Origin of the sequence: Aestuariivivens insulae, assembly GCF_022662195.1 — a bacterium.
Taxonomy (GTDB): domain Bacteria; phylum Bacteroidota; class Bacteroidia; order Flavobacteriales; family Flavobacteriaceae; genus Aestuariivivens; species Aestuariivivens insulae.
Genome location: NZ_JAKMCS010000002.1, coordinates 1 through 230,686, shown reverse-complemented (window position 1 = coordinate 230,686; position 230,686 = coordinate 1). Strand labels below are relative to the sequence as shown.

At 36.4% G+C, this 230,686-nt stretch carries 214 protein-coding genes, 1 tRNA gene, 1 pseudogene and 2 riboswitches (1 of these 218 cut by a window edge); of the genes and pseudogenes, 129 read left to right on the top strand and 87 right to left on the bottom strand.

Annotation, left to right across the window (positions count from 1 at the left end; all coding sequences use genetic code 11):
- Positions 1-1,400 carry the 3' portion of a SusD/RagB family nutrient-binding outer membrane lipoprotein gene (locus tag MR062_RS03700; protein WP_242202735.1) on the top strand. The gene continues 193 nt to the left of window position 1, outside the view, so 1,400 of the gene's 1,593 nt are visible here — the last part of the coding sequence; the start codon falls outside the window, past its left edge; its stop codon occupies positions 1,398-1,400.
- Positions 1,401-1,531: 131 nt separating this feature from the next.
- On the opposite strand, the gene MR062_RS03695 is transcribed toward MR062_RS03700, so the two are convergent.
- The 3 genes from MR062_RS03695 to MR062_RS03685 form a co-directional block, all read right to left on the bottom strand.
- Complete coding sequence (locus tag MR062_RS03695; RefSeq protein WP_242202734.1) at positions 1,532-2,686, bottom strand: transporter; 1,155 nt, start codon at positions 2,684-2,686, stop codon at positions 1,532-1,534.
- A gap of 75 nt (positions 2,687-2,761) precedes the next feature.
- Positions 2,762-3,193: a doxx family protein gene (locus MR062_RS03690; RefSeq protein ID WP_242202733.1), complete on the bottom strand. Its 432-nt coding sequence runs from the start codon at positions 3,191-3,193 to the stop codon at positions 2,762-2,764.
- A gap of 77 nt (positions 3,194-3,270) precedes the next feature.
- Entirely contained in the window at positions 3,271-4,776 is a 1,506-nt protein-coding gene (locus tag MR062_RS03685) for a vanadium-dependent haloperoxidase (protein ID WP_242202732.1), read from the bottom strand.
- Between the two features lie 57 nt (positions 4,777-4,833).
- Here MR062_RS03685 and MR062_RS03680 point away from each other — a divergent pair, with 57 nt between their 5' ends.
- Positions 4,834-5,568 carry a LytR/AlgR family response regulator transcription factor gene (locus MR062_RS03680; RefSeq protein WP_242202731.1) on the top strand — a complete coding sequence of 245 codons (735 nt, stop codon included), beginning with the start codon at positions 4,834-4,836 and terminating at the stop codon, positions 5,566-5,568.
- Here MR062_RS03680 and MR062_RS03675 read toward each other — a convergent pair.
- Entirely contained in the window at positions 5,552-8,188 is a 2,637-nt protein-coding gene (locus MR062_RS03675) for a hybrid sensor histidine kinase/response regulator (RefSeq protein ID WP_242202730.1), read from the bottom strand. The genes MR062_RS03680 and MR062_RS03675 overlap by 17 nt on opposite strands.
- A gap of 610 nt (positions 8,189-8,798) precedes the next feature.
- On the opposite strand from MR062_RS03675, the gene MR062_RS03670 reads away from it, so the two are divergent.
- The 13 genes from MR062_RS03670 (at position 8,799) to MR062_RS03610 (ending at position 21,621) form a co-directional block, all read left to right on the top strand.
- Positions 8,799-9,419, top strand: coding sequence for a GNAT family N-acetyltransferase (locus MR062_RS03670; RefSeq protein ID WP_242202729.1), 621 nt, complete (start codon positions 8,799-8,801; stop codon positions 9,417-9,419).
- A 7-nt stretch (positions 9,420-9,426) separates the two neighbouring features.
- A complete protein-coding gene (locus tag MR062_RS03665; RefSeq protein ID WP_242202728.1) occupies positions 9,427-10,602 on the top strand; it encodes an argininosuccinate synthase in 1,176 nt (391 codons plus the stop codon).
- A gap of 59 nt (positions 10,603-10,661) precedes the next feature.
- Complete coding sequence (gene argC, locus MR062_RS03660) at positions 10,662-11,663, top strand: N-acetyl-gamma-glutamyl-phosphate reductase (RefSeq protein ID WP_242202727.1); 1,002 nt, start codon at positions 10,662-10,664, stop codon at positions 11,661-11,663.
- A gap of 47 nt (positions 11,664-11,710) precedes the next feature.
- Entirely contained in the window at positions 11,711-12,505 is a 795-nt protein-coding gene (gene proC / locus MR062_RS03655; protein ID WP_242202726.1) for a pyrroline-5-carboxylate reductase, read from the top strand.
- A gap of 1 nt (position 12,506) precedes the next feature.
- Positions 12,507-13,637, top strand: a complete 1,131-nt coding sequence (locus MR062_RS03650; protein ID WP_242202725.1) for an aspartate aminotransferase family protein — start codon at positions 12,507-12,509, stop codon at positions 13,635-13,637.
- Positions 13,638-13,691: 54 nt separating this feature from the next.
- On the top strand, positions 13,692-14,888 hold the full coding sequence (locus MR062_RS03645) for a glutamate-5-semialdehyde dehydrogenase (RefSeq protein ID WP_242202724.1): 1,197 nt from the start codon (positions 13,692-13,694) through the stop codon (positions 14,886-14,888).
- 113 nt (positions 14,889-15,001) lie between these two features.
- Positions 15,002-15,763, top strand: coding sequence for a glutamate 5-kinase (gene proB, locus MR062_RS03640; protein WP_242202723.1), 762 nt, complete (start codon positions 15,002-15,004; stop codon positions 15,761-15,763).
- A 93-nt stretch (positions 15,764-15,856) separates the two neighbouring features.
- The gene (locus MR062_RS03635) at positions 15,857-16,798 is read left to right on the top strand and encodes an N-acetylornithine carbamoyltransferase (RefSeq protein ID WP_242202722.1); all 942 of its coding nucleotides are present in this window, start codon (positions 15,857-15,859) and stop codon (positions 16,796-16,798) included.
- Between the two features lie 96 nt (positions 16,799-16,894).
- Positions 16,895-17,671: an acetylglutamate kinase gene (argB, locus tag MR062_RS03630; RefSeq protein ID WP_242202721.1), complete on the top strand. Its 777-nt coding sequence runs from the start codon at positions 16,895-16,897 to the stop codon at positions 17,669-17,671.
- A gap of 1 nt (position 17,672) precedes the next feature.
- Positions 17,673-18,740, top strand: a complete 1,068-nt coding sequence (locus tag MR062_RS03625; RefSeq protein ID WP_242202720.1) for a M20 family metallo-hydrolase — start codon at positions 17,673-17,675, stop codon at positions 18,738-18,740.
- 256 nt (positions 18,741-18,996) lie between these two features.
- Entirely contained in the window at positions 18,997-20,271 is a 1,275-nt protein-coding gene (gene argH, locus MR062_RS03620; RefSeq protein ID WP_242202719.1) for an argininosuccinate lyase, read from the top strand.
- 263 nt (positions 20,272-20,534) lie between these two features.
- On the top strand, positions 20,535-21,044 hold the full coding sequence (locus MR062_RS03615; RefSeq protein WP_242202718.1) for a GNAT family N-acetyltransferase: 510 nt from the start codon (positions 20,535-20,537) through the stop codon (positions 21,042-21,044).
- A 106-nt stretch (positions 21,045-21,150) separates the two neighbouring features.
- The gene (locus MR062_RS03610) at positions 21,151-21,621 is read left to right on the top strand and encodes an OsmC family protein (protein WP_242202717.1); all 471 of its coding nucleotides are present in this window, start codon (positions 21,151-21,153) and stop codon (positions 21,619-21,621) included.
- Positions 21,622-21,778: 157 nt separating this feature from the next.
- On the opposite strand, the gene leuB is transcribed toward MR062_RS03610, so the two are convergent.
- Positions 21,779-22,891: a 3-isopropylmalate dehydrogenase gene (gene leuB, locus MR062_RS03605; protein ID WP_242202716.1), complete on the bottom strand. Its 1,113-nt coding sequence runs from the start codon at positions 22,889-22,891 to the stop codon at positions 21,779-21,781.
- A gap of 10 nt (positions 22,892-22,901) precedes the next feature.
- Entirely contained in the window at positions 22,902-24,077 is a 1,176-nt protein-coding gene (locus MR062_RS03600) for a 2-isopropylmalate synthase (protein WP_242202715.1), read from the bottom strand.
- A gap of 148 nt (positions 24,078-24,225) precedes the next feature.
- Between MR062_RS03600 and MR062_RS03595 the strand changes: the two genes are divergently transcribed.
- The 7 genes and pseudogenes from MR062_RS03595 to MR062_RS03565 all read left to right on the top strand — a co-directional run.
- Positions 24,226-25,776 carry a hypothetical protein gene (locus MR062_RS03595; RefSeq protein WP_242202864.1) on the top strand — a complete coding sequence of 517 codons (1,551 nt, stop codon included), beginning with the start codon at positions 24,226-24,228 and terminating at the stop codon, positions 25,774-25,776.
- A gap of 90 nt (positions 25,777-25,866) precedes the next feature.
- Positions 25,867-25,990: riboswitch (SAM riboswitch) on the top strand.
- A 112-nt stretch (positions 25,991-26,102) separates the two neighbouring features.
- On the top strand, positions 26,103-27,377 hold the full coding sequence (locus tag MR062_RS03590; protein WP_242202714.1) for an O-acetylhomoserine aminocarboxypropyltransferase/cysteine synthase family protein: 1,275 nt from the start codon (positions 26,103-26,105) through the stop codon (positions 27,375-27,377).
- Between the two features lie 2 nt (positions 27,378-27,379).
- Positions 27,380-30,781, top strand: a complete 3,402-nt coding sequence (gene thrA, locus MR062_RS03585) for a bifunctional aspartate kinase/homoserine dehydrogenase I (RefSeq protein WP_242202713.1) — start codon at positions 27,380-27,382, stop codon at positions 30,779-30,781.
- A 138-nt stretch (positions 30,782-30,919) separates the two neighbouring features.
- On the top strand, positions 30,920-32,086 hold the full coding sequence (locus MR062_RS03580) for a trans-sulfuration enzyme family protein (RefSeq protein ID WP_242202712.1): 1,167 nt from the start codon (positions 30,920-30,922) through the stop codon (positions 32,084-32,086).
- Positions 32,087-32,193: 107 nt separating this feature from the next.
- Positions 32,194-32,577 (top strand): hypothetical protein, encoded by a 384-nt coding sequence (locus MR062_RS03575; RefSeq protein ID WP_242202711.1) that lies wholly within the window; start codon positions 32,194-32,196, stop codon positions 32,575-32,577.
- 195 nt (positions 32,578-32,772) lie between these two features.
- Complete coding sequence (locus tag MR062_RS03570; protein WP_242202710.1) at positions 32,773-33,717, top strand: S1C family serine protease; 945 nt, start codon at positions 32,773-32,775, stop codon at positions 33,715-33,717.
- Between the two features lie 176 nt (positions 33,718-33,893).
- Positions 33,894-34,214, top strand: a pseudogene (locus MR062_RS03565) (PLP-dependent transferase); the annotation flags it as partial.
- A gap of 10 nt (positions 34,215-34,224) precedes the next feature.
- Here the strand turns inward: MR062_RS03565 and MR062_RS03560 are convergent.
- Complete coding sequence (locus MR062_RS03560; protein ID WP_242202709.1) at positions 34,225-35,421, bottom strand: glycoside hydrolase family 88 protein; 1,197 nt, start codon at positions 35,419-35,421, stop codon at positions 34,225-34,227.
- Between the two features lie 173 nt (positions 35,422-35,594).
- On the opposite strand from MR062_RS03560, the gene MR062_RS03555 reads away from it, so the two are divergent.
- The 19 genes from MR062_RS03555 (at position 35,595) to MR062_RS03465 (ending at position 54,723) form a co-directional block, all read left to right on the top strand.
- Positions 35,595-36,014 carry an RrF2 family transcriptional regulator gene (locus MR062_RS03555; RefSeq protein ID WP_242202708.1) on the top strand — a complete coding sequence of 140 codons (420 nt, stop codon included), beginning with the start codon at positions 35,595-35,597 and terminating at the stop codon, positions 36,012-36,014.
- 163 nt (positions 36,015-36,177) lie between these two features.
- Positions 36,178-36,477, top strand: a complete 300-nt coding sequence (locus MR062_RS03550) for a DUF2061 domain-containing protein (RefSeq protein ID WP_242202707.1) — start codon at positions 36,178-36,180, stop codon at positions 36,475-36,477.
- Positions 36,465-37,097, top strand: coding sequence for a phosphoadenosine phosphosulfate reductase domain-containing protein (locus MR062_RS03545; protein WP_242202706.1), 633 nt, complete (start codon positions 36,465-36,467; stop codon positions 37,095-37,097). Before MR062_RS03550 ends, MR062_RS03545 begins: the two co-directional genes overlap by 13 nt.
- A gap of 69 nt (positions 37,098-37,166) precedes the next feature.
- Positions 37,167-38,072: a sulfate adenylyltransferase subunit CysD gene (cysD, locus tag MR062_RS03540; RefSeq protein WP_242202705.1), complete on the top strand. Its 906-nt coding sequence runs from the start codon at positions 37,167-37,169 to the stop codon at positions 38,070-38,072.
- Between the two features lie 113 nt (positions 38,073-38,185).
- Complete coding sequence (locus tag MR062_RS03535) at positions 38,186-39,433, top strand: sulfate adenylyltransferase subunit 1 (RefSeq protein WP_242202704.1); 1,248 nt, start codon at positions 38,186-38,188, stop codon at positions 39,431-39,433.
- A gap of 46 nt (positions 39,434-39,479) precedes the next feature.
- A complete protein-coding gene (locus tag MR062_RS03530; RefSeq protein WP_242202703.1) occupies positions 39,480-41,582 on the top strand; it encodes a HEPN domain-containing protein in 2,103 nt (700 codons plus the stop codon).
- 5 nt (positions 41,583-41,587) lie between these two features.
- The gene (gene cobA, locus MR062_RS03525; protein WP_242202702.1) at positions 41,588-42,349 is read left to right on the top strand and encodes a uroporphyrinogen-III C-methyltransferase; all 762 of its coding nucleotides are present in this window, start codon (positions 41,588-41,590) and stop codon (positions 42,347-42,349) included.
- A gap of 2 nt (positions 42,350-42,351) precedes the next feature.
- Positions 42,352-42,930 carry a precorrin-2 dehydrogenase/sirohydrochlorin ferrochelatase family protein gene (locus MR062_RS03520; protein WP_242202701.1) on the top strand — a complete coding sequence of 193 codons (579 nt, stop codon included), beginning with the start codon at positions 42,352-42,354 and terminating at the stop codon, positions 42,928-42,930.
- 90 nt (positions 42,931-43,020) lie between these two features.
- Positions 43,021-44,070: an NAD(P)/FAD-dependent oxidoreductase gene (locus MR062_RS03515; protein WP_242202700.1), complete on the top strand. Its 1,050-nt coding sequence runs from the start codon at positions 43,021-43,023 to the stop codon at positions 44,068-44,070.
- Between the two features lie 166 nt (positions 44,071-44,236).
- Positions 44,237-44,980: a serine O-acetyltransferase EpsC gene (gene epsC / locus MR062_RS03510; RefSeq protein WP_242202699.1), complete on the top strand. Its 744-nt coding sequence runs from the start codon at positions 44,237-44,239 to the stop codon at positions 44,978-44,980.
- Positions 44,964-45,854, top strand: a complete 891-nt coding sequence (gene cysM, locus MR062_RS03505; RefSeq protein ID WP_242202698.1) for a cysteine synthase CysM — start codon at positions 44,964-44,966, stop codon at positions 45,852-45,854. Before epsC ends, cysM begins: the two co-directional genes overlap by 17 nt.
- Before the next feature lie 29 nt (positions 45,855-45,883).
- Complete coding sequence (locus tag MR062_RS03500) at positions 45,884-46,774, top strand: metallophosphoesterase (protein ID WP_242202697.1); 891 nt, start codon at positions 45,884-45,886, stop codon at positions 46,772-46,774.
- Positions 46,775-46,865: 91 nt separating this feature from the next.
- Positions 46,866-46,981: riboswitch (SAM riboswitch) on the top strand.
- Between the two features lie 240 nt (positions 46,982-47,221).
- Complete coding sequence (locus MR062_RS03495) at positions 47,222-48,229, top strand: homocysteine S-methyltransferase family protein (RefSeq protein ID WP_242202696.1); 1,008 nt, start codon at positions 47,222-47,224, stop codon at positions 48,227-48,229.
- A 4-nt stretch (positions 48,230-48,233) separates the two neighbouring features.
- Complete coding sequence (locus tag MR062_RS03490) at positions 48,234-48,710, top strand: GNAT family N-acetyltransferase (RefSeq protein ID WP_242202695.1); 477 nt, start codon at positions 48,234-48,236, stop codon at positions 48,708-48,710.
- Positions 48,711-48,716: 6 nt separating this feature from the next.
- Positions 48,717-48,998, top strand: a complete 282-nt coding sequence (locus MR062_RS03485) for an antibiotic biosynthesis monooxygenase family protein (protein WP_242202694.1) — start codon at positions 48,717-48,719, stop codon at positions 48,996-48,998.
- Positions 48,998-51,670: a methionine synthase gene (metH, locus tag MR062_RS03480; protein WP_242202693.1), complete on the top strand. Its 2,673-nt coding sequence runs from the start codon at positions 48,998-49,000 to the stop codon at positions 51,668-51,670. Before MR062_RS03485 ends, metH begins: the two co-directional genes overlap by 1 nt.
- A 109-nt stretch (positions 51,671-51,779) precedes the next feature.
- A complete protein-coding gene (gene metF, locus MR062_RS03475) occupies positions 51,780-52,736 on the top strand; it encodes a methylenetetrahydrofolate reductase [NAD(P)H] (RefSeq protein WP_242202692.1) in 957 nt (318 codons plus the stop codon).
- A gap of 35 nt (positions 52,737-52,771) precedes the next feature.
- Positions 52,772-53,869, top strand: a complete 1,098-nt coding sequence (locus tag MR062_RS03470) for an acyloxyacyl hydrolase (protein ID WP_242202691.1) — start codon at positions 52,772-52,774, stop codon at positions 53,867-53,869.
- 107 nt (positions 53,870-53,976) lie between these two features.
- Complete coding sequence (locus tag MR062_RS03465) at positions 53,977-54,723, top strand: head GIN domain-containing protein (RefSeq protein WP_242202690.1); 747 nt, start codon at positions 53,977-53,979, stop codon at positions 54,721-54,723.
- Between the two features lie 187 nt (positions 54,724-54,910).
- Here the strand turns inward: MR062_RS03465 and MR062_RS03460 are convergent, their stop codons facing one another.
- The 3 genes from MR062_RS03460 to gldA all read right to left on the bottom strand — a co-directional run bounded on the left by MR062_RS03460 (position 54,911) and on the right by gldA (position 59,249).
- Positions 54,911-56,098, bottom strand: coding sequence for an acetate/propionate family kinase (locus MR062_RS03460; protein WP_242202689.1), 1,188 nt, complete (start codon positions 56,096-56,098; stop codon positions 54,911-54,913).
- Between the two features lie 3 nt (positions 56,099-56,101).
- Complete coding sequence (pta, locus tag MR062_RS03455) at positions 56,102-58,192, bottom strand: phosphate acetyltransferase (RefSeq protein ID WP_242202688.1); 2,091 nt, start codon at positions 58,190-58,192, stop codon at positions 56,102-56,104.
- Positions 58,193-58,352: 160 nt separating this feature from the next.
- On the bottom strand, positions 58,353-59,249 hold the full coding sequence (gldA, locus tag MR062_RS03450) for a gliding motility-associated ABC transporter ATP-binding subunit GldA (protein ID WP_242202687.1): 897 nt from the start codon (positions 59,247-59,249) through the stop codon (positions 58,353-58,355).
- A 473-nt stretch (positions 59,250-59,722) separates the two neighbouring features.
- Between gldA and MR062_RS03445 the strand changes: the two genes are divergently transcribed.
- The 4 genes from MR062_RS03445 to MR062_RS03430 all read left to right on the top strand — a co-directional run bounded on the left by MR062_RS03445 (position 59,723) and on the right by MR062_RS03430 (position 63,830).
- Positions 59,723-60,550, top strand: coding sequence for a prephenate dehydratase (locus tag MR062_RS03445; RefSeq protein ID WP_242202686.1), 828 nt, complete (start codon positions 59,723-59,725; stop codon positions 60,548-60,550).
- Positions 60,547-61,692: a pyridoxal phosphate-dependent aminotransferase gene (locus tag MR062_RS03440; RefSeq protein WP_242202685.1), complete on the top strand. Its 1,146-nt coding sequence runs from the start codon at positions 60,547-60,549 to the stop codon at positions 61,690-61,692. The genes MR062_RS03445 and MR062_RS03440 overlap by 4 nt, the downstream gene beginning before the upstream one ends.
- Before the next feature lie 109 nt (positions 61,693-61,801).
- Positions 61,802-62,653, top strand: coding sequence for a prephenate dehydrogenase (locus tag MR062_RS03435; RefSeq protein ID WP_242202863.1), 852 nt, complete (start codon positions 61,802-61,804; stop codon positions 62,651-62,653).
- A 94-nt stretch (positions 62,654-62,747) separates the two neighbouring features.
- Positions 62,748-63,830 carry a bifunctional 3-deoxy-7-phosphoheptulonate synthase/chorismate mutase type II gene (locus MR062_RS03430; RefSeq protein ID WP_242202684.1) on the top strand — a complete coding sequence of 361 codons (1,083 nt, stop codon included), beginning with the start codon at positions 62,748-62,750 and terminating at the stop codon, positions 63,828-63,830.
- A gap of 40 nt (positions 63,831-63,870) precedes the next feature.
- On the opposite strand, the gene MR062_RS03425 is transcribed toward MR062_RS03430, so the two are convergent.
- On the bottom strand, positions 63,871-64,320 hold the full coding sequence (locus tag MR062_RS03425; protein ID WP_242202683.1) for a hypothetical protein: 450 nt from the start codon (positions 64,318-64,320) through the stop codon (positions 63,871-63,873).
- A 244-nt stretch (positions 64,321-64,564) separates the two neighbouring features.
- On the opposite strand from MR062_RS03425, the gene MR062_RS03420 reads away from it, so the two are divergent.
- The 9 genes from MR062_RS03420 to queA all read left to right on the top strand — a co-directional run bounded on the left by MR062_RS03420 (position 64,565) and on the right by queA (position 76,101).
- Positions 64,565-65,926, top strand: a complete 1,362-nt coding sequence (locus MR062_RS03420) for a M48 family metalloprotease (RefSeq protein ID WP_242202682.1) — start codon at positions 64,565-64,567, stop codon at positions 65,924-65,926.
- Positions 65,927-65,934: 8 nt separating this feature from the next.
- A complete protein-coding gene (locus tag MR062_RS03415) occupies positions 65,935-67,470 on the top strand; it encodes a DUF6770 family protein (protein ID WP_242202681.1) in 1,536 nt (511 codons plus the stop codon).
- An 83-nt stretch (positions 67,471-67,553) separates the two neighbouring features.
- On the top strand, positions 67,554-68,504 hold the full coding sequence (gene rsgA, locus MR062_RS03410) for a ribosome small subunit-dependent GTPase A (RefSeq protein WP_242202680.1): 951 nt from the start codon (positions 67,554-67,556) through the stop codon (positions 68,502-68,504).
- A 111-nt stretch (positions 68,505-68,615) separates the two neighbouring features.
- Positions 68,616-69,068 (top strand): D-aminoacyl-tRNA deacylase, encoded by a 453-nt coding sequence (dtd, locus tag MR062_RS03405; RefSeq protein WP_242202679.1) that lies wholly within the window; start codon positions 68,616-68,618, stop codon positions 69,066-69,068.
- 179 nt (positions 69,069-69,247) lie between these two features.
- The gene (locus tag MR062_RS03400) at positions 69,248-71,167 is read left to right on the top strand and encodes a DUF3857 domain-containing protein (RefSeq protein WP_242202678.1); all 1,920 of its coding nucleotides are present in this window, start codon (positions 69,248-69,250) and stop codon (positions 71,165-71,167) included.
- Positions 71,168-71,172: 5 nt separating this feature from the next.
- Positions 71,173-73,194, top strand: a complete 2,022-nt coding sequence (locus MR062_RS03395) for a DUF3857 domain-containing protein (RefSeq protein WP_242202677.1) — start codon at positions 71,173-71,175, stop codon at positions 73,192-73,194.
- Positions 73,195-73,521, top strand: a complete 327-nt coding sequence (locus MR062_RS03390) for a nucleotide pyrophosphohydrolase (protein WP_242202676.1) — start codon at positions 73,195-73,197, stop codon at positions 73,519-73,521. It abuts the gene before it with no gap.
- Between the two features lie 109 nt (positions 73,522-73,630).
- A complete protein-coding gene (locus tag MR062_RS03385) occupies positions 73,631-74,863 on the top strand; it encodes a 3-phosphoshikimate 1-carboxyvinyltransferase (protein WP_242202675.1) in 1,233 nt (410 codons plus the stop codon).
- Positions 74,864-75,051: 188 nt separating this feature from the next.
- Positions 75,052-76,101 carry a tRNA preQ1(34) S-adenosylmethionine ribosyltransferase-isomerase QueA gene (queA, locus tag MR062_RS03380; protein ID WP_242202674.1) on the top strand — a complete coding sequence of 350 codons (1,050 nt, stop codon included), beginning with the start codon at positions 75,052-75,054 and terminating at the stop codon, positions 76,099-76,101.
- Between the two features lie 12 nt (positions 76,102-76,113).
- Here the strand turns inward: queA and MR062_RS03375 are convergent, their stop codons facing one another.
- Positions 76,114-76,338, bottom strand: coding sequence for a hypothetical protein (locus tag MR062_RS03375; RefSeq protein WP_242202673.1), 225 nt, complete (start codon positions 76,336-76,338; stop codon positions 76,114-76,116).
- A gap of 315 nt (positions 76,339-76,653) precedes the next feature.
- Between MR062_RS03375 and rlmN the strand changes: the two genes are divergently transcribed.
- Together rlmN and MR062_RS03365 are read left to right on the top strand one after the other, a co-directional pair.
- On the top strand, positions 76,654-77,694 hold the full coding sequence (rlmN, locus tag MR062_RS03370) for a 23S rRNA (adenine(2503)-C(2))-methyltransferase RlmN (RefSeq protein ID WP_242202672.1): 1,041 nt from the start codon (positions 76,654-76,656) through the stop codon (positions 77,692-77,694).
- A gap of 155 nt (positions 77,695-77,849) precedes the next feature.
- Positions 77,850-78,827, top strand: coding sequence for a polyprenyl synthetase family protein (locus MR062_RS03365; RefSeq protein ID WP_242202671.1), 978 nt, complete (start codon positions 77,850-77,852; stop codon positions 78,825-78,827).
- A gap of 64 nt (positions 78,828-78,891) precedes the next feature.
- On the opposite strand, the gene MR062_RS03360 is transcribed toward MR062_RS03365, so the two are convergent.
- On the bottom strand, positions 78,892-79,272 hold the full coding sequence (locus tag MR062_RS03360; protein ID WP_242202670.1) for a DoxX protein: 381 nt from the start codon (positions 79,270-79,272) through the stop codon (positions 78,892-78,894).
- A 279-nt stretch (positions 79,273-79,551) separates the two neighbouring features.
- Here MR062_RS03360 and dnaG point away from each other — a divergent pair, with 279 nt between their 5' ends.
- Complete coding sequence (gene dnaG, locus MR062_RS03355) at positions 79,552-81,510, top strand: DNA primase (protein ID WP_242202669.1); 1,959 nt, start codon at positions 79,552-79,554, stop codon at positions 81,508-81,510.
- 3 nt (positions 81,511-81,513) lie between these two features.
- Here dnaG and MR062_RS03350 read toward each other — a convergent pair whose 3' ends face one another.
- Positions 81,514-82,143, bottom strand: a complete 630-nt coding sequence (locus MR062_RS03350; RefSeq protein ID WP_242202668.1) for a response regulator — start codon at positions 82,141-82,143, stop codon at positions 81,514-81,516.
- Positions 82,144-82,246: 103 nt separating this feature from the next.
- Positions 82,247-83,035 (bottom strand): NAD(+) synthase, encoded by a 789-nt coding sequence (gene nadE / locus MR062_RS03345; RefSeq protein ID WP_242202667.1) that lies wholly within the window; start codon positions 83,033-83,035, stop codon positions 82,247-82,249.
- 190 nt (positions 83,036-83,225) lie between these two features.
- On the opposite strand from nadE, the gene gldB reads away from it, so the two are divergent.
- Together gldB and gldC are read left to right on the top strand one after the other, a co-directional pair.
- Positions 83,226-84,194 carry a gliding motility lipoprotein GldB gene (gldB, locus tag MR062_RS03340; RefSeq protein ID WP_242202666.1) on the top strand — a complete coding sequence of 323 codons (969 nt, stop codon included), beginning with the start codon at positions 83,226-83,228 and terminating at the stop codon, positions 84,192-84,194.
- A complete protein-coding gene (gldC, locus tag MR062_RS03335) occupies positions 84,194-84,529 on the top strand; it encodes a gliding motility protein GldC (protein ID WP_242202665.1) in 336 nt (111 codons plus the stop codon). Before gldB ends, gldC begins: the two co-directional genes overlap by 1 nt.
- 144 nt (positions 84,530-84,673) lie before the next feature.
- Here the strand turns inward: gldC and rodA are convergent, their stop codons facing one another.
- From rodA to MR062_RS03300, 7 genes are all read right to left on the bottom strand, one after another.
- Positions 84,674-85,951 carry a rod shape-determining protein RodA gene (gene rodA, locus MR062_RS03330; RefSeq protein WP_242202664.1) on the bottom strand — a complete coding sequence of 426 codons (1,278 nt, stop codon included), beginning with the start codon at positions 85,949-85,951 and terminating at the stop codon, positions 84,674-84,676.
- Between the two features lie 5 nt (positions 85,952-85,956).
- Complete coding sequence (gene mrdA, locus MR062_RS03325; RefSeq protein ID WP_242202663.1) at positions 85,957-87,888, bottom strand: penicillin-binding protein 2; 1,932 nt, start codon at positions 87,886-87,888, stop codon at positions 85,957-85,959.
- Positions 87,885-88,391 carry a rod shape-determining protein MreD gene (locus tag MR062_RS03320; protein ID WP_242202662.1) on the bottom strand — a complete coding sequence of 169 codons (507 nt, stop codon included), beginning with the start codon at positions 88,389-88,391 and terminating at the stop codon, positions 87,885-87,887. The genes mrdA and MR062_RS03320 overlap by 4 nt, the downstream gene beginning before the upstream one ends.
- A complete protein-coding gene (gene mreC / locus MR062_RS03315; protein ID WP_242202661.1) occupies positions 88,384-89,196 on the bottom strand; it encodes a rod shape-determining protein MreC in 813 nt (270 codons plus the stop codon). The genes MR062_RS03320 and mreC overlap by 8 nt, the downstream gene beginning before the upstream one ends.
- A gap of 11 nt (positions 89,197-89,207) precedes the next feature.
- On the bottom strand, positions 89,208-90,236 hold the full coding sequence (locus tag MR062_RS03310; protein WP_242202660.1) for a rod shape-determining protein: 1,029 nt from the start codon (positions 90,234-90,236) through the stop codon (positions 89,208-89,210).
- Positions 90,237-90,534: 298 nt separating this feature from the next.
- Positions 90,535-92,067, bottom strand: coding sequence for a bifunctional phosphoribosylaminoimidazolecarboxamide formyltransferase/IMP cyclohydrolase (purH, locus tag MR062_RS03305; RefSeq protein ID WP_242202659.1), 1,533 nt, complete (start codon positions 92,065-92,067; stop codon positions 90,535-90,537).
- 264 nt (positions 92,068-92,331) lie between these two features.
- Entirely contained in the window at positions 92,332-92,787 is a 456-nt protein-coding gene (locus MR062_RS03300) for a GAF domain-containing protein (RefSeq protein ID WP_242202658.1), read from the bottom strand.
- 88 nt (positions 92,788-92,875) lie between these two features.
- Between MR062_RS03300 and xrtF the strand changes: the two genes are divergently transcribed.
- From xrtF to MR062_RS03285, 3 genes are all read left to right on the top strand, one after another.
- Complete coding sequence (gene xrtF / locus MR062_RS03295; protein WP_262916808.1) at positions 92,876-93,427, top strand: exosortase family protein XrtF; 552 nt, start codon at positions 92,876-92,878, stop codon at positions 93,425-93,427.
- A complete protein-coding gene (locus MR062_RS03290; RefSeq protein ID WP_242202656.1) occupies positions 93,420-93,857 on the top strand; it encodes an exosortase F system-associated membrane protein in 438 nt (145 codons plus the stop codon). The genes xrtF and MR062_RS03290 overlap by 8 nt, the downstream gene beginning before the upstream one ends.
- 82 nt (positions 93,858-93,939) lie before the next feature.
- Positions 93,940-94,584, top strand: a complete 645-nt coding sequence (locus MR062_RS03285; protein WP_242202655.1) for an SGNH/GDSL hydrolase family protein — start codon at positions 93,940-93,942, stop codon at positions 94,582-94,584.
- A gap of 123 nt (positions 94,585-94,707) precedes the next feature.
- Here the strand turns inward: MR062_RS03285 and groL are convergent, their stop codons facing one another.
- From groL to miaB, 7 genes are all read right to left on the bottom strand, one after another.
- On the bottom strand, positions 94,708-96,339 hold the full coding sequence (gene groL / locus MR062_RS03280; protein WP_242202654.1) for a chaperonin GroEL: 1,632 nt from the start codon (positions 96,337-96,339) through the stop codon (positions 94,708-94,710).
- Between the two features lie 130 nt (positions 96,340-96,469).
- The gene (locus MR062_RS03275) at positions 96,470-96,745 is read right to left on the bottom strand and encodes a co-chaperone GroES (RefSeq protein WP_242202653.1); all 276 of its coding nucleotides are present in this window, start codon (positions 96,743-96,745) and stop codon (positions 96,470-96,472) included.
- Positions 96,746-96,936: 191 nt separating this feature from the next.
- Positions 96,937-97,305 carry a preprotein translocase subunit SecG gene (secG, locus tag MR062_RS03270; RefSeq protein WP_242202652.1) on the bottom strand — a complete coding sequence of 123 codons (369 nt, stop codon included), beginning with the start codon at positions 97,303-97,305 and terminating at the stop codon, positions 96,937-96,939.
- Entirely contained in the window at positions 97,305-98,255 is a 951-nt protein-coding gene (locus tag MR062_RS03265; RefSeq protein ID WP_242202651.1) for a hypothetical protein, read from the bottom strand. Before MR062_RS03265 ends, secG begins: the two co-directional genes overlap by 1 nt.
- 146 nt (positions 98,256-98,401) lie before the next feature.
- Positions 98,402-98,911, bottom strand: a complete 510-nt coding sequence (gene lptE / locus MR062_RS03260) for an LPS assembly lipoprotein LptE (protein WP_242202650.1) — start codon at positions 98,909-98,911, stop codon at positions 98,402-98,404.
- A 172-nt stretch (positions 98,912-99,083) separates the two neighbouring features.
- On the bottom strand, positions 99,084-100,355 hold the full coding sequence (locus tag MR062_RS03255) for a sigma-54 interaction domain-containing protein (protein ID WP_242202649.1): 1,272 nt from the start codon (positions 100,353-100,355) through the stop codon (positions 99,084-99,086).
- 70 nt (positions 100,356-100,425) lie between these two features.
- A complete protein-coding gene (miaB, locus tag MR062_RS03250) occupies positions 100,426-101,874 on the bottom strand; it encodes a tRNA (N6-isopentenyl adenosine(37)-C2)-methylthiotransferase MiaB (RefSeq protein WP_242202648.1) in 1,449 nt (482 codons plus the stop codon).
- A 188-nt stretch (positions 101,875-102,062) separates the two neighbouring features.
- On the opposite strand from miaB, the gene MR062_RS03245 reads away from it, so the two are divergent.
- The 11 genes from MR062_RS03245 to MR062_RS03195 all read left to right on the top strand — a co-directional run bounded on the left by MR062_RS03245 (position 102,063) and on the right by MR062_RS03195 (position 115,426).
- Positions 102,063-103,073, top strand: coding sequence for an LVIVD repeat-containing protein (locus MR062_RS03245; protein WP_242202647.1), 1,011 nt, complete (start codon positions 102,063-102,065; stop codon positions 103,071-103,073).
- Between the two features lie 9 nt (positions 103,074-103,082).
- A complete protein-coding gene (locus MR062_RS03240; protein WP_242202646.1) occupies positions 103,083-103,304 on the top strand; it encodes a hypothetical protein in 222 nt (73 codons plus the stop codon).
- A 102-nt stretch (positions 103,305-103,406) separates the two neighbouring features.
- Positions 103,407-104,177, top strand: coding sequence for a hypothetical protein (locus tag MR062_RS03235; protein ID WP_242202645.1), 771 nt, complete (start codon positions 103,407-103,409; stop codon positions 104,175-104,177).
- Between the two features lie 16 nt (positions 104,178-104,193).
- Entirely contained in the window at positions 104,194-104,961 is a 768-nt protein-coding gene (locus MR062_RS03230) for a hypothetical protein (RefSeq protein WP_242202644.1), read from the top strand.
- A gap of 138 nt (positions 104,962-105,099) precedes the next feature.
- The gene (topA, locus tag MR062_RS03225) at positions 105,100-107,583 is read left to right on the top strand and encodes a type I DNA topoisomerase (protein WP_242202643.1); all 2,484 of its coding nucleotides are present in this window, start codon (positions 105,100-105,102) and stop codon (positions 107,581-107,583) included.
- A 599-nt stretch (positions 107,584-108,182) separates the two neighbouring features.
- Complete coding sequence (locus MR062_RS03220; RefSeq protein WP_242202642.1) at positions 108,183-109,349, top strand: formimidoylglutamase; 1,167 nt, start codon at positions 108,183-108,185, stop codon at positions 109,347-109,349.
- Between the two features lie 160 nt (positions 109,350-109,509).
- Entirely contained in the window at positions 109,510-110,871 is a 1,362-nt protein-coding gene (gene porK, locus MR062_RS03215) for a T9SS ring complex lipoprotein PorK/GldK (RefSeq protein WP_242202641.1), read from the top strand.
- A 72-nt stretch (positions 110,872-110,943) separates the two neighbouring features.
- Positions 110,944-111,579 carry a type IX secretion system motor protein PorL/GldL gene (gene porL / locus MR062_RS03210; RefSeq protein ID WP_242202640.1) on the top strand — a complete coding sequence of 212 codons (636 nt, stop codon included), beginning with the start codon at positions 110,944-110,946 and terminating at the stop codon, positions 111,577-111,579.
- Between the two features lie 50 nt (positions 111,580-111,629).
- Entirely contained in the window at positions 111,630-113,189 is a 1,560-nt protein-coding gene (gene porM, locus MR062_RS03205; protein ID WP_242202639.1) for a type IX secretion system motor protein PorM/GldM, read from the top strand.
- Positions 113,190-113,286: 97 nt separating this feature from the next.
- Complete coding sequence (gene porN, locus MR062_RS03200) at positions 113,287-114,177, top strand: type IX secretion system ring subunit PorN/GldN (protein ID WP_242202638.1); 891 nt, start codon at positions 113,287-113,289, stop codon at positions 114,175-114,177.
- A gap of 202 nt (positions 114,178-114,379) precedes the next feature.
- Positions 114,380-115,426, top strand: a complete 1,047-nt coding sequence (locus tag MR062_RS03195; RefSeq protein WP_242202637.1) for an NAD(P)/FAD-dependent oxidoreductase — start codon at positions 114,380-114,382, stop codon at positions 115,424-115,426.
- Positions 115,427-115,631: 205 nt separating this feature from the next.
- Here MR062_RS03195 and MR062_RS03190 read toward each other — a convergent pair whose 3' ends face one another.
- Positions 115,632-116,015, bottom strand: a complete 384-nt coding sequence (locus MR062_RS03190; protein WP_242202636.1) for a DUF983 domain-containing protein — start codon at positions 116,013-116,015, stop codon at positions 115,632-115,634.
- Positions 116,016-116,306: 291 nt separating this feature from the next.
- On the opposite strand from MR062_RS03190, the gene MR062_RS03185 reads away from it, so the two are divergent.
- The 4 genes from MR062_RS03185 to MR062_RS03170 all read left to right on the top strand — a co-directional run bounded on the left by MR062_RS03185 (position 116,307) and on the right by MR062_RS03170 (position 119,547).
- The gene (locus MR062_RS03185; RefSeq protein WP_242202635.1) at positions 116,307-118,220 is read left to right on the top strand and encodes an ABC-F family ATP-binding cassette domain-containing protein; all 1,914 of its coding nucleotides are present in this window, start codon (positions 116,307-116,309) and stop codon (positions 118,218-118,220) included.
- Positions 118,221-118,314: 94 nt separating this feature from the next.
- Complete coding sequence (locus MR062_RS03180; protein WP_242202634.1) at positions 118,315-119,154, top strand: leucine-rich repeat domain-containing protein; 840 nt, start codon at positions 118,315-118,317, stop codon at positions 119,152-119,154.
- Positions 119,155-119,232: 78 nt separating this feature from the next.
- Positions 119,233-119,415: a CPXCG motif-containing cysteine-rich protein gene (locus tag MR062_RS03175; RefSeq protein ID WP_242202633.1), complete on the top strand. Its 183-nt coding sequence runs from the start codon at positions 119,233-119,235 to the stop codon at positions 119,413-119,415.
- A 59-nt stretch (positions 119,416-119,474) separates the two neighbouring features.
- Positions 119,475-119,547: transfer RNA gene (locus MR062_RS03170), tRNA-Met, on the top strand.
- 62 nt (positions 119,548-119,609) lie between these two features.
- On the opposite strand, the gene MR062_RS03165 is transcribed toward MR062_RS03170, so the two are convergent.
- From MR062_RS03165 to MR062_RS03145, 5 genes are all read right to left on the bottom strand, one after another.
- A complete protein-coding gene (locus MR062_RS03165; RefSeq protein ID WP_242202632.1) occupies positions 119,610-120,479 on the bottom strand; it encodes a PhzF family phenazine biosynthesis protein in 870 nt (289 codons plus the stop codon).
- A gap of 88 nt (positions 120,480-120,567) precedes the next feature.
- On the bottom strand, positions 120,568-121,470 hold the full coding sequence (locus MR062_RS03160) for a PhzF family isomerase (RefSeq protein WP_242202631.1): 903 nt from the start codon (positions 121,468-121,470) through the stop codon (positions 120,568-120,570).
- 47 nt (positions 121,471-121,517) lie between these two features.
- Entirely contained in the window at positions 121,518-122,045 is a 528-nt protein-coding gene (locus tag MR062_RS03155; RefSeq protein ID WP_242202630.1) for a sigma-70 family RNA polymerase sigma factor, read from the bottom strand.
- A gap of 337 nt (positions 122,046-122,382) precedes the next feature.
- Positions 122,383-123,351 (bottom strand): dihydrodipicolinate synthase family protein, encoded by a 969-nt coding sequence (locus tag MR062_RS03150; protein ID WP_242202629.1) that lies wholly within the window; start codon positions 123,349-123,351, stop codon positions 122,383-122,385.
- A 373-nt stretch (positions 123,352-123,724) separates the two neighbouring features.
- Positions 123,725-124,570 carry an AraC family transcriptional regulator gene (locus MR062_RS03145; protein WP_242202628.1) on the bottom strand — a complete coding sequence of 282 codons (846 nt, stop codon included), beginning with the start codon at positions 124,568-124,570 and terminating at the stop codon, positions 123,725-123,727.
- A 376-nt stretch (positions 124,571-124,946) separates the two neighbouring features.
- Here MR062_RS03145 and MR062_RS03140 point away from each other — a divergent pair, with 376 nt between their 5' ends.
- The 7 genes from MR062_RS03140 (at position 124,947) to MR062_RS03110 (ending at position 135,711) form a co-directional block, all read left to right on the top strand.
- Positions 124,947-126,473, top strand: coding sequence for an aldehyde dehydrogenase (NADP(+)) (locus tag MR062_RS03140; RefSeq protein ID WP_242202627.1), 1,527 nt, complete (start codon positions 124,947-124,949; stop codon positions 126,471-126,473).
- 62 nt (positions 126,474-126,535) lie between these two features.
- On the top strand, positions 126,536-128,218 hold the full coding sequence (locus tag MR062_RS03135; RefSeq protein WP_242202862.1) for a DUF885 domain-containing protein: 1,683 nt from the start codon (positions 126,536-126,538) through the stop codon (positions 128,216-128,218).
- On the top strand, positions 128,211-129,221 hold the full coding sequence (locus MR062_RS03130; RefSeq protein ID WP_242202626.1) for a 4-hydroxyproline epimerase: 1,011 nt from the start codon (positions 128,211-128,213) through the stop codon (positions 129,219-129,221). Before MR062_RS03135 ends, MR062_RS03130 begins: the two co-directional genes overlap by 8 nt.
- A 30-nt stretch (positions 129,222-129,251) precedes the next feature.
- The gene (locus MR062_RS03125; RefSeq protein WP_242202625.1) at positions 129,252-131,513 is read left to right on the top strand and encodes a S9 family peptidase; all 2,262 of its coding nucleotides are present in this window, start codon (positions 129,252-129,254) and stop codon (positions 131,511-131,513) included.
- A gap of 4 nt (positions 131,514-131,517) precedes the next feature.
- The gene (locus MR062_RS03120) at positions 131,518-132,765 is read left to right on the top strand and encodes an NAD(P)/FAD-dependent oxidoreductase (RefSeq protein WP_242202624.1); all 1,248 of its coding nucleotides are present in this window, start codon (positions 131,518-131,520) and stop codon (positions 132,763-132,765) included.
- A gap of 23 nt (positions 132,766-132,788) precedes the next feature.
- Complete coding sequence (locus MR062_RS03115) at positions 132,789-134,003, top strand: M24 family metallopeptidase (protein ID WP_242202623.1); 1,215 nt, start codon at positions 132,789-132,791, stop codon at positions 134,001-134,003.
- A gap of 142 nt (positions 134,004-134,145) precedes the next feature.
- Positions 134,146-135,711, top strand: coding sequence for an arylsulfatase (locus MR062_RS03110; RefSeq protein ID WP_242202622.1), 1,566 nt, complete (start codon positions 134,146-134,148; stop codon positions 135,709-135,711).
- 98 nt (positions 135,712-135,809) lie between these two features.
- Here the strand turns inward: MR062_RS03110 and MR062_RS03105 are convergent, their stop codons facing one another.
- Positions 135,810-136,271, bottom strand: a complete 462-nt coding sequence (locus MR062_RS03105; RefSeq protein ID WP_242202621.1) for an Lrp/AsnC family transcriptional regulator — start codon at positions 136,269-136,271, stop codon at positions 135,810-135,812.
- 169 nt (positions 136,272-136,440) lie between these two features.
- Between MR062_RS03105 and MR062_RS03100 the strand changes: the two genes are divergently transcribed.
- The 4 genes from MR062_RS03100 to MR062_RS03085 all read left to right on the top strand — a co-directional run bounded on the left by MR062_RS03100 (position 136,441) and on the right by MR062_RS03085 (position 141,113).
- Positions 136,441-137,397, top strand: a complete 957-nt coding sequence (locus MR062_RS03100) for an NAD-dependent epimerase/dehydratase family protein (protein WP_242202620.1) — start codon at positions 136,441-136,443, stop codon at positions 137,395-137,397.
- Between the two features lie 12 nt (positions 137,398-137,409).
- The gene (gene kbl / locus MR062_RS03095) at positions 137,410-138,603 is read left to right on the top strand and encodes a glycine C-acetyltransferase (RefSeq protein ID WP_242202619.1); all 1,194 of its coding nucleotides are present in this window, start codon (positions 137,410-137,412) and stop codon (positions 138,601-138,603) included.
- A gap of 92 nt (positions 138,604-138,695) precedes the next feature.
- The gene (locus MR062_RS03090; protein ID WP_242202618.1) at positions 138,696-140,234 is read left to right on the top strand and encodes an IS1182 family transposase; all 1,539 of its coding nucleotides are present in this window, start codon (positions 138,696-138,698) and stop codon (positions 140,232-140,234) included.
- Positions 140,235-140,477: 243 nt separating this feature from the next.
- Positions 140,478-141,113 (top strand): sugar-binding protein, encoded by a 636-nt coding sequence (locus MR062_RS03085; protein WP_242202617.1) that lies wholly within the window; start codon positions 140,478-140,480, stop codon positions 141,111-141,113.
- A gap of 186 nt (positions 141,114-141,299) precedes the next feature.
- On the opposite strand, the gene MR062_RS03080 is transcribed toward MR062_RS03085, so the two are convergent.
- The 4 genes from MR062_RS03080 to MR062_RS03065 all read right to left on the bottom strand — a co-directional run bounded on the left by MR062_RS03080 (position 141,300) and on the right by MR062_RS03065 (position 145,058).
- Positions 141,300-142,346 (bottom strand): LacI family DNA-binding transcriptional regulator, encoded by a 1,047-nt coding sequence (locus MR062_RS03080; protein ID WP_242202616.1) that lies wholly within the window; start codon positions 142,344-142,346, stop codon positions 141,300-141,302.
- Positions 142,347-142,407: 61 nt separating this feature from the next.
- Positions 142,408-143,505, bottom strand: coding sequence for a hypothetical protein (locus MR062_RS03075; RefSeq protein WP_242202615.1), 1,098 nt, complete (start codon positions 143,503-143,505; stop codon positions 142,408-142,410).
- Complete coding sequence (locus tag MR062_RS03070; RefSeq protein WP_242202614.1) at positions 143,486-144,730, bottom strand: DNA cytosine methyltransferase; 1,245 nt, start codon at positions 144,728-144,730, stop codon at positions 143,486-143,488. Before MR062_RS03070 ends, MR062_RS03075 begins: the two co-directional genes overlap by 20 nt.
- A 1-nt stretch (position 144,731) precedes the next feature.
- Complete coding sequence (locus MR062_RS03065; RefSeq protein WP_242202613.1) at positions 144,732-145,058, bottom strand: helix-turn-helix domain-containing protein; 327 nt, start codon at positions 145,056-145,058, stop codon at positions 144,732-144,734.
- Positions 145,059-145,338: 280 nt separating this feature from the next.
- Between MR062_RS03065 and MR062_RS03060 the strand changes: the two genes are divergently transcribed.
- From MR062_RS03060 to MR062_RS03040, 5 genes are all read left to right on the top strand, one after another.
- Complete coding sequence (locus tag MR062_RS03060; protein WP_242202612.1) at positions 145,339-146,241, top strand: nucleotidyltransferase family protein; 903 nt, start codon at positions 145,339-145,341, stop codon at positions 146,239-146,241.
- A gap of 1 nt (position 146,242) precedes the next feature.
- Entirely contained in the window at positions 146,243-147,307 is a 1,065-nt protein-coding gene (locus MR062_RS03055) for a phosphotransferase enzyme family protein (RefSeq protein ID WP_242202611.1), read from the top strand.
- 106 nt (positions 147,308-147,413) lie between these two features.
- Complete coding sequence (locus MR062_RS03050) at positions 147,414-148,730, top strand: sugar MFS transporter (RefSeq protein WP_242202610.1); 1,317 nt, start codon at positions 147,414-147,416, stop codon at positions 148,728-148,730.
- Between the two features lie 38 nt (positions 148,731-148,768).
- A complete protein-coding gene (gene nagB / locus MR062_RS03045) occupies positions 148,769-150,697 on the top strand; it encodes a glucosamine-6-phosphate deaminase (protein WP_242202609.1) in 1,929 nt (642 codons plus the stop codon).
- 310 nt (positions 150,698-151,007) lie between these two features.
- Positions 151,008-151,418: a hypothetical protein gene (locus MR062_RS03040; RefSeq protein WP_242202608.1), complete on the top strand. Its 411-nt coding sequence runs from the start codon at positions 151,008-151,010 to the stop codon at positions 151,416-151,418.
- An 88-nt stretch (positions 151,419-151,506) separates the two neighbouring features.
- On the opposite strand, the gene MR062_RS03035 is transcribed toward MR062_RS03040, so the two are convergent.
- A complete protein-coding gene (locus tag MR062_RS03035; RefSeq protein WP_242202607.1) occupies positions 151,507-153,504 on the bottom strand; it encodes a urocanate hydratase in 1,998 nt (665 codons plus the stop codon).
- A gap of 3 nt (positions 153,505-153,507) precedes the next feature.
- Positions 153,508-155,007 (bottom strand): histidine ammonia-lyase, encoded by a 1,500-nt coding sequence (gene hutH, locus MR062_RS03030; protein WP_242202606.1) that lies wholly within the window; start codon positions 155,005-155,007, stop codon positions 153,508-153,510.
- 86 nt (positions 155,008-155,093) lie between these two features.
- On the opposite strand from hutH, the gene MR062_RS03025 reads away from it, so the two are divergent.
- From MR062_RS03025 to era, 3 genes are all read left to right on the top strand, one after another.
- Entirely contained in the window at positions 155,094-155,984 is an 891-nt protein-coding gene (locus MR062_RS03025; RefSeq protein WP_242202605.1) for a LysR family transcriptional regulator, read from the top strand.
- A 60-nt stretch (positions 155,985-156,044) separates the two neighbouring features.
- Entirely contained in the window at positions 156,045-156,770 is a 726-nt protein-coding gene (locus MR062_RS03020) for an FKBP-type peptidyl-prolyl cis-trans isomerase (RefSeq protein ID WP_242202604.1), read from the top strand.
- A gap of 285 nt (positions 156,771-157,055) precedes the next feature.
- Positions 157,056-157,937, top strand: a complete 882-nt coding sequence (gene era / locus MR062_RS03015) for a GTPase Era (RefSeq protein WP_242202603.1) — start codon at positions 157,056-157,058, stop codon at positions 157,935-157,937.
- Between the two features lie 391 nt (positions 157,938-158,328).
- On the opposite strand, the gene MR062_RS03010 is transcribed toward era, so the two are convergent.
- Positions 158,329-158,820 carry a GTP-binding protein gene (locus tag MR062_RS03010; protein ID WP_242202602.1) on the bottom strand — a complete coding sequence of 164 codons (492 nt, stop codon included), beginning with the start codon at positions 158,818-158,820 and terminating at the stop codon, positions 158,329-158,331.
- A 76-nt stretch (positions 158,821-158,896) separates the two neighbouring features.
- Here MR062_RS03010 and der point away from each other — a divergent pair, with 76 nt between their 5' ends.
- Positions 158,897-160,201, top strand: a complete 1,305-nt coding sequence (der, locus tag MR062_RS03005) for a ribosome biogenesis GTPase Der (protein ID WP_242202601.1) — start codon at positions 158,897-158,899, stop codon at positions 160,199-160,201.
- 187 nt (positions 160,202-160,388) lie between these two features.
- Here der and MR062_RS03000 read toward each other — a convergent pair whose 3' ends face one another.
- Genes MR062_RS03000 through MR062_RS02980 form a run of 5 tightly spaced genes read right to left on the bottom strand, consistent with a single transcriptional unit; the run spans position 160,389 to position 163,628 of the window.
- Positions 160,389-161,222, bottom strand: a complete 834-nt coding sequence (locus tag MR062_RS03000) for a TPM domain-containing protein (protein ID WP_242202600.1) — start codon at positions 161,220-161,222, stop codon at positions 160,389-160,391.
- A gap of 7 nt (positions 161,223-161,229) precedes the next feature.
- Positions 161,230-161,667, bottom strand: coding sequence for a TPM domain-containing protein (locus MR062_RS02995; protein WP_242202599.1), 438 nt, complete (start codon positions 161,665-161,667; stop codon positions 161,230-161,232).
- A gap of 6 nt (positions 161,668-161,673) precedes the next feature.
- Positions 161,674-162,270, bottom strand: coding sequence for a LemA family protein (locus MR062_RS02990; protein ID WP_242202598.1), 597 nt, complete (start codon positions 162,268-162,270; stop codon positions 161,674-161,676).
- A 57-nt stretch (positions 162,271-162,327) separates the two neighbouring features.
- On the bottom strand, positions 162,328-162,657 hold the full coding sequence (locus tag MR062_RS02985; RefSeq protein ID WP_242202597.1) for a MerR family transcriptional regulator: 330 nt from the start codon (positions 162,655-162,657) through the stop codon (positions 162,328-162,330).
- Positions 162,657-163,628 carry a M23 family metallopeptidase gene (locus tag MR062_RS02980; RefSeq protein ID WP_242202596.1) on the bottom strand — a complete coding sequence of 324 codons (972 nt, stop codon included), beginning with the start codon at positions 163,626-163,628 and terminating at the stop codon, positions 162,657-162,659. The genes MR062_RS02985 and MR062_RS02980 overlap by 1 nt, the downstream gene beginning before the upstream one ends.
- Positions 163,629-163,868: 240 nt before the next feature.
- On the opposite strand from MR062_RS02980, the gene alaS reads away from it, so the two are divergent.
- The 3 genes from alaS to MR062_RS02965 all read left to right on the top strand — a co-directional run bounded on the left by alaS (position 163,869) and on the right by MR062_RS02965 (position 168,119).
- A complete protein-coding gene (gene alaS, locus MR062_RS02975) occupies positions 163,869-166,481 on the top strand; it encodes an alanine--tRNA ligase (RefSeq protein ID WP_242202595.1) in 2,613 nt (870 codons plus the stop codon).
- A gap of 229 nt (positions 166,482-166,710) precedes the next feature.
- Entirely contained in the window at positions 166,711-167,109 is a 399-nt protein-coding gene (locus MR062_RS02970; RefSeq protein WP_242202594.1) for a GxxExxY protein, read from the top strand.
- A 44-nt stretch (positions 167,110-167,153) separates the two neighbouring features.
- Positions 167,154-168,119: a GSCFA domain-containing protein gene (locus MR062_RS02965; protein ID WP_242202593.1), complete on the top strand. Its 966-nt coding sequence runs from the start codon at positions 167,154-167,156 to the stop codon at positions 168,117-168,119.
- A 544-nt stretch (positions 168,120-168,663) separates the two neighbouring features.
- On the opposite strand, the gene MR062_RS02960 is transcribed toward MR062_RS02965, so the two are convergent.
- A complete protein-coding gene (locus tag MR062_RS02960; protein ID WP_242202592.1) occupies positions 168,664-168,969 on the bottom strand; it encodes a rhodanese-like domain-containing protein in 306 nt (101 codons plus the stop codon).
- 105 nt (positions 168,970-169,074) lie between these two features.
- Here MR062_RS02960 and MR062_RS02955 point away from each other — a divergent pair, with 105 nt between their 5' ends.
- The gene (locus MR062_RS02955) at positions 169,075-169,824 is read left to right on the top strand and encodes an enoyl-CoA hydratase/isomerase family protein (protein WP_242202591.1); all 750 of its coding nucleotides are present in this window, start codon (positions 169,075-169,077) and stop codon (positions 169,822-169,824) included.
- Between the two features lie 10 nt (positions 169,825-169,834).
- Positions 169,835-170,440, top strand: coding sequence for a hypothetical protein (locus tag MR062_RS02950; protein WP_242202590.1), 606 nt, complete (start codon positions 169,835-169,837; stop codon positions 170,438-170,440).
- Between the two features lie 13 nt (positions 170,441-170,453).
- On the opposite strand, the gene MR062_RS02945 is transcribed toward MR062_RS02950, so the two are convergent.
- The 3 genes from MR062_RS02945 to MR062_RS02935 form a co-directional block, all read right to left on the bottom strand.
- On the bottom strand, positions 170,454-172,214 hold the full coding sequence (locus tag MR062_RS02945) for an aromatic amino acid hydroxylase (protein ID WP_242202589.1): 1,761 nt from the start codon (positions 172,212-172,214) through the stop codon (positions 170,454-170,456).
- A 223-nt stretch (positions 172,215-172,437) separates the two neighbouring features.
- Positions 172,438-173,001, bottom strand: a complete 564-nt coding sequence (locus MR062_RS02940) for a DUF4136 domain-containing protein (protein ID WP_242202588.1) — start codon at positions 172,999-173,001, stop codon at positions 172,438-172,440.
- A gap of 150 nt (positions 173,002-173,151) precedes the next feature.
- A complete protein-coding gene (locus MR062_RS02935; protein WP_242202587.1) occupies positions 173,152-173,343 on the bottom strand; it encodes a DUF5522 domain-containing protein in 192 nt (63 codons plus the stop codon).
- A 237-nt stretch (positions 173,344-173,580) separates the two neighbouring features.
- Between MR062_RS02935 and MR062_RS02930 the strand changes: the two genes are divergently transcribed.
- From MR062_RS02930 to MR062_RS02915, 4 genes are all read left to right on the top strand, one after another.
- Positions 173,581-174,492 carry a 1-aminocyclopropane-1-carboxylate deaminase/D-cysteine desulfhydrase gene (locus MR062_RS02930; protein WP_242202586.1) on the top strand — a complete coding sequence of 304 codons (912 nt, stop codon included), beginning with the start codon at positions 173,581-173,583 and terminating at the stop codon, positions 174,490-174,492.
- Complete coding sequence (locus tag MR062_RS02925; protein WP_242202585.1) at positions 174,493-175,293, top strand: glucosaminidase domain-containing protein; 801 nt, start codon at positions 174,493-174,495, stop codon at positions 175,291-175,293.
- 10 nt (positions 175,294-175,303) lie between these two features.
- The gene (hemL, locus tag MR062_RS02920; protein ID WP_242202584.1) at positions 175,304-176,590 is read left to right on the top strand and encodes a glutamate-1-semialdehyde 2,1-aminomutase; all 1,287 of its coding nucleotides are present in this window, start codon (positions 175,304-175,306) and stop codon (positions 176,588-176,590) included.
- 398 nt (positions 176,591-176,988) lie between these two features.
- Positions 176,989-180,162 (top strand): FG-GAP-like repeat-containing protein, encoded by a 3,174-nt coding sequence (locus MR062_RS02915; protein ID WP_242202583.1) that lies wholly within the window; start codon positions 176,989-176,991, stop codon positions 180,160-180,162.
- A gap of 109 nt (positions 180,163-180,271) precedes the next feature.
- Here MR062_RS02915 and MR062_RS02910 read toward each other — a convergent pair whose 3' ends face one another.
- The 3 genes from MR062_RS02910 to MR062_RS02900 all read right to left on the bottom strand — a co-directional run bounded on the left by MR062_RS02910 (position 180,272) and on the right by MR062_RS02900 (position 183,746).
- Entirely contained in the window at positions 180,272-180,739 is a 468-nt protein-coding gene (locus tag MR062_RS02910) for a hypothetical protein (protein ID WP_242202582.1), read from the bottom strand.
- A 254-nt stretch (positions 180,740-180,993) separates the two neighbouring features.
- On the bottom strand, positions 180,994-182,211 hold the full coding sequence (locus MR062_RS02905; protein ID WP_242202581.1) for a hypothetical protein: 1,218 nt from the start codon (positions 182,209-182,211) through the stop codon (positions 180,994-180,996).
- 20 nt (positions 182,212-182,231) lie between these two features.
- Positions 182,232-183,746: a hypothetical protein gene (locus MR062_RS02900; RefSeq protein ID WP_242202580.1), complete on the bottom strand. Its 1,515-nt coding sequence runs from the start codon at positions 183,744-183,746 to the stop codon at positions 182,232-182,234.
- A 160-nt stretch (positions 183,747-183,906) separates the two neighbouring features.
- Here MR062_RS02900 and MR062_RS02895 point away from each other — a divergent pair, with 160 nt between their 5' ends.
- The 6 genes from MR062_RS02895 to MR062_RS02870 all read left to right on the top strand — a co-directional run bounded on the left by MR062_RS02895 (position 183,907) and on the right by MR062_RS02870 (position 187,904).
- Entirely contained in the window at positions 183,907-184,374 is a 468-nt protein-coding gene (locus tag MR062_RS02895; RefSeq protein ID WP_242202579.1) for a hypothetical protein, read from the top strand.
- Positions 184,375-184,407: 33 nt separating this feature from the next.
- Positions 184,408-184,890, top strand: a complete 483-nt coding sequence (locus MR062_RS02890) for a hypothetical protein (protein WP_242202578.1) — start codon at positions 184,408-184,410, stop codon at positions 184,888-184,890.
- Between the two features lie 67 nt (positions 184,891-184,957).
- Complete coding sequence (locus tag MR062_RS02885) at positions 184,958-185,713, top strand: ceramidase domain-containing protein (RefSeq protein ID WP_242202577.1); 756 nt, start codon at positions 184,958-184,960, stop codon at positions 185,711-185,713.
- Between the two features lie 16 nt (positions 185,714-185,729).
- Positions 185,730-186,188 carry a hypothetical protein gene (locus MR062_RS02880; protein WP_242202576.1) on the top strand — a complete coding sequence of 153 codons (459 nt, stop codon included), beginning with the start codon at positions 185,730-185,732 and terminating at the stop codon, positions 186,186-186,188.
- Positions 186,189-186,241: 53 nt separating this feature from the next.
- The gene (locus MR062_RS02875) at positions 186,242-187,120 is read left to right on the top strand and encodes an alpha/beta hydrolase (protein ID WP_242202575.1); all 879 of its coding nucleotides are present in this window, start codon (positions 186,242-186,244) and stop codon (positions 187,118-187,120) included.
- Positions 187,121-187,154: 34 nt separating this feature from the next.
- On the top strand, positions 187,155-187,904 hold the full coding sequence (locus MR062_RS02870; RefSeq protein WP_242202574.1) for an alpha/beta hydrolase: 750 nt from the start codon (positions 187,155-187,157) through the stop codon (positions 187,902-187,904).
- Here MR062_RS02870 and MR062_RS17620 read toward each other — a convergent pair.
- The 3 genes from MR062_RS17620 to MR062_RS02860 all read right to left on the bottom strand — a co-directional run bounded on the left by MR062_RS17620 (position 187,889) and on the right by MR062_RS02860 (position 189,947).
- Complete coding sequence (locus MR062_RS17620; protein ID WP_262916807.1) at positions 187,889-188,020, bottom strand: hypothetical protein; 132 nt, start codon at positions 188,018-188,020, stop codon at positions 187,889-187,891. The two genes, MR062_RS02870 and MR062_RS17620, sit on opposite strands and share 16 nt — an antisense overlap.
- A gap of 367 nt (positions 188,021-188,387) precedes the next feature.
- On the bottom strand, positions 188,388-189,044 hold the full coding sequence (locus MR062_RS02865) for a dioxygenase family protein (RefSeq protein ID WP_242202573.1): 657 nt from the start codon (positions 189,042-189,044) through the stop codon (positions 188,388-188,390).
- A gap of 84 nt (positions 189,045-189,128) precedes the next feature.
- A complete protein-coding gene (locus MR062_RS02860; protein WP_242202572.1) occupies positions 189,129-189,947 on the bottom strand; it encodes a hypothetical protein in 819 nt (272 codons plus the stop codon).
- A gap of 409 nt (positions 189,948-190,356) precedes the next feature.
- Here MR062_RS02860 and MR062_RS02855 point away from each other — a divergent pair, with 409 nt between their 5' ends.
- Positions 190,357-190,578 (top strand): helix-turn-helix domain-containing protein, encoded by a 222-nt coding sequence (locus MR062_RS02855; protein WP_242202571.1) that lies wholly within the window; start codon positions 190,357-190,359, stop codon positions 190,576-190,578.
- A 258-nt stretch (positions 190,579-190,836) separates the two neighbouring features.
- On the opposite strand, the gene MR062_RS02850 is transcribed toward MR062_RS02855, so the two are convergent.
- The 5 genes from MR062_RS02850 to MR062_RS02830 form a co-directional block, all read right to left on the bottom strand.
- On the bottom strand, positions 190,837-191,202 hold the full coding sequence (locus MR062_RS02850) for a hypothetical protein (protein ID WP_242202570.1): 366 nt from the start codon (positions 191,200-191,202) through the stop codon (positions 190,837-190,839).
- A gap of 12 nt (positions 191,203-191,214) precedes the next feature.
- Positions 191,215-192,111, bottom strand: coding sequence for a M57 family metalloprotease (locus MR062_RS02845; protein ID WP_242202569.1), 897 nt, complete (start codon positions 192,109-192,111; stop codon positions 191,215-191,217).
- A gap of 331 nt (positions 192,112-192,442) precedes the next feature.
- On the bottom strand, positions 192,443-194,134 hold the full coding sequence (gene lysS / locus MR062_RS02840) for a lysine--tRNA ligase (protein ID WP_242202568.1): 1,692 nt from the start codon (positions 194,132-194,134) through the stop codon (positions 192,443-192,445).
- A gap of 287 nt (positions 194,135-194,421) precedes the next feature.
- Positions 194,422-194,859, bottom strand: coding sequence for a DUF1573 domain-containing protein (locus MR062_RS02835; RefSeq protein ID WP_242202567.1), 438 nt, complete (start codon positions 194,857-194,859; stop codon positions 194,422-194,424).
- 111 nt (positions 194,860-194,970) lie between these two features.
- A complete protein-coding gene (locus MR062_RS02830; RefSeq protein ID WP_242202566.1) occupies positions 194,971-196,029 on the bottom strand; it encodes a helix-turn-helix domain-containing protein in 1,059 nt (352 codons plus the stop codon).
- Between the two features lie 140 nt (positions 196,030-196,169).
- Here MR062_RS02830 and MR062_RS02825 point away from each other — a divergent pair, with 140 nt between their 5' ends.
- A complete protein-coding gene (locus tag MR062_RS02825; RefSeq protein WP_119029747.1) occupies positions 196,170-196,328 on the top strand; it encodes a YqaE/Pmp3 family membrane protein in 159 nt (52 codons plus the stop codon).
- Between the two features lie 356 nt (positions 196,329-196,684).
- On the opposite strand, the gene MR062_RS02820 is transcribed toward MR062_RS02825, so the two are convergent.
- Together MR062_RS02820 and MR062_RS02815 are read right to left on the bottom strand one after the other, a co-directional pair.
- Complete coding sequence (locus tag MR062_RS02820; protein ID WP_242202565.1) at positions 196,685-196,981, bottom strand: GIY-YIG nuclease family protein; 297 nt, start codon at positions 196,979-196,981, stop codon at positions 196,685-196,687.
- Positions 196,982-197,436: 455 nt separating this feature from the next.
- Positions 197,437-197,733: a GIY-YIG nuclease family protein gene (locus tag MR062_RS02815; RefSeq protein WP_242202565.1), complete on the bottom strand. Its 297-nt coding sequence runs from the start codon at positions 197,731-197,733 to the stop codon at positions 197,437-197,439.
- A gap of 544 nt (positions 197,734-198,277) precedes the next feature.
- Between MR062_RS02815 and lipB the strand changes: the two genes are divergently transcribed.
- Complete coding sequence (gene lipB / locus MR062_RS02810) at positions 198,278-198,985, top strand: lipoyl(octanoyl) transferase LipB (protein WP_242202564.1); 708 nt, start codon at positions 198,278-198,280, stop codon at positions 198,983-198,985.
- 240 nt (positions 198,986-199,225) lie between these two features.
- Here lipB and MR062_RS02805 read toward each other — a convergent pair whose 3' ends face one another.
- The 6 genes from MR062_RS02805 to rsfS all read right to left on the bottom strand — a co-directional run bounded on the left by MR062_RS02805 (position 199,226) and on the right by rsfS (position 204,042).
- Positions 199,226-199,492, bottom strand: coding sequence for an acyl-CoA-binding protein (locus MR062_RS02805; RefSeq protein ID WP_242202563.1), 267 nt, complete (start codon positions 199,490-199,492; stop codon positions 199,226-199,228).
- Positions 199,485-200,141 (bottom strand): phosphatidylserine decarboxylase family protein, encoded by a 657-nt coding sequence (locus MR062_RS02800; protein WP_242202562.1) that lies wholly within the window; start codon positions 200,139-200,141, stop codon positions 199,485-199,487. Before MR062_RS02800 ends, MR062_RS02805 begins: the two co-directional genes overlap by 8 nt.
- The gene (locus MR062_RS02795) at positions 200,131-200,952 is read right to left on the bottom strand and encodes a phosphatidate cytidylyltransferase (RefSeq protein WP_242202561.1); all 822 of its coding nucleotides are present in this window, start codon (positions 200,950-200,952) and stop codon (positions 200,131-200,133) included. Before MR062_RS02795 ends, MR062_RS02800 begins: the two co-directional genes overlap by 11 nt.
- Before the next feature lies 1 nt (position 200,953).
- Positions 200,954-201,562 (bottom strand): LUD domain-containing protein, encoded by a 609-nt coding sequence (locus MR062_RS02790; RefSeq protein WP_242202560.1) that lies wholly within the window; start codon positions 201,560-201,562, stop codon positions 200,954-200,956.
- 119 nt (positions 201,563-201,681) lie between these two features.
- Positions 201,682-203,664 carry an ATP-dependent zinc metalloprotease FtsH gene (gene ftsH / locus MR062_RS02785; protein WP_242202559.1) on the bottom strand — a complete coding sequence of 661 codons (1,983 nt, stop codon included), beginning with the start codon at positions 203,662-203,664 and terminating at the stop codon, positions 201,682-201,684.
- Between the two features lie 6 nt (positions 203,665-203,670).
- Positions 203,671-204,042 (bottom strand): ribosome silencing factor, encoded by a 372-nt coding sequence (gene rsfS / locus MR062_RS02780; protein ID WP_242202558.1) that lies wholly within the window; start codon positions 204,040-204,042, stop codon positions 203,671-203,673.
- Positions 204,043-204,137: 95 nt separating this feature from the next.
- On the opposite strand from rsfS, the gene MR062_RS02775 reads away from it, so the two are divergent.
- Positions 204,138-204,866, top strand: coding sequence for a biotin--[acetyl-CoA-carboxylase] ligase (locus MR062_RS02775; RefSeq protein WP_242202557.1), 729 nt, complete (start codon positions 204,138-204,140; stop codon positions 204,864-204,866).
- 261 nt (positions 204,867-205,127) lie between these two features.
- Here the strand turns inward: MR062_RS02775 and MR062_RS02770 are convergent, their stop codons facing one another.
- Both MR062_RS02770 and pyrE read right to left on the bottom strand, forming a co-directional pair.
- Positions 205,128-205,523, bottom strand: coding sequence for an SRPBCC family protein (locus MR062_RS02770; RefSeq protein WP_242202556.1), 396 nt, complete (start codon positions 205,521-205,523; stop codon positions 205,128-205,130).
- 54 nt (positions 205,524-205,577) lie between these two features.
- The gene (pyrE, locus tag MR062_RS02765) at positions 205,578-206,222 is read right to left on the bottom strand and encodes an orotate phosphoribosyltransferase (protein ID WP_242202555.1); all 645 of its coding nucleotides are present in this window, start codon (positions 206,220-206,222) and stop codon (positions 205,578-205,580) included.
- Positions 206,223-206,352: 130 nt separating this feature from the next.
- On the opposite strand from pyrE, the gene MR062_RS02760 reads away from it, so the two are divergent.
- Positions 206,353-206,934 (top strand): NUDIX hydrolase, encoded by a 582-nt coding sequence (locus MR062_RS02760; RefSeq protein WP_242202554.1) that lies wholly within the window; start codon positions 206,353-206,355, stop codon positions 206,932-206,934.
- Here MR062_RS02760 and MR062_RS02755 read toward each other — a convergent pair.
- Positions 206,931-208,682, bottom strand: a complete 1,752-nt coding sequence (locus MR062_RS02755) for a M14 family metallopeptidase (protein ID WP_242202553.1) — start codon at positions 208,680-208,682, stop codon at positions 206,931-206,933. The genes MR062_RS02760 and MR062_RS02755 overlap by 4 nt on opposite strands.
- Positions 208,683-208,860: 178 nt before the next feature.
- On the opposite strand from MR062_RS02755, the gene MR062_RS02750 reads away from it, so the two are divergent.
- Complete coding sequence (locus tag MR062_RS02750) at positions 208,861-209,226, top strand: hypothetical protein (protein ID WP_242202552.1); 366 nt, start codon at positions 208,861-208,863, stop codon at positions 209,224-209,226.
- A gap of 99 nt (positions 209,227-209,325) precedes the next feature.
- Positions 209,326-210,939, top strand: a complete 1,614-nt coding sequence (locus tag MR062_RS02745; protein WP_242202551.1) for a SulP family inorganic anion transporter — start codon at positions 209,326-209,328, stop codon at positions 210,937-210,939.
- A gap of 116 nt (positions 210,940-211,055) precedes the next feature.
- On the opposite strand, the gene MR062_RS02740 is transcribed toward MR062_RS02745, so the two are convergent.
- The 3 genes from MR062_RS02740 to MR062_RS02730 form a co-directional block, all read right to left on the bottom strand.
- A complete protein-coding gene (locus MR062_RS02740; RefSeq protein ID WP_242202550.1) occupies positions 211,056-211,502 on the bottom strand; it encodes a HEAT repeat domain-containing protein in 447 nt (148 codons plus the stop codon).
- Between the two features lie 64 nt (positions 211,503-211,566).
- Entirely contained in the window at positions 211,567-212,022 is a 456-nt protein-coding gene (gene coaD, locus MR062_RS02735; RefSeq protein WP_242202549.1) for a pantetheine-phosphate adenylyltransferase, read from the bottom strand.
- Positions 212,023-212,197: 175 nt separating this feature from the next.
- A complete protein-coding gene (locus MR062_RS02730) occupies positions 212,198-213,175 on the bottom strand; it encodes a D-alanine--D-alanine ligase (RefSeq protein ID WP_242202548.1) in 978 nt (325 codons plus the stop codon).
- Positions 213,176-213,307: 132 nt separating this feature from the next.
- On the opposite strand from MR062_RS02730, the gene MR062_RS02725 reads away from it, so the two are divergent.
- From MR062_RS02725 to MR062_RS02690, 8 genes are all read left to right on the top strand, one after another.
- Complete coding sequence (locus MR062_RS02725) at positions 213,308-213,862, top strand: PASTA domain-containing protein (RefSeq protein ID WP_242202547.1); 555 nt, start codon at positions 213,308-213,310, stop codon at positions 213,860-213,862.
- 1 nt (position 213,863) lies between these two features.
- Complete coding sequence (locus MR062_RS02720; RefSeq protein ID WP_242202546.1) at positions 213,864-214,904, top strand: RluA family pseudouridine synthase; 1,041 nt, start codon at positions 213,864-213,866, stop codon at positions 214,902-214,904.
- Positions 214,905-215,067: 163 nt separating this feature from the next.
- Positions 215,068-215,730, top strand: a complete 663-nt coding sequence (locus MR062_RS02715) for a VOC family protein (protein WP_242202545.1) — start codon at positions 215,068-215,070, stop codon at positions 215,728-215,730.
- 35 nt (positions 215,731-215,765) lie between these two features.
- Positions 215,766-216,524: a peroxide stress protein YaaA gene (yaaA, locus tag MR062_RS02710; protein WP_242202544.1), complete on the top strand. Its 759-nt coding sequence runs from the start codon at positions 215,766-215,768 to the stop codon at positions 216,522-216,524.
- Positions 216,525-216,624: 100 nt separating this feature from the next.
- Positions 216,625-216,876, top strand: a complete 252-nt coding sequence (locus tag MR062_RS02705) for a DUF6364 family protein (protein WP_242202543.1) — start codon at positions 216,625-216,627, stop codon at positions 216,874-216,876.
- Complete coding sequence (locus tag MR062_RS02700) at positions 216,877-217,302, top strand: type II toxin-antitoxin system VapC family toxin (RefSeq protein WP_242202542.1); 426 nt, start codon at positions 216,877-216,879, stop codon at positions 217,300-217,302.
- Between the two features lie 162 nt (positions 217,303-217,464).
- Positions 217,465-217,749: a hypothetical protein gene (locus MR062_RS02695; protein ID WP_242202541.1), complete on the top strand. Its 285-nt coding sequence runs from the start codon at positions 217,465-217,467 to the stop codon at positions 217,747-217,749.
- A 68-nt stretch (positions 217,750-217,817) separates the two neighbouring features.
- Positions 217,818-218,186 (top strand): hypothetical protein, encoded by a 369-nt coding sequence (locus tag MR062_RS02690; RefSeq protein ID WP_242202540.1) that lies wholly within the window; start codon positions 217,818-217,820, stop codon positions 218,184-218,186.
- A gap of 2 nt (positions 218,187-218,188) precedes the next feature.
- Here the strand turns inward: MR062_RS02690 and MR062_RS02685 are convergent, their stop codons facing one another.
- Positions 218,189-218,323, bottom strand: coding sequence for a 30S ribosomal protein THX (locus MR062_RS02685; protein WP_242202539.1), 135 nt, complete (start codon positions 218,321-218,323; stop codon positions 218,189-218,191).
- 130 nt (positions 218,324-218,453) lie between these two features.
- Here MR062_RS02685 and MR062_RS02680 point away from each other — a divergent pair, with 130 nt between their 5' ends.
- Complete coding sequence (locus MR062_RS02680) at positions 218,454-219,170, top strand: uracil-DNA glycosylase family protein (protein ID WP_242202538.1); 717 nt, start codon at positions 218,454-218,456, stop codon at positions 219,168-219,170.
- Positions 219,171-219,173: 3 nt separating this feature from the next.
- Here MR062_RS02680 and ppk2 read toward each other — a convergent pair whose 3' ends face one another.
- The 9 genes from ppk2 to MR062_RS02635 form a co-directional block, all read right to left on the bottom strand.
- Positions 219,174-219,974: a polyphosphate kinase 2 gene (gene ppk2, locus MR062_RS02675; protein WP_242202537.1), complete on the bottom strand. Its 801-nt coding sequence runs from the start codon at positions 219,972-219,974 to the stop codon at positions 219,174-219,176.
- 364 nt (positions 219,975-220,338) lie between these two features.
- The gene (locus MR062_RS02670; RefSeq protein ID WP_242202536.1) at positions 220,339-220,605 is read right to left on the bottom strand and encodes a DUF2004 domain-containing protein; all 267 of its coding nucleotides are present in this window, start codon (positions 220,603-220,605) and stop codon (positions 220,339-220,341) included.
- 17 nt (positions 220,606-220,622) lie between these two features.
- Positions 220,623-221,246, bottom strand: a complete 624-nt coding sequence (locus MR062_RS02665) for a hypothetical protein (RefSeq protein WP_242202535.1) — start codon at positions 221,244-221,246, stop codon at positions 220,623-220,625.
- A gap of 100 nt (positions 221,247-221,346) precedes the next feature.
- Positions 221,347-221,661, bottom strand: a complete 315-nt coding sequence (locus MR062_RS02660; RefSeq protein WP_242202534.1) for a hypothetical protein — start codon at positions 221,659-221,661, stop codon at positions 221,347-221,349.
- A gap of 22 nt (positions 221,662-221,683) precedes the next feature.
- The gene (gene lgt, locus MR062_RS02655; protein ID WP_242202533.1) at positions 221,684-222,517 is read right to left on the bottom strand and encodes a prolipoprotein diacylglyceryl transferase; all 834 of its coding nucleotides are present in this window, start codon (positions 222,515-222,517) and stop codon (positions 221,684-221,686) included.
- Positions 222,518-222,689: 172 nt separating this feature from the next.
- Positions 222,690-223,274 (bottom strand): hypothetical protein, encoded by a 585-nt coding sequence (locus tag MR062_RS02650; protein WP_242202532.1) that lies wholly within the window; start codon positions 223,272-223,274, stop codon positions 222,690-222,692.
- Positions 223,275-223,404: 130 nt separating this feature from the next.
- Positions 223,405-224,454, bottom strand: coding sequence for a nucleoid-associated protein (locus MR062_RS02645; protein WP_242202531.1), 1,050 nt, complete (start codon positions 224,452-224,454; stop codon positions 223,405-223,407).
- Positions 224,455-224,710: 256 nt separating this feature from the next.
- Complete coding sequence (locus MR062_RS02640) at positions 224,711-227,143, bottom strand: ribonuclease HII (protein ID WP_242202530.1); 2,433 nt, start codon at positions 227,141-227,143, stop codon at positions 224,711-224,713.
- A gap of 44 nt (positions 227,144-227,187) precedes the next feature.
- Positions 227,188-227,787, bottom strand: coding sequence for a ribonuclease HII (locus tag MR062_RS02635; protein ID WP_242202529.1), 600 nt, complete (start codon positions 227,785-227,787; stop codon positions 227,188-227,190).
- A 729-nt stretch (positions 227,788-228,516) separates the two neighbouring features.
- Between MR062_RS02635 and MR062_RS02630 the strand changes: the two genes are divergently transcribed.
- Entirely contained in the window at positions 228,517-230,502 is a 1,986-nt protein-coding gene (locus MR062_RS02630; protein WP_242202528.1) for a putative porin, read from the top strand.
- The last annotated feature ends 184 nt before the right edge of the window (positions 230,503-230,686 follow it).

The window sequence follows — 230,686 nt, the reverse complement described above, 5'->3', positions numbered from 1 at the left end:
ATTATAGAGTGCCAGTGGCTTGGTTGTACCAATGGAATCAGCAGGCGGCAATGTATTCTGCTTCGGGATATCGCTTAGATGATAATACCACTGCGGCATGGAAGAACTATTATAAAAACCTAGCGAATTCATATGATATTGAAAATTTGATAGAAGAAGAGGAAGACCCTGCCAGTATGACTAATGTTTTAGCGATGACAAAAGTGATTATAGCTTATAAAACCTTAACAACTACATTGTTATATGGTGATATGCCTTATACGGAAGCCGGTAGAGGGTTTTTTGATACTTCTGCATTCAGGCCGGTTTATGACAACCAACAGTCAATTATGGAAGATGCTATTAACAATCTAACCTGGGCTATGGATAATTTATCCACAAGTTCATCTCAAGTATCTTTAGGAGCCTCTGATGTTCTTTTTGGAGGAGACGTTAGTAAATGGATAAAGTTTGCAAACTCGTTGCGTTTGCGTTACGCTATGGTTATTGTAGACAAAGATGCAGTATTTGCAGAACCTATTATAGGAGATGCTTTAAACAAGCCATTATTAGCCCCTAATGAGAATGTATGGTTAGACCCTGCGGTAACGACTATATTAAACAATAGGGAAGGTTACTTTAGGGGGAACTCTTATATGCGTATGGGGTCTACAATGTTTAATGCTATGTCCAGTACGAATGCTGTTGACGGTTCAGGTATTTATGATTTAAGATGTCCTATTCTTTTTGAGCCCAATGAAGATGATGAATGGGTGCCTTATCCGCAAGTACCTGATACGAACACCCCAACTGTTACAGGTAATCCCCATATTGGAGGAAGGTTGACCGATTGGAATTCAAATAGGTCTAATTTTGCAACGTTTAACGTGTATTACGTCCAAGATCATACCATACCCCAGTTTATCATAACAGGTGCACAAATAAGCTTTTTGAAAGCAGAAATATATAACAGGGGGTTAGCAGGAGTGTCAGCCAGCCCTACTATGGCCAAAACGTTTTATGAAGAAGGCATAACGGCGTCTGTTAATTTCTGGTATAACCATGCTTACAATTCTATTTGGACAGTAAATAAACCTGCAGCTGCAGCCCCAACACCAACAGAATTGAACGATATGTTAACTAATCCAGAAGTAGCTTACAGTGCAGATGCGGCGACAGCTTTAAGTCAAATCTATAAGCAAAGCTGGATAGCAATGATACATCAGCCATTTGAAGCTTGGAATTTGCAGAGAAGAACAAATAATGCAACACCTAATGTACCATTGCCATCTACTAGTTTAGTGACCGATTTTAACAGGTTAACTTACCCGCCATCAGAGCGAGAAACAAATCGTACTAATTGGACAGCAGTTACAGGGGGTACAGATTCTGAAAAAGTAAAAATATGGATACAACCATAATTTATTAATATTGTTTTTAGTAGTTTGTTTTGATCAAAAGAAAGCTCCGGAGCAAAGTGTCGGGGCTTTCTGTTTTTGAATGGTTATGCAAACCCTTTGGAAAAGGAATCTAAATAATAGAATTTTAGTGTTTAACTCTTAACATTAAAATCAGGTAAATTAGCTGAGGCCTTAGCAACCTTTGTTTCACGTTTCTTAGAGAATTTATAAGTTAGGTTAAAGTTTATCAGGTAATCGGCAAAAGCGGCATCGCCATGTCTGTAGACTCCAGTTTCGACGGTTCTTTGTTTGTCAAGGTAGCTTTGTGTCCTGTTTCGTTCCAGGGCAATAGGAACATTTAAGCTCATCACTAAATTGTCGACACTGTAATTAAGGCCAGGATCTACTGAGACAACATAGCCTGGACGCCTGTAACCTGCGCTGCCTCCTATTAAATCAGTCGAAGGGACACCTTCCAATCTACCGCCTAAATACACGTTTAATCCTTTTAGTTTAGAAAAATACAGAACCCCCAATTGCGCAGCATATTGATCGGGAACCGAAAATTCACTAGAACCATTGCGTGTTAACACTCCATTGGTTTCCCTTGGATTAAATAAGTAGTATAATGTTGTTGTTAGCATAAAATGATGGGACATAGTATGATAGCCTTGGAAATCTAAATTAAACCCTAGGCCACCGTCTCCGGGTTGAATAGATTGGTCTACTACTTTGTCAGCCGTCATGTCTTTGTTATCTCCCTGGTTGTAAAAGGTGTCTGTATAACTGTAATCGCCGGTGGGTAATTTGATGCCAGCTCCCAAGGCAAAATTAAAAGGCTTGCTATTTGGCTTAACCAACCAATACCCCGCGCCCAATCGTATATCTGCAAGACCGCTGGAACGTGTGTTGTGTCTGTCGTCCAAACGATTGCCCCCGTGTTCGTACAGTGATGACCTTATGTGGGCGACAAACGGAATTAACAAATTAGCATAAAACCGTTCAGAAATACCATAGTTAAATGTAACATCAGAGAAATAGGAGTCATTTATAACCTGTGTGCCATCTTCAATTCTGTGGGTCTCCTCTTCTTTGCCTCTAAAATGCCGAAACGATTCAAAATATCTAAAATTGGAACCTACGGTAAATTCTCCTTGTTTTAGGTTTATGCCATTGTCCATCATTTGTCCTGCACTGCACGATGAATAACCACGAATGGCAACACAACCTTGAGCGATTAACTCAGTTGTACAAAAATGAGAACATAACACTGTAAAAACGATAACTTTTAATTTTCTACTTAACATAAATAAAGTGTTAAGGGGAACAAAGTCCCCTATTAAATGTTTTAAAATTTGTTTGATTAATATGATGCTGGTTTTTTAATGCATCTTTAACTTATAGTTGTCTAGCGGATAAATGAATAATAGCGCACTAATAATAACGATGTTCTTAATAATATACTGTCCTACAAGTGTGAGAACAAAAGGTGCTTTGGCAAATGAAACATCCGGGAAGAACAGTACTGGGATAAAGGTGAACACTAAGTGTAGAATGGCGGCAATAACGACTTTTTTAAGTTGAAAATTGCAGACTAAACACAAGCCAATAGCTACTTCTATAATGGCTAACATTAAAATACTAATGGTTTCTGGGATCAGTCCAATGGTTAAAAAAGTAATGGTTTGTTTCGCTAATGCATCGGCAGGGCTTAGTTCTGGAAAAAATTTAAGAGCCCCAAACCATAAGTATATTACCCCAATGCTAAAACTTAATAGTCTATCCTTATTTATACTTGAAATAAAACGCGTCATAATATTAACTCTTTAATTAGTCGTCCCTCACAACTTGTATGGTACGAGGGACGAATTTCAATTTAAAAATCTATTAGCTACATATTGTCATTATCCTTGGACTCGCCTATAAGCTCCAAATATTTTTTGTAGTTGTAACGTGCTATATTGCGCCCCAAATTTAACCCTTCAATATTATCGGCCTGAATGTGATAACCACCCATAACTCTAGATATTCCTGCCATTTCTCCTGTTTTGGTAAAGGTTGGAAACTTAAGGGTAACGGGATCCCCTAAATTATTAGGTTCGGTAAGCGCACCTGGCACCAGTTCTACTTCAACGCCAAAGGTGTCATCTCCTGTGAACAATTTCAGTGCTTCGGCGCATCCACCACTAATGGTGCTATGACCGGAGACGTAACTTGGGAATGGGGGGCATAAAAAGGTGTCTGGGGAATAGGGGCGCCATTGTTGGCCTTTCATTTTCATCATGCCTTTATCGGGACCTCCCCAGGCCTCGATAACTTGATCTTGATAATATTCATGGACTAAAGCATAGGGTCTAGCAAAATCGTAATGCATCTTAGAGTCCCAACAAGCTATAAAACCATCCATGGCAACCGATTCAATTAGAAAATACATTTTTACGTCTTCGTCTAATGTATGGTTGTCTCTTAGCGAAACGTCTTGTGCAAATTTTAACCAGTGACCTGCTTGCTGTACCGACTTAGGGCCATCGCGCATAAACTCAACCAAAGCTTTATGTTCTGGGGTTAAATTAGCTTGTAATTCTATAACTTCCTTTACTTCTTCTTTTAATTGTTCTGAACCTATCATAGGTGGTGGTCCAGGGCGGAATTGATCGGCTTTGTCCAACAAAAGAGGTTTTACTTTTTGCCAGTAAGGCGTTAAACATCCGGGAGCAAATTTACCGCCTTTGCCATCTGAAAAATATTTTGGTTGCCATCTGTTGATATCTACATTATTATCGGCATCATTAACAGGCTTATATCCTGTGTAATCAAAATAGGGTTTGCCCATAGAGCCTTCTATGTCACCATATTGGTTGGAACCGTCATGTCTGCGGGCCTCAATAACCATTTTTGCCGCTAGATTCCCTATCCCTTCAGGAGTTGTTGGATCCAATGATTTATTATTAGGATCCAAGCCCAACTTTATCATTTTATTCTTAAACATGGTACTATCAGAATAATAGTATTCACTTAGGGCTCTATAAGCTGCATAGCTTACAGCAATTTCTTTATTCTTTAAAGTTCTTTTGGCTTCGGGTTGGCGCTCGACATCCTTTAAATAAACCGGGCTGGCTTTGTCGTCGTATCGAGTCCAGGCATCGAACATAGAGGTGAAAATTAATCCTAAAAATCGTGAAGTAATTGTTGGTCTTGGTTTGAATTTATCAGTGTCATTCGCTGTACCTTCAAGTGCTATATATGCCCATTGGTAGACAACATTATCTTTTCCTCTTGGTACGTCTTCCATTTGAGCCATATTATCGGCCATGGCTTCTTTCTTTTCATCTTTGCAATTGGTGAATACAACAAATAAGGATAGTACAAGCAAAGCTTGCTGTAATTTTAATTTCATATATTTTGGTTTTGGTTAAGCCAATATTAATGTTTTACTTAATAGATCTCTCTTTTATTGTACGGATTGATTATATTGCTTGACGAAACACTCTTTTTATTTGATGAACCTATGAAGTGCCTTATTGTTGATGATGATCCTTTGATGTGTGATTTGTTGGAACATTTTTGTGGTAAAATAGATGACATGACCAGTGTGGTAACCACAACGTCTGGATTTGAATCCATAAATCTCATTAATAGTTCGCACTTTAATGTTATTCTATTGGACTATAACCTGCCAGATATTACTGGGGAGGATATTTTAAAAATAACCCCTTCTAATACGGCAGTCATTATGATAACATCGAATAAGAATTTTGCCTCAGACTCCTATAATTACGATCAGATAGTAGACTTTTTAGTGAAGCCAATTAACTTCCCTAGATTTTTTAAGGCCTTTCAAAAGGCACAAGCTTTTCATTCAAATGATCAAAGTAAAGAAGCTCGACTCTTTATTAAAGATGGCAATAAATTGGTGAAAATAAATTTAGAAGAGGTTTGCTATTTTAAATCTGAAGCCAACTATATTTCTGTGGTTATGACCAAAAAGAAAATATTAACGCTCATGACCCTAAAGGACCTTGAAACTAAATTGCCCGATTTCTTCCAGCGGGTGCATCGTTCTTATATTGTTAATCTAAACAAAATAAGCACTATAGGTAATAACGTTATTGAAATTGGTAAAGATCATGTGCCACTTAGCCAGAGTTATGAAAAAACGTTGTATCAAAAAATCAGTCTTTTAAATTAATACGCCTTTCCACTCTAAAGCAACATAAGTAATAATTGAAGGTATTTAGTACGTCCTGTAATTGGCTTAAAGTAAGAGCTTCTACTTTTTCTGGTAAGGATTCTAAAAGGGAATTTAGTCCTAAATTATTAATGTGCGTAATAAGCTTGTGCAATATGGCATCCCACTCCTTTTGATCTTTATGGGTTACAGCCCTTTCAATTCTATCTTTGTAGGTTTCAAATTCATCAATAAGCAAATCGATGACTCTTGCTATTTTTTCCTTGTCATGGTCATAATTGTGATAAAGATTTGAAAAATTGGGTTGTGAAAATTCATGGGCTCCCAAAATCTTAAATGTGTAATCTTTTAATTCATCTATCTGAAACGGTTTCTGGACGTAGATTGGTGTTATGGTCTGCATCACCTCGGGCTCTGAAGCAGATACCAACACCAGTGGGCAGGTTATTTGTTTGGATTGTACCCATTGGTTCAATTGTGCTTCCAAATGCACATCATTTAATAATAAATCGCTAAAAACAAGATCTGGTTTATTGGCACTTAAATAATTTGAGGCCTCACTCACGCTGCTCACCTGATATAATTCAATAGACTTGTGTGTGAAAATATGCTTTATAAGTTCCATGGTAGACATATCGTCTTCCATATGAAGTATTTTGTAACGTTTTTTTAATTCAGGAACGTCTTGGGTTTTAATCGATTGTTCTTCCTTTACTTTGGTGTCGTTAGTTGGCACAATAGGAATCGTTACACAAAATGTTGATCCAATCCCTTTTTGGGATTCCACACTAAGATAACCACCAAATAAAGAAGAGAGTTGTTTTACAATCGACAGGCCAAGACCATAACCCCCATAACGCCCCGAAAGTTCTTTGCTTTCCTGAAAGTAGCGGTTATTTATTTTGTTAATATTCTCTGGAAGAATACCAATGCCTGTGTCAATTACTTTTATTTCTAACTGCTCTGGATTGTTGGGCGATATTCGTGCCTGCAATTTAACCTTACCTTCCGTAGTAAACTTTAGGGCATTTACAACCAGGTTTGTAACCATTTGAGAGAGCCTTAAAGGATCTATTTGAAATCTCCTTTTTTCAAGTGTTTTGTCTATTTCAATATTAAAATCCAGTCCTTTCCTAATGGCTTCATATTGGTAACTTGAGTAAATATCCTGAAGCAAATGAGCAATATTGGTTGGTTTGTATTCGATGTGTAACGTTCCTTCTACTATTTTTTTGTGATCCAAAACATCGTAAACCAATCCAGCTAAATTATTGGCACTTCTATCCAATGCTTCAATAATGGGCAACTGGGCATTAGATTGGGTGTTCTTTTTAAGCAGTTGCGTAAGTCCTAAAATAGCGTTAAGTGGGGTGCGCAATTCGTGACTCATGTTTTGTAAAAACTCATCACGCTGCTGCTTTGCCTGTTTTTCTTTTTCTAGGGCGATATTAAGTTTATTAACGTTTTGATCGATTTTAGCCTTCATCTTTTTGAACGTTCTGGCCAAAACACCAATTTCATCATTTCTGTTAACCGGTAAGGGGATGTCGCTTGTCATACCTTCATCATAATTACTAATGGCCTTTGTAATTTGATTGATCTTTTTTGAAATAATACTTACAAAAAACCATGATAGTAAAATACAGATCAAACATACCAAAAGTAAAGCCTGCAGGCTATTCGCTCTAACTGCATGTGCGCTTTGCAATAAAATATTTTGTTTTACAGCGGCAATCAAATAAAGGTTTCGCTTGCCCTTAAAATAACTTAATAGCTTAGCATAGCTAAGTAGGTTGTTGTTTAAGTTTACGGAAGTGCCTGTTTCGACTTGCTTTGGAGTGAAAGAAGTGTTGGGATTTATCTTAAAATCTGAATAAAAATTATAGTCGTTGCCTGTTTGGGATGCAAATAATTTGTCTTTATCCAAAGCATATAGATATTCGCCGGCTTTGTCTAATAAATAAAGCTGGGACTCTCCTTTGGATATTTTATCCAAGGTGTTATATAATCGGGTTAGATCTACGTTAATGATAACAATTCCAATGGCTTTGTTGTTAGTATTGAAAATGGGACTTGCAGCTCTTAAGGTTGGGGTGTATGGTTTGCTAATAATACCATATTCCTCGTTGAGGTTGATTTTAGAGAAATAAAGCTCACCCTTTTTAATGTGTATGGCTTCCTTGAAATAGTCCCTATTTCCTTTTTCCTGAAGGTCGTCCGATTGAAATACAACCCCATCTTTCTTATCAAACCGAATAATCTCCTTTCCGTTATTTTCTGCGCCAATAAACCGTATTTGAAAATAAGAAGCTTTATTGCTTAATATGCTTTGAAATAGTGAGTTAATGTCTTTGGTAGACTTTCTTGATGGGTCAAGTGCATAATTGTTCAATGTAGGGCTTGATGCTATAACGGCAATGTCGTTAGAGACTTCATTCAATAGGGCGTAAAATGCCTGCTCGGCAAGTTCCGACTCATGTATAATTCTATTTTTGGCGTATTCAGTAATAACTTTTGAAGACTTTTCAAAAACCAAATAGCCCGATAACAAAATGGAAAATATAATGAGCCCTGTAAAAAACAGTGCCAAACGAATTACTATGGAATGTTGAAACTTCATAAGAATAAGCTAATATATAATATTAACCAATAAGAATATTTTTTTAGGATTTACATAATTGGGGAATTTTAAAAAACTAATGGGTTTGGCTTAAATCTGGTATTTGATAATTTTTAGTGTTTTAGGTTGGTGGGATTGAGTGTGTTAAGTGAAATGAGGTTTATTTTGTCAATAGTTTTTTATGAAATACAAAAAGTAGCCTATAAACATTAAATATTTTTTAACAAATAGTTTTTTTTTGTTCAATATTGTTAATTCTCACTAAAAAATAAGGAGTCCGGTTAATGATGTTAAATAAAATTAATAGTTTTACATCATGAAAAATTTAAAAAATAAAATACGTAGGGCCATACCCAGTTTGCCAGCGCGCCGTCGCCGCTGTTTCTAATGACTTCTAATGAACAAACCTAACGTAATTTTAATTTTTTTCAAATTGTCCAAAAATTTCATCATAGCATTTCAAAATAGAGTTAATCTAACCATTAACAGTAATACTATGCGCCATTATTTTCCCCGTCGCCCGTAAGGGTGTGTAATAGTTTATAGAGCTAGGTGAGTCCAGTTCAGCAGTTTAAAAAGAACGATTAAAGAACTTAATACAGATAGGGAAATGAAGGTTGTAATAGCCGATACATCACATATTAAATACGCAGAAATTATTTGCGAAACCATTGCAGAATCTGCTACAGTAAGAGGTACAGGTATAGCTAGGCGAACACCAGAATACATTGCAACAAAAATGGAAAACGGTAATGCCGTTATAGCATTGGATGGCGATAAGTTTGCAGGCTTTTGTTATATAGAAAAATGGGGGCATGGCAAATATGTTGCTAATTCAGGGTTAATTGTCCATCCAGATTATAGGGGAAAAGGGTTGGCCAAAAAGATAAAGCATAAAATATTTGAACATTCCAGAAATAAGTTTCCAGATGCTAAAGTGTTTAGTATCACTACGGGATTGGCGGTAATGAAAATGAACAGTGATTTGGGATATAAACCGGTGCCGTTTTCAGAACTTACAGACGACCAGTCTTTTTGGGATGGATGCCAAACCTGTAAAAATTATGATGTGTTAACACGTACCAACAGAAAAATGTGTTTGTGTACGGGGATGTTATATGATCCTAAGGTAAAAGAAAAAAAGAAACATAAATTAATTAAAGAAAAGGTTTTTAATCGATTGAAACATATCAAGGAAACCATGTTTTTAAAGAAAAACGACAAAAAGTAACATTGAGATGAAAAAATTAGTAATAGCTTATAGTGGAGGTTTAGATACATCGTACTGTGCAGTAAGTTTATCAAAAGAATACGATGTACATGCAGTAAGCGTTAACACAGGAGGCTTTACCAAGGCAGAAATTGATAAGATAGAAGCCAATGCGTATAAAATGGGAGTTACTACCTATAAAAATATAGATGCAGTAGCTACCTTTTATCAAAAAGTGGTGAAGTACTTAATTTTTGGCAATGTTTTAAAGAATAATACCTATCCATTATCGGTGAGTGCAGAGCGTATTATTCAGGCCATCGAGATTATCGAATATGCCAAGAGTATAGGGGCAGAATATATTGCACACGGAAGTACTGGGGCTGGAAACGATCAAGTACGTTTCGATATGATCTTTCAAACCTTGGCTCCAGAAATAGAAATTATTACGCCCATTAGGGACGAAAAATTAACTCGTCAGGAAGAAATCGATTATTTAAAAGCCAATGGGATTGATATGTCCTGGGAAAAAGCAAAATATTCGATTAATAAGGGGCTTTGGGGAACCAGCGTTGGAGGTTCGGAGACATTAACTTCCGAAAAACCATTACCAAGTGAGGCTTACCCGTCGCAATTAAAACATACCGAAGAAGAAAAGGTAAAGTTAACATTTGAAAAAGGAGAGTTGGTTGCTGTAAACGGTATTGAAAACGACCCAGAAATAAATATCGAAACCTTAAACAATCTGGCTTCGGCTTATGCTATTGGCAGGGATATTCATGTGGGAGATACCATTGTAGGTATTAAAGGGCGCGTTGGTTTTGAAGCTGGAGCAGCTTTAATTACCATTAAAGCACACCATTTGTTAGAAAAACATACACTTACTAAATGGCAGTTACAACATAAAGAGTACATTGCAAGTTTCTATGGCATGCACTTACATGAGGGACAGTATTTAGATCCAGTGATGCGCGACATGGAAGCCTTTTTGCAAAGCAGTCAAGATAAGGTAAGTGGCGATGTTACGGTAAGTTTAAAACCATACCACTTTACATTGGATGGTATTTCGTCAGAGCACGATTTAATGAGTGCTAAATTTGGTAGCTATGGTGAAGAGAATAAAGGCTGGACAGCAGATGAGGCAAAAGGATTTATTAAAATATTCGGCAACCAAAATAAAATATATCAACAAGTAAACTCTTAAATAAAAAAGACCTGCAAGGTTTTAAAAACCTTGCAGGTCTAAAAGCAAAAATTATAAACATGAAACATATTCAAGTTGGAATTATTGGAGGTGCAGGATATACGGCGGGGGAGCTGATTCGATTATTGATCAATCACCCAAATGCAGTAATTAATTTTGTGTACAGTACATCCAACGCAGGAAACAAAATAAGTAAGGTACATGGGGACTTGGTAGGTTCTCTAGATTTAGAGTTTACCGATACGGTGAATCCAGATATTGATGTTCTATTCTTATGTCTTGGACATGGAAATTCTGTAAAGTTTTTGTCGGCGAATACGTTTTCCGATAAAACGAAGATTATCGATTTAGGAAATGATTTTAGGTTAGAAGCTGATAAAGTCTTCACTTCAACAGGTTCAGTACAAGCAAAGACCTTTGTTTACGGATTGCCGGAATTACAAAGGGAAGCCGTTAAAGATGCTAATTTCATTGCAAACCCTGGGTGTTTTGCTACCGCTATTCAGTTAGGTTTGTTGCCATTGGCAAATGCGGGATTGTTAAATAACGACGTACACATCAATGCGGTTACAGGAGCTACTGGGGCTGGAACCTCGTTGTCGGCAACCACGCATTATACGTGGCGCGATAATAACTTTTCGTATTACAAGCCATTTACGCATCAGCATTTAGGGGAGATCAACCAGTCGGTTAAGCAATTGCAAAACGGCTTTTCATCCGATATTTTGTTTATGCCCAATAGGGGGAATTTCTCAAGAGGTATTTTCGCAACACTCTATACCGATTTTGAAGGTTCCGTTGAAGAGGCTAAAACACTTTATAATGATTTTTATAAAGATGCGGCATTCACTTTTGTATCAGATGAAGCTTTGCATTTAAAGCAAGTGGTGAATACCAATAAGTGTTTAATACATTTGCATAAGCACAATGGTAAATTGTTAATAACAAGTGTTATAGATAATTTATTGAAGGGTGCCTCTGGACAAGCCGTCCAGAATATGAATTTAATGTTTGGTCTGGAGGAAACCACAGGGCTAAACTTAAAAGCAACTTATTTTTAAACTATTTGTCATTCCTGCGTAGGCAGGAATCCATTAAAATATATATCATGAAAATAGCCATTATAGGAACAGGTAACTTAGGAAGTTCGATAGCCAAGGGACTTATAAAAAATAATACGTTTACCTCTTTATATCTAAGTGACAAGAATACGGTACATGTAGATGCTTACCAGGCCTTGGATAACGTTACTGTGACGAATGATAATGTTTTGGCCGTGGAACAGTCCGATATGGTCATATTCGCATTGCAACCCAAACATATCGATAAGGTGTTGGAAATTGTGTCGTCTAAAATCACCAATAAGCACATTATCATTTCGGTAGCAGCAGGCGTAGAAATTCCTAGAATAGAAGGTATTATAGGAAGCGATAAAAACATTATTCGCGTAATGCCCAATACGGCCATTTCTATTGGTAAATCCATGACCTGTATTGCGGCTAACGGGATTGCCCAAGATAAGGTGGCTTTAGCACAGGATATATTTAACCAGTTGGGAACAACATTGGTTATTCCAGAAGAACTCATCCAAGCGTCTACGGTTATTTGTGCCAGTGGTATTGCATTCTGGATGCGTTTGGTACGTGCTACAACGCAAGGCGCTATCCAATTAGGGTTTGAAGCGCACGAAGCACACCAATTAGCAGTTCAGACTTGTTATGGGGCGGCCAGTTTATTAATAGAAACCGGTAAACACCCAGAACAGGAAATAGATAGGGTAACCACACCAAGCGGTTGTACCATTGAAGGATTGAATGCTATGGAACACCAAGGCTTAAGCTCGGCTTTAATACAAGGTATTGTGGCTTCATTTGAAAAAATTAATCAAATTAAAAAGAATTAAAATGCCATTATTTGACGTTTATCCATTATATGATGTTACTCCCGTAAAAGCCAACGATGTTTGGGTTTATGATGACAAAGGAACAAAATACCTTGATCTTTATGGGGGGCATGCTGTGATTTCCGTAGGACATTCACATCCAACCTATGTCTCTAAAGTAAGTGAACAGGTGCAGCATTTGGGGTTTTACAGTAATTCCATTCAAAACCCGTTACAAGTAGCCTTGGCCGATAAGTTAGGTAAGCTTTCAGGTTGTGAGGATTACCACTTGTTTTTATGCAATTCTGGAGCCGAAGCCAATGAAAATGCTTTAAAACTGGCATCGTTTCATACGGGAAATAAAAAAGTGATAGCCTTTAAAAATGGGTTTCACGGACGTACATCGGCAGCTGTAGCGGCTACCGATAACCCCAAAATTATAGCGCCAATCAATGCGCAACAAGAAGTGATTTTTGCTGATTTAGGGGATGTTGAAGCCGTGGAATCAGCTTTAAAAACAGGGGATGTTTGTGCAGTTATTGTAGAAGGCATCCAAGGTATAGGGGGATTGGATGAAGCTTCAACCGATTTTTACCAAAAACTAAGTGCCTTATGTAAGCAATATGGTGCTTTGTATATAGCCGATGAGATTCAGTGTGGCTATGGTCGTACTGGCGATTTCTTCGCTTTTCAAAAGCACGGGATAGCACCCGATATTATTTCCATGGCTAAGGGTATGGGGAATGGGTTTCCTGTAGGTGGGATATTAATCCACCCTAATATCCAGGCATCCTTTGGTTTGTTAGGCACCACTTTTGGAGGGAATCACCTAGCCTGTGCTGCTGCACTAGCTGTTTTGGAGGTGATGGAGGACGAAAATCTCATGCAGAATGCTAAGGAAATATCGGCTTATTTTATAGAAAAAACCCAAGCCATTCCAGAAGTAAAACAAGTAAAAGGCCGTGGTTTGATGCTGGGATTGGAATTTGATTTCCCAATTGCAGATTTGAGAAAAGCACTAATTTTCAAACACAACATATTTACAGGAAGCGCTAAAAATCCAAATATATTGCGTATCCTTCCACCACTAACCCTTCAAGAATCACATATAGATGTCTTTTTTGAAGCTCTCAACGACGTATTGAAGGCTTAGGGAAAATTTATGAAGTCTCGATATTGGGGCTTCAAAACAAAAAATAAAAATAACATGAATACCTTATTATCAATTGAAACAAGAAACGCTGTATTACTTAAGATGGCGGCACTTTTAGAACAAGAAAGGGCTGCGATTATTAAGATCAATAAAGCAGATGTAGAGGCTTACGATGGTTCGGATATTTCAATGTACGATCGTTTAAAGGTAGACGATGCTAAAGTAGATGAAATGATAAAATCTGTGACCCACTTGGCGTCGCAAGAAGATCCCGTGGGTATTGAACGCTTTAGCTTTAAGCATGAAAACGGTATGCAGATCTATAATAAAACAGCATCGTTTGGTACGGTGTTGATTATATATGAATCACGCCCTGATGTTACCGTAGAAGCGGCTGGTATTGCCTTTAAATCGGGGAATAAAATCTTACTCAAAGGGGGAAAAGAATCTACCAATTCTAATTTAAAGATCGTTGAATTGTGGCACGAGGCCTTAAAAGCTTATGGTGCATCAACAGATTGGGTAGAGTATTTGCAGTTTAACAGAACCGAAACCCAGGCCTTTTTGGAAAAACCAACACAGCAAGTCGACTTAATAGTGCCACGAGGTGGCGAACGTTTGATTGCTTTTGTAAAGCAACATGCTGCCTGTCCGGTTATTGTTAGTGGCCGTGGCAATAACTTTGTGTATGTTCACGAAGAAGCCGATTTGGATATTGCTTCAAGCGTTATTATTAATGCCAAAACAGCTAAAATATCGGCGTGTAATGCTTTGGATAAAGTGCTTATCGATAAGAATTTGCCAAATAAAGAAGATTTCATTAAAAGCTTAATCTCCAAACTGAAAACCTTTGATGTCCAGATTTTAGGTGATGAGGCTTTATCAAAATTTAACCACGTCGAAGCTATCAAATCCAATGACATTTGGTATGAAGAGTTTTTGGATTATAAGATTGCAATAGCAGAAATCGACTCGACCCAAGACGCCATTGCCATGATTAACAAATATTCTGGAGGACATTCGTCGTCTATCATTACGACTAATGAAGCATCGGCCAAAGTGTTTATGGAAAATGTAGATACGGCAGCGGTTTACCATAACGCCTCAACCCGTTTCACCGATGGCGGGCAATTAGGACTTGGAGGCGAATTGGCGATTAGTACCGATAAATTACACCAACGCGGGCCTATAGGGCTGCAGCATTTGGTGACCAATAAATGGTATGTTCACGGTAACGGACAAATACGGTAGCATGAAGCCACCTGCCTGTCGGAAGGCGGGTAATAGGCATCTAAGAAATAAGCTGGTGCTAATCAATAAAGATTAAAGACTAATTTTATTAAGTTGGTTAAGTTTTTAAATAGATGAAGAAAAAACGTATATTACTTAAGGTCGGTTCCAATACCCTTACCAAAGAGACCAATAATATCTCAAGAGGTAAAATTGAAGATATAGCAAGTCAGATTGCAGCGCTTCAAGATACGCATGAGTTTGTTATTGTAAGTTCGGGAGCTATAGCCGTAGCTAAACAGTTTGTAAAGTTGGAGAGTAAGCAAAAAGAAGTTTTTGTAAAGCAGGCCTTGGCATCTATAGGACAGCCACACTTGATAAGGATCTATCAGGAAATTTTTAGGGAATATGGCTTATTGTCTTCGCAGTGTTTGTTATCTTATTCCGATTTTGAAAAAAAGGAAAGTAAGACCAATATTGTCAATACCATTAATGTATTGGTCAATAACAATTACATTCCTATTATCAATGAAAATGATACCGTGGCAACCGATGAAATTAAGTTTGGCGATAACGACAAATTGGGTGCGTTAACCGCTTCTTTGTTGAAAGCCGATTTGTTCATTATCGCAACCAATACCAATGGGATCTATACCAAGGAGTCTATGGAAAATGGCACACCAAAAACGATAGAACTTGTTGAAGATTTTGAAGCATTACAAAGAGAGGTTGTTAATTCAAAATCATCACACGGCAGCGGTGGAATGCAGTCTAAAATAGAGGCAGCTGCGGTAGCCAAAAAAGCAAATATTGAAACTTGGATAGTAAATGGTTTAGAGGATAATTTTATTTTGAATGCGATCGACAATAAAATACCATTTACAAAAATAAAATAAAGATTAAAAAATGAATCAAGACTGTCTTATAAGTGATTTGTTTTGTCATTCAGAATGACAATTTCAAGACAGCCTTAAAATAAAGACCAAACAATGAAACATTACACCTCCATACATGATATAGATGACATCAATTCTTGGATTGAGGACGCAAAAGCATTAAAGTCGGATCCCTTAAAACATGTAGAGTTAGGGCGTAACAAAACCCTTGGTTTGTTATTCTTTAATTCTAGCTTGCGTACGCGCTTAAGTACGCAAAAAGCGGCTTTAAATTTGGGGATGAACCCCATTGTGATGAATGTTTCGGGAGATGCCTGGGGGATAGAGTTTGGCGATGGCACCGTAATGAACGGGAATACGGCCGAACATATCAAAGAAGCAGCAGCCGTAGTGTCGCAATACTGCGATATTATTGCGGTAAGGGCATTTCCAACCTTAACCGATAAGGCAAAAGACGAAAGTGAAGAGGTGTTAAACGCCTTTAAGGCATATGCATCTGTACCTCTTGTGAATATGGAAAGTGCTACAGGACACCCCTTACAAGGCTTAACCGATGCGATTACCATTTCAGAACACGCCAAAAAAGCACGGCCCAAAGTGGTATTAAGCTGGGCGCCACATATAAAGGCATTGCCACATGCCGTAGCCAATAGCTTTACTCAAGCCATGCAAAAAATGGATGTGGATTTTGTAATCACAAATCCTAAAGGCTATAATCTGTCTCCAGAAATTGTAGGCGATACACCGGTTATTCACAATCAGGAAGAAGCGTTTAAGGATGCCGATTTTGTGTATGTGAAAAACTGGAGCAGTTATGAAGACTATGGGGAAGTATTAAATACAGACCCCAATTGGATGATTACTAAAGAGAAATTGGGAGATGCTAAATTCATGCACTGTTTGCCGGTAAGACGCAATGTTATTGTTGAAGATGCCGTTTTAGATAGCGATAGCTCTATTGTGATTCAACAAGCCAATAATAGGACCTACGCGGCACAATTAGTGTTGAAAAACATATTGGAAAGTAATAATTAAGAAATGAACGTCATTGCGAATGAGGCACGATTGAAGCAATCTCTTCACAGGAAACAGATTACTTCGTTGATGTTCCAATGACAAATTAAATGATATATGGAAAAACTATCCATAGTAAAAATAGGAGGAAACATTATTGAAGATGCATCAGCTTTGCAAGCGTTTTTAAAATTGTTTTCAAACCTAGAAGGAAAGAAAATTTTAGTACATGGTGGCGGTAAGCGCGCTACCCATATCGCTTCAAAATTAGGGATAGAATCCCAAATGGTTAACGGACGACGTATTACAGATGCCGAAACCTTAGAAGTCATTACCATGGTTTATGGTGGGTTGGTAAATAAAAATATTGTAGCCCAACTGCAAGCCTTAAATGTAGATGCTATAGGTTTAACAGGGGCCGATGCGAATAGCATCACTTCAGACAAACGCCCAGTAAAAGATGTCGATTTTGGATTTGTGGGCGATGTGAAATCGGTAGCCCATCATGCCGTAAATAAATTAATAGCGGCCAATTTCACACCAGTTTTCTGTGCTATCACCCATGATGGTAAAGGGCAACTTTTAAATACAAATGCCGATACCATCACCTCGCAAATTGCCATAGGCATGAGCCATTTGTACGAAACATCCATTTACTATTGTTTTGAATTGAATGGTGTTTTAAAAGATATAAACGATAAGAATTCAGTCATTAAGCATATCGATGCCAAATTATATGGTGAATTGTTGGAGCAAGGTATTATTGCCGATGGCATGCTTCCTAAACTAGAAAATTGTTTCGATGCCTTGCATCATGGCGTGTCCAGTATAAATATGGGGAATACATCCATGCTAACCCAAGAAAATGATAATTTTACAACGATAACCTTATAATATGACGCCACAAGAATTAACTAATGATGCGATCGATCTATTAAAACAATTAATAGAAACCCAGTCCTTTTCTTCAGAAGAAGACCAAACCGCGTTGCATATAGAAGCTTGGTTTAAGCGTTATGATATTGATTATAAACGCACACAAAATAATGTTTGGGCATTAAATAAATATTTCGATGCCAGTAAACCAACCCTGTTGTTAAACTCGCATCACGATACCGTTAAGCCAAACAGTGCCTACACCAAAGACCCGTTTAAAGCCATTGTAGAAGAGGGTAAATTATACGGTTTGGGAAGTAACGATGCCGGAGGATGTCTGGTATCCCTTATCGCAACCTTTACTTATTTCTATAATACCAAAGATTTAAAATACAATCTGGTTATTGTCGCTTCTGCCGAAGAAGAAAGCAGTGGCCCTAACGGACTGAACAGTATGTTGCCCATCATCCCTAAGGTAGATGTGGCCATAGTAGGCGAGCCAACCCTAATGAATTTAGCGGTAGCCGAAAAGGGATTGGTGGTTTTCGATGCAGTGGTAGCAGGAACACCAAGCCATGCGGCACACCCTAACGATAATAATGCCATTTATAATACCATAAATGTGTTACAATGGTTTAAAGATTTTAAATTTGAAAAAGGCTCTGAAGCTTTAGGCGATGTAAAGCTAACCGTAACGCAGGTCAATGCAGGCTCACAGCATAATGTGGTGCCAGGTCATGTAGATTTGGTAATAGACGTACGTGTAAACGATGCCTATACCAATGCGGAAATCGCCGAGATTTTACAGGCCCAATCACCATGTACGAGCATTAAACCAAGAAGCTTGCGCTTAAATTCGTCATCCATTCCTATGGATCACGATTTGGTGAAAGCAGGCGTTGCTATGGGAAGAACAACCTATGGCTCACCAACCCTATCCGATCAGGCGGTATTAAGTTGTCCGTCGTTAAAGTTAGGGCCAGGAGACAGTACGCGTTCACATTCGGCAGATGAATTTATTTATCTAAACGAAATAGAAGAAGGCATAGAACTATATATAGAACTGTTGAAACGGGTAATATTATAGTAGAACCAAGAATCAAGATATTAGAACCGAGATATAAATCCAGTCTTTATTCTAAAAGCCACTTGTGCTGAGCTTGTCGAAGTAAGTGGGCTATAATCTTGATTCTAAATTTTTAAGAATTAAAAATTTATATTGAATTGTTGAATCAGGTTATCGTTTAACGATCCTGTCATTCCTGCGTAGGCAGGAATCCATTAAAAGATAGCAAAATAATAAGATTCCCGTTTTCACGGGAATGACAAATAAAAATAAATAGATGAAACTCTGGGACAAAGGCATATCAATCGATAAAAAAATAGAACAATTTACAGTAGGCAACGATAGGGAAATAGATATCCATATTGCCAAATACGATGTTATAGCATCTAAGGCACATGCTAAAATGTTACATAAGATAGGTATTCTAACCACCATTGAATTAGAGCAATTGTTAGGCGGTTTACAGGTGTTGGAAAATGAAATTGAAGCTGGTGAGTTTGTTATCGATGCACAGTTTGAAGATGTACATTCCAAAATAGAATACGAGCTAACCACAACGTTAGGCAATGTTGGTAAAAAGATACATACGGCACGTTCTAGAAACGATCAGGTTTTAGTCGCTTGTCATTTATATTACAAAGAAAACTTAAGCCTGGTAAGGGAAAAAGTAAAGACCCTTTTTGAAACCTTATTAGATCAGGCCGAAGTTTATAAAGATAAGGTATTGCCAGGGTATACCCATTTACAAGTCGCTATGCCATCGTCTTTTGGTCTATGGTTTTCTGCTTATGCCGAGTTAATGATCGACGATGTGTTTTTATTGGATGCCGCTATAAAAACCGTCGACCAGAATCCGTTGGGATCGGCAGCAGGTTACGGGAGTTCATTTCCAATAGATCGCGAGTTTACAACTAAAGAAATGGACTTTGCAACCCTAAAATATAATGTGGTGGCCGCGCAAATGGGACGCGGTAAAAATGAGCGTACCATTTCGGCAGCCTTGGGAAGTTTGGCCAACACCATGGCGCGCTTTGCGATGGACGTTTGTTTGTATATGAGCCAGAATTTCGGATTCATTTCTTTTCCCGATGAATTAACGACCGGCAGTAGCATCATGCCCCACAAAAAGAATCCCGATGTGTTTGAGTTAATTCGTGGCAAGTGCAATAAGATACAGGCCTTACAAAGTGAAATGGTATTAATTACCAATAATTTGCCAAGTGGTTACCATAGGGATTACCAGTTATTGAAAGAAAACATGATTGCTGCTTTCGAAGAAATTAAGGATATCCTTGATATTTTCAATTACTCCATCCAGCGGGCCATTGTTAAGGATATAGACATCAACAGCGATTTGTATAAGTATTTATTTACGGTAGATAACATCAATACCTTAGTGGTAGAAGGGCAAACTTTTAGGGAAGCTTACCAAAAAATAGGAGGGCAGGTACAGGACGGAACTTACGTGCCGGATACCTCTAAAAAGCACACCCATGCAGGTAGTATCCATAACTTGTGTTTAGATAAGATTAGGGAGAAGTTTCCGAGTTAGTTGGCTCGTTTTCATAGGAAACTGCTCGTTTCAGCCAAAGGCAGACAGGTGTAATAAGTGCTAAATTGAAATGCGTCCTCTAGAGTTATAACACGAATTTAATTGCCAAAAGATTATATTGGCTTAGATAAATAGAAAATAAGTATTTGTTTATGCTGAACATTTAGCGGTAATAGGCAAGCACTAATTTTTGTGTAACACGTTGTATACAGGTTGAGGAACAAATTAAATATCTACTAGAAAATCAGGAAACCGAACGAATAATGTTTAGAAAAATAAAACTATCGGATTTTAATGATTGGTTGGAATTTCATAAAGCACCAATAACTTCCCAACATTGGATTTCTGAATTAAAAAGTCCGGAAACAGCATGTGAAAATTGGTATAAAAAACAATTTCATCGCTATCAAAACGATTTGGGAGGGATGAATGCCTTAATTGAAAGAGCTACAGGAAAGTTAATTGGACATTGTGGGCTTTTAATTCAAAACGTTGATGAAAAACAGGAATTAGAAATTGGGTATTCACTTTTACCTAAATTTTGGAATAAAGGATTTGCAACAGAGTCAGCAAAAAAATGTAGGGATTTTGCTTTTGAAAATAACTTTTCAGACACTTTAATCTCTATAATTAGCTTGACAAATAAACCATCTAAACGTGTGGCGATAAAGAATGGAATGAAAACCGATAAAGTAACTATCTATAATAAAAACAAAGTGAACATTTTCCGGATCTATAAATCGGAATGGAATAAATTAAAGACCCGAAAATAGTAATGTGTGTTGCGTATTGCTTTTAACTTTTAGGTAGTAAGTTCTAGCCTTTTCATTAATTTCATTGCGTTAATAAAGCTTACCAAAAAATCGATTAGAAATTGAGATGAAAAAACATAATTACGAAATAAAAGTTGAGTGGACCGGGAACGAAGGGGTTGGAACACTAAATTATAAGTCTTATAATAGAAACCATAAAATTGTAGTTAACGGAAAGTATGATGCAATAAATGGTTCGTCAGACCCATCATTTTCGGGAGATAAAACAAGATATAATCCAGAAGACCTTTTTTTATCTTCCTTGTCGGCTTGTCATATGCTTTGGTATTTACATTTATGTTCTGTGCACAAAATAGTAGTGACGGAATATTTCGATAATGCAACAGGGGTTATGGATGAAATAGCAAATGGAAGTGGAAAATTTACGGAGGTTACCTTAAATCCTAATGTTAAAATTACGGACCCTAATATGATTGCTAAAGCAAACCAATTGCACGAAGAAGCCAACAAAATGTGTTTTATAGCCAATTCCTGTAATTTTAAAATTGGGCATAACCCGAAAACAACAGTAGGATAAAAACGGGTTGCAGCACAAGTAACCATTACACAACATTCATTTTTATAAATACAGACACTAAAGGGTTTGAGGCTTCCTAAGACATGAAAAAAGCGCATCTCTCGATGCGCTTTTAAAAATCCCAATATTTTAATATTTGGTGACTAACTCAAAATAATTAAATAATAGTGGATTGTCCTAAATGTATGTTAGTAAAGTTTAAATTGGTTTCGTTAGGGTTGTTTATAAAATCTTCAATAAAATCGCCTACTTTATTCGTTGTTATATGGTCGTATTTGGTATTTAAGTCGGGTGTGGTAATATGTAATTGCAACGATTTATCTACCCCAGCCCTTAACAATGCCGCTTCTTCAACCAACCCAAAATGATCTAATAACATGGCTGCCGATAGAATAGAGGCAATAGGGTTGGCGATCCCCTTGTTGGCCGCTTTGGTGTAAGCCCCATGGATAGGCTCGAACATCACATGCTTATCTCCAATAGATGCCGATGCCAATAAACCTATAGACCCTACAATAACGCTGGCTTCTTCCGATAGGATATCGCCAAACATGTTTTCGGTTAAAATAACGTCAAACTGTTTGGGGTTAATAATAAGTTCCATAGCCGCATTATCAATATAGATACAATTTAAGGCTACATCTGGGTATTGGGTGGCCAATTCCAAGACAACTTTGCGCCACAGTCTGGAACTTGCAAGCACATTGGCTTTGTCTACTAAAGTAAGCTTGCCCTTTCTGGATTGGGCCGCTTTAAAAGCCTTGTGGGCAACACGTTCAATTTCGGCACGTGTATAAGTGCATATATCTGTGGCTTTATCATCACTAAAGGTCTTGTCGCCAAAATAAATACCGCTCGTTAGTTCCCTATAAATTAAAATATCTGTGCCTTTAATTTGTTTTACTTTTAATGACGATTTGTGCAATAAATCGTCGTAAGCAATAACAGGTCTAATATTTGTATGTAAATCAAAGGTTTTTCTTAGCCCTAATAGGCCTTGCTCGGGGCGTACGGTAGCCAAGGTGTCATTGTTGTATTTGGTATGTCCAATGGCCCCAAATAAAATAGCATCTGCGTTTTCACAAATGCTAATAGTGTCTTCAGGTAACGGGGTTCCCGTTTTGTCTATGGCGCAAGCGCCAACCAAAGCTGTTTTAAAGTTAAAGACATGGTTAAATTCCATAGCTATGGCCTTCAAGACCTTTACGGCTTGTGCAGTAACTTCTGGGCCTATACCATCGCCCGCTAAAACAGCTATGTCTAATTTCATTTATTTCGTATTAAGCAGAAGTAATTTCTTTGTATACTTTGCTGTTTTCAATAATTTGATGAATATCGTTATCGTCAATCTCTTTTTTCTTATCGGCAAAATTGAGGAAGTCCACGTAAACTTCGTCCAATTGAAGTTTGGTTAACTCATACCCGATATTTTTAGCTCTGTATGCTAATGCAGCCCTTCCGCTTCTTGCTGTTAATACAATGGCAGATTCGGTCACACCAACATCTTTAGGGTCTATAATTTCGTAGGTTTCCCTATTTTTAATGACACCATCTTGGTGGATTCCAGAGCTGTGTGCAAACGCATTGGCACCAACAATAGCTTTGTTAGGCTGTGTGTAAATACCCATACTGTCTGAAACTAACTGACTAATGCCATAAAGCATTTCGGTTTGTATTCCTGTATCTAAGTTTAAATAAGGGTGTTGTTTTAAAATCATGACCACTTCTTCCAGTGCAGTGTTGCCAGCACGCTCACCAATACCATTAATGGTACATTCTATTTGTCGTGCACCGTTAATAACCCCTTCAATGGAATTAGCAGTGGCCAATCCTAAATCGTTATGGCAATGGCAAGATAAAATGGCTTTATCGATGCCTGCTACATTTTCTTTTAGGTATTTAATTTTTGCACCATATTCATGTGGTAAACAATACCCTGTAGTATCTGGAATGTTTAAAACGGTAGCTCCGGCCTTAATCACGGCTTCACATACACGGGCTAAATACTCATTATCTGTTCTACCGGCATCTTCAGCATAAAATTCCACATCTTCTACAAACGATTTGGCATAGCTAACCGCTTTAACCGCACGTTCTATAATAGCTTCGCGGTTAGATTTAAATTTATGTTGAATGTGTGAATCGGATGTTCCAATACCTGTGTGGATTCTTGCTTTTTTAGCAAGCTTTAAGGCTTCTGCAGCAACTTTTATATCATTTTCAACCGAGCGTGTTAGACCACAAACAGTTGCGTTTTTTACTATTTTAGAAATGGCTTCAACCGATTTAAAATCACCAGGACTAGATACCGGAAAACCAGCTTCAATAATATCTACGCCCAAGTTATCCAGTTGTTCAGCTATAACTAATTTCTGTTCTGTATTAAGTTTGCAACCTGGAACTTGCTCACCATCTCTTAGCGTTGTATCAAAAATTTGGACTCTATTATCAGACATTTATTAAAATATATTTTCTTATTGTAGTACGAATGTATATTTTGGTTTCTTAAAAATAGAATTCATTGTGTAGTTATTACGATGTTTAAATCAGTAATAGCTTGTTTAATTAATTGTTAATCAATGTGTTGGTATGAGTTTTGTAACTATGACAAGAGAGCAAAAAGATAATTTGTTTGTGTTAATAAAGTCATTGTCTAAGTCGGAAAAAAGACAGTTTAAACTTTATGTAGGGAGATTGGGAGTTAATGAAGATTCAAAATTCTTAACGCTTTTTAATATTCTTGATAAACTTTCGGTTTACGATGAAGCTGCTATTCTTAAAAAAGGCATTGTTAAGAAACAGCAATTGTCTAACCTAAAGGCTCATCTATATAAGCAAATACTAATAAGTTTGCGTTTAAACCCATCGCACCAAAATATTAGGATCCAAATTCGAGAACAGTTAGATTTTGCTACCATCCTATACCATAAAGGATTATATAAGCAAAGTTTAAAAATCCTGGATAAGGCCAAGAATTTAGCCATTGCACACGAAGAAAAAAATGTAGCTTACGAGATTGTAGAACTTGAAAAAGTTATAGAGTCGCAATACATTACCCGAAGCATAAGCAACCGCGCCGATGAACTTACCATTCAGGCCAAAGAGTTGAGTTTGCAAAATGTTTTGGCGAGCAAATTATCTAACCTGTCTTTGCAGTTATATGGCATATTCCTTAAAACAGGCTATGTGAAAAACGATAAGGAGTATCAAATAATAACCAAATATTTTAATGACAGGCTCCCAAAATATGATATCAATACATTAGGCTTTCGTGAAAAACTGTGGTTGTACAAATCCTATTTGTGGTATAGTTTTTTAACAGTGGATTTTTTATCCTGTTATAAGTATGCTTCAAAATGGGTGGATTTGTTTTATGAAAATAAGGATATGATTGTGCTAAACCCTGTGTTCTTCTTAAGGGGTAACCATTATTTGTTAGAGGCCTTGTTTTATTTAAGACAGTACGACAAGTTTAAAAGCACGTTAACAAAATTGGAAGAAGTGACCAAGGAGAAATGGTTTCCTTTAGATGACAATAATGAAGGATTGGCCTTTTTATATGTGTATAACAATAAGTTTAACTTGCACTTCATTGAGGGTAGCTTTAAAGATGGCTTGCCTTTAATAGATGAACTTTTATCACAGCTTAAGAAGTATAAGGATAGAATAGATGAGCATCACATCATGGTATTTTATTATAAAATAGCCAGTATGTATTTTGGAGCGGGAGACACTAAAAAATGTATCTTGTTTTTAGATAAGATTATTAGCAATAAGTCCTTGCAAATGCGAGAAGACCTGTTGTGTTTTTCCCGAATTTTGAATTTGGTGGCCCATTACGAAGCAGGGTTGGATTATAATTTAGACGTATTGATTAGAAGCACTTATAAGTTTTTAATAAAAATGGAAGACCTCTATGAAGTACAAAAAGAAATTATTAAATTTTTAAGGGGCTTGGGCGATATTTATCCCCATGAAGTTAGAGGCGAGTTTATTAAGCTTCTTGAGAAATTAAAAACCTTTGAAAATGATCCTTACCAAAGACGTCCGTTCTTATATTTAGATATTATTTCGTGGTTGGAGTCTAAAATAAACAACGAGCCTATAGCCAATGTAATACGCAATAAATTCTTGGCGAACTTGGAGAAAAAGTGATTTTTTCTGAATTTTCCTTTAAAAAATTTGGATATTAAATTTTTCTAACTGAATATTTGCATCCACAAAGTTCAAAAAAAACTTGCTGAAATGTTATCAAGAAAGGTGGAGGGATTAGACCCTGTGAAACCTTAGCAACCCTCTACTTATAGAGAAGGTGCTAAATTCTACTTTATGCTGAACGGTCAATTCAGCACCTGAAGATAGATAACCAACAAAATTACTTCCGGTAATTTTTGTAATTTCTTTTTAACATTTTTCTATCAAGTACACCATAAGGTGCATTTGGATTTTTAATTAATTTATTAATAAAAAAAATTAGAAAAATGAGTACACACAATCTAGCAACAAATGCATTGCATTCAGGACATGATGTAACACAACATTCAGGAACTAGGGCAGTGCCTATTTACCAAACGACATCTTATGTTTTTAGAGATTCAGAGCATGCCGCAAATTTATTTTCATTAAAAGAATTAGGGTTTATTTATACGCGTTTAAATAACCCAACAAATCAAATTTTACAAGAACGGCTAGCAGCTGTTGAAGGCGGTATAGGAGCCGTTGTTTTTGCTTCAGGAACATCGGCAATTTCTACAGGATTGCTAACCCTGTTACGTGCTGGCGATCATATAGTGGCCTCTAGTAGCTTATATGGAGGAACCTATAATTTGCTTAATGTGACTTTGCCAAGATTGGGAATAACCACAACGTTTGTAGATGCCTCCAATCCAGAAAATTTTGGAGCAGCAGTTCAAGATAATACCCGAGCATTTTTTGTGGAATCCCTAGGAAACCCTAAATTAGATGTGTTGGATATTGAAGCAATTGCCGAGCAGTCTAAAGCAGCAGGAGTGCCGTTTATTGTAGATAATACAGTGGCCACTCCAGTGCTGTTAAACCCCATAAAACATGGGGCCAATATTGTTATCCATTCTTTAACAAAATATATTGGCGGGCAAGGGACGTCTATTGGAGGAGCGATAATAGATGCCGGAACGTTCGATTGGTCTAATGGAAAATTCCCCGAATTCACCGAGCCCTCGGCAGGTTATCATGGCTTAAAATATTATGAAACATTGGGAGCGGCCTCATATACCTTTAAGCTTATTTTAGAGGGGTTGCGCGACTTTGGTGGTGCTTTAAGTCCAACCAATGCATTTAATATTTTACAAGGCTTGGAAACCTTGCCAGTAAGGATTAAACAACATAGTGAAAATGCTTTGGCATTGGCCAAATGGTTAGAAGAACAAGATGAAGTTGCTTGGGTGAATTACCCAGGATTAGAGAGTAGTAAATACAAGGCTTTGGCCGATAAGTATTTACCAAAAGGACAAAGTGGAATAGTAACCTTTGGAGCTAAAGGAGGCTTTGAAGCTGCTAAAACCATTGCAGATGAAACTAAATTATTCTCTTTATTGGCGAATATAGGTGATACCAAATCGTTGATTATCCATCCGGCTAGTACAACGCACCAGCAATTAACAGAAGCTGAACAAGAATCGGCAGGAGTATCGGCAGATTTAATTAGGTTATCGGTTGGGATAGAAGATATAGAAGATTTAAAAGCTGATTTAAAGGCCGTATTTAATAAAATTTAAGGGTGAAACAGGAGCTGGAACATATCATTATTAAGGACTTTATCACAGGAAGTAAAGCGTTAATTCCTGAAATAAAGCTTAGCTATCAGCTGTTCGGTCTGGAGTTGGGTACGGCACCAATAGTGCTGGTAAACCATGCGCTAACGGGAAACAGTAATGTTTCGGGAGAAGATGGCTGGTGGAAAGATTTAATTGGTGACAATAAGGTTATCGATACCAAACTCTATACGGTTTTGGCGTTTAATATTCCAGGAAATGGTTACGATGGTTTTGTGATCGATAACTATAAGGATTTTGTCGCACGCGATGTCGCCAGTCTGTTCTTAATAGGATTGGAAAGGCTCAATACCGGAAAATTATTTGCAACAATAGGAGGCTCTTTAGGTGGAGGGATTGCTTGGGAAATGGCCGTTTTAAAACCCGATTTCACCGAGAACTTAATTACCGTGGCAACCGACTGGAAGTCTACCGATTGGTTGATTGCCAATTGCCAAATACAAGAACAGTTTTTACTGAATTCCAAAAATCCAGTGCACGATGCCCGTATGCATGCCATGCTATGTTACCGTACGCCAGAATCGTTTAAGGAGCGTTTTCAGCGTTCCAAAAATGAAGATTTGGAGATTTTCAATGTGGAGAGCTGGTTGCTTCATCATGGTAAAAAGTTACAAGAGCGTTTTCAATTGTCGGCTTATAAATTAATGAACCAGCTGTTAAAGACCATTGATGTTACCAAAGACCGTAAAGCCGATTTTAATGTGTTGGAACTCATCGAGGCCAACATACATATTATAGGAGTGGATTCCGATTTGTTTTTTACAGCTGAAGAAAATAGGCAAACCCATAAGCAATTGGCGGTAACCCATGCCAATGTAACCTATAACGAAATACATTCGGTGCATGGGCATGATGCCTTTTTAATGGAATACGAACAATTGGAAAAAATTATAGAAGGCATTTTTGTGCCAAATTCTAAAAAGAAAAAAATGAAAGTATTGAAGTTTGGCGGTAAGTCGTTAGCCAACGGAAAAGGATTGGAGACCGTCCTATCTATTATAGAAAATAAAGTTAATGCTGGCGAGCGTATCACAGTAGTGGTTTCCGCCAGAGGTAATGCTACCGATGACCTTGAGACTATTTTAGATGAAGCCTTAAAAGGCGAAGATTATAAAACCTCGCTTGAAGCCTTCAAAACATATCAAGTAGAACCTTTGCCTACTATAGATTTTTCTGAAGAATTTTCAATTTTAGATAAATTATTTGAAGGGGTTAGCTTGCTTAGGGATTTCAGTAAGAAAACCAAAGACGAGATTTTGGCACAAGGCGAATTATTGTCCGTGAAAATGGTTTCGGCATTGTTAAACCAACGTCAAATAAAAGCCAAGGCAACAGACTCTAGGGAACTTATTAAAACCAATGATGTTTTTGGCAATGCACAGCCCCTTTCCCAACTTTCAAAAGACAACATTAAAGCATATTTCAAGCAAAACAATGGCGATGCTGTTAATATTGTTACAGGGTTTATAGCTTCAAACGCTAAAAATGAAACCACCACTTTAGGAAGAAATGGCAGTAACTATACCGCAGCCTTATTGGCAAATTATTTAGATGCCGAAGAGCTGCAAAACTACACCCACGTAAATGGTATTTACACAGCCAATCCAGATTTGGTTGAAGATGCCAAAAAAATTAAGGAATTGTCGTTTAGTGAGGCTAATGAGTTGGCTAATTTTGGAGCCAATGTATTGCATGCCAAGACCATTATTCCGTTGGTTGAAAAAAATATCAATCTACGTATTTTAAATACTTTTAATGCAGACGACGAAGGTACCCTAATTACGGCAAAGCCAAGCTCGAAGGAAGTGACGTCACTATCGGTATTGGATAATGTAGCCTTATTGAACTTAGAAGGTCGTGGCCTGTTAGGGAAAAGTGGGGTAGATGCCCGAATATTTGGAGCTTTGGCGAATAAGGATATTAGTGTTAGCATTATTTCGCAAGGGTCTTCAGAAAGAGGAATCGGGCTCATAATTGATGCCGATAAAGCGACACAGGCCGTTATTGCTTTAGAACGTGAATTTGAAAAAGATTTCTATTCGCAGGACGTTAACAAAATAGATGTGGTCGATGATGTGTCTGTTATTTCTATTGTAGGGATAGAGCTGAGTTCGTTCCACAAGCCATTCAATGCCTTGATAAAAAACCAAATCACACCCTTGCTGTTTAATAACACGGTTACAGGAAAAAATGTGAGTTTGGTGGTTAGGAAAACCCAGTTACATAAAGCCTTAAACGTTATCCATGGTGAGATTTTCGGAATTTCAAAAAAGATAAATATTGCTATTTTTGGACATGGTGGTGTAGGTGGCGCCCTAATCAACCAGATTTTAAAATCTAAGGACGATATTGAAAAGCGAAAGGGAGTTAACTTAAATGTGTTTGCTATTGCCAATTCCAGAAAACTCTTACTTAATAAAAATGGCGTGGATGCCAATTGGAGACAAAATATTGAAACCACGTTGCAAGAAAGTAATGTTGAGGATGTTATAGCTTTTGCTAGAGCACACCATTTAGAAAACTTGATTGCGGTAGATAATACGGCAAGTGCGGCATTTCATGATAACTATGCCCCTTTGGTAGATGCTGGTTTCGATTTGGTGTCGTCCAATAAAATAGCCAATACTATTTCTTATGATTTCTATAAAGATTTACGTGTTCATCTAAAGGGACATAACAAACAATATTTGTACGAAACCACAGTTGGTGCAGGGTTACCATTAATAGATACCATTAAATTGTTGCACGAATCTGGAGAGAACATTACAAGAATACGCGGTGTGTTTTCAGGGACTTTAAGTTATTTGTTCAATAATTTTTCGGTACAGGACAAGCCGTTTAGTGCTATAGTTCAGGAGACTATCGATAAAGGATTTACGGAGCCAGACCCTCGTGAGGATTTTTCAGGAAATGATGTGGCAAGAAAGTTATTGATTTTGGCTAGGGAATTGGATTTACAAAATGAATTTGAAGATGTTTCGGTTCAAAATTTAATCCCAGAAGCCTATCAAAACATTTCGGTAGCCGAATTTTTGGGGCAACTGGATGTTTTAGATGAAGAATTCCAAAAGATAAAAGACAGTCAAAAGCCAAACCACGTGTTGCGTTATGTAGGTGATTTGTCGGGCGATTTGTCACAGGACAAAGGGAATTTAGAAGTGAAATTGGTATCTATTCCAGAAGATAGTACTTTAGGACATGTAAAAGGAAGTGATGCCATTTTTGAAATATTTACCGAAAGTTATGGCGAACAGCCTATTGTAATACAAGGGGCAGGAGCAGGAGCCGAAGTAACGGCCAGAGGTGTTTTTGGAGATATTTTAAGATTATCTAAACATATAAATTAGAGAAGAACTTCTCAAATTATTTTGAGATTTCAATTGAGATTGTCATTCCCACGAATGTGGGAATAAAAGAAAAGGAGTCACTTATATACGAATGAATAAAGCAAATTTGTGAATTCGTGGCAAAAAAAGTAAAACAAAATGAGCAAAAAATTTGAAACTTCAGCAATACGAACTCAAACGGAAACGACACAGTTTTCAGAACATTCAGTGCCCTTGTATTTAACATCGGGTTTTGTGTTTGATGATGCCGAGGAAATGCGCGCCTCATTTGCTGAAGAAAAACAACGTGATTTATACAGTCGTTACAGTAATCCCAATGTAAACGAATTTGTAGAGAAGGTATGTGTGATGGAAGGAGCGGAGAGCGGTTTTGCTTTTGCTAGTGGCATGGCAGCAGTATTTTCAACATTTGCTACATTATTGGATGCGGGTGACCATGTGGTGTCTTGTAGTTCGGTATTTGGAGCTACTCATGGATTGTTTACAAAATATTTCCCCAAATGGAATATCGAGTGCTCGTATTTTAATATCAACGAGGTAGAAACCATAGAAAGCTTAATTAAGCCGAACACAAAATTTTTATATGCAGAAACCCCTACCAATCCTGGGGTTGATGTTATTGATTTAGACTTATTAAGTGCTATTTGCAAAAGGCATAATATACTCTTGGTTATAGATAATTGTTTTGCAACACCGTACTTACAAAACCCTATTAAGCATGGTGCCGATATAGTTATACATTCTGCCACTAAACTAATGGACGGACAAGGACGTGTATTAGGTGGCGTTGCTGTGGGCAAAAAGGAATTAATACGGGAAATTTATTTGTTTTCACGTCTTACAGGACCATCTATGAGTCCGTTTAATGCATGGGTATTGTCAAAATCTTTAGAAACATTAGCGGTAAGGACAGAAAAGCACTGTGAGAATGCCCTTAAAATAGCTGAGTTTTTAGAAAGCCATCCTAAAGTGAAATGGGTGAAATATCCGTTTTTGAAGTCGCACCCTAAATACGATATTGCCAAAAAACAAATGCGATTGGGAGGGAATATCGTTGCTTTTGAAGTTGAAGGAGGTATAGAAGGTGGGCGTGCATTTTTTGATAATATAAAAATGTGCTCGTTGTCGGCTAATTTGGGAGATACAAGAACCATTGTAACCCACCCGGCAAGTACAACACATGCTAAAGTAGAGCCAGAAGTAAAAGCGGCTGTTGGAATTACCGATGGTTCGGTGCGTATATCTGCAGGCTTAGAGCATGTAGACGATATTATTGCCGATTTGGAGCAGGCACTAGGTAAGTAATACTTTTTATGTTTGATGATATTTTTCTTGTTAATTGATGTATTTTGTAGATAAAGTAATATATTAGCTGTTGTCTAATATGGATTACATTTATTAAAAACCAACCAATGAAAAAAGTATTTAGTCTATTATTATGCGCATTATTATTGAGTAATTGCGCTTCAGTTCTTAATGGGAAACAGCAAAAGGTAAGTGTTCAAACTAAGAGCAGTAAATCTATAGTATATGTAAATGGAGTCAAACAGGGGGAAGGTAAATCTGTTGTTTCCAAGCTAAGAAGGGATAGAGGTGTAAAACAAATTAAGATTGTTACCGAAGGGTATAAAGATGAATATCTAGTTCATTACCAAAATCAAAAATCGCCATTATACATAATGTCATGGGTTCCTTTTGGACTTCTTTTTTATCCTCCATTTTTGGATTATGGCCCTAAAAGTTTTAATTATAAAAGAGAAGTAATAAATAAAAACAAATTAATTCCAATTGCATAAAAGAGCGAGGGTCAAAAGTTTTTATTTGTTAAGAATACCGAGTTTGATATAGATGAAAAAGATCTTAAAATTAGAAGAATAAGACACCGTGCACTAAAGAAGAACAAAAAATACAAATTCAAGGAAATTGATTCGAATAATGAAGATATAAGCTTTGATAATTCTATTTTTACAGAATCATTAAATAATATTTTGTTGAAGTATAAGTATACAGATTCTACAAATACTATTTTTAAAAGCAAATCTAATTCATCGTATTTAAGTGCTAAAATAAGTAAATTAGATATACAATTAGTCCATCAAAGGGCTGCAAGAACGACGATGGCCTTTGTTAAAGCAGATGTAGGGATAGAATGGAGTTTTTTAGATTTTTATGGGCAAAATTTATACAAAAGGAAATTTGATGCTGTTTCAGGAGAGTTTTCTATAGATTATAATAAAAAAGAAACGGCGACTATGGCTGTTAATGATGCAATATCGAAATCATTTTTAAATTTCATAAATGATCAAAAAGTTCAAGATTTTTTATCTAAGGAAAGTAATGTTATTGCCCCTAAGATGGAAGTTATAGAGTTAAGTAAAGGGAATGCGGTAAGTAATTTAGAAGATGCTATAAAGGCAGCATTGACAGTAAAAGTAAAAGAGGGGCATGGTAGCGGATTTGTTGTAAGTAATGATGGTTATTTGATTACTAACTTCCATGTTGTCGCTAATTCTAAAGATGAAATTACCGTATTGACCAAAGAAGGAAAAAGTCTTAATGCTAAATTAATTAGACAGAATGAAGATTTAGATTTAGCGTTACTTAAGGTTGATAATACTTTTGAAAAACATTTCAATTTGCCCGACAAAAAGAATTATAGTATGGGTGATGATATTTTTGTCATTGGGACTCCAAAATCGATAGAACTTGGTAATACGATGAGTAAAGGTATTATTTCAGGAGACAGAGAACGTGAAGGGATTAAGTTAATTCAGACTGATGCCAGTATTAATGGTGGAAATAGTGGCGGGCCTATGATTAGTAAGAAAGGAGAGGTGCTGGGTGTCGTTAATGCCAAATTATCTGGTTTTGGAATTGAAGGACTTGGATTTGCAATTCCTGCTGATTTAATTAGTGAAGCACTTTCTTTAAAATAGATTATAAGTCAATTTATTTAAGTTTAAAAGCTGGTTTACTCAAAACCTTTTTTGAGTTGTATGTGATTTCTTATTGCTTAGTATAATTCATTAAATCAATTATAACCTAAGTGAGATGGAATATTTCCAAATGGGTGTTTTTAGAAAGTCACCCTAAATAAAGATGAGGTAAATAACCGTTTTTGAAATCGCACCCTAAATACGATATTGCCAAAAAGCAAATGCGATTAGGAGGAAATATTGTTGCTTTTGAAGTTGAAGGTTGTAAAGCAGGTGGGCGTGCATTTTTTGATCATATAAAAATGTGCTCGTTGTCGGCTAATTTAGGAGATACGAGAACTATTGTAACCCACCCGGCAAGCACAACACATGCTAAAGTAGAGCCAGGAGTAAAGGCGGCAGTAGGTATTACCGATGGTTCGGTACGTATATCTGTAGGCTTAGAGCATATAGACGATATTATTGCCGATTTGGAACAAGCCTTAAATTACGTTTAATTTTTACAGTTTAATGGGTGTTTTTAAATCTGTACAAAGCTTCCAAAAAGTAATAATCTGCATAATTTAAGGGGACATCAATTTCAACACCATGAGGGAGACTTCCAACAGAATGCTTTAATAAAAATCCAGCATTGGTTCCCTTGTCTGCAAAATAGGGCGCTTTGCATAAGTTGGTCATGATCTCGTCCGCAAATTGCTTGTATTGCTGTCCTTTGTCGTCAAGATAAGTAATTAACTCATATAAAGCAGAGGCCGCAATTGCAGCAGCAGAGGCGTCTCTCGGTGTTTTTTCTAGGGCTGGAGCATTATAATCCCAATAAGGGATTTTATCCTTAGGTAAGTTAGGATGATTTTTAATGTATTCAGCTATTTTTAGAGCTTGATCTAAGTACCTTTTGTCTTTTGTTTCTCTATAACAAACGGTGTAACCATACAGCCCCCAAGCTTGACCTCTGGCCCAGGCAGAATCGTCAGATAGACCTTGATGCGTGTTTTTGCTCAAGACTCCACCATTTACTGTATCATAATTTAATACATGGTAAGAACTGTTGTCCGGCCTAAAATGATTTTCTAATGTTTTGTTAGCATGTGAAACCGCTATATTGTAATAGGTAGAATCACCAGAAATTCTAGTGGCGTGAAAAAGCAATTCGAGGTTCATCATGTTATCAATAATTACTGGACAGTTCCATTTTTTTGAAGCATCCCAAGATTGAATAATACCTGCATTAGGACGGAATCGCGTCGCTAAAGATTTAGCCGTTCTAACAATAACACTATCAAATACCTTAGAAGGTGTTCTTTTTAAGGCGTTTCCATATGAACACTCAATAATGAATCCTACATCATGATTACCTTCCCAATGTTTAATAGAATCTAACTTTTTGGTGTATTCTAAAGCTAAATTCTCCCATTTGGGGTTATTGGTTAATAGGTTTAAATACCATAACGAACCAGCATAAAAACCACTGGTCCAATCGTAAATGCCTACTAATTTTACTTCGTCTTTATTATTAGTGGTTCTAGGAATAAATTTTTTGCTTTCAAACGTTGAAATTATAGAATCCGAAAGCACTGTATATTGTGCTTCTGCATTTTCTATAATAGTATTATCCAAATTAAAGGATATGGGAGTCTTATCGTTACAGCTAATAACAGCCAAAGTGATAATTAAAAAGGCAAAGTAAAAAGAGGTTTTGTTCATGGAGCTTAATTTATGTAAACAACACTAGTAGATAAACGCTTTGTTAACAGAACAAATATAGGAAAATTTTATACAATCGATTGTATACTTTATATAGACTCAACTTAATTGAGTCATATTTTATAGCCAATAATTTATTTAATCGTTTTAAGTTAATTATTTATATTAGCAGCATGCTATCCAAAAAAACAAAATACGGCTTAAAGGCATTGACCTATATTGCTAGAAGGGAAGAAGAAACTCCGGCACAGGTTGGGGAGATCGCTAAAAGTGAATCGATTCCGCAAAAATTTTTGGAAAGCATTTTGCTTACCCTTAGAAAGGCAGGTATACTAGGGTCTAAAAAAGGAAAGCATGGGGGGTATTACCTTAGAAAAGCACCATCCGATATATTAATGACCGAAGTGATGCGTGTCTTAGAAGGACCTATAGCTATGGTGCCCTGTGTGAGTTTAAACTTTTACGAAAAGTGCGATGATTGTCCCGATGAGAATCTTTGTAGTGTTCATAAACTCATGATCCAAGTGCGCGACAGTACACTACAAGTATTTAGAAATACCACTTTAGCAGATCTATCTGAAAAAAATAGCTGATAATTTCTTAAAATAAGCCTGTTTTATTTTCAATCTTATCACTTAATCCATAAAAACGCACCTTTTTCCTAAAAAAATGTAAAACCAGTTTGTTATCTAATAAAAAGTTTTACTTTTGTAATCCCTATTAAATCGATAGGATTAATATTAAAATTGAATTCAAATGATTATTGATGCCATTTTAAATAAGAACAACAAGGAAACAAAAGTGATTGATATCAACAGTGCTGAAGCTGAAAATTTATCAATAAGTGAAGCGCAGTCTTCAGAAAAAGTAAAGCGTAGCTTAGCTAAAACAATTAGCTGGAGGGTTATAGGTACTCTGGATACCTTGGCTTTATCTTGGATTATAATAGGAGAGGTTGAAACTGCTGCGGCCATTGCTTCAGTAGAGTTTGTATCGAAAATGATACTGTATTTCTTTCACGAGCGCGCATGGAGTAATATAAAATGGGGAAAATAATGTTTACCGAAAGTCAAATAACAGAACTAAACGAGGCCTTAAAAAATGCTTCGCCAGAAGAGATTATAAAAAAGGCATTTGAGCTTAGTGAGGATACTGTGGTTACCACAAATTTTAGACCTTATGAAGCGGCTATTTTACATGCGGTAAGCCGTGTTGAAGCTAATATTCCAGTAGTTTGGTGCGATACAGGTTACAATACGCCACAAACTTACCGTCATGCAGAACAGGTTATTAAAGATTTGAATTTAAATGTTCATTTGTATGTGCCTAAGCAAACTGTAGCCCATCGCGATGTAGTATTGGGTATTCCAAGTGTTGATACGCCAGAGCATGATTTGTTTACCGAGCAAGTGAAACTGGAACCTTTTAGAAGGGCAATGGAAGAACATAAACCAAAAGTATGGTTTACCAACCTGCGTCAGGGGCAAACAGCATTTAGAAATAGTATAGGTATTTTTAGTTTAAGTAAAGACGGTGTTTTAAAAGTAAGTCCGTTTTATTATTGGACTGATGAAAAACTGGATGCTTATTTAGAAGAGTATGGCCTTCCGAATGAATTTAAATATTTCGATCCAACAAAAGCATTAGCAAATCGAGAATGTGGTTTACATGCGTAATGAATTAGGGAGTATTAGTAAGAACGAAAAAACATTTGTATGTTAGTGGCAAGTGAAAAAAATATAAAAATGAATAGAGACACATCACATATCAATTCGCTAGAAAACGAAGCGATTTACATTATGAGAGAAGTAGCAGCACAGTTCGAGAGACCTGTTTTGTTGTTTTCGGGAGGGAAGGATTCTATAACCTTGGTGAGGTTAGCAGTAAAAGCGTTTTATCCAGCCAAAGTGCCATTTCCTTTAATGCATATCGATACGGGGCACAATTTCCCTGAAACAATTGAGTTTAGAGATAGATTGGTTGAAGAGCTAGGGTTGGAATTGATTGTTAGAAACGTTCAGGATTCAATCGATCAAGGTAAGGTAAAAGAAGAGTCTGGGCGTTACGCGAGTAGAAACATGTTGCAAACTACAACGCTTTTAGATGCTATAGAAGAATTTAAGTTCGATGCCTGTATTGGTGGTGCCCGTCGCGATGAGGAGAAAGCAAGAGCAAAGGAACGTATCTTTTCTGTGCGCGATGATTTTGGACAATGGGACGAAAAAAACCAACGTCCGGAGTTATTCGATATGTTAAATGGTCAGATTGATTTAGGACAAAACGTACGTGTGTTCCCTATTTCAAACTGGACAGAATTAGATGTATGGTCTTATATAGAAAAGGAGAATATCGAAATCCCTTCCATCTATTTTGCCCACAAGCGTAAAGTATTCTTAAGGGATGGTTTAATATGGTCTGCAGATGATGAAGTAGTATATAGGGATGATCATGAAGAAGTGATTGAGGAAATGGTACGATTTAGAACCGTAGGCGATATGAGCTGTACGGCTGCAGTATTGTCTGAAGCTACAACCATTACAAAAGTGGTTGAGGAAATTAGGGATTCTTCAATTTCTGAACGCGGTGCTCGTATAGATGATAAACGTTCTGAAGCCGCTATGGAAAAACGTAAACAACAAGGATACTTCTAAAATTAGAAGTGCAAGGTTAAAAGTAAAACAAGATGTTACCCTGAGCATGGTCGAAGGGTCTTATAAAATAAAATTTAAGCCAATAAAGCTTAGGGCTAATAGCTAAAAATAAAATGGAAGTATTAAAAATAGCAACCGCAGGAAGTGTAGACGATGGAAAAAGTACCTTGATAGGGCGTATTCTTTATGATACCAAATCGTTGACTACAGATAAACTGGAAGCCATTGAGAAGACAAGTAAACAACGTGGTTACGATTATTTGGATTTTTCATTGGCAACCGATGGACTAGTGGCAGAAAGAGAACAAGGAATCACCATAGATGTGGCACATATCTACTTTTCAACAGCTAAGAAAAGTTATATTATAGCCGATACCCCAGGACATGTAGAATATACACGTAACATGGTAACGGGAGCTTCAACATCTCAAGCATCTATTATTTTAATTGATGCCAGAAAGGGTGTGATTGAGCAGACTAACCGTCATTTTTTCATCAATAACCTATTACGTATTAAGGATGTAGTAGTGGCGATCAATAAAATGGATTTGGTAGATTATTCCGAAGAGGTTTATAACAAAATCAAAGCCGATTTTTCGGAATTAATGAGTAAGAGAGATTATCAAGATCAAAAAATAACATTCATTCCTGTAAGTGCATTGAAGGGCGATAATGTGGTTCACTTATCTCAAAAGATGCCTTGGTATAAAGGAGAAGCCTTATTGGAGCACCTTGAAAAATTAGATAAAGCAGATATTTTTAACGTAGGTACACCGCGTTTTCCAGTGCAATATGTAATACGTCCTAAAACCGATGAATTCCATGATTTTAGAGGTTATGCAGGAAAAGTATATGGCGGGAACTTAAGTGTTGGTGATGAGATTATTGTATTGCCATCTAAAACCAGATCTAAGATTAAAGACATCTATTTTTACGATCAAAAATACGAAACCGCTTCAAGGCGATCATCGGTAACCATTACGTTAGAAGATGATATTAATGTAAGCCGTGGCGACATGATTGTTAAGGAAGGGGATTTACCAAGTATAGACAAACAATTTACGGCCAATGTATGTTGGATGGATACCGACCAGTTAACACCAGGAGGAAAATATGTAGTGCAACATGGCGTCAATAAAGTATTAGCAAAAGTAGATCGGATCAATTATAAGATCCATCCAGATTATTCTGGTATTGAAAGTGACGTAAGCGGATTGAAAATGAACGATATCGCTTCGGTAACCTTTAAATTAAATAAACCTATTTTTTACGATCAGTTTAAAAACCATAGAACTAATGGTTCGTTTATCCTAATCGATACACAATCCAATAGTACTGTAGGAGCTGGGTTTATTCAGTAAGATTAAAAATTAATAATATTTCCTTTAGGAAAAGTCAGGTAGAGCAATGCAAAGTTTTAGAACAGAAATAGAAAATCCGGTTGTAGAAAAGGATATTATTGAATTGGCCAATAAAATTGAGCTGTTCAATAACGGGAAAATAGACGAGGAGAAATTCAGAAGTTTACGTTTAGCACGTGGAGTTTACGGTCAGCGTCAAGAAGGCGTGCAGATGATTCGTATAAAATTGCCTTACGGAAAAGTAAAGAGCAACCAATTGCGACGAATTTCAGAAGTATCCGATGAATATTCACGTGGGCGTTTGCACATTACAACGCGTCAGGATATTCAAATCCATTATGTCGATTTAAACAGAACCCCAGAATTATGGGCCGAGTTAGAGCGAGATGATGTTACCCTTAGGGAAGCTTGTGGGAATACCGTACGTAATGTAACAGCAAGTGAAACAGCAGGTATTGATGTTAATGAGCCGTTCGATGTGTCACCCTATGCCGATGCTTTGTTCCGTTTCTTTTTAAGAAATCCTATTTGTCAGGAAATGGGACGTAAGTTTAAGGTGTCGTTCTCGTCATCAGACGAAGATACTGGATTGTCCTATATGCACGATTTAGGCTTTATCGCTAAAACCAAAAATGGTGAACGCGGATTTAAAGTGATGATTGGTGGCGGATTGGGATCTCAACCACGTGAAGCCGATGTGCTTTACGATTTTGTGACTACCGATAAGATCATTCCTATTATGGAAGGCGTATTAAGAGTTTTTGATCGCCATGGTGAACGTAGAAGTCGTGCCAAGGCCCGTATGAAATTCTTAATCAAAGATATCGGATTAGAGGCTTTTAAAGTCTTGGTAGATGAAGAACAGAATGCGATTGAGTTTAAGTCGGTGCCAATAGATGCTGATGCTTATGAAGTATCAAAACCAGTAGAGATAACAGATATTCCATCAGTAGACATAAAAGACCAACAAGCGTTTGAAACCTGGAAATCAACTAACCTTATTCCACAAAAACAAGAGGGATATGTGGCTATAGGTATTAAAGTGCTTTTAGGAGATTTTTATACCGATAAAGCAAGGCTGTTAGCCGATTTAGTTGAAAATTATGCAGCGGGAGAAATACGTTTAACATTACGCCAAAATATCGTAATACCATTTGTGAAGCGTGAATTGGTGCCGTTTTTCTATAACGAATTGGAAAAATTAGGATTTGTTGAAGCTGGTTATAATAAAGCAGTAGATATTACAGCTTGTCCTGGGACCGATACCTGTAACTTAGGAATAGCAAGTAGCACAGGAATCGCTAATGAGTTAGAACGTGTTATAAAAACAGAGTATCCTCATTATTTAAAAAATGAAGATTTGGTAATCAAGGCCAGTGGATGTATGAATGCTTGTGGACAGCACAATATGGCCAATATTGGTTTTCAAGGAATGTCTGTTCGTACGCCAGATAAATTGGTGGCACCTGCATTGCAAGTATTGCTAGGTGGTGGAAATAAAGGCGATGGGAATGGCGTATTCGCCGATAAAGTGGTGAAAGTGCCTAGTAAACGAGGACCAGAAGCGTTGAGACGTATTTTAAATGACTATGAAGCGAATGCTAACGGACAAAAGTTTGTTGATTATTATAAGGATAAAGGAGAGCGCTATTTTTATGATATCCTACAAGATTTGCAGGATGTTACCAACTTAACCCAAAGCGATTTTATTGATTGGGGCAATACAGAAAAGTATGAAAAGGAAATTGGTGTTGGTGAATGTGCAGGTGTTGTTATCGATTTAGTGGCTACTTTATTTTTAGAAAGTGAAGAGAAAATTGAAAACGCCAAAGAAGCATTTAGCAATAACGTATACTCTAGTGCCATTTACCATGCGTACAGTTCTATGGTAAATTCAGCGAAGGCATTATTGTTAGCCGAAAAAAAGCGAACAAATACCCATGCAGGCATTATTAGCCAGTTTGATGAGTTATTCGTTACAACAGAAAAAATTGATTTAGGCGGTTCTTTTTCGGAACTTGCATACCAAATCAACAAATTTTCGCCTTCAAAGGAATTTGCTTCTAGCTATATAGAAAACGCCAGTGAGTTTTTGGAGAAAGTAAGAGCTTTTAGAGCATCGGAAACAACATTGGAAAAGGCGGTTTAATACAAATGAGTTCAAAGATCCCAACATTAACGGTAGTAGGAGCAGGTCCTGGCGATATAGACTTAATAACGCTTAAGGCTGTTAAGGCTATAGAATCGGCCAATGTTATTTTGTACGATGCACTTGTAAACAAGGCTTTGCTTGACTATGCTTCTAAAGACGCCGAACTTATTTTTGTGGGTAAGCGAAGAGGGTGTTATGCCTTTCAGCAAGAACAGATTAATGAGCTTATTGTTGCCAAAGCTAAAGAAAAAGGCCATGTGGTGCGCCTTAAAGGAGGAGACCCACTTATTTTTGGTCGCGGAGCCGAAGAGTTGGATTATGTTAAACCATTTGGATTGAAAACTTTTGTAGTTCCAGGTATTACCTCGGCAATAGCGGTTCCGGCATATCAAGGCATTCCTTTAACCAAGCGTGGTGCTTCAGAAAGCTTTTGGGTGATTACGGGTACAACCAAAAATCATCAATTGTCAACCGATGTTACTTTAGCTGCAAAGTCAACAGCAACGGTAGTCATCTTAATGGGTATGCATAAATTGAATGAAATCGTTAATGTGTTTTTAAAAGAAAATAAACACGATGTGCCAGTAGCTATCATTCAAAGTGGTACCACCAAAGATGAAAAAGTAGGTATAGGGACCATTAGTACCATTCTGCAAATAGTTGAAGACAAACAATTGGGTTCGCCAGCAATAATTGTAATAGGGGAAGTAGTGAAACAGCGAACTGTATTAAGTTCAATTTGTGAAGATATTGCCTTGGCTTAACTATGGAGCGAAATAATTTATATCCCATTTTTTTAAAGGCTAATCACTTAAACATACTTATAGTAGGAGGTGGTTATGTGGCAGAGGAAAAGTTGGCTTTTTTATTAAAGTCAAGTCCAGATGCAACAGTAACCATGGTGTCTCCTATGTATCGAGAAGGCACGTTGGCCTTGGCTAAACAAGGTGAGGTTAGGTTAATTGATGATGCATATAAAAAGAAATATTTAAAGGGAAAGCATATCGTAGTAGTTACGACAAATGATCCTGAGGTAAATATTAAAGTACATAAGCACTGTAGAAAGCGAAGTATTTTGGTGAATGTGGCCGATAACCCACCGCTTTGCGATTTTTATATGGGTGGCATTGTTACCAAAGGGAATGTAAAAGTAGCCATAAGTACCAATGGCAAATCACCAACAACAGCGAAGCGCTTGCGTCAGTTTTTTGAGGATGTTATTCCAGAGAATATAGACGAATTGGTGAAAAATTTAAATGAATATAGAAAAACAATACAAGGTGATTTCGAAGAAAAAGTAGAAACCTTAAACGAATTCACCAAAGGATTAATAAAGAAACGTTAAGACCAGATCTTATTTAAAATTGCCCAATTAAAACAAAGCAATTTTAAATAGAAAAGGTATAATAAACCTGATAGACCTAAATCTAAAAACATGATTAAGACAGATATACTTATCATAGGAGCAGGCCCAACGGGGCTATTTACAGTATTTGAAGCTGGATTATTAAAACTGAAGTGTCATTTAATTGATGCCTTGCCACAACCAGGAGGGCAATGTTCGGAGATTTATCCTAAAAAGCCTATTTACGATATTCCTGGGTTTCCGGAAATTTTAGCGGGCGATTTAACCAAAAACCTATTGGAACAAGGCAAACAGTTCGAGCCTGGATTTACTTTAGGAGAACGAGCAGAAACCATTGAAAAATTAGAGGATGGATCGTTTATCGTAACCACCAATAAAGGCACCAAGCACCATGCGCCAGTTGTGGCTATTGCTGGAGGATTAGGATCGTTTGAGCCAAGAAAACCAGTTATAAGCAATATTGCAGAATATGAAGATAATGGGGTTGAATACATCATTAAAAACCCGGAATTCTATAGAGATAAGAAAGTAGTAATTTCTGGAGGAGGAGATTCCGCTTTAGACTGGAGTATCTTTTTAGCCGATGTAGCTTCAGAAGTAACATTGGTACATAGAAGAAATGAGTTTAGAGGGGCATTGGATTCCGTAGAAAAAGTAAGGGAGCTAACTTTGTTGAACAAAATCAACCTAATAACACCTGCCGAAGTTACTGCCTTGCACGGCGATGGTAAAATAGAAGCAGTATCGGTAACCAAGGAAGGCGAGACAACAACGATAGAGACAGATCATTTCATTCCACTATTTGGATTATCTCCAAAATTAGGTCCTATAGGAAACTGGGGCTTGGAGATAGAGAAAAATGCAATAAAGGTAGACAATACATCAAATTACCAAACCAATATACCCGGTATATTTGCCATAGGTGATGTGAATACCTATCCAGAAAAATTAAAGTTAATACTTTGTGGTTTCCATGAGGCGACTTTAATGTGCCAGGCGGCATACCGAATTATCAATCCGGGTAAAAGACATGTGTTAAAATATACAACGGTTAGTGGGATAGACGGTTTTGATGGGTCACGTAAAGAAGCACCCAAAGCAGTGGTTCAGGCTATTTAATAATAATTATAATTGTGTAACTTCGTGATTTAATTTACGATCAAGAGTAGTGATGAAACATTCATGCCTAAATTTTAAACACATAGCGGAAATGGTAATTTGAATGTTACATTCCTGTGCTGAGCGAAGTCGAAGCATGGCCTTTGAAAAAAATGAATATTAACACATGAAAAGTTATAATGTTTGTCTAAAAGACACTGTTAAAACGTTTACCAGACGGTTGTTTTATTCACTTTTTGATGAAGAACAACAAGAGGCACATGCCGAATATTTAGAAACAACGTTTCTTAAAATTCTGTCCAAGCTCAATATGGGCAATGGTGAAGGAGCTTGGGAAATATTTAAGGCAAAGCTACCAGAGGTAAGGCGTAAATTAGATTTAGATGCCATTGCATTCGAATGTAATGACCCAGCATCGCATTGTTTAGAAGAAATTTATTTGGCCTACCCCGGTTTTCATGCCATTTCAATTTACAGATTGAGTCATGAGTTGTATAAACAAAAGGTTCATATTCTACCCAGAATGATGAGTGAATATATCCATGGTATCACGGGAATAGATATCCACCCAGGAGCAACCATAGGCGAATCGTTTTATATCGATCACGGAACAGGAATTGTAATAGGCGAAACCTCAATAATAGGCGATCATGTTAAGATATATCAAGGGGTGACGCTTGGGGGGATATCGGTAGCTAAAAATTTAGCCTCTACCAAAAGGCATCCTACCATTGAAGATAATGTATGTATCTATGCCAATGCTACCATTTTAGGAGGAGACATTGTTATTGGAGCCAATAGCATTATAGGAGCCAATGTTTGGATTACCCAGTCGGTACCGGAAAATTCGTTGGTAACCTATCAAACCGAAATAAAAATAAGACCAAAAAAGAATGGCATTCGAAAATAGTATCATTGGTCAAATAGGCAATACGCCCCTAGTTGAAGCTACCCATCTTATTTCAAAAAAAGGAGTAAGGTTATTTTTAAAACTGGAAGGCAATAACCCAGGGGGAAGCGTTAAGGACCGCCCAGCATTTAATATGATTAATGAAGCCTTAAAACGAGGCGATATTAAAAAAGGAGGTACTTTAGTTGAGGCCACTAGTGGTAATACAGGTATAGCCCTGGCTTTTATATCGAAGTTGTTAGGGTTGAATATGGTGTTGATCATGCCCGAAAACTCTACCGAAGAACGAGTAAAGACCATGCGGGCCTATGGTGCTGAAGTTATTTTAACCCCTGAAGAAATCGGTATAGAAGGGTCGCGCGATTTGGCTTTTAAATTAAGGGATGAGAAAGGTTATACCCTGTTAAACCAGTTTGAAAATGACGATAATTGGAAAGCCCATTACAAAACCACAGGTCCAGAAATATGGGAAGCCACCCAAGGCAAGATAACACATTTTGTGTCGGCCATGGGAACTACAGGAACCATAATGGGGGTGTCCACTTACCTTAAAGAACAAAATAAAAATGTAACCATTGTAGGTGCACAACCAGATGATAATTCCAGAATACCGGGAATTAGAAAATGGCCAGAGGAGTATGTGCCTAAATTTTTTGATAGGTCTAAGGTCGATGTGGTTGTTGAAGTAACCGAAGCCGATGCTAAGGAAACCACTCAAAAATTGGCAAGGGAAGAAGGTATTTTTGCAGGAATGAGCAGCGGAGGATCGGTGTATTGTGCTTTGAAAATAGCAGAGCAAATAGATGAAGGAGTTATAGTCGCTGTTATTTGTGATAGAGGCGATAGGTACCTGTCGTCTACCTTATTCGAATAAAATTCTCAAGTATTCATAATTTTTAGCTTATGAAGTGTCTTTTAGGTCTATTGCTTATCCTTACGGCGTGCAAGTCGCACGATAGTGAGTCCTTAGATTATTTTGATGTTGGTATTATTGCAGATTGCCAATATTGCAATTGTGATAATAGTACTGCTAGGTATTATAAAAAGTCGACTAAAAGACTTCAGGATGCCGTAGATGAATTGAATACTAAAGATTTAAATTACGTGATCCATCTAGGCGATTTTATCGATAGGGATTTTGCTAGTTTCGATTCTGTCTTACCAATTTGGAATAAACTGAAGTCAGATAAAAAACATGTGTTAGGAAATCACGATTTTAGTGTTGCCGACTCCTTAAAAAAAGAAGTCATGGCCAAAATGGGATTATCCAAACGCTATTACAGTTTTAAGGCCCATAATTGGCGTTTTATTGTTTTGGATGGGAACGATCTAAGTTATCACGGCGCAATTTCAGAAGTTAAGAAAAAAGAAACCGACTCACTTTTTAATCGGTTGAAAAAAGATAGCTTGCCCAATTTACAGTCTTGGAATGGAGGCTTGAGCAAAACCCAGTTACATTGGGTAAAAAAAGAGTTGGATGATGCGGTGCTTAAAAAAGAACAAGTGGGATTTTATTGCCATTTTCCTGTGGTGAGGGATGCAGAAGTGCATAACATTTGGAATTACAGACAATTTTTAGAACTCATAAAGGACTATGGAAATGTTAAGTTCTATTTTAATGGGCATAATCACCATGGCGATTATATAGAAAAAAACGGTGTGCATTTCCTAACCTTTAAGGGAATGGTGGATACACCCAATAGTACGGCTTTTTCTGTAGTAAGAATTACAAAAGATTCTATACTAATAAAAGGCTATGGTAGAGAGCAGTCGAGAAGGTTAAAAATGAATTAGTACCTGGGAGCATTTAAGAAGTTGCGCTTCTTTATGATGGTTAATAAAAAATAAAGTGTTAATTTTGCTCCTTAGTTCATAAATGTACTACGTGTTATCAAGAAAGGTAGAGGGAATAGACCCGTTGAAGCCTTGGCAACCCTTTTCCTAATAATCACTGAGGTAAAGAAGGTGCTAAATTCTACTGATTGTCCCGAAATTAAATACTGAATTCATTTCAGTATTTTCAGGAACGCATCGGAAAGATAACGAAAAGTGTTTTCCAAACTTTTCTTGATGACATATAGATGGCAAAAATTAAATTTTTGTCAAATAGGAGGTATCACCCTAAGGGTCGTCACTGAGCAGAGTCGAAGTGCAGTCGAAGGGTAGTTTCAGTTTCCCATTAAGGCATGTGGCTTTTTTAGGATGCTAAAAGTAAAATCAAAAAGATAATAAATCTAAAAGATGTCAAATATAAAACAGGCTTTACAGGAGCGTATTTTGGTGTTAGATGGTGCTATGGGTACTATGCTTCAGCAGTATAAATTTACCGAGGAAGATTTTAGGGGAGAACGCTTTAAAGACTATCCTATACCATTACAAGGTAACAACGATTTGTTGTCCATTACCCAACCTAAAGCCATTAAGACCATACATGCCAAGTATTTTGATGCAGGTGCAGATATTGTAGAAACCAATACGTTTTCGGGAACTACAATAGCTATGGCCGATTACCAAATGGAAGATTTGGTCTACGAGCTAAACTACCAATCGGCTAAAATTGCCAAGGAAGTAGCAGATGAGTTCACCGCTAAAGAACCACATAAACCACGTTTTGTTGCAGGGTCTATTGGGCCAACAAACCGTACAGCAAGCATGTCGCCCGATGTTAACGATCCAGGGTATAGAGCTGTTACTTTCGATGAGTTACGTATAGCTTACAAACAACAGGTTGAAGCACTTATCGATGGTGGAGCAGATCTATTATTAGTAGAAACCGTGTTCGATACGCTTAATGCCAAAGCCGCTTTGTTTGCTATTGAGGAAGTTAAGGAGGAGCGTGGTATGGATATCCCTATTATGCTTAGCGGAACCATTACCGATGCCAGTGGACGTACGCTATCTGGCCAAACGGCAGAAGCATTTTTAATTTCGGTGTCGCATATTCCGCTATTGTCCATAGGGTTTAACTGTGCCTTAGGCGCTAATTTATTGCAGCCCCATTTAGAGGCCATTGCCAATAAAACCGATTTCGCCATATCGGCACATCCCAATGCGGGTTTGCCAAATGCATTTGGAGAATACGATGAAACGCCAGAGGAAATGGGAGAACAAATTGAAGAATACCTTAAAAAGAATTTAATAAACATTATTGGGGGATGTTGCGGAACAACACCAGAGCATATTAAGGTTATAGCTAATATAGCTGCAAAATATAAACCACGGGAAAAGTTATTGGTTAGTAGTTATTAGATTAGTGGTTGAAACAGATAAAATAATACTAAGAAAGACCAAGCTAGAGAATATTGAAAAGATATTGGCTTTTGAAGAGAATAATAATCAGTTTGTTCAACAATATAGTTTTGCTGAGCATAAAGAGGTATTAGAAAAAGAGAGTCATTTATCAGTTTTTGAAAGTAAAAGTAATTTACTCATTGGATTTGTGATTTTAGCTGGGGTTTTTAGTTCGGATAAGATTATTGAATTCAGAAGAATTGTAATATCAAAAAAAGGATTTGGATATGGGAAGGAAACCGTCCAATTAGTTAAGAAGATTTGTTTTGAAGATTATAAAGCAAATAAGATTTGGTTGGATGTATACACTAATAATGAAAGGGCAATAAAATTATACAAATCAATGGGGTTCATAGAAGAAGGCTTAGAAAGCACAGAAAAAAGTAGAACACTATTGATAATGTCAATTACTAATAACTCAATAACTATTAACCAATAACTAAGGATGATCCTGGAAGTAGCCATACTAAATATAAAACAAGGACTTTCTGAAGCGTTTGAAAATAACTTTCATAAAGCGCAGCATATTATTTCATCCATGAAAGGGTATGTTTCGCATGAGCTGAAAAAGTGTGTGGAGCAGGACGATAAATATATATTACTAGTGAATTGGGAAACTATTGAAGATCATGAAACAGGGTTTAGAAGATCGGAACAATATCAAGAATGGAAAGCTTTATTGCACCATTTTTATGACCCATTTCCAACGGTAGAGCATTATAAATAATGAAGATAAAGCAAACAAAATATATGAAATTGTCTGGTTTAGAACCTTTGGTTTTAAACGAAAATAGCAATTTTATAAATGTAGGAGAACGTACTAACGTAGCGGGTTCCCGTAAGTTTTTACGATTGATAAAGGAAGAGCAATTCGACGAAGCCTTAGATATAGCACGTCATCAAGTTGATGGTGGAGCGCAGATTATCGATATAAATATGGACGATGGGCTTATCGATGGTAAAGAAGCTATGGTTAAGTTCCTTAACCTTATCGCTGCAGAACCAGATATTTGTCGTGTACCTATTATGATCGATAGTTCCAAATGGGAAATTATTGAAGCAGGATTACAAGTAGTGCAAGGGAAATGTGTGGTTAATTCCATTTCACTTAAAGAGGGTGAAGATAAATTTATTTGGGAGGCCAAGCAGATTAAACGATATGGAGCTGCCGTTATCGTAATGGCTTTTGATGAGGTAGGACAAGCCGATAATTACGAACGGCGTATCGAAATAGCAAAGCGTTCATACGATATCCTCGTTAATAAAGTAGGTTTTCCTTCCGAAGATATTATTTTCGATTTAAATGTGTTCCCTGTAGCTACGGGAATGGAAGAGCACCGTAAAAATGCCATCGATTTTATTGAAGCCACACGCTGGGTTAGGGAAAATCTAGAGAATGTTAGTGTTAGTGGAGGGGTGAGTAATGTGTCGTTCTCGTTCCGTGGGAATAATTTGGTTCGTGAAGCCATGCACTCGGTGTTTCTATACTATGCTATTCAAGCAGGCATGAATATGGGTATTGTAAATCCGGCCATGTTGGAGGTTTACGACGATATTCCTAAAGATTTATTGGAACATATTGAAGACGTTATTTTAGATAGACGTGACGATGCTACCGAACGCCTATTAGAATTTGCAGAAACCGTTAAAGGTGTTTCTAAGGAAAAAACAGTAGACCTGTCCTGGCGTGAAGGGTCGCTACAAGACCGAATTACCCATGCTTTGGTGAAAGGTATCGATGCCTTTATTATAGAAGATGTAGAAACAGCAAGGCAAGAAGCCGAAAAACCAATTGATGTTATAGAAGGGCATTTAATGATTGGGATGAACGTTGTTGGCGATCTCTTTGGTGCAGGAAAAATGTTTTTACCCCAGGTGGTAAAGTCGGCACGAGTCATGAAAAAGGCCGTGGCATACTTGAATCCGTTTATTGAAGCTGAAAAATCAGATAAGCAAGAGCCTGTAGGCAAGATATTAATGGCCACCGTTAAAGGCGACGTGCACGATATTGGTAAGAATATAGTAAGTGTAGTATTGGCCTGTAACAATTATGAAATTGTTGACCTTGGCGTTATGGTGCCACCCGAAAAAATTATTGAAACCGCCATTAAAGAACGTGTGGATGCCATTGGGCTATCGGGGTTAATTACACCATCGCTGGATGAAATGGTGTATTTAGCAAAAGAGATGCAACGCCAAAACTTTGAATTGCCCTTACTTATTGGAGGAGCAACAACATCGAAGGCACATACAGCAGTAAAAATAGATACCCAATACCAAAATGCCGTGGTTCACGTTAATGATGCATCAAGAGCCGTAACGGTAGTTGGTGATCTGTTGAATAAGAAAACGGCAAATGAGTATGTAGCAAAGCTGAAAGCAGATTATGAAGATTTTCGTACCAAGTTTTTAAAACGAGGGAAAGAGAAATCGTATATTTCAATAGTCGAGGCACGCCAGAAAAAATATGCAATAGATTGGGATACATCAATGATTGTAAAACCAAAAGAATTGGGAGTTCAGGTGCTAAAGCAATTAAGTCTGAAGGATTTATTGCCGTTTATTGATTGGAGTCCGTTTTTTAGAAGCTGGGATTTGCATGGTAAGTTTCCAGATATATTAAACGATGAGGTTGTTGGGGAACAGGCCACGCATTTGTATGAAGATGCCCAAGCGATGATTCAGCAGGTTATAGCCAAACAAGCCTTAAAGCCTAAAGGAGTATTTGGACTATTTGAAGCTAATGCAATAAACGATGATGATATTTCGGTACAGAAAAAAGGAAAAGAGGTTGCGGTGTTTAGAACACTTCGCCAGCAGTTGAAGAAGCGCGATGGTATTCCTAATATTGCTCTAGCCGATTTTATAGCACCAAAGGAAACTGGTAAAACCGATTATATGGGAGCCTTTTGTGTGGGGATTTTTGGAGCACAGGAATTGGCCCAATCCTATAAAGACAAGGACGATGATTATAACGCCATTATGGCCCAGGCCATAGCCGATAGGTTTGCAGAGGCTTTTGCCGAGTATTTGCACAAACAAGTACGAACCAAACATTGGGGGTATGCCGAAGATGAAGATTTAACCAATGACGATTTAATCAAGGAAAATTATAAAGGCATTCGCCCGGCACCGGGTTATCCTGCTTGCCCCGATCATTTAGAAAAGGAAACTATTTGGGAGCTGTTGGATGTTGAAGAGCTTATAGGGGTGCAATTAACAGAAAGCTTGGCCATGTGGCCGGCAGCAGCCGTTTCGGGGTATTATTTTGCAAACCCTGAAGCCAAATATTTTGGTTTGGGCAAAATTACAGACGACCAAGTAACAGATTACGCCACACGAAAAGGGATTGATAAGGATAAAGCGAGAAAATGGTTGCATCCTAATATTGCAGAGTAAAAGCCCCTCCTAACCTCCCCAAGAGGGAGGGATTAAATGAAATGAATATTTTTAATATAATATAAATACCCCGTAAAATGCCCCTCTAAAGGAGGGGTTGGGGAGGCTTATGAAAGTAACAGAACACATAAAAAACGCTAAAGGAAAGACTTTGTTTTCTTTTGAAGTGGTGCCACCACAAAAAGGGAAGAATATTCAGGATTTATATAATAACATCGACCCCTTAATGGAATTTAATCCGCCTTTTATAGACGTAACGACCTCACGTGAGGAGTATGTTTACATAGACAAGGGCAATGGGTTGTTGGAAAAGCGCATTACCCGTATGCGTCCCGGTACCGTTGGAATATGTGCTTCTATTATGCAAAAGTATAAGATAGACGCCATTCCGCATTTGTTATGCGGCGGCTTTACCAAGGAAGAAACCGAATATGTACTGGTAGATTGCCATTATTTGGGAATTGATAATGTGGTAGCATTACGTGGAGATGCCAGAAAGGATGAACCCTATTTTGTGCCAACCAAAGGAGGTAATGCCTTTGCAAGTGAATTGGTAGAGCAAATAGCTAACTTGAATAGAGGACAGTATTTGCATGATAATGTTGAGGTTGAGCATAATTATGACTTTTGTGTGGGCGTAGCAGGTTACCCAGAAAAGCACATGGAAGCCCCATCGTTAACCACCGATTTGAAACGATTAAAAGCAAAGGTAGATGCTGGCGCAGATTATGTGGTAACCCAAATGTTTTTTGATAATAAGAAGTACTTCGATTTTGTTGACAAAGCCAGAGAAATTGGGATAAATGTGCCTATTATTCCGGGGATTAAACCTATTGCGGTAAAACGCCATTTGCAAGTGTTGCCCCAAGTGTTTAAGATAGATTTGCCCCAAGACCTTATTGAAGCCGTAGAAGCCTGTAAAGATAACAAAGACGTAAGGCAAGTGGGTATAGAGTTTGCCATTGAACAATCAAAGGAGTTAAAAGCTGCTGGCGTGCCATTCCTGCATTATTATTCTATGGGCAAAAGTGATAACATTAAAGCGATAGCATCTGCCTTATTCTAATAATTCCATTACATTTGTAGTATAACCCAACCTACATGAAGCTAACAGTTTTAGGTATGTTTTGTATAATCTGTAGTGTGTCTTTAGCTCAGGAAAAACAGAACACTTCTTACGTTGATATCAATTATTTTAAAGGTAATATTGCGCTTCATAATAATGATATCCTTCATTTAATTAAAGGCCATCCAGAAGGCGTTATTGTGGCATGGAACAAAAAAACCTTCGGTTTTAATGCATGGGAGCAGCGTTATAACCATCCCGATTATGGGGTGTCTTTAGCGTATCAAAACCTTAAAAATGAGGTGTTGGGCAATGTGGTTTCGGCTTATGCCCATTATAATTTTTATTTTTTCAAAAGGCATTTAATGTTTCGGATTGGTCAAGGATTGGCCTATACGAACAATCCATACGATAAGGAAACCAATTTTAGGAACAATGCCTTTGGTACTCACATTATGAGCAGTACCTATGCCATGCTTAATTACAAAAAAGAACGTGTTTTAGGACGCTTCGGATTTCAAGCAGGCTTGTCTTTAATACATTATTCCAATGCCAATGTTAAGGCGCCCAATACCAGTATTAATTCAACAACTTTAAATTTTGGGGTGACTTATAATTTAGATGAAAATACTCCGGAATACCAACACACCCTTGCAGAAAACGATAGACAGTATAACCAACCCATAAAGTACAATGTGGTGTTTAGAACTGGGATTAACGAGAGTGATGTGGTGGGGAGTGGTCAGTTTCCGTTTTATATTATTTCGGCGTATGCTGATAAGCGTATCAACAGAAAAAGTGCGTTACAGTTAGGAGCCGATGTGTTTTTTTCAAACTTTTTAAAAGAGCAGATTTACTATAAGTCGGTTGCGTTTCCAGAAGATAATGTGTCTGGTGATGAAGATTATAAGCGTGTTGGTATTTTTGCAGGGCACGAACTCTTTGTAAATAAAACATCGTTGGTGACACAATTGGGGTACTATGTATATTACCCGTTTGATTTTGAAGGGCGAACTTATTTTAGAATTGGCTTAAAACGTTATATTAACGACAAATGGTTTGGTGCTTTAACCTTAAAATCGCATGGGGCTAAGGCTGAAGCGGTAGAATTTGGTTTAGGGGTTAGGTTATAGGTTGTCATTCCTGCGAAAGCAGGAATCCATAAAATATTAAAGGTTCAATTAAAGAGATTCCTGCTTTCACTTCGATATGCTCAGTGTAACACGCAGGAATGACAGAAATGAAGAACATAATTTACATACTCGTATTAATGTTGTTTTTCGCTTGCGATAGTGAAAAGGCTAACGATTGCTTTCAAAAAACAGGGGCTATTGTTCAAAATGAAATTGTTGTAGCTGCTTTCGACAAAATTTTGGTAAATAGAGATATTGAATTGATAGTAAAAGAAGGCGCAACGCAAAAGGTAGTGGTTGAAACCGGAAAAAACTTGATTAGCGATGTGGAAGCTGTAGTTACAGATGGGCAATTAACCTTAACCGATAACAACACCTGTAACTATGTACGGGGTTATGGGATGACCAAAGTCTACATTACTTCACCTAATATTACAGAAATACGGAGTTCTACACAATACGATATAAGCTCCGATGGTGTACTAACCTATCCCAGTTTAACCATTTTGTCTGAAGATTATTATGCTCCAGATACGTTTACCAATGCCAATTTTAACTTGCAATTAGATAATGGCACGCTGCGCTTGGTTTTTAACAATCTGTCCAATTGCTTTGTGTCGGGAAAAACCAATAACCTGCATATTACTTTTGCTGCAGGGACATCCCGTTTTGAAGGGCGGGATTTAGTAGCTCAGAACGTTACACTATGGAATAGAGGGTCTAATGATATGATTGTGAACCCACAGCAATCCATAAAAGGAAAAATATCTGGCCCAGGCAATGTGATTGCTGTTAATAAACCACCTGTAATAGAAGTTGAGGAGTTGTATAAGGGACGTTTGATTTTTGAATGAGTTTGGATCGCCTTAAAAATGAAACCATTGAAATATTAATTCGTCACTGCGAGAAGCGAAGAATGAGTGCCGTGGCAGTCAGTTGTTAGGATTTCCCATTAGTGGGATTGCCACGTCGTTCCTAGGTCTCTCCTCGCAATGACTACATATCTCAACCATAGTAAAAAAACAATGTCGAAATCATCTGTTATGGTTGAAATAATCCCATAGCCTGTTTGGCGATTTCCAGTTCTTCATTAGTGGGGATAACCAAAATCTTTGCTTTCGAATGTACTGTGTTTATTTCCTTAATGGCATTGGAGCGTTCGGTATTTTTTTCTTCATCTAAAGAAATGCCTAGGAAATCCATGTCTTCGCACACCATTTTTCTCATAAGCTGGGAGTTTTCGCCAATGCCAGCCGTAAATACAATAGCGTCTAGACCGTTTAGCACAGCGGCGTAACCTCCTATATATTTTTTAATACGGTATACATTCATTTGTAAAGCCAATAAGCAATCTTTATTGCCGTTATTGGCTTCGGCTTCAATGTCCCTTAAATCACTAAAACCGGTTAAACCAAGCATGCCACTTTTTTTCTGAAGCAAATCGTTTATGCTGTCCAATGGGTAGTTTAGTTTATTGGCCAAATAAAAGATGATGGATGAATCGATGTCGCCAGATCGAGTACCCATAATTAAACCGGTATTGGGAGAGAACCCTAATGAATGATCAATGCTTTTGCCATCTTTAATGGCGGTCATACTACAACCGTTACCTAAATGGATGGTGATGATTTTAGACTGCTTTTTTCCTAAATAAGCAATAGCTTGTTCCGAAACGTATTTATGGCTAGTGCCATGGAAACCGTACATACGAATATGATGCTCCTCCAAAAATTCATTAGGAATGGCATACTTATAGGCATGTTCCGGGATGGTTTGGTGAAATGCCGTATCGAATACAGCCACTTGCTTAGCGTTGGGGAAAATAGTTTCGGCAACTTCTATACCTTCCAAATTGGCTGGGTTATGTAGCGGTGCTAATGAAGACAGGGCTTTAATTTTAGCTTTAACGGTTTCGGTAATTTCTGTGGTGTCGCTAAAATATTTTCCGCCATGAACTACCCGGTGGCCAACAATGTCGATGTCGTTTGCCGATTTAATAATGCCAGTATTGCTGTCTAAAAGCTGTTTGGACAGTATTTCCAAGCCCACTTTATGGTTTTTTATGGCTGTAATTGTTTCTAAAGTATTGCCATTAGTTTTAAAAGTGAATTTGGCATCTTCAAAACCAATACGTTCAATTAGCCCAGAGCATAAAATGGATGCATCAGGCATGGAAAACAATTGGAATTTTAATGATGAACTTCCAGAGTTTAATATAAGTATTTGCATGGTTTAAAAGTCTTGCGCTTGAATTGCGGTTATAATTACGGTGCTGTAAATATCGTCTGAAGTACAGCCACGGCTAAGGTCGTTAACAGGTTTGTTAAGGCCTTGCAACATTGGGCCAATGGCCAGAGCGCCAGTTTCACGTTGTACCGCTTTATAGGTATTGTTCCCTGTGTTCAGATCTGGGAAAATTAATACGCTGGCTTGGCCTGCTACTTCAGATTCTGGTAATTTACTTTTACCAATACGTAAGTCTACAGCGGCGTCGTATTGTATGGGGCCTTCAATTTTAAGGTTTGGCATTTTAGATTTAGCAATTTCGGTAGCCGTTCTCACTTTATCAACATCGGCACCCTTACCAGATGCACCAGAGGAGTAAGACAACATAGCGACTTTAGGTTCTATACCAAAGTCTTTAGCGGTTTGGGCCGATGAGATTGCTATTTCGGCAAGCTCCTCTGCATTAGGATTTGGATTTATGGCGCAATCGCCAAATATAGAAACCCGATCCTCCAAGCACATAAAGAATACTGAAGATACAATATTAACCCCTGGCTTGGTTTTTATGAACTGTAGTGCAGGACGAAGGGTGTGCTGTGTGGTATGTATCGCACCAGAAACCATACCGTCTGCATGCCCTTTGTAAATCATCATGGTACCAAAGTAGGACACATCCGTCATCATATCCTTTGCCATTTGTAGATTGACATTCTTATGCTTTCTAAGGTCATAAAATGTCTGTGCATAATCTTCAAAATGAGGAGATTTTGTCGGGGAAACGATATTTATTTTAGAGATATCCAAGGCGATATCTAATTTTGTTAGACGTTCTTTTATTTTGTCTTCTTCACCTATTAGTGTGATATCAACTACTTGGGCATCAATCAATCTTGTGGTTGCTCTCAACACCCGTTCATCATAACCTTCAGGTAGTACAATGTGTTTTTTGTCTTTTAAGGCACGTTGCAATAGGTTGTATTGAAACATTCTAGGAGTAAAGATTTCCGATTCGAACGTAATTAAATCATTGGCAAGTTTTTCGGTATCAACATGCTTTTCAAACGTTGAGATAGAGGTTTGAATCTTATCTATATTTTCGGCATAAATTCTGGACTTTATTTTTCCAATTTCGTTGGTGACTGCAAAAGTGCCACCTTTAACAGAAATAATAGGCACAATACTGGAAAGCCCTTCAATGAGCTTTAAAATAGGAGGCTCTGGAATTAATCCGCCTGTTAAAACGATACCAGCAATTTTAGGGTAGTTTTTAGAAATATTGGCTTGTAAAGCACCTAGAATAACATCGGCACGGTCCCCTGGGGTAATCACTAAAGCATTTTCCTTTAAATGGGTGAGGTAGTTGCGTAATTGCATGGCTCCCACGCTAAAATTTTCAGACTGTGTATTGATGAGGTCTTTGCCAAAAAGGACATCACCATTTAGGGTTTTTACAATTTCCTTAATTGTAGGATTGGCTAAGCTCTTTATTTTTGGAATAACGGTGATGTCTGTACCGTTATTGATACGGGCTTGTAATTGAGACTTTAGTGGTGTTACTAAATTTGCTTCAATTTTATTGGTCATTATAGACAGTACGTCAACCTCTTCCTTATAGGTGTCGTGGGCCAGTTGTACGCTGTCAACAATCTCTTCGAGGCTTTTGTTGTCTCCTTGCGATACAATAATGACAGGAAGCCCCAGGTTTTTGGAAATTAAAATGTTAAGGTCCAGTTCCAGACTTGAATTTTCATGTGAAAAGTCGGTGCCTTCAACCAGAACAAAATCAAAATGCTTTTCAAGCTTCTTATATTTATTAATGATTTCGTCTATAACATTACCAGATTTACCTTGATTGTATAAGTTGAGAACCTCACTTCTGGTAAAAGCGTATGTTTTTTTGTAATTGATATCAATATCAAAATAGGACAATACCGTATTGATATGATTGTCCATTTCATTATTTTCGGTATCCTCGATAATGGGTCGAAAATAACCCACTTTAGCAGTCTTTCCTAAAAGCATACGCATTAAACCCAAAACAACTATAGATTTTCCGCTGTTAGGTTCTAAGGTAGCTACATAAATTCCTTTGCTCATGATGTTACTGTGTTACAGTTATAATTTGCTCTTAAATGATTATCCTCTTCAAAAGATATAACATGGCAAAATTAACGCCTAAATTTGATGGCAAAGATGATATTTGTCATGCCCTAATATAGGATTCGGTATAAAGTGTTATTTTTTTGTTTTATATAAATTAATTTTGGGTTAATTCCCTAAACAAATGCTCCAAACTGGCATTTTTTTGATTGAGCTGAAGGATTTTTAATTGGTTGTCGTGAGCAAAGTCAAAAACATGCGAACGCATATCCTCTGAAGTTTTAAATGTGATTTCATAAACAAAATCATGGGTGTTCTCAACGCGATCCACTTTGGGAAGCTTCAATAAAAAGGCATCCTCGACACGGTAATCGAACTCTACAATTACGGTTTGTTCTTTTTCGTTATGTAAATCCTTAAGCTTTTTATCGGCAACAATTTCTCCTTTATTTATAATGATGACCCTATCGCACATAGCCTCGACCTCTTGCATAATGTGTGTGGAAAGAAAAACGGTTTTTGTTTGGCCTATCTGTTTTATTAAATGTCTAATGTCAACCAATTGGTTAGGATCCAGCCCAGTGGTAGGTTCGTCAAGAATCAATACATCTGGATTGTGCAATAGCGCATTGGCCAATCCCACACGTTGACGATACCCCTTAGAAAGTTGCCCAATTTTTTTATGTGATTCGGGAGTTAGGCCCGTAAGTTCAATAACCTCATCAATACGTTGTTTAGGTACATTATATATGTTGGCATTAAATTTTAAATATTCCTTTACAAACAATTCCAAATACAACGGGTTGTGCTCTGGTAAATAGCCTACACTTTGTTGTACATTCTTGGGGTTAGTGCTAACATCATATCCATTTATTATTGCATTACCATTGCTGGCTTTAATATAGGTAGTCAATATTTTCATCATAGTTGATTTTCCAGCACCGTTAGGGCCTAAAAAACCAACAATTTCTGGTTTGTCTACTTTAAATGATATATTGTGTAGCGCTTTTTGGTTGCCGTAAAGTTTTGATACGCCTATAACTTCTATTGACATGTTTGAAATAGTTTATTCAAAAGTACATGAAAAAATCATATGGACTAATGAAGGTTACTAAGGTGAAACTAGTTTTTATAAATTTTAGATACAAAATTTAGTTTTTTATGGTAGAAAAATAATTATTATCTAATGTAATGTGGGATTTGTTGTAAAATCTTTAAAACTTTTTTAAAAATATAAAAAAAAGGTTTTTTAGTGTTTTAATATTTTAAAATATTATTTACTTTAGCCACGCAATTATGACAAGAACAGTATATTATACATATTTTAACAACTGGTTTTATTTCTTTTTTAGATAAAGAAACGAGGCGTTGTATGTATAATTTAAATATAAATTAAATATAAGTCTCGATGGAAATCGGGACTTTTTTTTTAATAAAACCATATTTTGAAATGTTGCGAGAAAGTATTCAAAATAGACAATAAAATTTATCCTGTTGAAGAACAGGATCTCATAATGAAGGTTATGTATGATTAAGACGGTAGCTATACAGGGAGTAAAGGGGTCATTTCACCATATTGTGTCCCAGCAGTTTTTTAATAAAGACGTTGACGCGATAGAATGTTTAACATTCGATAGGGTAGTCGATGCTCTGGCTGCCCAAGAATGTGATGCGGCTATTATGGCCTTAGAGAATTCTATAGCCGGGTCTATACTTCCAAATTATGCCCTTATTGATAAGTATAACTTGCATGTAGTGGGTGAGCATTATGTTGATGTTCAGCATAATTTAATGGTTTTGCCAGGACAAAGTATTCAGGATATCGAAGAGGTGTATTCGCATCCTATGGCTTTGTTGCAGTGTAAAGAGTTTTTTAAACAATACCCACACATTAAGTTGGTGGAAGATAAAGATACTGCCGAAGTGGCACAGCGTATCCATAACAAACAATTAAAGGGTATTGGAGCTATTGCCAGTGTAATGGCTGCCGAAATTTTTGAATTGGACATATTGGCGCACAGTATTCAAACCATAAAGCATAATGAAACCCGGTTTGCGATAGTGAAGCGAACCAATTCGGAGGTGCCAGAAAATGAAATAAGTAAAGCGTCTATAAAATTTGAGACAGACCACAAACGGGGGAGTTTGGCGACCATATTAAATGTAATGAGTGACTGTAAACTTAATTTAACAAAAATACAATCGCTCCCTATTGTTGAAACACCTTGGAAGTATTCATTTTTTGTTGATGTTACGTTTCAAACGTACTTAGATTTTAAGAAAGCCAAATCGGTTATAGAAATTATGGGACATAATTTAAAAGTAATAGGAGAATATAAAAACGGCAAGTTATGATTGAGGTAGCTAATAGACTGCATACTGTTGAAGAGTACTACTTCTCAAAAAAACTGCGAGAAGTAAATTTGCTTATAGCAAGTGGAAAACCTGTGATTAATTTAGGCATAGGCAGTCCAGATTTAAGTCCGCCACAAAAGGTAGTAGACGCTATAGCCAATAGCTTGTTCGATTCTAATGCCCATAAATACCAAAGCTATCAAGGGCTTCCAGAATTAAGGGAAGCAATGGCTAGTTTTTATAGGGAACATTTTGAGGTTTACCTTAGTGCTAAAACCGATATTCTGCCACTTATAGGCAGTAAAGAAGGTATTATGCACATTTCAATGGCTTACTTAAACGAAGGCGATGCCGTGTTAATCCCTAATCCGGGTTATCCAACCTATCAATCGGTAACCAAATTGGTACAGGCTACTCCTGTTTTTTACGAATTGGATGCCCGCAATAATTGGATGCCCAACATTGAGGCGTTAGAACAATTAGATTTGAGTAAGGTGAAATTAATGTGGGTTAATTACCCACACATGCCAACAGGAGCCGTACCAACAGAGCAGGTTTTTAAGGATTTGATAGCCTTTGCCAAGCGCCATAATATTTTGATTGTTAACGATAACCCCTATAGTTTTATCTTAAATGATAATCCAACTAGTATCATGAATGTTAAAGGTGCTAAAGAGGTGTGTTTAGAGTTGAATTCGTTGAGCAAAACCTTTAATATGGCGGGATGGCGCGTAGGTATGGTTGTGGGTAATAGTGAGCATATCAATAATATATTGAAGGTAAAAAGTAATATGGATTCCGGTATGTTTTATGGCATACAAAAAGGAGCAATAGAAGCTTTAAAATGTTCAAAAATGTGGTTCGTTACATTAAACAGTGTTTATAAAAGAAGGCGCGATTTGGTATGGGAACTGGCAGAAGCACTTAATTGTACATACGACAGGAATGCGACTGGGCTTTTTGTTTGGGCAAAACTGCCTGCTTACATTAAGGCCGAAGAGTTTATAGATTTGGTGCTTAAGGAACATCATATATTCATAACCCCAGGAACTATTTTTGGAAGCCAGGGAGAAGGGTATATTAGGTTTTCATTATGTGCTCAAGAAGAAGACTTAGAAGAAGCAATAGCAAGAATTAAATAAGTAAGCAGTGTACAGTAGCAGTTTGCAGTCGATAAATAAAAATTAATTAATAAAGCCCTTTCTTGCTTGTGCTAAGTATAGCTGAAGTATGGATAGGGATAGGAGAGGAATGAAACAAATATATGCAATAGGTATTGGTTTAATTGGCGGTAGTTTAGCTAAGGATATTAAGCGTCATGATTCCGAAGTGGTTGTTCATGGGATTAGTAGAAAAGATGCGACCCTTAACGAAGCATTATCGTTAAACTTAATAGATAAAAAAGCGACACTGGATGATATTTCCAAAGCCGATTTGGTTATTGTATCCATTCCTGTTGATGCTACCGTTAAGCTGCTGCCAACAATTTTAGATAAAATCCCAGAAACAGCATTGGTAATTGATGCGGGGTCTACTAAGGAAGCCATATGCAAGGCTGTAGAAAATCACCCCAAGCGCAGAAACTTTTTAGCCATGCACCCTATTGCGGGAACCGAGTTTTCGGGACCAAGTGCAGCTATAGATAATTTGTTTGTAGGCAAGACCAATATTATTTGCGAAGTAGAAAAAACAGCATTCAAACTTCAGGAAAAAGCCTTGAAATTATTCGAAGCCATTGGAATGCGTATTCGTTATATGAACCCTGTGGCACATGATAAGCATATTGCCTATGTATCGCATTTGTCGCATATCAGTTCGTTTATGCTGGGTAAAACTGTTATAGAAAAAGAAAAGAACGAACGCGATATTTTTGATATGGCAGGAAGTGGCTTTGCCTCTACAGTTCGATTAGCAAAAAGCTCACCAGAAATGTGGACGCCTATTTTTAAACAAAATAAAGCCAATGTTATTGAAACGCTGGAAGAATATATAAATAACCTCATTCACTTTAAGACCTTTATGGAGCAAGACGATTTTGAGGCTGTTTTCAACGAAATGAGAGAAACCAATCATATAAAAGATATATTAAACGGAATAAATTAAAAACCAATCCCAACACAAAATCATAAAAACCAATACGCAACACACTTTTAAAAGTTGGAATTTGGAATTTGATTTTTAAAAATGAATTAGAATTATGGAAAACAAGAAAGAAATGAGAACCTGGTTAGATGATTTAAACTTGGATCATCCATTGGTAATTGCAGGGCCATGTAGTGCTGAAACCGAAGAGCAAGTACTTAAAATAGCTCACGAGCTTAAGGATACTGATGTGAATTATTTTAGGGCCGGAATATGGAAGCCTAGAACCAGACCTGGGAATTTTGAAGGTGTTGGCGCATTAGGATTAAAATGGTTGCAAACGGTAAGAAAAGAAACAGGTATGAAGGTTTGTACCGAAGTCGCCAATGCAGCTCATGTTAAATTAGCTTTAGAGCATGATGTAGATTTACTTTGGATAGGTGCCCGCTCTACAGTAAGCCCATTTATTATGCAGGAGATAGCAGATGCATTGGACGGAACCGATAAGCCTGTTTTGGTTAAAAACCCGGTCAACCCAGATTTATCTTTGTGGTTAGGCGGTATAGAACGAATTTACAGTTCTGGAGTAAAAAATATTGGAGCCATACACAGAGGGTTTTCAACTTACCAAAAGACCAAATACCGTAATATTCCAGAATGGCAATTAGCCATTGAGTTCCAAAATAGATTTCCAGATATCCCATTAATTAACGATCCGTCACATATTACAGGCGATCGCAATATGATTTTTGATGTGTCTCAGGAGGCATTGGATTTAAACTTTGATGGTTTAATGATTGAAACACACTACGATCCGGATAATGCTTGGAGTGATGCGGCACAGCAAGTAACTCCTAAGACTTTAGTACAGATCATGAAAGATTTAAAAATTAGAAAAGAGACCGATGCCGAAGCAGAGTATGTAAGTGCATTAAACAACCTAAGGGCGCAAATTGATGTCGTAGACAATCAAATTATAGATTTGTTAGGAAAGCGTATGCAAGCAGCAGATGGCATAGGTGAACTTAAAAAACAGAAAAATGTTGCCGTACTACAATCAAAACGTTGGAACGAAATTTTAGGGAAAATGGTTCTAGAAGGAGAGCAACATGGCTTGAGTGAAGAATTCATATTAAAAATGTTTAAAGCGATTCACCAAGAATCCATTAACCACCAAGAGAAGATTATTAACGGATAATAATCCTGACAAAAAAGCCTCGCAACGCGAGGCTTTTTACTTATTGTTTGTTCCTTTTAAAAATATACCTGGTAATAAAAATACCTTGATTGTCGTCTTTTCCAGCATCACTTTCAACAGCACTGGTAACAAAGGCTAGTTCCCAACCTTCTTCAACCATGGCATTAATTTTAGAGCCCACTACGGCATCGTTGGCTACAATATTTTGAAACCTAATACCGGCAATATTATAAAAGTTTAGCAGTTTGGTTTCTTCAAAATCTTTAACCCTAATATCTTTTCTGTTAGACTTGTTTCTTGTATGGTCTTCTTCAGTTTGTTCAGATGTAAATGCTTTGTAATCCCTTTCATCTACAGAAGAAATTAAACGGGATCTCCCCAGGCCACTCGGTACTATAGATTCAACGGTGGTTATGATTTTATACTCAACTTGGGCCTTGGTTTCAATGAAGGAAAGTAAACAGAGGCTTAGAATTAATAATTTTTTCATGTTGTTTGGGTTTTGAATTTGTGTAGCTAATTTAAAAATTTTTGGTATAGGAATGACTTTTTAAGAAAATTACAGGCGTTGTTTATAAATCTGGTAGGAGTTGGTATGTAGTTGAAACCAAATTAGGAAATCTTCATAAAAAATAAATTTCGTTTGAAATCAAGTTTATTTTTGTTAAAATATAACTTATATTTATAGAAATAAAATCTGATATACATATAGTTTTTTCTGATAAGAATATAGAATGCGCCTAAGAATATTTTATCTGTTTATTTTTTTATCGATTTCAGTTGCTAGTGCTCAAACAAATGCAAATGAGTATATCCCTAAAAACCTTGATTCCATAAAAGGGTATTTAAAAGCAATTAATTTAAAGTTTATAGATGGCATTGATGGAAAGTTTTCATCCAAAATCAAGAAGATATATAAAGATAGGGATGAAAAAGTTATCAAGGCAATAGAAGATAGTGCTTATGTTTTTAACGTTAGAATAAAGCAGAATTTAGATGTGTTGTTAAGGCATGTTTACGATGCTAATCCACAAATCCATTCCAAAGATTATTATTTTTTTATAAATAATTCATTGGTTCCCAATGCAGCATGCTATGGGGACGGAATGTTTGAAATAAATCTTGGCCTGTTGTCTAGACTTGACAGTGAAGATGAACTAGCATTTGTTATTTGCCATGAGATAGCCCATATGTTGTTGAACCATTCATTAAAAGGAGTGACAAAAGCAATGTTGAATTTGTATTCCGATGAAACAAAAAATAAAATAGAAGAAATAAAGAGGCAGGAATATGGACGAACACGCGCCGCATTATCTGTAATAGACGAATTGAACATCGATATATTGAACCATTCCAAAGAAGTAGAGGCCCAGGCCGATTCATTGGGTTATATTTTGTTTTCCAATACTAAATACAAGAAGCCTAAAGCATTGACAGCCCTGGACAAATTGAAGAAAGTTGATGATATGGTATTTTCCCATCCAATGAAGCTAGATAGTGTTTTTAATTTTGAGAATTACCCCTTTAAAGCCTATTGGCTTGAGGAAAATAGTACTTCATTGTTCGATATCGATAAAGAGATTAATGATTTTCAATTGGTTTCAGATTCGATAAAAACTCACCCTGAGATTGTATTTAGGAAAGAAAAACTTATACAAGAGTTTGATATTATTTCTGAAGAAAAAAGAGATCAGTATTTTAAGGATCATTTACATGAAATAAAAAAGGATGTCAATATAAAGGTTGTAAAGAGTACTTTCGATTTGAACTTTTTGGATTTAGCAATCTATCACTTGATAGAGAGGTATAATAATAGGAAAATAGACATCGAGTATTACCATTTGTATATGGCTAAGGTTTTACAACGATTATATGAGATTAAGAAAACCCATGAGATGGGAAAATATATCCCGCCAAAAAGTAATTTTTCAAAAGAAAAACAATTGAACTTGATTAGGCTGTTTTTACATAATTTGGAGTTAAAAGAAGTTGAAAACCTAGGATTTGCATATTGCGATGAGAATCAGCCAAAAATGCTAAATAATAAAGAGTTTGAAGATGTTTACATGTTTTTTAAAAAAATAAATAACCAATAATAACCAATATGAGAAAAATTTTAATCCCAATTATTGTATGCCTTTTTAGTGTGAGCCTAATTGCTCAACATAAATCGTTAAATGAAATCGCTTCTTTTAAAATTAGAAATGCAGGAGCTTTAATAGATAAGAATAAGGATGTTGATGGCTACTATTACTATTATGAAGTTGATAAGCTAAAAAAGAAACAGAGAGAATATGCTATTAAGCTGTTAGATAATAATTTAAATGAAACGGTTACAAAATCATATATAGATAATAAAAATACAATCTTGGCCGATAGTAAGTTTAATAATCAGGCTTTGATGTTCGCTATGTTTAATAAAAAGGAAGAACAATTCAAGTTAGTTGCTTTCGATAGAAAAGGGGAGCAAGGGGAAGATATTATTGTACCCATAAACAAAAAAGAAATGAGATGGGTAGGGTTTATGGAGCAATCGGGAGCTTTCAACCTATTATTGCCGGTAGATAATAAGGGGTTCTTGTTTAACTATGTAAAAGACAACAAAAAAATAGGTTATAGTTTAAAATACATTGCTACCGATGGGGGCACGTCTTGGAATTATGACTCGCCAGATGACGCAAAGGAAATTATGATGCTTAACCCAATTGAGGCCAATAATGAGGTTGTTGTGGCGATGCAGAGTTCAAAGAAATCAGTGCTAAGTCAAACAGTTAACATGAAAATTATTGTTTTAGATATTGAGACAGGTAAATTGTTGTTCGAGAAAGAATATGATAGAGAAAATAATCCTAGGCTTATTACAAATGCATTCCTTACTAAAGAAAAAACATTGGTGCTTTTGGGGGAATATTTTGATAAAGGAGACAATATACTAAAGGCAAGCAGTAAAGGGCTATTTTCGCAAATAGTGGATTTGTCGGGCAAGGAGTTAGCAGATAATAAAGTAGGTTGGACAGAAAGAATAGATAAAATAATGCCACCAGATTCTGATGGGAAGAAAAGGGCAAGTACTTATGTGTACTTTCATGATATTGTTCGAACCCAAAAGGGGACTTTTTATTGTGTTGGTGAAAAGTATAGAAAAACGGTAAGTTTGGCCGGGGTGTTAGGTATGGCAGCAAATGCTAGAGGAGGAAACTCTATGACCCAGCTTACCATTACAGATGTTGTTATATTTGAATTTGATGCCAATTTTAAATTGAATGATATTAAAGTGTTCAAAAAAGGGAAATCCAGGGCTCCAAGTATTATGGATATTGGAAGTCCTCAACTTAATGCGCATGCATTGAAGACTTTAGGGGCTTTCGATTATGAGTTTACCCAAATAGATACTGGTAGAGATCGGTTCTATGTTAATTTTATAGATTATGAAAGGTTAAAAGGAGAGAAAAATAAATCGGCTTTTAAAACCATTATGTATAGTGATGGTCAATTATCTCAGGACAAAATTTATTTGAGTGAATCTAAGGGGAGGACAAAATTTAGGGTTTTTCCAGCCAAATTAGGTCATGTGATGCTAATGGAGTATAATAAAAAGGAAAAGAAATTAGATATCCATTTAGAAAAATTAAATATTTAATTGCTTACAGATAGATAGGAGACCGCCAATAGGCGGTCTTTTTTTTGTTGTATTAGAATTTAATTATTTACATCTTTGTTGTAATGACAGGCATCGTTTATAAATCTACGGGAAGTTGGTACACGGTCAAGACCGAGTTAGGTCATGTGTATGAGTGCAGGATAAAGGGAAAGTTCCGTATCAAAGGCATTAAAAGCACCAATCCTATAGCTGTGGGTGATGTGGTAGATTTTGAGCTGGAAACTAATAACGATGATGTTTCAGGGATCATCCACAAGATACATGATAGAAAAAATTATATAGTACGAAAGTCGGTGAACCTATCTAAGCAAACGCATATAATTGCAACCAATCTAGATCAGGTTTTTTTAATGATTACCATTAACAACCCACCAACATTAACCAGTTTTATCGATCGGTTTTTGGTCACGGCCGAAGCTTATTCCATAAAAACCATATTGCTTTTTAATAAAACTGATACTTACGATGAAGAGACTTTATTAGAAGTAAAGTATTTGGCACATGTATACCGAAACATTGGTTACGAATGTATTGGAATATCGGCAAAAACTGGAAAAAATATAGAAAAGGTAAAAACGTTAATGACCGGTAAGGTAAGTATGTTTTCCGGGCATTCTGGAGTTGGTAAATCAACTTTGGTAAATGCCATAGAACCTACGTTGGATTTAAAGACCAAGGAGATTTCCAGCTTGCATATGCAGGGGCAACATACCACCACTTTTGCCGAAATGTTCGATACCAGTTTTGGAGCCAAAATAATTGATACTCCAGGAATTAAGGGGTTTGGTGTCGTAGATATGGATAAGGAAGAAGTAGGGGATTATTTTCCTGAAATTTTTAAGCTAAAACAAGACTGCAAATTTAATAATTGCTTGCATGTACAAGAACCAAAATGTGCGGTAAAGAAAGCTTTGGAGAACGACGAGATAGCCTATTCGCGTTACCGAAGCTACTTGCAAATCATTCAAGGTGAAGACGAGCATTACAGAACCGATAATTGGGAAAAACAGTAGCTTAGTTTGCAGTCTCAGTATTCAGTATTCAGTGATCAGTAGGCAGTAAGCAGTATTCAAAATATTTAATAATAATTAAACAGTAAAGACCTCTTTTGAGGTTTAGGAAAAATGAAGGTTATAGTACAAAGGGTTGCCAATGCAAGCGTAACTATTGAAGGGGAAAAAGTAGCTTCAATTGGTGAGGGGCTTTTAATCCTTTTGGGCCTTGTGAACGAAGATGCCCAAGAGGACATCAAGTGGCTGTGCAATAAAATAGTTAACCTGCGCATTTTTAATGATGATAACGGCGTAATGAACAACTCCTTAAAGGATGTTAATGGAGAAACTATTGTTGTAAGCCAGTTTACCCTTCACGCTTCAACAAAAAAAGGAAACCGACCAAGTTATATTAAGGCGGCAAAGCCAGATATTGCCATTCCGCTTTATAAAGCCTTTGTAAAACAGCTTGAAAATGAATTGGGAAAAACAGTACAAACGGGTAGGTTTGGAGCCGATATGAAAGTAGAATTGTTAAATGACGGGCCAGTAACCATTATTATAGATTCCAAAAGCAAGGAATAGCTATTGTCTTATTTTTAGTGAATTCAAATAAAGATTTTTTTTCTTATTTCAGATTGATTTCTCACATCTTTTTTTATATTTGAAAAGCAGGATTTTTAACAACCTACCTACTAAAGGTTTTAAAATTCTAACAAATCTCTCAAGACGTTTTATTAGAAGTAATTACAAACCTTTGGTTTATGAATATTAGATTATTCTGTATTTTCCTATTATGTCTTAATGGCTATAGCCTATTTTCACAAGACAGTTTATACTCCAGTTTAACCATTCCTGAAAATTTAACAAAGAATGCCAATGCGGTTGTTAGGTTAGATCAAACAAGTATTGAAATAGTTTCGATAAATGAAATGATAGAGACAAGGCACTTTATTATAACTGTAATGAACAAAATAGGAGATAGGAGTGTTGAGTCAATAGTATATTATGATAATAATATAAAAGTAAAAGATCTAAAAGCATCAATGTATGATGAGCATGGTGTTCAAATAAAGAAATTCAAGAAGAACGATTTTAAGGATATTAGTGCAGTAGGAGGGGGTACTTTATATTCGGATGCCAGAAACATCTATTTAGATTATACACCAATTAAATACCCTTATACATTAGAGTTTATTTCTATTGTTAGTACTAGAAATACAGCTTTTATCCCCTCTTTTGATCCAATTGAGGGGTATTTTACAAGTGTTGAAAATAGTTCATATATAATCAAATACCCTTCAAATCTTTCTATAAGGAAAAAAGAACAAGAATTAAAGGGGATAGATGTGTCTGTTGATGCTATTGATGGTAAAATTACTTATAGTATTTCAAATGTAGAAGCATATAAACCTGAAAGCTACAGTCCGCCTTTTCGAATTACTGTCCCTAAAGTATTATTTGCACTAAATGAGTTTAACTATGAAGGAGTAACGGCGAAGGTTGAAAATTGGGGGGCTATGGGGAAATGGTTCAATGATAATTTATTGATAGGCAGAACTGCTTTGCCGGAAGGGACAGTTGCTGAGATAAAAGCATTGATTAAAGAGGATGATAGTGATTTGGAAAAGGCAAAAAAAGTGTATAAATATGTTCAAGACAATACTAGATATATTAGTGTACAAGTTGGTATAGGAGGTATGCAACCAATTTCTGCTACAGATGTAGATAAAGTTAAGTATGGAGATTGTAAAGGATTGACCAATTACACGAGGTCATTATTGGAAATTGTAGGGGTAAAGTCTTACTATACAAGGCTTTATGCTTCTCCTTACAATCAGTTAGATGTGGATGAAGATTTTGTTTCATTTGGAGGTCAAACGAATCACGTTATACTTAATATTCCGCAGGAAAACAAAGAAGACATTTGGTTGGAATGTACAAGTCAAAAAGTGCCCTTTGGTTTTATAGGTGATTTTACAGACGACAGAGATGTTTTGGTAATCACTCCAGAAGGAGGTAAAATAAAGCATACCAAAAAGTATGCTACCGAAGAAAATATACAAACTATAAAAGGTAAATATGCAATTTCAAATGAAGGAACAATAGACGTTAATGTTGAAGTAAGCTCAAAAGGGATACAATATGATGATAAGTTTATGCTAGAATCTGAAACGCAAAGAGATCTGGATGTTCACTATAAAAAGCGTTGGCGCTATATTAATAATATGGACATTAATAATATGGACATTATTAATGATAAAGAAAATATTGAGTTTATAGAGACGTTGAATTTTCAAGCAACAAACTATCCTAAAATAGTGACCAATAGAATGCTCTTAACTGTAAATGCATTGAATAGGAATATAGAGGTTCCAGATCGTTATAGAGATAGAAAACTACCGCTACAAATAAAAAGAGGGTTCAAGGATATTGATGAAGTTGAAATAAAGTTGCCCGACGATTATAAAGTAGAATCATTGCCAAAAGGAATCACCATTGAAAACAAGTTTGGGAATTACCACTATGAAGTCATTGAAAAGAATGAAAATACTTTAATATACAAAAGGGAATTTGTAGTTAATGATGGAGAGTTTCCAAAAGAAGATTATGATGATTTTAGAAACTTTTATAAAGCGGTTTCAAGGCACGATAATGCTAAAGTAGCACTAATTAAAAAGTAACAATAATGAAAAAAGTAATTGTATCATTAGTCTTGTTGTTTGTTTTACAAATAGCATCTTCACAGGATTATAAATTTGGTAAGGTTTCAAAAGAGGAATTGGAAGAAAAATATAATCCTATGGATTCATCGGCCAGTGCAACCTATTTATATAAAAAAAGGAGAACATTTTTTGTATATAATACAAATGATGGATTTGAATTAATCACAGAAGTGCATGAGCGTATAAAAATATACAACCAGGAAGGCTTTGATTATGCTACAAGGATTATAAACCTAAGTAAATATAACTCAGATGAGGAAAAGGTTTCTGGGCTTAAGGGTTATACTTTTAATCTAATAGATGGAAAAATAGAAGAAACTAAGCTTAAAAAGGATGGTATTTTTGAATCTGAAGAACATGATTATTTAGATCGAACCAAATTTACGATGCCTAATATCAAAGAAGGAAGTGTCATTGAATATGAATACAGAATAGGCTCTCCTTTTTATTGGAACGTAGATGAATTTGTTTTTCAGGAAGATATTCCTATAAAGAAAATTGATGCTAGGTTTGAAGCACCAGAGTATTTTAACTTTAAAATAAATACTAAAGGGTTTTTAATGATTACCCCAGATAGAGAAACGACAAGGGATAAAATAACATTTACTGATAAAGTTAGGACCGGTGGTAATGGTTTGTACGATGGGGCAGCAAGAACAAGTTATCAAAATACTAACGTTGAGTTTAGTAAAGAAATTTATAATTACAGTCTTGAGAATGTCCCGGCACTAAAAGAAGAACCTTATGTTAATAGTATAGACAATTACAGATCTGCGGTAAAGTATGAACTGTCATATACTAAATTCCCCAATACAACAATGAAGTTTTATTCAACTACTTGGGAAGATGTTGTTAAAACCATCTATAAAAGTTCGAGTTTTGGAACTGAGCTGGATAAATCTGGTTATTATGATGATGATATAAATAATTTAATTAGTACAGTTTCTGATCCCATAGAAAAAATAAATTTAATTTATAATTACGTTAAGGCTAGAGTAAAATGGAATGGGTATTATGGTAAATATACAAATGATGGTGTTAGAAAGGCCTATAAAGAACAAGCTGGGAACGTTGCAGAAATCAATTTAATGCTTACCTCTATGTTAAGATATGCTGGATTAAACGCTAACCCGGTTTTAGTGAGTACAAGGAAAAATGGAATTCCATTATTTCCTACTAGGGATGGTTATAATTATGTGATTTCGGCCGTTGAAGTGCCTAATGATGTGATTTTATTGGATGCCACTAGTAAATATGCCATGCCAAATGTGTTGCCTTTTAGAACCTTAAATTGGGAAGGTAGGGTAATTAGAAAGGATGGCAGTAATGAAACCATCAATCTTTATCCTAATGAAAAATCCCAAAATACTATTTCCATGTTGGCGGATTTAAATGACATGGCTAGTTTGGAGGGGGGTATAAGATATGTTAAATCGTCCCACAAAGCTATGTCTTTCAGGGAAGATTATTTGGAGACTAATAAAGAACAATTTTTGGAAGACTTAGAAAATAAGTATAATGGGATGGAAATTGCTGACTTTGAGGTTAAAAATGATACAGAGTTGAGCAAGCCTGTAATGGAAACCTTTAAGTTTTCGTTAGAAAATCAAGCCGATATTATTGGAGATAAAATTTATTTCTCACCACTATTTTTTCTTAAGACCAAAGAAAACCCTTTTAAATTAGAAAAAAGGGAGTTTCCTGTAGATTTTGGCTACCCTTCTAAAAATAAATACATGGTTAATATTAAATTACCTGAAGGATATAAGGTGGAATCTGCTCCAGAACCCATAATTTTGCAATTACCTGATAATTTAGGGGTATATAAATATAATATTGTATTAAAGCAGTCGGCAGTACAATTAATTGTTGAAGCCGAGATAAATCAAGCTATCATTAGCCCTCTATACTATGATGCATTAAAAGAGTACTTTAAACAGTTAATTGAAAAAGAAAACGAACAAATAGTTTTAACAAAAGCATAGATGAACATTCAAAACGCACAACAAGTAGTAGACGATTGGATTAAGGAGCATGGCGTACGCTATTTTAACGAACTCACCAATATGGCACAACTTACCGAAGAGGTTGGTGAAGTGGCCCGTATTATAGCACGTCGGTACGGAGAACAAAGTGAAAAAGAAAGCGATAAGGATAAGGATTTAGGGGAAGAATTGGCCGATGTATTGTTTGTGTTGTTGTGTTTGGCAAACCAAACGGGAACCGATTTGCAACAGGCCTTCGACAAAAGAATGGATAAAAAAGCGAAGCGCGACCACGATAGACACCATAATAACGAAAAATTGAAGTGATCGCTTTAGCATAAATTAAAGGAAGGGTATAAAAAAATACTAAGTTTCGGTAGCATTAATCTCTATTATAGAGTAAATTTGCCTGCTTTAAGCGCAAGGCAATTTTACAATGGATATTACACTTCACCAATCTAAAATCGAAAACCGTAAATCTGAAATCACAATAACAGGCTCTAAGAGTGAATCTAACCGTTTGTTATTGCTACAGGCATTGTACCCAGAATTAAAACTGGAGAATGTTTCAAATTCCGATGATAGTAACTTAATGGCCAAAGCCTTAAGTTCGATGTCCGATGTTGTAGATATTCATCATGCAGGAACCGCTATGCGATTTTTAACGGCTTACTTTTCGGTTCAAGAAGGACGGGAAGTAACGTTAACAGGCTCTAAGCGCATGAAAGAGCGCCCCATTGAAATTTTGGTTGAAGCCTTACGGGAATTAGGAGCAGATATTGCTTATGTAGAAAATGAAGGCTACCCACCCATAAAGATAAAAGGTAAAAAGCTTACAAAGCACAAGGTATCGCTAAAGGCCAATGTAAGCAGTCAATATATTTCTGCACTTTTATTGATTGCTTCTCGATTGGAAAATGGCATTGAATTACATTTAGAAGGAGACATTACCTCCATTCCTTATATAAAAATGACCTTAAGCCTCTTGGATGAAATAGGTGTAGAAAATGCGTTTGTTGGTAATACCATTACCGTTAAACCCAATGTCCAAGAATTAAAACCTCAAACTTTAACTGTAGAATCCGATTGGTCGTCGGCATCCTATTATTTTAGTATTGTAGCATTATGCGATGTAGGTACCGAAATCACACTGTCGTCATATAAAGAAAATTCGCTTCAAGGCGATTCTTCATTAGTGGATTTTTACAAACACTTTGGAGTTGAAACGGCTTTTTCAGATAACAGTGTTACACTGGTGAAGACAGCAGATATCAATCGCCAATCAATAATTGAATTTGATTTAACAAAATCTCCCGATATAGCACAAACTATAGCGGTTACTTGTTTTGCATTGGGTGTAGCTTGTAATTTAACGGGGCTGCATACCCTTAAAATTAAGGAAACTGATAGGTTGGTGGCCTTAAAAACTGAAATTGAAAAATTAGGGGGAGCCGTTGAGATTACAGATAAATCATTGCATTTATCGCCTTCAACACAAATTAAGGAGATGGTTTCAATAGCAACCTATAATGACCATAGAATGGCTATGGCCTTTGCACCTCTGGCATTAAAAACAGCAATTATTGTAGAAGATGCAATGGTGGTTTCTAAATCCTATCCTACCTTTTGGGACGATTTACAAACCCTGGGTTTTCAAATAAAAAAATAAAAATCATCCATTTACTTGACAACCCCTATATCGAGATTGTATATTTGCAGCTTTGTAAAAAAGACAGGTATAGATGAAACATTCATAACCAGGATTTTGTCACACGAAAAAATGATTAATATGAATGTTACATTCCAGTGCTGAGCGAAGTCGAAGCATGACCACTGAAAAACAATAACTATAAACACATGAAATTATCAAACTTCGGTTTTACCCTACCAAACGAATTATTGGCAGAATACCCTTCAGAAAACAGAGATGAGGCCCGCCTAATGGTTTTAAACAGAAAAGAACAAACCATAGAGCATAAACTTTTTAAGGATCTTATCGACTATTTCAACGAAGATGATGTGTTGATTTTGAACAACACAAAAGTTTTCCCAGCGAGGTTATACGGTAATAAGGAAAAAACGGGAGCTCGTATTGAAGTATTTTTGTTAAGGGAATTAAACGAAGAACAGCGTCTTTGGGATGTTTTAGTAGATCCAGCACGTAAAATACGTATAGGAAATAAATTATACTTTGGCGACGACGATACCCTTGTTGCCGAAGTTATAGATAATACAACCTCCAGAGGAAGAACACTTCGCTTTTTATACGATGGATCCTATAAAGAATTTAGAAATAAATTAAAGGAGTTGGGAGAAACCCCATTGCCTAAATATATTAAGCGTGAGGTAGAGCCAGAAGATGAAGACCGCTACCAAACTATTTTTGCTAAAAATGAAGGAGCCGTTGCTGCTCCAACAGCAGGATTGCACTTTTCAAAGCATTTATTGAAACGTTTGGAAATTAAAGGTGTTAACTTTGCAGAGGTTACTTTACATGTAGGTTTAGGGACCTTTAATCCTGTTGAGGTTGAAGATTTATCCAAACATAAAATGGATAGTGAAGAATTAACCATAGATGCCAAAGCAGTAGAAACGGTTAATACAGGTATTCAAAACAAAAAGCGTGTTTGTGCCGTAGGGACAACCGTTATGCGTGCTATTGAAAGTTCGGTGTCGTCCAATGGCTTGCTAAATGAAATGGACGGTTGGACCAACAAGTTTATATTCCCACCCTACGATTTTAGTATTGCCAATTGTATGGTAACCAATTTCCATACACCAAAATCTACTTTATTGATGATGGTATCGGCTTTTGCAGGTCACGATTTTATTAAACGGGCATACGACGAAGCGATTAAAGAAGGCTATAAGTTCTATAGCTATGGAGATGCTATGTTGATTTTGTAAAGAAGAGTTTATTTAATCGAAAAGAATTCCCCGCATGCTTGCATCGGGGTTTCCGCTGAAATTGTCATTCCCGTGAAAACGGGAATCTAAATAATAGAATTTCGGTTTTGACCCTAAGGTCAAAATGAAACCAGCGAAATACCCCTGTGGCTTGCCCTGGGGATAGTTGGTTTCAAGAAATTCTTTTATTATAAATAAAATAAAGGCCTTGTTTATCAAGGCTTTTTTTTTGGGCATTACCACGCCTTAAGCGCGGTCGGGCTTTACACTGTATCTTTTATTTGGTAGCCGAAGTGTTGCACTGGGTTTATTGAAATGCACGCGAAGCTACCAAATAAAAGGATGCCGTTGCAATCCCTAATGCAATTGTTCAGTCCAGTAAACTACCTTGGAGGAAGCTTACAAAGTATCGTAGAGAAAACATCAAAAATTTTGAAGCAAGCCTGCCTGCCAGTAGGCAGGCTTCTGGCTATTTAAATCTCGATTATCGAGTTAAAAATCGTCAACCGTAATGCGTCAATCGAAATTCCTTTCACTATTTTTGCATCACTTATGGTAACAAACAAAAAAGATATTCGCGCATTAACCAAAGAACAGCTAAGGGATTTCTTTGTAAAGCAAGGTGATAAAGCCTTCCGGGGCAACCAAGTTTACGAGTGGCTTTGGCAAAAAGCAGCACATACTTTTGATGATATGACCAATATTTCGAAAGAAACGCGTAAAATGCTTGAAGACAATTTTGTTATTAACCATATTGAGGTCGATAATATGCAGCGCAGTAACGATGGAACCATTAAAAATGCGGTGCGGTTACACGATGGCTTAATAGTAGAATCGGTTTTAATCCCTACCCCTACACGAACTACAGCTTGTGTGTCCAGTCAGGTGGGTTGTAGTTTAGATTGTAAATTTTGCGCTACAGCACGTTTAAAACGTATGCGTAACCTAAATCCAGACGAGATTTACGATCAAGTAGTGGCCATCGATAACGAGAGTAGGCATTACCATAACAGGCCATTGAGTAACATTGTATTTATGGGTATGGGAGAGCCACTAATGAACTATAATAATGTTCTAAAGGCTATCGATAAAATAACCTCTCCAGAAGGATTGGGGATGTCTTCCAAGCGTATAACCTTATCGACTTCAGGTGTGCCAAAAATGATAAAAAAGATGGCCGATGATGGTGTTAAATTTAATTTGGCAGTGTCCTTGCATTCGGCCATAGAAGAAGTTCGAACATCTATCATGCCTTTTAACGAAACGTTTCCCTTAGACGATTTGAGAGAAGCCCTAGAGTATTGGTATGCCAAGACCAAAAGAAAGATCAGTTATGAATATGTGGTTTGGAACGGTATTAACGATACCCAAAAGGATATAGATGCCTTGGTGAAGTTTTGTAAGTATGTGCCCTGTAAGGTGAATATTATTGAATATAATCCTATAGATGATGGCGAATACCAACAAGCGTCAAGCGAAGCATTGGAGCAATATATCAAGACATTGGAGCAACATAGAATAGTGGTTAATGTGCGCCGTAGTAGAGGTAAGGATATCGATGCGGCTTGCGGACAATTAGCTAATAAAAGTTAAAGAGAGCTATCGCGTTATGAAGTCATTTCTAAAGCTTGTCATTTCTAAGTGTTACCCTGGGCTTGTCGAAGGGAAGGCAGGAATCCATTTAAGAAATAATTTATTCAAAATTTAGATTACTAAAACTTATATTTGAAATCTCTTAGAGTTTACATTTGAAAATTGTAGAACAAATAAAACAACCCGTGGCCTTCGAGATGGAGCTTTTCGAACAAAAGTTCCAATTGTCCATGTCCAGTAAGGTAGCCCTTCTCAATAGAATTACACATTACATAGTAAATCGTAAAGGTAAACAGATGCGGCCTATGTTTGTGTTTTTGGTTGCCAAGATGGTGTCCAATGGCGAGATAAGTGAACGTACCTATCGAGGGGCATCGGTTATAGAGCTTATCCATACGGCAACGTTGGTTCATGACGATGTGGTAGACGATAGTAACCGCCGCCGTGGCTTTTTTTCGGTAAATGCGCTGTGGAAAAATAAAATCGCCGTGCTTATAGGCGATTTTCTATTGTCAAAAGGCTTGTTATTATCTATAGATAATAACGATTTCGACTTGTTAAAAATCATTTCCATAGCCGTGCGTGAGATGAGTGAGGGCGAATTGCTTCAAATTGAAAAAGCACGAAAGTTAGATATAACAGAGGAGGTATATTACGAAATCATACGGCAAAAAACAGCAACACTCATTGCGGCCTGTTGTAGTTTAGGAGCAGCTTCGGTAAAGCCAGAATCGCAACATGTTGAGGATATGAGAAAGTTTGGGGAGCTTATAGGTATGGCATTTCAAATAAAAGACGACCTGTTCGACTATGGCGATGCCCAGATAGGGAAGCCTACCGGTATTGACATCAAGGAGCAAAAAATGACCTTGCCCTTAATACATGTCCTTAATAAAGCCGATAAAAAACATAGAAATTGGCTAATAAACTCGATAAAAAACCATAATAAGGACAAAAAACGAGTTAAGGAAGTTATAGCCTTTGTTAAGGATAATGGCGGATTGGACTATGCCATAACCAAAATGAAAGCGTTTCAAATCGATGCTTTAAAAATTCTTAATTCATACCCTAAATCAGATTACAGGGACTCACTGGAACTTATGGTGAACTATGTAATTGATAGAAAAAAATAAGGTTGTCTCAACAACTTTATTAGTTTAAGACAACCCTACTTTTATAAAACCTAAATAATAACGTTTAAGAAAAAAGTGGTTTGTATTTTTCCTTATAGTGTAAAAGTAGCACGACATTTAAAACGGCAACAATTAATGCGGTCCAAGTTTTGCTAAAATCATTATCAGAAAGGTTAAATATCAAAAAGGAGATGCTAAGCGGAAATAAAACAATTAAAATAAAAGGAGTCCATTTATTAAAAACTAGAAGTAACCCTATAATAATCTCAAAGATGTAGAGATAAGGTAGGTATCCAACAACGGCATCTATAAAATCTCTAGTGTTTTCGGGCATCTCACCATAAGTAAATGGTATAAAGTGGAAAAATTGGTTTAAAGCATAAAAGATTAGGAATAAGCCTAATATCAATCTAAACCATACCGAAACAGGACTTTGTGGTTTCATAACTAGTCATTAAAATTGTTAAACTTTGTCTATAGTATAATTTTACTAGATGTTAAAAGTAAAGGTAAAGGGGCAAATAAAATATGACTATTGTCATGTGTGGTATATGGGAAGCGTTAATCAAGTTATTTATAATTTCAATAATCCATAGTTTATAGTATTTTTACATTGTTATTTCTGCGTGTTACCCTGAGCTTATCGAAGGGAGGCAGGAATTCACTTTAATGTGTAAAGTTTTAATTTATTAGATTTCCTGGCATTTCAGGAATTACAGACAATTTGATATCACAATCATCCATAGATCTAGTATTCGAAACCTCCCGTGTAGAGGAGGTTATAGGCGATTTTGTACAATTAAAAAAAGCTGGGAGTAATTTTAAAGGCTTAAGTCCCTTTAGCGACGAGCGTACACCTAGCTTTATGGTGTCGCCTGTAAAACAAATATGGAAAGATTTTAGTACCGGTAAAGGGGGCAATGTGGTTGCCTTTTTAATGGAGCACGAACATTTTACCTATCCGGAAGCCATAAAATATTTGGCCAAGAAATACAATATTGAAATAGAAGAGACCGAGCAAACCAACGAACAAAAAGAGGCTGCTAACGAAAGGGAGAGTTTATACTTGGTAAGTGAGTTTGCAAACGATTATTTCCAAAAGATACTCCATAAAACAGATCAAGGGAAGTCTATTGGCCTAAGTTATTTTAAGGAGCGCGGTTTTACAGAGGAAACCATTAAAAAATTTAATTTAGGGTATTCATTAAATGAATGGCAAGCTTTTACCGATGAAGCCTTAAAAAAGGGCTATAATATAGAATACCTAGAAAAGACAGGGCTTACCATAGTTAAGGACGATAAGCGTTTCGATAGGTTTAAGGGGCGTGTTATGTTTCCCATAAAGAGTATGAGTGGTCGGGTGTTGGGCTTTGGCGGTCGTATTTTAACCAACGATAAAAAAGCTGCTAAATACCTTAACTCCCCAGAAAGTGATATTTACCATAAAAGTAAAGTGCTTTATGGTATTTATCATGCCAAACAAAGCATAGCCAAAGAAGACAATTGTTATTTGGTTGAAGGGTATACCGATGTGATACAATTCCATCAAACCGGAATTAAAAATGTAGTGTCTTCGTCTGGTACGGCTTTAACGCCAGAACAAATCCGGTTAATTAATAGGCTAACCAAGAACATTACCGTATTGTTTGACGGTGATGCTGCAGGAATGCGTGCTTCATTAAGAGGTATAGACCTTATTTTGGAGCAAGGTATGAACGTTAAGGTGTGTTCGTTTCCAGAAGGCGAAGACCCCGATAGTTTTGCCAAGCAAAATACATTGGAAGAACTTACACTTTATTTGGAGGACAATGCCAAAGATTTCATTCAGTTTAAGGCTTCGGTTTTATTTGAAGATTCAAAAAACGATCCTATAAAGAAGGCCGATACAGTTAGAGATATAGTAAACAGTATTTCTAAAATACCCGATCGTATCAAAAAGGAAATTTACATTCAGGAATGTGCCCGAATTATGGATATAAGTGAGGAGGTGCTGTTCAGTACCTTAGCACAAATAAATAAAAAGGAATTTCAGGAAGAAAATAAAAAGTATTCGACCGAACAGAAAGCTTTTGAAGTGATTAAGCATAAGCAGCCTGTTAAAAAGGTGGATGTGCAATATATTTTGGAACGTAAGATTATAGAAATTCTACTGCTTTATGGGAATAAAACTGAAGATTTTGAAGATTTGGTTTTAAAAGAGAACGATAAGGGAGAATTGATTTTAGAGCCTGTAATTCATCAAGCCAAGGTTTTTGAAAAAGTATTTTTAGATCTTCAGGATGATGAAATGGAATTCACGAACGAAAAATTTAAGACCTTATATTATACCATAATAGATGCCCTGAACCAAAATCCGGAATTTGAATTAAAAACATTTATAAATTCAGTACGTCAGGATATGGCCAGTGAGATTACTTCCATTCTAATGGATGACGAAAAATACCATCTAGATAACTGGCAACGTATGGATATTTTTCCCAAAGAAAAACAACATACCGTTGCTCAGTTAGTAAGTGAGACGATCTTAAGTTTAAGATGTTTTTTAATAGACCTTAAGGTAAAAGAGTTTCGGTTAGAAACAGCGCAAAATAAGTCTGACTCAAATAGAAATATACTTGAGGAAGTTAAAGATTACTCTGGCTTAAAGATGCTGTTATCTAGAAAGCTAAACAGGGTACTTTAAAAGTTACACCTGTTCAGAAAGCTTTGCTTGATTCACTAAATCTACAAGGTTATTAACTTTAAGCTTGCGCATTAAACGGGCTTTGTAAGTACTAACCGTTTTTTCGTTAATATCTAGTTCTTTAGAAATCTCCTTGTTCTTTTTACCAACGGTCAACAATTTTAAAACCTCTGCTTCTCTAGTAGAAAGTTTTTTGTAAAATCTTCCAGATTTATTGGTGCGAGTTCCAAATGCAATTTGTTGAGTAAGTTCATTACTAAGGTAAATACCGCCCTCATATACTTTTGTAATGGCCTCGCTAATGGTTATAATGTTAACTGTTTTAGAAACATAGCCATAAGCTCCCGCTTTAATAGCGTTAATGGCATAAACTTCTTCTGGTTCTCCACTAAAAATAATGGTCTTAATATCCGGGTAATCATTTTTTAAGTATCTAAGTACCGTTAAACCGTTTAATTTTGGAAAATTAACTTCGGTTAAAATAATGTCTACCTCATTGTTTTTAACAAATTCAAGGATTTCTTCGCCATCATTAACACTTCCAACGATATCGATGTTGGAAGACGAAGATAAGAGTAATTCTAGCCCTTTTCTAATGATAGGGTGGTTGTCTGCTATTAATAATTTTATCATATTTTTAGCTTTTTAGATAATCATTTTGGACATGATTATGTGGTTAATTGAGAGATTTAAGCTATAGTGTAAAGATACTACTTTTTTTACAATTCACAATAAATTAATAAAATTCCTTAGGAATATTACAAACGGGTATTGGAACCATTTTGTGCTTGTTGGCATTGTTAAAGCGCTTGTATATTTTAAAGACCTCTTGTTTACGACCTGTAAAGTCTTCGGCTTTGTTATTATTGTTATCCATTTCCATGGCCCATTCCAATTCGGGGTAGGATGCGCCAATTTGATCTTCGTCACTTCTGGCATCACCAAAAAGGCCATCACTAGGGGCTGCTTTCATAATACTTTCGGGAACATCTAAAAAACTGCCTAGTTCATAAACTTGTGATTTTACTAAATCGGCAATAGGGCTAAGGTCAACTCCGCCATCGCCATATTTAGTATAGAACCCTACGCCAAAATCTTCAACTTTGTTTCCTGTTCCTGCAACAAGTAATTTATACAAACCAGCATAATAGTATAGGGTGGTCATTCGTAAACGCGCCCTTGTATTGGCCAATGCCATATCTATAGTGGCTTGCTCGCCATCTAAAAGTATTTCGGCTTTAAAAGTTTCAAAAACAGGAGTTAAATCGGTGCGTATATCGGTAACATTATTAAATTTTTCTTTCAAATGAGCAATATGTTCCTGTGCTCTTGTTACATGGCTTTTTGCTTGATGAATAGGCATTTCTAAACACAAAACTTTCAAACCTGTTTTGGCACATAAGGTAGAAGTTACAGCAGAGTCTATACCGCCAGAAACACCTATAACAAAACCATTAACACCTGCCTTAGTTGCATAATCCTTTAGCCAATCAACAATAAGGTTCACTACTTTTTCTGTTTGCATATTAAGCCAATTTTAAATCTAAGAATAGTACCTTTGCAAGCAAAAATAAAAGAAACCCCTCAATATATAAAAGATTAAGTCGTTTAAGTTTTTGTATGAAAGCCCACTAGGGGAATTTAGTGTTCTAAGGTTAATACCAATTGGAATAATTAAAATTCTGAAAAACAGGTTTTTGTGAAATTTTAAATAAATGAAGAATATTGTATTATTATTAATTGTACTAATACTAACCATATCCTGTAAAAAGGATAATAGGTTGGAGCAGGAGATTGCTAAAATTAATATTGATATAAACGTAGAGCGTTTCGATAAGCTGTTCTCTAATGCAAAAATTGAAGATTTGCCTGAGTTGAAACAGGCCTATCCGTTTATGTTTGCCGAAAAGTACCCAGATTCGTTTTGGATTGCTAAGAAGGAAGATACGTTGCAACAGCGATTATATGAAGAGGTTGAAAAAGTATTTCCCAATTTTAATGATGAAACGCTAGAGATAGAATCCTTGTTCAATCACTTAAAGTATTACTTTCCTGAGTTTAATCCACCACGGGTTATAACCGTTACTAATGATGTTGATTATAGAAATAAGGTTATTGTTACCGATACGATTGTTCTTGTTTCTGTTGATACCTATTTGGGGAGCGACCATGAGTTTTATGTAAATAGCAGTATTCCAAAGTATGTTTGTGAAAATTTGAAAAAAGAACAATTGGTAGTGGATTTGTCTACTGCATATGCCAAGAGGTATATTTATCAGGCACAGCCACGTACTCTTTTGGATGAAATGGTCTACTTTGGGAAGATATTGTATTTTAATGATGTGATGCTTCCTTTTAAAACAGAAGCAGAACGCATTAGCTATACCGAAGATGAGTTGCAATGGGCCATCGCGAACGAAAGTTACATTTGGCAGTATTTTGTAGAACGTGAATTGTTATTTAGTACAGACTCTAAATTGCCAGGCCGTTTTATCAACCCTGCCCCTTTTACTAAATTTCGGTTAGAGCAAATCGATAATGAGTCCCCTGCGCGATTAGGGCAATATATAGGTTGGCAAATTGTTAGGGCCTACATGGAGCAAAATGATGTGTCGCTTAAGGAGATGCTTATTAAAAGCTCCCAAGATATTTTTAATAATTCTAAATTTAAACCTAGAAAATAATGGCAAAACATATAACATCTAAGATTGAATTAAGTGTAGAACTGGACGAGAACCGTGTACCCGAAACATTATATTGGACGGCACAAGATGGAGGCATAACCAATGAAGAAGCTAAAGCTATGTTGCTTTCGGTTTGGGACAGTAAAGCTCAAGAGACCTTACGTATTGATTTGTGGACAAAAGATATGCCTGTAGATGAGATGAAAGTCTTTTTTCATCAAACTTTGGTGGCTATGAGCGATACTTTTAACCGTGCTACCCAAGATGAAAAGATGACGGCTACCATGAAGGATTTTTGTGATTACTTCGCCGAAAAATTGGAATTGAAAAAGTAAGTGTAAAACACTTGAACTTTTTAGTGGTTGTGTTATTGGTTTGTGTTTGAAGTGAATTAACATCGGTCTTCGGTTATCTAACAATTAAACCATCAATACATTAAGTTTTTCTGTAGCAACTAAGACTGCACACTGAATACTAAATCACCATTCATTAATTTTATTAGAGTCCAGTTTTATAAATATAAACAGTAGGATAGTAAAGGCCCAAAGCCCAGATCCTCCATAACTAAATAAGGGTAGAGGAATACCAATAGTTGGTATTAACCCCATAACCATACCTATATTAATGAGGAAGTGTATAAAAATAATGGACGCAACGCTGTAGCCGTACACACGACTAAATTGCGATTTTTGTAATTCGGCTAAATGAAGAATGCGTAATATTAATAAAACAAAAACAATAACAACCATTGTGCTTCCTAAAAAACCCCATTCTTCACCTACAGTACTAAAAATGTAATCGGTGTGTTGTTCTGGTACAAATTTTCCAGTAGTTCTGGTACCTTCTAAAAAACCCCTGCCAGTAATACCTCCCGAACTTATTGCTTTTTCAGATTCGTTAAGGTTATAGGCAAAGGTTTTTTTCATTTGCTCCAATTTTTCCGGATCTTTTTCCAAACGCAGCCAAAGGCTAATACGATCCTGTTGGTGAGGTTTCAAAATATCTTGGTAGAAAAACTTCACGCTATACGCTAAGCCTATGCAGAATATTAATGCTGCTATTGATTTTAAAATAGGAGGCCTCTTTTTTGATAAAAAGTGAAGTGTAACAATAGCGATGGCGGAAATAATGGAGGTGATTAAAAAACCTAGCTTTAATGAGAAAACAGATAATATAATAACTATAATACCCAATGTTAGGTACATTTTAGGTAAGCCCTCCCTATAAAGCACAAAGAAAAATGCAGCATATACTATGGTACTGCCTGTATCGTTTTGCAATAGTACCAAAAGCGCTGGAATAATTATTATAGCTAAGGTTTTAATTTGATCTTGAAATCTGTTAATATCTGTGTTTAAATCACTTATGTATTTGGCTACCGCCAAAGCAGTGGCTGCCTTGGCGAACTCACTCGGCTGTAGGGTCATACCACCAATGGCATACCAAGAGGTGGCTCCGTTAACATTTTTTCCAAAGAGAAACAGTCCCACAAGGGAAACCATGGAAATGATATAGATGATACTGGAAAAGCGCTCGTAAAATTTAGCTTCTATGGATAGAATTATAATAATTAAGCCAAAAGTGAGTAAGATGAATATTAGCTGTTTGCCATAGGGCTGGGAGAAATCAAAATAATCAATAGTCTCTCCCGTATGGGACGCCGACAAAATGTTTAACCAGCCAAAACCTACCAATAGCAAAAAAAGAATGATGGTAATCCAGTCGAATTTAAAATGCCTGTTGGTTTCTCTTACCATTAAATTTATTGGGTTTTAAATTTTTTTAAAAGCTCTTTAAGTCTGTTGTATTCTGAGTCATCTACTGGTTGAACAATAGCTTTGTCGTTTATATTGAAAGGTTCTCCAGAGTAGGGTTTTGCATATTCTTCCTCTAGACCATATCGTAATAACCAGTCTTCCAAATCGGTTCGAGTAATATAGCCCTTAATATGTTTTTCTATCATTAAACTGGCTACTTTTCCGGCAAATCTACTGCCCCAATAACCATTTTCTACAAAAACGGCTAGGGCTATTTTGGGGTTGTCTTTTGGTGCAAAAGCAACAAAAATAGAATGGTCGGTTAATTGGGTTCTTACACTGTCTATGATGGCAAAGTTTTCAACGGTACCGGTTTTACCACAAATATCAATGTCTTTTACCTGTAGCCATTTGGCCGTACCATTTTTATAAACCTGGTGCATGCCTTCAATAACAGGATCGAAATGTTGCTTAGCGATAGTTGTGTGTTTAGGTATAGTGAAGCGCTTTGGGATGGTGTCGCCTTCAATAGATTTTATAATATGTGGCGTATAGTAATAACCTCTATTGGCTATAGCGGCAATCATATTGGCAAGTTGGATAGGAGTGGTGGCAACTTCACCTTGTCCTATAGCATTGGATATGGTATATGTAGAATAAAAAGTGTTTGGATAAACATGTTTATAATAATCCCTATCGGGAATACGTCCTTTTTGGCCAACATATAAATCGTTATTTAAGAAGTTGCCCAAGCCAAAGCTTTTAGCGTGTTTACTCCAAGTATCAATGCCTTCAGAAGCGTTGCCATTTTTATCTAGTATCTTTCTATAGGTTGTGGCAAAATATGCATTACATGATTCTTGAATACCAGAAACCATATTATTGCGCCTGCCAATATAGCAATGACACTTCATAAAGCGGTTGCCATATTTATAACCCGCATAGCAAGTTACCGTTTCGTTAGGAGTTATAACGCCTTCCTGTAAGCCTATTAAGGCGTTCATTAACTTAAAAGGAGATCCGGGTTCGTATTCTCCTTGTAAGCTTCTGTTAAATAAGGGCTTAGCTATAGTGTCGTTGTAGAGTTTAGTGAAATTTTTAGAGCGTTCCCTGCCAACTAATAGGTTGGGGTCGTAAGTGGGAGCCGCCACCATAGCAAGAATTTCACCTGAGGAAGGCTCTATGGCAATAACACCACCACGTTTATTTTGCATTAAGAGTTCACCATATTCTTGCAACTCAGCATCGATGGTAATGGTAATATCTTTACCCTGTTCCGGAAGAATATCAAATTGCCCTTCCTTATAAGGGCCAATATCTCTATTAAAGCGATCTTTTTGGATAAATTTAAGGCCCTTTACACCACGCAATATATTCTCATATGAGGCTTCAATACCTTGTTTGCCTTTAAGGTCACCCATGGTGTAATAAGGATCTGCTTTAATGTCTCTGTGGCCAACTTCTCCAATGTCTCCTAAAACGTTGGCACCTATAGATCTTTGGTAATGTCTTAGCGAACGTTTTTGAATATAGAACCCCTCATACTTTCGCATTTTTTCTTGTAGTACAGCATAGTCTTCTTTAGAAAGCTGTGCAACGAAAACCGAAGGTAACCTTGGTGAATAACGGTAGGCCTTCTTGTAGGTTTCTATAAATTTTGATTTGTCAATTTTTAGGAGATTACAAAACTCAAGAGTGTCCAGAGGTTTTACCTCCCGGGGAATAACCATGACATCATATGTGGGCTGATTGGCAACCAATAGCTCGCCATTTCTATCATATACAAAACCACGTTTGGGGTAATCGTAAACTTTTCTAAGGGCATTGTCTTCAAATAAATTATGCGCGGTAGAAGTGTATACCTGAAGATAAAATAAACGACCTATGAAAATGAGCCCAACAATAACTACAGATAAGAAAAGCAGAAATTTTCTCATGTCTTATTTCGACTGAATATTATAGTTAACAATATACATAACAGTATAGTGAATATACTAGAGAATAACGCTTTTTGAAGTGTTAAAATTATTTTTGAAGTACTAAAAGTTTCTAAAGTAAATAAAACAATATGGTGGATTGTGGTTAAAAAAGCAATGTATGTAAGTTTAGAGCCAAATTCTACGTTATTAAACTTAATGGTTTGGTACTCGTAAATGGTGCCAAATGTAGATTTTAAAAAAATAGGTCTGGCATAAGCTACCAATACAGATGCTGCGGCATGAATACCTCCAGAGTCCAAAAACATATCTACGGTTAATCCCAGTAGAAAGCTTAAAAAGATAAATAGCATCCTGTTGTTTTTTACGGGGTAAAAAAGGATAAATAGTAGATAGGGATAGGGGTTAATATAGCCCAAAAAATTAATATGGTTAAAAATAAGAGCCTGTGTAATGGCTAGTAATATAAAACGGATGGTATGTATAGAAATAACACTATTCATTTAACAGATTGGTTATTTCGGGTTTGTCTACATTTTCAATAATATGAACATGCTCTAGGTTAGTCATATCATTAAATAGCTCTACATTTAAAGTGTAGTAATTCTCGGCATCGTCCAGTTTAAAATCTTGAATGGTACCAACCAATATCCCTTTTGGGAAGATGGAAGAAATACCAGAGGTAATAATGGTGTCGCCTACTTTTACGGGGGCCACTTTTTGAATATCCACGAGTTGAACAAACTCAGGGGAATTCCCATTCCATTTTAGAGAACCATAATGGTTTGTGTTTTTTAACTGGGCACTTATTTGGCTGGTTGTATTTAAGATAGATATAACAGTCGCATAATTGGCACTGGTTTTATCGATAATTCCTATAATCCCTTTTGATGAAATAACACCAAAATCTTCTTTTATGCTATCGTTTTTGCCTTTGTTTAATGTCAAAATATTATTATTTAAGCTATAGCTGTTTTTAATAATATTGGCCGGTGTAAATCGGTATAATCCATTAAACTTAGTACTGTCCACAAAACTAGTATCTGTTTTAATGGAGCTGTTATATAAAAGTGATTTAAGCCTATTGTTTTCCTCAGCCAAGATTTGGTTTTGTGATTTTAAACTAAAATATTCACTAATGTTATTTACGGAGTTGTATACACCACCAGTTAAAAAATTAGCCGAATTAATAAACTTACTTTTATGGTAAGAATGCGATTGGATGGTAAAAAAAATGGATATAGAGAACAGCAACAAGAACAACAAAAATGTTTTGTTTCTTATTATAAAATTTATAATCTGTTGCATGGGTTATCAGCCTATTTTATCAATACACTCTTGTATTTAGGTAAGTTTTTAAGTGTAATACCTGTACCTCTTACTACAGCACGCAATGGATCTTCGGCAATGTAAACCGGTAAGTCTGTTTTTTGCGACAAGCGTTTGTCCAGACCCCGCAACATAGAACCACCACCGGCTAGATAAATACCTGTATTGTATATGTCGGCAGCTAATTCTGGAGGTGTTTGTGATAGGGTTTCCATTACAGCATCTTCAATACGTAAAATGGATTTATCGAGAGCTTTTGCAATTTCACGATACGAAATGGATACTTGCTTTGGTTTTCCCGTAAGCAAATCACGACCTTGAACGCTCATGTCCTCTGGAGGTAACTCTAAATCTTCGGTAGCAGCACCTATTTGGATTTTTATTTTTTCGGCAGTTCGTTCACCAACATATAAGTTGTGTTGGGTACGCATATAATATACAATATCGTTTGTAAATACGTCACCAGCAATTTTAACCGATTTATCGCAAACAATACCACCTAAAGCGATTACCGCAATTTCGGTCGTACCACCACCTATGTCGACTACCATGTTTCCTTTGGGTTGCATAATGTCTACGCCTATACCAATAGCGGCAGCCATAGGCTCATGTATTAGGTAAACCTCTTTGCCGTTTACACGTTCTGCACTTTCCTTAACGGCGCGCATTTCAACTTCGGTAATACCAGATGGGATACAAATTACCATACGTAAGGCAGGTGAGAAAAATTTCTTTTTCAACGCCGGTATGTTTTTAATGAACATACTTATCATTTGTTCCGAAGCATCAAAATCGGCAATTACCCCATCTTTTAAAGGACGAATGGTTTTAATGTTTTCATGCGTTTTGCCTTGCATTAAACTGGCTTCTTGACCTACTGCAATAATTTTACTGGAAATCCTATCGCGGGCTACAATGGAGGGTGCATCAACAACAACCTTGTCATTATGAATGATAAGTGTATTTGCGGTACCTAAATCTATTGCAATATCTTCGGTTAGGAAGTCAAAAAATCCCATAGGCTAAATGTGGTATTAAAAGGTTTTAAAAACGAACTTCGTAAATGTAATAAAAGTTAATAATATACTAGATATTATAATGCTGAAAATTCAACAGATTTAAAGCACATTAAACTTATACGTTTTTCATCGGTTTTTAGATGACCAAATGTTAAGTTTTTTAGTCACGAGCCAAACTAACGACCAGACAAGGTTCATGAATGTTCCTTTCTACAAAACAAATGCGGTAAACTGTTTGTAATTTTTAGTTGTCGGTATTTGTTACTGCCGAGCGAGACTGTGACTTAAAACTTTAAGACTAGTGTTTGAAATGGCGAGTACCTGTCATTACCATCGCTACATTATTTTCATTACAATAATCGATGCTTAACTGGTCTTTTATGGAACCTCCAGGTTGTATTACAGCGGTAATACCAGCATTTTTTGCAATTTCAACACAGTCTGGGAATGGGAAAAAAGCATCACTGGCCATAACAGCACCCTTTAGTTCGAAGTTAAAAGATTGTGCTTTATGTATGGCTTGGTTTAAGGCGTCGACACGGCTGGTTTGTCCAGTACCACTAGCGCATAATTGTTTGTTTTTGGCCAGTACAATGGTATTGGATTTGGTGTGCTTACAGATTTTTGAAGCAAATAACAAATCGTCTATTTGTGATGCTGTTGGTGCTAAAGTAGTCACATTTTTTAGATCCTCTGCAGTGTCGGTAATATTGTCCTTGCCCTGAACCAAAATGCCGTTCAAACAACTTCTCACGTTGGTTTTAGGTAGTTCTATATCTTTTAAAATTAAAAGGATTCTGTTCTTTTTGCCTTTAAGAATCTCTAAGGCTTCAGCTGAAAATGCTGGTGCAATAACGACTTCGCAAAATAAACCGTGGATTTCTTCAGCGGTAGCTTTGTCTATTTCGGTATTGCTTATTAAAATACCTCCAAAAGCCGAAACAGGATCACCAGCAAGGGCATCTTTATAAGCATCAAGAAGCGTTTCGCGTTGGGCTAAACCGCAAGCATTGTTATGCTTAAGGATAGCGAAAGTTGGTGCTTCGCCTTTAAATTCGTTCATTAAATTTACAGCGGCATCAACATCTAACAGGTTGTTGTAGCTTAGTTCCTTACCGTGAAGTTTGTCGAAAATAGCATCGAAATCACCATAGAAAAATCCTTTTTGATGTGGGTTTTCACCATAGCGTAACACATTGGCATTAGGTTCGCTAATTTTTAAAACGGTTTCGTTGCCGTCTTGGTTAAAATAGTTGAAAATTGCCGAGTCGTAATGAGAGGATACATTGAATGCTTTTGCGGCAAAACGCTTTCTGTCTTCTTCTGAAATGGTACCGTTGTTAGCAGAAATAAGCTCTAAAAATTCAGCATAATCATTAACTGAAGATACACAAATAACATCGGCATAGTTTTTAGCGGCAGCTCTAATTAATGAAATACCACCTATATCTATCTTCTCTATAATATCTTGATTGCTGGCACCAGAGGCCACCGTTTTTTCAAAAGGATATAAATCAACTATTACAACATCGATTTGTGGGATGTCGTATTCGGTCAACTCAGCAACGTCGCCTTCATGGTTTTGTCTGTTTAAAATGCCACCAAACACTTTAGGGTGTAATGTTTTTACACGACCGCCTAGAATGGAAGGGTAAGAGGTTACGTCTTCAACGGGAACAACGTCAATTCCTAAATCATTAATAAACTTTTCGGTACCTCCAGTAGAATATATGGTAACACCTTGTTTATTCAATTCTTTTACAATAGGTTCTAATCCGTCTTTACTAAATACCGATATTAATGCCGATTTAATGGTTTTTTCGTTGCTCATTTTTGTTAAATTAGTTTGATTTCCATTTATATGGAAATGACAATTTTATAGTTTTTCAATGCGTGGCATTGAACGTGTTGTTTTCGAGTGCAAAAGTAACTATTTAAAGCAAAAAAAAGCCCTAGAAGTTTTAAAAAAATAGTGTGTTTTTTTGCGAAAAAGCTAACTTGTTAACAAAGGTGTTCAAGGTTTTGGGGTCTGGATTGCAGATTGGATTAACCATAGTAAACTTGAATCTTGAATTTTTAACCTTTAACCTTGAACCTAAAGTATTTCCGATACTTTAGCGCACACAAATTCCAAAAAGCGCTCGTCGGCTTCTGTAAAGGGGTCTGGAGTGTTGGAGTCTATATCTATCTGCCCTATATTTTTACCATTTACAAAAATAGGAATTACAATTTCGGCCTTAACCGTAATGCTGCACGCAATATAATTGTCTTGAGCTGAGACATCTGGTACTACAAAATTTGTATTGCTAACGGCCACCTGCCCGCAAATGCCCTTGCCAAAAGGAATTACAGTATGATCTGTAGGCGCTCCAACGTAGGGGCCAAGCAGGAGTTCTTCTTTATCGCCATTTCTAAAGTAAAATCCAACCCAATTATAATAATTAATGTGAGTTTCAAGAAGTTTGCATAGTTCTAATAGACGCTCATTAACGGTAAGCTGTGAATTGGAAATAATAGATTCAACCTGTGGTTTTAATTGTTCGAATGTCATGACAACAAAAATTTTGGTAAAAGTATTTAAAAAGGCGTAATTTGGATGTTCATTTTAACTTAATTTAAAGAAACAACAACAAGTTTTATTGAAAGCCCTTTTTATAAAATACAAATTGGTAGTGCGATTTATACTTACGTTTTTAATGGTATATTTAGTATTGTCGCTTTCGTATAAGTTTTATTTAGATTTTTCTAAAGAATCAAGATTTTATCCAGATTATGTAACGCATTTGGTGGCTAAGCAAACCGAGAACTTATTAAATGATTTTGGTTATATTGGTAGGGTAGAGCCTCACCCTAACGAGCCTTCAATGAAGCTTATTGTAAATGGTAAATATATTGCTAGAATTATTGAGGGATGTAATGCTGTTAGTGTTATTATTTTGTTTGTCTCTTTTGTAGTGGCATTTTCAGGGAGGCTAAAACAAACGCTTTTGTTCTTGCTTTCTGGAAGTGTGATAATTTACGTGGTTAATTTATTGCGTATAGTAATTTTAACTATTGCCTTATATCATTACCCATGGCGGAAAGAAGTATTGCACACCGTTATTTTTCCCGCTATTATTTACGGCGTCGTATTTTTTTTATGGATGGTTTGGGTAAACTATTTTGCAACGATAAATAAGAAGCATGTCTAGGAGTCTAACCATTATATTGCTACTTGTCTTGTTTGGACTGTTGATTTTAATTCGCTTTTTTGAGAATGAGTTGTTTTACGATCCCTATTTAATTTTTTTTCAAAACGATTATTTGTACATCGATAATCCTAGGCGTGAAGTTTTTAAGCTAACGCTGTTTACAGGTTTGCGATATGGGCTCAATAGTATTCTTTCACTAGCTATAATATATGTTGCTTTTAAAGATAAAAACATGTTGCGGTTTTCAACAATTATCTATGGTATGGCTTTTATAGTGTTGATTTTTATTTATTTGTATTTTGTTGTAAACCCCAGGCAAGAGGACTATTATATGTTTTTTAATGTACGCCGGTTCCTTATACAGCCCATAATTTTAATTTTGTTGCTTCCGGCATTTTATTACTATAAATTAAAAATTAGAGAAGAGTAAATAATTTAGACCTGAATACGCGTGTCAAGAATAATTTAAATATATGAAGTTTTTATGCGGTTCAATTTTAATTGCGTTATTAATGTTTAATTTTTCCCATGCTCAAGATTGGCCCAATTTAAAAAGATATCAAATGGATAATGCGGCATTGAATGTTCCGCAACCTGGTGAGCATCGGGTAGTGTTTATGGGCAATTCAATTACAGAACAATGGTTAAACATTCGTCCTCAATTTTTTAGTGACAAATCGTATATAAATAGAGGTATTGGAGGGCAAACGACACCTCAAATGCTATTGCGGTTTCGCCAAGATGTTATTAATTTGAAACCAGCAGTGGTTGTTATCTTAGCAGGGACTAATGATATAGCCGGTAATACTGGGCCGTCTACAATTGAAATGATAGAAGGCAATATAATCTCAATGGTCGAGCTGGCTAAAGCCAACAATATTGAAGTTGTATTGTGCTCTGTTTTGCCTGTGTACAAGTATCCCTGGAGCCCAGTTAAAAACCCAGATCAAATTATTATAGCCCTTAACAGGAAGTTACAAGCTTACGCACAAGCCTCCAAGATTGTGTATGTCGATTATTTTTCAGCTATGGTTAATAACCAAAATGGCTTAAAAAAAGAACTGGGAGAAGATGGTGTACATCCAAATAGAGCAGGATACTTGGTTATGGAGCCTATTGTGAAAAGGGGGATAACCAAGGCTTTGAAACAGAACTAACTTTTTGAAAGCAAAGACTATGATATTAAACTAGAGCCAATTTTTTAGGATGAAATTAAATCAAAAAAAACGCTTCAAATTTAAATTTGAAGCGTTTTTTTGGTTTTTGAAGAATACTCAATATTACATCATGCCTGGCATACCGCCACCTCCCATTGGAGGCATAGCAGGAGCATCTTCTTTAATATCAATTAAAGCACACTCTGTAGTAAGGATCATACCTGAAACAGATGCGGCATTTTCTAAAGCAATACGAGTTACCTTTTTAGGGTCTATAATACCAGCTTTAAGCATGTCTACATAGGCTTCAGATTTGGCATCGTAACCAAAATCTTTTTTACCTTCTAATACTTTGTTGATAACAACAGAACCTTCACCGCCTGCATTTTCAACAATAGTGCGTAATGGAGCTTCGATGGCTTTATTCACAATTTGTACACCGGTTGTTTCATCTAAATTAGAGGTTTCCAAACTTTCCAAAACAGCTTTAGCTCTAACCAATGCAACACCACCACCGGCAACAATACCTTCTTCTACAGCTGCTCTTGTAGCGTGTAAAGCATCATCTACACGGTCTTTTTTCTCTTTCATTTCCACTTCACTAGCAGCACCAACATATAATACGGCAACACCACCAGCCAGTTTAGCTAAACGCTCCTGAAGTTTTTCTTTATCATAGTCGCTAGTTGTAGTTTCTATTTGTGATTTTATTTGGTTTACACGAGCTTTTATAGCTTCGGTGTCACCAGAACCATTTACAATAGTTGTATTGTCTTTATCTACAGTAACAGTTTCTGCGGTACCCAACATGCTTAAATCGGCATTTTCTAAAGTGAAGCCTCTTTCTTCAGAAATAACAGTACCACCAGTTAAAATAGCAATGTCTTCTAGCATGGCTTTACGTCTGTCGCCAAAACCAGGAGCTTTTACTGCAGCAATTTTTAATCCGCCACGTAGCTTGTTAACCACTAAAGTAGCTAAGGCTTGTCCGTCAACATCTTCAGCGATAATTAATAACGGACGGCCAGATTGTGCAACAGGCTCTAATATTGGAAGGATTTCCTGTAAATTGGATATTTTTTTATCGAATAATAAAATATACGGATTTTCTAAATCGGCAATCATTTTGTCTGCATCTGTGATGAAGTAAGGCGACAAATATCCTCTGTCGAACTGCATACCCTCAACCACGTCTACATAGGTATCCATACCTTTGGCTTCTTCAACAGTAATAACACCTTCTTTTCCAACTTTTTCAAAAGCTCGGGCAATTAATTCACCAATAGTGTCATCGTTATTTGCAGAGATAGCGGCAACTTGTTTTATTTTTTCTGAAGAGTTGCCTACTTCTTGAGCTTGTTTTTCTAAATCGGCAGTAATGGCTTCAACAGCTTTGTCGATACCACGTTTTAAATCCATAGGGTTAGCACCTGAAGCTACATTTTTTAGGCCTTCTTTTACAATGGCTTGAGCTAAAACGGTAGCGGTAGTGGTTCCGTCACCAGCCAAATCGTTGGTTTTGCTAGCTACTTCTTTTACCATTTGTGCTCCCATGTTCTCGTGGGCATCTTCCAATTCTATTTCTTTAGCTACAGTAACACCATCTTTGGTAACTTGTGGAGCACCAAAGCTCTTACTTATAATTACATTACGACCTTTAGGTCCTAAAGTTACTTTTACTGCATTTGCCAATGCGTCTACGCCACGCTTTAAACCGTCGCGAGCTTCTATTTCAAATTTTATATCTTTTGCCATTTTTAATTATTTTTTTGTCATTCCTGCGAAGGCAGGAATCCATTTAATATTAATTCAGTTTTTAAATAAGATTTCCGCATTTGCTTAGATCGCTCTTAGTGTGACATACGGAAATAAAAAAAGCAATTATTTAAACAATTGCCAAGATGTCGCTTTCGCGCATTATTAGGTAGTCGTTTCCGTCTAGTTTAAGCTCTGTGCCTGCATATTTACCATATAAAACAGTGTCGCCAACTTTAACGGTAATAGGCTCGTCCTTGGTGCCAGGGCCGGCAGCAACAACAGTACCTCTTTGTGGTTTTTCTTTAGCGTTGTCTGGAATGATAATTCCTGATGCTGTTTTAGTTTCAGCCGCAGCTGGTTCTATAAGAACTCGGTCTGCCAATGGTTTAATGTTTAAGCTCATAAGTGTATAATTATTTTATAATTAAATTTTGATTAACGTTGAAGCATGAAGCTAAAAATGTGCCAACTCATGGTAACTGACAAACTTGCAGATGCCACTGTGAAATAGCGTGTCGATTTTAAATTGCAATTAGTATAGAAACAAAAAATGCCAACTGGTTGAGTTGGCATTTTTTGTTAGTTCTTTTAAAGTTATTCTGTTGTAGAGTCAGCAGGGGTACTGGTTGCAGCATCGGTATTGGTGTTAGCTGCAGGCGTTGGAGTAGGCAACGGCTGTGTGGTTTGTGCATTGGGATCCAATACTTTTGAATCTTCGCTTTCTGAACCTTTATTTATGGCCACGTTTGAAACTAGGATCAATACCAATAATAAGGTTGCTAAAGTCCAAGTACTTTTGTCCAAGAAGTCGGTTGTCTTTTTTACACCACCTAATTGTTGTGTGCCACCGCCACCAAATGAAGACGATAATCCACCGCCTTTAGGGTTTTGTACCATGATGACTACCACTAACAAAAACGCTACTACAACGATTAATGCTAAAAATATTGTAAACGTACTCATTATTCTTTATTATTTTGTTCTTGTAATTGTTCTACTGCTTTAATTTGGTTTGCAAAGAAACCACTTTTTTCTGGATATTTCAAACTTAATATTTTATAAGATTGAATGGCTTTTTTGTAGTTCTTTTGTTCCACATAAATACGGGCCAAAGTCTCTGTCATTAGTGCTTCCGGCTGTATCATTTGGGCTTTGGCTAAATTTCCTTTTGGGGCGGTAGATGTGGTAGGGTTTATTTTTGGGTTTTTAGCAATGAATTTATCTATAAGCTTAAATTTTTTGCTTTTTTCGGCATCTGATGGCGCTACTGGTTTTGGTACGTTAACAGACGTTTTGTTGTCTTTCGTACGGTCTATGGGGTTGTAGCGCGTTAATTTGAGCCACTCATTAAAGGAATGGGTTTCTGTTTTGTCGAAAGGCAGGGGTTGTCCCAGATTCAATATATCCACAGCAGAAACTTCTTGTGTTTTGGTGCTTTCGGTTATAGGTTCTATGGCTTCAGATTCGTCTAGACTAAAAGCTGCCGTTTTTTGCGGTCGAACCTCCTTAGGTTGAAACAAAGAAGGATCCAGTACATCTTGGGTGTCTTCAATTTGTTGCTTGAGCGTATCATCTATAGCTACACTTTTGCTTGCTGAAATATGTTGGGCATCAACTACAATATCTTTTAAGTGTTCGATATTTTGTTTGATGAATTGCGAAATTTCATTTTGAATAAAGGTTTCCGAAGTAATATAATCAAATAGAATGCTTCGGTCTGTAGTATAGGCTGCTGTTATTTTTAGTTCTTGGTTATAGTTTAAACTGCTCTGATCTTTTAGGCCTTTAAGGTAGACAGCCCTTGCCGATTGCATATAAGGGAATGCGTCGATAATAGATTTTATATCCTCAGTTTGTTGGTGAGTCATAGACTGAGGGTGCTGTAATACGTATGTAAAATCGTTATTGTTCAATGGCTTGTTTTAATTAAAACAAATATATATGTTTTTCTTTTTAGCATGGTGGTTTCGAGGGGCTAAACCCTCAAAATGGTGTTCTTCAAGGTCTAAAAATTGGTAGCTGGGGTGTCACACTAACGGCAGTTGAAGTGCTCTCGAAGCTACCATTTGGCCAAGGTTGCGTTAACTATATCTTGGGTTATGCGTTCAAAAATCTCTTCGTGTGCTGTTGCCTTTTGGGATCCTATAAGTTGAGCACTCCCAGGATAATCGTAAAAGAATGAAAATGTTTTGTTTTCAACATTGTCCTCTTCGTTGTTTTTATTATAAAAATTAACTTTTACGGTAATGGTTAACCTATTTTGTGCGGCTCTATTGTCTGAAGTTGCAGTAGTAGGGGATATTCTGTAATCGGTTATTTCGCCTTCGTAAACTAGATCTGCGTTAGAGGTTTCCAGCCTATAGTTAGTCTGGTCCTGTATTAAATCCTGAAGTGTGTTTTGAAACTGTAAATCTAAGCCAGGTTCAAACAATAGCGATGTATTTTCAAATCGGTTTACTTGAAAGGTGTCGGCTTCTATTGAACTGGGTTGGGTGAAACCGTACTGGACTTTACAGCCATAAGTGGTTAAACTAATTAATGGTAAAAGAATGTATTTTAATAGTTTCATGTCTTGGTCTGTACTTTGTTAACCCTTTCGTTTTTTATTTTTGGTGGCTTTGAGAGCACTTCGACTGCACTTCGACTGCGCTCAGTGTGACGCCCTAGCCGCCAAATTTGGATTATTTATTTTGTCATCTCGCTAACGTATACGATTAACGGAGACTGCAACTGCCTACTGTTTATAGATCGTATTGTTTAATTTTTCGGTATAAGGTACGTTCGCTTATGCCCAATTCTGCAGCTGCTAATTTACGTTTTCCGTTGTGACGTTCAAGCGATTTTTTTATTAATTCCAATTCTTTATCATGTAACGATAGCGTTTCCTCTTCTTCAACCTCTTCTGCAAAGTGGTATTTGTCGGCACTTGAAACGTTTTCAGTACTTGGGCTGTGTTCGGGAATGGACAATACTTCTGGGGTGTCGTTAGCGGCTTCAAATTCATCGCCCTCTTCAAAATCGTCGTTACCGTATATTTTTTGGATTAGGCCTTCATGGTCTTTTTCAACATCTTTAACATTTCCAGATTTCATAAGTTCCATGGTGAGCTTCTTTAAATCGTTAAGGTCGCTTTTCATATCGAAAAGTACCTTATATAAAATTTCCCGCTCGCTGCTAAAATCACTTTCAGATTTAGAGGTTTTAATCACTGCAGGCAAATTGGTGCTGGCTGTTGCTGGTAAATAACTGCGTAGGGTTTCGGCGGTAATGGTTCTATCTTGTTCTAAAACCGATAACTGCTCGGCAATATTTCTTAACTGACGAATATTGCCACTCCAACGGTGTTTTAAAAGCACCTGTATGGCGTTGTCGGTTAATTTAATTGTTGGCATTTTGTACTTTATGGCAAAGTCGCTGGCAAATTTTCGAAACAGCAAATGGATATCGTCCTGACGATCTCGTAATGGGGGTAAATGAATGTCCACCGTACTTAAGCGGTAGTATAAATCTTCCCGGAATTTTTCTTTCTCGATAGCTTCGAACATGTTTACATTGGTAGCGGCCACAATGCGTACATTGGTTTTTTGAACCTTACTGGAACCTACTTTTATAAACTCACCATTTTCCAAAACACGTAATAAGCGCACTTGTGTGGTAAGCGGTAACTCGCCAACTTCATCTAAAAAAATGGTACCGCCATCGGCCACTTCAAAATAGCCTTGTCGGGTTTGGGTGGCTCCTGTAAAAGAACCTTTTTCGTGTCCGAACAATTCACTGTCTATAGTGCCTTCTGGAATGGCTCCACAGTTTACAGCAATATATTTATTGTGCTTTCTGTGTGATAGTTGATGTATGATCTTTGGGATGCTTTCCTTACCAACACCGCTTTCTCCAGTAACCAAAACCGAGATATCGGTTGGGGCTACCTGAATGGCTTTTTCAATAGCACGGTTTAATGCTGCGGTATTCCCAATGATTCCAAAACGTTGTTTTATGGCTTGAACTGATTCCATGAATAATTATTAATTAATAGTTAATAATGAATAATGTTTTGATTTTTCGTTGATTATTATTCATTTTTAATTAACTATTGTTCATTGACAACCCTACCGCTTCACCAATAAGTGTGGCACTGGTGCAGTCGGTTATTTTTACATTTACAAAATCGCCTACTTTATAGTTATCCTTAGGGAATACCACCACGGTGTTTTGGCTGTTACGTCCAGACCAATGGGCATCCGATTTTTTTGAAGACTTTTCAATCAATACTTCTTCAACTTTACCAACATGTTGTTGGGTTCTGTAGAGGCTGTGTTTTTGTTGCAGCTGTATAATTTCGTTCAATCGGCGTTTTTTGGTGTCCTCGGGAATGTCGTCTTCCATTTTACGTTCAGCCAAGGTGCCTGGGCGTTCAGAATAAGCGAACATAAATCCGAAGTCATATTTCACATATTCCATTAGGCTTAGGGTATCTTGATGATCTTCTTCAGTTTCTGTTGGGAAGCCGGCAATCATGTCCTGGCTAATAGCACAATCTGGGATAAGACGTTTAATATTGTCTATTAACTCAAAATACTCTTCTCTGGTATGTTGCCTGTTCATTTCCTTTAAAATGCGATTGCTGCCACTTTGAACCGGTAAATGGATATAATTACAAATATTATTGTACTGGGCCATGGTTTCAATAACATCTAAGGTCATGTCTTGCGGATTAGATGTTGAAAATCGAAAACGCATTTTGGGTTGTGCTTTGGCGCAAAGTTCCAATAGGTTTGCAAAATTGGTTGCCGTAGCTTTTTGCAAATCACTGGCTTTCTCGAAATCTTTTTTCAATCCGCCACCATACCATAAATAACTGTCTACATTCTGGCCTAGTAGGGTGACTTCTTTGTAACCCTTGTTCCAAAGGTCGTTCACCTCTTCCAAAATACTTTGTGGGTCCCTACTGCGTTCGCGACCTCTGGTAAACGGTACAACACAGAAGGTGCACATATTATCGCACCCACGTGTAATGGAAACAAAAGCGGAAACGCCATTGCTGTTAAGGCGCACAGGTGAAATGTCGCCGTAGGTTTCTTCTTTGGAAAGGATAACGTTTATGGCATCCCTACCTTCATCAACTTCAGAAAGGAGATTGGGTAAATCTTTATAAGCGTCTGGACCTACAACGAGATCCACAATTTTTTCTTCTTCTAAAAATTTGCTTTTAAGGCGTTCGGCCATACAGCCCAATACACCAACCTTCATGGTTGGGTTTATTTTTTTTACGGCGTTGTATTTTTCGAGACGCTTACGTACGGTTTGTTCTGCTTTATCACGAATAGAGCAGGTATTTACCAAAACCAAATCGGCGTCTTCTAATTGCTGTGTGGTGTTATAGCCTTCGTTTGCTAATATTGAAGCTACAATTTCACTATCACTAAAATTCATTTGGCAACCGTAACTTTCAATAAAGAGTTTGCGGGTATTGCCATCTTTTTGTTCTAAGATTAGCGATTCGCCTTGTTTTTTTTCGTCAATTATCTTTTCCATAAAACTCGAGTTAACCCTAATGGTCAATATTCATGCCTGCTTGCTTTAAGACAGGTGCAAAGATACAATTAATTTGTGTTTTGTGACAAAGTGGCAGTTTTAAATTTTTTGATAGTTTGTAAAAAAAGTAAACATTTTAACGCAACTATTTTAATCTGTTTGCATCATAGTTATAAAAACTACTGACTATGAAACTAAACTATCTTTTTTTAACCTTGATTCTTGTTGTTGCTTTTTCTTGTGACAATGATGGTTCTGAATACGAATTTGTTCAAGTGGCGACGCCCCAAATTATGAGTAAGGCCGATTTTAGGAAGTCGGTTGCAATTAAATCGGCGCAAGCCATAGAAGAGGCTGGTAAAATTTATGCCTATCAGGATTATATTTTTGTAGGAGATGTAGATGGGGTTCATGTTATCGATAATTCACAACCAGAACAACCCAATGCTATAGCTTTTATTGAGATTCCTAAAAATGAGGATATTTCGGTTAAGGACAATCATTTGTATGCCGATAGCGCTACCGATTTGTTGGTATTTGATATTTCTAGTATTAATTCAGTAGCATTGGTAGAACGCCTTGAGGATGTGTTCGATTTTTATGATTACCAGATACCTGTTGAGGCCGAAGCTTTGGATTATGGTGACTTTGACAATCAGAATGCGATTATCGTTGGGTGGACATTAAAGCGGGAACTTAGAAAAAAAGCAGATAGAAATACAGGAGGGGAGCTTATAGATGTGGTCTTTGATGGTAATTTTTTAGCTTCAGCAGAGTCTACTGTTGGACAGGGTGGTTCATTGGCGCGTTTTCAGATAGTTGATAAGTATTTGTATACCGTAGGAGACCATAAAATGGATGTCTTTAATATTGATAATTTAAAAACTCCCGTATTGAAAAATACGCAGTATGCAGGGTGGAATATAGAAACGATGTTTCATGCCGAAGGCTATTTGTATTTAGGAAGTACCAATGGGATGTATATTTATGGTTTGGACAATCCGGCATCACCAGAATTTATTTCAGAATTTACACATTGGCAAGGTTGTGATCCTGTTGTCGTTGATGGTGACTATGCCTATTTAACGTTGCGTGGTGGTAACCCTTGTGGACAACAGGAAAGTGTTTTGGAGGTTATTGATATAAGCGATAAGGCATCTCCAGAACTGGTAGGGCGTTATACTTTGGGAAATCCTTAAGGGTTAGGGGTGAAGGGCAATATGTTGTTTGTATGCGATGGTACGGCTGGCCTAAAGTTGTTCAGTAAAGCAGACCCTCTGGATGTTAAACCAGTTAAAACCATTAAGGATATTCAATCTAAAGATGTCATTCCGCTTCAGAATGCTTTATTGATGATTGGAGATAATACCATCTACCAATACGAATACTTAGAAAACGATGTGCAGTTAATCAGTACGTTTTCATTATAATTAGTATTGATGACGTATTTTGTAAGAATCCTGTTTCGACAGGATTTTTTTATGGATAATTTTTATCTTTAACCACTAACAAATTAACCAAAGCCAAAATTTATGAATACACTGGAGTCGTTAACTAATAAAATAAACAATGCAAAAGCCCTGGATTTTGGTAGTATAATATCCGATTCTATTGATTTTTTTAAAAAAATATGGTTAAAAGGTTTTCTTGTTGTTTTAATCTTAATGGCATGTGCCCTTGTTGTGAATTTTATTTTCGGTATAGTTGGGCTTTCACCTTATGCTTATAATTTTGAAGATGGATTTAGTGTAGAAATGCTTGCTGAATTACAGGCTACTAATATACTTTATTCAATTCCTCAGAATATTATTTTAACGACCTTGTCTTTGGTATTAATGGGAGGGTTTTATAGAATATGCAAGCAAACCTATTTAAATGAAAATGTAACGGATGACTATTTCTATTTCTTCAAAAAAGAACATTTTTCCAAGTTGTTAATGTTGGGTATTATCCATACCGGGATAGGTACGGTGGCCCAATTAATGCTGTTTATCCCATTTATTTATGTTTTTGTACCCTTGTCCTATTTTGCTATAGTGTATTCTAACAATCCACATTTAACCGAAATGGAAGTTGTAAAGGCCAGTTTTAGAATTGGGAACAAAAAATGGTTGATTACTTTCGGAACCATATTCGTGACTGGTATTTTAGCTATGTTAGGTATATTGGGGTGTGTTATTGGCTTGCTATTTACCATGTCCATTGTGTATTTACCTGTATTCTTTATTTATAAAGATGTAGTAGGTTTTGACAATGTGAGTGAAATAGACCAAATAGGCGTAAGGGATAATCTAGATTATTAAATTTAATACATTAAATATGGATGCAACTAATGCTATTGTAAAAAAAATTGAAAATGCCAAAGCCTTAGATTTTGGCGATATTTTTAACAAGTCAATCGAGCTGTTTAAAAAAGTATGGGTGCAGGGGTTGGTTATGTTGTTGTTGACCTTCGGGTTAATGATTCCATTCTACATTATTATGTATTTGCCTTTAATTGCTATGGGGTTATTCGATCCAGAGATTTTTCAGCATGGTCAAGATGTTAATTTTGCAATCCTTATTCCGTTCTACATATTCATGGTTATATTTTCTTTTTTCGCTATGATAATAGGCTTTGGGCTAAAATCGGCTTTTTATAGAATATGCAAGATTAAAGACTTGAACGAGGCAGGGTCAGACGATTATTTTTATTTTTTTAAAAGGCCTTATTTGGGAAAAACCATAAAATTAGCAGCTATAACATTTGGTATTAGTTTAGTGGCTACGCTTCTATGTGTACTGCCTATCTTTTATGTTATGGTTCCTATAGCACTGATAAATGTGATCTATGCATTTAATCCAGATTTGACAGCTTCAGAGATTGTAAAAGTTGGGTTTAAATTGGGGAATAAAAAATGGCTGATAACTTTTGGGCTGTTGTTGGTTTCTTCAATTGTAGCTCAGTTGGTTGGTATGATAATGTGTTTTGTAGGAGTGCTTGTAACTGCTAGTTTTGCTTACTTGCCAGCATATTTTATTTACAAGGAATCCATAGGTTTTAATGAAACACATGAAATAGATTCAATAGGTCAAACTTCAGAATAAAATATATTTAAAATTAGTTAAAGCCTGTATTTATTATCTTAAGTACAGGTTTTTTTTGCTTTAAAATGTATGTCTGGCGGTATAAAATTAGGTGCATAAAAAAATTTTCACATACATTTGTAGCCTGAAAAATTGAGTATGGCAAAGAATTTAGTAATAGTTGAGTCACCTGCAAAAGCAAAGACGATAGAGAAATTTTTAGGAAAAGATTTTAAAGTTGAATCTAGTTTTGGGCATATATCCGACCTGCCTTCAAAAGAATTGGGTGTGGATGTTGACGGTGATTTTAAACCTAAATATGAAGTTTCCAAAGACAAAAAATCGGTTGTAAAAAAACTAAGGGAACTTGCCAAAAATGCCGATACCATTTGGTTGGCCAGTGATGAGGACCGTGAGGGAGAAGCCATAGCTTGGCATTTGGCAGAGACATTAAAACTCGATAAAGAAAAAACAAAACGTATTGTTTTTCACGAAATTACTAAGACGGCCATTCAAAAAGCCATAGAGAATCCACGTGGTATCGATTACGATTTGGTAGATGCGCAGCAAGCACGCCGTGTACTGGATAGAATAGTAGGTTACGAATTGTCACCTGTATTATGGCGCAAGGTTAAAGGCGGTTTGTCGGCAGGTCGTGTGCAGTCGGTATCGGTACGGTTAATTGTGGAGCGTGAACGCGAAATTCAGGAATTTGCACCTCAAGCTTCTTATAGAATAGATGCCGAGTTTTCAAATGAAGACGGACAAACCTTTAGGGCAAAGCTTCCTAAAAACTTTGCAACCAAGGAAGAAGCCCAAAAATTCTTGGAACAAAATGCTTCAGCCAATTTTAAGGTGGCCAATTTAGAAAAGAAGCCAGCAAAAAAATCGCCAGCAGCACCATTTACAACATCAACACTTCAACAGGAAGCTTCCAGAAAATTATACTTTTCGGTAAGTAAAACCATGACGATGGCACAGCGCCTATATGAAGCGGGGTTGATTACCTACATGAGAACCGATAGTGTTAACCTGTCAGACGAAGCCAGACAAGGCGCCCAAAAAGAAATAGAAAAGACTTACGGAAGCAATTATAGCAAACCAAGAAATTATACAGGAAAATCAAAAGGGGCACAAGAAGCTCACGAAGCAATACGTCCAACCGATTTTTCCCGTTCTTCAATAGCTATCGATAGAGACCAGGCCAGATTGTACGAATTAATATGGAAGCGATCCATCGCCTCACAAATGAGCGATGCCCAATTAGAGCGTACCAATGTGAAGATTGATGCTTCCACCCATAATGAAACCTTTACGGCAAACGGAGAGGTTATTAAATTTGATGGTTTTTTAAAAGTGTATTTAGAAGGTACCGACGATGAAACGGAAGAGCAGGAGGGCATGTTGCCTGCACTTAAGGTGAATGAGTCATTATATAATAATTACATAACAGCAACAGAACGCTACACCCGTCCACCAGCACGATATACCGAAGCTTCATTGGTTAAAAAATTGGAAGAATTGGGAATTGGTAGACCATCAACATATGCGCCTACCATCTCGACCATTCAAAATAGAAATTACGTTGAAAAAGGAACAGTAGAAGGAGAAGCACGAAAGTACTCCCAATTAACGCTACAAGGTGGCGTTGTTAAAGACAAAACCTTAACCGAAAAAGTAGGGTCCGATAAAGGGAAATTAGTGCCAACCGATATAGGTATGATTGTAACCGACTTCTTGGTTAACCATTTTGAGCATATTTTAGATTATAATTTTACAGCCAAGGTAGAGTCCGATTTCGATGATATCGCCGAAGGAAAGGAAGACTGGACCAAAATGATGAAATTGTTCTACAAGGACTTTCATCCGCAAGTAGAAGACGTTAAAGAAAATGCCGACCGTGAATCTGGTGAGCGTATATTGGGAACCGACCCCAAAACAGGTAGGCAAGTAAGTGTGCGTTTAGGAAGGTTTGGACCTATGGTTCAAATAGGAACTGTAGACGACGAAGAAAAGCCACAGTTTGCTAGTCTAAGCCCAGATCAGCAGTTAAATAGTATCACCTTCGAGGAGGCGATGGATTTGTTTGAATTGCCAAAATCCTTGGGAGCCTATGAAGGCGAAGAGGTGGAGGTAAATAATGGTCGCTTTGGGCCTTATGTGAAATACGGTAAGGCGTTCGTGTCACTGCCAAAAGGAGTAGATCCATTAAGTGTTGAGCTAGATGAAGCCATTGAGCTTATTAAAGAAAAGAAAAAAGCAGACGCCCCAATATATGTCTATCAAGATTTGCCTGTACAAAAAGGCAAAGGACGTTTCGGTCCATTTATAAAATGGAACAATATGTTCATTAACGTTAACAAAAAGTACGACTGGGACAATCTTTCAGAAGGAGATATTGTTGAATTGATAGAAGATAAGATTCAGAAAGAAAAAGATAAATTAATACATCACTGGGACGCAGAAGGCATACGTGTTGAAAAAGCACGATGGGGCAGGCACAATGTTATAAAAGGCAAGGTAAAAGTAGAGTTGGCAAAAACAGTTGATGTTACCAGTATGACTTTAGAAGAGGCAAAGGCCATTATCGAGGCCAATGCACCCAAGAAAAAAGCAACTAAGCGTGCCACTAAGAAGAAATAATTACCTGTCAAGAAAATAATAAACGGGCATAGTAGGTATAATGTTTCATGTTTTTTTATGGCAAATGGCAAGCCACCGCGCTTTCCGCTATAGTTTTTTAAAATTTTGAGCTATAATAGGTAGTAGGTTGAATAAATTATCTTAAGTTTTGATTCATTACCTCTTGGCACCTTTGCATGAAATTTTAAAAAAGCTGCCGCTTCAATCGCTTTTGCGGAATTTTGGCCGTTGTAGGTAGTTTGTCAGTACTTGGCATCTTGGCATCTTTGCGAGGAACTTTAGAAAGTTGTCACACCTTTTACTTTTGCGTATTTTTAGTCGTTAATCACTAGTCATTAGTCGTTAACCGTCAATCATCATTCGTCAATCGCTAATCGTTAGGTCTCATTTTGTGTCGAGGAACCTTTGCTGGAAAAGTATTCAGTAACAGTTACTGTAAGCAGAAATGATAAAATAAACAGTGAAATAAGGTTAATACTGAATATAGACGCATTATTTTGCTTTAAATAGTGCGTGAAAATCATTTATTCTTTTCATATTTGTGTCATTAGCTCCATAAATGTACGGAGCAATCATTTTAGCGTATATATTTATTGGTTATGAATTTTACTTTTCTTTCACCAGTTTCAGATTTGGTGCTTGCACACAATGAATTATTATCAACCCAAGCCTTAGGAAAAAAACTTCGCATCCATTCTGCCCAACACGGTATGCCAGATTTAGACGATGTGAATATTGCAATTATTGGCGTTCTTGAAAATAGGAATGATGTAAACTATATCGGGGAGGAATTTCAGTTACATGAAATAAGAAAATCACTTTACGAGCTTTTTCCAGGGAGTTGGGCCACCACCGTAGCCGATTTAGGGGATATTAATAAAGGAGAAAGTGTCGAGGATACCTACTTTGCTTTAAAAACGGCAATTACCGAATTAGTAAAAAAAAATATAATTCCTGTTATAATAGGAGGGACACAAGATCTTACTTATGCCAACTATAGGGCTTACGATGATATTATCCCTATGGTTAATATCGTAAATGTAGATAGTAAGTTTGATTTGGGTGATTCTAGTAAACCTATAAAGAATAACAGTTTTGTAGGTAAGATTATATTAGATGAACCCTATAACCTCTTTAACTATGCAACAATAGGTTACCAAACCTATTTTAACTCGCAGGAAGAAATAGATTTAATGGATAAGCTCTATTTTGAAGCATATAGACTTGGGCAAATATCTAGCGATGTGACTATTGTTGAACCCGTATTGCGGGATGCTAATGTGGTGAGCATCGATTTAAGTGCAGTAAAGGGGTCTGAGGTAAGTTTAAATCAAAAGTACTCGCCCAATGGATTAGATGGTAAAGAAATATGTGCCATTGCCCGTTATGCGGGAATAAGTAATAAGGTATCCTCTTTTGGTATATATGAATACAAACCTTCAAAAGACGATGAGATAACTTCAATGCTCATAGCGCAAATGATCTGGTATTTCATAGAAGGCTATAACTTTAGGGTTAAGGACGATGATTTTTCAGAGGTGGATAATTATCAAAAGTTTATAACCTTGGTAGAAGAGCAAGAATTGGTCTTTTATAAAAGTAACAAGACAGGGCGTTGGTGGATTGAGATCCCTTTTTTGGCCGAGGTCAATAATAAATTGAAAAGACATACGTTATTACCTTGCATGCACCAAGATTATAAAGATGCTTGTAATAATGTAGTTCCAGACCGCTGGTACAAAGCATTTCAAAAGAATTGTGTTTAGGAGAGTAAGCACATAAAACGTCAATATCATCGATGAAATGCTTTTTTTTCACGATAAAAGGTATTTTTTTTCGAAAAAAAGTTGCTTTTTAAAAAATATATAGATATGTTTACGCTCTCAAAATTAAAGCTGATTAATTAACCTCGAGTTTTCTATGGATATGAAGAAGTTTATATTATTAACCACATTACTAACACTGTTCGCAAGTTGTGGCTCTAAAGATAGAGGCGAACTAGTTGGTGTAAAAGGAAAGAATTGGCATCCGGAAAAGCCTTATGGAATGGAACTAGTTCCAGGAGGCGCTTTCACTATGGGTAAAGCAGATGACGATTTGGCCGGAGTGCATAATGCACCTGCTAAAACAGTTACTGTTAGGGCCTTTTATATGGATGAGACCGAAATAACTAATAGTGAGTACCGCCAATTTGTAAATTGGGTAAGGGATTCCATTATTAGAACCAAATTAGCCATTTTGGCCGATGAGGTTGGATTAACTCCAGAAGATGGAGGTATTGGTGAATTTGCATTTAAGGATGCAGATACAGCCAACATGACTGCCTACGAAAAGTACATGCACGATAACTATTTTGGATTGGGTGAAGATCCATATGAAGGCTATAAATTAAACCACGATGTCGATTTAATATTTGATACTGCAGAATACCCAGATGAATATTATTCCGAAGTCATGGATACCATGTACCTGCCTATTGAGGAATCCTATAACGGGCAACGTACTTGGGATGTGAAAAAATTTAAGTTCCAGTATACTTATATGGATATTCAAAAAGTAGCTAAAAATAAGTCTTTACGTCGTAAGGACGCCATAATAAAAGAAGCTATTGAAGTGTATCCAGATACGACCACTTGGATTAGGGATTTTTCATATTCCTATAACGAGCCAATGCACAACGACTACTTTTGGCACGATGCCTATGGAGATTATCCTGTAGTTGGAGTAACCTGGGCGCAAGCCAAAGCATTTTGCCAGTGGCGTACACTTAATAAAAATGCCTACCAAAAAAGTAAAAAAGGTGCTCACTTTGTGAATTCATTCAGATTACCATCTGAAACCGAGTGGGAATATGCCGCAAGAGGTGGTTTGCGTGGAGCAACATTCCCATGGGGAGGGCCTTATGCGAAAAACGACAGAGGGTGTTTTATGGCTAACTTTAAGCCCGTACGTGGCGATTATGCTGCAGACCAGGCACTGTATACCGTAGAGGCCGATGCATACGAACCTAACGATTACAACCTGTACAATATGGCAGGTAATGTTTCAGAATGGGTAAACGATTCTTTCGATCCATCATCATACGAATACGTTTCAACAGTTAATCCAAGTGTTAACGATATTAAAAACCAACGTAAAGTAGTACGAGGCGGATCGTGGAAAGATGTTGCATATTTTTTACAAGTTAGTACGCGAGACTACGAATATGCAGATTCAGCAAGATGTTATATAGGTTTTAGAACCGTTCAAGATTACATGGGGACAAAAGTAACTAAGAACGGGAAATAACATAAATCAATTAAAATATACTATTAATTAACCTACTTAAGTATTCGTACTTAACTTAAAAAATCGAAAATTATGGCACAGTCAAAAGCAAGTAAAAAGTTTATGAATTTAGCTTACGGTTTAGGAGCTTCTATCGTAATTGTTGGAGCACTATTCAAAATTATCCATTTTGAAATTGGACCGCTAACAGGTAACGTTATGTTAACCATTGGTCTAGTTACCGAAGCAATTATTTTTGCAATATCAGCATTCGAACCAGTTGATGAGGATTTGGATTGGTCGTTGGTGTATCCAGAATTAGCTGGAGGTGAAGCAAATAAAAAAGAACCAAAAGACGCTCAAGGTCTTCTGTCTAAAAAATTAGACGAGTTATTAAAAGAAGCTAAAATTGACGGCGAATTATTAACAAGTTTAGGGGACAGTATTAAAAACTTTGAAGGTGCGGCAAAAAGTATTTCACCTACTGTAGATTCGATTCAAGCTACTAAAAAATATGGTGAAGAATTGTCTTTAGCAGCAGCTCAAATGGAGTCGTTAAATAGCTTGTATAAAGTACAATTGGAAAGCATTAATAGACAAGCCGCTATTAATGAAGAATCTGTAGAAAATGCAGCTAAATTAAAAGAGCAAATGCAATCATTGGCATCTAACCTATCATCACTTAACGGTGTATATGGAGGTATGTTATCTGCAATGAACAAGAGCTAATTAGGGGTTAACCCAAGTTTGTATTAATTAACCAAAAAACCTAATTAGACATGGCAGCACAAAATCTATCTCCAAGACAGAAGATGATTAATTTGATGTATTTAATATTTATAGCGATGCTAGCATTAAATATGTCGAAAGAAGTCCTTTCTGCCTTTGGATTAATGAACGAGAAGTTAACGGAGTCCAATCAAGCGGCTACCGAGCGAAATACTGCTTTTATTGCTAGTTTAGAGCAAAAAGCAATAGATCAGAAAGAAAAATATGAACCTTTAAAGGAAAAAGCTATTCAAATAAAGGATTTAGCATCTACATTTGATAATTATTTAGAAGATTTAAAATCGAAAATGTCCAGTACCGTCGATGACGCTACAGATTATGAAATCATGGACAAAGGGGATTACCTCGATGAGAACTTCTTTAAAGGTGACAAGTTGAAACCAGCTGGAGAAGAATTTATGGCCCAAATAGCTGCTTTTAGAGACGGTGTGGCCAATGTTTTGGCAGATCAACCAGGAATGGAAGGTATTGTTAAAGATGTTCAAGAGAAATTCAATACAGATGACACTAGACGGGGTGCAGGAACACAATCTTGGCTTGACCGTAATTTTAAAGGGTTTCCTTTGGTAGCGTCTTTAACCAAGATGACACAGCTTCAAGCCGATATTAAAACGACTGAATCTGAAGTGTTGTCCAACATGCTACAAGGAACACTTACCAGTGAAGTGTCTATGACAAACTATACAACCTTATTGGAGACGACTAAGTCAGCTTACTTTAATGGTGAGACATTCGATGGTCAAATTGTATTGGGTAGAAAAGATGCCACCACTAAGCCAAATCGTGTAGAATTAACATTAGATGGCCGAGCATTAACCGAAGATCAATATACTATTGAAGATGGTAAAGTAAAACTAAAAGTAGGAACAGGAGCTCCTGGTGAACATAAAATTGAAGGGAAACTTATTTTTGCACAAGATGGTGAAGATATTGAAGTTCCTGTATCGTCATCGTTTGCTACAGTACCTAAACCAAATGCAGCTACCATTTCTGCCGATAAAATGAATGTGGTGTATCGTGGTGTTAAAAACCCAATGACCATTTCCTTTGCCGGTATATCAGATAATAATGTAACAGCAAGAGCCCAAGGTTTATCAAGGGTTAGAGGAAGCAAATATGTTATGGATGCTACCTCAATAAAAGGAAGGGAAGTTACCATTAACGTTTCTGGTAAATTGCCAGATGGTCAAGGTGTAAGCGACAAAGCAACCTTTAGAATTAAGGATTTACCAAAACCAACAGGTACTATTAGAGGTGAAGATGGTCAAGTAAAAATGCAACGCCAAAGTTTAGAGATTTCTACTGTTGGTGCTATGTTCGATGATTTTGATTTTGAATTACCATTACGAGTAACAGGCTTTATGTTCAAAGTGTCTGGTCAACCTACAATTCAGGTTAAAGGTAATAAGTTGGATAGTAGAGCCAAAGGAGCACTACGTAAAGCGAAGCGTGGATCCGATATCCAGATATTTAATATTGAAGCCAAAGCCAGTGGTGTAAGTGTAATACTTAAAAAAGTATCACCAGTAATTATTGAGCTTACCAATTAGAAAAAGAAAACAGCTATGGCTAAAGTAGCTATAGCTGTTACATACTGTGCTTAATTAGCCCCAAGTATGTGCATTGTGAAATATAAAATTTAAACACATGAATTTTAAAAGTTTTTTATTAACCGTTATAACTGTTTTCGCAGTATCGCATGGTTTTGCACAAGCAAATATATTAAATGCGAAATCACCAGAAGAAATTGGCGTGAGAACAGAATCACAAAAGGCTATCGATAACGATGAGCCCTTACCTTATGGTTATGTAGATGATAGAGATATCCTGTTTTCAACAATAGTTTGGGAAAAGATAGTGCTGGACGAGCGTGTAAACTTCCCGTTATATTATCCTATCGATACCAATAACATTGGTAGGGACAGACGGTCGTTGTACGACGTACTTATGAAAAACATCAAGAATGGTACTATAAAAAACATTTATGATGATTCGTATTTCACAACAAAACGTACCTTAAAAGATATTGATGCAGCATTAAAAAAAGTCGATACTACCGAGTTGGGTATTGAACAAATAAATGCAGGAGAAGAATTGTCTGCAGAGTATATTGATAGATATGAGATATCTGCTGCAGATATTCAGGAGTACCGTATAAAAGGATTGTGGTATTTCGATAAGCGTCAAGCCGAAATGAAGTATCGTTTATTAGGGATTGCTCCTGTAGCCCCAGACGTTAACTTTATTCACGAAGAAAATCCAGATTTAGTAGAATTGTTTTGGATATTCTTCCCAGATGCGAGAGGGGTGCTACATGAAGCTAAATCATTCAATAACGAAAATAGCTCTATGCCGTTTTCTTATGACCATATCTTGAACTCAAGACGCTTTAATGCCATAATTTATGCAAAAGAGAATGTGCAGGGTGATAGAAAGGTTAACGAGTACATTGCACAAAATGCATTGATGCAATTGTTGGAGTCTGAAAGAATAAAAACCCAAATCAGGGATTTCGAACTCGATATGTGGACTTATTAAGTCACATAAGGTTATAAAATAGAATAAAGCGCTCACCTAAAAAGTGGGCGTTTTTTATTCAATAACTGCCTCGTTCTGCATGTTTCCCCTCTTTTCTAATGAAGACGAGGTGGTTTAGACCATCTATCCTAAAACTTTCAATATTAAACTTTAGGCTTTAATTCTAACCTTTGCTTCCAGATAATCTAAGTATCTTCGCAGCATGAAGGTAGATTACATAATTGTAGGTGTTGGATTGGCGGGCATTAGTTTTTGCGAACAGTTAAGGGCTCACAACAAAACCTTTGTGGTGTTTGATGACCAATCCCAAAGATCTTCTGTTGTTGCAGGTGGATTGTACAATCCTGTTGTGCTTAAACGGTTTACACCAGTTTGGAAAAGTGATGAGCAATTAAGTCTTGCCGCCAAACAGTATAAAGCTATAGAGACGCGATTAAACATTACATTAGATTACAAAATTCCTGTATACAGAAAGTTTGCTTCACTTGAAGAGCAGAACGATTGGTTTGCAGCTTCCGATAAGCACCAGCTTAGTGAATACCTCTCAACAACCCTGATTAAAAATAAAAATGAAGCCGTTAATGCTTCTTTTGGTTTTGGCGAGGTAAAACATACGGGCAGGATAGCCGTAAAGAAAATGATTAAGGCCTATAAACAGGAGCTTACTCAAGAAGATGCCTTGATAGAGGACAAATTTAATCATGAAACGTTGAAGGTTTCCAATAGCCACATCGCGTATAACAACATAACAGCAAGACACATTGTTTTTACCGAAGGTTATGGTATGAATAAAAACCCTTTGTTCAAAGACTTGCCCTTGTTGCCAACAAAAGGAGAATTGTTGAAGATCCATGCCCCGGATTTAAAAATAGATTATGTGTTAAAAGGCCCCGTATTTTTAATACCATTAGGGCAGGACAAGTATTTAGTAGGAGCAACTTATGGGTGGGGCGATACCTCTAACACGGTCACCGAAGAAGCTAAGCAGGAACTTTCAGAAAAACTAAAAACACTTATTAATTGTCCGTTTGAGGTTGTTGGCCAAATGGCGGGTGTGCGCCCTACGGTTAAAGATAGAAGGCCGTTAGTGGGGCGGCATGCCAATTATAATAATGTTTATGTACTAAACGGATTGGGTACCAGGGGCGTTATGATTGGGCCTTATGTAGCCAAGCAACTTTTTGAATTTATAGAGCTCAATATGCCTTTGGAAAAAGCCATAGACATCAATCGTTTTGTTGAGGCCTGAATTGCGTTAGGGATTGTAATGGAAATCCTTTTTCATTAATGAAATCTCTTTAAATGAAGCGGTTGTCACCTCAGTTTAAAAAATATGATTTGTATTAACCGAAAAAGATTGCAATGTAAAGCCCGACCATAACAGGTGACTTCTAGAGAGCTTTGTCAAATTGATTGCGATGTCTCGGTCACCTGTTATGGTAACGCCCAAAACATTATTTCTTAGCCAACGATTTGTCGTAATGCATAAAAAAGTTAATCCAAATATTTCTGGAAAGCCTAATAATAATAGGGAGGAATACTACCAATGTGGCGACTATTGAAGCGAAAACAATATTAATATTAGCATTAAAAACATAAAAAGAAATCATAAACGCAGCCGTAGCAAAAGCAATACCAACAGCATAACTCACATACATAGCTCCGTAAAAAAACGAGGGTTCTATTTTGTACTTGGTATGGCAATGGCTACAAGTTTCATGCATATCCAATAGTTCACTAAGAATATAGGGGTTTTTGTTTTTAAACATGGATTCCCGATGACATTTAGGACAGGTTCCTGTTAGTATACTGTATAATTTATTACCTTTTTTAAACATAATATTTTTGTACTTTTCTTCTGAAAAAAAAACTAAATTTTCTATTTAAAAATTTACAAAATTTAGTTTCACTTTATTAATCTCCCTTTGGCAGGCGCAGGGCATCGCTTTGATAGTCCATATAATTTTTTCATTTGGTTTTTGTGAATTTTCAAATGAAAAAATTCATGTACTTTTGCAAACGTGTTTTAAAAAATGAGCGCTTATAACTAAGCCTATTTTTTAAATTTTAAATCTGTTTGCAAAAATAAGTTTTTGCAATAAAGACTCAGTAATAAAAGTTACATTTCTATGATGAATATCCATAACTTATCAATTTCGTTTCAGGGCGAATTCCTTTTTGAAGACATAACCTTTAAATTAGGCAATGGCGACCGCGTTGGGCTTATTGGTAAAAATGGAGCTGGAAAATCGACCATGCTCAAGATTTTATCCCGCGAAATGGAACCGGATACAGGGCAGATAGCCACAGATAAAGCACTAAAAATTGGATTTTTAAAGCAGGATATCGATTTTGATTTTGGTAGAACGGTTTTAGAGGAATCTTACGAAGCATTTACCGAAATAAAAGCACTGGAAGCCAAGCTGGAAGATATTAATACCCAATTGGCCGAACGTACCGATTATGAGAGTGAAACCTATCATCAGCTTATGGTAGATGTAAATGAGCTCCAGCATCAATATGAAATATTAGGAGGGTATAACTATCAAGGCAATACCGAAAGGATTTTACAAGGCTTAGGGTTTAAGCGTGAGGATTTTGATAAACTTACCGATACCTTCTCTGGAGGGTGGCGCATGCGTATTGAGCTGGCTAAATTGCTTTTGCAAAACAATGATATTCTATTGTTGGATGAGCCTACAAACCATTTGGATATTGAATCTATAATTTGGCTGGAAGGCTTTTTAAAAAATTATGCAGGAGCTGTAGTTATTGTGTCCCATGATAAAATGTTTTTGGATAATGTAACCAATAGGACCATTGAAATTTCATTGGGACGTATTTACGATTATCCAAAACCTTATTCCAAATATTTGATATTGCGTGAAGAACTTAGGACACAGCAATTGGCTTCACAAAAGAATCAACAAAAACAGATTGAGCAAACCGAAAAGCTTATTGAAAAGTTTCGAGCTAAAGCTTCAAAAGCAACCATGGCCCAATCGCTTATCAAAAAATTGGATAAAATAGAGCGTATTGAAGTAGATGAAGATGATAATAGCGTAATGACCTTAAACTTTCCCGTATCTGTAACGCCAGGTAAGGTTGTTGTGGAGGCAGAACATGTTGCTAAAAATTATGGTGAAAATCAGGTATTGAAAGGTGTTAGCCTACTTATTGAACGTGATAGTAAAACAGCCTTTGTGGGACAGAACGGGCAAGGTAAATCTACATTGGCCAAAATTATAGTAGGTGAAATTAAGCATGATGGAAATTTAAACTTAGGACATAATGTACAGTTAGGGTATTTTGCCCAAAATCAGGCTGAGTATTTAGACGGAAACAAAACGGTTCTTGATACCATGATTGATGCCGCAAACGAGACCAATAGGAGTAGAGTAAGGGATATTTTGGGGTCGTTTTTGTTTAGGGGAGATGACGTAGAAAAATATGTAAGGGTGCTTTCTGGAGGTGAACGAAATAGATTGGCCTTAGCCAAATTGATGCTACAGCCATTTAATGTTTTGATTATGGATGAGCCTACAAATCACCTAGATATAAAATCTAAAAATGTATTAAAGGAAGCATTAAAGCGTTATGGTGGTACCTTAATAGTCGTATCTCACGACCGTGATTTTCTGCAAGGTTTAACAAATAAGGTTTATGAGTTTAAAGACCAGAGAATTAAAGAATATTTAGGTGATATAGATTATTATCTGGAATCACGTAATGTTGAAAACTTGCGTGAGGTTGAAAAGCGAACTGTAGTAAAGGAAACTCCTAAGGAAAAAAAGCAACAATCTTACGAAGACCAAAAGCGGTTAAAGTCCCTAAATAATAAATTGAGCAATGTGGAAGCCAAAATTGGTGAGTTGGAAAAAGAGATTAAGGCCATTGATCTGGAGCTTGAAATTAATTATGAAAAGGTAACTTCACAACCTAATTTCTTTGATAATTACCAAAAAATGAAAACCAATTTGCAAGAATTGATGCAAAAATGGGAAGACATTCAGCTGGAAATCGAGCAGTTTACGGAATGTTAAATGTTAAAATTTAGTGTATTTTATCGATTAAAATAGTTTGTACATCGTTTATTGGCTATCTTCGTAGGAGAATTAATCCCAAATTTATTCGACCATGAAAACCTTAAAGCTAACACTAGCCTGCTTATTTGTTTCCTTGTATACATTTGCTGGCGTTTTACAAACTGAAAAAGATGCGCTCATAGCCCTTTATAAGGCTGCCAATGGGAGTGAATGGAGCACATCATGGGATTTGGAAGCATCAATCGATACTTGGTACGGCGTAAAAGTTCAAGATGATAAAGTCGTTGAATTAAATTTACATTTTAACAACCTTCAAGGTACAATTCCTCAAGAAATAGGGAATTTAACAGCCTTAAGAAAATTGAATTTAGGTTTCAACAAATTAAGTGGAACCATTCCTTCAACAATTAAAAACTTAAAAGAGTTAACGTCTTTAGGGCTTTTTATGAATAGTTTAGAAGGAAACATTCCAAATGAATTGGGTGAGCTACAAAAATTAGAATCATTACAGTTGTACAGTAATAAATTAACTGGTAATATTCCAGAGTCACTTATGGGATTAACCAAATTAAAGGAGTTGATGTTAGGAAGTAATTTTTTAACAGGTACAATCCCTAATCAAATTTATGCTTTATCTAACTTGGAAAAGTTAAGCCTTATTGATAATAAAATGGAGGGGCAAATTCCAGTGGAGCTTGCTCAATTAACCAATTTACAAGAGTTGATTTTGTCGAGTAATGAGTTTACGGGAGATTTTCCTATGGAATTGGTGAACTTAAGGAATTTGAACACTATAATGGTTAGCGATAACAATTTGAACCAAGATATTACTAGCATTTCCAACAGATCGAGAAGTACACCTCCAGATATGTTATTCTTGGAATTGCAAAACCAGAAAGCAACTGCTAAAATGGATATAGAAAAAGAATAATAGTTTTAAGTAATTAGTTAGTTAAAAAAGGGTAAATAGTTAAGGCTGTTTACCCTTTTTTATTATTTTAAGGCAATTATGATTGAGCATTATTTTACCTGCCCATATTGCTGGCAAACCATTTCAATGTTATTGGATAGTTCCATAGCTAAGCAGTCATACGTAGAAGATTGTGAAGTATGCTGTAACCCTATTCAGGTTTCTGTTAAATTTATGAGTTCAGAATTAACAGAATTTCAGGCAAATAGAATGGAAGACTAATTTTTTTTATATTTATGCTTGATAAAGTTAAAAAGGATTGTATATTTGCAGTCCAATATCGCGGGATAGAGCAGTAGGTAGCTCGTCGGGCTCATAACCCGAAGGTCACTGGTTCGAGTCCAGTTCCCGCTACTAAAAAAGAGAATCTAAAAATAGGTTCTCTTTTTTTATGCCTTATTTAAGGCACATTGTTTTTATAATTCAATTTCAAAATCTTTGGTAACAATGCCTTTCCCTCCTGCCATAAGACTTATAATTTTACCGTTTTCTTTTAAAAGCTCTACTTGTATTGCACTAGGAGATGGAGGTGTCATATATTTTCCTTGTTGAATCATATAATTTTCCTTTTTTACCTTGAGCATATCATGAAGATAGCAGGCCAACGGACCTGCAGCCATACCTGTTGCAGCTTCTTCTGGAATACCATATCGGGGTGCAAACATTCTTGTGGTGGCGTTGTATGTATTGTCCGTGGTATGAGTAGTAAAGACATAGAACCCTATTAAATTATATTTGTTGCTTATCTTAGAGATGAGCTCATGGTTAGGTTGTATGTTTTTAAGGCTATCTGCGCGTTCCACAGGAATAATAATAAAGGAGTTGCCCGTGTTGACCAGTTGTATAGGGGCGCCTTCAATAAGATCTGAAGATGCTAGCCCCAATGAAGATAAAATGGTTGCTCTATCTTCTGAAACATTGGTATATATTGGTGCAGATTGTTCCATAAATGCAAGATCACCTTTCAAACGAATGTTACGAATGCCATCGATAGTTTCTTTTGAGGACGCTACTTTTTGTAATTTGCCAAGTTGCTTAAGTAGGGAAAACACGGCTATAGTTGCGTGGCCGCAATGGGCAATTTGTCTTGTGGGCGTGAAGAAATCTAATTTAAAATCGGCTTGATTGGATTGCGATACAAAGGCGGTTTCAGATAAGCCTACTTTTTTTGCAATTTCAAGTTTCTTCGCTGTTGTTAAATCATCTGCATTAAGGACAACGCCAGCTGGATTTCCGCCTTTACCATTATCTATAAAGGCATTTACTATATTAACTTTCAATTTCATGATCTATACTTTAAAGGTTGTTTATTGTACAGACGCAGAATGGATAAAAAAGACGCAGTTTTTTATTGTAATTTACTTTTAAGGCCAATTATAGAAAAAGCTCTGTTCTGAAAATAACAACCGCTTCACCATTTATTTTAATCGTTGATGGGACTTGGTTTTCAATACTAACCTGTACATTAATCTCTCCCAAACGTCCCATCTGTTCACCTTGCCTTCCTGTAAACTCAAAGAGGTTGTTGTGGGGTTTTATAATTTCATTCTGAATTAAATAACCGCCTAGGGGGCCATTTGCATTTCCTGTTACGGGATCTTCATCGATACCAATAGCAGGAGCAAACATTCTGCCATAGGTTAAAATGTCTTTGTCATTGGAATCGAACGTAAAAACAAAGTAGCCATTGCATCCAATTTGACTGCTTATGGTTTTTAAGGCATCCATTTTTGGTGATAGGGCATTTAGCTTTTTGCGGGATTTAATGCCAATCATAACTTTAGAGTGTCCGGTAGACGCAATTTGTATAGGACAGTTATTAAGTCTGTCCGTTTCAGAAAGCCCTAGGCTTGACACGATTGCATTTGTGGTTTTTTCATCAAACTCTGGTGATAAACTAAATGCGCCTTGTGTCATCGAAATACTATAGTCGTTTTCCTTTTCGTGAATTTCTATGGGCAACACGCCAATTTGTGTTTTCATTTTAAGCACACAGGAACCCATTTTTTTTTCCATAGCTAAGGCATAGCCAGTTGCTATGGTGGCATGGCCGCAAGAAGGCACTTCAGTGGTTGGGGTGAAATATCTAATTTCACCATCAATGCCCTGTTGGTCGGCAGAAAACAAAAAGGCGGTTTCAGAATTGTTCAATTCTCTGGCAATTTGTTGCATTTGTAGGTCGGAGAGTCCATTGGCATGAAGTACGACCCCAGCGGGGTTGCCTTTAAATTTTTCTCTGGTAAAGGAATCTATTTGATAAACAATACGGTTTTTCATTGTTGGAGTTTTTAATAAGACGCTACTGAATCCAAAAAGACGCAAAATTATTTCAAGAAGTCTATAATCTTTCCTTTGGAATCCACTTCAACATTAGGGCAATCTAAGATTTCATTTTTTAAAATGTCTTTGGCACGTTGAACTCTGGATTTGGCTCCAGAATATGATATGTTTTCACGTTCGGCCAATTGTAACTGTGTAAAATCGCAAAAGGAAGTAAGTAAAATAGCTTCTTTATATGTTTTCGAAAGGGTATTTATTTTACCATTAATGCAACTGGACAAGCTTTTGTAAACCATGTCGTCGTTTTCGTTCTCAGGTAACTCTATGGAAGATATATCTTCATCCACATGTTTCTTCTTTCTAAAGAAGTCTATTATCGTGTTTCTGGTAATTTGGTATACCCACGACGTGAGTTTGGATGTGTCTTTTAAGGAATCTATTTTGGTCTGTACCTTAAAAAAAACATCCTGTAAAATATCCTTGGTGTCATCCTCGTTTTTTATCCGTTTTAGAATAAAATTGTAAAGCTCCATGTGCAGGTCATACCAAAGTATTTCAATGTCTTTGTTCATATTTTTTATTCTAATAAGTAGGTGGTAATATCGTTACAAGATACTTATAAATGTTGAGAATTTGTAAAATCATTCATTGAACATAGCAATACCTTGTGTATATAACAATTATTGTTGTTAGCCTGTTTTGTTATAATATATAAATAGGGCTGATTGCAATGGCACATAACCTTAAAAATACAGTTTAGCAATTTAGAACAACTTTAAGTACTTGTTCCTTGAAACTTTTAACTAAAAATGAAGGATTTTAGGAACTTCACATATATGAAAAAAAGAAAATCGCCTAAAAATTACTTTTTAGACGATCTCTTCTATTTGAATGTTTGAAAGTGTTAGACTACAATAAGTCTAAAGCTTCAAGTCTTTCTTTTGCTAGGGTATATCTTGCTTGAACATCATCAATTTGCTGTTGAGTTAATTTTATACCGTAGGTACGAAGCCCTCCAGCTATATCATTATGATGAATACCCATGGCAAACTTAAGATATTCCATAAGTAACGGCTGACCATCCAGATATGATATGGAATTTAAAGCCTGAGAAATTTTGTTTGCCTCAGCCCATTCTCCATTTAAAACATGCTCCTGCATAGTAACGCTTGCTTTTGGGAAGATAACACCTACACCTGTAATACCACCACTTGCTCCAGCAAGTCCTGCGTGTACAGTAACTGTGTCAACCCCTGCCAAAACTTTTAAATCTTTGTTTTCTAACATCAAAGTTTCAATAATTGAAACATCTATAGTCGATATTTTAAGAGCAGTTACATTAGGTAGAGCAGAAATTCTTAGGAGAAGATCAGTTGATATTGCATGATATCCAGCAGCATCAGGATTGTTATAGGGCATAATTGTTACGTCTACATTTCTTGCAGTTGCTTCAGCAAGTTCATAGTAATCATACATTTCATCATCAGATGGAACCGCCTTAGTTTTTGGCGGCATGACCATGACTGTATCCACTCCAACCGTTGCAAGACCTTCAACAATTTTGGCAAGTTCTTCCTTAGTTTCTGCCGCAGCTCCACTAATCAACGGTACATTGTATTCTTTAGCAACCTCAGAAAGGGCTTTAAGTAAAGTAAGGCGCTGTTCAGTGCTTAGGTGGCTGTTCTCACCCAGAGTACCGGAGCCGACAAGTCCGCCCATTCTGCTTCCTCCTTTTCCTTGAACTTTTAAAACATCTGCAGCGTATTTTTTTGTTGCATCTAGGTCAATTTCAAGGGCACCTGATTTTGACTCTTTCAACCATGTAAACACGGCCGGCATAACGCTATGCCTCCAATCTGAACTATTTGTTTCTATCATAATCTCTTATTATCTAAAATTAACCTAAATAAACATTTTTCAAAAAATGTCTTGGGGCAAAAGTATAAAGTAAAACCTCATTAAATGAAGTATTGTTAGCATAAAGAGATATTATATTATCCTTTTTTTAGTATTTTATTAAAAAACAAGGTAGTTGTAATGTCTTTAGAGTAAAATATAGATTTTAAACCGAAAGTAAATTAATGGGGTAAATCTTTATAATTATTTCGTCAAACAAGGTACTTCAAGGAGCAAACACTTTTGGACTATAGTGATGCCAAAGAACGATTTAGGTAAAATATCAATATTAAAAACCTGTTGGAGGTGTTATTTGCCTATTATAATTTTTTATAATAAGTTAGGTGTTAATCTATTAAAACCTTTGCAACCTGTAATGAGATGGTGTTATACCTTTAACCTCTTTAAATTTTCGATTAAAATTAGCGGTGTTTCGAAATCCGCATAGTTCAGAAATGGAGGAAATGGATTGGTCAGGGTTAGAGTTAATGAGTTTACACGCATTTTCTATTCGTATTTCTATTAAAAACTGAAAGAACGTTTTATTAGTGCGCTTTTTAAAATAGCGACAAAAAGCATTTCTAGTCATATTGGCTATTTCAGATATTTCTTCTAAGGTAATAGGCTCCATGTAATTTTCCATGACGTAATTAAATACATCATTCATACGTTTACCTTCATCGTCGGTGTATTTCTTTTTGTAGACAAATGATGATAAAGGTGTTTTTTCGGCTTTGGTAATAAGGTCAATAATTCTTAAAAGACTACTAATACGTTGAACTTTATTCTGGTCTTTTAATTTTAAAAAGAGTTTAATAAGTTTATCCTTTGGAGTTAATATTTTCATTCCGTATTCAGATTCATTAAAAAAATCACTGATAATTTCCATATCAGGCAAATCGAAGAAATGTTTACCAAAAGATTTTCTATCAAAAAACAACGTGTAAACCACAGTTTCATCAGAAAACTTAGTATCTGTTCTAAATACATGTGGTAAATAGCCTCCTAATACAAGAATATCGTCTGGAGAAAAAGTATTAATTGTATCTCCAACTATAAGCGTTCCAGCGCCTTTTTCTACATAGCTAATTTGTATCTCACTATGTTGGTGTAATTGATCGTATAATACTTTTAACCGTTCTTCCTGATATACTAATGCTTCATTATCTGGTTTCGGAATTTTAAATGGAAGTACCTTCATATACTGTTGTTTATGCAAATATTATTAAATTTTTTGCAAAAACGATGTTTATATGGTAATATAGTATTATTATGTGCTAATTATAACGATAGTAAATTTATAAACATGGTCTATTTTTGTCCATTATCTAGACCAATATTATCAGATTATAAGAACTTAGCTGTATTAGCTTAAATTATGATTTTCAAGCATATTTGGTGTGGTGTAAGTTAATGTTTAGCATTAACTTTAGGGTCTCGTTCAAATGTGCTTGATTTTTTTGTTTTTTAAAACAACTGTTTTTGTTTTCAGGTAAATATGGGAGACAATGATGTGATGTATAGCCCATAAGGTCTTAAATGTTATAATAAAAAAGATATTATAAAAAAAAATAAAAATGATTACAGGAAAAAATTATATAGGAAATAAGTTGTCTGCAAAAGGTAGTGTAACACACCATACCATAAACCCAAAATTAAATATTGAAACCCCCACACCGTTTTTTGAAGCGACAATAGATGAGGTAAATGAAGCAGTAGATTTAGCTTGGGGAGTGTTTAAAGAGTATAGAAAAGTATCTGGAACTCGTAGAGCTGAATTTTTAAATGCAATAGCCGACGAGATTTTAGCATTGGACCAAGAGCTGATAGATGCCTATACAACTGAATCTGGTTTGCCTGAAGGGCGTGCCATTGGAGAGCGGGGAAGAACAGTTTTTCAATTGCGTTCTTTTGCCGATTTAGTAGCCAAAGAAGACTGGAGAGAGAATACAATAGATGAAGCTATTCCAGATAGACAGCCTTTGCCTAAAGAAGACTTAAGAAGAACTTTAATACCGTTAGGCCCTGTTGTGGTTTTTGCGGCAAGTAATTTCCCATTGGCATTTTCTACAGCTGGGGGAGATACAGCAAGTGCCTTGGCAGCAGGATGCCCGGTTATAGTAAAAGCCCATGCCATGCATTCCGGAACGGCAGAACTGGTAGCCTCGGCTATAATAAAAGCAGCCGAAAAAACAGGCATGCCAAACGGTGTGTTTTCAAATCTGATGGGTAGAGGAAGAACAGTTGGTACAGCATTGGTAGAACATCCAAAAGTTAAGGCCGTAGGGTTTACGGGAAGTATTGCAGGAGGTCGTGCCCTATTCGATTTGGCATCACAACGTGAAGAGCCCATTCCTGTTTTTGCCGAAATGGGTAGTATCAACCCAGTAGTTATTACTTCAAAAGCAATTAGTAATAGGTCAGCAGAGATTGCTAAAACCTATGCAGGTTCCATAACATTGGGGACAGGACAATTTTGTACCAATCCAGGTTTAATCTTAACGGTTGAAGGACCCAAAACACAGGAATTTGTAAACGATCTTGCAGAAAAAACAGTAGCTATAGAAGCCCAATGTATGCTGCACCCTAATATCAAAAAAGGATTTGTAGAAAATGGAGCAAGCGTAACCTCACAGGCAGGGGTAGAAGTGGTAGGGACAATTCAAGGCGAATTGGATGCAAATTATGCAGCATCGCTTATTGCAACTGTATCTGGTGCCGACTTTTTAGCCAACCCAAAAACCAGCCAAGAAGTATTTGGGCCATTTTCTTTAGTGGTAAGATGTAAAGATGAAGCAGAGCTGTTAGAGGTTATCAATAATTTAGAAGGGCAGTTAACGGGAACCATCATTGCTGAAGAAGAGGAATATGGAAACTTACACGATCTAGTTGATGCTTTAGAGAATCGCGTGGGCAGAATTATTTTTAACGGTGTGCCAACTGGCGTCGAGGTATGTCCAGCCATGCAACATGGTGGGCCATATCCAGCTTCAACCGATTCTAGATTTGGTGCTGTTGGTGCCAATTCAATAAAAAGATGGGTGCGACCAATTAGTTATCAGTCGTTCCCCAAGGAATTGTTACCAGAAGCATTAAGGAAATAATTTTGAAATACAAACATGTGAAATTTTTTCAAAGCATTATAGTATTGTGCGTTATAGGTTTAATGGGCTGTTCTAAAACCCAAAAAACAAAGGGAACCGATTTGCAATCTATAATTACCGACTATGAAAATCACAAAGGGTATGACGAGGCGTCATACCCTTTGGGGGTTTTTACAAAAGCACATTACAAAGCAGAAGCCGAATTTGCCAAAGAGACCTTAGACAAGCTTTCAATGGTAGAGGTTGAAGCCTTAAAAGAAACCGATCAGATTTCAGCAACACTTTTAAAATTTATTTTACAGGATAAAATTGATTATTATGAATTTGAACGCTATTTAAATCCCTTATTGTCTGATGCAGGATTCCATAGTGATCTAACCTACAACGTAAAACCATTAACCAATTACAATCAAGTAAAGGAGTATCTTAAGAAATTAAATGTACTTCCAGAATTTGTAGACCAGCATTTTGAAAACCTAAGAGAAGGTCTTAAAAAAGGGGTGTCGCAACCTTTGGTGATATTCAAAGGTTATGAATCGACCTACGACAGTAACCTTGTAGACGATTACAAGGATAGTTTTTATTATTCCCCTTTTAAAAACTTACCAAACGATTTAAGTGTTCAGCAAAAAGATTCGGTGTTAGTCGCGGCAAAGAATGCTATTGAAAGCATTGTAATACCACAGTTTAAGCGAATAAAGACCTTTTTTGAAACAGAATATTTTCCAAATACAAGAACAACACTAGGGGTTTCGGAAACACCAAACGGAGGAGCTTATTATCAAAATAGAATAAACTATTATACAACAAGTACGCAATATACGGCCGATGATATCCATCAAATAGGGCTGAAGGAAGTGGCTAGGATTAAGTCTGAAATGGAGAAGATTATCGCCGAATTAGGATTTAAGGACAGCTTTGAAGACTTTTTCCAGTTCTTAAGAACAGACCAACAGTTCTATGCAAAAACACCAAAGGAACTATTAATGTTAGCTAGGGATATAGCCAAACGTGCCGATGCACAATTGCCAAGATTTTTTAAAACCCTACCCCGTAAACCTTATGGCGTTGCCCCTGTGCCAGACGCTATAGCACCTAAATATACCAGTGGACGTTATATAGGTACTGAAAAAGAAAGTACTGAACCTGGCTATTACTGGGTAAATACTTACGATTTGCAAAGTAGGACACTTTATACTTTGCCAGCATTAACAGTTCATGAGGCTGTTCCTGGGCATCACTTGCAAGGGAGCTTAAATAACGAATTGGGAGATAGTATACCAGACTTCAGAAAGAAATTGTATTTGTCGGCCTATGGAGAAGGATGGGGATTATATTCAGAGTATTTAGCAGATGAAATGGGGTTGTATACTACGCCTTATGAAAAATTCGGTCAGTTAACGTACGAGATGTGGCGGGCATGTCGTTTGGTGGTCGATACCGGAATTCATGCCAAAGGATGGACAAGAGAGCAAGTAGTTAACTATATGGCGTCTAACACGGCCTTATCCTTACATGAAATAAATACCGAAACAGATCGCTATATTTCTTGGCCGGGACAAGCCCTGTCCTATAAAATGGGAGAGCTTAAAATAAGGGAATTAAGGCAATTGGCTGAAGCAGAGTTAGGTTCAAAATTCGATATTAGGGCCTTTCATGAAATTATTTTAGAACAAGGTACAGTGACGCTGTCCATTTTAGAAAATCGCATAAAAACATATATTCATAAAGTAAAAAATGAGTAAACATACATTTGTTTGTATCGATGCGCACACCTGTGGTAATCCGGTTAGGGTTATTAAAGAAGGTGGTCCCGAACTTATAGGGACGAATATGAACGAAAAACGCCTACACTTTTTAAAAGCGTACGATTGGATTCGTAAAGGCTTGATGTTCGAACCGCGGGGACACGATATGATGAGCGGAAGCATTTTGTACCCGCCGCACAATCCCGAGAACGATTTTGCTATTTTATTTATTGAAACCTCGGGATGTTTACCCATGTGTGGTCATGGAACTATTGGAACCATTACCATTGCCATTGAGGAAGGTTTGGTGACGCCGAAAGTGCCTGGGAAGATACGTATGGAAGCGCCGGCGGGTCTGGTAGAAATTGAATACCAGCAAACAGGAGATAAGGTAGACTGGGTGAAATTGACCAATGTAAAAAGTTATTTGGCTGCAGAAGGCTTAACGGTTGAATGCCCAGAACTTGGAGAGATAACCTTTGATGTGTCTTACGGAGGGAATTACTATGCTATCGTAGATCCACAAAAGAATTTTGAAGGCGTGCATGCCTTTTCCGCTTCAAAAATTATTCAATATTCCCAAGTCGTAAGGCAGCGTATCAATGAAAAATACCCCAATAGGTTTATTCATCCAGAGAATGAAACCATTAGGGATGTGAGCCATATGTTATGGACGGGAAACCCAATAGATCCAACATCTTCAGGAAGGAATGCGGTGTTTTATGGCGATAAGGCTATCGATAGAAGTCCATGTGGCACAGGAACATCGGCGCGATTGGCACAATTACATGCTAAGGGTAAACTAAAAAAAGGAGAGCCTTTTATTCATGAAAGCTTTATAGGCTCCAAGTTTATTGGGAAAGTGGAAGAGGAAACCACAATTGGAAATCAAAAAGCCATCATTCCAAGCATTCAGGGGTGGGCCAAAGTCTATGGGCATAATACCATTACAATTGATACCGCAGACGACCCTTATGCCTATGGATTTCAGGTGATATAAGATGCTTAGTAATTAAAAATATAAATTCTAATGATTAAAAGGTTCAAGTCAATTCATATCCTAAACTATCTTTTTCTTTTAAGTTCACTCTTCTTAAAAGCCCAAGAAATTACCCTGCAAGAATACGAGCGTGCAGTAGCCTTTATGAACTATGGCGATATGGTGCATAATCTGTATACTAATGTTAATTGGTATCAAGATGGAACTGGGTTCTGGTTTGTGGATAAAAGTGAGGAAGGTAATTTATATAAGACGGTTTATTTTAAGGGCCTTGAAGTAAAACCGTTATTCAACCAAGAAAAACTGGCCTTGGCCTTAAATGGGGTTTTAGGTAAAAATACAACGGCTAAATCGATCTCCATTACTAAAGTTGAAAACATCAATAAGGATAAAGTTGAATTGGTTGCTTACGGTAAAACACTGTTGTTAGACCTAAATACATATCAACTGGAGTTCAAAGAAGGAGAAAAAGATGAAAAGACGAAAGCTTTTGAAAGCCTGTCTCCCAATGGTAAGTGGTTGGCTTATACAAAAGAGTATAATTTGTTTATAAAGTCGGTTGAAACCGACCAAGAATTCCAGCTGAGTTTCAATGGCAAGAAGGGGTACGAATATGCTACCTACTATGGATGGTTCGATTTAATGGAAGGCGAGAACGGAGAGCGTCCAAAGCAGTTTAACGTAAGCTGGTCCAATGATTCCAAGTGGCTCAAGACCAATGTAGTTGATTTTAGAAATGCAGAGAAAATGTATCTATTAGATTATTCCGTCGATTCCCTGTATAAACCAAAATTGCTTTCGTACTATAGGGGGTCGCCAGGCGATACAACTTTAGTAAAGGTAAAACCAGTATTTTTTAATGTAGCGACCAAAAAAGAGGTAAAAACCAATTTACCAACCCAAACACATATTAATCCAGTATCCATTGAGTGGATGAAAGCTTCTGGTAAACTTATAGCAAATTGGAAAGAACGTGGGTTTCAAAAAGAATATGTAAAGGAAGTTGACTTAAAAACTAATACAGAAAAAGATTTAATTGTTGAAGTCAGCCAAACCAATATCGATAATTTTAAATATACATGGGTTAAGGGTTGGGACAAGCTACTGTTCCTTTCAGAACGTAGCGGATGGCGTCAATTGTATGTTTTAGATTTAAAAACGGGTATTGAAAGGCCATTAACCCAAGGTAATTTTTTTATTAATAGCATAGAATATATCGACGAGGGTAAAGGAGATGTTTATCTATTGGCTTCAGGGAAGGAGGAAGGCAATAATCCTTATCATCAGCAGTTGTATAAAGTCGATTTAAAGGGTAATATGGTTAACCTAACCTCTGAAAAAGGGCATCATCGTATAGTTTTTTCCAAAGACGGTAAATTTGTGGTAGATAATTATTCAACAGTAACCATGCCCACTAAGACATGGCTTCGTGAAGCAGTTACAGGAAAGATTTTAGCCTTACTATCTGAAGCCAATGTGGATCAGGCCGTTGCTCGGGGATGGGAACCACCGCAAGAGTTTCAGCTTACCGCAAAAGATGGTAAAACGACAATATATGGTGCCATTTGGAAACCTTCAAATTTCGATGCTTCAAAAACATATCCCATTATAGATGCGACATATACAGGACCACACACCCAATTATTTCCTAAATCGTTTGATGTGGCATTTGCCAACCAGGCATTGGCCGAATTAGGTTTTGTTGTGATGCAGGTAGATGGTTTGGGGACTTACGGTAGGTCTAAGGCATTTCATGACCAGTCCTATAAAGACATGGGAAATAATTTAGTGGACCATGTAAAAGCCATTCAATATTTAGGTGAAAAATACAGTTGGATCGATGCTGAAAGGGCGGGTATTTTTGGGCATTCGGCAGGAGGATACGATACCGGAAGGGCGATGTTGGCATTTCCAGAGGTTTATAAAGTAGGGGTGGCCAGCTCAGCCGATCACGATTTTAGAATGGAAAAAGCTTGGTGGCCAGAAATGTACCAAGGGTGGCCAGTAGATAAAACCTATCATGAGGTGTCCAATATTACCAATGCCAAGAACTTGCAAGGGAAGTTGCTTTTGGTTCACGGCGGTCTGGACGATAATGTAAATCCGTCTGCGACCTTTAAATTAGCGGAAGCCTTGGTTAAAGCCAATAAGGAATTCGATCTGTTAATTTTACCCAGCCAGCGGCATGGCTACTCAGGCGTGTATAGGGACTATTTTATAAAGAAACGGTGGAATTATTTTGTGGAGCATTTAAGAGGTGTTAAGCCTATTTGGAATTTTAAATTCGATTAAACAAATGAGCAAGCAAGTTATAGTAATAGGAGGCGGTATTATAGGGTTGAGTTCAGCTTATTACCTTCAAAAAGAAGGCTGTGAAGTTGTGGTTGTAGACCAATCCAATATGGATGCAGGGGCGTCGCATGTCAATGCCGGCTATGTCACGCCAAGTCATTTTATTCCGTTAGCATCACCTGGTATGATTACCAAAGGCCTAAAATGGATGTTCAATGCAGCAAGTCCGTTTTATGTAAAACCCCGTTTGGATATCGATTTTTTAAAATGGGCCTGGGCCTTTAAAAAGTCGGCTACAGCTTCAAAAGTTGAAAGGGCGATTAAGCCCATAAAAGATATCAATCTGTTGAGTCGCGATTTGTACGAAGCTATGAAAGTTTCGGGCGACTTCAACTTTCACTACGAGCATAAAGGCTTGTTAATGTGTTATAAAACCGATAAAACAGGAGAGGAAGAATGGAAGGTTGGGCAGCGTGGGATTAAAGAAGGCCTAAAAGTGGAACAGCTTTCGGCAGAAGAGGTTTCAAAAATAGAACCTAAAGCCAATTTAAATATTAAAGGTGCTGTTTATTTTCATTCCGATGCGCACATGACACCCAATCATTTTATGCCAGAAATGATCACGTATTTAAAGTCTAAAGGGGTTGTGTTTTTTGATAATGAAAAAGTAATAGATATTGAAGTTGCCAATGGAAAGATTGTCCAGGTTATTACAGATAAACAATCACTAAGGGCAGATGAGGTGGTTATGGCGGCCGGAAGCTGGAGTCCGTTGTTAACCAAAAAGCTAGGGCTTAAAATTCCTGTTCAGGCAGGAAAGGGCTATCGAATTAATGTGAATCGAGAAACAAATATTACCCTTCCTGCCATTTTGTGTGAAGCCAAAGTAGCGGTAACGCCAATGGACGGATTCACCCGTTTTGCCGGGACTATGGAAATAGGAGGGATTAATCATAATATTAACCCAGTACGGGTGAATGCCATTGCTAGTGCAGCGCAATCGTATTACAATAATTTGGAGATTACTGCAGAAGAAAAAGCAAATGCCAGTTGTGGATTGCGTCCTTGTACACCAGATGGATTGCCATATATTGGGAAATCTTCAAAATGCAATAATTTAACTATAGCTACAGGGCATGCCATGATGGGATGGAGTTTGGGGCCAGCTACTGGGAAGTTGGTTTCAGAACTTATTGTAGATAGAAAAACGAGTTTAAACCTGGAACCTTTTAGTCCAGATAGAAGGTTCTAAAATCCATTTAGAAAATAATAAATATGAGTGTATACGGCATTGGAGGATCGACCATAGAAGCAGAGCTAAAAAAAATAAGACCCAAAGCGCATTTGGCTAACCCTATAACCAAAGCGGAATATCAGGCCAGGATGAATAAAGTGATTGGTTTGATGAAAGTTGAAAACGTGTCGGCCTTATACTTGCATGCCGGAACCAACTTAAACTATTTTACGGGTACCAAATGGAACGCAAGTGAGCGTATGGTTGGTGCTATTGTTTTTTTAGATGGGACAGTACATTATATTGCCCCACAATTTGAAAAAGGAACGGTATTGGATTTTATGGTTGTTGAAGGTGAGGTGCATTGTTGGGAAGAACATGAAAGCCCATACTTGTTGTTTATAACATTATTGGTAAAAAAGGGTATAACTGATGGTGCTGTCTTTATGGACGAAACAACACCTTTTTTTATCACGGATAATATTTTAAAAGTTTCGTCATCATATCAATTTATTAATGCGAGTAAGGTTATTAATCCATGCCGTATGCAAAAGTCTAAGGCAGAAATTGCTATTATGCAAGTCGCTATGGACATTACGATGGAGGTTCAAAAAGCAGCCGCTCGTATTATGAGGGAGGGTATCACGGCTAAAGAAGTAGAAGGTTTTATTAATGAAGCCCACAAACGTTATGGTATAGCTTCGGGATCTTATTTTTGTATTGTGCTTTTTGGAGTGGATTCTTCTTTTCCGCATGGGGTAAAATCGCCAAAAACATTGGAGCCTAATGAGATGGTATTGGTAGATACGGGATGTGTGTTGCACGACTATATCTCAGATATCACACGAACCTATGTGTTTGGTAAGCCCAACGACGAGCAGACCAAAATCTGGAACATAGAAAAAGAGGCACAATTGGCTGCTTTTAATGCGGCAAAACTCGGTAGAACCTGTGAGTCTGTAGACCTTGCCGTAAGGGTGGTTTTAGAATCTCATGGCCTTGGGCCCGATTACAAACTACCTGGACTACCCCATAGAACAGGGCATGGTATAGGCTTGGACATACACGAAAACCCATACATTGTTAGAGGTAACAAGACCGTCTTAAAACCGGGCATGTGCTTTAGTAACGAGCCCATGCTTTGTGTGCCTAATGCCTTTGGTGTTCGATTAGAGGATCATATTTATATGACTGAAGATGGCCCACAGTGGTTTACAGAGCCAGCATATGCTATAAATAACCCTTTTGGGATATAGTTGATATTTTTAGCCGCATTTGTTTTTGCTAATAATCTTTTATTAGCAAAGGGTTTACTTGGTAGTTTTTAAAATATAAATAACTTTGGGAAATTGAATATTAGGGGTTTATTGCCCCTTTTTATTAAAAGAATCTGTTTCTATGGAATTTAAACAAGTTTATTTATTGCTATTTACTATTGTAGTTGTCTCATGTAATTCAAGAACCAAAAAGAATGAGCCAAAAGAGGTTAAGCCAAATATTATCTACATTTTGGCGGACGATTTAGGTTATGCCGAAACAGGGGCTTATGGTCAGGATAAAATTGAAACCCCAAACATAGATGCTTTAGCTAGGTCTGGTATGCTGTTTACGCAACATTATACAGGAGCCCCTGTTTGTGCGCCTGCAAGAGCATCACTACTGACCGGAAAACATATGGGGCATTCCCCGGTAAGAGGGAATGACGAATGGCAACGGGGAGAGGTTGGAGATGTCTGGGATTATGTAAAAGTAGTCAAAGATTCCACGCTTGAAGGCCAGTCGCCAATAGGAAGGGATGTGGTAACCTTACCAAAATTACTTAAGCAAGCAGGGTATACCAATGGAATGTTTGGAAAATGGGGGTTAGGAGCTCCACATACCGAGTCAATTCCAACAAAAATGGGATTCGATTATTTTTTTGGATATAATTGCCAAAGGCAAGCCCATACTTATAACCCTTTACATCTTTACGAAAATGAAGTGCGTTATCATTTAGCTAACGATACCGTACCGCCCAATACAAAACTAACTAAAGGTGATGATTCATACAATGAAGCGTCCTACGCAAAGTATAATCAGCCTTATTATGCGCCAGAGGTCTCATTTGAAAAAATGATTGCTTTTGTTGATCGTGTAAAAGACGAGCCATTTTTTATGTATTGGGCAACGCCAATACCTCATGCAGCCCTACAAGCACCTAAAAGCTGGGTAGATTACTATGTGAAGAAGTTTGGAGAGGAAGAACCTTATTTAGGTCAAAAAGGCTACTTCCCTGTGCGTTATCCCCATGCAACCTATGCGGCCATGGTATCGTATTTCGATGAAAATATCGGAAAGCTTATAGGGCATTTAAAGAAAACAGGTAAATACGAAAATACACTTATTATATTTTCTTCAGATAATGGGCCAACATACAATGGAGGGACAGATTCCCCATGGTTCGATAGTGCGAAACCATTTAAAAGCGAGTATGGTCGTGGTAAAGGGTTTGTTTATGAAGGAGGCATACGCATACCTATGATTGCCTCATGGCCAAACCATATTAAGCCCGGTACTACAAGCAATCATATTTCGGCCTTTTGGGATGTGATGCCTACCTTGTGCGAAGTAGCAAATGTAAATACTCCAGAAGATATAGATGGCATCAGTTTTTTAAATACACTAACACAACAAGCAGAACAAAAAGAACACCCTTATTTATATTGGGAGTTTCCCGAATATCAAGGTCAGGTGGCGGTGCGTATGGGAAAATGGAAAATGATTTGGAAAGACATTAAAAAAGATAATACCCATGTAGAGTTATATAATTTGGAAGAAGATATAGCTGAACAAAATGATATATCTCAAGACCATCCAGAGATTATTGAAAAGTTTAAGGAGATTATCAAAAAAGAGCACCAAACACCACAAAATAAAAGGTTTTTAATTCCTGCACTTGAGGAGTTGACAAAACAGAAAATGTAAAACGAAAAATAACAGTAAATTACTATGGTATAAAACTAGCATGAAGTTTTGTTCACTATAAAGTTACACATGCTATGGAATTTATAATAAGGTGGGGGTTAAATGTTATATGCTGTAGTATGTAAAATTTCCTTTAAAACAAAGTAGCTTTCCAAAACACCTATGTTTTCAATTTTAGACAATTTTAGTCTTACAAATTGATGGTAGGCATCGAGACTTTCTACGTTAATCTTCAGGAAAAAATCCACTTTTCCAGCCATATGGTAGCATTCCTGTACTTCACTTAGTGTCCTTATTTGTTTTTCGAACTTTTCTATAAAGCCCTCGTTGTGGTAACGTAACGATACCATACACACAGCGGTAATGGGTTTTTTAACCAATTTTTTATCTAAGAGCGCTACATATTTTTTAATATAGCCTTTCTTTTCCAACCTTCTAATCCGCTCGTAAACAGGAGAGGGGGTGAGGTTAAGGGTTTCTGCAATATCCTTGGTGGTTTTCTTGGAATTCTGTTGTAGAATTCTTAAAATGTCTAAATCGGTTGCGTCAAGTCTTTCCATATAAAGATAATTTTACTTCAAACGAATATTATTTAAAACCTGATAAAGGTAAAAAAGCTTTTATTATTGATATTTGAAGGTAAAAATACTTATTTTAAGGCAAATAGAAGGTAAAAATGTTTATATAGTGCTTTATTTCTTAAATTTGTTCTAATATATTTAGAAATAAATGACTACTGAAAATATTCTAATAACGGGAGCTAGTGGGCAGTTGGGAGCTGTACTTACCAAGGCACTTCAAGAAAAATTTGGTGTTGACCATGTTGTGGCATCAGACTTGCGATCTAATAAAGATTACGAGGGTATTTTTGAAATCCTTGATGTTAAAGATATAGAAGCGCTTAAGGCTATGGTGGCTAAGTATAAGATTACCCAAATTTACCATCTGGCTGCTATTTTATCGGCTAAAGGAGAAGAATTTCCATTGATGACTTGGGATATCAATATGAGTACTTTTTTTAATGTTTTGGAAGTGTCAAGACTTTCAAACGTTAAGAAAGTGTTTTTTCCAAGTTCAATAGCGGTGTTCGGCAATAATATAGAACGAGTTAATACACCTCAAGACTCTAACTTGTCCCCTTCTACTGTTTATGGTATAAGTAAGGTAGCAGGTGAAAACTGGGCAAACTATTATTATAAAAAGTATAATCTAGATGTGCGATCCCTTCGCTATCCAGGGGTTATAGGGTATCAGTCCTTGCCTGGAGGGGGAACTACCGATTATGCAGTTGATATTTACCATAAGGCAGTAAAGCAAGAACCTTTTGAGTGCTTTTTAAAAGCCTCTACAACACTGCCCATGATTTATATAGAAGATGCGGTTAGGGCAACTCTGGAGCTTATGGATGCACCAGCCGAAAATATATCGGTGAGAACTTCCTATAATCTTTCGGGAATGAGCTTTAGTCCGGAGGAAGTCGCGGCGTCCATTAAAAAAATATATCCGAAATTTGAGGTTAGCTACAGCCCCGATTTTAGACAGGATATAGCAGATTCTTGGCCTATGAGTATAGACGATGCCCAAGCAAAGGAAGATTGGGGATGGAAACCGCAGTATGATTTGGATGCCATGTCTAAGGTGATGATAGATAATTTAAAAGCATATTATAATTCAGTAATCGCATAAAATAACAGTAAGATGTACGGAAAGATTAAAGACCATTTACTAGAGGAGCTGCAAACCATTAAAGATGATGGGTTGTTTAAGGAAGAGCGTATTATAACAACCTCCCAAGATGCTGTTATAAAAGTGTCGACTGGCGAGGAAGTTATTAATTTTTGTGCGAATAACTATTTAGGGCTGTCCAATAATAAGGAAGTGATTCAAGCGGCCAAAGATACCATGGATAAATATGGTTTTGGAATGTCTTCCGTTCGTTTTATTTGTGGTACACAAGATATCCATAAGCAATTGGAAGCTAAAATAGCTGAGTTCTTTCACGGTGAGGATACCATTCTTTATGCAGCAGCATTTGATGCCAACGGTGGGGTTTTTGAGCCATTGTTAACAGGTGAGGATGCGATTATTTCAGATGCCTTGAATCATGCTTCCATTATTGATGGAGTGCGTTTGTGTAAAGCGGCACGATACAGGTATGCTAATAACGATATGGCCGATTTGGAGGCCAAATTAATAGAGGCCAATAAGCAAAGCCATCGCTTCAAGATTATTGTAACAGATGGTGTGTTCTCCATGGATGGCGTTGTAGCTTCCTTGGATAAGATATGTGATTTGGCCGATAAATATGATGCTTTGGTTATGGTAGACGAATGCCATGCCTCAGGGTTTATTGGAAAAACAGGCCGAGGTACCATAGAATTGAAAAATGTTTTAGGCCGAGTAGATATTATTACAGGCACACTAGGTAAAGCTTTGGGAGGAGCTATGGGTGGATTCACTACAGGAAAAAAAGAAATTATAGAAATGTTGCGTCAACGTTCCAGACCCTATTTGTTTTCGAACTCTTTAGCGCCTGCCATAGTAGGGGCGTCCCTTAAAGTGTTTGAAATTTTGGAGAAAGACACCTCGCTTCGTGATAAGCTGGAAGACAATACCAACTACTTTAGAACAAAAATGGAAGCTGCTGGTTTCGATTTGGTTGGCGCAGATGCTGCTATCGTTCCGGTAATGCTTTACGATGCTAAGCTGTCCCAAATTATGGCAAATAGATTACTGGAAGAGGGAATTTATGTGATAGGTTTTTTCTATCCAGTAGTGCCCAAAGATAAGGCTAGGATTAGGGTGCAATTATCTGCAGCCCATACCAAAGCGCATATAGATAAGGCTGTTAATGCCTTTATTAAAGTGGGGAAAGAACTTAATGTAATATAAAGAAAAAGCATTGAGATTAAATTGTTGTGAAGAGCTGGTTTTACCAGCTCTTTTTTTTTGAATTGGTTAGATGTTTTTAGTATCTTAAAGTCATGAAAGCATCCCCCGTATGGAAGACCAATCACCAGTCACAATTAAGTCTTCTACCTCCGAGTTATGACGATTTTATTCCCGGTCACCACCCTGTCCGTGTTGTCAATACCATTATAGACCAAGTAGACATTAGTTCAATTGAGCGTAGCTATAAGGGCGGGGGCACTTCGAGCTATCATCCCCGTGTATTGCTAAAAGTATTAATCTACGCCTATTTGCGCAATCTGTATTCATCCCGTAAAATAGAACAGGCCCTTGGAGAGAATGTACACTTTATGTGGCTCTCTGGAGGCATACAGCCTGACCATAATACCATTGCCAATTTCCGTTCAGGGAAGCTCAAAAGGAAGTTCAAGAAGATTTTTAATCAAGTGGTTTTATTGTTGGCAGCTCAAGGTGCGCTCAATATTAAGGATATTTATGTAGATGGCACAAAAATAGAAGCCAATGCCAATCGCTATACCTTTGTTTGGGGCAAGAGCATCAAAACTTCCCGTGAGCGCATCAAGAAACAACTCAAGGAACTTTGGAGTTATGTGGAGACGGTCTGTGCAGAGGAAGAGCAACGTCCCAATGAACCCGATAACTTTGAAGCCATAGACCCCGCTGAAGTGGCAAAGGCCATTGACAATATCAATAGAGCCCTAGAGGGCAAGAAGGTAGATGCAAAGGTGAGGCAAAAGCTTAACTACGCCAAAAAAAACTGGCCGGGAAATATTGCCAAGTACAACAGGCAACAAGCCCAGATGGGCCAGCGCAACTCTATTAGCAAGACCGATCCCGATGCCACCTTCATGCGAATGAAAGATGACCATATGCAAAACGGACAGCTCAAACCAGGCTACAACTTTCTAGCCTCTTCCAGTAACCAATACCTGACCAATTATACCCTTGGACAGACCACGGCAGATACTACACTGCTTAAAGACCACCTTGAGGATTTTATAGACGGCTACGTTGAGCCACCACAGATCCTTACCGCCGATGCAGGCTTTGGCAGCGAGGAAAATTATACCGATCTGGAGAATAAGGGCATAGAGGCCTTCGTGAAATATAACTACTTCCACAAGGAGCAAAAACAGACCAAAGAGCAGCCCAATCCATTCCACTCGGACCAGTTGTACTATAACAAGGATACCGACACCTATTATTGCCCTATGGGACAGGCCATGCCCAATATCGGCAGTTACAAGAAGGGCACAAAAACAGGCTTTGAGCAGACCATAACACGCTACCAAGCACTAAACTGTAAGGGCTGTCCGTTAAGAAGCCCCTGCCATAAGGCCAAGGATAATCGTATTATTGAACGCAACTTCAACCTTATGCGACTAAAATCCAAAGCTCGAGCGTTGCTCACAAGCCAGAGAGGTATCGAAAAACGCAAACAACGCTGTTGGGATGTAGAGGCGATATTTGGCAATATCAAGCAGAATATGAACTTCAAACGTTTTATGTTAAGGGGGTTGGATAAGGTAAATGTAGAAATAGGGCTGATTGCAATGGCACATAACCTTAAAAAGTACAGTTTAGCACTTTAGAACAACTTTAAGTACTTGCTACTTGAAACTTTTAACTAAAAAAGAAGGATTTTAGGAACTTCACATATATGAAAAAAAGAAAATCGCCTAAAAATTACTTTTTAGACGACCTCTTTTTTTTATGAGTTACAGAGGGATTGTTTGTTGCTAAAAAAATATACTTCTATAGAATTTTTGGTTTGTTGTGTTCGTTAACGTTAAATGTAGTATAATTGCCAATAAATAGTTAATGCATAAATAACAATGAGTGTATATAAGGTCAATAGAGTTGCGGAAAGCTTTAATATTACAGGGAAGGGGGATTCGCCATTTTGGAACAAAGCCAATGTGTTATCCGGTTTTCAATCCCCATGGGATTCCGAAGTAATAAAACCAATAAAATTTAAAGCGGTCCATAGTACAGATTATTTGTTTTTTTGTTTTAGGGTTGAAGATGCCAATGTACATATTGATAAAACAGATGATACAAAGGCAAGTATTAACAATTCAGATCGGGTAGAGTTGTTTTTTAGGCAAGATAAAAACCTTGATCCATACTATTGTTTAGAAATTGATCCGTCTCCAAGGGTTATGGATTTTAAGGCACAACCCAACAGACAATTCGATTTTAATTGGAACTGGCCTAAAGACGACATCGAGGTAAAATCGTCGTTCGATGATTCTGGTTTCACGGTTGAAGGTGCCATAAGCAAGGCCTCCTTAAAAGCATTAAAACTAATAAACAATAATAGCATTGAGGCGGGAATCTATAGGGCGAAATACAATTTGCAACATGATGGTAGTTATGAGCCTACTTGGATAACCTGGGTTAACCCTAATACCGAAATGCCCGATTTTCATATAGCTTCGTCTTTTGGGGTGTTACACTTGGGAGAATAATACTAATGTTAACCTGTGGAGCGTTTTGACAAAAACCTGTCAACCTACCAGCTGGCAGGCAGGTAGGGGTTTTGGCATTTAAACAAGTTCTCGATACGTCCCGCCTTTGGCGGACACTCGAACTGACACATCATTACTGTTTTGATTCAAAATACACGCGGGTTAATGCAAACTAAATGTATGTCCCTATTTAAGATACCCCATATAATTCTCAGAATTCACTATGTCAATAGGAATTAGATTTTTATTTGGGATTACCTTGTTAAACAATAGATAATCGGCTAAAAAAGCAACACCCAAGTAGGCTTGTCGTTTAGGATTTTGGTGTATTAAATAATCTATGACTCCCGATTTTAAAAACTGAATGTTTTCCGGTAACAAATCGTAGCCAACCACACAGGTGTCTTTTCTATTTTTATTTAATAAAGCCGCCAGTAAATGTATTTTGGAGTTGGTGGCAAAAAAGCCGCTTATTTCTGGGTGGGTATCAATAAAATATTTAATGGTCTTTTTTAGGTTGTTGGCGTTTCTATGTTTTAGCTTATAGGTGTTTATCGTAAAGTTGTGATCTTTCAGTTCGCTAAAATAACTACGGAATCCTTTTTCTTTCTCTTGCATGTGGGTTGCATTTTTAAAGACTTCATCGATATGGATGATGGCTACTTCGGCATTATCCTTTAATGTGGCATGTACTAATTTAGCGCCAATTCTGCCACTTTGAAAAAGATCCTGTCCTACAAACTTTTGGGAGTCGGCATTCTTTAAGTCGTTGTTAAATAGGAAATAAGGCTTTTTGATTTTGTCACATTCATTAATAAAAGTAATGGACTCTTTTTGAAATAGAGGAGCTAATAATACGCCGTCAAAGTTAGGCTTTAAGGCCAATTGGCTTTGCTTTACAAAACTGTCGCTAATAAAAGGGTTAAAGTAAATGTGTTCTACCGTAGCCCCAAAAGGAGAAAATTCATTATAAGCCTCCTCGATACCTTCTAAACAAGGGGTCCAATAAGGATCGATTGCGGGATCTGGCATGAGTATGCACAAGTGACAACTTTTGTTCTTTTTTAAACTTTGTGCAATTATATTAGGTTGGTAATCAATTTCTTTTAGGATGTTGTTTACTTTCTTAAGGGCGGTTTCAGAAACTTTGCCCCTGTTATGGATAACTCGGTCTACCGTCCCTTTTGAGACTCCAGCTAATTGGGCGATATCTTTTATGGTATATTTCTTCATGAGTTTTGCAGGCAAGAAAACATATGTTAGTGAAGTTAATTTAACTTCAGTTTTTAGTTGTTTACATTTCTGATATTAAAATATTCCATTGCTTTTTATGTTCGAATTTCAAAGCTGTATCAAGTTCAATTAAAGTAACATAATTTTCTATAAACTCTGATGTTTCAGAGAGAAGCCGTAAGTAATATTTTAAGGAGTTTATGAGTCCATTGGCAATAACATGGCAGCCATGTATATTCTTTATTCGCTCAATTTCTTGTTCTATTTTTTTGGATTCAGTTGAATCAATATCTGCCGTAGACAGCAAATAGTATCTGTTAACTTGAGTTGTTTTAAACTTTTCAAAAGCATCTTTTACAAGTTGAGATGTAATAGGAATACCATGTTTTACTTCAACGGCCTCAAATTCTTTTCCTTTAACATCAACAATATCTATATCTCCAATCCTACCACTTCTTGTATCGGCAGAGGTGTGGCTTTCAATATCTAATAGTTTTTTGCCTTCAAATCGCCTTACTTCGTGTATAAGACATTTATAAGCAGCAAATAAAGCCAAAACAGGAAGTCGAGACGCACCGTCTGAAGTGTATTTAGAGTTGAAATGTCTAGTGAGTAGATCTATTATTGTAGTTATTGGGAGGTTTAAGGGTTTTGCTAAGTTGATTTCTTGATTATTCCTTTTTATAATAAGTCCCTGCATTAGATAGCTTAAACATTTATCTAATTTTCGATTCTTTTGGATAAAATCAATAGTAGCAAGAAAAGAGATTTTTAATGTTTCGGGTCTTATTGCTCCAGAATAGTCTTTGTTATATGGAACTTTTTGTTCAAGTGAGCGTGTTAACCAGCCGCTTTCGGCCATTGCTGGAAATTTTACACTTTTTAAAAAAGGTGTGATATATTTTGTGTCGAAAGTTCGGCCTGAATATCCATTGTCAATACTGGTTTGGTGGTTTCTTATATCTTGTCCAGGATTAAGTATTTTGTAAACCAAGCTTGTGAGAATTACAGTTAGTACTGCTTTGGATGACTCTGATTTACTCAAAACTATATCGAGGTGTTTTGTTATTGATTGGGGTAAATCAGATTTGATTTTGTTATCAGAACCAACCAAATCCATAGATTGGTCATAGGCTTTTTTAATAAATGTATCTGGCATTCTCTATTTGGATAGGTGTAAGTAATTGTTTTTTAACTTGGTTGGCAACTTCCTTTATCATTGGAATAGCTACTGAATTGCCAACCTGCTTGTACAGTTCAGAACGGTTATTAATTAATTTGAATTGTTTAGGGAATCCCATAATCCTGTAACACTCCTGAATAGTGAGTTTACGTACCTTATTCTCATGGTAAATCCAAAACCTGCCAGAGGATTCTTGGGAAGGTAGGGCTGGGTGAACTCCTTCTGTTGAATAAATTCGATTGGGTTGTTTGTGGACTCTAGACAAATGTTTGGTGTTGGGGCGAACCCCTGCTTTCCGAATGGTCTTATTTCTGTAGCCCGCAAAAATTAAACCAGAATCTTGAGTCTTCATCTCTTCAAGAATCGTATATGGCTCGTTTAAATACTCAAAATCATTCTCTTTGTCTAAAAAAGTTTTCAATATGGGCTTGTCTTTGGTCTCTAATTTTGAAAAATCGAATGTTTTGGTTCTATGCCCAATAATTATAATTCGTTCCCTGTTTTGAGGTACACCAAAATCAGATGCATTTAGAACCTTTTGTGAAACTTTGTAGCCTAGTTCCTCTAAGTGTAGGATAATTGTAGTTAAAGTTCTTTTTTTATCATGATATAGTAAATGTTTTACATTTTCTAACAATACCACATCGGGTCTTCTTTTTTCTATAATTTTAAAAACATGATAGATTAAGGTGCCCCTAGTATCTTCGAATCCTTTCATCTTTCCAGAAATACTGAAAGGTTGACAAGGGAAGCCGGCACATAACACATTGTGTTTTGGTACTAAATCCAAATCAATCTTGGTAATGTCCCCAAAAGGAACTTCTCCAAAATTGAGTTCATAGGCTCTTTGGGCATGATAATTAAATTCAGAAGAAAACACACATTTTCCACCAATCTCCTGCATTGGAATTCTAAACCCTCCTATACCGGCAAATAGATCGACAAATGTGAATTCAGGATGTTCAGGGCTTGGAAAAGGAATGTCCCAACTAATAGGCAGCATGGCCTGTAATTTCGGCTCTGATACAATTGCCAAGTTGTTTTTTTGATGATTAAAATATTGTATGGCCCTTTCTTCAAACGATTTAGAAGCTTCATTTGTGTAATTGTGGAGATAATGAGTGAGAAATGCAAGGTCTTCGGCATTTCCATTCATGTTTTCAATATCTAAATCTCTACGGATTTTTGAATAGCTTGGCATTTTAATATCCTATTTTACCTTGTGACAAATTTCTGAGTTTTTTGTAGTGCGCTTTTTTTTCAGCAAGTTTTAAAAGTTCACTTGTATTTTCTTTTGGATAAATCATTTCTGCTATTTTTTCACTTATAAATTCGTTCTCCAATTGGTCTACATTCAGTTTAAAAATTTTGGCAAGTTTAGGCAATATTTCTTTCGGAATATTTCTTTTTCCATTTTCAATTTTAGATAAAGTGGACTGATCGATATCGAGAGCACTTGCTAGTTTAGTAAGTGTAAATCCTTTCTGTGTTCTTAGACTATGGATATACTCTCTAAAGTTTTGTTTCATTTTCTTAAGATTATCGACTTGACAATTTTGTCAAAAATAATAAATTTAATTTATTATTGCTAGCCTGTCTACTTTAATTATAAGTATAGCGTTTAGTGTGTTCGAACACACTTTTTACTGTTTTTTCTTTTTTTATTCGACTTTATTGTGTAGTTTCGTAACCTAAAGAGCAAATTGGGTTGTTTTTTATGGGTCTGTAATGGGTTGTTTTTTAGAGATTTATTGGAAGGATTTAATTTGTTTGTGAGAGTTAAGTATAGTATTTTTAAGACGTAATGTAATGAGTAAGCCAACACTAGTAATTTTAGCAGCAGGAATGGGAAGCCGCTATGGAGGATTGAAACAAATTGATTCTTTTACTCCAGATGGAGATACAATAATAGACTTTTCGCTTTACGATGCCCTTAGGGCAGGATTTGGCAAGTTTGTGTTTATTATTCGTAAGAGCTTTGAAGAAGAATTTAAAGCTATTTTTAATAAGAAACTAGAGGGTAAAGCCGAAGTTGATTATGTGTACCAGGAACTTGAAAATGTGCCTGAACAATATATAAATCCAGAACGTACAAAGCCTTGGGGGACTGGTCATGCGTTATTGATGGCCAAAGATGCTGTACAGGAAAATTTTGCCATTATTAATGCCGATGACTTTTACAGTAGGGAAGCGTTTGAGTCTATGGCTAAAGCTTTGATAGCTACCGATAAAGAGTCCTATGACTTTAAGACCATGGCCTATTTGTTAAAGAATACGGTGTCCGATCACGGTTATGTGTCTAGAGGGGAATGTCAAGTAGACGATAATGGCTATTTGGTAGATGTTACCGAAAGAACGCATATTGAAAAGATTGATGGTAAGTTAATGCGCAAAGACGATAATGGGGAGTTCATTCCTATCGATGAGAATACAGTAGTGTCGATGAACTTTTGGGGCTTTACACCTAAATGTTTTGAGTTTGGCGGACAATTACTTTTAGACTTTTTAGAAAATAATAAAGAGAACTTAAAGGCCGAGTTTTATTTACCGACCATAGTTAACGAAATTTTGAAATCTGGAGAAGCTACAGTTGAGGTTTTAAAATCTGAAGCGAAGTGGTTTGGGGTTACTTACAAAGAGGATAAAGCGATTGTGCAAAAAGCCATTGAGGCATTAAAGGCAGATAACGTATATCCAAAACACCTGTGGTAAGATGACGGAAGAACAGTTAATCTATAAGTTCGATCAATTTAAGCATGCATCAGCGTATGCGTCGCATAAAGAGTTGGCATCAGGGCATATAAACGATACGTTTTTAGTAAAGACTAAAGAAGAGCCTTATTATATTCTTCAGCGTATAAATCATGAGGTTTTTAAAGATGTGCCTGGTTTAATTTCAAATAAGGTAAGCGTTAGCAAGCATATTCAGAATAAATTGTCGCATTTACCAGAAGAGGAACTTAAAAGAAGTGTGTTAACCTTCGTTCCAACAACTAATGGAGACTATTATTATAAAGATGACGCGGGCAATTTTTGGAATGTCATGGTATATATAAATGATAGTGTAACCCATGAGATTGTAACCGCTGAGGAAGTGGCTTACGAGGGCGGTAAACTGTCTGGTGATTTCTTGAACCTTACCAGTGATTTCGATGCTTCAGTATTAATAGATGTTATTCCGAAGTTCCATGATATGTCATTCCGTTTTTGGCAGTTCGAAGAAGCTTTAAAGGGCGCTTCAGGAGAAAGAAAAGAAAGGGCCAAGGCTTATTTGGATAAGGTTGCTGGGCTTAAGGAAGAAATGCACATCATTCAAAACTTAAAGGAATCTGGAAAAATAAAACTAAGAGTTACCCACAACGATACAAAAATATCCAATGCCTTATTCGATAAGAACAATAAAGGACTTTGTGTTATAGATACCGATACGGTAATGCCAGGTGTAGTACATTACGATTTTGGAGATGCCATTAGAACCATATGCAACACCGCAGCCGAAGATGAAACCAATTTAGATTTGGTAAACTTTAATGTGGCATTTTATAAAGCCTATAAAAAAGGATTTTTAGAAAAAGTAGAGTCGGCTTTAACACCATTGGAAATTGAAACTCTTCCATTAGCGGCAAAAACCATGATTTTTATTATGGCATTGCGCTTCTTGACCGATTATTTGAATGACGATATTTATTATAAAACCAAATACCCGGAACATAATTTAGACCGAGCAAAGAATCAATTTAAGTTGATCGATAGCATGGTGGCACAAATGAAAATATAAAACCTAAATTCAATCGATTAAGATGGATTATTAGCATAAAGAAACACAAAGCTCTATAGTTTTGTAAAAACCAAACACTAATTAATAATTAAAACCTTTTCAAATTATGACACAGACACCAAAAAATAGTAACACGGTAGCTATAGCTATTATAGCAGGATTGTTTTTTATATTCGGTTTTGTCACTTGGATAAATGGTGCTTTAATTCCATTTATGAAAACAATAAATGAATTAACAGAAGCGCAATCGTACTTAGTCGCCTCTGCATCTTATATTTCATTTGTAGTTATGGCATTACCAGCCTCATACATTTTAAACAAGATAGGCTATCGTAAGGGGATGTCTCTGGGTTTAATTATTATGGGAATTGGAGCTTTGGTATTTATTCCGGCAGCAGAGGCTCGTACTTATGGTGTGTTTCTATTTGCCATTTTTCTTCAAGGTACTGGAATGACAATTTTACAAACTGCTGCTAATCCATACATTACAATTTTAGGTCCTATTGAAAGTGGAGCCAAGCGTATTGCTATTATGGGAATTGCAAATAAAGTAGCGGGCGCTTTGGGGTCACTAATTTTTGGAGCTTTACTATTGTCGGGTATTGATGAGGTTAAAGAAAAAATTACAACGGTTACAGATTCTGAAAAGAGCCAGCTATTAGATACAATGGCAGATAGTGTTGTTACGCCTTATATAGTTATGGCCGTAGCCTTGTTTGTTTTAGGGATGCTAATTAGAAAAGCACCGCTTCCGCATGTAGAGGCAGCCCCAGTTGAAGAAACAGAAGCAGGGAAAACAACAAAGACAAGTATTTTTCAGTTTCCACATTTGTGGTTAGGGGTGTTAACCTTATTTGTTTATGTTGGGGCAGAAGTCATAGCAGGAGATAGTATAATTGCTTATGGTATTTCTTTAGGGTTCTCGGCTGAAGATGCTAAGTTTTTTACCACATTTACATTGATGGCTATGGTGGCAACTTATGCATTAGGGGTTGTCTTAATTCCTAAATATTTAAAGCAGGATACGGCTTTAAAAATAAGTGCTGCTTTAGGGATCGTGTTTAGTATCTGCATATTATCTACAACTGGGTTTACATCCGTATTATTTGTGGCGGCTTTAGGTATTGCTAACGCATTAGTATGGCCTGCAGTATGGCCGTTAACTCTTGAAGGTTTGGGTAAGTTTACCAAAACAGCTTCGGCATTGTTAATTATGGCGATTGCCGGCGGCGCTATTATTCCACCATTATACGGAAGAATGGTTGATGCTGGTAAGCACGAATTAATAGCAAATGGTATTGCTGAGGCGGAAGCTATATCTTCGGCTTCAACAGCCAGTTACTGGATATTAATACCCTGTTATGCTATTATCTTGTTCTTTGCATTATGGGGACATAATATTAAAAGTTGGACAAAAAAATAAACAACGTATACAACTAAAATAAATAAATTACATTTAAAATGATTAAGAGTAGTACAGACAAAGCCACAGGTTTTGAAAAGCGATTTGAAAATATCAATACGGTAATTTTCGATGACTCAAAAGCAGCTTCAGCAGAAGTGGCCAATGAAATAGCTACATTGATAAAGGCAAAACAAAAAAGCAATCAATCTTGTGTTTTGGGCTTGGCAACAGGATCAACACCAAAAGGATTGTATGCAGAATTGGTGCGTTTACATAAAGAAGAAGGGTTGAGTTTTAAAAATGTAATTACATTCAACTTGGATGAGTATTATCCTATGGAGCCCGATTCTGTAAATAGTTATGTGCGATTTATGGAGGAACTGTTGTTTAACCATGTGGATATTTTACCAGAGAATTATCATATCCCAGATGGTATGCTTTCTAAAGCGGAAATCGCTAGCTATTGTGCAGAATATGAGGCTAAAATTGAAGCATTAGGAGGTATCGATTTACAAATTTTGGGAATTGGTGGTAATGGTCACATCGGATTTAATGAATCAGGATCGTTACAAAACTCCAAAACAAGATTAGTAGCCTTAGACCATATTACAAGGGTGGCTGCCAGTAATGATTTTGGTGGGTTGTCCAATACGCCCAGAACGGCAATTACCCTAGGTGTTAAAAAAATAATGGAAGCCAAAAGGGTGATCCTAATGGCTTGGGGTGAAGGTAAATCCGATATCATTAAGGCCTCAGCTGAAGGTACGGTCACCAGTCAGGTGCCAGCATCTTACTTACAGGAACATAACAATGCGGTTTTTGTAATAGATAAGGCGGCGTCTTCAAAATTAACACGTATAAATACGCCGTGGTTAGTTGAAAAAATTGAGTGGACCGATAAAATGGTTAGAAAGGCGGTACTTGGGTTAGCTCTTAAACTGAAAAAACCAATCTTAATGCTTACTGATGCCGATTATATCGAAAACGGAATGAGTGATCTTTTGGCAGATTCTGGACCAGCTTACGATATCAATATTAATATATTTAATCAAGTTCAGCATACGATTACAGGTTGGCCGGGAGGTAAGCCTAACGCCGATGATAGTAAGCGTCCAGAACGCGCAGAGCCTGCTAAAAAACGTGTGTTACTATTTAGTCCGCACCCAGATGATGATATCATTAGTATGGGAGGAACTTTTATTAGGTTGCATGAGCAAGGACACGAAGTGCATGTGGCTTACCAGACCTCAGGAAATATTGCTGTGGCCGATGATGAAGCGTTGCGATTTGCCAATTTTGTAACCGATTATAATGAGAAGTTTGGTATTACCAGTGACGAAGCCGAAAATATCTATAAGAAGGCGTCTGAGTTTCTAAAGAATAAGAAAAGTAGCGACATCGATATTCCGGAGGTACGTTATATAAAAGGCTTAATTAGAAAAGGTGAAGCTAGGGCAACAGCGCATTTTGTTGGCTTGCCAGATGAACGTATCCATTTTATGGAATTGCCTTTCTACGAAACGGGGACCATAGAAAAAAAGCCTATAGGTGAAGATGATATTAAAATCACTATGGATTTAATTGAAAAGATAAAACCGCATCAAATTTATGCAGCAGGTGACTTGGCAGATCCGCATGGTACCCATAAAGTGTGTTTGGATGCTATTTTTGAATCGGTTAAACGATTGAAGCCCAATAAATTTATGGACGATTGCTGGTTGTGGCTGTATAGAGGTGCTTGGCAAGAATGGGGTATCGATGAAATAGAGATGGCTGTACCAATGAGTCCAGATCAAGTGTTGCAAAAACGTCACGGTATCTTTAAACACCAATCGCAAAAAGATGGAGTGGTATTCCAAGGAAGTGATAGTAGAGAGTTTTGGCAGCGTGCAGAAGATAGGAACAGAGAAACAGCCGAGTTATACAATCAGCTAGGATTGGCACATTATGCAGCTATAGAAGCTTTTGTAAGATGGCATTACTAGAGTTTTTGTAAAAACTTATGCTATACCATATTATGTTAAAAAATTGAGGTTCATTTTAAGTTATTAATTCCTTAAGACAGAAACACTAACAAAGCTTGAGCTTCTAGATATGGTATAGCTCTTTTTTGACCGATTAATAGAGCAGCAAAGCCTACAATTTTTTGTAGGCTTTGTTTTGGTGTCAAAGAAACAACAAGGGTAGGTTCAAAATAATCTAATATCAAATTTTGATGTATGAATGAATTTTGTTATCTTGTTTATCCCTAAGAGTTTGATTAATAGATTTTAATAACTTATAAAATTTATTATCATGAAAACTTTGAACTCTTTACTTTTTGTCTTGTTTTTGTGTACCATCTTATCTTGTGGTGACAAATCTAAAAAAAATGAAAATGCTGCTGATTATTCATATGATGCGCTAGAAAAAACCTATAATACTAATTTAAAGGCAGGACTAAATACAATCCTTCAATCAGAAGCAGGCGATATTGCTCTCAAATTAAATATTGTCGAAGGTAAAAAACCCGAATATATAATAACAGAAAATGGTGTTGAGATACCTTCGGATTTTAAGCAAACCACTGAAGGTAATAAAACTACCTGTTGGAGGTGTGCTAGAGATGGAGATGGGAATTTGCATTGTTTTATAATAGCATGCCCTAAAGATTTAGACCCAATTGGAAATGTATTTGTTAACAATACATTTAAATTGTCAAGGTAACTTCAAAAGGTGTATAAACCATAATTTTTGTTACATATCTTTTAGATGAAAGGGAAGAGAATTCTATAGTATCTCTCCCTTTCTGTTTTTAAAATAAATCATCTAAAAGGTCGTCGTTTACCATATTAGGTAATGTAACCTTTAAATTAGGCGTACGCTCCATTTCGCGCTTAATGGCAAATAGAGCTTCACTATTTCTGGCCCAGCTACGCCGGGCAATACCATTGTTAACGTCGTAAAAAAGCATGCTTTTCAAACGGTTTTCTGCTGCTTTGCTACCATCTAATAGCATTCCAAATCCGCCATTTATCACTTCACCCCAACCAACGCCGCCACCATTATGGATGGATACCCAAGTAGCGCCTCTAAAACTATCGCCTATTACATTTTGAATGGCCATATCTGCAGTGAATTTACTACCATCATAAATATTTGAGGTTTCCCTATATGGCGAATCAGTGCCACTTACATCATGATGGTCCCTACCTAGAACAATGGGGCCTATGTCGTTATTGGCGATTGCATCATTAAAAGCTTGAGCGATTTTTGAACGTCCTTCAGCATCGGCATAAAGAATACGGGCTTGCGATCCAACAACCATATTATTTCGTTTGGCATTTTTTATCCAAGTAATATTGTCCTGCATTTGCAATTGTATTTCTTCAGGAGCTTGTTCCATAATCTCTTGGAGTACGTTCATGGCAATCTCATCGGTTTTGTCCAGGTCTTCCGGTTTTCCAGAGGTGCAAACCCAACGGAAAGGACCAAAGCCATAATCGAAACACATTGGGCCCAATATATCTTGAACGTAAGAAGGATATTTAAAATCAATATTGTTTTCGGCCATAACATCGGCACCGGCACGAGAGGCTTCCAATAAAAAAGCATTGCCATAATCGAAAAAGTAAGTGCCCCTGGCAGCATGTTTATTAATGGCAGCAGCATGCCTTCTTAAGGACTCTTGTACTTTGTCTTTGAACTGTTCCGGTGCTTCACGAATTAACCGATTGGCTTCTTCAAAAGAAACATCAACAGGATAGTATCCACCAGTCCAAGGGATATGCAAGGATGTTTGGTCGGAACCCACATGTACAAAAATACCTTCGTCATAAAAGCGTTCCCATACCTCTACAATATTTCCTATATAGGCTATCGATACCACTTCACCATTAGATTGGGCTATTTTAGTTCTGCTAATTAAATCATCTATAGTATGTACCAGAACATCAACCCAGCCTTGATCAAAGCGTTTGATGGCTGCCTTTTCATTAACTTCGGCACAAATGGTAATGCAGCCTGCTATATTTCCGGCTTTGGGCTGGGCACCACTCATACCACCCAAACCAGCAGTCAAGAATATTTTGCCGGCAGATGTTTCAGTTTTTGGTAAAATCTTTCTAAAGGCATTCATTACTGTAATGGTCGTACCGTGTACAATGCCTTGTGGGCCAATGTACATGAATGATCCGGCAGTCATTTGCCCATATTGTGTCACACCCAAAGCATTAAATTTTTCCCAGTCGTCGGGTTGCGAATAATTGGGAATCATCATGCCATTGGTAACCACTACCCGTGGAGCTTGGTTCGACGAGGGGAAGAGCCCCATAGGGTGGCCAGAATACATATGCAGGGTTTGCTCATTGGTCATGGTGGCCAGATATTGCATGGTTAAAAGGTATTGCGCCCAATTTTGAAATACGGCACCATTGCCGCCGTAAGTAATTAGCTCTTCGGGGTGTTGGGCAACTGCTGGATTCAGGTTATTTTGAATCATGAGCATGATGGCTGCAGCTTGTTTCGATTGGGCAGGGTAATCTTCAATAGGTCTGGCATACATATCGTAATCTGGTTTGAAACGGTACATGTATATCCTTCCAAAATCGTTTAATTCTTGGGCAAACTCTTCAGCTAAAATGGCATGCCATGCTTCGGGGAAGTATCTTAAAGCATTGCGTATGGCCAACTGTTTTTCGGCTTTATTGAGGATATCCTTTCTTTTTGGAGCCCTGTTGGCGTGTTTAGGGTATGGCTTTTTGCTAGGTAAGGTGTTTGGTATGCCTTGTAATATAAGTTCTTTGAAAGTCATAATCTATTGTTTTGAAACGATAAGGGATTGGTCTTTTACTAGTGCAATCATCGCGTATATGTCGTCTTTTAGTAGTCTGTCATCTTCCAGTTTATCCACTTTTTCGCGGATAATATTAAAGTTTAGTTCTAAAATATCAGAAAATTTGTTGGGTCTTCTAAACTCCATAGCTTGAGCGGCATACATAAGTTCGATGGCCAATATTTTTTCTAGGTTTTCCAATATCTGATTAAACTTGCGTCCAGAGATACTACCCATAGATACATGGTCTTCTTGGCCCAAAGAAGTGGGGATGCTATCGGCCGAAGGTGGAAAACAAAGTGATTTGTTTTCGGTAACCAAAGCAGCCGTTGTGTACTGGGGAATCATAAACCCTGAATTTAATCCGCCACCAGTTGTTAAGAGTCTGGGGAGACCAAACTTACCTTCTATAAGCAAATAGCAGCGTCTGTCTGATATATTTCCCAGTTCAGATGCAGCAATAGAAGCGTAGTCCAAGGCCATGGCTAATGGCTGTCCGTGAAAGTTTCCTCCGGAAATAGCAACAGTATCGCTTAACACAATGGGGTTATCGGTAACCGAGTTAAGTTCTATTTCTGCCAGTTCCATCAAGTGGTAATATGCATTTCTAGAGGCACCGTGTACCTGTGGAATGCAACGCATGGAGTAAGGATCTTGCACCCGCTCACAGTTTTCGTGGGACATGATGTTTTCAGAATGTTCAAAAAGCATGCGCATGCGTTCGGCAACTTTTAAAGCACCTTTAAACGGACGTATGGTATGTAATGCTTCTTTAAATGGTGAAGCACTGCCCTTATAACCTTCTATACTCATGGCACCTGCTACATCGGCTAAATCTAAAAGATAGTGCATTTTATCCAAGCCCAATATGGCATGGGCTAGAATAAATTGGGTGCCATTAATAAGGGCTAGGCCTTCTTTAGCTTGTAATTGAATAGGGCTTAAGTTGTGTTCTTGTAAAACCTGTTTGGCAGGAACTATGTTATGGTCTATCCAAAATTCACCCAAACCAATAAGCGGTAGGAATAAATGGGATAGCGGAGCCAGGTCGCCCGAAGCACCTACAGAGCCTTGCTCAGGGACTACAGGAATTAAATCGTGTTCAATAAAATAAAGGATGCGCTCAATAACTTTTAAACGAATGCCGGAATAACCTTGACAGAGCGCATGCACTTTGCAAATCATCATAAGTTTTGATAGCTCTTTGTCTATAGGTTTACCAACACCAACGGCATGGGTAATGAGTAAGTTCTCCTGTAATTTACTGGTCTCTTCAGGTGTTATTTGAACATCGCATAGCGGCCCAAACCCTGTGTTGATGCCGTAGACCGCTTTATTTGAGCTAGCCATAGTTTCCACCTTACTTCTACAAGCATTAACTTTATTAATGGCGTCTTTGGTGATAGATGCAGGCATGCTTCCATTGCAAATAGCCATGACGATATTAACCGTAAGCGTATCGATTCCGTATTTAAAAGTCATAAGATTTGACGATTTTATAATTGGTATTACAAAGTTATTAGTATTTTTAATTCGAAATAAGACTATTTTTTTATTAATTAATAACTATGGGTAATCAATTAGAAATTCGACATTTAAAATATTTTTTGGCCGTGGCCGAAGATTTACACTTTAGAAAAGCAGCTGAACGCCTTTTTATTTCACAACCAGGATTGAGCAGGCAGATTAAACAAATGGAAGAGGATTTGGGGATACAATTATTTTCAAGGCATAACAGAAAGGTAGAATTGACTAAAGCTGGGGCTTATCTTAAAACAGAAATAGCGAGAAGTTTAAAAAACCTTGAAAATGTTATTGACCATGCAAAGCTGTTAAACGATGGCGTTGAGGGTAACTTAAGGATGGGCTATGTAGGTTCTGCCATGCAGCAAATTATACCGGATTTGTTATTAAAGTTCAAGGCAGGGTACCCCAATACGTTATTTTCCTTAAGGGAAATGGATAACCAAAAACAGATCAACGCTTTGATTACCGAAGATATTGATGTTGGTTTTGTACGTCTGGAACGTGTCCCCGAAAGTATAACCATAAAACCCATATTACAGGAAAATTTTTGTTTGGTATTGCCAAAAGACCATCCAGTCGATGAGACCAATTTTAAGACCATTAAGCAGCTAAAAAATGATGCTTTCATATTATTCGATCCAAATTATAGTACCAGCTATTACGAGAAGGTCATGCGTATTTTTGATGATGCAGGCTTTTCTCCAACAGTAACCCATAATACCATTCATGCCGGTTCAATCTATAAATTGGTTGAAAATAATTTTGGCGTGTCAATTGTGCCACGCTCTTTGCTGGTTGAAGATTTAAAAGCTGTAAAGTTTGTTGAATTAAAGGCGGTGCCACATAAAACCACATTGTCGCTTGTATGGAGCAAGGAGAACAGAAACCCTATTTTAAAGCTATTTCTTAAGAATATTATAAATAAACTTTAATAGGAGTAATTATTGATAAATTTTGCTACTTTTGGCTACCAATTAAAAATAATAGATAAAATGAAGATTATAAAATTATTAAGTGTATTAGCAATTGCATTTTCAATAGTTTCTTGTGGAAAAAAAGCAGCCACTAAAGCAGATTTAAAAACCGAAATAGACTCTGTAAGTTATGCTTTGGGTATGGATATCGCTAGAAATGTTAACACTAACCTTGGAGAAATAAATGACGACCTTTTTTATGAAGGTTATTTAAATGGGTTGGATTCAACAAAAGTGTTAATGGACCAAACATTGGTACAAGGTATTCTTCAAACGTTTTTCCAAAAGAAAAGAGAAGAAATGATGAAGAAGCAACAAGAGGAAGCTGAGAAAAAAGCCGAAGAGCAATTTGCGGGAGAAAAAGCAGCAGGAGAAAAGTTCTTGGCAGATAACTTAGCGAACAATCCAGACGTTTTAACTACAGAAAGTGGGTTGCAGTATATTGTAATAGAAGAAGGTACAGGTAAACAGCCAACGGCAACCTCAAGAGTGAAAGTACATTATCATGGAACTAATATTAACGGAGATGTGTTCGATAGCTCTTTAGAAGCAGAACCAAGAACTTTTGGTGTTAATCAAGTAATTAAAGGATGGACAGAAGGCCTTCAACTTATGAAAGAGGGTGCTAAATACAAGTTTTTCATTCCGCAAAACTTGGCATATGGTTTCCAACAACGTGGACAACACATCACCCCATTTTCAGCTTTAATTTTTGAAGTAGAATTATTAGAGGTATTGGAATAGTTTATTAAAGAAAACATAATTTAAAAGGCAGGACGTTTAATATCCTGCCTTTTTTTATTGAACTCATTTAAAAGGTTGTAGTTTTGCATTTAAATCAATAGAATTTTTAAAAAGGCTATCTTTTGTTTTGTCGGGTTGAGCCTTTCGACTGTCGCTCAAGATAAACTAAAGTCGAAACCTGTTGTTGTTTATTTATGTTTAAAACATTACAGCTATGCTCGTTGTTCCACAAAGCCTATTTTAGAACCTATTGAAGTAATTAAGTTATTAGAAAAAAAACTAAAAATGGCACATAAAGCAGGTTTTGTAAATATAATAGGAAACCCCAATGTGGGTAAGTCTACGTTAATGAATGCCTTTGTTGGTGAAAAGTTGTCTATCATCACTTCTAAGGCACAAACCACACGTCACCGTATATTAGGCATTGTTAATGGAGATGAATTTCAGGTGGTTTTTAGTGATACGCCTGGTATTATTAAACCAGCTTACGAGTTACAGGAATCTATGATGGGGTTTGTGAAATCGGCTTTTGAAGATGCCGATATCTTGATCTATATGGTAGAAATAGGAGAGCAAGCTCTCAAAGACGAAGATTTTTTCAATAAAATAAAGCATACAAAAATTCCTGTTTTACTTTTGTTGAACAAGATAGACACCTCTAACCAGGAGGAATTGGAAACTCAGGTGCAGCTATGGGCAGAAAAAGTGCCTAACGCCGAAATTATTCCGGTATCGGCATTGGAAGGGTTTCAGGTCAAGGAAGTCTTCGATAGAATTATTGAATTGCTCCCAGAATCCCCTCCGTTTTACCCTAAAGATCAATTAACCGATAAACCCGAGCGTTTTTTTATAAACGAAACCATTCGGGAAAAAATCCTGATGCATTACAAAAAGGAAATTCCTTATGCCGTAGAAGTAGAAACCGAAGAGTTTATGGAAGAGGAAAAGATTATTAGGGTGCGCTCGGTAATCATGGTAGAACGCGATACCCAAAAAGGGATTATTATAGGGCATAAAGGAAGTGCTTTAAAAAGGGTTGGCATAGAGGCCAGGAAAGATTTAGAGAAGTTTTTTGGAAAGCAAATCCATTTGGAGCTTTATGTTAAAGTGAACAAAAACTGGCGTAGCAATCAAAACCAGTTGAAGCGTTTTGGGTATAACCAATAACATTTACTTAGTCTAACCCGTTGTGCATTTTGGTTTCTGATAGTTTCATTATTGTCAGTTCGAGTGTCCCGACAGTAAACGTCGGGACGTATCGAGAACTATTTCAAAGGTTAAAATTCTCAATCTCGATAGTTCTGCTGAGCTCGTCGAAGTACAAATTTTACTCATTTTAATCGTGAAATTCACTCGAACCCGCCTGCTGGACGGGCAGGTTGAAAGAATTTTATTAAAATGCACAACGCATTAATTTAACAAAACCCTAATACTAACTTTTCAATTAAGTAACAGTAAGTTGCTGTGTTTGTGTGATATTTGCATGAGTTACAACTTGTTGGTTTAGTTGTTGAGTTAGTTAGTTAAAGTCTTAATTGTTTTACAATTAGGACTTTTTTTATTTTAAAACATGGGTCATAAAATCATGTAACTTATGCATTTCGCCCTTACTTGAATCTTTGCCAATCCTACCTGCAAAATATAACACAAACCAAATAACAACCATAAGCAGCATAAGGCTTAACTGTATGGTGTAGCTGTTTCCTAGAGTCCAATTGGTATAAGTCCAAATGCCAAAGGCAATAAAAAAACCAGCCACCATAAAGTGTAGAAACATAAATAAGGTCCATACCGTGGGGTTGGGGCCAAACAAACCATAAAGTAAACTGGAGTTTTCATCTACTTCATTAATTTCCAAATGCAATTGTGGCGACCAAAAATGCTGTTTGTGTTTTGGGAATTTTATAAAAACTTGATCGTCTATCCTGTTTACAATAAAATCGGATTGCGTGCTTTTGGCTTGCTCAAAATCACTTAAAACAGATTGGTTGTTTCTGGGGATTTCAATTTTAAACCGAGGTCTTAGAACAATGTCATTGGATATTGGCATACCACAAAATTTTCACAAGAAAAATAGTGTTTTTTCTTTAATATTAAACACTACCTTTGCAAACAATTAAAAGAATATGAGTCGAATAGTTGCTATTGTAGGAAGACCCAATGTAGGGAAGTCAACATTTTTTAATCGGTTGATCCAAAAACGTGAAGCTATTGTTGATGCGGTAAGTGGGGTTACCCGCGATCGTCATTATGGTAAGAGTGATTGGAACGGTAAGGAGTTTTCATTAATCGATACCGGAGGCTATGTGGTTGGAAGTGACGATATTTTTGAATCTGAAATAGACAAACAAGTAGAGCTTGCCATAGATGAAGCCGATGCCATCATATTTATGGTAGATGTTGAAACTGGTGTAACCGGAATGGATGAAGATGTTGCAAAACTACTTCGGAAGGTGGACAAGCCAGTCTTTTTAGCTGTAAACAAAGTAGATAATGCCAAACGTGCCGAGGATGCCGTTGAGTTTTATGCCTTAGGCTTGGGAGAGTATTATACCATTGCCAGTATAAACGGAAGCGGAACAGGGGAATTATTGGATGCATTAGTAGATGTATTGCCGGAAAAAGAGGAAATCATAGAAGATGAGTTGCCACGCTTTGCAGTTGTTGGGCGTCCCAATGCTGGGAAATCGTCTTTTATAAATGCCTTAATAGGAGAGGACCGATATATTGTAACAGATATTGCTGGTACCACGAGGGATGCTATTGATACCAAGTACAACCGTTTTGGGTTTGAGTTTAACTTAGTGGATACAGCAGGTATTCGAAGAAAGTCTAAAGTCAAGGAGGATTTAGAATTCTATTCGGTTATGCGTAGTATTCGTGCTATTGAACACTGCGACGTGTGTTTGTTGGTTTTAGATGCCACTAGGGGGTTCGACGGTCAAGTACAAAATATTTTTTGGTTAGCAGAGCGCAATAGAAAAGGTGTTGTGATTCTAGTTAATAAATGGGACTTAGTAGAAAAAGACCATAAATCGGTTAAGGAATACGAGAAAGTTATACGCAAGCAAATAGAGCCTTTTACCGATGTGCCTATCCTGTTTATTTCGGCTTTGACCAAACAGCGTATTTATAAAGCTATAGAGACTGCCGTTGACGTTTATAACAACCGTTCGAAAAAAATAAAAACAAGTAAGCTTAATGAGGTGCTATTGCCTATAATAGAACACTACCCGCCGCCAGCTTATAAAGGTAAATTCGTTAAGATTAAATACATCATGCAATTGCCAACACCACAGCCGCAGTTTGCATTTTTCTGTAACTTACCCCAATATGTAAAAGATCCTTACAAACGCTTTTTAGAAAATAAACTGCGAGAACACTTTAATTTTAATGGTGTTCCCGTGAGTGTTTATATGAGGAAAAAATAGTTTAGGTTTTTTAAGGGGGGTGCCCAACGGGGTGTGCTGCCAAAATAACTTGGGAGCTATTTAAGGTTCATTCAATGTTCAACGTTTAAATGTTTAGGGGCTTAGTTCTTAATTATTGGCTCTTGACTCTTGGTTCATTAATTATCAATCATCAATCGTTAATTGTTAATAATTTGTTGTGAACTATTTACCAGCTTCCTCCAGCACCACCACCAGAAAATCCACCGCCACCAAAACCGCCGCCAAAGCCACCACCTCCAGAAAATCCGCCTCCAGAGCTACCGCCAAAACCACCGCGTCCCATATTGCTTAGTATGATGGCATCCCAGATATCGAAACCGCCATGTCTGTTGCCACCTCTATGGTTGCCGCCTCCGCCACGTCGATTCTTGGTAATAGCAATTAAAATAATAATGAAAATAAAAATTATAAAAATGAAGCCTACAGGAGAACTGCTGTTGCGGTTGTTTTGTTTACCAGAACCTTTGTATTCCCCTTTTAAAATTTGAAAAATGGTATCTGTACCTTTATCCAAACCGTTATAATAATCACCGCGTTTAAACTCAGGGATAATAACATTGCGGATTAATTCTCCTGTGATGCCAGCAGTTAATTTATGTTCTACACCGTAGCCTGGAGCTATCCATATTTTACGGTCATCTCTAGCCAATAAGATGAATACCCCGTTGTCTTCCTTAGCTTGCCCAACACCCCATTCATGAGCCCATCTGGGAGCCAATAAACCTATATTTTCACCTTTAGTTGTTGAAATAATGGCGACAACGATTTGCGTGGAAGTAGTGTCAGAATATTTAATTAATTTATGTTCTAAACTATTTTTTTCAGTAGTAGATAACAAGTCTACATAATCGTAAACACTAGTTTGGAGTTTTGGCTTATCAGGGATGTTAAATTGAGCAAAAGCCGATTCAAATGATAACAAGCTTAATGTTAACGTAAGGACTAAAACCTTAATGCTTAATTTAAAACAAGCAATACTATTTGTGTTTAAATGCTTCATTTAAGTGTTAGCCTTTTGAAATGTCATTTGGTAATTCATCGATATCGTCATGATGCCAAGGGAAGTGCTTCTCCAGTTCTTGGCCTGCCTTTAAAATGCCTTCAACAAGTCCTTGTTTAAAATGGCCCAATTTAAAATGTTGCTGAATGACGTCTTTGGTAGTGTTCCAGAAATCTTTGGGTACCACATCGTTTATGCCCTTGTCACCATAAATAACAAAGTTTTTATCTTCAACGGCAACATAAATAAGCACGCCATTTTGTGCTTTGGTGTTATCCATTTTTAGATAGTGGAATACTTCTAGGGCACGGTTAAAGGCATCACCTTTACAGGTTTTTTCAATATGTACCCTAATTTCGCCAGACGTATTTTTTTCGGCAAGCCTTATGGCTTCAATGATATTCTGCTCTTCTTCAGCATTAAGAAAATTTTCAACTTTGGACATGACCGATTATTTAAAATCGAATTCAACATCAACAGGCTTGTTTGCGCCAGCTTCAGCATTGAAATACGGCTTGTCGTCAAAATTTAATAGGCCTGCCAGAATGGTATTAGGAAACTTGCTTACATGAATGTTGTAAGGTTTAATGGCTTCGTTGTAGCGTGTTCTTTGGGTCTGTATCGTATTTTCTGTACTGGTAAGTTCGTCCTGAAGTTTTAAAAAGTTTTGATTGGCTTTTAAATCGGGGTAGCGCTCAACAGTAACTAAAAGACTTTTTAAGGCCCCGCTTAATCCCCCTTGCACTTGGTTGTATTGCGCCAATTGTTCTGGTGTAATGTTATTGGGATCTATGCTAATGGATGTTGCTTTGGCACGGGCCTCAATAACTTCAGTTAGGGTTTTACGTTCAAAATCGGCAGCCCCCTGTACGGTTTTTACCAAATTGCCAATAAGGTCGTTTCTGCGTTGGTAAGCCGTTTCTACATTGCCCCAGGCCTCTTTAACGCCTTCATTTAATGTGACAGCAGTATTATTAAACCCTTTACCCCAAGAGTAAAGCCCTAAAACAACGATACCTATAATAATCCATGGTAGAAACTTTTTCATAATCTTAGTTTTGATTTTTTAATGTTCAATTAATAAGTTGAAAATAAACCGAAAATGTTACAAATGTTCTTTAATTTTTATCAGTTGATTTTTGATGCCTTCCAGTTTGCTAATAATTTCGAAGTTGTTAAGCGTTTCTTTCTTCTCTTCTTTTAAATGGGTTTTGGCACCTTCTAAAGTAAATCCACGCTCTTTTACCAAGTGGTAAATGAGTTTTAGATTTTTTATGTCTTCTGGTGTGAACTTACGGTTGCCCTTGGCATTTTTTTTAGGTTTTAGTACATCGAACTCCTTTTCCCAAAAACGAATTAAAGAGGTATTAACATGAAATGCCTTGGCCACTTCGCCAATACTGTAATATCGTTTTTCGGGAAGCTCTATATGCATTAGTCTAAAGATTGGTTTTCTAATGAGGCGTGTTCCAATAATTCGGCATATTCTTCAGCAGTTAAACTACCGTAGTAAAAGTTAATGGGGTTAATGCGTTTGCCATCTTTAAATATCTCATAATGTAAATGAGGGCCCTGGGAACGACCTGTGCTTCCCACAAACCCGATAAGATCACCACGCTTAACTTTTTGGTTTCTTTTTACGTTGTATTTATATAGGTGCGCATATAAGCTAGTGTAGCCGTAACCATGATCTATACGTATGTGCCTGCCGTAACCTGTAGCTCTAGCATCGGCACGAACCACAACGCCGTCACCGGTAGCATAAATAGGCGTGCCCCTAGGGGCTGTGAAATCCATGCCCCAGTGCATTTTTCTTGCTTTGGTAAACGGATCGGAACGCATACCATAACCCGAGGCCATACGTGTTAAGTCTTTATTGTTTACGGGTTGAATCGCAGGAATAGCAGCCAATAGTTTTTCTTTTTCTTTAGCTAGTTTTGCAATTTCGTCCAATGATTTCGACTGGACTACGATTTGCTTTTGAAGGATATCCAATCGCTTGCTGCTTTCTATGACCAGTTTTGAATTGTCGTAGCCTTCCAGTTTTTTATAGCGGTTAATTCCACCAAAACCGGCCTTGCGCTGTTCTTCAGGTATGGGGTTTGCTTCAAAGTAAACGCGGTAAATGTTATTGTCGCGGTCTTCAATATTAGCTAAAACCGTTTCGGCATGTTCCATTTTTTTGTTCAGAATACCGTATTGTAACTGCATGTTCTGCAACTCACGCTTTAAAGCACGTTCTTTAGGAGATTCAACATACTGACTGGCAATAAATGCAAAGATAAATCCAAAAATAGCTGAAGCTAGAATAAACATAGAAGCGTATTTGAACGTGGTTCTTTTTTTACGTTCAATTTTTCTATAGGAAAGCGATTCTGGATCGTAATAATATTTTACCTTACTCATTACCTAAATTATAGTATTTTTGCATTCAATTAAAACAACTTATGTCTTAGTTTTTTAAGCAAACGTTAAACCTTTTAAAAAAGTATCGTCATTAGCCGATATCTAAAAATAAAAAGGAGAGTAAAGATAAAAATTGTTTTGTAATTGAAGTGTTTTTGGACTTTTTGTTTTAAGCAAAAGAAAAGAAGAAACCACTTCCTTAATGTAAAAAAGAAACAAAAATAGCATTACCAAAAGTAAATGAAGTCACAAGATATTCGCTCTAAATTTTTAAATTTTTTCGAGAATAAAAAACATACTATAGTGCCCTCGGCGCCAATGGTTGTAAAAGATGATCCCACGCTCATGTTCGTAAATTCGGGTATGGCACCTTTTAAAGAATATTTTTTGGGTAATGCACAGCCAAAAAGCAGTCGTATAACAGACAGTCAAAAATGTTTGCGGGTGTCTGGAAAACATAACGATTTAGAGGAAGTGGGTTACGATACCTACCACCATACGCTTTTTGAAATGTTGGGCAACTGGAGTTTTGGCGATTATTTTAAAAAAGAAGCCATTGCTTGGGCCTGGGAGTTGTTAACAAAGGTTTATGGTATTGATAAAGACATCTTGTATGTTACCGTTTTTGAAGGTGATGAAAACGATAATATCCCTATGGATACTGAAGCTTACGACTTTTGGAAGCAGCATATTTCTGAAGACCGTATTTTAAAGGGTAACAAAAAAGATAATTTCTGGGAGATGGGCGATCAAGGGCCTTGTGGTCCCTGTAGTGAGATTCATGTCGACATTCGTTCTGCTGAAGAAAAAGCTAAGGTTTCTGGTAAAGATTTAGTGAATATGGATCACCCACAGGTCGTAGAGATCTGGAATTTGGTATTCATGCAATACAATCGAAAAGCCAATGGTAGCCTAGAGAACCTGCCAGATAAACATATCGATACCGGTATGGGATTTGAGCGGTTGTGTATGGTATTGCAAGGCGTTCAAAGTAACTACGATACCGATGTGTTTACACCTCTAATTAAAGAAATTGAAACACTTTCGGGTAAAGGCTATGGTAAAGATGAAAAAGTAGATGTTGCCGTTCGGGTGATATCAGACCACGTGCGTGCTGTAGCATTTGCCATTGCCGATGGCCAGTTGCCAAGTAATACTGGGGCGGGTTATGTGATACGAAGAATATTGCGTCGTGCAGTGCGTTACGGTTTTACATTTTTAGACAAAAAAGAACCATTTATTTATAGATTGGTTGAAGTTTTAAGCCAAACTATGGGAGATGCTTTTCCTGAATTAAAAGCTCAAAAGCAACTCGTAGAGAATGTTATTAAAGAAGAAGAGCAGTCGTTTTTAAGAACATTGGAACAAGGTTTGTTACTGTTAAACAGAATTGTAGAAGATACTAAAACCGATACCGTTTCTGGTGAGAAGGTATTTGAGCTTTATGACACCTATGGCTTTCCTGTGGATTTAACAGCGTTGATCCTTTCAGAAAAAGGCTTGAAACTTGACGAAAAAGGCTTTAATGAAGAACTCCAAAAACAGAAGGATCGCTCAAGAGCAGCAGGAGAAATGTCTACAGACGATTGGACCGTGTTGGTTGAGGATGGAGAAGAAGAATTTGTAGGCTACGATACGCTGGAAGCGCATGTTAAGATTACAAGATATCGAAAAGTAACTTCGAAGAAAGAAGGCGAAATGTACCAGTTGGTTTTTAACCAAACGCCATTTTATCCTGAAGGCGGTGGACAAGTAGGGGACAAAGGGTATATTGAAGATGTCCATGGCGATGTGGTGTATATTGTAGATGCCAAAAAAGAGAATAATGTAATTATACACTTCGTCAAAAACTTACCTGAGCATATTGGTGAAACATTTAAGGCTGTAGTAGATTTAGATTTGCGTCGTAGAACAGAGAGTAACCATACGGCTACCCATTTGTTGCACCAAGCACTTAGGGAGGTTTTAGGAACACATGTAGAGCAAAAAGGGAGTGCGGTACATGCCAAACACTTGCGTTTCGATTTCTCCCATTTCTCTAAATTAACTACTGAAGAGTTGGAGGATGTTGAGAATTTCGTTAACAGACGTATAGAAGGGAAATTGCCTTTGGAAGAAAAGCGAAGTATCCCTAAGGAAGAAGCCATAGCAGAAGGGGCAATGAGTTTATTTGGTGAAAAGTATGGCGATACCGTGCGTACCATCCGTTTTGGGAAATCTATAGAGTTGTGTGGAGGTACCCATGTGAAGAACACAGCAGATATTTGGCATTTTAAAATCCTTTCAGAAGGTGCCGTAGCTTCAGGGGTCCGCCGTATTGAAGCGATAACTCGTGATGCTGTAAAAGACTTTTTTATTGAAAATAACAAGGCTTATTTTGAAATGAAGGATTTGCTTAACAATGCTAAGGAACCCGTAAAGGCTTTACAGAATTTACAGGAAGAAAATGCCGATTTAAAAAAGCAAATAGAAGCCCTTTTAAAAGATAAAGCCAAGAACATTAAGCAAGAACTGAAAAATGAATTGACCGAGGTTAACGGAATTCAGTTTTTAGCGAAACACTTGGATTTAGATGCTGCAGGGTTAAAGGATGTGGCCTTCGATTTGGGCAATCAGATAGATAACCTGTTTTTGCTGTTGGCTACCGAAAAAGATGGAAAAGCTTTGTTGTCTTGTTATATTTCTAAAGAACTGGTTGCCAGTAAAGGTTTAAATGCAGGTCAAGTGGTTAGGGAATTGGGTAAATACATTCAAGGCGGCGGCGGCGGTCAACCGTTTTTTGCCACTGCTGGGGGTAAAAATCCTCAAGGCATAGAAGAGGCTTTGAAAGTTTCTATAAGGTATTTAAGTTAGGCTCGCAGAGTCGCAAAGCCACGAAGGTTTTTTCAGCCACATAATATGGAATTAGTTTGTCGTTCATGGAGTCTTGGCGTGATAATATGTATGTTTTGAATTGGTTTGGTTGTCTCGTAGAATCACAATTGTTAACTTTTAAGGTTAAGTAGTTATGGGTTTTATTAATTATAGGAAAAGTCTTATATTTGACATGTTCCCATCTTAGCTACATAAAGGTTAGTAATGTATGAAAAACAATAACGATGAATATTATGAAGATGACTTAGCGTCAATAATAGTTGATTGTTGTTACCATATACATGTTAATTTAGGGCCTGGACTTTTAGAGTCGATTTACGAAGAAATATTATATTCAGAGTTAACAGAAATAGGCTTAAAAGTTGAAAGACAGAAACAATTGCCTGTTGTTTGGAAGGGGCGGAAATTAGACTTGGGATATAGAACCGATTTAATAGTGGAAAACAAAGTGATAGTAGAGATAAAGTCTGTAATGGAGATTCATCCAGTTCATCCTAAACAATTATTAACATATTTGAAGTTAACTAATTTAAAGTTGGGTTTGCTAGTTAATTTTAATAGCCCACTTATTAAATCGGGAATCACTAGGATAGTAAACGGCTTGTAGCTTTTTAATTAAAAACTTGGCGACCTTAGCGTCTTAGCGTGCATATGTACCTTCAAACACAAATACCATTAACTAAACCAACCGGTAATCTTATTAGTTATGGGTCTAACGTATTGTTGTTGGGGTCTTGCTTTGTAGAGCATATTGGAGAAAAACTATCATATTATAAGTTTCAAACCGTTCAAAATCCTTTTGGGATAGTTTTTCACCCTAAAGCCATAGAAAGGATTGTTGTAAATGCTATAGGCCAAAAACAATATTTAGAAGAAGATGTCTTTTTCCATAACGAACAATGGCACTGTTTTGAAGTGCATTCCAAATTAAGCAATCCTTCAAAAGAAGCATTATTAAACAATTTAAATAATCAGGTAAAAGTAGCGGCGCAAGAACTTAACAGAGCAAGCCATATCATTATTACTTTAGGAACAGCTTGGGTATACCGTTTTACCAAAACCAATACATTAGTGGCCAATTGCCATAAGGTGTCCCAAAAAGAGTTTCAAAAAGAATTGCTGTCTATTGAAACCATCAAAAACGCTTTGCATTATATAACCGATTTAATAAAGGCAATAAACCCTAAGGTGACTGTTATTTTTACAGTATCTCCAGTGAGGCATTTAAAGGATGGTTTTATTGAGAATACCCAAAGTAAGGCGCATTTAATTGCTGCGATTCATCAATTTCTAAATTTACAATCAGTATCCGTTGACCGTAATTTACACTACTTTCCATCTTATGAAATTATGATGGACGAACTTCGAGATTACCGTTTTTATGCTGAAGATATGGTTCATCCCAATACTATAGCGGTGAACTATATCTGGGAAAAGTTCCAAAGTGTTTGGATGTCAGGCGAGGCTTCAAAAATCATGAAACAGGTTGATGGAATTCAAAAAGGCCTTCAGCATAAACCATTTAACCCAAATTCTGAAGCGCATCAACAATTCCTTCAACAGTTAGAGGTTCAGAAAAAGGAGCTACAGCAAAAATTTACGCATATTTCTTTTTAAATCAGGATGTTAATATAAATTTAAACGATCAAAACAGATAATCTTGTGCTAGAGAATTGTTGGATTGGTTTCAATAACCTTGTTGTTGCGCTTAATCTTTTATAAATGTCATTTTATCGAAAAAAAGTTTTATCATAGACATTTAATTGTAAATTTAAGTTGCTATTAATCAGTTCAAATAAGGAACACCAATTATAATCATTAACAGTGAATTGTAGTTGGTGTTTTTTTATTCTGCTCTTTTTTCTTAACTTTTAAGAAGTGCTAATATGGCATTTAATTATTTTTAATATATTAAGAAAATTTAGTCAGTGTTCTAACCTTAAAAACAGACTTAAATATTTGTAAAACAGAAATATAATGGATTGGTGAAACTCAAGAATGGCTAAAACAAATTAATATAAAGATAGCTTAACCTATCGTTAACACAGGTTAAGCTAATACAACCTACATTTGTAATGCTATTAATCGAGAGAAATGACATTAGTTAGACTTCTTACGTCGAAGGAAACTAATGTTTTCTTGTTTTTATTAACATAGGCAATTAGAGTTTGCTTTTTAAGCTCGCCCAACCGCCACCGTTTATAACCTCAATGCCATGTTTTTTTAAGATGGATGCCGCACTACCAGAGCGCATGCCGCTGGCACAACAGGTAATAATGGGTTTCTTGAGTTTTTTTAAGTCCTCAATTTTAGTATTGATACCTTGCAAAGGTATATTTTTCGAGCCTTTTATGGCACCTTGTTTATATTCTGCAGGTGTACGCACGTCAATAATAACAGCGCCTCTATCTATAAAATCTTTTATTAAATGGTCTTTATTGCCAAACAGTAAATTTAATAACCCCATAGTTTTATTTTAATTTGTGCAAATTACGGTTTAATTTTAAAAACCCAATGTAACAAGAGTTACTGATAAAATTATGTATATTCAACCCAATAATTTATAAGTAAAATGCAACCATACGTATCGTTAACCATAAAGAATGGAGTAGGGTATATTGAGTTTTTTCATCCAGAGCATAATGCGATGCCAAGTGAAAACCTTAAAAAATTAGAACAGACCATTATTGAAGCAGGAACTAATGATGCTGTAAAGGTAATTGTTTTAAAAAGCGGAGGTGACCGAACCTTTTGCGCAGGGGCAAGCTTTAAGGAACTCGTTGCTATTGAAGATGAAGCAGCAGGAACACAATTTTTTTCTGGATTTGCACAGGTTATTAATGCGATGCGGCAATGTCCTAAATTGATTATTGGCCGGGTCCAGGGCAAAGCCGTAGGTGGTGGCGTAGGATTGGCAGCGGCAACCGATTATTGTCTGGCGACCCAATATGCCGCCATTAAGTTAAGCGAATTGAGTATTGGTATAGGGCCTTTTGTTATAGAACCAGCAGTTACAAGAAAAATGGGGAAGACGGCCATGTCGCAAATGGCCATTAATGCCGAAGTATTTTATTCGGCCGAATTTGCAAAAAGTAAAGGGTTGTATGCTGAAGTTTATGAAACAGTAGAGGCATTGGATGAAGCAGTAGATGTATTGGTCCAAAAGTTAAGCGCTTATAACCCAGAAGCGTTACAACAAATGAAACAAGTGTTTTGGGGAGGTACAGAGCACTGGAACGAGCTGCTTTTAGAAAGAGCTAAAATTAGCGGAAAATTGGTGTTGAGTGATTTTACTAAGGAAACTTTAGAACGGTTTAAATGATTTTTAAAGGATGAAACAAATAATATTTTTGTTCTTTTTTTTTACCACATTTACTTATTGCCAAGATAGTTTTGTTACTATTCAATTTCAGGGTTTAAAGTTTTTAGAGGATGGATTTAAAAATACTATGTTTTCTTTTGAAATCAATGGTGTTTTAATTCGTCCAGATACATTAAAATACAGAGTGCCTAAGGTAAAAGAGGGGTTTGATGTTATTCGTTTTTCAATGGATGGTAAGTTTAGAGATAATGATTCAGCATATGCCAAGTTTAGGAGAAATGAAACATACATTATTAGAATTAACCCATGTAGTCAATACGAGTTTTTGCCAACAAATGGAGCTAAAGTAGGTGCCGTTGAATTTATGTCTAGTAGTATAAACGAAGATTTGAGTTTGAAATTTTGCGTTGAGTCTGTATTTTTTAACAGACAAAATTCAAAAAAAACAATTAAATGTATTCCAAGTTCAATGTGTCGCTTTTCTAAAAAGGAAGTGAAAATTTTAGAAGATGAAGAAGTATTAGATTCGTTTTATTTTCATTTTTTGCATGGAGAAAATTTAATCCTTAGTCTTATGGATAAAAAACTAAGTTTTAAAATCAAAACAGAACATTAATAACCTATGTCTGTTACTGTGTAACTATTGTTTTATTAATAATTTCCAATCCATCATCAATTAACTTGCCAACTTCGGGCTTGTGTTGTTTAATAGTTTCCAGATGTTCCAGAATGCTATTGCATAGGGTTTGTTCATGACCTTTAAAAGCCAATTCATAAAGTTCAACCGGCAACAGCCAATCGGTTGGGTGCTTTTCAATAAGTTGCTCTAAAACTTTGGTCCTGGAGATGGTTCTGTTTTTGCCTTCCCGATAATCCCTAACCTGTTGGTAGAGGCTTTCCAACTCCAATCGCTTTTCCGATTTTTTGACGTGTACGGTTTGAGTGGATGGCACATGGGTAATCAAATCAAAACTATTTAAATCTGCTGGTCCAGAAAATGCCGATACAATCTCTTTGCCTATAGCCATATCGTAAATACCCCATTTGGGCTTGAATAAAACGGTATCACCATGGGTGACGGTGCAGTTTTTAAAACTAACCAAAATAATCTTGCCTTGCAGATTGCGTTTGCCTGTAATAATTTCACCAGATACTTTTATCCCACCTTCAAATTCCAGCGTAACCGTTCTTTCTTCATATATATTATAGGCGGCCAAATCACGCGGACTCATATCTTCAATTGCCAAATTAATGCCTTTTAGTTTTCCAATAGGCGATCCAAACCCTTTTTTATGTGTTTTGGTGCCATGGCCAACCAACTCTTTTTCTCTATAGGCTAAAGCAGTTTCATTATGGGTTTGAATGTAGATAGGTTTGCCGTTATGTTCAATAACACTGGAGAATACACCAGAAACCTGAAGGCCTGTACTCAATTCTATAGTGCCCAAGGCTTTAGAATGGATTAGCTTTTCAATGCCAGATAGCCCACCATTTCGTAAAGCCATGGTGTTGGCAAATTCTTCCAATACCAGACTTAAATGGGCAAAGTCGGGTGTTACATAAAGTTGTGGTTGTGGTTTGGTAATATCGAAATCTTTATAAGTGGCTTCAATGGAATAGGGTAGTTTTTTAACAGCATCGGTCATGCACCAAGCACTTTCGCCAATGGATGATAATAATCCGGCACCGTAAATTTTTGGATTTTCAATAGTGCCAATCAATCCATATTCGACCGTCCACCAGTGTAAGTTTCTAATAAGGGCCATTTCACTGGGATCCCCCATGTTTTGTTGAAGTTCTTCTACTTTTTGTTCTGCTAAGATAATGTCTTCTTCAGTGGAATTAGGAGCTTCCTTTATAATGGATAAATGCCTAACAGCTTCGTATAGCTCATAGTCTTTAGCCGAAGAAATGGCTTTACAGCCAATTTCACCAAAGCGCCTTAAATACTCAGCGTATTCTGGGTTGGCAATTATAGGGGCGTGCCCTGCACCTTCATGAATAATATCTGGGGCAGGCGTGTATTCAATATGTTCCAGTTGCCTAATATCGCTCGCTATAACCAACACGTTATAAGCTTGAAATTCCATAAAGGCATTTGGCGGGATAAAGCCATCTACAGCCACAGCAGCCCAACCAATTTCCTTTAAAATACGGTTCATACCGTACATGTTGGGAATCTGGTCTATAGAGATGCCCGTTTGTTTCAATCCGTCCAGGTACGACCCATGGGCGACCGTTGTTAAAAAGTCTACATTTTTGCGCATCACGTAACGCCATACAGCTTGGTCTATGGCCGAATAGTCCTCATAATTTTGCGGTTTTATAAACTGTTTTAAATGTTTGGGCAGTTTGTTTAATATGTCGTTGGATTCGAAAGTGTCGGGCATGGGTTTTATTTAAAAATTCAATAGTTTACATCGTGTTATAAAAATACGAATAATTCATTAAAAATTCAATATTTTGAATATTCTTTAATTGAATTAGGGTTTTTAATATTGTAATTGAATTTAATTAAATAAAAAGAGGGGTTGAAGGCTAAGGATAAGACATGAAAAAACGACCTGCACTTCGAGAACCTCAGTAACCAGGCCGTTTTTGGTTTTGTTTGTATCATTGTTGTGATCCAGGAGGGTACTTTGCCATAATCTCGGCGACAAACTCCTTAATGCGTTCTTCTTTTTTATCTACATTCCTGCTTAAATAACCAGTGCCCATACCTTGCCATACCAGTTCTTTTTTCTTGGCATCAATAAGATCTATGTACAAAGTACCTTGGGTAGATGTTGAAACAGAAGGTTGGTAACCCCAGCCCCAGCCAGGACCGTAGCCTCCCCAAGGGCCCCATCCGCCCCAACCCCAGGCACCGTAGCCCCAGGCGTTGTTGTAAACGTCTACGCGTTGTTGTGATTTTGTAAATAGGCTAATTAAAAGATCTGGTTTTTCAGATTTCGTAAACCCTTTGGCCAATAGTTCAGCTTCAATAGCTCTTAAAATTCGGCGTTTGTCCAAATCGCTAATTTCTGCTTTGTCAATGCCCGTTTTAAAGAATGCAAATGTTTTGTATTCGTTAAAGTTTGCATTTTTATCATAATCGGTAGCAACTCGTACAGAGCTACATGAAGATAGCACGACTAATAGTGCTAACATTGGTAGTGTTTTTAATAGTTTATTCATAATGCAATTTTTTACGGTTATTTAAGGTTGCAAAAAATTAGTGATTAGAGGTTTATCTAATAACTATCAAAAAAATAATTTTATAACAACTTTTTAATAAATAGCATCAATAATCGTACCAAGTGTTTGTACGTGAGTGACTTGAAACAACTATCGTTTTTTTGTCAAACCCTTGTTTTTTCCTGTTCTGAGGTCGGTTGAAGGATGATATCCATACGGACAATGTCTACAGCCACTTTCGCAGCAATAGCCACGTTTTAAATGGTATTGTTCGGTAAAGCATCTATAGCCTTCGGGTGTCCAATAAAAATCACCTTCCTCAATGGGGATTATCTTCTTCATTAAAGCAAAAGTACGTGAATTTTTTCATTTGCTTTGTGTGAACTTTTTATGGGGATAACACAAATATCATTTTTGAAGGAGGGTTTTGTTGTTGGACGTTAGTCGTTATTCGGTTGGTTGTGCATTTCTAATCCCAAACTTCAAGCCCCAGCTTCAAACCTTCGATTGGCTTTTTCGTCTAACCAATCCCATCAATATTTATACATCCTAAAACATAAATAAAGTATCTTCGCAAATATGGAATTCGACTTAGGACATAGCGTTAATCAGGTTGTCAACATACCGAATAAAGAAGTTGAATTATGTGTTAAACGGGAAGATAGAATTCATGCTTTTGTTTCGGGGAATAAATATCGAAAACTCAAATACAACCTTGAGCAGGCCAAAGCATTAGGGTTTAAAACATTGCTGACTTTTGGTGGAGCCTATTCCAATCATATTGCAGCAGTGGCTTCGGCAGGGCAGCTTTTAGGGTTTGAAACCATTGGGGTTATAAGAGGGGAGGAGTTACGGGATGTCATAAAAAATAACCCAACTTTAAGCTTTGCCAAACAATGTGGTATGCAGTTTAAATTTGTATCGCGTGAGGTTTACATAACCAAAACGGCAACGTCTTTTTTAAATAAATTAGAAGCTGAATTTGGGACATTTTACCTTATACCAGAAGGCGGCACCAATACTTTGGCGGTAAAGGGATGCGAGGAGATTTTAAATGAAGAAGATGCTCATTTTAACTATATATGTGTTGCTGTAGGTACAGGTGGAACTATCTCGGGGCTTATCAATTGTTCAAAACCCAGTCAACAAGTTTTGGGTTTTCCTGCCCTAAAAGGTTCTTTTTTACATAAAGATATTAGTAAATTTGCAAGACAATCGAATTGGGAATTAATAACCGATTATCATTTTGGAGGGTATGCCAAGGTGAATGCCGAACTGGTAAAGTTTATTAATACTTTCAAAAACGATTACAGCATTCCTTTGGATCCGGTATATACTGGTAAGATGTTGTTTGGCGTTATGGATTTAATAAACCAGGGTTACTTTCCGAAGGGGTCAAAAATTTTGGCCATCCATACAGGAGGGTTACAAGGTATATTTGGGATGAACGAGTTTTTAAAGAAAAAGAAATTACCACAAATAGAAATTTAAATGCAGCGTATTATAGCCCTATGTTTTATATGTCTATTGGTGTTTAGCTGTGGCTCCAAAAAAAGAGCAGTAGCCAAAAAGCCAACCATAGAACGCAAAACCCGAACCACGTCGCCACCAGACGTTAAAGAAACTACAGAAGCGACCGAAGCTCCCATAGCGACTAAAACTTATGCCAGTGCTACAGAGCAGTATATTGATACTTATAAGGACATCGCCAAGACAGAAATGGAACTCTATGGTATACCAGCTAGTATTACATTGGCACAGGGTATATTAGAATCAGGTTCTGGTAAGGGACGGCTTTCTGTTGAAGCAAACAACCATTTTGGTATTAAATGCCATGATTGGACGGGTAAAAAGATTTATCACGATGATGATAGGCGACAGGAATGTTTTAGGAAATACAAGGATGCCAAGTATTCCTTTAGGGATCATTCCTTGTTTTTGACCCAGCGTAAGCGCTATTCGGCGCTATTCGATTTAAAAAAGCATGATTATAGAGGCTGGGCCAAAGGGTTAAGGGCTGCAGGCTATGCCACCGATAAAAAATACCCCCAAAAGCTCATCAGTTTAATAGAACGATATAAACTCTATGAATACGATAAGGGCATTCTAGGAGAAGAGGTGGTTGCCAATGATGAGCGATCAACGCCAACAAAAATGTCGCATACCGTTGTTAAGGGCGATACCTTATATTCCATTTCAAAAAAGTACAATACTACGGTTGAAGCCATTCGGAGAATGAATGGCTTAGAAGACAATATTATAAGTATTGGACAAACGTTACTCGTACAATAAAACATAAACAATGATTTATAAAAGAAGTAGTGCCTTGTTTGCACAAGCTGAAAAAGTAATTCCGGGAGGAGTCAACTCGCCTGTTAGAGCGTTTAAAGGTGTGGGGGGAACGCCAATCTTTATTAAAGAAGCCAAAGGCGCTTATTTATATGATGAAGATGGTAACAGGTTTGTAGATTATATCAACTCTTGGGGGCCTATGATATTGGGGCACGCTTACCAACCCGTTGTTGATGCCGTAGTCGAAAAAGCGAAAAAAGGAACCTCGTTTGGAGCGCCAACCGAGATTGAAACCCAAATAGCAGAACTGGCGGTGTCTATGGTGCCACATATAGACAAAATAAGATTTGTAAACTCTGGTACGGAAGCTTGTATGAGTGCCGTTAGATTGGCAAGGGGATTTACTGGAAAAGAAAAGATTATAAAATTTGCTGGCTGTTACCATGGGCATAGCGATTCGTTCTTAATTCAAGCGGGTAGTGGAGCCAGTACGTTTGGTGTACCCAATAGCCCTGGGGTTACACAGGGAACAGCTAAAGATACCCTTTTGGCTAAGTATAACGATATTGATAATGTAGCGGCGTTAATTGAAGCCAATAAGAATGAAATTTCTTGTATCATTATTGAACCTGTCGCCGGAAACATGGGGTGTGTACCACCCAAGGAAGGGTTTTTACAAGCTTTAAGAGATTTGTGCGATGCCAATGATATGCTGTTGATATTCGATGAGGTCATGACGGGATTCCGATTGGCCAAAGGCGGGGCTCAAGAACGCTTTGGCATAAGGGCAGATATTGTTTGTTTTGGAAAAGTAATAGGAGGTGGTTTGCCCGTTGGAGCTTTTGCCGCCAGAAATGAAATAATGGATTATTTGGCACCAGTGGGGCCTGTATATCAAGCAGGTACCCTTAGTGGTAACCCATTAGCTATGGCAGCAGGGTTGGCTATGTTAACAGAGCTGAATAATAATGAAGCGGTGTTTAACCGTTTGGAAGAAAAAACGGCTTACTTACATGATGGTATAGCCCATGTTTTGCAAACCAATAATATAACACATACCATAAATAGGGTGGGCTCGATGATATCTGTGCATTTTGATAATGCTGAAGTTATCGATTTTGAAACCGCATCTAAAGGTAATAACGATACATTTAAAGCCTTCTTCCATGGGATGTTAAACGAGGGCGTTTATATTGCGCCTAGTGCCTTTGAAACTTGGTTTATTACCGATGCCCTAACTTACGAAGACTTAGATTTAACCATTAAATCTGTAGAAAGTGTAGTGAAAAGTTTGTAGGTAGAGCAGCATTTTTACTAGTGCTTAAAATAAGCCTCCTCCAACAGAGACCCTGTTGGAGGAGGCTTATTTTTATAATGTTCAGGTGCAAAATTCAATACTTTATAGAAGAGGTTAGAGGGGCTATAGTGTAAATTTTTTTCTTGTTTTGTATAGCTCTCAAAGGAGTTGTTTAATTTATATGGCTAATAAACATTGTATCATGGATGTTTTGTAGGGCGTATGTCTATAAATTAAATATAGAATGGTTATAATACCTAATTAGTAGCATTTTTATTATCTTGAACTTAATAAAAAATATTTTTATGGGCATTAGAGCTTGTGTTTTTGTGTTATTTCTTTTTACATGTTTTGCGTGTGATAGACCGAAATCATTTTACGAAGGTGATAAAACGATAATGTTTACTAAAATACCTTCCAGTCATTCTAATGTCTATTTTAAAAATGTTGTTCAAGAAACGCCCGATTTTAATTTTTTAAACTACAGTTACATATACAATGGAGGTGGCGTAGCAATAGGAGATATAAATAATGATGGGTTGGAAGATATTTATTTTACCTCAAATCAAGGGGCAAATAAATTATATCTCAACCAAGGAGGTTTTGTCTTTGAGGATATTACTAAAAAAGCAAATGTATTAGATGATGATGGTTGGACTACAGGCGTGACTATGGTTGATATTAATAGCGATGGTTGGCTGGATATTTATGTTTGTAAATCTGCATCGTTGAAGAATCGGGCAGCAAGGCAGAATAAACTTTTTGTGAACCAAAAGAATAATACGTTTAAAGAAGAAGCGCTTAAATACGGTTTGCAAGATTATGGGCTTTCAACTCATGCCTATTTTTTTGATTACGATAAAGATGGGGATTTAGACATGTTTTTGCTAAATCACAGTCAAGATAACAATAAGGATGCTTTACTGCCCCCTCAATACCAAATTAGATTAACAAAGGATAATGTAGACAAATTTTTTAAAAATGAAGAAGGCACGTATGTAGATGTATCAAAAGAGGTAGGAATTACGAAGGTTGCTTGGGGATTAAGTGCTGTTTTTGGGGATTTTAATAATGATAGTTGGCCGGATATTTATGTGGCCAATGACTTTTTGGAGCCTGATTTTTTATATCTAAACAATCAGAATGGGGGCTTTACAGATGCTATTCTAAACCAATTCAAACATATCTCAAATAATAGCATGGGTTCGGATTTTGCCGACATTAATAATGATTTATATCCCGATCTTATTGTTTTAGATATGTTAGCATCCGATCGAAAGCGGGGAAAGGAAAATATGGCGAGTATGAGTACCGAGAAGTTTAATCGTATGGTTAGAAAAGGGTATCACTATCAATATATGAGCAATGTGTTACAATTGAATAAGGGTGATGGTACCTTTAGTGAAATTGGTCAGCTTGCAGGTATAGCAAAAACAGATTGGAGTTGGGCTCCTCTATTAGCAGATTTCAATAACGATGGGTTGAATGATATTTTTGTAACTAATGGCATACAGCGCGATATTGCCAATCAAGACTTTAGGCATCAAATGAAAAAAAAGTTATCTCAATTTGATGAAGAACAAAATCTTAAAGAGGCTCTAAAAATTATACCTTCTACCAAATTATCGAACCACTTTTTTCTTAACAAAGGAAACTTACTATTTAGTGATGTAACCGAAGATTTCGGTTTAAACGAAAAAGTAAATTCTAATGGCGCAGCTTATGCCGATCTTGATAATGATGGTGATCTGGACTTGGTTGTTAATAATCAGTCGGATATGGCTTCGATTTATAGGAACAACAGTTCGTTAAATTTCCTGAAGGTAAGTCTAAAAGGTTCAGAAAAAAACATTAAAGGTATTGGGGCTAAGGTTTTTGTTTATGCAGATAGTATGCAACAGGTAAGGGAGGTAAGCCCGGGTAGGGGCTATCAGTCATCTGTGACTTACGATTTGTTTTTTGGAATGGGGAGCCATAATAAATTAGACAGCCTTAAAGTGATTTGGAACGACGGAAAGATAGAAATTTTAACTAATATTAAAGTTAATGAGCATGTTAAGTTGTCCTATAAAAATGCTAAATCACAAGACTCAAATCCCATAAAGGTAAATCCTTTGTTTAGTGAAATTAAGGGGTCGCAATTGAATGTTAATTATAAGCACAAGGCTGTAGATTTTAACGATTATGATCTTCAAGTTTTACTGCCTCAAAAACAATCTACCTTAGATAATGCATTGGCTGTTGGTGATGTGAATAATGATGGGTTAGATGATATCTTTATAGGGAATACAATGGGTGAGCCTGGGCAATTGTACATACAAAAGCAATCAGGAAAGTTTGAACAAAAAAAGCAGCCATTGTTCGAAAAAGATAAAGACTATAATGATAATAATGCAATATTTTTTGATTGCGATAATGATAATGATTTAGACTTGTATGTTGCATCAGGAAATTATGGCCTCCCCGAGAAGGATCCTTTACAACAAGATCGTTTGTACATTAATGATGGGAAGGGAGGGTTCTCTAAAGGGCAACTTCCGGAAATGTTAAGTGTTACTAAGGCTATAGCTGTAGACGATTTTGATGGCGATGGGGATATAGATATTTTTGTTGGTGGCAGGGTTGTTCCGGGGAAATATCCTAAGGCTCCAGAATCGTTTGTTTTAGAAAACCGAAAAGGGACATTTGTAAATGTTACAGAGAGTCGTGTCGAGGAAATTAGGCGCTTAGGTTTAGTTAATGGTGCTGTGTTTTCTGATTACGATACAGATGGTGATAATGACCTGATTGTTGTTGGAGAATGGATGCCCTTAACAATATTCAATAATGATAATGGGGTGTTTATAAGAAGTAATGTAGCGTCTGAAAAAAGGTCTGGTTGGTATCAAACAATTAAAAAGATTGACTTAGACGGTGATGGCGATGACGATTATTTATTAGGGAATTTAGGAGAAAACAACAAATTTCATCCTACACCAGAGCAGCCCCTTCATATTTATAGTAATTATTTTGACGATAATCTAAGCTATGATTTTGCTCTGGGTAAATCTTATAATGGCGGTTTGTTTCCCATTAGAGGAAAAGAATGTTCTACGGAACAAACACCGTTTTTAAAGGAAAAAATTAAAACTTACAAGGCTTTTGCGAATTCCAATATGGTTGAAATATATGGGTTGGAAAATATTGAAAATGCGTTGCATTTAAAGGCCGAAACATTTAGTTCTTATTATGTGGAGAATTTAGGGGCGGGAGAGTTGAAGTTTCATAAACTGCCAGTAACTGCCCAGTTTGGCCCTACTTTAGATTTTGAGCTTTTAGATGTGGATAAAGATGGTGTGTTAGAGGTTTTAGGCGTTGGAACGTTGTATGAGGCAGAGGTAGAAACTATTAGGTATGATGCTTCAAAGGGATATATTTTAAAATTTGTGGAGAATGAATCTGTGTGTTTTGAAAGTTTAAATAGCTCTATTTCAAACAAAGAAGTAAAGGCTGTCGAAAAAATTACAGTTAACGGAGAGAAATATTTAGTTTTGTTAGTAGTAAATGAAGAACTTTCGTTTTTAAAGTTATAGAATACAAGGGTAAATAGTAAAGCTAGGATAGCTGTAAAATAAAAGCACCCCAAGTGTTGGGATGCTTTTAAAAAAACCACAAACATTAACCAATCAAACTAAACTAAAATTATTGTTCCTTTTTCATTTTATCGCCTTTTTTATGGGCTTTATGTTTCATGCCTTCTTTTCTTTTGTGATCCATTTTAGCTTGCGCTTTTTCCCATTTGGCAAATTGCTCTTCGTTTAAAATGATTTTCATTTTTTGCATCATGGCAATTTTATGGTCCAGCATAGCCTTCATCATTTTTGTACGCTCTTCTTGAGATGGTTTTTCACCAGCTTCTCTTTTAGCCTTTCTGGCTTTCATGTGTTCTTTTCTAGCTTTGGCGTTTTCTAAGTTTATGGCGTAGATTTCCTTTTGTTGCTTTTCATTCAAATCAAGGTGTAAAGTCATTTTCTTGGTTTGTAATTCTGCCATATCTTCAGCAGGCATATTCGCCATGTTGTCTCTGTATCTTGGGCCTTCTTTTTTGGGTTCTTGTGCTACAGCCTGAAGGGATACTATGGCCAAAGCGATTAATAAAAGCTTTTTCATACGTTTAAATTTTAGTAATTATTAATAATGAGTTAATTATAAAATTGAGAACGTATGCAACCGCTACGCTCTCACATTAAAAATTTTAAACATTCCTTTTGGTGAAAAAATGCTCAAAATTTATTAATGTTCGTTTCATACGTTTAAATTTTAAGTTGTTCATTTCTAAGACTTTTATGAGCGCTAATGGTTTAATGCATCCCTTTTTTTAACGCTTTTTTAACTAAGAAGGTCAAAGCCTTGGGGTAATAAGGTTATTTTGAAATAGGTACTTGTAGCCCAATACCTGTTTGGAAGTCGGGGGCATTATTAACTAGAAGGTCTTCCTTAAAATAAAGGGATAGCTTTAATTTGGGCCTGCCATAAGTGTAGATAAAGGTCCAGTCCGATAAGGCCCTATATAGTTTTTCTACGCCATGTTGCCAACCGCCATTTATTTCTTGCCATTTGCCCAGCAATTTATAATAATCGGTTTCTTTCAATTTGTTGTAGCGTGATTGGATATGGTAATTCACACTAAAGGCATGGTAATTCTTTTTTTTGGTATATGTAGTGAATTCTAAATCGCTCTCTATAGTGGCCAAAAAGGGGTTGTTGCCCAATTCTATAGGTTCGTCCTTAAAGTTTATTAGATTTTTTCGTAAAACACTGGTGCCAATGCCAATATTAAACTCGTTGCTGTTTTTAAACCTTATCTTTTTTATACCGCTTACTGAAATACCGATATCTAAAGACGGATTATATTGGGAGGTATTAATGCCTAAGTGGCTTCCCAAATTAAAATACAATTGCTTGGTAGGAGATCTTAAAAGGGAAGGATAGTAGTAGTGGCTTAGTTCCAGTCCGCTTATAAAGAAATCGTTCTGATTTAACTTTAAGGTGTTGCCGTTTCTATCGGTATATTCAAAGTTTATTTGGTTTAAGCCATAATACCTTCTGCCGTACGGATCTTTACCTCCCCAAATGTTACTGTGGAACCATTCAATAAATTCATCGTTGGTAAAAAACGAAAATGGATATTTGCCTTTGGTAATTAAATAGGATCTAAGGGAAATTCCTAATTCGTGATGTTTGTTTATTGGCAAGTTATAGTTAACCCTAAACTCTTTAATGACTGCATCAATAACAATGTTCATATAATCGGCCGGGGTGGTTTCTTGATCAACAAAATTAAACGACCTGTTGTACCAAATCACTTGGCTCAGTTGCTTTCTAACTTCTGGATTTTTGGGGAAATAGGCTTCAACAAAAGGGTGGAAGTTGTTTCCACTGGAATAGTTAAAGGAAAACGTAGATGTATTTGGAGGTGAGATTTTGAAGTTTTGTTCAATCCTTGAGCTAAAAATCCCAAAATGATGCGTGGCTAAAATATTGGGTTTGTCGATACCGTTTTTAATGGATAGACTGTCGGTTTGTGCCAATAATATGGTATGGCAACAACAGATAAAATACCAAATGGATTTTTTTAGCATTCAACAAAAGTAATTAAAGTTTAATTATCTGTTGTTGTCATGCCGTTAACTAGCTTAAGGGTAACGTGATAGAGGTCTTGCTTTTCCATTTTGCTTTTTAACCAGGCGTAAAAACTCATAACGAAAATATCTTCTTTTTGCGGGCCTATCCATTCAAAGGAAGATTCAACCTTATTTTTAAAAGATTTTGAAGTGATGTTTTCGGGGTGTTTGAAATAGTGTTCCACGAGTTGCACATACGTAATGGCCCGTAATTGGTTTATGCTTTTTAAGTATTTAAAATGGTTTCTTTTAAAGCTTAATAACCTAGATTCAACTAGATCGATATGTTCTAGCTCTATATACAATAAGATTTCAATCAAGTTTTTCTTTATTACCCATTCTTTTCCAGCTTTCTCTGTGTACCAAGTGTCTGAATGGTTAAATTTTGAAAAAATATGCTGTGCCTTTTTAAAATCACTCTTCTGAAAATAAAACATCACCAGACTTAAATAAATGTCCAATAAGGATTCTATGTCAGCGTGTTTTTTTTCAATAAGGCTTTCCAAGAGTTCAATGGCGAGGTGTTGCTTATTGGTGAAATTATAGTTTAAGGCCAGAAGTAAATTATATTTGAGCTTAGCATTGTTGTAGTATTTCTTTTTTTGCAGTAACATTTGATTGTGCATTGTTTCAAGATAGGTCATGGATGCGCTAAATTTTTTATTCCTAAATAAGGTATTGGCTATTAGGTATAAAATTTGAATATGGTAAAAAAGTTGCTTCTCTTTGTTTTTATGGCTAAGTATTAGTTTGTAACTGTTTACTAAAAAGGGCTCCGTTTTTAAATAGTCGTGGGTGACAAATGCCGATAGGCCAACAATAGACATAAGTTGGTAAAGCGATTTGAAGGACATGGATTCGTTTAGGGATATATTGTGCTCCTGTAACGTATTATTTAAAAGGGATTGTAAATCAATAATGTTGCCCTTGTAAATAATGTTGTTTAGGGCTTCCCTTATTTTGGCATAAACCATGTTAAGTTGGTCTTCTAGATGATGATTTTTTTTGTTTTGATAGTACTTATTTATAATTTCTTCTAAAGCGACCGAAGGAAAAGCATGGGCGTATTGAATTTTGGTATGATAAATTTCATTGAGCAATGAAAATAAATGGTGTTGGGAGGCTAGGGACTCCGCTTTATCCAGAATTTTATAAGCTATTCTGTATTGTTTGTACAGCAAGCACTTTCGTGCAGCTAATATGTATTTTATAATTTGCATGTCGGTAGAGTTTTCTTCCTCCAAGCCTTTTGTAGCAATAAAATCGATTAGTGATTGATACAGTCTTTTTCGAAGTGCATGGAAAGCATTTGACTTGTGGGTTTTATATAATTTAAAACAGATGTCGTTTTGTGATAATGAGCCGTCCAATAAATTCTTAAAGAGTTGGATATTTTTGGTGTCGTTCCTTTTGTTCTTTTTGGCTAAATAAGAAATAAACTGTTGTTGCTCTTCGGGGGTTAACGTTAATGCAATGGTGCTTATGTTGTTCATTTAATCGTCATATAATATTATAATACTTTAATAAATATAGTTATTTATAAGATAATATATTAAAATATATCGTCAGTTTTTATAATAAATTGTTTTTCAATAACTATGTGAAATATGCAGTTTTGCTTTGTAATTAAACAAAATTGACCATCGGGTTAACATGAAACTCAAACAAGTAAATACAGCATTTGTTGTTACCACAGGAATTTCGGTTTTGATTTTTATTTATCTGGTTTTTTTAGGATACGATGAAATAAAAACGTTAAAGGATGTTATTAAAATAATTGCCTCTATCTTGTTTCCTATTCCTATGCTGTTTTTTGTTAGGTTTATTTTAATTGAACACTTTCTCCCTAAAAATACCGATGCATATAAGTTGAAAAACCAGCGACCTGCTACTATTTTATTGATAGTTACTGTAATTGGAGGTTTAATACTTATGCATTTTATTGAATGGCTAACAAACCAAAAACTTGAGGACAACTTAATCTTTGCGCATTTAATCAATTCAACCACAGTTAGCAGCTACGTGCTTAACTATATTTTATATAACAATTTAAGGGCCAATGGTATTTTAAGTGGTGTACTGTTGTCGTTGGCCATACATGTGTTTTTTATTTCTAATTAAAATAACAAAGTTCAACCATCTAAATTTAAAATTATGAATCAATTCATTAGCAATTCAACATCCAGTAGTAATTCTAAAAAACGAGAATTGTTATTTACGTTTCAATCCATTATTGTAACAGGACTGTTAGCTTTTACAGCCATAGCATTTTTCTTTTATAACCATTTGTCTATAGTTAAAGGTATTAAAGTAGTGTTTGCTCCATTTTTATCTGTAGTACCATTGCTTTTCGTGCTTTCTATACTTAGGGATTTACGTAAAGGGTTTATTGAAGGTAATTATGGCAAGTCTCAGGTTATTAAGTTTTGTTTGATAACGGTTGCCATAACAGCAACTTTTACATTGGTTACATTTTTACTGTCTAAAATTGGTGCATTGGAAATTTTGTTAGCCGCTATTATGGCCATTCTAAGTATCGTATTCTTTTTAAGAGCTAAGATTAAGGATATTTTGGGTATGAGTATTATTACAGGGATCGCAGAGGGCATTATTATTTATATGATCTTTTTGTTTTGATGGTTGGTTAGCTAACTGAAACCCTGCAGTTATTTTAAGACTGTGGGGTTTAAAAACCTGTAATCATATGAACAGCAAAATTAATAGAGAACGTATAGGGGTGGGTATCCTAATTGCTCTAGCCATTTTTTCGGTTATAGGCATTTGTTTAGTTGGTCCAATTCAGCAGGATCAATTGTATCATAACTTTAGTGATTCTTTTAAGGTCTTCAATATTGCTAATTTCTGGAATGTTGTTTCAAACGTACCATTTACTATAGTTGGTGTTTTTGGGCTAGTTAATTTGAATAAAATTTCGGGAAATAAAATCCAATATCTTGTCCTTTTTATTGGAATCCTACTTGTTTCAATAGGGTCAGGCTATTACCATTTACACCCAAATAATACAACTTTGGTTTGGGATAGATTGCCAATGACCATTGTTTTCATGACATTGGTAACAATTATAATTAGTGAATTTATTAAGCCCAAGCTCGGGAAGGTGCTTTTAATGCCTTTAATTCTTGTTGGAATTCTGTCTGTTTGCTATTGGGTGGGTTTTAGCGATTTAAGACCATATGTTTTAATACAGTTTTATCCAATGTTTGCAATGCCAATAATTTTAATAAGTTTTAAATCTAGTTTTACCAAGAGCTTTGGATATTGGGTGCTTTTAATAGCTTATATAATCGCGAAAGTATGTGAGTATTTCGATAAAAAACTATTTGATTTTTTATCAGTAATAAGCGGGCATTCTCTAAAGCATATTTTATCGGCAATTGGTTTAGCTGTATTGGTTTATACCTATATAAAACGACGTAAAATAACTTTAAATACAATTTAACCTTAAAAATATAATAATGAAAGTATTAACCCTTTTTTTAGTCATGCTATTGTCTGTGTCTTGTATAGAACCCAAAACGGATAATAAAAGTGTAATTTCTTCAAATCCTTATTTAATTGGTAATTGGTCTGGCGAAGGAAGATTTTTAAATATTGACTTTAATAAAGAAATGGGGGGGATTCCTATTAATATTGAAATAAAGGATAACTATGAAATTTATGGAACTATAGGTGATGCTGAACTAATAAATGTATCTATGGCTAAAGCTAAATATGGATTTGAAATAAAAGGAAAGTTGAGTACAAGAATTAAGGAGCAGACTAAGATGGATAAAGATCATTTTATTTTGCTATTGGTCTTGCCTGAAGAGGACAGGGAAAAAGCAACGGTATCTGATGCTAACTTTCATCTAAAGAGTAATTATATTTTTGATTTAGCTATGAGGGTTGGTGGCGTGAGTTTAATGAAGCTATAACCACAATTAGTTGTTTTTTAAAATTGTATCTTAGTGTTTTAACGAGTTCACTAATGCCTTATTGGTTACATATAACTGTTATTGTGCTTGTGGTATACATTGCAATTAGTATCGCATTATATTATTTGCAGGACTATATGTTGTTTAAGCCTGAAAAGCTTCCCAAGGATTTTAAATTTTATTACGATAATCAAGATACCAAGGAGTATAATCTTGAAACCAGGGATGGAGCAGTAATTAATGGGTTATTGTTTAAGCCCAAGGGAACGCCCAGAGGCGTTGTATTATATCTTAAGGGAAACTCAAAGAGTATAAGGGGCTGGGGAAAATTTGCAGTAGACTTTACAAGGCATAATTTTAGTGTTTTAATGGTCGACTACAGAGGTTTTGGGAAAAGTACCGGAAAACGTTCAAGTAAAGCCATTAAAAGGGATTTGCAGGAAGTGTATAATAAAATTAAGGAGCGTATTTCAGAAGATAGGATTATTCTCTACGGAAGGTCTTTAGGCTCTGGATTTGCGGCAAAGCTAGCATCGTTAAACAATCCTAAAATGCTCATTTTAGATGCGCCATATTATAGTTTAACCAAGGTTACGGCACGTTATGCGCCGTTTATGCCATTGTCTGTTTTAATAAAATATCCGTTGCCTACCTACAAATGGTTAAAGTATGTAAGATGCCCTATCCACATAATACATGGCACCAACGATAAACTTATTCCCTATAAGACCAGTATAAAATTATCTAAGGTGAATTCAAAACTAACAAGGCTTCATACCGTTATTGGTGGGGGACATAAAAACTTAAATAATTTTGAATCCTATCATAAAATGATACATGATATTTTAAATACAACACCACAAGATATCGATTTGTCAACGACCAGCATCCATGTTAAACACAACTCCAAACCTAATAAAACAGAAGCTTAAAAGGATAATTTTTATTTTTATAGGCCTTTATGTTATGACCTTAGCAACGCTATATGTTTTTCAAGAAAAGCTACTGTTCTTATCCACGGCATTAGACCAGGGCTATCAGTATCGGTTTAACCATGATTTCGAAGAGTTGTTTTTAACGGCCCAGGATGGGGCCATATTAAATGCTGTTCATTTTAAGGTTAAAGCCCCTAAAGGTGTCATCTTATACTTTCACGGTAATGCGGGCGATTTATCAAGATGGGGAACAATGGCCGGGCCTTTTGTAGAAAAGGGGTATGATGTGCTTATTATGGATTACAGAACCTATGGCAAGAGTACTGGAAAACTTAGTGAAGCTGTTTTTTATACCGACGCCCAATTATTCTATACCTATTTGAAGCAAGATTATAATGAGCGGGATATTACAGTTTACGGACGCTCATTAGGAACGGCTATGGCGGCATTTTTGGCATCGAAATATAATCCTAGGCAACTTATTTTGGAAACGCCCTATTATAGCATGAGCGATGTTGCAGCATATAGGTTTCCATTTTTTCCTGTAAAAAAACTATTGAAGTATAAATTTCCTAGTTATCAATACATTTCAAAAGTTAAATGCCCTATTACCATATTTCATGGTACAGACGATGAAGTTGTGCCTTTGATGTCTGCTAAAAAGTTGTTTCAGGAGGCTCCAAAACCACAAACCGACTTTGTTCTTATAAAAGGAGGAAACCATAATAATTTAATGGCGTTTGAGGATTATCAATCCAAGGTAGATTATATTTTACCATAAGGCATTACAATAGCGCCACCTTCAATTCTTAAAGAAAACATAAAATTACCAAAAGCGCTGTTAAACATTTCTAAATTACTTTTAGGATTCGGATAAATTGCGTCTCTTTGTACCATATTTAGATTTAAATATAAGCAAGTAATTTTTTCATAACATAAATTAGTTGTTAGTAAATAAATTTAGTTTAGTTGGTTAGTTAGTTGAAAAGCCCGGTAGTTTTACCGGGCTTTTTATTTGTATTGGCTTGACAGATATTGTCTTTGTGGCATTTCTATCTTTCAAAAATTAAAACGTCGAAAACCGATAGCCTTCCTCCTTTAATTTGGTAATGAGTTCATCTAGTTTTAAATAGAATTTATCGGTTCTTTTTGGACTGGTGCCCGGATGGATTAGTAGGTGAAAACCATTCAAATGGTTTATGGATAGATACTTGTAAATGCTTTCTAAAATTTCATTGCTTGAGCTAATGTTGTGCAATGATTCTTATTCATATTCTGGAATATTCAATCCTAAAATTAAATCTCTGTGCGCTGTCAAAATCCCGTCTTCCATTTTGAGTTTTATAATTCCAGAACCACCTCGATTTTTTTGAGATTGCTTTTTGTCTTCTGTGAGAAGCGGGTCGCTTTCAAAAAGATAACTATCAATATAATATGGTATTGTGTTAGGTTCTTTTACATAAATATGGATATGTTCTGGTTCTTGTATCTCGGGATAAGGCGTAGGTCTGAAAGTATAAAAAGTAAACGTCCCACTTTTATCAGTTTTTAACCAGCCTCGATATTGTCCGTGATTTTTTTCCCAACTAATCGGTTTTTGGCTGGGTTGATAAATCCCATTTCTATCAACGTGATAAACGTACAGTAGAATGTTTTCTGCAGGTGTCTTTCCGTCTTTTTTAAAAACGGTTCCTGTTATTTTAATTTTTGGATTATTCTCATTGAATCCGGGAAGAGTATCCGTTGGTTTTGGTGTTATATTAAGCATTTTATAATCCAATAAGGCTTCACAGTCTTGACAAGGTCTACCAACTTTTCTTTCAATTTCAGAATTGGATTGTCCTTTACAGGAAACGATAAAGAAAGTCAGAAGAAGTATTCCCAAATATTTTTTCATTGTCTTTTGTTCTATATGTTTCATAACAGTTTATTAATGAGTGAATTTAAGCGTAATTGAAAACTTTATGCTAGTGCCAAACCATTTTAGTACAGTTGGCAACATCGTTTAGTAGTCATAAAACTCCTTTAGGATAATGGCTTTGCCTTTAGTTCGTTTTTTCAGTTCCTTTAAGATATAATACCTATGCATAAAACCGCATAATACAACCATTCTTTTGCCTTTGTTTTGTTCGGCAATGGTCATAATATTTTTTGCCATGGTTTGGTTTCTTAAATCCCAAAAATCGGCCCAAAGTTGATAGCCTTCTCTGTAACTTATGTTCTCGCCATTTGGTTTTGTTAAAAAGGTATTGGCAAATTCCGCTCGTGTATTAGTGATTTTTGGAACCATTTGGTATTGGTAAAACTGGCGGTACTCGCACAAGCTATCTGCAGTAGGATTGTTCCAGGCTTCTGGACTTTTTGCAGCAATATCTATTAAGGGTTCTAAAGCGGCATTATAAGTTTTAACTATATCTGCTTCAAATGTTGTTAAGGCATTGGCCATATACAAGCTGTCAACTAATCTTAGGGTTAGCCTATCGGTTGGGCGCATTCCCTTATTAATTCTATATTGGTTTCTGCCTTCAAACTCGTATGGTCTTAACTGGGTAGTTGGATATTTTTTAATGTATTTTGAAGAAGCTTTGCCTTCATTTTCGCTAGGGGGGTCTATAAATTTAAATTCTGAATCAAAAGCAGAAGAGTCCCGTTCATGTAATATTAAATCGGGCTTTACTTGTTCCAAGATGTTGAAAAGCGTCTCCGAATTAAAATTAGGTACCGGTTCGTGTTGGGTGCCAATAACAATTATTTCTGTTGGCTTTTCGGTTTTACAGGAAATTAGTGTTGTTAATGTAAGTAATACGAATGTGATTTTTTTCATGTTTTTAATTGTTGTTTGCAGTCTTGACTATGGGGAGGTTTATGGTTTGTACTTAGTTGTAGCCAGGCCATCAAATATAGATTAAAATTTTAAAAGCGGTGATTGAAGGTAGTAGGGCAACATATATTATAGCCTTAAGTTTGGGCATTCACATTTCCTCAAGTAGTCGCTAATTCTTCGTAAAGCAAAAACAACATTCTGAATATCTTTTCGGTCAAAAGTGTTCTCTTCGATGTAAAACAACATCTCAACGCCCAAATCCAGACATTTTGCGAATTCCTCAGGAGAAAAAGAAGTATCACTCACTAATTTTGAAAAATCTATATCTTGCTTTTTCATCGGACTTGTCATATATGGCATTAATAGCTACAAATATAAACCTTTTATTGACTTGTCAAATATGGCAAGTATGAAAAAATCGGAAGTTTTAAAGATTGTAGGTCAGAACATAAAAAGAATTAGACAGGAAAAAGGTCTAACGCAGGTAGATTTGGTCGGTAAAATAGAGGCTCGGATTGATACAACAAATATTTCAAGAATTGAACAAGGAAGAACTAATGCTACCATTCATACCTTATTTAAAATTAGCCAAGCTTTGGAAGTTCCTTTGTCGGAAATTTGCGAAGTATAATTTCCAAAGATGTTTGATTTGCCTTTTTTTAATTTGGTTGTGGCTTAATTTGGGTAAGGTTACAATACCCAGAGTGCTTTGAATACTTTTTACGAAGGTTAACTGCCATATATGTTATCTTACAGATAAATATAATGGAAAATGTTGACTTTTGACAATAACTTGGAGTAATTTACTAGAGTTATTAGGGTTTTTGAATAGAACCTTATTTTAATATATTAGGGGTTGAGTAACGGCCAGAATTGTTAAGGGCTTTTATTATTCTATGATAATATTAATTTTAAAAATTGTTTTTTGATTTAAATTATCATCACCAATAGAAGAGGATTTAGTTATTTCAACGTACTCAGTTCCAGTAAAATTTTGGGCGGGCTTATAATTGTATATCAAACCACTTTCTTCAAAAGTTACTTTACTTATTTCATAGTTTTTAGCTTGTTTGGTTATTTCAATATTCCCTTCTGATGGAAAAGAACCTAAAGAGAATTCTATATTTTGATTTTGACCAATTGTAGCATCTAAATCTAAATATTCAATTTCAGGATTCTGTATCTCATCTTTGGAATCACATCCGGATGAAGCAAGTAATCCCAAAGCCAATAGCAATAAATATATCTTTTTCATAATTTTATTTTTTCAATACAACGACTCTAAAGCTACTATGTCAAAGTTACTAAATTCTCCTGTTTCGAAAGCATTAAAACAAGATAACATAACTGAATTCATGTCAATATTTGTTGTTTCAGGTGTTCCCGGGATATGTATGGCACCAACTCCAGCATCTCCTTCATTGCCGCCAGTTCCGCATGATATTGCTCTGTCAAAAAAATCAGTATGTCTTAATCCTATAGTGTGTCCAATTTCATGTGTATAAACATGCTCACAAACATCGATGCCTAAACTTGCTGTTGCTCCTGATACATTTACAGTAGGGTAAGGACTTCCGCCACTTGGAAAACCAGAAGAGCCACCTGGGTCTCCACTGGACTGAAAGACTGCTATATCGCTATCATTTTGAGCTGCGAGTGCTTGAAAAATTGTTGTAACGGTTCTAAATTCTAAAGTAAACGTTAAATCAATATTAAGATTATTATAGTTCTCAATTGCATTAATCAAGCCTTGCCTCAAATTATTGTGATATATATTTATTCCTATAACGTGTATGCTCTGCGGAGTATTGACTAAATTAGTTGTTCTAAACTGTTTTGACTTATTTTGTTTTTGGATTTTTAAGTGTTCTTCTGTCATTGATTTTAATGAATCCTTTCTTATTTCTATATCATTTTCCATTAAATAATAGATATAGGTCAAATGATTAACATAGTCTATTCTTTCCATAACTACTCCTGAACTTCCAACAAATCCAAGCTTTTGAAGGGATTCTATATCATCTTTTGGTACTTGATAATTTTCCAATAATCTTGATTTTCCAAAAATAAATTCTGAAATTTCACTATTTTTAACATGTTCATTTGAACAAGAAAAAGCGAAAGCGACTACAAATAAGATAATTAGTTCTTTAGTTGATTTCATGATTTTTTCTTTAAAATTTATGTATACTTCTTTTTTTAAGTCTCTATTAGACTAATCTAATCCAGGCCACTGTGTTTTAATTGCCCATAACAAAGTTGTATATCGTTGCCACAGTCGCTATATTCTCATAACAAGTAAGTAAATACAACAATAATATGTTAAGTTTATGTATATATTAATAAATAAATTTTGAAGTGACCATTTCGTGACCAAAAATTCGCTATCATCTGCTACCATCTGCAAACAAAAAAGGATTCACCGTGAAGTAAATCCTTTAAAACTATATATGAGATTCTGAATCAAGTTCAGAATGACAATTTTAAAAAGTATGTTATAGAACCTCTACAAATAGGCCGTCGTCATTTTTTAAAACTTGTGCTACTTTCTTGCTGGTCAATCCTTTAATGGTCTTATCCCATTTCTTGTTGCTCAGTCCAGACTGTCCTTTAAGGCCATTTAATTCAATAGGAGAGTTGGCTTTAAGGAGGTTAAACACCGCTTTTTCATCTTCGCTCAATTCCACCTGTTTTTTTTCTGGTCTCATTTGCGGGAAGAACAACACTTCCTGTATGGATTGGTTATTGGTCAAGAACATAATCAAGCGGTCCATGCCTATACCCATTCCCGAGGTAGGGGGCATACCGTATTCCAAGGCACGTAAAAAGTCGTAATCTATGGTTGCCGTAGCTTCTTCGTCACCTTTTTTGGCCAGTTCCAATTGGTGCTCAAAGCGTTCGCGTTGGTCTATAGGGTCGTTAAGCTCAGAATAGGCATTTGCAATTTCCTTACCGCAAACCATGAGCTCAAAACGCTCGGTAAGCTCTGGGTTGTCGCGGTGCTCCTTACACAACGGACTCATTTCTTTTGGGTAATCGGTAATAAAGGTAGGCTGTATGTAGTTGCCCTCGCATTTTTCACCAAAAATCTCGTCAATAAGCTTGCCCTTGCCCATGGTGTCATCGACTTCAATGCCCATGTCTTTGGCGGCTTGCCTTATTTCGGCCTCGCTCTTTCCGGTAATATCAAAGCCAGTAAACGCTTTTATGGAGTCGGCCATAGTTACCCTAGGGTAAGGCGCTTTAAAATCGATATCGTGTTCCCCAAAAGTAGCTTTGGTGGTGCCGTTTACGGCCATGGCGCAATGCTCCAATAAGCGTTCACAGAAATCCATCATCCAGTTATAGTCCTTATAGGCCACGTAAATTTCCATAGCCGTAAACTCTGGGTTGTGGGTACGGTCCATACCCTCGTTACGGAAGTTTTTGGAGAATTCGTAAACCCCATCAAAACCACCAACAATTAGGCGTTTTAAGTACAGTTCGTTGGCTATACGCATATAGAGCGGTATATCCAGGGCATTGTGGTGGGTAACAAACGGACGTGCCGCTGCACCACCAGCAATAGGTTGCAATACAGGGGTTTCTACTTCAAAATACCCAGCATCGTTAAAAAACTGACGCATGGCATTGAACAGTTTGGTACGCTTTACAAAAACGTCCTTAACGTGGGGGTTAACCACCAAATCGGCATAACGCTGACGGTAACGCAATTCGGGGTCATCAAATTTATCGTGTAGGTTGCCTTCGGCATCCTGTTTAGGTAATGGAAGGGGTTTAAGAGCTTTGCTCAGTAGGGTGAAGTCTTTAACCATAATGGTTTTTTCACCAACTTTTGTAGTGAACAGTTCGCCTTCAACACCAATAAAATCGCCAATATCCAATAGTTTTTTATAAACGGTATTGTATTTGGTTTTGTCGTCACCAGAGCATATTTCGTCCCTGTTAAAATATAACTGAATACGTCCTTCGGCATCCTGTAATTCTGCAAAACTGGCACTGCCTTGAATACGTCTGGACATTAAGCGTCCGGCAATAACTACGGTAGCGCCTTCTTTAAAATTGGTCTTTATCGACTTTGAACTGTCTTTTACGGGGTATAAATCGGCTGGATAAGGGTTAATGCCCAGCGCGAGTAAATTTGCTAATTTCTCTCTTCTTACAAGTTCTTGCTCTGATAATTGCATGCTATTGTGATTTTTTAAACCAGCCTTTAATGGCCAGGTGCAAAATTACATTATTTAGTCACAATAGCACACAACATTTTTAATAAGCTTGTGCCTGTTGTGCATTTTGATAAAATTCTGCCAACCTGCCTGCCAGCAGGCAGGTAAGAATTTTAATCGTTGAAATTGTTCTCGATACGTCCCGACAGTAAACGTCGGGACACTCGAACTGACATTTAGTACTAGTTTGCCCCAAAATGCACAACGGCTTAAGCTTATACATAATTATAAAGCGCTGAAATAAAAATTTAGCTTTTAGGAGCTTCAGCAGGCTCTGGCTTTAATACCTCGCCTTTAATTCTAAGAATTTTGTTTGGCTCGGAAGCATTGGAAGTTATGGTAACCGTTTTAGTGAATTTACCAACCCTATTGGTAGCATATTTCACCTCAATTTCACCTTTCTCACCAGGAAGAATTACATTTTTACTGTAAGTTGGTACCGTACAGCCACAAGAGCCTTTTGCTTTAGAGATAACTATAGGCGCATCGCCAGTGTTAGTAAATTTAAAAACGCGTAAACCGTCGGCATTATGCGCTATGGTCCCATAATCGATTTCTTCGCTTTCAAAAGTAAAAACACCTGCTTTTTCAGTTTTGGCTTCTTCTTGTGCAAAACTAAAAGCAGAGACCAAAAGGAATAACGTAAATAAGAACTTTGTAGTTTTTTGATTTAATGTGTAAGTCATGATTATTTAGATTTAAAAATTATTGATGTAACAAACATGGGCATATCTTTTGGAAAAAACTAATAAAGCGAGATTGAAAAAGGTACTAGTACCTAATTTTTATTGAGATAATTATTTGTTAAACAATGACTTAGCTTCATTTCTGTTTTGTACGTTTAACTTCCTGTAAATGTTGTTTACATGGGTTTTTACGGTGCTTAGGCTTACAAAAAGGGCATCGGCTATTTCTTTATTCGATTTGTCTTCCAGTAATAAATTTAGAATATTCTGCTCTTGCCGTGTCAATTGCTCTTTACTGTTGTTAGACATCCGTTTCTTGAATTTTTTAAAGGACACAAGCAAAAGTATATTAGCCACTATGGAGACAAAGAGTAAGCCATATAGCAGGTAATTCCAGTTAAAAGCCTTGTTTTCGACCCCTCTGTCGAGAATAAACTCATCAGAATTCAATTCGTTACGGTATTGTTGGGTATAAGTAGCGTTAGGGTAGGCCGCTGTCAATTTTTTAAGTAAGTCTTCGTAAAAGGGGTTGGTCTTTAAATCTTCCAAATAATACTGGTGCAGGCTATTTCTTCTGTCCGAAAGGTAAGTGTAGATATAAAGTTCCGCCAGGGGTTCATTAAGGCTTTGGCCAAAATCCTGTAATGTTTTAAACCATTTTTTGTTGTTCAGTGTCCTGTTGGCTTCACTCCTAAACGCACTATAGGCATATTTCATTTCATCGATAAGGGAGTCTATTTTAATAAGGGACAGGGCCTTTTCGTTTTTCGATTTCACATCGCAAAACATTTGGTGGTCGAAAGAAAACGGAAACTGCAGGGTGTCGGTGCGTTTTGCAATAAACAGTATGGCCTTACTATCATCGCAATGGCCGTTAAAATGGGTGTTGTCAGGGAGGTCTTCCGTACAGTTATCGACATGTATTCTATAGATGCGATAATTGTCCTCTAGCATATTGCCGGTAAATTCGAAGTAGCCGTTAGCATCTGCTTTAACCTTATCAATAATCTGTTCTTCATAAATCCCAGACAGGTGCCTGTAATCGTCTATAATGGAGAGGTACACATTATCGTGCCATTTATTTTTATCAATTTGCCCAGAAAATTTATATTGGGCATTGGCATAACCCGATATAAGGAATAGCACAAAAATATATTGACGTACATTCATATTACGAAACTAACTATTTTCTTTGAATGAATTAGCCAAGACTAAAAATTTAGTAGTTTAGAATAAATTTCGATAAACTGTAACAAGTACTAAGGGTTTGCGTCAAACGAGTATCAATCAATCAAAAAAATAAAAAATTCATGAGTTTCTGGAGAGTTTTACTGTCTATTATATGCCCCCCTTTAGCGGTTATAGATAAAGGTTGTGGCTCTATATTTATAGTGTTCTTGTTATGGCTTTGTGGCTGGGTGCCCGGGGTGATAGCGGCGTTGGTTATTCTTAACAACCCCAACCGTTAATTTATTTAAGCTTTTTTCATTTAAAAGAGGAATCGATACATCATTTTTGCCAAAGGTTTTATGGCAAATGGCAAGCCACCGTGCTATCCGCTATAGTTTTTTAAAATTTTGGATTTTAAAAAAGCTGTCGCTCCTATCACTTTTGCGGGGTGCAGGAAGTTGGAAGATAAAGCTGCCAAATAATTATCAATTGCCAAGGAGCAGTTTTTTTACCACCTCGTCTTTATGCCGTTTCCACATAATGAATTCACTCCACTTTAAAAGAGAGAGTATAAGTGACAGTTTTTTTTACTTTAAAAGTCTGTCGTTGTCAGTTCGAGTGAAATGCGGAGGTACGACGTATTTAGTATCGAGAACTATTTGGAACGAAACTTTTTCTTGGCAAGATTGGGCAATTTATCAAATTCGTTATTGATTAGGGCTTCTTTTTTAGCCCTAGACCATTTTTTGATTTGCTTTTCTGTTGTAATAGCGATTTCAGGCTGCGTAAATTCAGCATAAAACACAAGGTGTAAAGGTCTTCTGGAATAGGTATAGCTATCTTTATGTTTCCCAGATTGGTGTTCAATAAGCCTCTTTTCTAGGTTTGAAGTAATTCCTGTATAGTAGGTGTTGTCTGAGCATTTGAGAATGTAAACATAGTAGGTTTTCATGTTTTAAATATAGAGATTTCTCTTTACTTCTCGATAGTTCTGCTGAGCAGGACCGAAGTACAATTTTACTCCACTCTGTTCCGTAAAACCCCTAGAAGTGACAAGCATTTATTAACGTATAAAGTCTGCTGATGTCAGTTCGAGTGAAATACGGAGGTACGACGTATTTAGTATCGAGAACTATTTAAAGGCTGAAATTTTAATCAACCTGTCGGCAAGGAGTTTCTCGATGGCTCTACTTAGCAGGGTCGAAGTGCAATTTTACTCCACTCTGTTCCGTAAAACCACTCGAAGTGACAAGCTTCTCGATAGTTCTGCTGAGCAGGGTCGAAGTACAATTTTACTCCACTCTGTTCCGTAAAACCACTCGAAATGACAAGCTTTTATAAACTTATAATGTCTGTTGATGTCAGTTCGAGTGAAATACGGAGGTACGACGTATTTAGTATCGAGAACTATTTGGAACGAAACTTTTTCTTGGCAAGATTGGGCAATTTATCAAATTCGTTATTGATTAAAGCTTCTTTTTTAGCCCTGGACCATTTTTTGATTTGCTTTTCTGTTGTAATAGCGATTTCAGGCTGCGTAAATTCAGCATAAAACACAAGGTGTAAAGGTCTTCTGGAATAGGTATAGCTATCTTTATGTTTCCCAGATTGGTGTTCAATAAGCCTCTTTTCTAGGTTTGAAGTAATTCCTGTATAGTAGGTGTTGTCTGAGCATTTGAGAATGTAAACATAGTAGGTTTTCATGTTTTAAATATAGAGATTTCTCTTTACTTCTCGATAGTTCTGCTGAGCAGAGTCGAAGTACAATTGTTCCGTAAAACCACTCGAAGTGACAAGCTTTTATTAACTTATAAAGTCTGTTGTTGTCAGTTCGAGTGAAATACGGAGGTACGACGTATTTAGTATCGAGAACTATTTAAAGGCTGAAATTTTTATCAACCTGTCGGCAAGGAGTTTCTCGATGGCTCTACTTAGCAGAGCCGAAGTACAATTTTACTCCGCTCTGTTCCGTAAAACCACTAGAAGTTGTAAAAGCTTCTCGATAGTTCTGCTGAGCAGGACCGAAGTACAATTTTACTCCACTCTGTTCCGTAAAACCACTCGAAGTGACAAGCATTTATTAACTTATAAAGTCTGCAGATGTCAGTGTCGAGTGTACCGACGTTTACTGTCGGGATGTATCGAGAACTATTATAAAAGACTAAAATTTTTATATGCCTCTTGGTAGGGAGATCTGTGTGAAAGTTCACAAAAATCAAATGAAAAATTTCATGTACTTTTGCAGCCTATGAATAAGCAAATTACACTGCAGGATTTAGGGTATAAAGACTATAAACAAACCTGGGATTATCAAGAGGAATTGTTTAAAGGTATTGTTGATACAAAAATTAGCAATAGACGAACCAATACCAACTTAAAGACCAATAACTACTTTTTGTTTGTAGAGCATCCGCATGTGTATACTTTAGGTAAAAGTGGCGATTTGTCCAATTTGCTTTTAAATGAACAGCAGCTAACTGAAAAGGGAGCTGTGTTTTATAAAATAAATCGCGGTGGCGATATTACTTACCATGGTCCTGGGCAAATTGTGGGCTACCCCATTTTAGACCTGGAAAATTTCTTTACCGATATTCACAAGTACCTCCGGTTTTTAGAGGAGATGATTATTTTAACCTTAGCCGAATATGGTATTGAAGCGACACGAAGCAAAGGGGAGACAGGGGTTTGGTTGGATGTGGGAACACCCTTTGCCCGTAAGATTTGTGCTATGGGCGTACGTGCCAGCAGGTGGGTAACCATGCATGGGTTCGCGCTTAACGTGAATGCCAATTTGGGCTATTTCGATAACATCATTCCGTGTGGTATTCGTGGTAAAGCCGTAACGTCCTTAAATGTTGAATTGGGTGTAGAAACTGTAGATATTGCAGAGGTTAAAGCAAAACTACTAAAGCATTTTACCGCACTTTTCGAAGCTGAATTTGTGGAACAAGTATAACGTGAACTTTCAGGTTTTTAATGCATTCAGGATGTTAGTTCGAGTGAGTTGGAACTTGTTTCAGAATTGTATGCCTATTAACGTGAATCTTGTTTAAGAATAAGTATGTCTCTTCTGTCTTCGAGTGTACCGACGTTTGCTGTTGGTATGTATCGAGAAGTGCTTTAAATCTATAAATTTTCTTGTTATTGGAACGCTAACTGGCGAAAATTCCTTGCCCAAGATTTATGTTGTTAAGTATTATTTTCGGTATAGAAAGTAGTTGTTTACCAATTCAATATATTTCTTTTTGGCTTTTTTAGGGCTTATGTTTTGAACTTGAAACAGGGCATTGGTCTTAAAAGCATTAATAATGGGCTTTTTGCTACGGGGCTTGCCATAATCGTTTGTGGCCTTTTTGTAATAGGCATAGAGTTTTAATAGCGTATCGGCAGGAAACGGCTTGGTATGCTCATTAACCCGCTGTACGGCTTCTTCAAATGCTTTATCTAAATCGGTCTTACTCATGGGACTCTGCAATAATGCTTTCTCCACCTTTTACTTTTTGGTTTAATTGAACTTTAATTTTGGCATCTAAAGGTAAAAATACGTCAACCCGCGATCCAAACTTTATAAATCCAGAATCTTGTCCTTGTATTACCTTGTCATTTTGCTTGGCATAGTTTACAATGCGTTTGGCCATAGCACCTGCTATTTGACGGTATAACACTTTACCGTAGGTTTCATTTTCAACAACAACAGTGGTGCGTTCGTTTTCTTCGCTGGCCTTGGGGTGCCATGCAACCAAATATTTGCCTGGATGGTATTTGCTAAAAATAACATGGCCACTTATTGGGTAGCGGGTAACATGAACATTAATAGGCGACATAAACACACTTACTTGTAGTCGTTTGTCCTTAAAATATTCTTTTTCAAAAACCTCTTCAATTACAACCACTTTACCATCAACGGGTGCGATTACGGTGTTATTGTTTACTAAGGTATTTCGCTTAGGATTTCTAAAAAATTGGAGAATGGCTACTAAAAATAGCAGCAGCAAAATCATGACCCCTGTTCGTAGCCACGGCGTGCTAATAAAATGGTCGGTTAATAACACCCCTGCTAAAACGGTTATAAAAGTGCCTAATATAATCTTATGTCCTTCTTTATGAAACATACTTTAATATTCTTAAGAATAAATATATAAATGGAGCGGCGAAAATAATACTATCCAATCGGTCCAACAATCCACCATGACCGGGCATAATAACACCGCTGTCCTTTACTTGGGCCTGTCGTTTGAATTTCGATTCTATCAAGTCTCCCAAGGTGCCAAACACGCTAATAATATTAGCTAATATTAGCCAATTGGTAAAGTTTAAAGTTTCTGTAAAGGTAGCAATAAAATAGCTTGCAATGCACGAAAAAAACAAGCCTCCTAAAAAGCCTTCAACGGTTTTCTTTGGCGATATTTTTTCAAAAAGCTTTTGTTTACCAAAGTTTTTCCCTACCAAGTAAGCAAATGAGTCGTTTACCCATACCAATATAAACGAACCCAATAAAACAGCAGGGTTATAGCTTGGGTTGTAATTGGTAATTAAAACCAAAAACACAAATCCGCTGGATAAATAAAACGTTGTTAAAATAAAGCGTTTGGAGTGAAATAATGGGATGACTTTTTCCGAAAATAAATCCTTGATTAAAAAGAGCTGAACAAAAATAGTGATGACCATTAAGATTTGGGTCGCTTCATCAAGGCCGCCATTAGACTGCATAACTTCTTGCCAATAGCCAAAGATACCATAGAGTATAATAAAAATGATAAATGGAATTGGGCTTTTAAGCTGAATAAGCTTTTTAAACTCTATAAGACAAACAATGCCAAAAATAAAAAAGAGAATAAATAGGGCATGTTCTGAATACAAACATGATATTAATAGTGCTACATAAAGTAAACCGGATAATCCCCGAATAAAAAATTCCTTCATTCTATAAATCTTCTAGAAGTAACAGGTATAAATTTTTAGCACTACTGCCGTAACTTAAAAAATCTTTTTCGTCGGCAGATTTAAAATGCTTAATGGTTGTAATGTTAGTAGGTATTTTTTGCCTGCTTTTCGATTTTATAACGCGAAGTCCCTCACCAATACTTTCAACAATTTGACTGGTTGTTGCAAAAACAATAAAATTGAAAGGGAGCTCGGGTAATTTTTTTTCAAAAATTTGTTTGGATGAAATGAGTAAGGATCCGTCGTTAGCAATAAGATTTTCACAAGTGGTCAAGAAAAAAGTTGCTTCACTAATTTTACGGGTGGCCTTTAGGTTGGAATCTTTAAATTTACTTTCCAGTTGCTCATCCAAAAGCAAAACACCTTTGTCTTCCCATTGGTTTTCAGCTAATATATTTTGTAAATTTTGAAAGATTTCATCTAAATTTTCACAATAGAGGAACTTGCCGCCATTAGCCTTAAAGTTTATAGTAAACCTTTCGTCTATAGGCAACTTAATTTCCGGCATGTATTTACCTCTTTCGTTCGATTTTAGTTCTTCGTCTTTGTCCTCAGATTTAAAACCAAAAATTTTTCTAAAAAGACTCATTCAGATAGTGCTATTAACTCAATTACATCTGGGGTTTATCAAATATAAAAAATCTTAAACGAACCGTAAGGTTAATTTAAGATTTTTACTATTTGCTTTACAAAATAATGTATGTCAACCTATTTTTCTATGGTTTCTTGTTCTCCTTTTGTTGTTTCCTGAGCATCCTTACCGCCAATATGTTCTTCTTTTTCAAAAGTCCGTTTGCCAAATATTTTTTCCAGGTTGTCTTTAAAAATAACTTCTTTTTCTAGAAGTACTTCGGCCAATTGGGTTAGTTTATCCTTATTCTCTTCCAGAATTTTAATGGCGCGTTGGTACTGTTCTTCGATGATTTTGGAAATCTCCTTGTCTATTAGTTCAGCGGTTTGTTCACTATAGGGCTTTGTGAAGCCATATTCGTTTTGACCTGAAGAATCGTAATAAGTTAGGTTTCCTATTTTATCGCTTAAACCGTAAATGGTTACCATGGCCCTGGCTTGCTTGGTCACTTTTTCTAAGTCACTAAGCGCTCCAGTCGATATTTTATCGAAAATCACCTTTTCGGCTGCACGGCCACCCATGGCAGCACACATTTCGTCAAGCATTTGCTCTGGTCTTACAATCAAGCGTTCTTCTGGTAAATACCAAGCGGCACCTAGAGAGCGGCCACGTGGCACTATGGTTACTTTAACCAGAGGCGCCGCATGTTCCAACATCCAGCTAACGGTGGCATGACCAGCTTCGTGGTAAGCAACCGCTTTTTTCTCGCTAGGGGTAATAATTTTGTTTTTCTTTTCCAGTCCGCCAATAATACGATCAACAGCATCCAAGAAGTCTTGTTTATCTACCGATTTTTTACCATTTCTAGCCGCAATTAAGGCAGCCTCGTTACATACGTTGGCAATATCGGCACCAGAGAATCCCGGCGTTTGTTTGGCCAGAAAATCGGTATCTAAGTCTTTCGATTTTTTTAGAGGTCTTAAGTGTACTTCAAATATTTCCTTGCGTTCGCGTAGGTCTGGCAAATCAACAAAAATTTGTCGGTCAAAACGTCCTGCACGCATCAAGGCTTTATCCAAAATATCGGCTCTGTTAGTTGCAGCCAGTACAATAACATTGGCATTAGTACCAAAACCATCCATTTCTGTTAGTAACTGGTTTAAGGTATTCTCTCGTTCGTCGTTACTTCCAGACATGGCATTTTTTCCTCTGGCACGTCCAATAGCATCAATCTCATCTATAAAAATGATAGATGGCGATTTTTCCTTAGCTTGTTTAAACAGGTCGCGAACACGAGAGGCCCCAACCCCTACAAACATTTCCACAAAATCTGAACCTGAAAGTGAAAAGAAAGGTACTTTAGCTTCACCGGCAACGGCTCTGGCCAATAAGGTCTTTCCTGTTCCCGGAGGGCCGACCAATAAAGCGCCCTTAGGAATTTTACCTCCTAATGTGGTGTATTTTTCAGGATATTTTAGGAAGTCTACAATTTCCTGTACTTCTTCTTTAGCGCCTTCCAGTCCGGCAACGTCTTTAAACGTTGTTTTAACTTCTGTATTTTGATCGAATAACTTGGCTTTAGATTTTCCAATGTTAAAAATCTGTCCGCCAGCCCCGCCACCAGCACCTCCAGACATACGACGCATAATAAATATCCATACGGCAATTAACAGAATAAAAGGCAGAAGGTTCATTAAAAGACTTCCCCATTCGTTGGTTTCTGTATCAAACTTTACAGTAGGCTTGGTTGTTAAGTCTTCCGTAATTTTGTTAAGTTCGTTTTCAAAATTCTGTAAGTCACCAAACTCAAATTTATAGTTAGGCAATCGGGTAGCCGAAGGAATAAAAGATTGCGGCTTCGATTTTTTGTGAACTTCTTTTTCTTGCGCTTCCTTGGTTAAATACACCTTGGCGACGCGCGTATTTTTTATAATGTCTACACGCTCTACATCACCATCTTCTAAGTATTTAAAAAAATCGGCAGGGGTTGTAATAGTGCCGTCTTGGTAGCCACTGCTAAATAGTTGAAAGCCTAAGAATATTGCTATAATGATACCATAAATCCAATACGGACTTAACTTTGGTTTTTTCTCTTTTATATTTTTATTGTCGTTTGCCATGTTTTTTTAGTAACTCGTTTCTATAACTGTTGTTTTTGCATCTCCCCAAAGGCTTTCTATATCGTAATATTCCCTTATATGTTTTTGAAAAACATGTACAACAACATTAACATAATCTATTAGTACCCATTCGGCATTATCTAAGCCTTCGGTATGCCAAGGATTGTCCTTTAGTTCTTTGCTAACCTTTTTTTGGATTGAATTTACAATAGCGGAAACTTGCGTATTTGAAGTACCTTCGCAAATTATAAAATAATCACAAACCGTGTTTTCGATATCCCTTAAATCTAAAATACTTATTTCTTTACCCTTAACATCTTCAATCCCGCTAATTACAACCGATATTAATTGGTCTGTACTTATTTTTTCTTTCGCCATTAATTTTATTTAATTTGTGCAAAGTTATTATTTTTTTTAGTTCTTTATACCTTAAAATATTCTTAAGATTTTAAAGTAGATAAACAATCTCTTACATGCGTATAATCAAACTTAATGCCATCGATTCCACAAATTCATTTTTAAGGGAAATGATCTACAATGAAGTTGTGGCCGATTATACCGTTGTTGTTGCGCAACATCAAACCCACGGACGTGGGCAAATGGGCACGACTTGGGAATCAGACAAAGGGAAAAACCTTATGTTTAGCTTGTTTAAGGACTTGAGCGTACATGTGGTAGAATTTCCCTTTTACATTAGCATGGCTATTTCCTTGGCTATTTTAAAGGCATTGCAGGGGTTTAATATTCCAGATTTAAGTATTAAATGGCCTAACGACATTTTGTCAGCAAATAAGAAAATATGCGGGATATTAATAGAAAATGTCATAAAGGATAAGTTGAACTCTACCATTATTGGCGTTGGGGTTAATGTGAACCAAACGGAATTTAAAAACCTTCCCCAGGCTTCATCGCTAAAAAGCATTACGGGTGTGCATTATGATGTGGATGAAGTGCTGCATTACATAATAAAACATACTAAAGCTTACTCTAAACTCTTGCAGGAGGGTAAATACGATGTGGTTAAAAACGAATACGAATCGCATATGTTTAGAAAAAATAAACCTTCAACTTTTAGAGATGCCAATGGCGATTTGTTCTCCGGATTTATAGAAGGTGTTACCAAATATGGTAAGCTCATGGTGATTTTGGAAGACCAAATTGTTAAAAAATACGATCTAAAGGAAATTACCTTGATGTATTAGGCGACTGAGGGTGAACAATATTGCTTTTGTGGGCTTTAGGCCATTAAAGGTTAGTCATTAGTCGGTTGGTTGTGCACTTCTAATTTTTCAACTTCAAACCCCAAGTATCGAGCTTTTGGTTTGCCTTTTCAACCTATCAATCTTCATCAAGCCCTTCAATCTTAATTATGCAATATATCTATTGCCCAGTGGCTAAGACGCTCTTGAATTAGTGGTAGAGGAGTTACACTGAGTTTGTCGAAGAGCTCTTAAAGCCCCAGATTATATTGCATTAGGAATATTGGTCGCTAAAGTTTCAATAAATTTAGTGATCGGGCCTTTTATCATCATTGCCATCATGGGGTTGAAATCACCACTAAATTTTAACTGTACTTCACTGTTCGAATCATCGATAGCATTGATTTCCCCAACCAATGAAAAATCTATTTTACCTCCAGCAGCTCCCAAAACGATTTTGCTTGATGGCGTTGCTTCTGTCTTTTTTAAGACAATCTCTGGCATTCCTTTTAAGGCGAATAAAAATTTGTCTGACTCCAGAATTTCAAACTTACTGATGTTTTCAGGCATTAAAGCTTCGAAGTTTTTTACATCAGATAAAAAATTAAAAACGTCCTGAGCTGGTTTGTTAATTGTTATATTGGGTGATTCTAAATTCATGTTATATGGTTTGTTGGGTTGTTGGCTATTATGTTTAATAGTAAACCAATAGGCTTAATTAGAACCCCATTTACCGGGGTTGGAATTCCATTCCGATAGGGTTTCCAGTTCTTTTTCAGTAATATAATTCGTGTAAACAGCTTGTTCCAATAAACTTTCGTAGTTGCCCAAAGTTTGAAGTTTAACATTGGCTTTTTCAAAGTTTTTCTCAGCCACATCAAAACCATAAGTGAAAATGGCTATCATGCCTTTTACATTTATTCCAGCATCCCTTAGTGCATTTACGGCATTTAAACTGCTTTTTCCAGTACTTATTAAATCTTCAACAACAACTACATTTTGCCCTTTTTCAATAAAACCTTCAATTTGGTTTTTACGGCCATGGCCTTTGGCATCTGGCCTTACATAAATAAAAGGAAGGCCTAAATACTCTGCAACTAACATACCTATACCTATGGCGCCCGTCGCTACACCGGCAATGGCATCGGGTTTGCCATATTGTTTTTCGATTTGCTTGGCCATAGCTTCCCTAATGTAATTTCGAATGGGAGGAAACGATAAAACAATACGGTTGTCGCAATAAATTGGAGACTTCCATCCAGAGGCCCAGGTAAACGGCTCTTTAGGGCTAAGTTTAATAGCATTTACTTGCAATAAAACTTCAGCGGTTTTTCTAGCGGTATTTCTGTTAAAAATCATAAATGCAAAATTAAACATAAATTTAATTTAATACCGTTCTGTGAATCTGAATTAAAATATTTTTTTAACATTGTTAAAATTGTGGTTAAAAATGATATTTTTACCAAAATGTAACCGATAGACATTTACAATGTATCAAGTTTTTGTTGGAGATAAACCTATTGTTTTAACAGATAAAGTTGAATTGGAAAACGGATTTAAAAATTATTTGTTGGATACGGTTAACATAGGGAAAGTAATAAAAGAGCTTAGTAAGACAGATTTAAAGGAGGTTCGTCTTATCCATAGCAAAAAGGAAAAGCTACTTAAAAAGTTTTTAAAAAAATTACCAAATGTTATTGCTGGTGGCGGGAAGGTTTATAACGATAATGGCGAGGTGTTGTTTATCTACAGGAACGATAAGTGGGATTTGCCAAAGGGTAAAATTGAAGGTAACGAAACTATTGAAAGGACTGCGTTAAGAGAGGTGAGTGAGGAAACTGGAGTAGGAGGACTGGAGATTGTAAAACCATTGGAAACGACCTATCATATATTTAAGAGAAACGGAAGGCACAAAATAAAGATAACCTATTGGTTTGAAATGAAAACCAATTTTAATGGTGATTTAATAGCGCAACAAAATGAAGGGATTACCAAAGTTGAATGGTTGAATAATGGACGAATAAATGAAGTCCTTAAAAACTCTTATGCTAATATTAAGTTACTGGTTTAGTGATTTAAAATACGGTAAACTGGATATTGTAAATGGGCATTTTCGTAATGCTCACTTTGTTTATGTAACCAATCGAGTTGTGCGTACCAATTTTCTGAAAAAGCCTTGTCTTTTGCTTTTTTAGTTTCAAATTCATGTTTTAGTTTTTCATTGTTATTTAATAGTTCCAAAGCTTTATCTTCCCAAACATAAGGAGAGAAGTGCTCTTTTTGTTGCAAAATTGTATCAAAAAAATTCCAGTTAAAGAAAGAATCGGGAGCCATGGGTTCTAGGGTTTCTATAATATATCGTAGTGCCGGTTGTGTGGTAGGGATTATGAAGTCGCCTGCTCTAAAGTTTTTATCTGTAAGTGTTGCCTTTACTGAAGTGTTATAATGCAGATAATGTCCTTCAAAAGGTGCTTCTCCAGTTTCAAACCCCAAGATTTTGTAGGACTCAACTTTGATAATAGAATCTTTAGGTAGCGGTATCATATCTACATTATTGAGTTTTAGACGTTCAATAATAGTATGCCATCCTTGCGGAATAATATATGCCGAAGGAATAGAGACTTCAATTTTAGATTTAAAATAATTTTGGTACTTAATGGCTTTAGTAAAAGGTCGTTCACGATGATACTTAAGGCGTTGTTGGTTGGTGACTTCACTTTTTATTTTTTCAGCTTCGTAGCCTTTAAAATTCAAGGTGTTTGTTTTGCTGGTATCTATGCGCCAATCTAAGGGATAGTTGTCACCAACCGAAAATTTTGAAAGCGCATTTTTTCTTAGTTCAGAAATTTTGTCGCCATCTTCTTCGGTGATTTCAATCAGGCTTTTCATGAGTTCATAAGTGCCTGTAACACGTTGTTTATAGGGCTTTAGCATGTGGGTCTCTACCATCATGCCAAGGGTGTTGAAGAGTGTGGTATAGCCAGTAGAATAACGCGGGTAATCTAAAAATTGAGAAAATCCTTTTTCCGGAACTTCATTGAAAATATTTACATAAGGGGTGATGTCCCAATGTTTGTTAGCAAGCTTTTTCTCTAATTTGGGTCTCATTTCGGTATGGATGTAATGCCCTAAGGCTCCACCTAATTTGTTGTATTGTGTGAATAAGTGGGTGAGTGTATATTGGTAATCGGCACCATTGCTTACGTGGTTGTCTATAAAAACATCGGGGTGTGCTAAGTGAAAAATTTTGGCGAAAGTTTGCGCGTTTTTGGTGTCACATTTTATGAAATCCCTATTAAGATCGTAATTTCTGGCATTCCCTCTAAATCCATAGGACTTTGGGCCATCTTGGTTGGTTCGTGAAGTGGTATTTCTATTTAAACTGCCACCTACATTGTAAATGGGGATGGTAACGATAACCGTGTTTTTAGGCATTGCTATGTTGCCATGAACAAAATCCCTAAAAAGCATCATGGTGGCATCAATGCCATCGGGTTCTCCTGGGTGGATGCCATTGTTAATCAATACAATCCTTTTGTTGTTTTTGTGGACTTCAGAAAAATTAAAAACCTCATCTGCATTTAAGGTTACCACGTGTAGTGGTTTTCCAGAATCGGTCTCTCCAATACTATCAATGGAAATTTCAGTATAAGCATTAGCCAAATCTTTATAAAATTGAATGGTTTGGTTGTAAGTTGCTGTTTCCAACCCTTTGGATTTTTCGAAATGTGTTTCGAAATTATCCGGTTGTCCATTTAAAACATTAAATGAAATAGTTAAAATTAAAAATGTTTTTAAAAGGTATCTATAGTGGTTCATATTGCTAAAATAAGGGTTTATTTGGTGTGTAAGAATAAGACTATATGTTTTTTATTTGTAAATTATATCTATGAAATTTATAAAAAATGTTTTAGTTTTAGAGAAATGTAATTTGCTATCAGGATAAAACGGCAATAGGCTGTTTTATAATTTTATAGGTCTCTCGTAAAATTATAAAATGAAGAATTTTAGATTATCCTTTGGCGAAATTAAGATTTTAAATCAAAACCTTGCGGAGGTTATTGTTGATGAAGGTGTACTTTTTGATGAGGTTATGGTTGATGAATACCATGATTTTTTACTTAATACCTTAAATCCCCCTTTTTCTTTATTGGTCAATAAAAAGTATTCTTATGCTTATACCTTTCAGGCACAAAAATGTATAGCTAATTTAAAAGAGATCAAGGCTATGGCTGTATTGGTATCTACACCAGGAGCAGAACTGTCTACTAAAACATTAATTAATGTAAATGGGAACTATATGTGGAATATAGAATTGTTCAATGATAGGGCCGAAGCCTTAAAATGGTTGCGTGCGCAATAATATTTTCAAACGTTTTAGTTTACTTTCCTTCAAATAACAAGTTTATGGTTTGTGCTTCTACATATTAGCCTTAAATTTGTCGCTTTTTAACAATCCGTTATGACTGAGTTTATTAGAAAGCGCGCAGCTAATGCCAAAGACGATATTTTAAGTGGAATTACAGTAGCGCTGGCTCTGGTTCCAGAAGCTGTAGCATTCGCTTTTGTTGCCGGTGTAGATCCTCTGGTTGGGTTATATGCGGCATTTATGATAGGTTTGGTGACTTCAATTTTTGGTGGTCGGCCAGGGATGATTAGTGGAGCTACAGGGGCATTGGCCGTGGTAATGGTCAGCCTAGTAGCAGAAGGTAATGCTATGGGAGTTGAAGGAGAGGACTTGGGCTTGTATTATCTATTCGCTACTGTTATTTTAATGGGGGGCATACAAATGCTTGCTGGGGTTTTTAAGCTTGGTAAGTTTGTGAGGCTTATTCCACATCCTGTTATGATGGGTTTTGTTAACGGATTGGCTATTGTGATATTTTTATCCCAATTAGGGATGTTTAAAGATGCTAATGGCGATTGGTTTCAAGGAAATCAACTTTGGGTCATGGTGGCGCTAGTGGCACTCACAATGGGGATTATGTTTGGTTTGCCAAAGCTAACCAAGAAATTACCCGAAGCGTTAATCGCTATTTTAGTAGTATCTGCTATTGTTATCTTTGGACAATTAGATGTGGCTACCGTAGGTAGTTTTATAAGAGATGGTGGTGGTGAAGGTTTAAAAGGTGGGTTGCCACAATTTCAGTTCGATATTTTTAATAAGGTGCCTTTTAATATGGAAACCCTAACATTTATTGGCCCTTATGCTTTAATTCTTGCCGCTATTGGTTTAATAGAATCGCTAATGACTTTAAACCTTGTTGACGAGTTGACCGAAACCAGAGGGAATGCCAATAGGGAATGTATGGCCCAAGGTGGTGCCAATATCATTACCGGTTTCTTTGGAGGTATGGGAGGTTGTGCTATGATAGGGCAATCGTTAATTAATATAAAATCTGGAGGAAGAACACGCTTATCGGGTATTATAGCAGCAGTGTTATTGCTTATGTTTATACTCTTTGCTTCGGCATATATTGAGCAAATTCCTATCGCCGCTTTGGTCGGGGTTATGTTTATGGTGGTTATTGGTACTTTTGCCTGGAGTAGTTTTAGGATATTGAATAAAATCCCTCTAAGCGATGTTATTGTTTTGGTAGCTGTATCGTCGTTAACCGTTATTTTCGATTTGGCCATAGCGGTTATTGCTGGGGTGATTATAAGTGCTTTGGTGTTCTCTTGGGAAAATGCCAAACGTATTCGTGCCCGTAAGCGTATGAAGGACGATGGTACTAAAGTGTATGAAATTTGGGGGCCTTTGTTCTTTGGGTCGATTATAGCGTTTAATGAAAAGTTCGATGTAAAAAACGATCCCAATAGTGTTGAAGTAGATTTTATTGAATCCCGGGTGAGTGACCATTCGGCTATAGAAGCCATTTTCAATTTGGTGAACAAATATGAAGATGCCGGGAAGCAAATTAAGCTAAAACACTTAAGTGAAGACTGCAAGGAATTACTTTATAAGTCCAGTCCTAAGTTTAGGGAGGTTATCGTGGAAGCTATTGACGATCCACGATACCATTTGGCCGAAAACCCAGAGGCTTTTACCAAGGGTCTTGGTGAGTATAAGTTGTAGTTTTATTAGAAGTTAGAAGTTAGAAGTTAGAAGTTGGAAGTTGGAAGTTGGAAGTTGGAAGTTGGAAGTTGGAAGTTGGAAAATTTCACATGACGAACTATTTTCTGATTACATAGTTATCGTATTGGTTTTTTTAATTGTTCCTTTACACGATCAAACGATCTTTTACTGGCACGCTCCCAACGGAAAATTTTGTATTTCTTATTTTTATTAGCATCGAATTTTGCCTTACGTTCACGAATTTGTTTTATCCAGTAGAATCGTTTTTTTATAACTATTTGAATTAGGTTATCCTCAGAACCTATTTTTTCAAGGGCATTCAAAGCAGCTATAGAAACGTTATGGACTTTATCGTTCATAGCTTCTAATAGTACAGGTATAGAGGAAGTATTTCCAACATATTCCAAAGCTTTAGCAGCTAGTTTGCGTGTTTTGTAGTTTCCATGTTTTAAGGCATATTCTAGTTTATCAACCTGTTCGGTATGTGTCCAAAAGGATATAGCACGTATTGAAGGTTGGATAAGCTTCAGTTTAAAAAGCAAATATGTTATATGGTGTAACATGAAGTCTTGAATAAACCATTTGCTTGTTAGTAGGGAATTGACAAGAATCGTTACATTTTGTGGGTTATTTTACACGTACACTTTCAGGAACCAATTTGGTATAGTCGCCATTATTTCTAATCACATCCCGAACAATGGAAGATGCGATATAGGAGGTCTGCGCAGAGGTTAACAGAAATACGGTTTCAATGGGTGCCAAATCGCGATTGGTATGGGCGATGGCTTTTTCAAACTCAAAATCAGCCGGATTGCGTAGGCCGCGTAAAATAAATTCAACCCCGATGCTTTTACAAAAATCAACGGTTAGCCCTTTGTAAGTCATTACTTTTATTCTGGGTTCGTCGGCAAAGGCTTTCTCAATAAAAGCTTGGCGCTCCTCGAGTGAAAACATGTAATTTTTGCTGGCATTAACCCCAATGGCTACTATAATCTCATCAAAAAGAGTGATGCCTCGTTTTATAATATCGTAATGCCCCAATGTTAAGGGGTCGAAAGATCCTGGAAATAGTGCACGTTTCATCTGTTAATATTTATTGTTTTAGTGGTCAGACCTACCTTGCCGGCAGGCAGGTGCGATGCCCAAATTATCATATACTCACGTGTTTATATTTTGAAAATAGGAGTTCGTGAATCTTCGATTTCGGTTGGGTTTGCAACTTATTGTTAATGGGCATTTCATAAATTTAAAATTACAACTATTTTTTTAAAGCTTCTTCAATCGCATTATTAAAGAGCATTTCAAGGCTAATGCCTGCAGCGGCTGCCTGTTGGGGTAAAATGCTTTCTTTAGTGAGTCCAGGAACAGTATTAACTTCCAATAGATGTGGTTCACCATCTTTAAAGATGTATTCACTACGGCTAAATCCAGTCATTTTTAAAATGTCGTAAACTTTTTTAGCAACAGCGTTCACTTTGTCTTCCTGTGTTTGGGTTAGACGGGCAGGGGTGATTTCTTGGGATTTACCTAAATACTTAGCTTCGTAATCAAAAAAATCGTTTTCTGAAACAATTTCTGTTATAGGTAATACTTTAGTTTCGCCCTTGTACTTTATAACGCCAACCGAAACTTCTGTGCCATCTAAAAACGATTCAATAATAATTTCATCGTCTTCTTTAAAGGCAACAGCAATGGCATGTTGCAAGTCTTCTTTTTGAAGCACTTTAGTTATTCCAAAACTACTGCCAGCCTTATTAGCTTTTACAAAACAGGGTAACCCTACTTTATCAATAATGGCATCTTCGTTAACTGTATCACCCAAATTAAGATAGAACGATTCGGCTGTTTTTATACCGTAAGGTTTTAAAATACTCAAACAGTCACGCTTATTAAATGTAACGCTGGCCTGGTACATATTGCAACTGGTTTGTGGGATGTTTAATAAATGAAAATAGGCTTGCATATAACCGTCTTCGCCAGGAGAACCGTGAATGGCATTGAATACACAATCGAAAGTAATTTTATTATGGTCTATCGTAACGGAAAAATCATTTTTATCAATGGGGTGCTCATTGTTGTCTGTATCAACATAAACCCATTTGTCTTTAAAAATATGGATGCGGTAAGCGTTATATTTTGAAGGGGCTAGCGTTTCAAAAACGACATTCCCGCTTTTTAGGGAAATTTGATATTCACTGGAATACCCGCCCATTATAATGGCGATGTTTTTATTCATATAAATTAATTAAAGATCAATCTAAAAACAACAATAAAACGTATGTATTGTTAGTTAAGCTAAAATATCATATAAATTACAAAAGAAAAAACAGTTGTGTTTTTATATCTTTGCTCTCACAAAATTCAGCACATGAGTGTCATAAAATTCCTTTTCAGTAAAACATTTCTAAAACAAATTGCATTAGCTCTTGTAGCTGTTGTAGTGATAATTTTTCTTATACTTCAATGGCTTAAGTCATCGACAAACCATGGAGAATTTGAAACAGTTCCAGACCTAACAGGAAAGTCTATTAGTATGGCCGAAATGGAATTAAAAGACAATCGCTTGGTGATGCAAATTCAGGATTCGGCAAATTATAATCCAGATTATCCTAAGTTTTCGGTTATAGAACAAGACCCAGTGCCTGGTGCTAAGGTTAAGGAAAATAGGAAAATTTATTTAACCTTGAATCCTTCTGGGTATCGTAAAGTTTTAGTACCCAATTTAGAAGATAAAACCTATCGCTTGGCCAAAAGTACTTTAGAAGCCCTAGAGTTTAAAATAGGAAAATTGACCTACGAAGATAATATAGGTAAGGATATTGTTTTAGGATTAAAACACAAAGGAAAGCCAATAAAGCCAGGTGATAAGTTGCCCAAAACATCGGTAATCGATTTGGTACTCGGTAATGGTAATAGACCTTAGTATGGAGGATTACACCCCGCAACTTCCAGATGACGATAACTTGTACGAGCACTATGCTTTTACGGTAGATAAGGGACAAACGCCCCTGCGTATCGATAAGTATTTAATGAATTTTGTTGAAAATGCAACCCGAAATAAAATTCAGGCGGCAGCTAAAAATGGTAGTATTGTAGTAAATGGCACACCTGTAAAGTCCAATTATAAGGTTAAGCCCAATGATACTATACGGGTATTGTTTACCCATCCGCCACATGAAAATTTATTGGTAGGGGAAGATATTCCTATAGATGTGGTTTATGAAGACGAAACCCTTTTAGTGGTTAACAAACCCGCAGGAATGGTTGTGCATCCTGGCCATGGGAATTACTCGGGCACGCTTATTAACGCGTTGATTTATAGGTTTGATAATTTACCCAATAATTCGAGCGAACGTCCAGGATTGGTACATCGAATAGATAAGGATACCAGTGGACTTTTGGTCATTGCCAAAACCGAAAAGGCCATGAATGACCTCTCGTTGCAGTTTGCCGAAAAGACCAGTGAGCGTGAGTATGTCGCGTTGGTATGGGGTAACGTTGAAGCCGAAGAAGGCACCATTGAAGGTAATATAGGCAGGCATCCTAAAAACCGATTGCAGAATACCGTTTTTCTTGGTGATGAAGCCGATAAAGGGAAAACAGCAGTGACACACTACAAAGTTTTGGAACGCTTGGGTTATGTGACTTTAGTGGCCTGTAAATTGGAAACCGGGCGTACCCACCAAATACGGGTTCATATGAAGCACATTGGGCATACCTTATTTAATGATGAGCGTTATGGTGGCGAAAAGATTTTAAAAGGAACTACCTTTACCAAATACAAACAATTTGTAGATAATTGTTTTAAAGTATTGCCAAGGCAGGCACTCCATGCAAAGACCTTGGGTTTTAAACATCCAGAAACAGGAGAGTTCATGCGGTTCGATACACCTATTCCAGACGATATACAACAGTGTATAGACAAGTGGCGTGGCTATGTCAAGCATCAGGATTTGGATGAATAAATAGTTGAAGGTTTTTCTGGGCACAACAACTGTTCAGTGAGACTAATTACACCTTCCTCTACCTGCCTTGATGTCTAATACCAAATAAGAACACTTTATTTAGATATAGAATATTTCATTGTTAGCTTGGACGATATCTCTCAATTTCATTTTATTTTTGGGTATGTTAATAAAGCAAATCATATGGTTTACTAATAACCTACAGCAACAAAAGTATTTTTATAGGGATGTTCTTGATTTTGAACTTGTTTTTAGCTCAGAAGAAAGAATAGACTTTAATGTGGGGAATAGCATCTTGACCTTTCAGTATAAAGAAAGTTTCAATGCTTCCCATATGGCTTTTAATATCCCTTCCAATAAAATTAATGAGGCATTGGAATGGCTTCAAAAGAAGGTGGAAATCTTAACCTGCGAAAATAAATTAATAGCTAATTTTGAAAGTTGGAATGCAGAGGCTGTTTATTTTTATGATGCCGATAAGAATATCATAGAATTTATAGCGCGAAAAGATTTGAATGTAAATACCGAAGATTCGTTTTCTTCAAAAAGCATTTTATCGATTAGCGAAATAGCTATAGCCACAAATAATATAGAAAGCATTTACAATGCGATAACAAAAATGAAACCCATCCCCATTTATAGTGGCGATATGTCTCGATTTTGTGCTTTAGGAAATGAGGAAGGTTTGTTTATTGTTATTAACAAATCTAGGAAAAAATGGTACCCAACCCAAGATGAAGCGTATACTTCCGATTTTATAATTAAGGGAGATTATAACTTTTATTTTAAGGATGGGGAAATAAAAAAAATAAGTATTAACACATAAAATATTGTAGTTTAGTTACTGAAAAAAATATTCATATGAAACTTGTATTGTCACCAGCAAAATCATTGGACTTTGAAAGTCAATTACCAACTAATATCCATACAGAACCTCAGTTTTTAAAACAGACGGAGCGTTTAAATAAAGTCCTTCGTAAAAAATCGGCAAAAAGCCTATCGAAATTAATGAATATTTCAGATGCTTTGGGTCAATTAAATTATGAGCGCAACCAAGCTTGGGAGCTACCATTTACCGCCGATAATGCCAGACCGGCTGTTTATGCCTTTAGTGGTGATGTATACCGAGGGTTAGATGCCTATACAATTCCTACAGATAAGGTAGCGTTGTTGCAAGATAAAGTGCGCATATTATCTGGGTTGTATGGTGTTTTGAAAGCAACCGATTTAATTCAGCCTTATCGTTTGGAAATGGGAACCAAACTGCCCATTGGTAAAAACAAAAACCTCTATGAATTTTGGAAAAAAGATATCACCAAAGCCTTAAATAATGAGCTAGAAGATGGTGAGCTATTTTTGAATCTGGCCAGTAACGAATACTTTAAGGCCATTGATGTAAAAGTCTTAAAAGTACCTGTGGTTACGGCCAATTTTAAAGACTTTAAAAATGGGGAGTACAAAACCATTATGACCTATGCCAAATTGGCCCGTGGCTATATGGCACGCTATATTATAGACTCCAATGCCAATACCTTAGACGATGTTAAAGGTTTTAATTATGAAGGTTATAATTTTAGTGAACCGATGTCTAGCAAGACTGAGTTGGTTTTTATTAGGTAGCTAGTTATAATTGTAATTTGAACATATTGTACGTGTTTGTTTGTTTTGATTAACACGTGTTTTTGGGCTTTTTTTGTACCTTTGTATAAAATGGAGTATTATGAACACAAAGTTGACATTAACAATAGAGAAAGAAATAATTGAAAGGGCTAAACAATATGCTAAAGAAAAAGGGCGTAGTTTATCTGATATTATTGAAAACTATCTTAAGCTATTGACAAAAGAAGAGTCGACAGAGCATAAAAACACCTTAAATCCCATTGTGAAATCTTTAAAAGGTTCTTTTAAAACATCTATAGAAATAGACTATAAAGAAGAATTAGAAAAAAGATTGGGAGAAAAATATTTATAAATGGATAAGATATTGATAGATACAGATGTCATCTTAGACTTTTTCTTTGATCGAGAACCTTTTTCTGAATATGCGGCACAAGTTTTAAACCTATGCGAAGCACAAAAAATAATTGGATTTACTACCCCAGTAATAATTTCGAATGTATATTATTTGTTAAGAAAAATAGGAAAACATGAAATAATTGTTGAGAAGCTAAAGCAACTTTTGTCCATAGTTGATATCGTAGAGGTAGGGAAAACTTCTGTTTTAAATGCTTTAGATTCTAAATTCAAAGATTTTGAGGATGCTTTACAAAATTATTCGGCAATAGAGCATGGGGAGATAAAAGTAATCTTAACCAGAAATATAAAAGATTATAAAAGAAGCACATTAGCAGTATTGACACCTGAAACATATTTAAAAGGAAAGGTTGGAGGCTGGTAAGGTTGATGATATTGGTTTTGTGTTTGTTTTTAATGATATTTTAATGCCAATACAATTACGTTAAATGCATCAACAAAAGAAATGAACAAAATAGAATTCCAAACTTTTAAGAATTTTCTTTAGATTTACAACTTCAGATATTTAAAATTTGAAGGTAATTTTATGTATTGGTATTTAATTATTGCACTCCAAGCCTATTGCTTGTATCACTTTTATAAGCACAGAACCAATTATTACTGGGTTTTTCTAATCTTGTTTTTTCCGCTTATTGGTTGTATTATTTATATCATTCTTAAAGTATATAACAGGCAGGATGCCGAAAAAATTTCAAACGAAATCACCCATATCATAAACCCCACCAAAAAGATAACCGATCTGGAAAAGCGATTACAATTTTCGGAATCATATCAAAATAGAATTAATTTAGCTGGGCCTATCTGGAAATAAAAGATTATGATAATGCACTTCCACATTATCTAGAGGCTTTAAACGACAGTACCCAAAACGATTTTTATGTGGTTAGTAAACTGGTTGAGGTTTACTTTTTGGTTGAAGCATACGATAAAGTTGTTGATTATGGAAACAGAATCTTAAACCATAGTGAATTTAAGAAGTCACGAACCCAATTTATATATGGTCTGGCCTTGGAGAAGTTGGGTGATTTCGAGAAGGCCGAAGACAATTTAAGACAAATAGATATTAGGTACTCCTTTTATGAAGAACGATTGATTTTGGCAAAGTTTTTAATGAGCAGGCATAAAACAGATGATGCTAAAGAGATTTTGGATGAGCTTCAAAAAGAATCACAACATATGACCAAATTTAATAAACGCCAATACAGACCAACCATTTTGGAAGCAGAAAAACTATTATTGGAATTATAAAGTTATTTTGCTTCGGCTTTGGAGCCTACACTAATTTTTGTTTCTACCGATGGCTTTTTCTTTATTCTTGGACGCCTAACCCCAAAAGTACCTCGATGGATTTTCCCGCGTTTGGTTTTTTTATCTCCTTTTCCCATAAATTTATTCCCGCGAAAGTGGGAATCTCATTTTATTAAACTTAGCTTTGAATATACAAAATTTTTAAGTTTTCAACAAATCATGCCCAAACAGCTGATTTTGGCATCTCTAAGGAAATGACGATTTATAATGTTCAAACACCAACATCCATACCCACCATTTATTCATAACGATACCCAAAAACTTATTGTGGGTACACTGCCGCCACCGCGGTTTTCTACAGGAGACCTTTTAGAAAAGGATGTTAATTTTTGCTATGGCAGTTATTACAATTCCTTATGGCTCTATATAGATGCAATACACCATTTAAACTTGCGTTACGATAATTCCCAAGAGGCCATAGACCAGCGCAAACAGTTTTTAATGAAGCATAACATAGGGGTTTGCGATATTGTGGAAAGTTGTATGCGTGAAAAAATAGATGCTTCCGATTTGGGGATGCAGCAGGTTATTTTACGAAATGTAATAGGTTATTTAAAGCAGTGCCCAACTATTAATACCATTTTGTTTACGGGGGGCAATAGCAAAAATGGTCCGGAATATTTTTTTAGAAAGCATATTAAGCAGCATCATATAAAGTTGGAATTGGTTTCTAACGACATTCCTAGAATTCATCAATTTGTTATGCCCAGCTTAGGCGAGGCATCACATAAGGAGAGTAAGTCTCAATCGCAGGGCCCATTGCTAAATAACCAGCGTACCATAAAAACAGTATCCTTAACCTCTTCTTCGGGAAGTGCCAATAGAGCCATAGGGAGTATTCCGTTATACAAACAGCTTAAAGCCAAAAACCCAAATTTCAATACCTTCGATTTTCGGGTCATGCAGTATCAGGAGTTTTTTTAACATTTAATACTTCTCCGGAATAAAGGTTTGATAGTCTATAGGTGGGCGTACATAAGCTTTGTTGTCGGGTAAATCGGGTAGTTCTATGGGCTCTATTTTCGTTTTTTTATAAGGTATTTGGTCTAGAACATGGCTTATACAGTTTAAGCGCGCCTTTTTCTTATTGTCTGAATTAACCACGTACCACGGCACTTGCTTGGTATCAGTATGAGCAAACATGGCATCCTTGGCTTTAGAATATTCTAACCATTTAGAGCGCGACTCCAAATCCATAAGACTAAATTTCCAACGCTTTAAAGGATTTTTAATACGGTTTTTAAAACGTTTTTCCTGTTCTTCATCGCTTACCGAAAACCAATATTTTAAAAGAATAATGCCCGACCGTACCAACATGCGCTCAAACTCTGGACAGGAGCGTAAAAATTCTCGGTACTCTTCATCGGTGCAGAAACCCATGACCTTTTCAACACCGGCCCTATTGTACCAACTCCGGTCGAACAGTACAATTTGGCCCGCATGGGGTAAGTGCTCTACATAACGTTGAAAATACCATTGTGTTCTTTCTTTTTCTGTGGGGATGCCAAGGGCCACCACTTTACAGACACGCGGATTTAAGGGTTCGGTAAAGCGTTTAATAGTGCCGCCTTTTCCCGAGGCATCGCGGCCTTCAAAAAGAATAACCACTTTTAGCCCTTGTTGCTTTACCCATTCCTGTAGGTGTACCAATTCTATATGTAGTTTAGCTAGTTCTTTATCGTAATCGAAAGGTTTGGTTTTGGGACTATTGTTGTTTAATGGCTTCATGTCTACCAAGTTAATAAAAAAACAAATAGGGTAAATGCCTAAATTTTATTGTAAAATAGAATTTAGCGGGTTATAGCCCTATAATTATTTAAGTGTAGCTTTTCTTAAAAAATATAATAAAAAACTTTTTTGTTATAAAGAAATTGCCTATATTTATGTAGTAAATTGCGACTTAAAAATATTTTTGAGAGACTAAGCTATAATCAATAAAATTATTTTTATTGAGGCGATTTATTAGGGTTAGTATGTTTTTAGTACTAACCCTACTTTATTGAGCTTTTTTAGTGGGTGAAAAATGCCCTTGGAATGGGCATTTTTTTTGTCTTTTTATTAAGTTTAGAGGGCTAGTGCTAGGTAAAGTATTTTAACTTTCAGTATAAATGTCAACAAATTTACCATTACTGTCAAATTGAAAAATAATAAGATATTGTGTTAAATCTTCACTAATTGTATAATCGAAAATAGCTAAACTATCCCATTCTTCTGGATAAAACCCTATTCGCTTTAAATGGATTTTATTCAGAAATTTTTGTTTTTTTTCTTCGGGACTGTCGTTTGTTTCAATTCCGATAGATTTTAGTTCTTCATCACTAAATTCTTCTATGTGGTGTTCAATATAGTCTTTAACCATATTATTTGTTAGCAGCTTTACTTTTTGTGTTCTAGTTCAAATATTTGATCAGACTCTAATTCAGTCTTAAGTAAATCAGTTATCTCGTAATCACCTTGTCCATTTATTTTAACCTTACCACTATCTATTGATTCCAAAACCTTTGCTGCAATAGGTTTTAATTGTTCGTGATAATATTCAAACTCATCTTGGTGCTTTTTATATTCTATTTGCCACTTTTTACCATAATTAGTTTTCAAATAACCTTGGTCCATCCAATAAAAGTTATTCATACCTAAATTTTGCAAGAATTTAAATCCTTTCACAATTTCTCCTTGACTATTGTATGCATCGCAAGTCAAGCAGTAAAATTCGTCTAACAGGTTCTTTATATGATCAGGATTCTCAATAAAGTCTATTAACAGTTCTCGAATTTTCCAAGTAAGAAAGTCTGCTATAGTTACAATGGAATCAAAAAGAAACTCAATCAAACTATTATGAGAGTTGTTATCCTTAAAGTCGAATCCGATTAATCTCAAATAGTTTTCACTTCCAATCTGACTATCCAAGTCATCATGCGAATAAATCATTTTTTCAAAATCCTTTAATGGATATTCTCCATTAATAAATCTATATAATTCTATTTTGTAGTTATCTCTCATTAACGTTATCGTATAAGAATATTAGCGGGTTTAAATACGAGAGTTTTCCGAAGAAAATCAGAAGTAATGAACATACAAACACAGTGTTGTAAAATCTTTTTTAAAAAATAGCATTAGCTATGTCAATTACATTTGAAATAATTGCAGCTAAAAAGAAAGTTACAATTAGTCCATTTATTATTAGAGCAACAAAGAATTTTAAGGATTTTTTCTCCTTTCGACCTTTAATCAATTGTATTGTACCAAATACTCCAAATATTGATGCGATTAAAACAGGTAGGCCAACAAATAACCCAGAACTTGCATACTCAGTACCTCTGGCCAATAGGACAGCGATTATCGCCATTAAAATTAAACCACAGGTAACTAAACTGTTTTTGAAGGATTTATTGGTATAATATTTTGGATGATCCATATTAAGGCCTTTGGTTAATGTTTTATCCACCGTGTTGTACACTGGACTTTTTTCGAACAAATATTAAAAGCAGTCCGATAATTATAAATGGAATGCTCAATACCTGTCCCATATTAATGGTCATACTGTTTTCAAATCCCACTTGATTTTCTTTAAAAAACTCGATTAAAAATCTAGCTATAAATACAAGAACCAAACACCCGCCGAAAATCAGTCCGTTAGGTGTTTTTTCACGTTTCTTTCTATAGACATACATTAATATGCCAAATATTAGAAGATATGAAAACCCTTCGTAAAGTTGGGTAGGGTGTCTTGGTATTAAATCATCTTTTTGAAAAATCACGCCCCAATTTCCATTGGTCGCTTTTCCATATATTTCAGAGTTCATAAAATTACCGAACCTTATAAAAGCTGCGACTATTGGTCCAACGATAGCAATTCTGTCCAAAAGCCATAAAAAATTTGTTTTATACTTTTTGCAATAAAGTCCAAGTGCAATTAGAACTCCAAGTGTTCCTCCATGACTTGCCAATCCTTGAAATCCGATAAACTTATAAGATTCCCCCACTTTTTTAATGGGTAATAAAATTTCGATTGGATTTTGGAAATAATAGGCAGGTTCGTAGAAGAAACAATGTCCAAGTCTAGCCCCTAAAACTACTCCAAGAATAACATAGATTAATAGTTTGTCCAATCTCTCAATGGGGATATGTTCTTTTATATAAATTCTTTTTTCAACTTGAAAAGCTATAAGAATACCTATCATAAATAACAAGCCATAATATTTTAAGGGAAAAGAGTCTGTTATCCAAATTATTTCAGGGTCAACATTCCAATTTATTATTCCATCACTCATTTTTTGTAGTGTATTATTTCAGCCTTGTGTACAACGGTATCTTATAATTGATCGTAAGTTATGGGTTTTAAAGTTGCTGTTTTTTGATTAAAACTGACGTTCGCAATTCGGAGTGCATCCAGACGTAGTCGAATCCGCCGAAATTGCGGTTATACATCTTTGTAAGCAAACGTTATTTTGTTTCGACTTTAGGTAATTCAATCTCTCCAACTTTTTTTACAAGGTCTTTTTTAGTTGTCTTAATTGTATTCAAAAATTCATTCTTTTCTTTTTCATTTGATACATAATTTCGGTATGAGTAAGAATATAGAACTAAATAATTTCCTGATTCATTTTCCTCATTTATGTATCTATAAATATTCCATTCATAAATGCTTCCATTACTTAAAATAAATTCAAGAATTATTTCTTTTCCATTCTCAAATTTCTCGTAACTCACAATTGGATTCCTTTTTTTCCAATTTTCTAACTCATTAATTTTTCCAGTTGCCACATTTACTGCTGGAATATCTCCTTTTACAGCTTCTACCATTAGCATTTTTTCATATTTCGGTAACTTGTCATTTTCCCTTAAATACTCTTGCTTATAATACTCATTTGAAGGATGAGAACTCCATTTCAGTTCATACTCTTCACCATTAAATTTAATTTTTCTCCCTACTGATAAATATTCAGTTGGTTCAGATTGAGCTTTTACTGTTGAGATAAATAATAAACTTAAAAATCCAATTGTAAAAAATCTGTAAATGTTTTTCATTCTTTTGCTGTTTGTTTAATGTGTGCCTAACCAAGAAATAAAAACAATCGCATTTATTCCCATATACAACTGTAAACATAAGTAATATTCTTACAGAAAACAATAGCTTTAAAAAATCCTATAGTATTATCTAGGCTTCGGCATTAAAGAACACCTTGTAGTAATGCATTTTTTTCTCATCGTCGTAGCCGCGTTCCAAGTATTCGGTAGAAGCATCGGGGGCATCGATATCGAGTTTAATCTGTATATGGGTGTCTAATTTAATATCGGTTTTAATCTTTCTCTTTTCTTTGTTCACTACAGATTCTGCGACATCAAACTGATTCCTGATAAGTAAATTTTGCTCGCCTTCAAACTCTTTTTTATAGTCATCGAACTGTCTTTTGTGCTTGTCCTCTTCAAACAATTCATCTTTAAAACGCTCTATGTTTACCACTTCATTTTCCTTAAAGAAATCTATGGTTTTGGCTAAAAAGCTATTCTGTTCCTGGGCGCCGTAACTGGTTTTAATAATCTCATTAGAGAATTCTTTGCATAATGAGATGTACTGTTGGGTGTGGTTGTTGGCGTCGTCGGCGTATTTAATGTTCAAGAACTGGTTAAGCCAGTATTGGGTATCGTAATTATTATGGTCTACGCTTAATACAATAGGGCCTTCAGTATCGCTCTGGTTTAAAATAAGACAGCCCTTATCTACTTTTTTAGAGCTGATTCCTTTTTGTACCAACACATCGTAGCTGTTATTTTCTAAATAGGTCTGGAAGAATTTAACCTTATTTTCAATCTTAAAAATACCCAGGGCATTGGTGGTCATCTCACCAAATTCAATACCTTCAAACAATACAACCAATACATCGCCAGTTTTTATTTGGGCCGAAGTAGATTGCTCGTAAAGGTGCGTAACAATATGTTTGGAAACCTCTATAAAGGCAGCTTCATCATCAAATATTTGGGAGGCGTAGGTGTTAATTTCGTTAAGTGCAATGTTGGCGTGGTGGTTAAATCGGTAGCTCTGTACAACGCTGCCAAAAGGCCTAAGCAAAAACGGTAGCATGAGATCGTAACTGGCTTCATCGAAATCGACTAGCTTTTCAGAAAAGGCATTTTTAGTGTCGTTAAATTTATTACCGACTTTATGTATAATGAATTTTGAAATGGAAGCATTTTTTCTGGAAATCATAGATTGGTTTTTTTAAGAATGCAATACTATTAAATAATTACAAATTGCACTAAAAAAAGAGCGCCAAAACAAATGCTTTGACGCCCCTAGATTTGAGGACTTGGTATTTTCGTTATGTGCAGTCTATATACACAAAATTTTAATGGGCTAGCCAGATGGTCTTGAAAGGTGTTGTAATTGATTGATTAATAGCTGGTTTAAATATATGAATTACTTTGTGATATGCAAAAGTGAAGTCGTTATATTTTTACGAAGCTTAATTTATTTGATATAAAATAACGTTATTATTATCGCCTTTGGTTACAAACTCCAGGTTTCTGTCCCTATCAATATTATCTAAATCTATTAAAGAATTACCGTAAACTGGAAAATTGGGCAGTGTTTCTGTTTGACTATCGAAAAGATAAACTTTTTGGGTCTGTAAATCGGTTAGGGTGACATAAATTTTATCATTAATGTAGAATAGTTTTGGTGGTAAATAATTGCCATAATCCAGTTCTTTGGTTTTAGACCTAATGGTAAGATTATTGTCGCTTTGCGTAACCAAGGTTTTTGAAGAGGCAAAAATATGGTGGTTTACCAAAAGATTTAAATCTTGAATAGCCGTATTGCCCCTGGTATCTATGGTTATAAGTTTGCCATCTGCAGATGTGGTGGTGAATTTACCTTTGTACAAATACAAGGCTTCGGTAGAGTAGGAGGTAGTTGTTTTTGGCGTCACTCTATTTCTACCGGTGCGATCTAAAATATAGAGTTTGCTTTTGGTTTTAACGGTTAGGTAATCTTTACTGCCAATTCTAAAATGTTGTGGTTGGTAAATCACAGCATCATTGGTGTTCTTAAAGGTAAACCCAGAAACAGGTTTTGCCTGTTTGTCGTACATTAAAAGGTTCTTGCCTTGGGTGACCAGCAAACGATAGTTTTTATTTCTGTCGTAGTCAAATATCGAAAGTGGTTGGGTAATCTCATCATTAAATTTACCGGGGAAAGGAGCGACATCTTTACCATTTCTATCGATCACATAAAGTCTATGGGGGGTAGCAAAAACTAATTGTAATCGGCCATTTTTGTATATGTCTATCTGCTCAATAGCACCTAATACGGGGCCATGTAGTTGCTTTTTCCAAAGGATCTTGCCTTGGTTGGAAATTAAATATAAGTTGTTTTTAACATCCTGTACTACAATTTCCTTGGCTCTGGTTATATGGTTGGTTACAAATTGGGGACTGTTAAGCAAATCGTTATCCAGTTTAATGCTAAATTCTTCGGTAACAGATTGCTCTATAGCCTTGGCCTTACTTTTACCAATAATACCATTAACATGTGCAAAATTGGAGTCGTAAACAAATTGAAGGGCCGCTATTTTATAATCGTTCAAACTAAAGTTTAAGGTTTCTGCAATGTTTTTGGAAACCATATTCTTAAGGGTGGCACCGTTGGCAACCATAATTAAAGTAGAAGCACTGCTTAAATGTTCTTGGGCATCCTTAAAAGCGGCATACTCACTAATAGTCGTTTTGTTTTGGTAGTTGGCAATGATGTTTTGGAGCATGTCCAGATTATCTGAAAACACGAAATAAGAATCCAATACACAATAGTTGCTAAAGTTACTGTGGGTAATTAAAGGTTGAAACGTATTGGAAAACAAATTAGGTTTACTAAAATTAAAAATGTCAACCTGCCTGTAAGTATCTTCTTTGGTTTGTTCGCCCAGAAGCGCATCGTTTGTAGCTATAACATCAAGGGAGTTTAAAACTACAGCTTGGTTTTGGCCTTCATAAATAACACCAACTTCAATAATATTGTCAAATAAAAGGCTTGGATTGGCAATAGAATCTTTTGTGTTGAATTGTGCCAGGTTATCCTTAAACGTTTTAAAATCGTTAAAGGTAAAGCTCATATAGCCATCACTATTAGAAGGCGTAATATTTTGAATTTGATTTTCCTGCGGAATGTTGTGCTTAAAACTGTTGATTAAACTTTTGATGGAATCGGTGGCTTTGGCAATACCGCTAAACACAATTTTATTTTGATTGATATCGGCATCCAAGGCCAGATAATTAGTAAACTTATGATAAGGCAGGGAATCGTTAACAAACAATGATTTAACAAACGGATTGCTTGATTTTAGTATGATGGACAGGGTTTTGTCGGCATTTGTTGTGCGATAGATTTTTTCTAATGTATTGTTTGGGGCTGCTTTTTGGTGTGCACTTTCAATAACGGTTTTAGAAGTCGACGCTATAAATACACTGTCAACAACAGTGCTGTAAAGAACTTGCCTGTGCAATGTTGATTTAATAATGGCTTTTCCCTTATAATTTAAAGATTCTTCAATGTAGTCTTGAAGGGAGTCCCTAACAAATAAGTTTTTATGGTATTTGGTTACCATAGAGAACTCTAAACTGTCTTGCTGGTCTTTGCCCAGTCCCAAAAGGAGTTTGCCGTTAGGTTTTAGCAACTCACAAAATTGAAGCTTAGAAGCTAAAGTATTGTAAGCCGTTGCTTTAGAAAAATGGTTTAAAAAATCGTTATTGGAAATACTGCTCTTTAAGCTTTCAAAGGCATTGGCTCCAATAATTACCGAAGCGCTTTCTGGAATATAATGGATGAGTTTTGTGCGGTTTGTTTTGGTGTTGGAACAGCTTAAAATAATAGTTGTGATAAGGGCAAAACAAAAAAATCTCATAAATAAAATTGATTTCTACAAAAGTACATGAATTTTTAACGGATTTAAAATTCTAACTTTAATTGTTCGGGCAGTAACCTAAAGGATTTCCGGTGGTATTTGGTAATGCCATACTTTTTTATGGCTTCGCGGTGTTCCTTGGTAGGGTAACCTTTGTTTTTCTTCCAATTGTACATGGGAAACTCTTCATGAATGGTATCCATATATAGGTCCCTATAGGTTTTGGCCAAAACCGAAGCGGCCGCAATACTTAAAAATTTGGCATCTCCCTTAACAACGGTCTCATGGCTAATATTGAGGTAAGGTTTAAACTTGTTGCCGTCAACGATGATGAATTCTGGAATGGGCTGTAATTGCTCTATGGCCTTGTGCATACCAAGAATAGACGCATTTAAAATATTGATACTATCAATTTCTTCTTCAAAAATGTGGCTAACCCCAAAACTTAAGGCCTCTTGTTCAATAATGGGCTTTAAAAGAAACCGTTTGGTTTCCGAGAGCTGTTTGGAGTCGTTTAAAATGTTGTTGTTGAAGTGCTTGGGCAATATCACGGCAGCGGCAGTAACGGGACCTGCCAAACAGCCCCTGCCGGCTTCATCCGTACCACACTCTAAGGCGTTGCCAGAATAGTTTGGTAATAGCATATTATTTAATTAGCTATCAAAAATACGTGAATTTTTTCATTCAAAAATAATGATAAAAGCAAGTGGTCTACTTGATTGGGAAGTAATTAAATAAATTTTTAAAACATAAAAATCCATATTTTATTTATGAACATAAGTATTATGCGCACATATAAAATATTCATACTTAGATTATTAATTATTTAACACAAGTCTATTTTTGTTTGAATTTATTCAAAAAAGACACTTTATTTTATCAAATACATAATAGTTAACTTTTCATTTGTAGTATTTTTTTTGATTTTTTTTTGGATATTTAAGATAATATTTAGATGTTTGTAACTGACTAACTCAAATTAAATATTCGAATTGTCATCTTTTAGGAGGTGATAAATAAAAGAAAGCCGATAAAAACTTATCGGCTTTCTTTGTGAAATAACCTTGCCTTTTTTGTTTTTAACCAAAAATGAGTCGGAATTTATTCAGGTAAGACGTTTTTTGAAAGCCCTAGTATCGCTACGAATAAAAAAGAGTAACGGAATATGAACGAATTTGATCCATTTTTAAGGAAATAAAAAAAGTCAAGACAAGTTCTATAAAAATAATTCATGTCATTTATCGTTCAAATAATTACATTTGTTGCGAAAAATTATAAGATTATACCTTTAATAGGTGTTTTCAAAAAAAGCTCCAAAACATAGATATGTTCAATACAGACATTAATTCTCGAATGCAAACACCAATTACAGAATGAGAAGAATAATTTTAATTGGCATTTTGTCGTGTTTGCTCAATACCGTTAATGCTCAAGACAGGCGATTAAGGCCAGAAGTTGGTCCAGATAACTTTAATAGAAACGATACCCTTAGTGCAGCACAACGAAAAAGTACAGGTATAAAGAACATTAAAAATAATGATGCTAAGATTGAAGACTACCTGATCATTTCACATTTAAATGATACAACTTATGTCGATACGACCTTAACCATTCAAAAAGAATATAAGTTTAACTACCTTAGAAGGGACAATTTTGGGCTAATGCCTTTTGCAAATTTAGGACAAACCTATAATAGCCTTACACAAAACTTTCAAAGTATAGATTTAATGCCCCGTTTTGGAGCTCGTGCCAGGCATTTTAATTATATGGAGGTAGAGGACATTAATTATTATAGAGTGCCCACACCACTAACAGAGTTGTTTTTTAAAACGGCCTTTGAGCAGGGGCAGTTAGCCGATTCGTTCTTTACAGTAAATACATCACCACAGTTTAACTTTTCTGTAGCCTATAAAGGATTGAGGTCCTTGGGGCATTACCAACATCAGTTAACCAGTACGGGTAATTTTAGGTTTACCACAAATTATTCAACTAAAAACAAACAATATCAATTTAGGGCGCATATTGTCACACAAGACTTGCTCAACCAAGAGAATGGAGGTTTACAAGATGATATGATCGATAACTTTGAGAAAGGCGTGCCAGAATTTATAGACCGTTCGCTTTTAGAAGTAAATTTTGAAAATGCCGAAAGCGTTTTAAAAGGAAAACGGTTCCATGTAGACCATGTCTATAATATAATACGTAAAAAAGATTCTTTATCTAAGAACAAGCTTAGCATTGGTCATATCATGTCGTTTAAAGATAAGTTCTATGAGTATAACCAATCATCGGCAGCAACAGGTATTTTTGGAGTGGCCTCGTCCAGCTCAGGCCTAAAGGATAAAGTGACCTTAGAAAATTTCTATAATCAATTGCACTTAGACTTTAGCAACGATATATTAGGGGATTTACAATTTAACCTAAGCCATAATAATTATAACTATGGCTATAACTCCCTATTTCGAGATGAAATAAACAATATCAACATTACCAATAGATTGAAGGGAGATATACTTTCGGCAGGAGGAATGTATCGCAAGCAATTTAAAAAGTTTGAATTGCAAGGAGAAATGGGCTTAAATGTTTCGGGCGACTTTGATGGTAATTTTTTAAAAGCACATGCAACGTTTAAATTAAGTGACGATATTTTTGCAAAAGCCTCTATTAACCATAACTCTAAGGCACCAAATTATAATGCATTGTTATATCAAAGTCGGTATAATGAATATAACTGGCAAAACCATTTTAATAATATCGAAAGCCAACAATTGGCATTTCAGTTAAAGTATAAACAGCTAGCAAATGTTACTGTTGATTTTAATACCATAAACGACTATGTGTATTTTAAAAAAGCAGTAGAGACAGACGGATCGGTTGGCCAAGTAAAACCATTTCAAAATAATAGTACTATAACCTACCTTAGGCTTAAACTGGAAAACGAAATAAAAGTAGGGAAGTTTGCACTTAACAATACGGTAATGTACCAAAACGCACAGGATGATAACAGTACATTAAATGTTCCGGCATTAATTACACGTAATACATTATATTTCTCCAGTAACGTATTTAAAAAGGCCATGTATTTACAAACAGGGCTAACATTAAATTACTTTACCAAATATCATATGAATGCCTATAGCCCATTGTTGGCAGAATTTTATGTACAAGACGATAAAGAATATGGAGGCTTCCCAAGACTCGATTTTTTTCTAAATGCCAAAATCCGTCAAACAAGAATTTATTTAAAGGCCGAGCATTTTAATGCACCAGTTACGGGATACAATTATTATGCAGCACCAAATTACCCCTACAGAGACTTTATAGTACGCTTTGGTGTAGTTTGGAATTTCTTTTTATAAGATTAAGTTGGCGTGCCCTAATAGGGCCGGGCTTTCACTACTCGCTGCCAAGTGTCTTGGCGAGCTCAGGCATGCCGTTCAATCCCTCACGCGGGGTCAGCGCCGGGGTGGGGGCGCAGTAACGGATTGGTTTTGCGTTCCAAGGGACATTATATATATAGTACAGGGAAGGGCGGCAGGGCCA

Excerpts from the sequence above, each read along its gene's own strand:
- MR062_RS03695 (WP_242202734.1), bottom strand. The coding sequence starts at position 2,686 with ATGTTAAGTAGAAAATTAAAAGTTATCGTTTTTACAGTGTTATGTTCT.
- MR062_RS03690 (WP_242202733.1), bottom strand. The coding sequence starts at position 3,193 with ATGACGCGTTTTATTTCAAGTATAAATAAGGATAGACTATTAAGTTTT.
- MR062_RS03685 (WP_242202732.1), bottom strand. The coding sequence starts at position 4,776 with ATGAAATTAAAATTACAGCAAGCTTTGCTTGTACTATCCTTATTTGTT.
- MR062_RS03675 (WP_242202730.1), bottom strand. The coding sequence starts at position 8,188 with ATGAAGTTTCAACATTCCATAGTAATTCGTTTGGCACTGTTTTTTACA.
- MR062_RS03670 (WP_242202729.1), top strand. The coding sequence starts at position 8,799 with ATGAAGGTTGTAATAGCCGATACATCACATATTAAATACGCAGAAATT.
- MR062_RS03665 (WP_242202728.1), top strand. The coding sequence starts at position 9,427 with ATGAAAAAATTAGTAATAGCTTATAGTGGAGGTTTAGATACATCGTAC.
- argC (WP_242202727.1), top strand. The coding sequence starts at position 10,662 with ATGAAACATATTCAAGTTGGAATTATTGGAGGTGCAGGATATACGGCG.
- proC (WP_242202726.1), top strand. The coding sequence starts at position 11,711 with ATGAAAATAGCCATTATAGGAACAGGTAACTTAGGAAGTTCGATAGCC.
- MR062_RS03650 (WP_242202725.1), top strand. The coding sequence starts at position 12,507 with ATGCCATTATTTGACGTTTATCCATTATATGATGTTACTCCCGTAAAA.
- MR062_RS03645 (WP_242202724.1), top strand. The coding sequence starts at position 13,692 with ATGAATACCTTATTATCAATTGAAACAAGAAACGCTGTATTACTTAAG.
- proB (WP_242202723.1), top strand. The coding sequence starts at position 15,002 with ATGAAGAAAAAACGTATATTACTTAAGGTCGGTTCCAATACCCTTACC.
- MR062_RS03635 (WP_242202722.1), top strand. The coding sequence starts at position 15,857 with ATGAAACATTACACCTCCATACATGATATAGATGACATCAATTCTTGG.
- argB (WP_242202721.1), top strand. The coding sequence starts at position 16,895 with ATGGAAAAACTATCCATAGTAAAAATAGGAGGAAACATTATTGAAGAT.
- MR062_RS03625 (WP_242202720.1), top strand. The coding sequence starts at position 17,673 with ATGACGCCACAAGAATTAACTAATGATGCGATCGATCTATTAAAACAA.
- argH (WP_242202719.1), top strand. The coding sequence starts at position 18,997 with ATGAAACTCTGGGACAAAGGCATATCAATCGATAAAAAAATAGAACAA.
- MR062_RS03615 (WP_242202718.1), top strand. The coding sequence starts at position 20,535 with ATGTTTAGAAAAATAAAACTATCGGATTTTAATGATTGGTTGGAATTT.
- MR062_RS03610 (WP_242202717.1), top strand. The coding sequence starts at position 21,151 with ATGAAAAAACATAATTACGAAATAAAAGTTGAGTGGACCGGGAACGAA.
- leuB (WP_242202716.1), bottom strand. The coding sequence starts at position 22,891 with ATGAAATTAGACATAGCTGTTTTAGCGGGCGATGGTATAGGCCCAGAA.
- MR062_RS03600 (WP_242202715.1), bottom strand. The coding sequence starts at position 24,077 with ATGTCTGATAATAGAGTCCAAATTTTTGATACAACGCTAAGAGATGGT.
- MR062_RS03595 (WP_242202864.1), top strand. The coding sequence starts at position 24,226 with ATGACAAGAGAGCAAAAAGATAATTTGTTTGTGTTAATAAAGTCATTG.
- MR062_RS03590 (WP_242202714.1), top strand. The coding sequence starts at position 26,103 with ATGAGTACACACAATCTAGCAACAAATGCATTGCATTCAGGACATGAT.
- MR062_RS03580 (WP_242202712.1), top strand. The coding sequence starts at position 30,920 with ATGAGCAAAAAATTTGAAACTTCAGCAATACGAACTCAAACGGAAACG.
- MR062_RS03575 (WP_242202711.1), top strand. The coding sequence starts at position 32,194 with ATGAAAAAAGTATTTAGTCTATTATTATGCGCATTATTATTGAGTAAT.
- MR062_RS03560 (WP_242202709.1), bottom strand. The coding sequence starts at position 35,421 with ATGAACAAAACCTCTTTTTACTTTGCCTTTTTAATTATCACTTTGGCT.
- MR062_RS03555 (WP_242202708.1), top strand. The coding sequence starts at position 35,595 with ATGCTATCCAAAAAAACAAAATACGGCTTAAAGGCATTGACCTATATT.
- MR062_RS03550 (WP_242202707.1), top strand. The coding sequence starts at position 36,178 with ATGATTATTGATGCCATTTTAAATAAGAACAACAAGGAAACAAAAGTG.
- MR062_RS03545 (WP_242202706.1), top strand. The coding sequence starts at position 36,465 with ATGGGGAAAATAATGTTTACCGAAAGTCAAATAACAGAACTAAACGAG.
- cysD (WP_242202705.1), top strand. The coding sequence starts at position 37,167 with ATGAATAGAGACACATCACATATCAATTCGCTAGAAAACGAAGCGATT.
- MR062_RS03535 (WP_242202704.1), top strand. The coding sequence starts at position 38,186 with ATGGAAGTATTAAAAATAGCAACCGCAGGAAGTGTAGACGATGGAAAA.
- MR062_RS03530 (WP_242202703.1), top strand. The coding sequence starts at position 39,480 with ATGCAAAGTTTTAGAACAGAAATAGAAAATCCGGTTGTAGAAAAGGAT.
- cobA (WP_242202702.1), top strand. The coding sequence starts at position 41,588 with ATGAGTTCAAAGATCCCAACATTAACGGTAGTAGGAGCAGGTCCTGGC.
- MR062_RS03520 (WP_242202701.1), top strand. The coding sequence starts at position 42,352 with ATGGAGCGAAATAATTTATATCCCATTTTTTTAAAGGCTAATCACTTA.
- MR062_RS03515 (WP_242202700.1), top strand. The coding sequence starts at position 43,021 with ATGATTAAGACAGATATACTTATCATAGGAGCAGGCCCAACGGGGCTA.
- epsC (WP_242202699.1), top strand. The coding sequence starts at position 44,237 with ATGAAAAGTTATAATGTTTGTCTAAAAGACACTGTTAAAACGTTTACC.
- cysM (WP_242202698.1), top strand. The coding sequence starts at position 44,964 with ATGGCATTCGAAAATAGTATCATTGGTCAAATAGGCAATACGCCCCTA.
- MR062_RS03500 (WP_242202697.1), top strand. The coding sequence starts at position 45,884 with ATGAAGTGTCTTTTAGGTCTATTGCTTATCCTTACGGCGTGCAAGTCG.
- MR062_RS03495 (WP_242202696.1), top strand. The coding sequence starts at position 47,222 with ATGTCAAATATAAAACAGGCTTTACAGGAGCGTATTTTGGTGTTAGAT.
- MR062_RS03485 (WP_242202694.1), top strand. The coding sequence starts at position 48,717 with ATGATCCTGGAAGTAGCCATACTAAATATAAAACAAGGACTTTCTGAA.
- metH (WP_242202693.1), top strand. The coding sequence starts at position 48,998 with ATGAAGATAAAGCAAACAAAATATATGAAATTGTCTGGTTTAGAACCT.
- metF (WP_242202692.1), top strand. The coding sequence starts at position 51,780 with ATGAAAGTAACAGAACACATAAAAAACGCTAAAGGAAAGACTTTGTTT.
- MR062_RS03470 (WP_242202691.1), top strand. The coding sequence starts at position 52,772 with ATGAAGCTAACAGTTTTAGGTATGTTTTGTATAATCTGTAGTGTGTCT.
- MR062_RS03465 (WP_242202690.1), top strand. The coding sequence starts at position 53,977 with ATGAAGAACATAATTTACATACTCGTATTAATGTTGTTTTTCGCTTGC.
- MR062_RS03460 (WP_242202689.1), bottom strand. The coding sequence starts at position 56,098 with ATGCAAATACTTATATTAAACTCTGGAAGTTCATCATTAAAATTCCAA.
- pta (WP_242202688.1), bottom strand. The coding sequence starts at position 58,192 with ATGAGCAAAGGAATTTATGTAGCTACCTTAGAACCTAACAGCGGAAAA.
- gldA (WP_242202687.1), bottom strand. The coding sequence starts at position 59,249 with ATGTCAATAGAAGTTATAGGCGTATCAAAACTTTACGGCAACCAAAAA.
- MR062_RS03445 (WP_242202686.1), top strand. The coding sequence starts at position 59,723 with ATGATTAAGACGGTAGCTATACAGGGAGTAAAGGGGTCATTTCACCAT.
- MR062_RS03440 (WP_242202685.1), top strand. The coding sequence starts at position 60,547 with ATGATTGAGGTAGCTAATAGACTGCATACTGTTGAAGAGTACTACTTC.
- MR062_RS03435 (WP_242202863.1), top strand. The coding sequence starts at position 61,802 with ATGAAACAAATATATGCAATAGGTATTGGTTTAATTGGCGGTAGTTTA.
- MR062_RS03430 (WP_242202684.1), top strand. The coding sequence starts at position 62,748 with ATGGAAAACAAGAAAGAAATGAGAACCTGGTTAGATGATTTAAACTTG.
- MR062_RS03425 (WP_242202683.1), bottom strand. The coding sequence starts at position 64,320 with ATGAAAAAATTATTAATTCTAAGCCTCTGTTTACTTTCCTTCATTGAA.
- MR062_RS03420 (WP_242202682.1), top strand. The coding sequence starts at position 64,565 with ATGCGCCTAAGAATATTTTATCTGTTTATTTTTTTATCGATTTCAGTT.
- MR062_RS03415 (WP_242202681.1), top strand. The coding sequence starts at position 65,935 with ATGAGAAAAATTTTAATCCCAATTATTGTATGCCTTTTTAGTGTGAGC.
- rsgA (WP_242202680.1), top strand. The coding sequence starts at position 67,554 with ATGACAGGCATCGTTTATAAATCTACGGGAAGTTGGTACACGGTCAAG.
- dtd (WP_242202679.1), top strand. The coding sequence starts at position 68,616 with ATGAAGGTTATAGTACAAAGGGTTGCCAATGCAAGCGTAACTATTGAA.
- MR062_RS03400 (WP_242202678.1), top strand. The coding sequence starts at position 69,248 with ATGAATATTAGATTATTCTGTATTTTCCTATTATGTCTTAATGGCTAT.
- MR062_RS03395 (WP_242202677.1), top strand. The coding sequence starts at position 71,173 with ATGAAAAAAGTAATTGTATCATTAGTCTTGTTGTTTGTTTTACAAATA.
- MR062_RS03390 (WP_242202676.1), top strand. The coding sequence starts at position 73,195 with ATGAACATTCAAAACGCACAACAAGTAGTAGACGATTGGATTAAGGAG.
- MR062_RS03385 (WP_242202675.1), top strand. The coding sequence starts at position 73,631 with ATGGATATTACACTTCACCAATCTAAAATCGAAAACCGTAAATCTGAA.
- queA (WP_242202674.1), top strand. The coding sequence starts at position 75,052 with ATGAAATTATCAAACTTCGGTTTTACCCTACCAAACGAATTATTGGCA.
- MR062_RS03375 (WP_242202673.1), bottom strand. The coding sequence starts at position 76,338 with ATGCCCAAAAAAAAAGCCTTGATAAACAAGGCCTTTATTTTATTTATA.
- rlmN (WP_242202672.1), top strand. The coding sequence starts at position 76,654 with ATGGTAACAAACAAAAAAGATATTCGCGCATTAACCAAAGAACAGCTA.
- MR062_RS03360 (WP_242202670.1), bottom strand. The coding sequence starts at position 79,272 with ATGAAACCACAAAGTCCTGTTTCGGTATGGTTTAGATTGATATTAGGC.
- MR062_RS03350 (WP_242202668.1), bottom strand. The coding sequence starts at position 82,143 with ATGATAAAATTATTAATAGCAGACAACCACCCTATCATTAGAAAAGGG.
- nadE (WP_242202667.1), bottom strand. The coding sequence starts at position 83,035 with ATGCAAACAGAAAAAGTAGTGAACCTTATTGTTGATTGGCTAAAGGAT.
- gldB (WP_242202666.1), top strand. The coding sequence starts at position 83,226 with ATGAAGAATATTGTATTATTATTAATTGTACTAATACTAACCATATCC.
- gldC (WP_242202665.1), top strand. The coding sequence starts at position 84,194 with ATGGCAAAACATATAACATCTAAGATTGAATTAAGTGTAGAACTGGAC.
- rodA (WP_242202664.1), bottom strand. The coding sequence starts at position 85,951 with ATGGTAAGAGAAACCAACAGGCATTTTAAATTCGACTGGATTACCATC.
- mrdA (WP_242202663.1), bottom strand. The coding sequence starts at position 87,888 with ATGAGAAAATTTCTGCTTTTCTTATCTGTAGTTATTGTTGGGCTCATT.
- MR062_RS03320 (WP_242202662.1), bottom strand. The coding sequence starts at position 88,391 with ATGAATAGTGTTATTTCTATACATACCATCCGTTTTATATTACTAGCC.
- mreC (WP_242202661.1), bottom strand. The coding sequence starts at position 89,196 with ATGCAACAGATTATAAATTTTATAATAAGAAACAAAACATTTTTGTTG.
- MR062_RS03310 (WP_242202660.1), bottom strand. The coding sequence starts at position 90,236 with ATGGGATTTTTTGACTTCCTAACCGAAGATATTGCAATAGATTTAGGT.
- purH (WP_242202659.1), bottom strand. The coding sequence starts at position 92,067 with ATGAGCAACGAAAAAACCATTAAATCGGCATTAATATCGGTATTTAGT.
- MR062_RS03300 (WP_242202658.1), bottom strand. The coding sequence starts at position 92,787 with ATGACATTCGAACAATTAAAACCACAGGTTGAATCTATTATTTCCAAT.
- MR062_RS03290 (WP_242202656.1), top strand. The coding sequence starts at position 93,420 with ATGTCTAGGAGTCTAACCATTATATTGCTACTTGTCTTGTTTGGACTG.
- MR062_RS03285 (WP_242202655.1), top strand. The coding sequence starts at position 93,940 with ATGTTTAATTTTTCCCATGCTCAAGATTGGCCCAATTTAAAAAGATAT.
- groL (WP_242202654.1), bottom strand. The coding sequence starts at position 96,339 with ATGGCAAAAGATATAAAATTTGAAATAGAAGCTCGCGACGGTTTAAAG.
- MR062_RS03275 (WP_242202653.1), bottom strand. The coding sequence starts at position 96,745 with ATGAGCTTAAACATTAAACCATTGGCAGACCGAGTTCTTATAGAACCA.
- secG (WP_242202652.1), bottom strand. The coding sequence starts at position 97,305 with ATGAGTACGTTTACAATATTTTTAGCATTAATCGTTGTAGTAGCGTTT.
- lptE (WP_242202650.1), bottom strand. The coding sequence starts at position 98,911 with ATGAAACTATTAAAATACATTCTTTTACCATTAATTAGTTTAACCACT.
- MR062_RS03255 (WP_242202649.1), bottom strand. The coding sequence starts at position 100,355 with ATGGAATCAGTTCAAGCCATAAAACAACGTTTTGGAATCATTGGGAAT.
- miaB (WP_242202648.1), bottom strand. The coding sequence starts at position 101,874 with ATGGAAAAGATAATTGACGAAAAAAAACAAGGCGAATCGCTAATCTTA.
- MR062_RS03245 (WP_242202647.1), top strand. The coding sequence starts at position 102,063 with ATGAAACTAAACTATCTTTTTTTAACCTTGATTCTTGTTGTTGCTTTT.
- MR062_RS03235 (WP_242202645.1), top strand. The coding sequence starts at position 103,407 with ATGAATACACTGGAGTCGTTAACTAATAAAATAAACAATGCAAAAGCC.
- MR062_RS03230 (WP_242202644.1), top strand. The coding sequence starts at position 104,194 with ATGGATGCAACTAATGCTATTGTAAAAAAAATTGAAAATGCCAAAGCC.
- topA (WP_242202643.1), top strand. The coding sequence starts at position 105,100 with ATGGCAAAGAATTTAGTAATAGTTGAGTCACCTGCAAAAGCAAAGACG.
- MR062_RS03220 (WP_242202642.1), top strand. The coding sequence starts at position 108,183 with ATGAATTTTACTTTTCTTTCACCAGTTTCAGATTTGGTGCTTGCACAC.
- porK (WP_242202641.1), top strand. The coding sequence starts at position 109,510 with ATGAAGAAGTTTATATTATTAACCACATTACTAACACTGTTCGCAAGT.
- porL (WP_242202640.1), top strand. The coding sequence starts at position 110,944 with ATGGCACAGTCAAAAGCAAGTAAAAAGTTTATGAATTTAGCTTACGGT.
- porM (WP_242202639.1), top strand. The coding sequence starts at position 111,630 with ATGGCAGCACAAAATCTATCTCCAAGACAGAAGATGATTAATTTGATG.
- porN (WP_242202638.1), top strand. The coding sequence starts at position 113,287 with ATGAATTTTAAAAGTTTTTTATTAACCGTTATAACTGTTTTCGCAGTA.
- MR062_RS03195 (WP_242202637.1), top strand. The coding sequence starts at position 114,380 with ATGAAGGTAGATTACATAATTGTAGGTGTTGGATTGGCGGGCATTAGT.
- MR062_RS03190 (WP_242202636.1), bottom strand. The coding sequence starts at position 116,015 with ATGTTTAAAAAAGGTAATAAATTATACAGTATACTAACAGGAACCTGT.
- MR062_RS03185 (WP_242202635.1), top strand. The coding sequence starts at position 116,307 with ATGATGAATATCCATAACTTATCAATTTCGTTTCAGGGCGAATTCCTT.
- MR062_RS03180 (WP_242202634.1), top strand. The coding sequence starts at position 118,315 with ATGAAAACCTTAAAGCTAACACTAGCCTGCTTATTTGTTTCCTTGTAT.
- MR062_RS03175 (WP_242202633.1), top strand. The coding sequence starts at position 119,233 with ATGATTGAGCATTATTTTACCTGCCCATATTGCTGGCAAACCATTTCA.
- MR062_RS03165 (WP_242202632.1), bottom strand. The coding sequence starts at position 120,479 with ATGAAATTGAAAGTTAATATAGTAAATGCCTTTATAGATAATGGTAAA.
- MR062_RS03160 (WP_242202631.1), bottom strand. The coding sequence starts at position 121,470 with ATGAAAAACCGTATTGTTTATCAAATAGATTCCTTTACCAGAGAAAAA.
- MR062_RS03155 (WP_242202630.1), bottom strand. The coding sequence starts at position 122,045 with ATGAACAAAGACATTGAAATACTTTGGTATGACCTGCACATGGAGCTT.
- MR062_RS03150 (WP_242202629.1), bottom strand. The coding sequence starts at position 123,351 with ATGATAGAAACAAATAGTTCAGATTGGAGGCATAGCGTTATGCCGGCC.
- MR062_RS03145 (WP_242202628.1), bottom strand. The coding sequence starts at position 124,570 with ATGAAGGTACTTCCATTTAAAATTCCGAAACCAGATAATGAAGCATTA.
- MR062_RS03140 (WP_242202627.1), top strand. The coding sequence starts at position 124,947 with ATGATTACAGGAAAAAATTATATAGGAAATAAGTTGTCTGCAAAAGGT.
- MR062_RS03135 (WP_242202862.1), top strand. The coding sequence starts at position 126,536 with ATGGGCTGTTCTAAAACCCAAAAAACAAAGGGAACCGATTTGCAATCT.
- MR062_RS03130 (WP_242202626.1), top strand. The coding sequence starts at position 128,211 with ATGAGTAAACATACATTTGTTTGTATCGATGCGCACACCTGTGGTAAT.
- MR062_RS03125 (WP_242202625.1), top strand. The coding sequence starts at position 129,252 with ATGATTAAAAGGTTCAAGTCAATTCATATCCTAAACTATCTTTTTCTT.
- MR062_RS03120 (WP_242202624.1), top strand. The coding sequence starts at position 131,518 with ATGAGCAAGCAAGTTATAGTAATAGGAGGCGGTATTATAGGGTTGAGT.
- MR062_RS03115 (WP_242202623.1), top strand. The coding sequence starts at position 132,789 with ATGAGTGTATACGGCATTGGAGGATCGACCATAGAAGCAGAGCTAAAA.
- MR062_RS03110 (WP_242202622.1), top strand. The coding sequence starts at position 134,146 with ATGGAATTTAAACAAGTTTATTTATTGCTATTTACTATTGTAGTTGTC.
- MR062_RS03105 (WP_242202621.1), bottom strand. The coding sequence starts at position 136,271 with ATGGAAAGACTTGACGCAACCGATTTAGACATTTTAAGAATTCTACAA.
- MR062_RS03100 (WP_242202620.1), top strand. The coding sequence starts at position 136,441 with ATGACTACTGAAAATATTCTAATAACGGGAGCTAGTGGGCAGTTGGGA.
- kbl (WP_242202619.1), top strand. The coding sequence starts at position 137,410 with ATGTACGGAAAGATTAAAGACCATTTACTAGAGGAGCTGCAAACCATT.
- MR062_RS03090 (WP_242202618.1), top strand. The coding sequence starts at position 138,696 with ATGAAAGCATCCCCCGTATGGAAGACCAATCACCAGTCACAATTAAGT.
- MR062_RS03085 (WP_242202617.1), top strand. The coding sequence starts at position 140,478 with ATGAGTGTATATAAGGTCAATAGAGTTGCGGAAAGCTTTAATATTACA.
- MR062_RS03080 (WP_242202616.1), bottom strand. The coding sequence starts at position 142,346 with ATGAAGAAATATACCATAAAAGATATCGCCCAATTAGCTGGAGTCTCA.
- MR062_RS03075 (WP_242202615.1), bottom strand. The coding sequence starts at position 143,505 with ATGCCAGATACATTTATTAAAAAAGCCTATGACCAATCTATGGATTTG.
- MR062_RS03070 (WP_242202614.1), bottom strand. The coding sequence starts at position 144,730 with ATGCCAAGCTATTCAAAAATCCGTAGAGATTTAGATATTGAAAACATG.
- MR062_RS03065 (WP_242202613.1), bottom strand. The coding sequence starts at position 145,058 with ATGAAACAAAACTTTAGAGAGTATATCCATAGTCTAAGAACACAGAAA.
- MR062_RS03060 (WP_242202612.1), top strand. The coding sequence starts at position 145,339 with ATGAGTAAGCCAACACTAGTAATTTTAGCAGCAGGAATGGGAAGCCGC.
- MR062_RS03055 (WP_242202611.1), top strand. The coding sequence starts at position 146,243 with ATGACGGAAGAACAGTTAATCTATAAGTTCGATCAATTTAAGCATGCA.
- MR062_RS03050 (WP_242202610.1), top strand. The coding sequence starts at position 147,414 with ATGACACAGACACCAAAAAATAGTAACACGGTAGCTATAGCTATTATA.
- nagB (WP_242202609.1), top strand. The coding sequence starts at position 148,769 with ATGATTAAGAGTAGTACAGACAAAGCCACAGGTTTTGAAAAGCGATTT.
- MR062_RS03040 (WP_242202608.1), top strand. The coding sequence starts at position 151,008 with ATGAAAACTTTGAACTCTTTACTTTTTGTCTTGTTTTTGTGTACCATC.
- MR062_RS03035 (WP_242202607.1), bottom strand. The coding sequence starts at position 153,504 with ATGACTTTCAAAGAACTTATATTACAAGGCATACCAAACACCTTACCT.
- hutH (WP_242202606.1), bottom strand. The coding sequence starts at position 155,007 with ATGACTTTTAAATACGGAATCGATACGCTTACGGTTAATATCGTCATG.
- MR062_RS03025 (WP_242202605.1), top strand. The coding sequence starts at position 155,094 with ATGGGTAATCAATTAGAAATTCGACATTTAAAATATTTTTTGGCCGTG.
- MR062_RS03020 (WP_242202604.1), top strand. The coding sequence starts at position 156,045 with ATGAAGATTATAAAATTATTAAGTGTATTAGCAATTGCATTTTCAATA.
- era (WP_242202603.1), top strand. The coding sequence starts at position 157,056 with ATGGCACATAAAGCAGGTTTTGTAAATATAATAGGAAACCCCAATGTG.
- MR062_RS03010 (WP_242202602.1), bottom strand. The coding sequence starts at position 158,820 with ATGCCAATATCCAATGACATTGTTCTAAGACCTCGGTTTAAAATTGAA.
- der (WP_242202601.1), top strand. The coding sequence starts at position 158,897 with ATGAGTCGAATAGTTGCTATTGTAGGAAGACCCAATGTAGGGAAGTCA.
- MR062_RS03000 (WP_242202600.1), bottom strand. The coding sequence starts at position 161,222 with ATGAAGCATTTAAACACAAATAGTATTGCTTGTTTTAAATTAAGCATT.
- MR062_RS02995 (WP_242202599.1), bottom strand. The coding sequence starts at position 161,667 with ATGTCCAAAGTTGAAAATTTTCTTAATGCTGAAGAAGAGCAGAATATC.
- MR062_RS02990 (WP_242202598.1), bottom strand. The coding sequence starts at position 162,270 with ATGAAAAAGTTTCTACCATGGATTATTATAGGTATCGTTGTTTTAGGG.
- MR062_RS02985 (WP_242202597.1), bottom strand. The coding sequence starts at position 162,657 with ATGCATATAGAGCTTCCCGAAAAACGATATTACAGTATTGGCGAAGTG.
- MR062_RS02980 (WP_242202596.1), bottom strand. The coding sequence starts at position 163,628 with ATGAGTAAGGTAAAATATTATTACGATCCAGAATCGCTTTCCTATAGA.
- alaS (WP_242202595.1), top strand. The coding sequence starts at position 163,869 with ATGAAGTCACAAGATATTCGCTCTAAATTTTTAAATTTTTTCGAGAAT.
- MR062_RS02970 (WP_242202594.1), top strand. The coding sequence starts at position 166,711 with ATGAAAAACAATAACGATGAATATTATGAAGATGACTTAGCGTCAATA.
- MR062_RS02965 (WP_242202593.1), top strand. The coding sequence starts at position 167,154 with ATGTACCTTCAAACACAAATACCATTAACTAAACCAACCGGTAATCTT.
- MR062_RS02960 (WP_242202592.1), bottom strand. The coding sequence starts at position 168,969 with ATGGGGTTATTAAATTTACTGTTTGGCAATAAAGACCATTTAATAAAA.
- MR062_RS02955 (WP_242202591.1), top strand. The coding sequence starts at position 169,075 with ATGCAACCATACGTATCGTTAACCATAAAGAATGGAGTAGGGTATATT.
- MR062_RS02950 (WP_242202590.1), top strand. The coding sequence starts at position 169,835 with ATGAAACAAATAATATTTTTGTTCTTTTTTTTTACCACATTTACTTAT.
- MR062_RS02945 (WP_242202589.1), bottom strand. The coding sequence starts at position 172,214 with ATGCCCGACACTTTCGAATCCAACGACATATTAAACAAACTGCCCAAA.
- MR062_RS02940 (WP_242202588.1), bottom strand. The coding sequence starts at position 173,001 with ATGAATAAACTATTAAAAACACTACCAATGTTAGCACTATTAGTCGTG.
- MR062_RS02935 (WP_242202587.1), bottom strand. The coding sequence starts at position 173,343 with ATGAAGAAGATAATCCCCATTGAGGAAGGTGATTTTTATTGGACACCC.
- MR062_RS02930 (WP_242202586.1), top strand. The coding sequence starts at position 173,581 with ATGGAATTCGACTTAGGACATAGCGTTAATCAGGTTGTCAACATACCG.
- MR062_RS02925 (WP_242202585.1), top strand. The coding sequence starts at position 174,493 with ATGCAGCGTATTATAGCCCTATGTTTTATATGTCTATTGGTGTTTAGC.
- hemL (WP_242202584.1), top strand. The coding sequence starts at position 175,304 with ATGATTTATAAAAGAAGTAGTGCCTTGTTTGCACAAGCTGAAAAAGTA.
- MR062_RS02915 (WP_242202583.1), top strand. The coding sequence starts at position 176,989 with ATGTTTACTAAAATACCTTCCAGTCATTCTAATGTCTATTTTAAAAAT.
- MR062_RS02910 (WP_242202582.1), bottom strand. The coding sequence starts at position 180,739 with ATGAAAAAGCTTTTATTAATCGCTTTGGCCATAGTATCCCTTCAGGCT.
- MR062_RS02905 (WP_242202581.1), bottom strand. The coding sequence starts at position 182,211 with ATGCTAAAAAAATCCATTTGGTATTTTATCTGTTGTTGCCATACCATA.
- MR062_RS02900 (WP_242202580.1), bottom strand. The coding sequence starts at position 183,746 with ATGAACAACATAAGCACCATTGCATTAACGTTAACCCCCGAAGAGCAA.
- MR062_RS02895 (WP_242202579.1), top strand. The coding sequence starts at position 183,907 with ATGAAACTCAAACAAGTAAATACAGCATTTGTTGTTACCACAGGAATT.
- MR062_RS02890 (WP_242202578.1), top strand. The coding sequence starts at position 184,408 with ATGAATCAATTCATTAGCAATTCAACATCCAGTAGTAATTCTAAAAAA.
- MR062_RS02885 (WP_242202577.1), top strand. The coding sequence starts at position 184,958 with ATGAACAGCAAAATTAATAGAGAACGTATAGGGGTGGGTATCCTAATT.
- MR062_RS02880 (WP_242202576.1), top strand. The coding sequence starts at position 185,730 with ATGAAAGTATTAACCCTTTTTTTAGTCATGCTATTGTCTGTGTCTTGT.
- MR062_RS02875 (WP_242202575.1), top strand. The coding sequence starts at position 186,242 with ATGCCTTATTGGTTACATATAACTGTTATTGTGCTTGTGGTATACATT.
- MR062_RS02870 (WP_242202574.1), top strand. The coding sequence starts at position 187,155 with ATGACCTTAGCAACGCTATATGTTTTTCAAGAAAAGCTACTGTTCTTA.
- MR062_RS17620 (WP_262916807.1), bottom strand. The coding sequence starts at position 188,020 with ATGGTACAAAGAGACGCAATTTATCCGAATCCTAAAAGTAATTTAGAA.
- MR062_RS02865 (WP_242202573.1), bottom strand. The coding sequence starts at position 189,044 with ATGAAACATATAGAACAAAAGACAATGAAAAAATATTTGGGAATACTT.
- MR062_RS02860 (WP_242202572.1), bottom strand. The coding sequence starts at position 189,947 with ATGAAAAAAATCACATTCGTATTACTTACATTAACAACACTAATTTCC.
- MR062_RS02855 (WP_242202571.1), top strand. The coding sequence starts at position 190,357 with ATGAAAAAATCGGAAGTTTTAAAGATTGTAGGTCAGAACATAAAAAGA.
- MR062_RS02850 (WP_242202570.1), bottom strand. The coding sequence starts at position 191,202 with ATGAAAAAGATATATTTATTGCTATTGGCTTTGGGATTACTTGCTTCA.
- MR062_RS02845 (WP_242202569.1), bottom strand. The coding sequence starts at position 192,111 with ATGAAATCAACTAAAGAACTAATTATCTTATTTGTAGTCGCTTTCGCT.
- lysS (WP_242202568.1), bottom strand. The coding sequence starts at position 194,134 with ATGCAATTATCAGAGCAAGAACTTGTAAGAAGAGAGAAATTAGCAAAT.
- MR062_RS02835 (WP_242202567.1), bottom strand. The coding sequence starts at position 194,859 with ATGACTTACACATTAAATCAAAAAACTACAAAGTTCTTATTTACGTTA.
- MR062_RS02830 (WP_242202566.1), bottom strand. The coding sequence starts at position 196,029 with ATGAATGTACGTCAATATATTTTTGTGCTATTCCTTATATCGGGTTAT.
- MR062_RS02825 (WP_119029747.1), top strand. The coding sequence starts at position 196,170 with ATGAGTTTCTGGAGAGTTTTACTGTCTATTATATGCCCCCCTTTAGCG.
- MR062_RS02820 (WP_242202565.1), bottom strand. The coding sequence starts at position 196,981 with ATGAAAACCTACTATGTTTACATTCTCAAATGCTCAGACAACACCTAC.
- MR062_RS02815 (WP_242202565.1), bottom strand. The coding sequence starts at position 197,733 with ATGAAAACCTACTATGTTTACATTCTCAAATGCTCAGACAACACCTAC.
- lipB (WP_242202564.1), top strand. The coding sequence starts at position 198,278 with ATGAATAAGCAAATTACACTGCAGGATTTAGGGTATAAAGACTATAAA.
- MR062_RS02805 (WP_242202563.1), bottom strand. The coding sequence starts at position 199,492 with ATGAGTAAGACCGATTTAGATAAAGCATTTGAAGAAGCCGTACAGCGG.
- MR062_RS02800 (WP_242202562.1), bottom strand. The coding sequence starts at position 200,141 with ATGTTTCATAAAGAAGGACATAAGATTATATTAGGCACTTTTATAACC.
- MR062_RS02795 (WP_242202561.1), bottom strand. The coding sequence starts at position 200,952 with ATGAAGGAATTTTTTATTCGGGGATTATCCGGTTTACTTTATGTAGCA.
- MR062_RS02790 (WP_242202560.1), bottom strand. The coding sequence starts at position 201,562 with ATGAGTCTTTTTAGAAAAATTTTTGGTTTTAAATCTGAGGACAAAGAC.
- ftsH (WP_242202559.1), bottom strand. The coding sequence starts at position 203,664 with ATGGCAAACGACAATAAAAATATAAAAGAGAAAAAACCAAAGTTAAGT.
- rsfS (WP_242202558.1), bottom strand. The coding sequence starts at position 204,042 with ATGGCGAAAGAAAAAATAAGTACAGACCAATTAATATCGGTTGTAATT.
- MR062_RS02775 (WP_242202557.1), top strand. The coding sequence starts at position 204,138 with ATGCGTATAATCAAACTTAATGCCATCGATTCCACAAATTCATTTTTA.
- MR062_RS02770 (WP_242202556.1), bottom strand. The coding sequence starts at position 205,523 with ATGAATTTAGAATCACCCAATATAACAATTAACAAACCAGCTCAGGAC.
- pyrE (WP_242202555.1), bottom strand. The coding sequence starts at position 206,222 with ATGATTTTTAACAGAAATACCGCTAGAAAAACCGCTGAAGTTTTATTG.
- MR062_RS02760 (WP_242202554.1), top strand. The coding sequence starts at position 206,353 with ATGTATCAAGTTTTTGTTGGAGATAAACCTATTGTTTTAACAGATAAA.
- MR062_RS02755 (WP_242202553.1), bottom strand. The coding sequence starts at position 208,682 with ATGAACCACTATAGATACCTTTTAAAAACATTTTTAATTTTAACTATT.
- MR062_RS02750 (WP_242202552.1), top strand. The coding sequence starts at position 208,861 with ATGAAGAATTTTAGATTATCCTTTGGCGAAATTAAGATTTTAAATCAA.
- MR062_RS02745 (WP_242202551.1), top strand. The coding sequence starts at position 209,326 with ATGACTGAGTTTATTAGAAAGCGCGCAGCTAATGCCAAAGACGATATT.
- MR062_RS02740 (WP_242202550.1), bottom strand. The coding sequence starts at position 211,502 with ATGTTACACCATATAACATATTTGCTTTTTAAACTGAAGCTTATCCAA.
- coaD (WP_242202549.1), bottom strand. The coding sequence starts at position 212,022 with ATGAAACGTGCACTATTTCCAGGATCTTTCGACCCCTTAACATTGGGG.
- MR062_RS02730 (WP_242202548.1), bottom strand. The coding sequence starts at position 213,175 with ATGAATAAAAACATCGCCATTATAATGGGCGGGTATTCCAGTGAATAT.
- MR062_RS02725 (WP_242202547.1), top strand. The coding sequence starts at position 213,308 with ATGAGTGTCATAAAATTCCTTTTCAGTAAAACATTTCTAAAACAAATT.
- MR062_RS02720 (WP_242202546.1), top strand. The coding sequence starts at position 213,864 with ATGGAGGATTACACCCCGCAACTTCCAGATGACGATAACTTGTACGAG.
- MR062_RS02715 (WP_242202545.1), top strand. The coding sequence starts at position 215,068 with ATGTTAATAAAGCAAATCATATGGTTTACTAATAACCTACAGCAACAA.
- yaaA (WP_242202544.1), top strand. The coding sequence starts at position 215,766 with ATGAAACTTGTATTGTCACCAGCAAAATCATTGGACTTTGAAAGTCAA.
- MR062_RS02705 (WP_242202543.1), top strand. The coding sequence starts at position 216,625 with ATGAACACAAAGTTGACATTAACAATAGAGAAAGAAATAATTGAAAGG.
- MR062_RS02700 (WP_242202542.1), top strand. The coding sequence starts at position 216,877 with ATGGATAAGATATTGATAGATACAGATGTCATCTTAGACTTTTTCTTT.
- MR062_RS02695 (WP_242202541.1), top strand. The coding sequence starts at position 217,465 with ATGTATTGGTATTTAATTATTGCACTCCAAGCCTATTGCTTGTATCAC.
- MR062_RS02685 (WP_242202539.1), bottom strand. The coding sequence starts at position 218,323 with ATGGGAAAAGGAGATAAAAAAACCAAACGCGGGAAAATCCATCGAGGT.
- MR062_RS02680 (WP_242202538.1), top strand. The coding sequence starts at position 218,454 with ATGTTCAAACACCAACATCCATACCCACCATTTATTCATAACGATACC.
- ppk2 (WP_242202537.1), bottom strand. The coding sequence starts at position 219,974 with ATGAAGCCATTAAACAACAATAGTCCCAAAACCAAACCTTTCGATTAC.
- MR062_RS02670 (WP_242202536.1), bottom strand. The coding sequence starts at position 220,605 with ATGGTTAAAGACTATATTGAACACCACATAGAAGAATTTAGTGATGAA.
- MR062_RS02665 (WP_242202535.1), bottom strand. The coding sequence starts at position 221,246 with ATGAGAGATAACTACAAAATAGAATTATATAGATTTATTAATGGAGAA.
- MR062_RS02660 (WP_242202534.1), bottom strand. The coding sequence starts at position 221,661 with ATGGATCATCCAAAATATTATACCAATAAATCCTTCAAAAACAGTTTA.
- lgt (WP_242202533.1), bottom strand. The coding sequence starts at position 222,517 with ATGAGTGATGGAATAATAAATTGGAATGTTGACCCTGAAATAATTTGG.
- MR062_RS02650 (WP_242202532.1), bottom strand. The coding sequence starts at position 223,274 with ATGAAAAACATTTACAGATTTTTTACAATTGGATTTTTAAGTTTATTA.
- MR062_RS02645 (WP_242202531.1), bottom strand. The coding sequence starts at position 224,454 with ATGATTTCCAGAAAAAATGCTTCCATTTCAAAATTCATTATACATAAA.
- MR062_RS02640 (WP_242202530.1), bottom strand. The coding sequence starts at position 227,143 with ATGAGATTTTTTTGTTTTGCCCTTATCACAACTATTATTTTAAGCTGT.
- MR062_RS02635 (WP_242202529.1), bottom strand. The coding sequence starts at position 227,787 with ATGCTATTACCAAACTATTCTGGCAACGCCTTAGAGTGTGGTACGGAT.
- MR062_RS02630 (WP_242202528.1), top strand. The coding sequence starts at position 228,517 with ATGAGAAGAATAATTTTAATTGGCATTTTGTCGTGTTTGCTCAATACC.